Source organism: Virgibacillus salexigens (assembly GCF_000723585.1).
Classification (GTDB): domain Bacteria; phylum Bacillota; class Bacilli; order Bacillales; family Amphibacillaceae; genus Virgibacillus; species Virgibacillus salexigens.
Genome location: NZ_CCDP010000001.1, coordinates 922,743 through 1,153,428, shown reverse-complemented (window position 1 = coordinate 1,153,428; position 230,686 = coordinate 922,743). Strand labels below are relative to the sequence as shown.

190 protein-coding genes, 4 pseudogenes and 4 riboswitches (2 of these 198 only partly in view) are annotated in these 230,686 nt (G+C 37.9%); of the genes and pseudogenes, 52 read left to right on the top strand and 142 right to left on the bottom strand.

Features of this window, described 5'->3' with window-relative positions; genetic code table 11:
* The 3 genes from BN990_RS05165 to BN990_RS05155 all read left to right on the top strand — a co-directional run.
* Positions 1-17, top strand: partial view of a MurR/RpiR family transcriptional regulator gene (locus BN990_RS05165; protein ID WP_038242807.1) — the 3' end only. Its footprint begins 799 nt before the window's first position; 17 of the gene's 816 nt are visible here — the last part of the coding sequence; the start codon falls outside the window, past its left edge; it ends in the stop codon at positions 15-17.
* A 4-nt stretch (positions 18-21) separates the two neighbouring features.
* A complete protein-coding gene (locus BN990_RS05160) occupies positions 22-1,140 on the top strand; it encodes a M20 peptidase aminoacylase family protein (RefSeq protein ID WP_232620897.1) in 1,119 nt (372 codons plus the stop codon).
* A gap of 161 nt (positions 1,141-1,301) precedes the next feature.
* Entirely contained in the window at positions 1,302-1,988 is a 687-nt protein-coding gene (locus tag BN990_RS05155) for a DUF421 domain-containing protein (RefSeq protein ID WP_021289306.1), read from the top strand.
* Between the two features lie 63 nt (positions 1,989-2,051).
* Here the strand turns inward: BN990_RS05155 and BN990_RS05150 are convergent, their stop codons facing one another.
* Positions 2,052-2,621 (bottom strand): sigma-70 family RNA polymerase sigma factor, encoded by a 570-nt coding sequence (locus tag BN990_RS05150; protein ID WP_038242800.1) that lies wholly within the window; start codon positions 2,619-2,621, stop codon positions 2,052-2,054.
* A gap of 189 nt (positions 2,622-2,810) precedes the next feature.
* Here BN990_RS05150 and BN990_RS05145 point away from each other — a divergent pair, with 189 nt between their 5' ends.
* Complete coding sequence (locus BN990_RS05145; RefSeq protein ID WP_021289308.1) at positions 2,811-3,542, top strand: MurR/RpiR family transcriptional regulator; 732 nt, start codon at positions 2,811-2,813, stop codon at positions 3,540-3,542.
* Here the strand turns inward: BN990_RS05145 and BN990_RS05140 are convergent.
* The 4 genes and pseudogenes from BN990_RS05140 to BN990_RS05125 all read right to left on the bottom strand — a co-directional run bounded on the left by BN990_RS05140 (position 3,539) and on the right by BN990_RS05125 (position 6,992).
* On the bottom strand, positions 3,539-3,871 hold the full coding sequence (locus BN990_RS05140) for a PTS lactose/cellobiose transporter subunit IIA (protein ID WP_021289309.1): 333 nt from the start codon (positions 3,869-3,871) through the stop codon (positions 3,539-3,541). The two genes, BN990_RS05145 and BN990_RS05140, sit on opposite strands and share 4 nt — an antisense overlap.
* A 2-nt stretch (positions 3,872-3,873) precedes the next feature.
* Positions 3,874-5,220 carry a PTS sugar transporter subunit IIC gene (locus BN990_RS05135; protein ID WP_021289310.1) on the bottom strand — a complete coding sequence of 449 codons (1,347 nt, stop codon included), beginning with the start codon at positions 5,218-5,220 and terminating at the stop codon, positions 3,874-3,876.
* A 17-nt stretch (positions 5,221-5,237) separates the two neighbouring features.
* A complete protein-coding gene (locus BN990_RS05130) occupies positions 5,238-5,543 on the bottom strand; it encodes a PTS sugar transporter subunit IIB (protein WP_031335033.1) in 306 nt (101 codons plus the stop codon).
* Positions 5,544-5,553: 10 nt separating this feature from the next.
* Positions 5,554-6,992 (bottom strand): annotated as a pseudogene (locus tag BN990_RS05125) (glycoside hydrolase family 1 protein).
* A gap of 251 nt (positions 6,993-7,243) precedes the next feature.
* On the opposite strand from BN990_RS05125, the gene BN990_RS05120 reads away from it, so the two are divergent.
* Positions 7,244-13,228, top strand: coding sequence for a lamin tail domain-containing protein (locus BN990_RS05120; RefSeq protein WP_051739027.1), 5,985 nt, complete (start codon positions 7,244-7,246; stop codon positions 13,226-13,228).
* Positions 13,229-13,508: 280 nt separating this feature from the next.
* On the opposite strand, the gene BN990_RS05115 is transcribed toward BN990_RS05120, so the two are convergent.
* Positions 13,509-14,771 carry an ArgE/DapE family deacylase gene (locus BN990_RS05115; protein ID WP_021289314.1) on the bottom strand — a complete coding sequence of 421 codons (1,263 nt, stop codon included), beginning with the start codon at positions 14,769-14,771 and terminating at the stop codon, positions 13,509-13,511.
* Between the two features lie 181 nt (positions 14,772-14,952).
* Complete coding sequence (locus BN990_RS05110) at positions 14,953-15,732, bottom strand: GNAT family N-acetyltransferase (protein ID WP_038242799.1); 780 nt, start codon at positions 15,730-15,732, stop codon at positions 14,953-14,955.
* Positions 15,733-15,922: 190 nt separating this feature from the next.
* Here BN990_RS05110 and BN990_RS05105 point away from each other — a divergent pair, with 190 nt between their 5' ends.
* From BN990_RS05105 to BN990_RS05090, 4 genes are read left to right on the top strand one after another with little or no spacing between them, the layout of a single operon-like run.
* Positions 15,923-17,128 carry a CaiB/BaiF CoA transferase family protein gene (locus BN990_RS05105; RefSeq protein WP_031335037.1) on the top strand — a complete coding sequence of 402 codons (1,206 nt, stop codon included), beginning with the start codon at positions 15,923-15,925 and terminating at the stop codon, positions 17,126-17,128.
* Between the two features lie 12 nt (positions 17,129-17,140).
* Entirely contained in the window at positions 17,141-18,058 is a 918-nt protein-coding gene (locus BN990_RS05100) for a hydroxymethylglutaryl-CoA lyase (protein ID WP_021289317.1), read from the top strand.
* A 16-nt stretch (positions 18,059-18,074) separates the two neighbouring features.
* Positions 18,075-18,332, top strand: a complete 258-nt coding sequence (locus BN990_RS05095; protein WP_038242798.1) for a hypothetical protein — start codon at positions 18,075-18,077, stop codon at positions 18,330-18,332.
* Entirely contained in the window at positions 18,317-19,810 is a 1,494-nt protein-coding gene (locus tag BN990_RS05090; protein ID WP_038242797.1) for a sodium:solute symporter family protein, read from the top strand. The genes BN990_RS05095 and BN990_RS05090 overlap by 16 nt, the downstream gene beginning before the upstream one ends.
* A 111-nt stretch (positions 19,811-19,921) precedes the next feature.
* Here BN990_RS05090 and BN990_RS05085 read toward each other — a convergent pair whose 3' ends face one another.
* The 3 genes from BN990_RS05085 to BN990_RS05075 are packed head-to-tail and all read right to left on the bottom strand — an operon-like array spanning position 19,922 to position 21,642.
* Positions 19,922-20,380 (bottom strand): hypothetical protein, encoded by a 459-nt coding sequence (locus tag BN990_RS05085; protein ID WP_038242796.1) that lies wholly within the window; start codon positions 20,378-20,380, stop codon positions 19,922-19,924.
* A gap of 42 nt (positions 20,381-20,422) precedes the next feature.
* Positions 20,423-21,205: a hypothetical protein gene (locus BN990_RS05080; protein WP_038242795.1), complete on the bottom strand. Its 783-nt coding sequence runs from the start codon at positions 21,203-21,205 to the stop codon at positions 20,423-20,425.
* 50 nt (positions 21,206-21,255) lie between these two features.
* The gene (locus BN990_RS05075) at positions 21,256-21,642 is read right to left on the bottom strand and encodes a hypothetical protein (protein ID WP_038242794.1); all 387 of its coding nucleotides are present in this window, start codon (positions 21,640-21,642) and stop codon (positions 21,256-21,258) included.
* A gap of 751 nt (positions 21,643-22,393) precedes the next feature.
* Here BN990_RS05075 and BN990_RS05070 point away from each other — a divergent pair.
* Together BN990_RS05070 and BN990_RS05065 are read left to right on the top strand one after the other, a co-directional pair.
* Complete coding sequence (locus BN990_RS05070; protein ID WP_051739026.1) at positions 22,394-22,816, top strand: MarR family winged helix-turn-helix transcriptional regulator; 423 nt, start codon at positions 22,394-22,396, stop codon at positions 22,814-22,816.
* 1 nt (position 22,817) lies between these two features.
* Positions 22,818-24,008: an MFS transporter gene (locus BN990_RS05065; RefSeq protein ID WP_038242792.1), complete on the top strand. Its 1,191-nt coding sequence runs from the start codon at positions 22,818-22,820 to the stop codon at positions 24,006-24,008.
* Between the two features lie 106 nt (positions 24,009-24,114).
* Here the strand turns inward: BN990_RS05065 and BN990_RS05060 are convergent, their stop codons facing one another.
* The 11 genes from BN990_RS05060 to pruA (BN990_RS05010) all read right to left on the bottom strand — a co-directional run bounded on the left by BN990_RS05060 (position 24,115) and on the right by pruA (BN990_RS05010) (position 39,295).
* The gene (locus BN990_RS05060) at positions 24,115-24,858 is read right to left on the bottom strand and encodes an alpha/beta hydrolase (RefSeq protein WP_021289326.1); all 744 of its coding nucleotides are present in this window, start codon (positions 24,856-24,858) and stop codon (positions 24,115-24,117) included.
* Between the two features lie 559 nt (positions 24,859-25,417).
* A complete protein-coding gene (locus BN990_RS05055; RefSeq protein ID WP_038242791.1) occupies positions 25,418-26,449 on the bottom strand; it encodes a lactonase family protein in 1,032 nt (343 codons plus the stop codon).
* Positions 26,450-26,585: 136 nt separating this feature from the next.
* Positions 26,586-28,628 carry a CocE/NonD family hydrolase gene (locus tag BN990_RS05050; protein WP_021289328.1) on the bottom strand — a complete coding sequence of 681 codons (2,043 nt, stop codon included), beginning with the start codon at positions 28,626-28,628 and terminating at the stop codon, positions 26,586-26,588.
* Positions 28,629-28,655: 27 nt separating this feature from the next.
* A complete protein-coding gene (locus BN990_RS05045) occupies positions 28,656-29,348 on the bottom strand; it encodes a TetR/AcrR family transcriptional regulator (RefSeq protein WP_021289329.1) in 693 nt (230 codons plus the stop codon).
* A 24-nt stretch (positions 29,349-29,372) separates the two neighbouring features.
* Entirely contained in the window at positions 29,373-30,899 is a 1,527-nt protein-coding gene (locus BN990_RS05040; protein WP_038242783.1) for a BCCT family transporter, read from the bottom strand.
* Positions 30,900-31,526: 627 nt separating this feature from the next.
* The gene (locus BN990_RS05035) at positions 31,527-33,026 is read right to left on the bottom strand and encodes a sodium:solute symporter family protein (RefSeq protein ID WP_021289332.1); all 1,500 of its coding nucleotides are present in this window, start codon (positions 33,024-33,026) and stop codon (positions 31,527-31,529) included.
* Between the two features lie 49 nt (positions 33,027-33,075).
* On the bottom strand, positions 33,076-34,443 hold the full coding sequence (locus BN990_RS05030; RefSeq protein WP_038242781.1) for an LLM class flavin-dependent oxidoreductase: 1,368 nt from the start codon (positions 34,441-34,443) through the stop codon (positions 33,076-33,078).
* Between the two features lie 122 nt (positions 34,444-34,565).
* The gene (locus tag BN990_RS05025) at positions 34,566-35,219 is read right to left on the bottom strand and encodes a carboxymuconolactone decarboxylase family protein (protein WP_369759830.1); all 654 of its coding nucleotides are present in this window, start codon (positions 35,217-35,219) and stop codon (positions 34,566-34,568) included.
* A gap of 163 nt (positions 35,220-35,382) precedes the next feature.
* Positions 35,383-35,486: riboswitch (SAM riboswitch) on the bottom strand.
* Positions 35,487-35,600: 114 nt separating this feature from the next.
* Complete coding sequence (locus tag BN990_RS05020) at positions 35,601-36,584, bottom strand: ornithine cyclodeaminase family protein (RefSeq protein ID WP_038242779.1); 984 nt, start codon at positions 36,582-36,584, stop codon at positions 35,601-35,603.
* A 104-nt stretch (positions 36,585-36,688) separates the two neighbouring features.
* The gene (locus tag BN990_RS05015; protein WP_021289337.1) at positions 36,689-37,606 is read right to left on the bottom strand and encodes a proline dehydrogenase family protein; all 918 of its coding nucleotides are present in this window, start codon (positions 37,604-37,606) and stop codon (positions 36,689-36,691) included.
* A 141-nt stretch (positions 37,607-37,747) separates the two neighbouring features.
* Entirely contained in the window at positions 37,748-39,295 is a 1,548-nt protein-coding gene (pruA, locus tag BN990_RS05010) for an L-glutamate gamma-semialdehyde dehydrogenase (protein WP_038242777.1), read from the bottom strand.
* A gap of 374 nt (positions 39,296-39,669) precedes the next feature.
* Here pruA (BN990_RS05010) and BN990_RS05005 point away from each other — a divergent pair, with 374 nt between their 5' ends.
* A complete protein-coding gene (locus BN990_RS05005; protein WP_021289339.1) occupies positions 39,670-40,218 on the top strand; it encodes a helix-turn-helix domain-containing protein in 549 nt (182 codons plus the stop codon).
* Positions 40,219-40,484: 266 nt separating this feature from the next.
* Here BN990_RS05005 and BN990_RS05000 read toward each other — a convergent pair whose 3' ends face one another.
* Positions 40,485-41,030, bottom strand: coding sequence for a helix-turn-helix domain-containing protein (locus BN990_RS05000; RefSeq protein WP_272945485.1), 546 nt, complete (start codon positions 41,028-41,030; stop codon positions 40,485-40,487).
* Positions 41,031-41,330: 300 nt separating this feature from the next.
* Here BN990_RS05000 and BN990_RS04995 point away from each other — a divergent pair, with 300 nt between their 5' ends.
* On the top strand, positions 41,331-41,582 hold the full coding sequence (locus BN990_RS04995; protein ID WP_021289341.1) for a hypothetical protein: 252 nt from the start codon (positions 41,331-41,333) through the stop codon (positions 41,580-41,582).
* A 304-nt stretch (positions 41,583-41,886) separates the two neighbouring features.
* On the opposite strand, the gene BN990_RS04990 is transcribed toward BN990_RS04995, so the two are convergent.
* The 3 genes from BN990_RS04990 to BN990_RS04980 form a co-directional block, all read right to left on the bottom strand.
* Positions 41,887-42,186, bottom strand: coding sequence for a hypothetical protein (locus tag BN990_RS04990; protein WP_021289342.1), 300 nt, complete (start codon positions 42,184-42,186; stop codon positions 41,887-41,889).
* Positions 42,187-42,538: 352 nt separating this feature from the next.
* Positions 42,539-43,651: a 5-methyltetrahydropteroyltriglutamate--homocysteine S-methyltransferase gene (locus tag BN990_RS04985; protein WP_021289343.1), complete on the bottom strand. Its 1,113-nt coding sequence runs from the start codon at positions 43,649-43,651 to the stop codon at positions 42,539-42,541.
* Positions 43,652-43,730: 79 nt separating this feature from the next.
* Positions 43,731-43,837: riboswitch (SAM riboswitch) on the bottom strand.
* A gap of 91 nt (positions 43,838-43,928) precedes the next feature.
* A complete protein-coding gene (locus tag BN990_RS04980) occupies positions 43,929-44,345 on the bottom strand; it encodes a hypothetical protein (RefSeq protein ID WP_021289344.1) in 417 nt (138 codons plus the stop codon).
* Positions 44,346-44,533: 188 nt separating this feature from the next.
* Here BN990_RS04980 and BN990_RS04975 point away from each other — a divergent pair, with 188 nt between their 5' ends.
* The gene (locus BN990_RS04975; RefSeq protein ID WP_021289345.1) at positions 44,534-45,949 is read left to right on the top strand and encodes a Na+/H+ antiporter NhaC family protein; all 1,416 of its coding nucleotides are present in this window, start codon (positions 44,534-44,536) and stop codon (positions 45,947-45,949) included.
* A 130-nt stretch (positions 45,950-46,079) separates the two neighbouring features.
* Here the strand turns inward: BN990_RS04975 and BN990_RS04970 are convergent, their stop codons facing one another.
* From BN990_RS04970 to BN990_RS04955, 4 genes are all read right to left on the bottom strand, one after another.
* On the bottom strand, positions 46,080-47,738 hold the full coding sequence (locus BN990_RS04970) for a glycoside hydrolase family 13 protein (protein ID WP_038242774.1): 1,659 nt from the start codon (positions 47,736-47,738) through the stop codon (positions 46,080-46,082).
* A 16-nt stretch (positions 47,739-47,754) separates the two neighbouring features.
* The gene (locus BN990_RS04965; RefSeq protein ID WP_038242772.1) at positions 47,755-48,564 is read right to left on the bottom strand and encodes an endonuclease/exonuclease/phosphatase family protein; all 810 of its coding nucleotides are present in this window, start codon (positions 48,562-48,564) and stop codon (positions 47,755-47,757) included.
* Entirely contained in the window at positions 48,565-50,229 is a 1,665-nt protein-coding gene (locus BN990_RS04960) for a PTS transporter subunit IIBC (RefSeq protein ID WP_038242770.1), read from the bottom strand.
* A 487-nt stretch (positions 50,230-50,716) separates the two neighbouring features.
* The gene (locus BN990_RS04955) at positions 50,717-51,559 is read right to left on the bottom strand and encodes an isocitrate lyase/PEP mutase family protein (RefSeq protein WP_038242768.1); all 843 of its coding nucleotides are present in this window, start codon (positions 51,557-51,559) and stop codon (positions 50,717-50,719) included.
* A gap of 115 nt (positions 51,560-51,674) precedes the next feature.
* Here BN990_RS04955 and BN990_RS04950 point away from each other — a divergent pair, with 115 nt between their 5' ends.
* Positions 51,675-52,361 carry an ArsR/SmtB family transcription factor gene (locus tag BN990_RS04950; RefSeq protein ID WP_021289350.1) on the top strand — a complete coding sequence of 229 codons (687 nt, stop codon included), beginning with the start codon at positions 51,675-51,677 and terminating at the stop codon, positions 52,359-52,361.
* A gap of 174 nt (positions 52,362-52,535) precedes the next feature.
* On the opposite strand, the gene BN990_RS04945 is transcribed toward BN990_RS04950, so the two are convergent.
* A complete protein-coding gene (locus BN990_RS04945; RefSeq protein WP_038242758.1) occupies positions 52,536-53,930 on the bottom strand; it encodes a M14 family zinc carboxypeptidase in 1,395 nt (464 codons plus the stop codon).
* Positions 53,931-54,400: 470 nt separating this feature from the next.
* Complete coding sequence (locus tag BN990_RS04940) at positions 54,401-55,318, bottom strand: hydroxymethylglutaryl-CoA lyase (protein ID WP_038242756.1); 918 nt, start codon at positions 55,316-55,318, stop codon at positions 54,401-54,403.
* Positions 55,319-55,658: 340 nt separating this feature from the next.
* Between BN990_RS04940 and BN990_RS04935 the strand changes: the two genes are divergently transcribed.
* The 5 genes from BN990_RS04935 to BN990_RS04915 all read left to right on the top strand — a co-directional run bounded on the left by BN990_RS04935 (position 55,659) and on the right by BN990_RS04915 (position 59,170).
* On the top strand, positions 55,659-56,000 hold the full coding sequence (locus tag BN990_RS04935; protein ID WP_021289353.1) for a carboxymuconolactone decarboxylase family protein: 342 nt from the start codon (positions 55,659-55,661) through the stop codon (positions 55,998-56,000).
* Between the two features lie 283 nt (positions 56,001-56,283).
* Entirely contained in the window at positions 56,284-56,805 is a 522-nt protein-coding gene (locus BN990_RS04930; RefSeq protein ID WP_021289354.1) for a MerR family transcriptional regulator, read from the top strand.
* A gap of 28 nt (positions 56,806-56,833) precedes the next feature.
* Positions 56,834-57,052, top strand: a complete 219-nt coding sequence (locus BN990_RS04925; RefSeq protein WP_021289355.1) for a DUF2187 family protein — start codon at positions 56,834-56,836, stop codon at positions 57,050-57,052.
* Between the two features lie 247 nt (positions 57,053-57,299).
* The gene (locus tag BN990_RS04920; RefSeq protein ID WP_038242754.1) at positions 57,300-58,085 is read left to right on the top strand and encodes an enoyl-CoA hydratase-related protein; all 786 of its coding nucleotides are present in this window, start codon (positions 57,300-57,302) and stop codon (positions 58,083-58,085) included.
* A gap of 38 nt (positions 58,086-58,123) precedes the next feature.
* Complete coding sequence (locus tag BN990_RS04915) at positions 58,124-59,170, top strand: enoyl-CoA hydratase/isomerase family protein (RefSeq protein ID WP_021289357.1); 1,047 nt, start codon at positions 58,124-58,126, stop codon at positions 59,168-59,170.
* Between the two features lie 302 nt (positions 59,171-59,472).
* Here the strand turns inward: BN990_RS04915 and BN990_RS04910 are convergent, their stop codons facing one another.
* The 23 genes from BN990_RS04910 to BN990_RS04800 form a co-directional block, all read right to left on the bottom strand.
* The gene (locus tag BN990_RS04910; RefSeq protein WP_038242752.1) at positions 59,473-60,834 is read right to left on the bottom strand and encodes an alkaline phosphatase; all 1,362 of its coding nucleotides are present in this window, start codon (positions 60,832-60,834) and stop codon (positions 59,473-59,475) included.
* A 244-nt stretch (positions 60,835-61,078) separates the two neighbouring features.
* Complete coding sequence (locus BN990_RS04905) at positions 61,079-61,444, bottom strand: YidH family protein (RefSeq protein WP_021289359.1); 366 nt, start codon at positions 61,442-61,444, stop codon at positions 61,079-61,081.
* The gene (locus BN990_RS04900; protein ID WP_051739025.1) at positions 61,441-63,093 is read right to left on the bottom strand and encodes an alkyl sulfatase dimerization domain-containing protein; all 1,653 of its coding nucleotides are present in this window, start codon (positions 63,091-63,093) and stop codon (positions 61,441-61,443) included. The genes BN990_RS04905 and BN990_RS04900 overlap by 4 nt, the downstream gene beginning before the upstream one ends.
* 44 nt (positions 63,094-63,137) lie before the next feature.
* The gene (locus tag BN990_RS04895; protein ID WP_038242750.1) at positions 63,138-64,535 is read right to left on the bottom strand and encodes an MFS transporter; all 1,398 of its coding nucleotides are present in this window, start codon (positions 64,533-64,535) and stop codon (positions 63,138-63,140) included.
* A 50-nt stretch (positions 64,536-64,585) separates the two neighbouring features.
* Entirely contained in the window at positions 64,586-66,148 is a 1,563-nt protein-coding gene (locus BN990_RS04890; RefSeq protein ID WP_232620934.1) for a class I adenylate-forming enzyme family protein, read from the bottom strand.
* A gap of 135 nt (positions 66,149-66,283) precedes the next feature.
* Positions 66,284-67,450: an acyl-CoA dehydrogenase family protein gene (locus BN990_RS04885; protein ID WP_158295217.1), complete on the bottom strand. Its 1,167-nt coding sequence runs from the start codon at positions 67,448-67,450 to the stop codon at positions 66,284-66,286.
* A gap of 229 nt (positions 67,451-67,679) precedes the next feature.
* Positions 67,680-68,453: a GntR family transcriptional regulator gene (locus tag BN990_RS21490; protein WP_021289364.1), complete on the bottom strand. Its 774-nt coding sequence runs from the start codon at positions 68,451-68,453 to the stop codon at positions 67,680-67,682.
* 254 nt (positions 68,454-68,707) lie between these two features.
* Positions 68,708-70,168, bottom strand: coding sequence for a CoA-acylating methylmalonate-semialdehyde dehydrogenase (locus tag BN990_RS04875; RefSeq protein ID WP_021289365.1), 1,461 nt, complete (start codon positions 70,166-70,168; stop codon positions 68,708-68,710).
* On the bottom strand, positions 70,165-71,061 hold the full coding sequence (locus BN990_RS04870; RefSeq protein WP_021289366.1) for an NAD(P)-dependent oxidoreductase: 897 nt from the start codon (positions 71,059-71,061) through the stop codon (positions 70,165-70,167). Before BN990_RS04870 ends, BN990_RS04875 begins: the two co-directional genes overlap by 4 nt.
* Positions 71,062-71,076: 15 nt before the next feature.
* On the bottom strand, positions 71,077-72,738 hold the full coding sequence (locus tag BN990_RS04865; protein WP_051739023.1) for an acyl-CoA dehydrogenase family protein: 1,662 nt from the start codon (positions 72,736-72,738) through the stop codon (positions 71,077-71,079).
* 384 nt (positions 72,739-73,122) lie between these two features.
* Positions 73,123-74,907 (bottom strand): sigma-54-dependent Fis family transcriptional regulator, encoded by a 1,785-nt coding sequence (locus BN990_RS04860; protein WP_038242743.1) that lies wholly within the window; start codon positions 74,905-74,907, stop codon positions 73,123-73,125.
* Positions 74,908-75,272: 365 nt separating this feature from the next.
* Positions 75,273-76,337 carry a calcium/proton exchanger gene (cax, locus tag BN990_RS04855; protein ID WP_021289370.1) on the bottom strand — a complete coding sequence of 355 codons (1,065 nt, stop codon included), beginning with the start codon at positions 76,335-76,337 and terminating at the stop codon, positions 75,273-75,275.
* 80 nt (positions 76,338-76,417) lie between these two features.
* Positions 76,418-77,728 carry an MFS transporter gene (locus BN990_RS04850; RefSeq protein ID WP_021289371.1) on the bottom strand — a complete coding sequence of 437 codons (1,311 nt, stop codon included), beginning with the start codon at positions 77,726-77,728 and terminating at the stop codon, positions 76,418-76,420.
* A gap of 379 nt (positions 77,729-78,107) precedes the next feature.
* Entirely contained in the window at positions 78,108-79,010 is a 903-nt protein-coding gene (locus BN990_RS04845; protein ID WP_187370447.1) for an ROK family protein, read from the bottom strand.
* Between the two features lie 24 nt (positions 79,011-79,034).
* Entirely contained in the window at positions 79,035-80,477 is a 1,443-nt protein-coding gene (locus BN990_RS04840; RefSeq protein WP_021289373.1) for a glycoside hydrolase family 1 protein, read from the bottom strand.
* An 18-nt stretch (positions 80,478-80,495) separates the two neighbouring features.
* The gene (locus BN990_RS04835; RefSeq protein WP_021289374.1) at positions 80,496-82,052 is read right to left on the bottom strand and encodes a response regulator transcription factor; all 1,557 of its coding nucleotides are present in this window, start codon (positions 82,050-82,052) and stop codon (positions 80,496-80,498) included.
* A gap of 4 nt (positions 82,053-82,056) precedes the next feature.
* Entirely contained in the window at positions 82,057-83,805 is a 1,749-nt protein-coding gene (locus tag BN990_RS04830; protein ID WP_051739022.1) for a cache domain-containing sensor histidine kinase, read from the bottom strand.
* A gap of 34 nt (positions 83,806-83,839) precedes the next feature.
* Positions 83,840-84,700, bottom strand: coding sequence for a carbohydrate ABC transporter permease (locus BN990_RS04825; RefSeq protein WP_038242731.1), 861 nt, complete (start codon positions 84,698-84,700; stop codon positions 83,840-83,842).
* Between the two features lie 17 nt (positions 84,701-84,717).
* A complete protein-coding gene (locus tag BN990_RS04820; RefSeq protein ID WP_021289377.1) occupies positions 84,718-85,590 on the bottom strand; it encodes a carbohydrate ABC transporter permease in 873 nt (290 codons plus the stop codon).
* A 65-nt stretch (positions 85,591-85,655) separates the two neighbouring features.
* The gene (locus tag BN990_RS04815; RefSeq protein ID WP_038242729.1) at positions 85,656-86,927 is read right to left on the bottom strand and encodes an extracellular solute-binding protein; all 1,272 of its coding nucleotides are present in this window, start codon (positions 86,925-86,927) and stop codon (positions 85,656-85,658) included.
* Positions 86,928-87,105: 178 nt separating this feature from the next.
* Positions 87,106-87,369, bottom strand: a complete 264-nt coding sequence (locus BN990_RS04810) for a hypothetical protein (RefSeq protein ID WP_038242726.1) — start codon at positions 87,367-87,369, stop codon at positions 87,106-87,108.
* A gap of 21 nt (positions 87,370-87,390) precedes the next feature.
* Positions 87,391-88,296, bottom strand: coding sequence for an ROK family protein (locus tag BN990_RS04805; RefSeq protein ID WP_038242724.1), 906 nt, complete (start codon positions 88,294-88,296; stop codon positions 87,391-87,393).
* Between the two features lie 281 nt (positions 88,297-88,577).
* Entirely contained in the window at positions 88,578-89,459 is an 882-nt protein-coding gene (locus tag BN990_RS04800; RefSeq protein WP_038242722.1) for a TetR/AcrR family transcriptional regulator, read from the bottom strand.
* Positions 89,460-89,727: 268 nt separating this feature from the next.
* Here BN990_RS04800 and BN990_RS04795 point away from each other — a divergent pair, with 268 nt between their 5' ends.
* Positions 89,728-92,787 (top strand): efflux RND transporter permease subunit, encoded by a 3,060-nt coding sequence (locus tag BN990_RS04795; protein ID WP_021289382.1) that lies wholly within the window; start codon positions 89,728-89,730, stop codon positions 92,785-92,787.
* Between the two features lie 406 nt (positions 92,788-93,193).
* Here BN990_RS04795 and BN990_RS04790 read toward each other — a convergent pair whose 3' ends face one another.
* From BN990_RS04790 to BN990_RS04780, 3 genes are all read right to left on the bottom strand, one after another.
* Positions 93,194-93,649, bottom strand: a complete 456-nt coding sequence (locus BN990_RS04790) for a hypothetical protein (protein WP_021289383.1) — start codon at positions 93,647-93,649, stop codon at positions 93,194-93,196.
* Positions 93,650-93,652: 3 nt separating this feature from the next.
* The gene (locus BN990_RS04785; protein ID WP_021289384.1) at positions 93,653-94,474 is read right to left on the bottom strand and encodes a DUF3100 domain-containing protein; all 822 of its coding nucleotides are present in this window, start codon (positions 94,472-94,474) and stop codon (positions 93,653-93,655) included.
* A 64-nt stretch (positions 94,475-94,538) separates the two neighbouring features.
* Entirely contained in the window at positions 94,539-95,741 is a 1,203-nt protein-coding gene (locus tag BN990_RS04780; protein ID WP_021289385.1) for a M20 family metallopeptidase, read from the bottom strand.
* A 345-nt stretch (positions 95,742-96,086) separates the two neighbouring features.
* Between BN990_RS04780 and BN990_RS04775 the strand changes: the two genes are divergently transcribed.
* The 5 genes from BN990_RS04775 (at position 96,087) to BN990_RS04755 (ending at position 100,600) form a co-directional block, all read left to right on the top strand.
* Positions 96,087-96,386 (top strand): DUF2089 family protein, encoded by a 300-nt coding sequence (locus BN990_RS04775; RefSeq protein ID WP_021289386.1) that lies wholly within the window; start codon positions 96,087-96,089, stop codon positions 96,384-96,386.
* A gap of 533 nt (positions 96,387-96,919) precedes the next feature.
* On the top strand, positions 96,920-98,029 hold the full coding sequence (locus BN990_RS04770; RefSeq protein ID WP_021289387.1) for a glycerol dehydrogenase: 1,110 nt from the start codon (positions 96,920-96,922) through the stop codon (positions 98,027-98,029).
* A 121-nt stretch (positions 98,030-98,150) separates the two neighbouring features.
* Positions 98,151-98,888 (top strand): alpha/beta hydrolase, encoded by a 738-nt coding sequence (locus tag BN990_RS04765; protein ID WP_031335058.1) that lies wholly within the window; start codon positions 98,151-98,153, stop codon positions 98,886-98,888.
* Between the two features lie 87 nt (positions 98,889-98,975).
* Positions 98,976-99,569: a hypothetical protein gene (locus BN990_RS04760; RefSeq protein ID WP_238323667.1), complete on the top strand. Its 594-nt coding sequence runs from the start codon at positions 98,976-98,978 to the stop codon at positions 99,567-99,569.
* Positions 99,570-99,667: 98 nt separating this feature from the next.
* Positions 99,668-100,600, top strand: coding sequence for a Gfo/Idh/MocA family protein (locus tag BN990_RS04755; RefSeq protein WP_021289390.1), 933 nt, complete (start codon positions 99,668-99,670; stop codon positions 100,598-100,600).
* Positions 100,601-100,706: 106 nt separating this feature from the next.
* Here the strand turns inward: BN990_RS04755 and bla are convergent, their stop codons facing one another.
* A complete protein-coding gene (gene bla / locus BN990_RS04750; RefSeq protein WP_038242719.1) occupies positions 100,707-101,636 on the bottom strand; it encodes a class A beta-lactamase in 930 nt (309 codons plus the stop codon).
* A 494-nt stretch (positions 101,637-102,130) separates the two neighbouring features.
* On the opposite strand from bla, the gene BN990_RS04745 reads away from it, so the two are divergent.
* Together BN990_RS04745 and blaI are read left to right on the top strand one after the other, a co-directional pair.
* A complete protein-coding gene (locus tag BN990_RS04745) occupies positions 102,131-103,900 on the top strand; it encodes a BlaR1 family beta-lactam sensor/signal transducer (RefSeq protein WP_038242716.1) in 1,770 nt (589 codons plus the stop codon).
* A 43-nt stretch (positions 103,901-103,943) separates the two neighbouring features.
* Entirely contained in the window at positions 103,944-104,351 is a 408-nt protein-coding gene (gene blaI / locus BN990_RS04740; RefSeq protein ID WP_038242714.1) for a penicillinase repressor BlaI, read from the top strand.
* A gap of 105 nt (positions 104,352-104,456) precedes the next feature.
* On the opposite strand, the gene BN990_RS04735 is transcribed toward blaI, so the two are convergent.
* The 8 genes from BN990_RS04735 to hutG form a co-directional block, all read right to left on the bottom strand.
* Positions 104,457-106,046: a long-chain-fatty-acid--CoA ligase gene (locus BN990_RS04735; protein WP_021289394.1), complete on the bottom strand. Its 1,590-nt coding sequence runs from the start codon at positions 106,044-106,046 to the stop codon at positions 104,457-104,459.
* Between the two features lie 27 nt (positions 106,047-106,073).
* On the bottom strand, positions 106,074-107,066 hold the full coding sequence (locus BN990_RS04730) for an NAD(P)H-dependent flavin oxidoreductase (protein ID WP_038242710.1): 993 nt from the start codon (positions 107,064-107,066) through the stop codon (positions 106,074-106,076).
* A 234-nt stretch (positions 107,067-107,300) separates the two neighbouring features.
* Positions 107,301-108,818 (bottom strand): histidine ammonia-lyase, encoded by a 1,518-nt coding sequence (hutH, locus tag BN990_RS04725; protein WP_021289396.1) that lies wholly within the window; start codon positions 108,816-108,818, stop codon positions 107,301-107,303.
* A gap of 168 nt (positions 108,819-108,986) precedes the next feature.
* Complete coding sequence (gene hutP / locus BN990_RS04720) at positions 108,987-109,424, bottom strand: hut operon transcriptional regulator HutP (RefSeq protein ID WP_038242708.1); 438 nt, start codon at positions 109,422-109,424, stop codon at positions 108,987-108,989.
* Positions 109,425-109,633: 209 nt separating this feature from the next.
* Positions 109,634-110,965 (bottom strand): YjiH family protein, encoded by a 1,332-nt coding sequence (locus tag BN990_RS04715; RefSeq protein WP_051739020.1) that lies wholly within the window; start codon positions 110,963-110,965, stop codon positions 109,634-109,636.
* Between the two features lie 15 nt (positions 110,966-110,980).
* The gene (gene hutI / locus BN990_RS04710) at positions 110,981-112,279 is read right to left on the bottom strand and encodes an imidazolonepropionase (protein ID WP_038242706.1); all 1,299 of its coding nucleotides are present in this window, start codon (positions 112,277-112,279) and stop codon (positions 110,981-110,983) included.
* The gene (gene hutU, locus BN990_RS04705) at positions 112,280-113,953 is read right to left on the bottom strand and encodes a urocanate hydratase (RefSeq protein WP_038242704.1); all 1,674 of its coding nucleotides are present in this window, start codon (positions 113,951-113,953) and stop codon (positions 112,280-112,282) included.
* Positions 113,954-114,046: 93 nt separating this feature from the next.
* Positions 114,047-115,018, bottom strand: a complete 972-nt coding sequence (gene hutG / locus BN990_RS04700) for a formimidoylglutamase (RefSeq protein ID WP_232620931.1) — start codon at positions 115,016-115,018, stop codon at positions 114,047-114,049.
* A 123-nt stretch (positions 115,019-115,141) separates the two neighbouring features.
* Between hutG and BN990_RS04695 the strand changes: the two genes are divergently transcribed.
* Entirely contained in the window at positions 115,142-116,047 is a 906-nt protein-coding gene (locus tag BN990_RS04695; RefSeq protein ID WP_021289402.1) for a LysR family transcriptional regulator, read from the top strand.
* Positions 116,048-116,102: 55 nt separating this feature from the next.
* Here the strand turns inward: BN990_RS04695 and rbsK are convergent, their stop codons facing one another.
* The 4 genes and pseudogenes from rbsK to BN990_RS04680 form a co-directional block, all read right to left on the bottom strand.
* Positions 116,103-117,026 (bottom strand): ribokinase, encoded by a 924-nt coding sequence (gene rbsK, locus BN990_RS04690; protein ID WP_038242703.1) that lies wholly within the window; start codon positions 117,024-117,026, stop codon positions 116,103-116,105.
* Between the two features lie 309 nt (positions 117,027-117,335).
* On the bottom strand, positions 117,336-118,412 hold the full coding sequence (locus BN990_RS23110) for a glycosyltransferase WbsX family protein (RefSeq protein ID WP_031335065.1): 1,077 nt from the start codon (positions 118,410-118,412) through the stop codon (positions 117,336-117,338).
* A 198-nt stretch (positions 118,413-118,610) separates the two neighbouring features.
* Positions 118,611-119,099 (bottom strand): annotated as a pseudogene (locus BN990_RS23105) (LamG-like jellyroll fold domain-containing protein); the annotation flags it as partial.
* 67 nt (positions 119,100-119,166) lie between these two features.
* Entirely contained in the window at positions 119,167-119,598 is a 432-nt protein-coding gene (locus BN990_RS04680) for a hypothetical protein (RefSeq protein ID WP_038242702.1), read from the bottom strand.
* 194 nt (positions 119,599-119,792) lie between these two features.
* Between BN990_RS04680 and BN990_RS04675 the strand changes: the two genes are divergently transcribed.
* From BN990_RS04675 to BN990_RS04665, 3 genes are all read left to right on the top strand, one after another.
* Complete coding sequence (locus tag BN990_RS04675; RefSeq protein WP_021289406.1) at positions 119,793-120,521, top strand: sugar phosphate nucleotidyltransferase; 729 nt, start codon at positions 119,793-119,795, stop codon at positions 120,519-120,521.
* Positions 120,522-120,614: 93 nt separating this feature from the next.
* The gene (rfbD, locus tag BN990_RS04670) at positions 120,615-121,466 is read left to right on the top strand and encodes a dTDP-4-dehydrorhamnose reductase (protein ID WP_051739019.1); all 852 of its coding nucleotides are present in this window, start codon (positions 120,615-120,617) and stop codon (positions 121,464-121,466) included.
* On the top strand, positions 121,467-121,922 hold the full coding sequence (locus tag BN990_RS04665; RefSeq protein ID WP_021289408.1) for a dTDP-4-dehydrorhamnose 3,5-epimerase family protein: 456 nt from the start codon (positions 121,467-121,469) through the stop codon (positions 121,920-121,922).
* An 18-nt stretch (positions 121,923-121,940) separates the two neighbouring features.
* Here BN990_RS04665 and BN990_RS04660 read toward each other — a convergent pair whose 3' ends face one another.
* The gene (locus tag BN990_RS04660; RefSeq protein WP_021289409.1) at positions 121,941-122,906 is read right to left on the bottom strand and encodes a CgeB family protein; all 966 of its coding nucleotides are present in this window, start codon (positions 122,904-122,906) and stop codon (positions 121,941-121,943) included.
* A gap of 103 nt (positions 122,907-123,009) precedes the next feature.
* On the opposite strand from BN990_RS04660, the gene BN990_RS04655 reads away from it, so the two are divergent.
* Both BN990_RS04655 and dapA read left to right on the top strand, forming a co-directional pair.
* Positions 123,010-124,317: a glycosyltransferase family 2 protein gene (locus tag BN990_RS04655; protein WP_038242699.1), complete on the top strand. Its 1,308-nt coding sequence runs from the start codon at positions 123,010-123,012 to the stop codon at positions 124,315-124,317.
* 85 nt (positions 124,318-124,402) lie between these two features.
* Positions 124,403-124,582, top strand: a riboswitch (Lysine riboswitch).
* 113 nt (positions 124,583-124,695) lie between these two features.
* Positions 124,696-125,586, top strand: coding sequence for a 4-hydroxy-tetrahydrodipicolinate synthase (gene dapA / locus BN990_RS04650; protein ID WP_038242698.1), 891 nt, complete (start codon positions 124,696-124,698; stop codon positions 125,584-125,586).
* Positions 125,587-125,662: 76 nt separating this feature from the next.
* Here dapA and BN990_RS04645 read toward each other — a convergent pair whose 3' ends face one another.
* The gene (locus tag BN990_RS04645; protein WP_038242695.1) at positions 125,663-126,385 is read right to left on the bottom strand and encodes a GntR family transcriptional regulator; all 723 of its coding nucleotides are present in this window, start codon (positions 126,383-126,385) and stop codon (positions 125,663-125,665) included.
* A 153-nt stretch (positions 126,386-126,538) separates the two neighbouring features.
* Between BN990_RS04645 and BN990_RS04640 the strand changes: the two genes are divergently transcribed.
* From BN990_RS04640 to BN990_RS04615, 6 genes are all read left to right on the top strand, one after another.
* Positions 126,539-127,867 (top strand): 6-phospho-alpha-glucosidase, encoded by a 1,329-nt coding sequence (locus BN990_RS04640; RefSeq protein WP_021289414.1) that lies wholly within the window; start codon positions 126,539-126,541, stop codon positions 127,865-127,867.
* 22 nt (positions 127,868-127,889) lie between these two features.
* Positions 127,890-128,642, top strand: a complete 753-nt coding sequence (chbG, locus tag BN990_RS04635) for a chitin disaccharide deacetylase (RefSeq protein WP_021289415.1) — start codon at positions 127,890-127,892, stop codon at positions 128,640-128,642.
* Complete coding sequence (locus BN990_RS04630) at positions 128,639-130,042, top strand: PTS transporter subunit EIIC (RefSeq protein WP_038242693.1); 1,404 nt, start codon at positions 128,639-128,641, stop codon at positions 130,040-130,042. The genes chbG and BN990_RS04630 overlap by 4 nt, the downstream gene beginning before the upstream one ends.
* A gap of 164 nt (positions 130,043-130,206) precedes the next feature.
* Complete coding sequence (locus tag BN990_RS04625; RefSeq protein WP_021289417.1) at positions 130,207-131,190, top strand: bile acid:sodium symporter family protein; 984 nt, start codon at positions 130,207-130,209, stop codon at positions 131,188-131,190.
* Positions 131,191-131,419: 229 nt separating this feature from the next.
* Positions 131,420-132,925, top strand: a complete 1,506-nt coding sequence (locus BN990_RS04620; RefSeq protein ID WP_021289418.1) for a glycosyltransferase — start codon at positions 131,420-131,422, stop codon at positions 132,923-132,925.
* Between the two features lie 192 nt (positions 132,926-133,117).
* On the top strand, positions 133,118-134,014 hold the full coding sequence (locus BN990_RS04615; protein ID WP_038242691.1) for an AEC family transporter: 897 nt from the start codon (positions 133,118-133,120) through the stop codon (positions 134,012-134,014).
* Positions 134,015-134,383: 369 nt separating this feature from the next.
* On the opposite strand, the gene BN990_RS04610 is transcribed toward BN990_RS04615, so the two are convergent.
* From BN990_RS04610 to gabT, 17 genes are all read right to left on the bottom strand, one after another.
* Entirely contained in the window at positions 134,384-135,847 is a 1,464-nt protein-coding gene (locus tag BN990_RS04610; RefSeq protein ID WP_198433951.1) for a sodium:solute symporter family protein, read from the bottom strand.
* A gap of 33 nt (positions 135,848-135,880) precedes the next feature.
* A complete protein-coding gene (locus tag BN990_RS04605) occupies positions 135,881-136,753 on the bottom strand; it encodes a fumarylacetoacetate hydrolase family protein (RefSeq protein ID WP_021289421.1) in 873 nt (290 codons plus the stop codon).
* 59 nt (positions 136,754-136,812) lie between these two features.
* Positions 136,813-137,565, bottom strand: a complete 753-nt coding sequence (locus BN990_RS04600; protein ID WP_051739018.1) for an SDR family NAD(P)-dependent oxidoreductase — start codon at positions 137,563-137,565, stop codon at positions 136,813-136,815.
* A gap of 55 nt (positions 137,566-137,620) precedes the next feature.
* The gene (locus BN990_RS04595; protein WP_038242689.1) at positions 137,621-138,784 is read right to left on the bottom strand and encodes a M20 family metallopeptidase; all 1,164 of its coding nucleotides are present in this window, start codon (positions 138,782-138,784) and stop codon (positions 137,621-137,623) included.
* Between the two features lie 27 nt (positions 138,785-138,811).
* Entirely contained in the window at positions 138,812-139,909 is a 1,098-nt protein-coding gene (locus tag BN990_RS04590; RefSeq protein ID WP_021289424.1) for a Gfo/Idh/MocA family protein, read from the bottom strand.
* Positions 139,910-139,931: 22 nt separating this feature from the next.
* Complete coding sequence (locus BN990_RS04585) at positions 139,932-141,086, bottom strand: mandelate racemase/muconate lactonizing enzyme family protein (protein WP_021289425.1); 1,155 nt, start codon at positions 141,084-141,086, stop codon at positions 139,932-139,934.
* 24 nt (positions 141,087-141,110) lie between these two features.
* On the bottom strand, positions 141,111-142,400 hold the full coding sequence (locus BN990_RS04580; RefSeq protein WP_038242687.1) for an aspartate aminotransferase family protein: 1,290 nt from the start codon (positions 142,398-142,400) through the stop codon (positions 141,111-141,113).
* A gap of 85 nt (positions 142,401-142,485) precedes the next feature.
* Positions 142,486-143,244, bottom strand: coding sequence for an IclR family transcriptional regulator (locus tag BN990_RS04575; RefSeq protein WP_021289427.1), 759 nt, complete (start codon positions 143,242-143,244; stop codon positions 142,486-142,488).
* A gap of 34 nt (positions 143,245-143,278) precedes the next feature.
* On the bottom strand, positions 143,279-144,100 hold the full coding sequence (locus BN990_RS04570) for a carbohydrate ABC transporter permease (RefSeq protein WP_021289428.1): 822 nt from the start codon (positions 144,098-144,100) through the stop codon (positions 143,279-143,281).
* Positions 144,100-145,008 carry a carbohydrate ABC transporter permease gene (locus BN990_RS04565; protein ID WP_038242685.1) on the bottom strand — a complete coding sequence of 303 codons (909 nt, stop codon included), beginning with the start codon at positions 145,006-145,008 and terminating at the stop codon, positions 144,100-144,102. Before BN990_RS04565 ends, BN990_RS04570 begins: the two co-directional genes overlap by 1 nt.
* Before the next feature lie 26 nt (positions 145,009-145,034).
* Positions 145,035-146,261 carry an ABC transporter substrate-binding protein gene (locus tag BN990_RS04560; protein ID WP_038242683.1) on the bottom strand — a complete coding sequence of 409 codons (1,227 nt, stop codon included), beginning with the start codon at positions 146,259-146,261 and terminating at the stop codon, positions 145,035-145,037.
* 14 nt (positions 146,262-146,275) lie between these two features.
* Positions 146,276-147,142 (bottom strand): MBL fold metallo-hydrolase, encoded by an 867-nt coding sequence (locus BN990_RS04555; protein ID WP_021289431.1) that lies wholly within the window; start codon positions 147,140-147,142, stop codon positions 146,276-146,278.
* A 344-nt stretch (positions 147,143-147,486) separates the two neighbouring features.
* Complete coding sequence (locus BN990_RS04550) at positions 147,487-147,885, bottom strand: DUF4064 domain-containing protein (RefSeq protein ID WP_021289432.1); 399 nt, start codon at positions 147,883-147,885, stop codon at positions 147,487-147,489.
* Between the two features lie 146 nt (positions 147,886-148,031).
* Complete coding sequence (gene speB / locus BN990_RS04545; protein WP_021289434.1) at positions 148,032-149,009, bottom strand: agmatinase; 978 nt, start codon at positions 149,007-149,009, stop codon at positions 148,032-148,034.
* 72 nt (positions 149,010-149,081) lie between these two features.
* Entirely contained in the window at positions 149,082-150,524 is a 1,443-nt protein-coding gene (locus BN990_RS04540; protein WP_081856109.1) for a YjiH family protein, read from the bottom strand.
* Between the two features lie 78 nt (positions 150,525-150,602).
* Positions 150,603-152,003: an NAD-dependent succinate-semialdehyde dehydrogenase gene (locus BN990_RS04535; protein WP_021289436.1), complete on the bottom strand. Its 1,401-nt coding sequence runs from the start codon at positions 152,001-152,003 to the stop codon at positions 150,603-150,605.
* An 11-nt stretch (positions 152,004-152,014) separates the two neighbouring features.
* On the bottom strand, positions 152,015-153,322 hold the full coding sequence (gene gabT / locus BN990_RS04530) for a 4-aminobutyrate--2-oxoglutarate transaminase (RefSeq protein ID WP_021289437.1): 1,308 nt from the start codon (positions 153,320-153,322) through the stop codon (positions 152,015-152,017).
* A 109-nt stretch (positions 153,323-153,431) separates the two neighbouring features.
* On the opposite strand from gabT, the gene gabR reads away from it, so the two are divergent.
* From gabR to BN990_RS04510, 4 genes are all read left to right on the top strand, one after another.
* Positions 153,432-154,853 carry a MocR-like transcriptional regulator GabR gene (gene gabR, locus BN990_RS04525; RefSeq protein WP_021289438.1) on the top strand — a complete coding sequence of 474 codons (1,422 nt, stop codon included), beginning with the start codon at positions 153,432-153,434 and terminating at the stop codon, positions 154,851-154,853.
* A gap of 124 nt (positions 154,854-154,977) precedes the next feature.
* On the top strand, positions 154,978-155,538 hold the full coding sequence (locus tag BN990_RS04520) for a TetR/AcrR family transcriptional regulator (protein WP_038242678.1): 561 nt from the start codon (positions 154,978-154,980) through the stop codon (positions 155,536-155,538).
* Between the two features lie 59 nt (positions 155,539-155,597).
* Positions 155,598-156,416, top strand: coding sequence for a purine-nucleoside phosphorylase (locus BN990_RS04515; RefSeq protein WP_021289440.1), 819 nt, complete (start codon positions 155,598-155,600; stop codon positions 156,414-156,416).
* 88 nt (positions 156,417-156,504) lie between these two features.
* Complete coding sequence (locus BN990_RS04510; protein ID WP_021289441.1) at positions 156,505-157,728, top strand: NupC/NupG family nucleoside CNT transporter; 1,224 nt, start codon at positions 156,505-156,507, stop codon at positions 157,726-157,728.
* 613 nt (positions 157,729-158,341) lie between these two features.
* Here the strand turns inward: BN990_RS04510 and BN990_RS04505 are convergent.
* The 8 genes from BN990_RS04505 to BN990_RS04470 all read right to left on the bottom strand — a co-directional run bounded on the left by BN990_RS04505 (position 158,342) and on the right by BN990_RS04470 (position 170,340).
* Positions 158,342-159,205 carry a protein phosphatase 2C domain-containing protein gene (locus BN990_RS04505; RefSeq protein ID WP_038242668.1) on the bottom strand — a complete coding sequence of 288 codons (864 nt, stop codon included), beginning with the start codon at positions 159,203-159,205 and terminating at the stop codon, positions 158,342-158,344.
* Positions 159,206-159,232: 27 nt separating this feature from the next.
* Positions 159,233-160,138 carry an ROK family protein gene (locus BN990_RS04500; RefSeq protein ID WP_021289443.1) on the bottom strand — a complete coding sequence of 302 codons (906 nt, stop codon included), beginning with the start codon at positions 160,136-160,138 and terminating at the stop codon, positions 159,233-159,235.
* Positions 160,139-160,347: 209 nt separating this feature from the next.
* Entirely contained in the window at positions 160,348-160,515 is a 168-nt protein-coding gene (locus tag BN990_RS22880) for a DUF6903 family protein (protein ID WP_021289444.1), read from the bottom strand.
* Positions 160,505-162,676 carry a 1,3-beta-galactosyl-N-acetylhexosamine phosphorylase gene (gene gnpA, locus BN990_RS04495; RefSeq protein WP_038242667.1) on the bottom strand — a complete coding sequence of 724 codons (2,172 nt, stop codon included), beginning with the start codon at positions 162,674-162,676 and terminating at the stop codon, positions 160,505-160,507. The genes BN990_RS22880 and gnpA overlap by 11 nt, the downstream gene beginning before the upstream one ends.
* A gap of 9 nt (positions 162,677-162,685) precedes the next feature.
* Positions 162,686-163,570 (bottom strand): carbohydrate ABC transporter permease, encoded by an 885-nt coding sequence (locus BN990_RS04490; RefSeq protein ID WP_021289446.1) that lies wholly within the window; start codon positions 163,568-163,570, stop codon positions 162,686-162,688.
* A 15-nt stretch (positions 163,571-163,585) separates the two neighbouring features.
* Complete coding sequence (locus BN990_RS04485; RefSeq protein WP_021289447.1) at positions 163,586-164,476, bottom strand: carbohydrate ABC transporter permease; 891 nt, start codon at positions 164,474-164,476, stop codon at positions 163,586-163,588.
* A gap of 261 nt (positions 164,477-164,737) precedes the next feature.
* The gene (locus tag BN990_RS04475) at positions 164,738-166,066 is read right to left on the bottom strand and encodes a carbohydrate ABC transporter substrate-binding protein (protein WP_038242663.1); all 1,329 of its coding nucleotides are present in this window, start codon (positions 166,064-166,066) and stop codon (positions 164,738-164,740) included.
* Between the two features lie 236 nt (positions 166,067-166,302).
* Positions 166,303-170,340 carry an endo-alpha-N-acetylgalactosaminidase family protein gene (locus BN990_RS04470; RefSeq protein ID WP_232620933.1) on the bottom strand — a complete coding sequence of 1,346 codons (4,038 nt, stop codon included), beginning with the start codon at positions 170,338-170,340 and terminating at the stop codon, positions 166,303-166,305.
* A gap of 452 nt (positions 170,341-170,792) precedes the next feature.
* Between BN990_RS04470 and BN990_RS04465 the strand changes: the two genes are divergently transcribed.
* Positions 170,793-171,626 carry an AraC family transcriptional regulator gene (locus tag BN990_RS04465; RefSeq protein ID WP_021289450.1) on the top strand — a complete coding sequence of 278 codons (834 nt, stop codon included), beginning with the start codon at positions 170,793-170,795 and terminating at the stop codon, positions 171,624-171,626.
* A 394-nt stretch (positions 171,627-172,020) separates the two neighbouring features.
* Here the strand turns inward: BN990_RS04465 and BN990_RS04460 are convergent, their stop codons facing one another.
* From BN990_RS04460 to BN990_RS04440, 5 genes are all read right to left on the bottom strand, one after another.
* Positions 172,021-173,238, bottom strand: coding sequence for an IS110 family RNA-guided transposase (locus tag BN990_RS04460; protein WP_038242655.1), 1,218 nt, complete (start codon positions 173,236-173,238; stop codon positions 172,021-172,023).
* A gap of 285 nt (positions 173,239-173,523) precedes the next feature.
* Positions 173,524-173,997 carry a hypothetical protein gene (locus BN990_RS04455; RefSeq protein ID WP_021289452.1) on the bottom strand — a complete coding sequence of 158 codons (474 nt, stop codon included), beginning with the start codon at positions 173,995-173,997 and terminating at the stop codon, positions 173,524-173,526.
* A 354-nt stretch (positions 173,998-174,351) separates the two neighbouring features.
* Positions 174,352-175,308 (bottom strand): mannose-6-phosphate isomerase, class I, encoded by a 957-nt coding sequence (gene manA, locus BN990_RS04450; protein ID WP_038242653.1) that lies wholly within the window; start codon positions 175,306-175,308, stop codon positions 174,352-174,354.
* Between the two features lie 39 nt (positions 175,309-175,347).
* Entirely contained in the window at positions 175,348-177,285 is a 1,938-nt protein-coding gene (locus tag BN990_RS04445) for a PTS fructose transporter subunit IIABC (protein ID WP_038242651.1), read from the bottom strand.
* 133 nt (positions 177,286-177,418) lie between these two features.
* Entirely contained in the window at positions 177,419-179,338 is a 1,920-nt protein-coding gene (locus BN990_RS04440) for a BglG family transcription antiterminator (RefSeq protein ID WP_021289455.1), read from the bottom strand.
* Between the two features lie 238 nt (positions 179,339-179,576).
* On the opposite strand from BN990_RS04440, the gene BN990_RS04435 reads away from it, so the two are divergent.
* Positions 179,577-180,440 carry a GNAT family N-acetyltransferase gene (locus BN990_RS04435; RefSeq protein WP_038242649.1) on the top strand — a complete coding sequence of 288 codons (864 nt, stop codon included), beginning with the start codon at positions 179,577-179,579 and terminating at the stop codon, positions 180,438-180,440.
* Between the two features lie 91 nt (positions 180,441-180,531).
* Here the strand turns inward: BN990_RS04435 and hpaB are convergent, their stop codons facing one another.
* Positions 180,532-181,971, bottom strand: a complete 1,440-nt coding sequence (gene hpaB, locus BN990_RS04430) for a 4-hydroxyphenylacetate 3-monooxygenase, oxygenase component (protein WP_038242647.1) — start codon at positions 181,969-181,971, stop codon at positions 180,532-180,534.
* A gap of 321 nt (positions 181,972-182,292) precedes the next feature.
* On the opposite strand from hpaB, the gene BN990_RS04425 reads away from it, so the two are divergent.
* Positions 182,293-183,681: a hypothetical protein gene (locus tag BN990_RS04425; protein ID WP_038242645.1), complete on the top strand. Its 1,389-nt coding sequence runs from the start codon at positions 182,293-182,295 to the stop codon at positions 183,679-183,681.
* 245 nt (positions 183,682-183,926) lie between these two features.
* Here the strand turns inward: BN990_RS04425 and BN990_RS04420 are convergent, their stop codons facing one another.
* The gene (locus BN990_RS04420; RefSeq protein WP_038244901.1) at positions 183,927-184,703 is read right to left on the bottom strand and encodes an SDR family oxidoreductase; all 777 of its coding nucleotides are present in this window, start codon (positions 184,701-184,703) and stop codon (positions 183,927-183,929) included.
* 144 nt (positions 184,704-184,847) lie between these two features.
* Between BN990_RS04420 and BN990_RS04415 the strand changes: the two genes are divergently transcribed.
* Complete coding sequence (locus BN990_RS04415; protein WP_038242643.1) at positions 184,848-185,570, top strand: 3-ketoacyl-ACP reductase; 723 nt, start codon at positions 184,848-184,850, stop codon at positions 185,568-185,570.
* Between the two features lie 158 nt (positions 185,571-185,728).
* Here BN990_RS04415 and BN990_RS04410 read toward each other — a convergent pair whose 3' ends face one another.
* The 8 genes from BN990_RS04410 to BN990_RS04385 form a co-directional block, all read right to left on the bottom strand.
* Entirely contained in the window at positions 185,729-187,303 is a 1,575-nt protein-coding gene (locus BN990_RS04410; RefSeq protein WP_038242641.1) for a metal ABC transporter solute-binding protein, Zn/Mn family, read from the bottom strand.
* Positions 187,304-187,497: 194 nt separating this feature from the next.
* Positions 187,498-187,755 carry a transcriptional repressor gene (locus tag BN990_RS21805; protein ID WP_232620864.1) on the bottom strand — a complete coding sequence of 86 codons (258 nt, stop codon included), beginning with the start codon at positions 187,753-187,755 and terminating at the stop codon, positions 187,498-187,500.
* A gap of 67 nt (positions 187,756-187,822) precedes the next feature.
* Positions 187,823-188,677, bottom strand: a complete 855-nt coding sequence (locus BN990_RS04405; protein WP_038242639.1) for a metal ABC transporter permease — start codon at positions 188,675-188,677, stop codon at positions 187,823-187,825.
* Complete coding sequence (locus tag BN990_RS04400) at positions 188,677-189,444, bottom strand: metal ABC transporter ATP-binding protein (RefSeq protein WP_021289463.1); 768 nt, start codon at positions 189,442-189,444, stop codon at positions 188,677-188,679. The genes BN990_RS04405 and BN990_RS04400 overlap by 1 nt, the downstream gene beginning before the upstream one ends.
* 177 nt (positions 189,445-189,621) lie before the next feature.
* A complete protein-coding gene (locus tag BN990_RS23345; protein ID WP_337588255.1) occupies positions 189,622-189,870 on the bottom strand; it encodes a GTP-binding protein in 249 nt (82 codons plus the stop codon).
* A 452-nt stretch (positions 189,871-190,322) separates the two neighbouring features.
* The gene (gene rpsN / locus BN990_RS04395; protein ID WP_021289466.1) at positions 190,323-190,592 is read right to left on the bottom strand and encodes a 30S ribosomal protein S14; all 270 of its coding nucleotides are present in this window, start codon (positions 190,590-190,592) and stop codon (positions 190,323-190,325) included.
* Positions 190,593-190,758: 166 nt separating this feature from the next.
* Positions 190,759-191,232 (bottom strand): GTP-binding protein, encoded by a 474-nt coding sequence (locus BN990_RS04390; protein WP_021289467.1) that lies wholly within the window; start codon positions 191,230-191,232, stop codon positions 190,759-190,761.
* A 260-nt stretch (positions 191,233-191,492) separates the two neighbouring features.
* Positions 191,493-191,855, bottom strand: a complete 363-nt coding sequence (locus BN990_RS04385; protein WP_038242636.1) for a hypothetical protein — start codon at positions 191,853-191,855, stop codon at positions 191,493-191,495.
* Between the two features lie 389 nt (positions 191,856-192,244).
* Here BN990_RS04385 and BN990_RS04380 point away from each other — a divergent pair, with 389 nt between their 5' ends.
* Positions 192,245-192,553, top strand: a complete 309-nt coding sequence (locus BN990_RS04380; protein ID WP_021289469.1) for a hypothetical protein — start codon at positions 192,245-192,247, stop codon at positions 192,551-192,553.
* Positions 192,554-192,738: 185 nt separating this feature from the next.
* Here the strand turns inward: BN990_RS04380 and BN990_RS04375 are convergent, their stop codons facing one another.
* The 6 genes from BN990_RS04375 to BN990_RS04350 form a co-directional block, all read right to left on the bottom strand.
* Positions 192,739-193,758: a ThiF family adenylyltransferase gene (locus BN990_RS04375; RefSeq protein ID WP_021289470.1), complete on the bottom strand. Its 1,020-nt coding sequence runs from the start codon at positions 193,756-193,758 to the stop codon at positions 192,739-192,741.
* Entirely contained in the window at positions 193,755-194,519 is a 765-nt protein-coding gene (locus tag BN990_RS04370) for a thiazole synthase (RefSeq protein ID WP_021289471.1), read from the bottom strand. The genes BN990_RS04375 and BN990_RS04370 overlap by 4 nt, the downstream gene beginning before the upstream one ends.
* Before the next feature lie 3 nt (positions 194,520-194,522).
* Entirely contained in the window at positions 194,523-194,723 is a 201-nt protein-coding gene (gene thiS, locus BN990_RS04365) for a sulfur carrier protein ThiS (protein WP_038242634.1), read from the bottom strand.
* On the bottom strand, positions 194,683-195,834 hold the full coding sequence (gene thiO, locus BN990_RS04360; RefSeq protein WP_038242632.1) for a glycine oxidase ThiO: 1,152 nt from the start codon (positions 195,832-195,834) through the stop codon (positions 194,683-194,685). The genes thiS and thiO overlap by 41 nt, the downstream gene beginning before the upstream one ends.
* A complete protein-coding gene (locus tag BN990_RS04355) occupies positions 195,818-196,432 on the bottom strand; it encodes a thiamine phosphate synthase (RefSeq protein WP_021289474.1) in 615 nt (204 codons plus the stop codon). The genes thiO and BN990_RS04355 overlap by 17 nt, the downstream gene beginning before the upstream one ends.
* A 93-nt stretch (positions 196,433-196,525) precedes the next feature.
* Positions 196,526-196,637, bottom strand: a riboswitch (TPP riboswitch).
* A 144-nt stretch (positions 196,638-196,781) separates the two neighbouring features.
* On the bottom strand, positions 196,782-198,320 hold the full coding sequence (locus BN990_RS04350; RefSeq protein WP_038244898.1) for a BCCT family transporter: 1,539 nt from the start codon (positions 198,318-198,320) through the stop codon (positions 196,782-196,784).
* Between the two features lie 459 nt (positions 198,321-198,779).
* Here BN990_RS04350 and BN990_RS04345 point away from each other — a divergent pair, with 459 nt between their 5' ends.
* The gene (locus BN990_RS04345) at positions 198,780-200,273 is read left to right on the top strand and encodes an APC family permease (protein ID WP_038244896.1); all 1,494 of its coding nucleotides are present in this window, start codon (positions 198,780-198,782) and stop codon (positions 200,271-200,273) included.
* Positions 200,274-200,987: 714 nt separating this feature from the next.
* Here BN990_RS04345 and xsc read toward each other — a convergent pair.
* The 18 genes from xsc to BN990_RS04255 form a co-directional block, all read right to left on the bottom strand.
* Positions 200,988-202,763 (bottom strand): sulfoacetaldehyde acetyltransferase, encoded by a 1,776-nt coding sequence (xsc, locus tag BN990_RS04340; RefSeq protein ID WP_038242625.1) that lies wholly within the window; start codon positions 202,761-202,763, stop codon positions 200,988-200,990.
* Positions 202,764-202,792: 29 nt separating this feature from the next.
* Positions 202,793-203,722, bottom strand: a complete 930-nt coding sequence (locus tag BN990_RS04335) for a selenium metabolism-associated LysR family transcriptional regulator (RefSeq protein ID WP_021289479.1) — start codon at positions 203,720-203,722, stop codon at positions 202,793-202,795.
* Between the two features lie 63 nt (positions 203,723-203,785).
* Positions 203,786-205,156: an aminotransferase gene (locus tag BN990_RS04330; protein WP_031335082.1), complete on the bottom strand. Its 1,371-nt coding sequence runs from the start codon at positions 205,154-205,156 to the stop codon at positions 203,786-203,788.
* 34 nt (positions 205,157-205,190) lie between these two features.
* Positions 205,191-206,318, bottom strand: coding sequence for an alanine dehydrogenase (ald, locus tag BN990_RS04325; protein WP_021289481.1), 1,128 nt, complete (start codon positions 206,316-206,318; stop codon positions 205,191-205,193).
* Positions 206,319-206,833: 515 nt separating this feature from the next.
* On the bottom strand, positions 206,834-207,553 hold the full coding sequence (locus BN990_RS04320; protein ID WP_038242622.1) for a GntR family transcriptional regulator: 720 nt from the start codon (positions 207,551-207,553) through the stop codon (positions 206,834-206,836).
* A 303-nt stretch (positions 207,554-207,856) separates the two neighbouring features.
* A complete protein-coding gene (gene solA, locus BN990_RS04315; RefSeq protein WP_038242620.1) occupies positions 207,857-208,996 on the bottom strand; it encodes an N-methyl-L-tryptophan oxidase in 1,140 nt (379 codons plus the stop codon).
* Positions 208,997-209,054: 58 nt separating this feature from the next.
* Positions 209,055-210,482 carry a sodium:solute symporter family protein gene (locus BN990_RS04310; RefSeq protein WP_021289484.1) on the bottom strand — a complete coding sequence of 476 codons (1,428 nt, stop codon included), beginning with the start codon at positions 210,480-210,482 and terminating at the stop codon, positions 209,055-209,057.
* 61 nt (positions 210,483-210,543) lie between these two features.
* Positions 210,544-211,641: an NAD(P)/FAD-dependent oxidoreductase gene (locus tag BN990_RS04305; RefSeq protein WP_038244893.1), complete on the bottom strand. Its 1,098-nt coding sequence runs from the start codon at positions 211,639-211,641 to the stop codon at positions 210,544-210,546.
* Positions 211,634-211,963 carry a (2Fe-2S)-binding protein gene (locus BN990_RS04300; RefSeq protein ID WP_021289486.1) on the bottom strand — a complete coding sequence of 110 codons (330 nt, stop codon included), beginning with the start codon at positions 211,961-211,963 and terminating at the stop codon, positions 211,634-211,636. The genes BN990_RS04305 and BN990_RS04300 overlap by 8 nt, the downstream gene beginning before the upstream one ends.
* On the bottom strand, positions 211,956-213,080 hold the full coding sequence (locus BN990_RS04295) for an NAD(P)/FAD-dependent oxidoreductase (RefSeq protein WP_038242618.1): 1,125 nt from the start codon (positions 213,078-213,080) through the stop codon (positions 211,956-211,958). Before BN990_RS04295 ends, BN990_RS04300 begins: the two co-directional genes overlap by 8 nt.
* 1 nt (position 213,081) lies before the next feature.
* The gene (locus tag BN990_RS04290) at positions 213,082-213,390 is read right to left on the bottom strand and encodes a (2Fe-2S)-binding protein (RefSeq protein ID WP_038242616.1); all 309 of its coding nucleotides are present in this window, start codon (positions 213,388-213,390) and stop codon (positions 213,082-213,084) included.
* A 118-nt stretch (positions 213,391-213,508) separates the two neighbouring features.
* Positions 213,509-214,231, bottom strand: coding sequence for a GntR family transcriptional regulator (locus tag BN990_RS04285; protein WP_038242614.1), 723 nt, complete (start codon positions 214,229-214,231; stop codon positions 213,509-213,511).
* Positions 214,232-214,411: 180 nt separating this feature from the next.
* Entirely contained in the window at positions 214,412-215,962 is a 1,551-nt protein-coding gene (locus BN990_RS04280; RefSeq protein ID WP_021289490.1) for an arylsulfatase, read from the bottom strand.
* A 26-nt stretch (positions 215,963-215,988) separates the two neighbouring features.
* Positions 215,989-217,767, bottom strand: a complete 1,779-nt coding sequence (locus BN990_RS04275) for a glycoside hydrolase family 2 protein (protein WP_232620865.1) — start codon at positions 217,765-217,767, stop codon at positions 215,989-215,991.
* 17 nt (positions 217,768-217,784) lie between these two features.
* Positions 217,785-218,648, bottom strand: a complete 864-nt coding sequence (locus BN990_RS04270) for a carbohydrate ABC transporter permease (protein WP_021289492.1) — start codon at positions 218,646-218,648, stop codon at positions 217,785-217,787.
* Complete coding sequence (locus tag BN990_RS04265) at positions 218,649-219,524, bottom strand: carbohydrate ABC transporter permease (protein ID WP_021289493.1); 876 nt, start codon at positions 219,522-219,524, stop codon at positions 218,649-218,651.
* Positions 219,525-219,556: 32 nt separating this feature from the next.
* The gene (locus tag BN990_RS04260; RefSeq protein WP_038242611.1) at positions 219,557-220,855 is read right to left on the bottom strand and encodes an extracellular solute-binding protein; all 1,299 of its coding nucleotides are present in this window, start codon (positions 220,853-220,855) and stop codon (positions 219,557-219,559) included.
* A gap of 309 nt (positions 220,856-221,164) precedes the next feature.
* Positions 221,165-221,578, bottom strand: coding sequence for an Lrp/AsnC family transcriptional regulator (locus BN990_RS04255; RefSeq protein WP_021289495.1), 414 nt, complete (start codon positions 221,576-221,578; stop codon positions 221,165-221,167).
* A gap of 115 nt (positions 221,579-221,693) precedes the next feature.
* Between BN990_RS04255 and BN990_RS04250 the strand changes: the two genes are divergently transcribed.
* Positions 221,694-222,455, top strand: a complete 762-nt coding sequence (locus BN990_RS04250; protein WP_038242609.1) for an MBL fold metallo-hydrolase — start codon at positions 221,694-221,696, stop codon at positions 222,453-222,455.
* Between the two features lie 186 nt (positions 222,456-222,641).
* Here the strand turns inward: BN990_RS04250 and BN990_RS04245 are convergent, their stop codons facing one another.
* From BN990_RS04245 to BN990_RS04230, 3 genes and pseudogenes are all read right to left on the bottom strand, one after another.
* Positions 222,642-223,565, bottom strand: coding sequence for an ArsR/SmtB family transcription factor (locus BN990_RS04245; protein WP_038242607.1), 924 nt, complete (start codon positions 223,563-223,565; stop codon positions 222,642-222,644).
* Positions 223,566-224,293: 728 nt separating this feature from the next.
* Positions 224,294-224,535: pseudogene (locus BN990_RS21795) on the bottom strand (flagellin); the annotation flags it as partial.
* Between the two features lie 85 nt (positions 224,536-224,620).
* Positions 224,621-226,183 carry a Na+/H+ antiporter NhaC family protein gene (locus BN990_RS04230; protein WP_021289499.1) on the bottom strand — a complete coding sequence of 521 codons (1,563 nt, stop codon included), beginning with the start codon at positions 226,181-226,183 and terminating at the stop codon, positions 224,621-224,623.
* Between the two features lie 365 nt (positions 226,184-226,548).
* Between BN990_RS04230 and BN990_RS04225 the strand changes: the two are divergent.
* Positions 226,549-227,184 (top strand): annotated as a pseudogene (locus BN990_RS04225) (SDR family NAD(P)-dependent oxidoreductase); the annotation flags it as partial.
* Between the two features lie 50 nt (positions 227,185-227,234).
* Here BN990_RS04225 and pruA (BN990_RS04220) read toward each other — a convergent pair.
* The 3 genes from pruA (BN990_RS04220) to BN990_RS04210 form a co-directional block, all read right to left on the bottom strand.
* A complete protein-coding gene (pruA, locus tag BN990_RS04220) occupies positions 227,235-228,782 on the bottom strand; it encodes an L-glutamate gamma-semialdehyde dehydrogenase (protein ID WP_021289502.1) in 1,548 nt (515 codons plus the stop codon).
* 124 nt (positions 228,783-228,906) lie between these two features.
* Positions 228,907-229,830 carry an LCP family glycopolymer transferase gene (locus BN990_RS04215; protein ID WP_021289503.1) on the bottom strand — a complete coding sequence of 308 codons (924 nt, stop codon included), beginning with the start codon at positions 229,828-229,830 and terminating at the stop codon, positions 228,907-228,909.
* Between the two features lie 225 nt (positions 229,831-230,055).
* Positions 230,056-230,686, bottom strand: the 3' end of a protein-coding gene (locus BN990_RS04210) for a cytosine deaminase (protein ID WP_021289504.1). Its footprint extends 635 nt past the window's final position; only the last 631 of its 1,266 coding nucleotides appear in the window; its start codon lies beyond the right edge, outside the window — the gene reads right to left on this strand; the stop codon is at positions 230,056-230,058.

Below are 230,686 nucleotides of genomic sequence, written 5' to 3'. Positions count from 1 at the left end.
TAAAGGATGGCGAATAGGTATATGAATATTGAACAACAGGTTAAAGATACATTCACGTATTTACATAATCACGCAGAAATTAGTTGGGAAGAAACGGAAACCACGCAATATATTGCCTCTATCTTAGAAAAGAATGGCTGCCGGGTTACTACTTTCCATGATCAAACAGGTGTCATTGGCGACTTCGGAAGATTTCATGCAAACCTACCAATTGTTGCGGTTCGAGCTGATATAGATGCATTATGGCAAGAAGTAAATGGTCAATTTCAAGCGAATCACTCCTGCGGTCATGATGCCCATATGTCCATAGTTCTAGGGCTATTATGGAAAATAAACCAATCTCCAGAATTAAAAGACAAAGTAGCTTTACGGTTCATTTTTCAACCAGCTGAAGAAAAGGGATCTGGTGCATTATCCATTGTAGATAAAGGAATGATAGACGAAGTTGACTACTTATTCGGCGTTCACCTTCGTCCACAACAAGAGACGAAAATGGGTCATGCTACACCAGTTATTGTTCACGGTGCTGCTAAAATGTACAATGCAGTCATCAAAGGACATGATGCACATGGCGCCAGACCACATTTAAATATCAACGCGATTGAAGTAGGTGCTCAAATTGTCAATTTATTAAGTAAAATTCATCTAGATCCTCGTATTCCGCATTCTGTAAAAATGACGAACTTCCAAGCAGGTGGAAAGAGCACAAATATTATTCCTGGTAACGCATCCTTCTCCCTAGATATGAGGGCCCAAACGAATGCAATTATGGAAGAACTCGATGCAAAGGTACTTCATATTTTTGAAACCATGAAGAATTTATATGACGTCGAAATCGACATTACCAATACCGATGGCATTGTTGCAGCCGAAACCAGCGATGAAGCAATTGCCATTATGGAAGCTGCAATAAACCATGTGCTAGGAACAGAAAACACAGATGCTCCTCTAGAAACACCTGGTGGCGATGATTTTCATTTCTATACCATTAAAAAACCCAACTTAAAAGCCACCATGCTTGGATTGGGTTGCGATCTTACTCCTGGACTTCATCATCCGCAAATGATGTTCAATAAAGATGCATTAATGAACGGGGTTCATATTCTATACGAGGCAGTAAAACAAGTATATAAATTTTAGTTAAAAAATCTCCAGCCCGATATGGTTTGGGGATTTTTTAACTTTCATAAACAGACAGAATGCCTTTTCAAGTGTATAGGCAAAAGGTTCCTATCTTAACTTATATTTTTGCTTGGTTCATCCATACTATTACTAGATATGTTAGAGGTGAGGATACGAATATGATTTTATATATCGGAAAAGTCATTTTAATATACATCCTAACGATCATCATTATTCGTTTGTTAGGTAAATCCGCTTTTGCTCAATTAACCGCTCACGATTTAGCAGGCGTCTTTTTCGTCGTTTCGATAGCGATCGGCCCGGTGGTTACAGATAACCTGGCCTATGCAATTGTCGCACTCATAGCTATTGGCACTATTCATATCATCTTTTCAAAACTTACACTAATTAATCGGTTAAATAAATATTTCATCGGACAGCCAACTATTGTTATCAAACACGGCAAGCTGATTAAGAGAAATCTAAAACAATCTCGTTTTGCACTGGCTGAATTGTTGTCGAGCTTAAGAGAAAAAGGGTATTCAACAATCGATTCTATTGAGTATGCAATTATTGAACCTAGTGGGGAAATTAGTATTTTACCAAAACCAGAAGATGCACCTGTCACACCAAAGCAACTAGATATGGCTGCTCCCTACCAAGGACTTCCGCTTGCAGCGATTGTTGAAGGGAAAATTCAGCATCAAAACTTGAAACTTATTAACAAAGACGTCCAATGGTTAAGAAAAGAGCTTACTTCAGCTGGATATTCAGATGAGCGCAACATTTTTTATGCAGTCGTTCAAGATAACAACCATTTGTTAACGATTGATAATGGAGAAGGAGATGTACACCGACAGCCATAAGTTGTACAGTTATGTAATCATTCAAATAGTTGACATTAATTCCCGCCGCATGACATGAAATTTTTAAAAGCGATTATCTCCTACATCCAGTGATTCACTGGTACGTAGTTTTTTTCTCGCTTCTCTCCCCCAGCTTTTTACTGCATCAATTGATACACCTTCCATTTCGGCAATCTCTTTCATCGTTAAGTTCTGAACAGCAAATAGATTTAACCATTTCCATTGCTTTTCGGTTAATACCTTCTTCGCCTCACTTAAAAAGATCTTCTCATCGAAATGTACGGATTCCATCTGCTTAACTGAATAATTACTTGTTCCTTTCTGATAATAATTTCCAGTCATCGTTTTTATTTTTTGTTGTTCAATGTAGGCTTTTACATTTTCTCTCTCTTTTGTTTGTTTACGAATCAAATCGATCATCCGATTACGAATTGCATAATTGAAATAGGTAGCTAGCGGGCCTTTATCCGCATGATAGGTTTCATACGCATTCCACATCGCCACTAACCCCTCTTGAAAAAATTCTTGATGGGGATCTCTTATCTTTAACCTGTGAATATGATAATGAATTCTCCGTTCATTCTGAGCAAGTACTTCTTCAAAAGTTAGATCAAACGTATTGGGTTGCTTCATGCCACTTTCCTCCTAGCAATGCTTGTTAATACTATAATCGAATAAACATGACAAATAGTGGCATTTTGTTATCAATTTCCTTCAAAAAAGCTGGTACCTACCAAACCGGTGATATAGGCAATCTATGCATATAAGGATCGTGTAAATCGTATATAATGGAATAAAATTCGTTTATTGGGGAGGGGTTTTATGTTTTCTGACAACCAGATTAGTCATTTTTCTGAATTAGAATATAGTCTTTATAACTTTATTATGAACCATCTGGAAAAGGTACAGTATATGCGGATTAGAGAATTAGCAAAGGAAACGCATGTATCTACAACCAGTATTCTTCGTTTCTGTAAAAAGATTGATTGTGATGGTTTTTCGGAATTCAAAATTAAGTTAAAATTATACCTGAAAGAAGCAGAGCAGCTGCGGATGATAAATACAACTACTTCCCTTTCTGAATTTCTCGAACGTACGTTACAGCACGATTATCAAACGAAAATATATGAGATTGCCAACCACTTAGTAAAGGCGAAAAATTTAATTTTTATTGGTATTGGCACGTCTGGTATTTTAGCAGAATATGGAGCACGTTATTTCTCTGCATTGCGGAAATTTTCCCTACATATAAAGGACCCTTTCTTTCCCATTCACCCAACAACTTTTGAAGACAGTGTTGCCCTTATCCTTTCCGTATCCGGGGAGACAGATCATGTACTTAATTTAACCAATCAGATGAAACAAAGAGGAAGTACGGTGGTAAGTATTACCAATCATTCTGACTGCACATTAGCTAAAATTTCGGATTATAACCTTGCTTACTTTGTTACACCAGAATATCGGAAAACATATAACCTTACCACCCAAATCCCTGTGATTCATTTTTTAGAAAGCCTAGCTAAAGCAACCTATGAAGTAATGCAACGAGATTAATTCTGCCCATGTATGGAGAGATGATGGATTCTCTTATACATGACTACCATTTCTGTCACCATCTCTTTTAAAGTTTCGGTTGTGAGCATCAGGTCTTCCGCATGCATGAGGAGCAGGGAGAATTCAATTTTGCTCCCTGCAGCTTCTTGGGTTATAAAAGCTGTATGAACCTTATGGCCGTTATTTAATAATGTAACGGCTTCAGCTATTTTTAGTTCTGCTTCTTCCATTCGATTTTCTCTAGCGGCATATAATCCCTCCATTAATGAACTTCTAGCTGAACCTACATGACTAATTAGATCAAATATTGCTTGTTCTTCTACCTTCATAGTCACACCTCTTCTTTATCTAAACTATCATTAGGTTGATTCCCAGGTATTGCTTTATTCGCGGCAATTACAAACGGTAAATAAATTAGAATGGAGACAACCACACATAAAATCCCTACAAATAAAGCCAGCCAATTTCCTCCCGAACCTAAGAAAGGGATAAGTACGCCAGGCGTTGTCCAAGGTATCGCATACGCTGAGGGTGGGATCAATTCTAGTGTAATAAAAAAATAACCAATGAGTGTGTTAACAAAAGGAACCATGATAAACGGAATCATAAACAACGGATTCAAAACGATTGGTAAACCAAAAATAACGGGTTCATTAATATTGAATAAACCTGGCGCAAGTGAAAGTTTTCCAATTTCACGATGATCCTTCCGCTTAGAAATAAACAATATTGCTAGTACCAAACCAATCGTCATTCCAGAACCACCATAGTTTGCAAAAGCATCATACAACGTTCCCCATGTTTCAGGATACGGTGCTCCCCAAGCCATCCCATTTTGTCCTACATATTCCAGATTTTCTAAATTCGCCTCTGCAAAAATTGCTTCCCGTACAGCCGCAACTGTATTTGGCCCATGAATTCCAAAAATCCAAAGGAGGTTAGAAACAACACCTAGAAATAGTACTGTCCATACGTTTGTGCCCATATCTTTCAATGGCGCCTGTAATACGGTATAAACTAACTCATGAATGCCCCCATCATTAAATTTAATAATTAAATAGTTTAATACAGAAACACCAATTGTAATAAAAATGATCGGGAATAACACACGAAATGACCTTGCTACTGCCGATGGCACCTGAGGCGGCATAGTAATTTGTAATCGCTTTGCTTTCGAAAGCTTACTAAAGATTTCACCAACTAATAATCCAATAATTAACGCAACAAATAATCCTTGAGCACCAAGCCATTGAACAGTCATATAACCTTGCCCATCAACATCGATATTTGCCGTATAAACGATAAAATAAGAGGATAAAGCAGTTAAACCTGCTAATAAATCATCCGCCTTTAAATAGATTGCAAGATTTCTTGCAACTAAAAACACAATGAAGATAGACATAATTTCTGTCGATCCCCGTAATACTGGGGTAAAGATTTCTTGATAGTTACTTAGATTCGGGAATAATTTATCTAAGAATAATAAATTTGCTATGAATCCATCCGGTGATAAAATCGCGAAATTTAATAATAAAATGATCGAACCAGCCATCGTTAATGGAAAAGCGAGAATGAATGCATCACGAACTGCAATAATATGACGCTGTGAATTTAACTTATTCGCAATCGGAACTAATATCCTTTCGATAACGCTTTCAAATTTGCTCATAAAACCCATTATTATCCCCCCTTTTTTTATTCTCCGTGGAGAGCCATTGCTCTATTTAACACCGCTTCTCCATTCATCGTTCCGTAGTCTCGCATATCAATAACTTCAACTGGAACTCTACCATTAATAATGGTATCAACTTGCGGTTTCTGGTAACGTACTTGTGGTCCAAGAAGAACTACATCTACTTCATCAGCCACCGTACTGCATTCGGATATTGGCAATGCAATAATCTCTACTTCTTTGCCTAAATTCGCTGCATGCTCCTTCATCTTGGTGACTAAGAGACTTGTAGACATACCGGCTGCACATACTAATAATATTTTCATTATCTCTCCCCCTCTATTCTTCTCTAAGCCCATTCTGCTTAATTACTGATTGATACCAATAAAAGCTTTTCTTTTTTATTCTACGTAAATCTCTTTCATTCCATTCATTTCGATCTACATAAACGAAGCCATATCGTTTCTGGTATCCATTTAACCAACTTAATAGATCAGTAAATGACCACGTACAGTATCCGAGTACTTCCACTCCATCCGATATTGCCTGTTGAACTTGCTCAATATGCGCTTTGATGTATGCAATTCGATAATCATCATTTATGAAGCCATTTGCTTCCACCTCATCAAATTCTCCTAGTCCATTTTCTGTAATTAAAACTGGTAGTCCATAGCGGTTGCTATTCGCCGCAATCCAATGCGAAGCCCTATTGGATCAATTTCCCAATCCCAATTTGTCACTTCCAGAAAAGGGTTTTTAACTGTTTTAAACAATCCTGGTACGCCTGACTCCGATGAAGTCCCTTTCTTCCCAGTCGTGTTCATTGTTCCCATACTTATTCCGTCTAGCGGATTGGATTCAACCGTTCCCGAGCGATAATAATTCACTCCCATGAAATCAGGCTTTGCTTCTTTTAGGAGTTCCATATCTCCCGGTTCTACCACTGGCGCTAAACTATGTGCTTCTAAGAAATTCCACATTATTTGCGGATATTGTCCAAATGCATAAATATCCATCCACCAATAGTTACGCTGCTCTTCAACATTCTCAAAAGCAAGTACATTGTCTGGCTTACTATCTAGTGGATATCCGGGCATATAGGCAAAACTCGGTCCAACTTTTCCTGCAGGCACATATTTACGAAAGGCTTGGATCACCTTAGCATTTGCTACATTTGCGATATGATTGGCTTGGTACATTCGCTTGGTATCCTTAACACCTGGTGGGTGGATACCCGCTTGATACCCAAGTCCGATAAACACGTTTTGCTCATTCATGGTTACCCAATAGGTTACTCGGTCTCCATATCGCTTAAATAAGGTAATACAATATTTCGTAAAATCATCAATGATCTTTCTCGATTCCCATGCGCCATATTCGTCCATTAATGCTTGTGGAACATCCCAATGATAGACAGTAATAATTGGTTCGATGTCATAAGAAAGCAATTCATTGATTAGATCATCATAAAATTGCAACCCCTGTTCATTCACCTTTCCTTTACCGATTGGATAAATTCTACTCCAGGCTATGGAAAACCGATATGCTTTTAAGCCCATTTCTGCCATTAAGGCAACATCTTCTCGATACCTGTGGTAATGATCAACCGCTACATCTCCATTTGTTCCTTTGTAGGTCATTCCCTCTTTCTTTGTAAAAATATCCCATACAGACGGACCTTTTCCGGCTTTATTCCACGCTCCTTCCACTTGATAGGCGGCTGAAGCAGATCCCCAAAGAAAATGATTGGGAAACGAAGTTCGCTTTTGATGTTCCATATGTTCCTCCTATTGATTTGCCTTATCAATAGTAAACGCTTTCAAATCATTCATGTAAATACTTTACCGAAGCTTCGTATCATGTACCACCATCTAGGAATCTGTTTCAAATAGATAACAAGTTGTAACATCATCTATTCATTTTTAGTAAATATAGATTATGATCGATTTACCAAATCTTCACAATATCTTCATTTCACTTTAATAGTTGAAACGTATACTTAAACTAAATTTAATCTAGGAGGGAAAAAATGAAAAAACGGAAGTTACATAGCTTACTTGCAGTTATTGCTGCCACCATGTTGTTTGTAACAAGTCTATTACAGTCAACTTCGATCGCTTATGCCTCTGTTTCAAATCCAATTGAAAAGGTAGAAAACGAAGAGCAGACCGATCAAGGTGAAAACAAAACGGCAGACGCAAAAGAAGAGCAAACCATGGAGGAATTAAAAGATCAGAAAGAGCTCCCTCTAGAAATAGAACATGAACCCCCTTCCCAAGTTGGTTATAACCAAGATCAATACATTCAAGCTACTGTTCCAAATGCGACAACCGTTCAACTCGTTTATCAAGCAACCAAATACGCACAACCAATTCGTGTCGATATGAAACGATCTAAGAACGATACATTTACAGAAACAATACCTGGATCCGTACTTTGGTCAGATTCCGTAGATTATTGGATTGAAGCGAAAAATAATCAGGAAGAAAAAACATCTACTGTCTATTCTCTACCAATTAAAAAACAAGCAGATGATGTTTCCTTATCAACATCATCCCTGCTTATTACTGAAGTAAATCTTAGAGAACAGCCTTTTATTGAACTTTATAACAACACGAATCAACAGTTGAAACTTAATGATTATACCCTATCTCTTGGGGATAAAAAGCTAGATATACCAGAAAGTACGGTAGCTTCTGGAAAAACAATCGTACTTTGGTTATCCGAGGCAAATAAAAACCGTAATGATTTTAATCAACTTTATGAAACCAACCTCACAGACGATCAACTTATCATGCTCGAATATAAGGACCTGCCTACCCAAGATATAAAACTACAGCTCGTTCATAATCAAAAGAAGGAAGACGTTTCTACTGTTTCTTATAGTGATTCAGATACAGCAGCTAGTCAATTATATTATTATCATGAAGGAGAAATGAAAAGCGGCGGTCTAACTAAGCAAGCTGCACCTATTAACCTTTTGCCTGGTCAAGTACCGGAGAACGTAATTGAAATTAAAGAGCCAACATCACCAGAAAATCAAACGGAGGGCACTTCTAAAAACAAGCAAGAAAAAGCCGAGCAACAACAAGCATTATATGACAATGCCGATAAGGGAAAAAATGAGTCTACACAACCAATTCAACATGAACCAATCACATCTGCTACGGATACAAACGATTTAACTATTACAGCTACTGCTCCTAACACAAATCAATTAACATTGCATTACAGAACAGGAGAAGGAATGACAGTACAAGAGCTTGTTTTTACGAAAGCGACTGATTCAAATGTGTATACTGTCACCATTCCTAAAGAACAGCTCTGGTCTCCTACTTTTTCGTATCGGATTGTCGCTGAAGCTGAAGATGGGACAACAATTAGCTATCCTGAAACAAATGATATACAAGTTACTATAGAACAAACCAATAAAGCTGATCCACAAACCATACCACCATTACTGATTACCGAAATTACACCTGATACAGCAAATATAAACGGTGCCGATGCCTATGAATTTATCGAAGTCTATAATAATTCCAATCAGCCCATTCAAATGAGCGATTATCAAATCATTTACCGTTATCCAACAGAAACAGCTGATCAGCATTGGGATATTACAAATGATCAACTAATCGAACCTCAAGACAGCTTTATTATTTGGATAAAAAATGATGGAAATCAGAAGCAAACGGTTGCTGACTTTAATACGCACTACGGGTTAACGATGCCAGAAAGCCATGTTGCCAAACTAGATAGTGCCGGTATGGCTAATGGTAGTGAACGTACGCTAATTGTTGCAGACAAGTATGAGAATGAGATCATTGCTGCTTCGTACAATCAAGTAACCGATGATACCAATGCAGATCAAGGGATTGTTTATACGTATCCAGCAGAAAATGACAGAATGGTTAAAGCTGGTATTGGCGAAGGAATGACGCCATTAACCATTATTGATGGACAAGCACCTGAGGAGCCTGTAGTCATTAATGATACAAGTACACCAGTCATTGAATCACCTACTTTCACAGTAACGAAAGAACAAATCATTTTTAATGTAACAGTTACTTCCGAACAAGAAATCATTGGGACTAATCTTGCAATACTTCAAAGTGAAGATACTCAATATCAAACATGGTCCCTACAAGCTTCCGAAGATGATTCCCAAACCTACACGGTTACAATTCCTCGAGAAGAGATTTGGAGGGAAACCATTCAGTTTTATGTGGAGGCTTCAAATCAATCTGGAGATACTAAAACGGATGTAGAAGACTATACTTTTTCTCAGCAACCGATTGACTATCAAGAAGTTCCACCATTACTAATGACGGAGATTACACCAGATACAACAAATTTGAATGGTGCGGATGGCTATGAATTTATCGAGGTCTATAATAATTCAACAGAATCAATTAACTTTAAGGACTACAGTATTCGCTACCGATACCCAAATACGAGTGCAAGTAATGATCTAGTTTGGGGGCCTGAAGAAGGAAAAGATATAATGATACCTTCTGGTGAATCCATCGTATTCTGGGTAATTAATCATGGAAATACAGATAAGCAAGCAGCTGATTTTAATGCCCATTTCCAAACCAATTTAGTAGATGGAGATAACCTATTTAAAATATACAATAACGGCATGGCTAACGGCAGTGAACGTACGTTATTAATTGCCACTAAAACGGGAGAGGAACTCTCTTATGCAAGCTACAATGACCTAGTTGACAGCGATGACACCGTTGCTAATAAAGGTATTTTCTATCGTTACCCCATCGATGGAAGTCTACAATCAACAAAAATTAGTGCTGGAGAATGGGATGCGACTCCTGGAGAAACATTAGCAGCACAAGTACCACCTAAAAGAATAAACCTACCAGCAGATAGAGAAGAACCAATTATTAAAAATACGACAACGAAAAAGAAAATAACATCTGAAGAGCCAGTAACCCTTTCCGCTGCCATTACGGATAATATTGGAATTAAGTCAGCAGCTGTTTATTATCGCACTGATGAAAAGAAAGATTTTCGAAAAGTAAACTTAGAGAAACAAGCCGATAACCACTATCAGCATATCGTATATGAACCAGAACTTATAGGAAAACAAACGCTAGAATACTATTTTGTCGCTAGCGATGGCCGAAACCAATTAACTGCTCCTGCTAATTATATAGAGATTGAGAATCCATTTTCACAAGAAGGATTAAGGCTTAATCTCGAAGATAATCAACTACTTTCTGGTGAAAAAGTGATTAAAGCAACCGCTGATACATACAACAATGAAACGCAGCTATTTATTGATGATCGGCAGATAACAGATACTTTTGAAGCAATGGAAACGGAGGCTTACTTTGCCTTTGATGTAAAGGAAACAAATATTTACTTTAAAAATGGCGTAACCATGGGAGATGAGATTCTCGAGGTTTTTGACGACACGTATACGGATTTCACGACATTAACTGTACCGGTGTCTGCTGAACGGCTTCAGCAAGGGGAAAATACGATTTCTATCCGAGCAGGTAACAAAGTTAGTCCATTTGATGAAACTTCCGAAGAGAATCGGGATGATTTTATGATAAAAAATATCCGACTCGTTTTAAAAGACGGGACAACCATCTATGATCCAGCTTATTCAGATCCTAGCAAAGCGTATTCTATTGGCGATAGTCCAAGAAAAGATGCTATCTACGACTTTAACTTTAATTTAGAAGAAGAACAATTTACATCAACAGCTTATGTATTTGATACAACATCTGTAGAAGATGGAAAGCATGAAGTAAAAACAAGTTATCAAGATAAGACAATAACAACTGCGATTATAACTGATAATACAAGTCCAACACTAATCCCTTCCATTAACGAGGGAAAAACATACAAAGGTGAATTTACGATTGATGCAGAGGCAAAAGATGCCACAAGTGAGGTTACATCAATAACTGCAACGTTAGATGGAGAATACATTTCCTTACCTTACGAAACGTCATCTGCACTACTAAAACCAGGGAGTCATGAACTTGTCTATCAGGCTACGGATAAAGCAAATAATGTAGCAAAGAAAAAGGTATCCTTTTCTGTTACAGAAGAGCATCCATTAATGCCAGATTGGCTTAGTGATAATGCTCATACAACAAGCGCCAATCTATCCGTAACTGTAAAGGACCCGACGAATGACATTATGGATGTTAACTTCCATGAAGCTTTTCAATACACGGCCGAAGATGAGAATATCACGATTTCACAAAACGCAGTCAGCACTGAACCCCCTATTGGCTACTTACCAGATGGAGAAGATCGTCTTACAAAAGAACAGCGAAACCAACTGCAGGCTTTAGATGGAAATGAATTATCTACCGAATCGAAGCAAAAATTCCCTTATCACCGATTTGATGTCAGGGTAGATAAACAGGTAGATAAAAATGACGAAATCGAAATTGTCTGGAATGGTTCTTCTTTAGAGGGAAGAAAAGTAACCATGTATGCTTGGAATTATGAAACAAGCAAATGGGCGCCGCTCGTATCTACGATTGCAGGAAAAGAAGCATTTCAACTTATAGGCTCTGTAAAAGGGTTGGATTATGTACAAGATCAAAAAGTCAGTGTGATTGTCCAAGACCAAATCGCCAACCCAGGAGAAGATTTTAGTTTCGTTTGGATGGCAGATACACAATATTACTCCGAAAGTTATCCATATATCTATGATAAGCAAGTGGATTGGATTGCGAACAATCGAGATACGTTAAACATTGAATATGTTTTTCATTCTGGCGATTTAGTAAATGTTTACGATGATTTTGAACAATGGGATGTTGCTGATAGATCAATGCGCGTTCTCGATGACGCAGGCATTCCTTATGGGGTTGTCGCCGGCAACCATGATGTATATAATAAAAGCCGAAACTATGAGAATTACTATCAATTCTTCGGCGCAGATCGGTTTGAGAACAATGATTATTATGGAGGTTCTTTCCAAAATAATCGCGGACACTATGATTTAATTTCTGCGAATGGCATGGACTTCATCATGGTACATCTTGGCTGGGGAATCGAAGAAGAGGGTATCGAATGGCTTAATGAAGTTTTACAAGCACATCCTAATCGAAAAGCGATTTTGAATGTACATGAATACTTGCTAGCAACTGGAAGCAGAAGCCCAACAGGAGACGAATTATTTGAAAAAGTTGTCGTGCCAAATGAAAATGTCTTTGCTGTTTTATGTGGACATTATCATAATGCACAAACATTGATAGATGAAATTGACGATAATAGAGATGGCATTTCCGATCGTACGGTTTATCAAATGTTGGCCGATTATCAAGGAGGTCCTGAAGGTGGACAAGGGTATTTACGAATATTGAATTTCAATATGGAAAACAATCAAATTGATGTACAAACCTATTCTCCGCACTTAGATGACTATAATTATTATAATCCGGAAGAATATCCTGGAAAAGATACATTCTCGTTGGATTATGATATGGCAGCTCAAACGAAAAAAGTAGCAACAGATTATCTAGAAGTAAATGTATATACCGATACATTAATCGATCGTGTTGAAAACGTCCCAAGTGGTGAAAAAGCTTCCGTCGCGTGGCAGAATTTAGATCCAGATCATGAATATTTCTGGTATGTTGAAGCAACCGATAAATATGGCGGTACAACCCGTTCTGATATTTGGAGTTTCCTAACGGAAGATGGGGAAATTGTTAATCCAGGAGACAACGATGATAACAAGGAAGAAGATGGTAACGAATCGGAGAATAAAGATGGCGATGGTGATGGTAACCCAAGCGTTGAAAAGCCAAAAGCAGGTTCTGAACAAGATAAAACAGATAAGAATCAAGATGATTCATCGCCATTAATTGAAAATACATCCAATAACCCAGGCAATGGATCTTCTCTACCGGATACAGCAACCAGTATATATAATTATCTGTTAATCGGAGCTCTTTTCTTACTCGCCGGCCTAAGTATTTGGCTGATTTACTACTACCGCAGGCGACATATCCTAACTTAGGTTATAGGGTCGGTTTCAAAAAACTTGGCATGATTTCCGCGGACACGGCCACAACTAACTTCGGGGTAAGCAAAAATTGCTTCCCCCCAAGTTAATCTTTGGACCGGTACTCTTCCCGTAGGAATCATGCCTATTTTGATTTTCTTATCTACTCCTTTGTTGTGCTTTCTATAAACGGTGAATGAAACATAGATTGACTATGCAGTAGCTCTTTACCAGCATACGGAAAGTTTGTCTTTAAAAAGTAGTCATTCTACGTAAACTCGTTCATTTCCTTATACTATTGAACTTTACACCAATCTAATATAAACGCCGCTATTGTTTTCGTAGTCGTCTTTAAGCTATCTAGATGAATATATTCATTTGGTGCATGCATATTAGCACCGCTTGGACCATAGCAAGTAGCAGGAATGCAAAATTCTTCAAAAGCTCGTATATCTGTTGTAGCCGTAAAACCAATGGATTCAAGCTGTTTATTTGTCGTAATTTCATGCGCATTAGCAAGTGAATCCATTAATGAAGGATCAACCGAAGAAAAACCCGGAGCGTGAAACCCATAAAATGTGATCTCAGGAGGAGTTTGCTTTAACCAGTTATCTTGATTAGCTGCTTCCAACAACCACGCTTTGACCTCTTTTTGAATATCTGTTGGATTTACATCTGCATAAAAACCTACTCTCGCCTCAAATGTACATACAGATGGCACATTCGAAGCCCAATCCCCTCCATGGATAATTCCAACATTTACATTCAGTGGATGAGGATGATTTTGAAAGTCTGGATGCTTTGGCTTTTGATTAATATATTCTCTATAGGCATCTAATGTCTCAATTAAATATGCTGCCTTATTAATTGGATTTTGCGCTTTTTCTGCACGTTCGACATGCGCACCGCTTCCTCTCACTTTTACACGTACCCACATGACCCCAAGCTGACCTTTTATCGCTCGATGGGACGTAGGTTCTGGTATAAGCGCACCGTCAGCAGTATATCCTTTGTCTAACAATGCTAGCGCTCCATTTCCAGTACATTCTTCTTCGATTACTGTCTGAATTTGCAAAGCTGCCCCTAGTTCAATACCAGCTGCTTGAATTGCTTTTACGGCATAGATCATTGCTGCAACGCCTGATTTCATATCACAAATACCTCGACCATACATTCTTTCATCCACAATTGTAGGATGATATGGATCATAGTCCCATAACTCCACTGGTTCTGCACTTACAACATCAATATGCCCTTGCAAAATTAAGCTCTTCCCTATTTTATTAGGATTCTCCCATTCTCCGACTAATACAGGCCGATCCTGGTAAGACCATTCAGGCTGCCCATAATTGTGATACTTTTTTAATCTTTCTGGTTCAGGATCAAAGGTGGTTGTTGTTAGATTCATTTCATCTAAGTGACCTTGAATAAAGGTTTGAATTGCCTTTTCATTACCTAATGTACTTTTATATGTCCCTAGCATCTTTAAAAATAATTTTTCCTCTTCCCATAATACATCGATCTTTTCATTCACTTCTCCAATTACGTGTTGATTCAATTTGGTTACCTCCATTCATGGAATCTTATTTTTTAAAGAATATATAGACTAGTATGACAATTAACCGTAAAAATGGAAAGTATCAGCTTCCATGAATAAGTGGTACCAGATGAAGTAACCTTATATAGATGTTTTTAGATATATAAAACCGGAGAGCATTTTAATGTTCTCCGGAGTACACTTACTTTGTAAAATAGTAATAACTATAAGGTTTTTCGGTATCTCGAATAAATTCATGCGCTTGATAGCCTTGGCTAAATAAATGAACAAATGCTTGTCTTGACTTCATTCGCCATTCAATAGCTGTCAACAAATCCCTATCTTTGATATCTTGAATATGACTTGGGATCGTAACAGCATACACATCGTTAGATAATGACTCTGTATAATAATCAGTCATCACTGGCTTCCCATTCTGCTCACTTAATAATACACTTGCTTGTTCTAGTGATGCCATTTTTAGTTCTGCTTGGTCATTCCAACGCCATTCGATAAACATCCGATCGGTAGGCATTCCCTTATTCAGCCCATCATCCATTTCACCATAATAATCTTCCTTATAGATTGCTCCGGTTGCTCCTAATTTGTGTACATTAAGATAGGCATTAAGACTTTGCAGTGGATCGAATGTCCAGATCATTTTAGCATAGCCCATCTCCTCTGCGATTTTTGCTTGCCTTTGTTTCATTCTCTCCCCTAAACCAGCTTTACGGTATGCTGGTAACAATCCTAACATATGGGAGTATAAATAGGGCTCCTTCCCGTCAAATCCAGCAAAACTATATGAAAAACCAACTAACTTCTTGCCATCGTACGCACCTAACATAAGTCCTCCATTGTTTACCGCTGTGAAGGTTTGATGGACAGGTGTCGCATTCCCCCAAATCACATCCTCTAACATGATGACATTCTCCAGTTCATTCATTTCAGTAATTGTTCTAATATCCAGATTCCCTTTCATTGTACCTCCCACCTACTCTCATTAATATGTATTGTTAAATCATATAGGATATATCAGCCACTTTTCAAGCATATACTTCCCTATTCTTTCACCAGATAGCTAAGAACATATGCCCATCTTTGACTTGATTGTCATATCGTTTATCCAACCCACGTAATCTTATATAAAATCTATAAATAAGAATAAGAGGATGATAGACGTGATAGCAGCATTAGAAGGATTACGTGTAATTGAATTGGGGAGTTTAATTGCTGGCCCTTTTGCTGGTAGGCTTTTTGCAGAGTTTGGTGCTGACGTTATTAAAATAGAACCGCCAAAAAAAGGTGATCCACTTCGTGAGTGGCGTTATATGTATGACGGAAAATCATTATGGTGGTCCCTGCAAGCAAGAAATAAAAAATCCGTTACCATTGACCTTAAATCAGCCGATGGCCAAGAACTTGTTCGAAAACTAATTGATGAAGCAGATATTGTTATTGCCAACTTTCGACCAGGCACACTAGAAAAATGGAATCTAGGATATGAACAACTAGCTAAACGGAATCCTAAGGTTATCATGGTATTGGTCTCAGGTTTTGGACAGTCTGGCCCCTATCGAGATAAACCTGGATTTGGGAGTATTGGTGAATCTATGGGTGGCATTCGTTATATAACAGGCTATCCAGAATTACCGCCTCCACGAGTAGGAATAAGCATTGGCGACTCGCTTGCCGCTTTATACTCCGTTATTGGAGCACTTATGGCTGTATATCACCGGGATGTTCGCGGGACAAAAGAAGGTCAATTAATTGATGTTGCTCTCTATGAATCTGTTTTCAGCCTGATGGAATCCCTCCTACCAGAATATGATAAATTTGGTGTCGTGCGAAAGCGCACAGGTGCTAAGCTACCTGGTATTACTCCTTCGAATACCTATCCTTGTAAAGATGGTAAATATATTGTTATCGGTGGAAATGGAGATAGTATATTTCAACGCTTCATGCATGCAATCGATCGAGCTGATATCGCTGAAGATGAACGATTTCGATCGAATAGTGGACGATCCCAATATGCTGATTTCTTGGACAAAGCCATTAACGATTGGACTAAACAAGTAAACCTAGACAAAGCATTGACTATCTTAGATGAAGCAAATGTACCTGCTGGCCCGATTTATAGTATTGAAGATATTGTCAAAGACCCTCAATACATGGAACGGGATATGATCCAAACCTATTCTTTAACAGAAAATGATACTGTAAAGATTCCTGGAATTGTTCCTAGAATGAGTAAAACCCCGGGTAGGACAAATTGGTTGGGTCCGGATTTAGGAACACATACCGTTGAAACATTAAGAAATTATTTAAACCTAACGGAACAAGAGATACAAGATTTACAAGACAAAGGGATTATTTAAAGGAGACTCGTTATGAGTAAACAAATATATATTCACGAAGTGGTTACCAGGGATGGTTTACAAAATGAAGACCAATTTCTTCCAACCAAAGATAAAATACATTTACTTAATCAACTTAGTCAAACAGGTTTAGACAAAATCGAAGTCACATCCTTTGTTTCTCCGAACGCAGTACCTAATTTGGCAGATGCTGAGCAAGTAATGACATCGATACAGCGGAATCCACAAATATCGTATAGTGCACTCATCCCTAATGTGATTGGGGCCAAGAGAGCAATGAAATGCCATGTAGACGAAGTTAATTTGGTTGTATCGGCGAGTGAGACACATAATCAAAAAAATATCCGACAATCCATCCAACAAACATATGATCAATTCGAATTAATCATCGATTATTTGTCTGATAAACCGGTGATACGCAATGGTTCCATTGGAACTGCCTTTGGCTGTCCTTTCGAAGGGAAGGTATCTGAATTTAAAGTACTCCTATTAATCGAAGCATACAAAAGTTTGGGCATAGAAAACATTACGTTAGCAGATACCACTGGAATGGCTACACCCACACAAGTATATCAATTATGTAAACAAGTACTCACCTTTTTTCCAGACCTCCAACTGACCATGCATTTCCATAATACCAGAGGTATGGGATTAGCAAATGTTATTCAAGCCATCCAAGCAGGGGTTACGCATTTTGATTCATCTTTAGGTGGAATTGGCGGATGCCCATTTGCTCCAGGAGCAACTGGAAATATATGCACAGAAGATGTCGTCCATATGCTTTATTTTATGGGTTATGACTTGAATGCTAAGTTAGACAGCCTGATAGATAGTTCTATTCATCTTCAGTCTCTACTTTCCCATGAAACTCCTGGCCAAGTTAGCAAGGCAGGTAAAATTACGGATTTACATGATCCATCCAAATTTTAAGCAAGGAGATTATAGTATGAAACTAATAAAGGAACCAATTAAAAATTGGAAGTTATGGGTTGTTTTCGGTGTGCTGTTCTTATTAAGCGTTCCATGGTATTTTCCAACAGGTAGCTATAAACCGATTATTCTTGGGATTCCTTACTGGGCATGGATTATCCTGTTTGTCTCAATAGCCTTTTCAGCAACGATTACCTTCGCTATTAAACGACTCTGGATAACGGAGGAAATAACTACGGAGAGAAAGGAGGATAACAAATGGAACAAGAACTAGCTTTTGGTGGCTGGGCAGGAATCCTGATTATGGCGAGTTACGGTTTATTGATGCTAGGAATTGGACTGTTTACATTTTTAAGAAACCGCAATCTACGAAATAGTAATGAAGAGTATTACTTGGGTGGAAAAGGTTTAAGTATCATGGTGCTTTTTTTTACTTTTTATGCCACTCAATATAGTGGAAATACGATCATTGGGTATGCACCACAAGGATATCGAATTGGCTTCGAATGGATTCAATCGATCACTTTTATGATATTAGTCATGGTCGGCTACCTATTATTTGCGCCCCGATTGTATGCCCTAAGTAGAAAACATAACTTCATTACGCCATCCGATTGGTTAGATAAACGATTTCGCTCTAAAGGCATTACCATTTTAGGATCTTTTCTTATGCTCTATGGTCTAGGTAATTATTTATTAGAACAATTAGTTGCAGTTGGACAGGGTGTTTCTGGATTGACCGGAGGAACCATTCCATATCAAATTGCTGTTGTGTTTTTTATCATTATTATGTTAATTTACAGTTGGCTCGGCGGTATGCGTGCAGTAGCCTATACGGATACAATGCAAGGAATTGCGCTCCTCTTCGGTGTTTGCATACTTGTAATCGGTTCTATTATTTACTTCGGCGGTCTTCCTACTTCAGCCAATTATATGGCTACACTTTCGCCAGAAAAACTTGGTGTCCCGGAAGCGAGTGGAATTTCTGGATGGTTTAGCATGTTGCTCCTTACGTGTATAGGTGCAGCAATCTATCCCCATGCAATTCAACGTATCTTTTCTGCCAAAAACGAAAGTACATTAAAAAACTCACTGATTGGTATGGCATGGATGCCGTTTATTACAACGGGGGTTATTTTTCTTGTTGGTATTATTGGTATAAACGCTTTTCCGAAGTTGGATGTCATGGAGTCCGAACAATTGGTTGGGATGATGGCGAATGTAATTGCATCGCAAAATGCCTTTTTCTATTGGGCAATGATTCTATTATTCGGAGGGATAATTGCAGCAATTATTTCTACTGCGGATTCCGTATTATTAACCTTCTCTTCCGTAATATCCAAAGATTTATATGGTAAGTTCATTAATTCAAAGGCATCTGAACATAAACAAATTATTGTTGGAAAAATTTCCGGAATTCTGGCCGTTGCTGTTTTATTATTGTTAGCATGGTACCCTCCAGCAACGTTATACGAAATATTTGTTTTGAAATTTGAGTTACTCATACAGATTGCTCCCGCATTTATTCTCGGCTTATACTGGAAAAAGCTTCATACAGCTTCTGTTTTTACTGGAATGATTGTGGGGACAATTTTAGCAAGCTTGATGACATTTATAAATATGGAACCGCTTGGCGTATTTAGCGGTCTTTGGGGATTGCTAGTAAACCTGATCATTTGTGTTTGTGGGAGTTACCTATTCCAAGTGACTACAGAAGAGCAGACAGAAGCGGAGAGAATAATAGGTTTATAAAATCACAACAACACTAACCTACTACTTCATGTAATATTTATCATAAAAATAAGTGTAGAAAGACCGATGGTTTTTCTACACTTCAATATTCTGTTCGATAAAGAATTATTGCTATTCTGTAACTTCTTGCATTTTTGTTTTCGCTTCTTGAACAATTTGATCTAATTCTTTCAGCTGAGCTGGATCGATCGTTCCATCCTGATTGTTTTGCTTTTCAATCTTATTGATTAACGTATCCGTATAACGTTGCAATTCTTTTGTTCGTGCCTTAATTTCAATACGAACCGTTTCATTTAAATCGCGTTCAGCTTCCTCTACCTCTTCTTTCAAGGCATCATTCAGACGATTCGTTTGTTCGTTTTGCACAGCTGAAATTTCCAATTCGATATGATCAATTGCTTCATCGGTTTTTTGTTGAAACCAATTTGTCAGCATCCCCGTTATATTCTGCTCTGCAAAGACAGCCGTATATGCGCCACCTGTTAACAACATACATAGTACTATACAAAACGTCCATCGACATATTTTCTTATTCTTTGTTCGTTCGCCATTGATTTGTCTATCTGCCACCTGCTTCTCCCCCCTTCACAGGTGATTCATCACAGTTCGAAATTACTCATTTATCCCTGAAACCACTTCATCAAGCGCTGCTTTAGCCTCATTTTCTAGTGTTTGTGCCGTTGCCGTAATTATGATTTGTTGTTCTTCTACCAATCCTCCAATTAATTCCGTAACCGTTTCTCTTAAATCGTTTATTGCCCAATCCACTTGGTTTTGTAGATTACGTATCGTTACTTCCTCATTCGTTGCAATTTCCGCTTCCAAATCAGCTTGCGCATTGGCAATTGCTTCTTCCAACTCAGCAACCGCTTGCGACTTTGCTTCGGTTAAATCAGAAGTTAATTGGTTTACCGCTTCATCTCCCAATTGTTCTGTAAATGCTGTTAAATCATTGGTTGCGTATTGAAGACCTTCTACTCCTAATCTTTCAATCTCTAGGTACCCATCAAGAAACACATTATAGAACTGTAATCCCATCTCCTCTAAAATCATGCTTTCTTCTTCACTCAACGATTCAATATGTTCTAGTTTTGCAGCGACGACTTCTTGAAGGGATGCTGCTGTCTCCTCTGTTCGAGCTAAATCAATATCTAACGATGCATCACGCCTCAATTGACCATATTTCTCTTCTAGTTCCGGCAGCTTGCTTTCACCGTACTCGTTAACTTCTTCTTCAATTGTCGCTACAGAATCATTAAACATCCCGTCATACCACTGGCGGATAGTTATCCCTGCATCCGTATTAGCAAATACTACACCAGCGCTTGATAATATCCCTACTCCAATGACTCCCGCAGCAACTTTCGATTTTAAAGTTCCTAATCCTAGTTTCATTCTCAACTCTCCCCTTGCTTTTATTATTTGGAAGGACTCGTTGTTGAATCCTATTGATATAACCACGATTCCAGTGAACGACGAACATTATTTGATATACCTTGTTGTATCTCAGGCTTCTTTTTCTCTGAATAATTGTCCAACCGTTCATAATTCGATTTACTTATTGCTTCGGTGATTTGTTCCTCATACGCTTCTCCATACTGCTGAATCTCTAGTCTAGAATCTATACCAAGTTGCTCTAGTCTTTCTTCAACGTAGTTTTGTTGATGATTTAAAAGATAGTCATTTAAAATATTTTGTTTAAAATTATCTTCCGTATGCTCGTTTATCCAACTCTTCATTTGAAAAATGGAATACCACATCTCTTTATCAGCTGCCACATGACTGGAGCTTATTAAAACGATGCAAAAAGCAATTGCTAATGATTTTTTCATTTTCCATACAACCTTTCGACTCAATACTTATCGCTTATATAGATGTATTCATTACCATCTTTTATACTATCTTAGCAAAATATCAATAGATTAAAATCTGAATATTATACTATTTTTAAAATAGTATAATAGTTTTGCAAGATATCTATCTTTCATGCAACTGGTCTTATTTTAGGTATAAAGTCCTGGTGTTTCTTTTCTTTTTCAACAAATTCACAGAAAAACTGCAGTCTGCTCAAAACACTTAACCAAAAACAATACTATTTTCCTATTAAACCGATAACTGCTTTGATTTTTGTACTAATTACTGGATTACCCCACTAAGAAATAGGGTTAAAAATAATCAGGATGGATTGACTAAATAACGTAGTGAAAAGTCGCGTTCGCTGGAGGCATCATTCATGAATATTGATATAATTATCAATTTGACATCGTTACTCCTTGCTATGGCATTCTTTCTTATGACGATGTACAATTTAATACTAAGCATTACATACCTAATTAAAAAGGTAATTCATTCATCTTGGAATGATTGTCTTACTAATGCTTATTGTAATTATAAGTCTTCATAATGTTGCGTATTTTGGATAAATGGATAGATTGCAAGTCAAAGGAGAGAAGAATTATCTACCCTTTTATATTGATGATTAAAAGCCGAGTTAAATACTAGGCTTTACAAATTATTTTCCAAGGTATAAAATAGATCGAGTATATTATTTACCTAGGTAAATATAAGTTGAGGATGGTACTTGTGAATAACATAACAAATCGGGATCTGCTCCATTTATTAAATCAACGTTTTCGCTATTTAACCAAAGAAATGAACAAACGACTCAGTGACCATGGGTTGTATGCTTCCCAATGGTCTATTATTTTTTCTATTCAGCGATTTGGGCCAATGACACAAACAGATATATGGAAATATTTAAACATTGAAGCGCCAACCGTTACACGAACGCTTTCTCGTTTAGAAAAAGGTAGTTGGATTGTTCGAAGACAAGGAGAGGATAAACGCGAACGAGTCATTGAATTAACCGACTATGCAAAACAAAATTTTTCGGTTGTTCAAGAAACAATGGATACATTTGATGAAGATATGGTGACTCATTTATCACCAGAAGAAAGGAATCATTTGTATCGATTATTGGAAAAATTAGCAACAGGAGAGAAGTAATATGAGTCAAGAACAAAAAATATGGACGAAAAGTTTTATAAGCATTTCGATGACACAATTCTTAATTTTCATGTCGTTTTATGCTTTAATGACAACCTTACCTATTTATGTCATCGATAATTTAGGAGGGACAGAAGCTGAAGGTGGGTTAGTGGTAACTGCTATGTTATTAGCAGCAATTATTGTCCGTCTTTTTTCCGCTAAATTATTAGATAAGACCGGAAAGAAAATGGGATTAGTAGTTAGTGTGGCAAGCTTTGCAGTAACTTCATTTCTATATCCAGTAATTGACGCATTTATGTCTTTATTAGCTTTACGTTTCTTTCATGGTTTATCATTTGGTGTCATTACAACTGCGACAGGGGCGATAGCAGCAGATATTATCCCACCATCACGACGAGGTGCTGGCCTTGGCTATTTTGCTATGGCAATGAATCTAGCAGTTGTTGTCGGACCTTTCATTGGGCTAACCGTATTACAATTTACGAGTTTTCAAAACTTATTCATTATTTTAGCGGTATTAATGATCGTAGCTGTCATTAATTCAATCATGGTACAGGTGCCAAGAGGAGCGAATGCTCCTGAAAAAGGGAAGCGAAAATTAACGATCCATGACTTTATCGAAACAAAGGCTATAACGATTGCACTCATTTGCAGTTTAGTATCGTTAGCTTATGCAAGTGTCATGTCCTTCATTTCTGTATACGCCAATACTTTAGGACTAGCATCAACAGCGAGTTATTTCTTTGTTGTATTTGCCGCAGTTATGCTCTTATCAAGACCATACTTTGGAAGGTCATTTGATTCTAAGGGACCGAAATTTGTTATATTCCCATGCTTAATTATGTTTACTATGGGACTAATTGCACTAAGTTTGACCAATTCACCTTGGATGCTTTTATTATCAGCTGTTCTTATTGGTCTTGGATATGGTACCATCTTACCAAGTTTCCAAACAATGGCTATACAAGCTTCACCAAAAAACAGAAGTTCTCATGCAACATCAACGTTCTTTATTCTCTATGATTCCGGGATTGCAATTGGATCATTCATATGGGGAATTGTCGCATCAGGAGTAGGGTATGCGAATCTTTATCTCGTGTGTGCAGTAATTGTTATTGTAGCACTTGCTCTCTTTAATTTATACCATTCAAGAGCAATAAAACCTAAGGCAAAACAAGAAACTGCATAGTTCCTACATCATCTCATAAAGTTCGAGGAATGGATCATCCTATCCTTCCCCGAATTTTAATATGGGTAAGACCTTCACATAGGATAACACGTGGAAATGCTGGCCATTAACCTTTGATAAATGCAATACATTTCTCGGCTATTAATTCCTTATCATGATCTAAAGTTGCAACATGGTAACTAAGCTCTAAAGACACAATAGAACGTTCTTTTGATGAAATAGATTGGTAGATTTCTTGAGAATTTTCCGGAGGAACTACATGATCTACCGAAGATGCAAAGATCATGGCTGGTATGTTAATTGTTGATAATTGTTCCCTTACTTTCTTGGTTAATGCAATAATTTCTCCCATCGATTTAACAGGTGTTTGTTTATAAGCTAATTCTTCAACCCCATTTTTTTTGATATCAGAACCGATCCCATCTATAAAGCGGGTATTTGAGTTAATAAGCTCTTGATAATTTTTGATCATTTCTGGCATATGAATAGCCGCATTGATTGGCATAATTCCCTTTATCTCTGGATGGTGTTCAGCAAGATAAAGCGTTAATGTCCCTCCCATGGAAAGCCCCGTCACATAAACTTCCTTACATGTTTCTTGAAGTTTTGCTAATCCTTTTTCCACTGTTTGAATCCAATCCTGATAGGTTGCATTTTCCATATCTTCTGGCGATGTCCCATGTCCGATTAAACGTGGTCCAAAAACCGTAAAACCAGCATTAGCAAGTTGTTCACCAAGAAATCGCATGCTTTGGGTAGAACCTGTGAATCCATGAATTACTAGCACCCCCGTTTGACTACCAGGAAAATAAAATTCTTTCGCACCCTCTATTACATTTTTCTCTGCCACGAATTAACACCTCCATCAAATACAATAATATTGTAAGCGCTTCATTTTTTTATAAAAAAATGAAAGTGATTTATAGGATCACTTTGTGCTTATATGTATTAATCAGCATCTAATATAGATGTCTTTGTTCCTTTTATATTACCACTAAGCAAAACTGGTGGCAAGACTTCTCGATTCTCCATTTGTTTAGGCTACAGCTAAAACAGCATTGATGATGGTTTTTTTAAATCACAGTAGAGCCTGGAGCAAATGGTACATCCACTTATCATGAGTTTCGTAAGGCACCGCAATCGGTACATTAATGGAATAAACTGACACAATTCAGCTAGCATATAGGCAGCCCAAAATCCACATTTCCATCTGACTCCATCGATGGAACAATTTGTTTGGCCGTTTGGTTCCTAGCCTATAATTCTTGTTGTCTACAATTCATATGAGGTCAGAAATGCAATTGCCTTATTCATCAGAGTGTTACTTCTACCATACATCCTCTAATCAAAAAGACACCACGGATTCAACAAAATGGTTATGGTGGTGTCTTTTCTCTGAGATTAATTCTTTAACTCATAAATTTCACACAAACAACTTCTGGCACTTCGACTTCACTGTCTTGTTTTGTTAATTTGCCAGTTGTTTTATCCCGAGCAAATAATACGAGATTTCCACTATGTTGATTCGATGCAATGATAAACGATTCACTTGGATCTAAAACGAAATCACGGGGCCACTCTCCGCCAGTAGCTGTCCATTCAACCAATGCTAACTGATCGTTTTTTTCCTCTACTTGGAAGACCGCAATACTATTATGTCCACGATTCCCCGTATAAACAAACTTTCCATCAGATGAAATGTGAATAGCACTTGCATCATTTGTATCTGTAAAATCCTCTGGCTTCGCAAGGATTGTTTGTTTTTCTGTAAACCTACCTTCGCTTGCATGATAATCAAGTACAATGACTTCTGAACTTAATTCTGTCAGAACGTAGGCTGTGTTCCCGTTTGGGTGGAATACAATATGACGAGGACCACTGCCTGGTTTCGTATGTAATGTTTGATGTCGAACCAATTTATTGTTTTCCACACGATACGTGACGACCTCATCTGTACCTAAGTCACATACGACAACATAACTCCCATCAGGAGTAAATCCAGCAAAGTGGACATGGGATTTTTCCTGTCGTTCATGTGGACCGTTCCCTTCATGCGTTACAAATGAGCCAGTTTCTATCTTGCCACTTGTATGAAGAGCATGGATAGCAACTTCACCTTTGTGATAATTCCCTGATACCACTTTTCCATCATGAACACTGACATGACATGGCGCTCTTCCCTCTAGAAGCTGTTCATTTAGTTTGTTTAGTTCCGCTTCTCCATCTATTTGATAAGCATGTACACCTCCCAAATCGCCGTCCTGACCAACAGCAAATAAGAAACGGTTATCATCGCTAATGGTTACATATGTAGGACTACCAACAGTAGCAACAGCTTTTACTGCATGTAATACTTGTTCTTGGGTATCCAGCTCAAAACGATAGATTCCTTTGCTATTTTCCCTTGTATAGGTTCCTGCAAATCCAATATAGTTTGTCATTCTACCCTACCCTTTCCATATACTGAAATACTATATAGCTAGAATTGTACGTTTAAATAGGTGAAATGTAAACCTCGACACTTCCTTTTCGATCAATATGTAAAGTGCCCGAGATAATTTATCTCGGGACACGATTCTACATATAGTTCCTCTTTATTTCCTTATTCCATGTCTTGCTGAATATCTTTTCGCCGTTTTCAAACGCTGACATGGTATTTGTTAAATAAAAGTTTGCTTCGTCGCTCGTCATTTCACTAAAAGTAACTAACTTAGTCTGCCAATCACCTCTGCCAACTTTTAGTTCCCATTCACAAGAAGCCGTTGCCGATAAGGGGTCGTTTTCTTTAATCGTATAGGTATTTTTATTTTTACTTCCATACTCTAAACCATTGGTTACTAATTTCCGTTCCCCTTCATCGGAATAATCTTCTAATTTCCATGCTCCTGTCACTGTATCATGACTAACTTTTCTGCTTCGTTCTTCCATGCGTAATACTTTCTTTTCCATTACCTGAGCGATTTCAGGGTTTTCAAATCGTACCTGTTCATCGTTAGATTGCGCTTTTCTAATTGGTAATGAAAGCTTTGTATCCTCCCCAGTATGCAGGGTCAGTGTAACAGCTTTCGGAGACGGCCATGCTGACGGCCAGTAAGCTGGTGAAACAGCTAACTCTAACCGATGTCCTATAGGAATATGCTGACCGATTGCATCTAGTTGTACCGAGACCTGATATTTTTCTCCTGGAATTAGCTTGTCAGGATACTCATGTGAATTGCGATGGGTTAAATTAAGTACACCCGAGCTAATTAGTGTGGATTCCCCAGTCGGTGCTTTATCACATAATCTTACTGCTAATAAAGCCTGTTCTTGATCTGATTCAATCGTAGCATGGAACATAGGGAACCCTAAGATTTCCATATTTTCTTCCATTGGCTCGGAGGTAAATACGGTTGTCATGCCATTTTCTAATCGTTGGTCTGAAGGAAGGTCACCTGGTTGACCAAACGGACAAAATACCCCTGCATAAAATCCATGCTGTTGAACACTTGGAACCGTTATGCTATCTTCATTAGCTGCTTCTGAAAGCTGCATATGGTTCGGATAAAAATTCTTCTTAGCGATACTCTTGGAAGGCCATTCTTGATCTGCCACCCATTTACCAGGACGCACATCATAACTTACTTTAGGAGGAGCACTATCTTGGATATAAGTGGTTAATTTAGGTTCATCCATGATGCCAGTATCATTTCCCTTTAACCAGTGATCCCACCAACGTAGGCACTCTTGCAGAAATCCAATTGCTGGTTCCGGTGTAGCAACCTCGGGATACTCATGAGCCCAAGGTCCAATCAACCCTTTCGCATTTGGAAGACGCTCAATTAGGCGAAATACTGAATTGGTATAGCCATCCTGCCAGCCACTTACAGCAAACACAGGAATTTTAATATCGGAATAGTCTTCACAAACAGAACCATGTTTCCAATAATCATCTCTTACTTGGTGACTGACCCATTCTTCCACAAATGGAGGCGTATTCTCTAATCGATCCAACCAGTTTTCCTTCCAGCTCTCTCCTACTACCTTGGGGTCTTGTGGTCTAGCATTATAAACAAACATCGTTGACGCCCACCAAAGCATATCCGAAGCAAGCATCGTTCCTCCCTTGTAATGGACATCATCTGCATAGCGATCGTCCGTTGAACATAGCGTAATAATCGTTTTTAATGCCGGATGATTCCTCGCCGCTACTTGTAAGCCACTAAATCCACCCCAGGATTTCCCAATCATTCCGACGGAACCAGTACTCCACGGTTGGTTTGAAATCCAATCCAAGACGTCTAAAGCATCATCCTGTTCTTGCTTTAAATACTCATCTAATAAAATACCATCCGAATCACCAGATCCTCTTATATCTACTCGAATGCTCGCATAACCATGCCCAGCAAAATAAGGATGACGTATGGAATCTCTGATTGCAGTAAAATCATTTTTTCGGTATGGAATATATTCTAAAATCGCAGGTACGGGGTTCTCTTCGGCATCCACAGGCAGCCAGATGGTGGCCGCAAGTTTCTTGCCATCTGACATTGGTATCCAAATATGGTCAACTTTCTTTATTTCACGTGGATAATCTGTTTTAATTCTCCGCTCCTCTGAGTCTCTAACATTAAATACCAAGCTTATCTTCCTTTCTTGTGTTGCAACTTAATTTCCTAAAAAACGATAATTTATTTTCACTCTTTTATCTGGCTTAATCGTTCTCATTACGCTTTCATACACATAACATATTGTCCGTTCCACTGCTTGTTCCTTAGAGTAGTTACGTCGATGATTCATGAATGTACTCATCATTCCTTTCCAGACCATTAACGTAACATCAGCAATATAATCAATGTCTTCACGATCAATAAATTCTTCTTCCACTGCATTTTCGATATACAATGCGCTTCGTTTGGAGAAATTCTGTTCCATAATAATGGATTTAATCTGCTCAGGTAATCCAATAAGATCATCTTCGTATATACTATAATAGTCTTCCAACAGATCCTCAGGTATTGCTCCCAAATTATCCATAAAAAGAATAGCGTAGATTTCTGGCTGCTCAAAGGAATGCTTACAAAAGCATTCCCATGAATATAGCCATTTTTCTACAGTATTATTGCCTTTTTCCATATATGCTGGTAGTTCCTCTATATAAGTTGTTGTAAATCGCATGGCTGCAAAGAATACGAGATGAGATAAATCCTTAAAATAGTTATATGCTGTAGAACTTGTATATCCAGCGCGATCTGCGATTTTTCGTATAGTTATATTGTCAATTCCTTCTTCTTCAATAATTTCCGCAGCAGCATCGAGAAAATAACGCCACATACGTGCACGTTGTATTTTCTTTTTCATTTAACTGCCTCCTCACTTGAACATTTACGAACGACGTTTCTTCACATATACATGTTGATCTTCATTCTGTCTCAACCATCTTACCAAAGATATAGACAATAGAATATACATGATTAAAATCGGAACAGAGACTAAAACAGATGATGTTTGTACGACACTAAGCCCACCTGCAATGGTTAAACTAATTGCTAATGCTGATAGTAGTATTCCCCATAATAATCGATGCCAACGTGCTGGCTCAGCATTACTGTACAATTCTTTTGTTGCAACACTAGCAATGACATAGCTTGCAGAATCGAGCGAAGTTGCTAAGAAAATAAAACCTAAAACAACAAAGAAAATGGAAACAACGATAGGCATAGGGAGTGAGTTTAAGACCGCTACAATAACAGCTGGCTCACTCTGTTCTAAAATAGGAACTAAATCTACTTTTCCAGTTAATTGAAGATCCATCGTGTAACCACCAAAAACGCCGAAATAAAGCCAACTTCCTAATGCACCCCACATGAGCACATTAAATACTAACTCACGAATGGTTCTTCCTTTGGAAATACGAGCCACAAAAATTCCAATGAACGAGGCTGTCGCTGCAAACCATGCCCAATAAAAGACCGTCCACGCTTGAGGAAATCCTCCTTTTTCTATTGGATCCGTATACAGACTCATTCTCATAAAATTATCCAACATTAAACCAAGACTGTTTGTGAAATAGGATAGAATAAATAATGTTGGCCCAACAATAATCACAAATATCGCCAACCCCAATGCTAAATAGACATTCCAATCACTTAATTTACGTATCCCCTTATATAATCCAAAATAAGCACTTGAGCTAAAAATAACGGTCCAAATCAAAATAATAACAATATTTAAGCCTAATGATGGCTCTATCCCAATTAGATTTCCGATTACTGCAGATACCATTGGGACACCAAGGCCTAGCGATGTTCCTAACCCGCCAATCATGCTCCAAATTACTAATATATCAATAATTTTTCCGATAATTCCATCTGCATGCTTTCCAAGCACACCTCGGCAAGCCGCACTGATACGAAGCGAACGCTCTTTTCTTACATAGAAGCTATAAGCCATTACGACGGCTGGCAATGCGTATAGTGCCCATGCAGAAATACCCCAGTGAAATAGCCCATAGCTGACTGCATATTCAGCAGCAGTAGTGGATTCGCCTTCGATGCCAAATGGAGGACCCGTATAATAATAAAGTGGTTCGACAATCGACCAAAACATGATACTGGTACCCATACTTGCACAAAAAAGCATACCTCCCCAGCTAAACCGAGAAAACTCGGGTTTATCATCTATATCCCCTAGTTTCACTCTTCCATATTTACCCAACATCAACCATGCCAAAATAATAAATAAACCGATCGTTAAGAACTCAAACGCCCAATCTAAACGGTGTGTAATATCAGTCATGAGGCTTTCCACTACTGGACCAGCGGATTCTTTAAAAATAACTAAGAATAAGGTTGCAACTATAACTACCAATAAAGATGGCCAAAAAATAATTTGATCTACTTTTACTCTCATAACGTTTTTTACATACCTCCCCTTATTTATACATTTTATGAACGCGTTTTTTATATGAACACGTTCATATTAACATAATAATAAAATATATCAACCGCTCCTAAATGGATTGAAAAATTCGTTTTAAAATTAAAAAACCCCCTAGATAATAATAACTAGCCCTGGGGGGGATTAGTGTTATTTGTCCATTGATCCATTTACCATAAAGTCAACATATTGTTGAATCATTTGATCATTAAATAGAGTGACCTAATCTCCCTTATGAATACGATAATGCGTATACACTTGTAAACAAAAAATAGCAAAAAATACCTATTGAAAGAGAAATCCAAGCTATTAAGACTTGTTTCATTCCATCCGTTTCTAGTATTTAAGCACCCGAATAGCGCAGACTTTTAGCATTTTCCTTTATTGCTTTTTCCTCCTGAAAAAGCTATCGAATAATTCGATAGCTTTTTTTACCTTTAATTCGTTACCTATCTATTTTTAAAATAACCTTTCCATAGCAAAATGCCAATTACAACTTGGAAAACGATAAATCCATATAACCAGACGGAAAGCATAGGATTTACAAACATATTAACACCTCTTCACATGCTTTATGCCTTAGTAATACTAATACGAAAGTTACACACTTGTTTTCTCTGCTTGATTATAAGAATAGGTGTGACGATTTAAAAATGGTGCAGTAATGATAATTGTGAATATCCCAATGAAAGTTGCTACTGCTCCTGCTGACATGGTACTTGGAATAATTCCTCCAAAATACAGAATGAGATAGGATAACACACCAACAGCCATAGAAATTTCAGCTGCTCGTGCTGGCGCTTTTCTTTTTCCATAAATAGCATGTAAGATTGGTCCTAAAGTTCCTGCAGCTACACCAGAAATACCAATCCACATGACATCACCCATATAAGCAGGAGGTCTTACTACAATTAGAAAGGCAACTAACCCTATAATTGGAACAGTTACACGACTAATAATGAGAGCAATTCGCTCTGCCTTTTGGTTATCTACTTTAATTATTCCTCGTTTTACTAATACTTTTAGAAAAATATCATTGGCAAACACCGTTGAAATGGAAACAAATAGACCATCCGTTGTAGACATTGCAGCTGCCAGTATAACAACACCAAATATAGCCACAATAATAGCCGGAAATGCCCAGACAATATATTCCATTAATGCTACATCCGCGCTAACTACCGTATCCCCTAATGCAGCACGACTATAGATGCCACCAAATAAAACAACAAGTGAAAATATACTAGCCACAATGTACGTGACAATCATCTTTCCTAGATCTTTCTCATTCTTCAACCCTAACACTTTATTAAACAAATGAGGGGCAGAAGCGAATGCCCACTGAATCACGATGGCACCTACCACAACACCAATTGAATAAAAATGCGTCGATTCTGGGTTAAAAATACGCACCAAATTTTCATTTTGATTTGCTAAATTCGACGTAATTCCACTAAATGTTGCTGTTATACTGCCTTCCCAAAAAATAACGATCCCCGATACAAATATAAATAGACCGCCAATTCCCATCATCACTGCTTGAACAGCGTCCGTGTAAATATCAGCAAATGCCCCTCCAGCGAAGACATACAGAATAACAATAGCTGCAATTACAATTAAACCTGTGGTATAAGGGATATGTAATAAATATTCAAATATACGGGCACCTGCGACGAATTGCCCAGCAATATAAAATACATTAAATAATAATATAATCCCCGTACCTACTCGTAATATATCACTCTTATAAAAATCACCGAGCCAATCAGGAAGTGACAGTGATTTTTGTCCATTATTTAACTTCCTTACTCTTTTCGCTACCATAATTACACCAATTGGGCCACCACCAATCATTGCCAAAAACAGCCAAAGGTTAGATAATCCCCAGTCATGCGACCAGCCTGGATAACCGAGAAACGTAGCGGCACTTAAATAAGTTGCTGTGAAGGACAGACCAAGCACATAAGGACCAAGATTCCCCCCACCAATCGCAAAATCCCTCACATTCTTGGTTTTTTTTGAACTGACCAAGCCAAGCAAAAACATCACAACTAAAAAAATAGTAAAACCGATCCATGTATAGATCGTAACTGTACTCATCTCTGTCCCTCCTTTCTCACGGTGCTTTATTTAATTCATTCGCACAGTTCTAAACTGTTGTTTGAGCTTTTCTAGCTGGGTGATTGTCCGGTACATGTCTACGTCCTTTACCAAACATATTCTCTCTTAGTGTCTTCCCCTCATATTCTGTACGATAGATGCCACGCTGTTGCAGTTCCGGTATAACGTAATCAACAAATTCCTGGAATGTCCCTGGTGAATAGGACTGGGCAATATTAAACCCATCTGCATCGCCAACGGTAGCCCATTCTTCAATTTTATCGGCTATTTGTTCGGCAGTACCAATGAATTTCACCGTCCCATTCCCAAGTCCATGATTCTTCACTGCTTCACGTAGTGTCCACTTTTTATTTGGGTCCTTAGTGTACATATCTAAATTACCCTGTACTGCTTCTGTTTCCATATCTTCTATATATTGATCTGGGTCATAACTTGAGAAATCAATTCCTGTATGACCAGATAATAAAGCAGCTGTCCCCTCGTAACTGACCTGTTCTTTTAATCCTTCATATTTTTGATACGCTTCTTCTTCTGTCGAACCAATAATTGGTAGAATCATTGGAAAGATTCGTACATCTTCTCGATTACGCCCTTGCTTTACTGTCCGATTTCGGATATCGGCTGTATAATTCTTTAATGCATCCAAGGAATGATTTTTGGTAAAGACTCCCTCCGCATGTTTAGCTGCAAAATCTCTTCCTTTTGGAGAAGCACCAGCCTGAAAAATGACAGGTGTTCGCTGTGGAGAGGGCTCTACTAAATGCGGGCCAGGTACTTGAAAGAATCTTCCTTCATGATTAATTAAATGTACTTTTTCTGGGTCAGCAAAACGATCATTCTCGCGATTATAAACAACGGCATTTGCTTCCCAGCTTTGTTCCCAAAGTTTGTACACAACTTCCAAAAATTCATCTGCTCGATCATAACGCAATTCTTTTGGCAGTCTACTAGTAAGTCCCAAGTTTACAGCTTCACTTTCTAAATAAGAGGTGACGACATTCCAAGCCACCCTTCCATTTGTTAAGTGATCAAGCGTAGAAAGCTGACGAGCTAGTGAATACGGTTGTGCATATGTTGCTGATATCGTCGGTGCAAATCCTAGATGTTCTGTTACAGCAGCCATAGCTGCTATTGGAATTAGTGGATCATGAGCTGGAAGCTGTACTGCATGCTCCGTTGCAGCCTGATGACTATTGTTATAAACGCTGTAAGTTCCTAATACATCGGCAATAAATAGAGAATCAAATTTCCCTCTCTCTAGCAATTTAGCAATGTCCATCCAGTAGGTAAGTGTATTATGTTTAACTCCTTCATCCTTTTCATGCTTCCACAAGCCTGTCGAATGTGGAGAAGGTGAATTCTGAATAAATCCGTTAAAGTGAATTTGTTTAGCCATATCCAACTCTCCCTTATGCGTTATCCTAAATTAAATCTTTACCACTCTGGTGATTTTCATCCTCCCCTGATTGATGGTAACTCATGAGGATTCGGTGCCCCCGTGCTAACCTAGGAGACGGTTTAGTCGTCATAGGCATTAAGTGCATTTACACTATGTGCCAAAGCAGACCCTGCTTTCAAAGCTACAGCTACGAAGATTGCTTCAGCAATTTCATGGCGGTTTGCCCCCGCATGTTTTGCATTTTTCGTATGAAGGTCAATACAATATGCACAGCCTGTGGTATGTGCTGATGCCACTGCAATTAGTTCCTTTTCTTTCTCAGTCAGGTAATTCGTTTGGATTGCTTGTTTATCAAAATCAAGAAATGCGTCAAATGTAGCCCCATTTAATGCTGCAAATTCCTTTAATCGGTTAAAATAAGACGCCTGATACAAATTATCAGTTCCTTCCCCGTCATACGCATTCAATGCATTAACTCCATGGGCTGCTGCTGATCCTGCCTTTAATGCTGCTGCAACAAAGATAGCTTCAGTTACCTCTTCTTTTGTTGCTTTTTGTTTCTTCACATTGCCTACATGTAATTCAATGCAGTATGGGCATCCTGTAATATGTGCTACAGCAACGGCAATTAATTCTTTTAGCTTTGCCTGCAACTCTCCTTCAGCTAAGGCCTGATCATTAAAAGCAAAAAAAGTATTACATGTTTCTGGGGCATATTCTCTAAGCTCTTGAATCCGTGAGAAATAAGATTTTTTATACAAACTCTCCGTTATATTACTCAATGTTATCGCTCCTTTAATAAATAAATCATTTCACTAATTAAATATAACTTTTCCCATTCATTTAGTTGGATTAATGGAAGAGGATATACGGTTTCTATAATGACCAATGAAAAAACCCCTTCCGATGAGAAGAGGTTGCTGTATCGCCTACATTCTCTCATCTTTCAAGCAAATGCTTGCTGGAATTAGCACCTTGTTATATGTAACGGTTGCTGCGGGATCACTGGACCAGATTCCTCCCCCGACTCTAGATAAGGAATATTCAATTTAATTAGTAAGAATTGTACACAATAATACCGAATACCGAAAAATGTGTCAAGTATGATTTTTTACATTTTTCCGATAAGATCTTTTTAATTGTTGGTTAAGAGACTACAATTCTATCTTTTGACCTATTCCTAGCGATTTCGCTTTTACATAAATTCCTTTAGCTACGACAAGATCAAAATAGGCAGCTCCAACGGATTTAAAAAAAGTAATTTCTTGATCTGTTTCTCGCAATAATCGATCTCCACCACCAACATCACTTAACTCTGCGTGGATGTGAGAAAATTGCCAATCACTTTCTTGATTCGCATAAATTAACTCACCAGCTTCTTCTTTTATACTGGCTAAATCATCCACAATAATCTTATCAACTGTCTGAATGGTTTTTAGATCTACTTCTCTCATGCTAGGCAAATACGAACCAACCCCATTTATATGCATACCAGGTCGTAGATCATTTCCATCGAATACCGGATTATCCGACCTTGTACTACAAGCAATAATATCGGACACTTGCATGACTTGCTTCGGTGAATCCACTACTTTGATTGGAATCGTAATCCCCCAGGTCATTAATGCTTCTTTGAATGTGTACGCCTTTTCGATCGTCCGATTAAATAGGATTAATTCTTGGATATCACGAACTTCCAAAACACCTAGGACTTGTTCAAAGGCCATGGCCCCCGTTCCAATCACTCCCAATGTTTGTGCATCCGTTCTAGCTAATTTTTCTGTCCCGATCCCGCTCAGTGCTCCTGTACGTAAACGAGTTAAAAATGATGCACTCATCATACAAATATGTTCCCCATTACTAGCGTCGGTTAATACTAATGCACCTTGAGTAGTTGGCTTTCCTTGTTTCGGATTCTCAGGAAAAATACTGACTAATTTCACGGAGGCAATTTCCTGTGATAAGTCTGCACTTGGCATATATAGACTCGAAGCTTGATGCGCCGGTATGTCAATGACTGTCCGATGCGGATTAGTAATTTGCCCTTTCTTTTTAGAAATTAACCCTTGCTTTACATCATAGATTGCATCGTTCATAAAATAATGATCCTTAATTTCTTGCTCTGAAAGAATTAACATAGCTTTCTTCCTTTCATGTATATGTAATAGAAAAGTGCAAGCGCAGTTATGAGAATATCGGCATAAAACCTTTCTCAAATCGCATCTTGCACATTATAAACCGACTATTTTTTAAAGATTCCTTTTAATACAAAGGCAACGTTAGCTGGACGTTCGGCCAAACGACGCATATTATAACCAAACCAGTCATCTCCATACGGCATATATACACGTACTTTATATCCTTCGTCGACTAATCGTTCTTGTAATTCAATACGAATTCCATAAAGCATTTGAAACTCGAATTGGTCACGAGGAATATCATGCGCTTTTTCCAGTTCTTTGGTATAAGCAATAATACTGTCATCATGCGTTGCAACAGCTGTGTAATTCTCATTCAATAAGTTCTTTTTTATAATTTTTTTATAGTTATCATCGACATCCTGTTTATTTGGAAATGCCACTTTTTCGGACTCTTTATAAGCACCTTTAACTAAGCGAAGATAAGGGTTGTAGCTATCTAATGCGTCTAAGTCCTCTTCCACGCGATAAAGATACGCCTGTAAAACCGTTCCCAAATTATCAAATTCCTGTCGTAATGACTTAAATATGGTTAACGTCTGTTCTGTACGCTGATAATCTTCCATATCAATCGTTATAATCACACCATATTCTGTCCCAGCCTGCAAAATTTTTCGCATGTTCTCCATAACTAATTCATACGATATATCCATTCCCAAAGAAGTTAATTTCAACGATAATTGTGCATTCAATTCTTTTTCTGCAATGACCTTGATCGCCTGAATACATTCCTGAGCAGATTGCCTAGCCTCGTCTTCATTATCAATGAACTCTCCCAAATGATCGACTGTAACGTCAAATCCTTTGGCATTTAACTCTTTTATTTTTTCAGCCGCACCATTAATATCTACTCCTGCAACAAATCGCGATGCTCCAAATCGAAAACCATACTTCTTAGCTGCTTTCGTTAGTGGTTTATTATTGGATAAAAATAAAAAGAAATTGCGCATGATTTGTTCCACGTTGATCCTCCCCCCAACCATCTATAGTTTATGAACGATCAAAAGCAAGGGAAAAACACAATAAGTGATTTCCCATGATTTTGATTACGCATTTCCACAAAACTTTGTAAAGCAGTGCAGGAGTGAGATATTGTTATTATGTTATAACATTTCAGAGCTTGTTTTACCTTGCATATGGTGAATCAGATAATCAGGTCCACCTGCTTTAGAGTCCGTACCCGACATATTAAATCCACCAAATGGCTGATAACCTACAATTGCAGCTGTACAACCGCGGTTGAAGTAAAGATTACCGACATGGAAATCTTGTCTTGCTTGCTCAAGATGGGTACGATTATTGGTAATTACGGCACCAGTTAATCCATACTCTGTATTATTGGCAATCTCAATCGCTTCATCAAAGTTCTTTGCCTTTGTAAGTGCAACTACTGGTCCAAAGATTTCTTCCTGCATAATTCTTGCTTCTGGACTTACATTACCAAAAACAGTAGGATTTACGAACCAACCTATACGATTATCACCTGAGCCGCCTGCTAATAATTCTCCTTCTTGCTTGCCAATTTCGATGTAATCCATAATTTTATCATAAGCACCTTGATCAATAACTGGTCCCATAAAATGAGAGTTATCATATGGATTCCCAGCTGATAATTCTTTGGTAAGCTCTACGACTCTATCTTTCACTTCTTCATAGACATCCTCATGTATGACAGCACGTGAACATGCCGAACATTTTTGTCCTGAAAATCCAAATGCAGATTGTACAATCGATTCAGCTGCCAACTCTAGATCGGCTTCATTATCTACTACGATAGTATCTTTTCCACCCATTTCAATAATCGTACGTTTCAGCCACTTCTGACCTTCTTGTACTTTAGCAGCACGCTCAAAAATTCGTGTTCCAACCTCACGTGATCCTGTAAAACTAATAAACCGCGTACGTGGATGATCAACTAGATAATCCCCTACTTCTTTACCAGGACCCGGAATGTAATTGATAACTCCAGCAGGCATACCCGCTTCTTCCAACACTTCCATTAGCTTATAAGCAATTACTGGTGTAGCACTGGCTGGTTTCAACAATACCGTATTACCTGTGACCATAGCTGCTACCGTTGTACCGGCCATAATTGCAAACAAGAAGTTCCAAGGTGAGATCACAACCCCAACGCCTAATGGGATATAATGGTATTGATTGTATTCAATAGGACGACTGTTGATCTTGACACCATCTTTTAACTCAAGCATTTGACGGCCATAATATTCAAGGAAATCAATTGCTTCTGCTGTATCCGCATCTGCTTCTTTCCACGGTTTCCCACCTTCTTTAATTAAATGAGCTGTGAATTCATGTTTTCTACGTCGAATAATTGCCGCAGATCGAAAAAGAATATCCGCACGGAATTTCGGGTCTGATTTCCGCCACGTTTCAAATGTTTGATCTGCAACTTTCATTGCTTTTTCTGCTAATTCTTGATTCGCTTTCGAAACATAGCCAACTACTTCTTCTTTATTAGCAGGGTTAACAGAAACGATTTTATCTTCTGTTGTAATGCGTTCTCCCCCAATAATTAGTGGGTATTCCTTACCTAGATCCTTCTCTACTTTTTTTAATGCATGAAGCATTTGTTGCCGATTTTCTTCCACTGTAAAATCTGTAAAAGGCTCGTGTGTATAAGGTACTACCATATGAAAAACCTCCTAATTATAGTTTACTAGTCCAAATGATGAAAACGTTTTCACTACTTGTGAAAAGAAGAAACCCTAAAGCATATGCAGTGCTTATTAATTTAATCATTACTGTAATCAATAAGTTGTCTAGCCTGTTGCGGGTTTTTTTCTAGTTACTAATAAGAAATAGATCGTAGCTACATTAATTTGAAATTTGAACTAAGAAAATTTTCCAATAATTTAAGTGAAAAGTATTTAAGTATCACTTAAATTATGTTTAAATAAATTATAAGATATTTTTTGCTTTTTCGTCAACTGTTTTTTCATACCATTCTATAAAACTAGGAATTGTGAACTATCATGAACCGTTTAGCATAAGGGGCGAGTATACCATGACAAATTCTGAAAACCTTGGAAACAAAGTAAAGAATCTGCGAAAACAAAAAAAGTTAACATTGAAGCAAGTCTCTCAAGAAACCGGTCTTTCCATTAGTTTTTTGTCACAATTAGAGCATTCCAAAACATCTGCAACATTACTTTCGTTAAAACGAATTTCTGAAGCACTCGGGGTGAATCCAAGCTATTTTTTTTCTTCAGAAACACAAGGTTCCCGTTCGGCAATTACCAGAAATATTGTTGATACGAAAAACCTGACAGAAAATCGATTTATTTATAAAGATCTTTCGGGAGAAATGGAAAACCCTTTGTTTGTACCTAATTTAATAATTTTGAATCCAGGGGATAATCGGGGGAATAATTTTACACATAAAGGTCAGGAATTCCTCTATGTATTAGAAGGCACTCTAACCATCGAAGTTAACCATGAAGAAGTCCTATTGCAACCATATGATTGCATATTTTTGGAATCATCCACCCCGCATAATTGGTATAATCGAACCGATAAAACAATTAAATTTTTATGTATTTCTTCTACTGAATAAGGATTAATATCAATAGACTTTGGAATGATTGTAACCATTGATTATCGAGGGCACCTATAGGAAGGCTAAGCAGAGGCGCAATCATTGAGAAAATAGGGCTGAAAGTATTTAAACGGCAACACATTGGAAAATAGGCTTTGTAGAGAAAGGCTACAGAATGAAAACGATTAAAGTTAATGTTGTGATCTATTATAATCACTTTGCAAGGGCTTATTCCATAAAAACTAGGTCTTAAAAAGGCTCAGCACCTTGCTGAGCCTCTTGATTTACAAATGATTATCAATAAAAATGGTTAATACCCGAGCGGGTTCATTATTTACTGGTATAAACAGATGCGATTTGTTCCCTTTAAAGAAAGCACTATCTCCTTGTTCCATATGATGTTTGCTTTCTCCATAAAGTAATTGAATCTTTCCTTCCAGAATATAGATAAACTCATCCTGTGAGTGGGTATACGCTTCTTGACGAACATTCATGTCACGCGGAGTAACGTGTACAATCGTCGGTTCAATGCCAGTAAACCTTGAGCGATTGGCTAATAATTCATAGGAGTATCCCATATTTTCATCGCCTACTTTGAATTGTCGCTCTCCATGCGGAAGCAAAACAAGATCGCGATCATCGTGATCATCTAATAGCCATGATAATGGCACATGTAATACTTCACTAATTTTGGATAGCGTGGCAATTGCTGAAGCAGTCTGGCCATTTTCTATTTTTGATAGAAGACTTTTGGAGATACCACATTCATCTGCCACTTGCTGTTGTGTCTTTTTTGTTCGTAAACGCATCTGTTTTATTTTCTTTCCAATATTATTTAGATTTATTGCTACTCTCTCCTTCCAGTAAAAAAACCGTGACTATCTTAAACTAATTATAACAAAAGAAGCTAGATTACAGCAGTTACATGGTGAAGGCATTTATCAGAAGCTATTTTCAATAAATCAAACATGGGACTTCCACTGATGTTTGAGTTAAACTTCTTCCATGATAGAATAGTACAAAAACAACGTCAATTGGTAGGAAAAGAATCATCAGTTCAGGTTGATTAACATCTAAAAATCAGAATATACCGATAAAACGGGAGTATCTTTTGACAAAGGGGTGGTACAATGAAGCAAAAGCTGCTGTTATTCCTTTTATATTTTCTCAGTTTAACGAGTGTATATAACTATTTCCAATTCGTTCAGAGACCGATTGATGGAAACGGGATTGGCATTTCCTATCTTTTTATTATGATTAATGAGAACGTTAGTAATCATCAAATATCCATATATGCTTCGAGCTTTCTAATTATCGGTCTTTGTTTATTCATCCTTACTTTACTTTATCATTTAACCAAATATCGGCATCCAAGTCAGTAGTGTCTCTACATAGGGAACAGGACAAAAGTCATGTAGCTAAACAAATTACGACTGTCTTTCATGAATTTGACTTCTGCTATATTATTAGATGAAATGATTGAACGCATCATCTATTAAAGATCTGCAGTAGAAATCGTTGAAACCCAGCACAGACCTAAGATCCACTCGGATAGGCGATATTTTGCTCGCCCAAGTTAGCTGACATGCTCACGAAAAGCGAAACGATTTCCACTGCGAAAGTATGGTTCGCCTACTTATTTAAAAATTCATGGTTTCTCAGCCATATACTCTAATAGAAAACTGCTTAAACAGCAGTAAAGATATTTGTCTTTCCACCTGTACCTTGAACAACTGCCAAACCTAAAATTGCTTGAATAAGTTCACCAAGATCAATATTTTGAGCATCCACAATATATGCTACGGTGCCTCCCCCAATTGGGAAGTTATTACATCCAATAATATAAAGATTCCCCTGCTCAACCGAGAAGTTTTTGACTTCTGGAGCATCTTCACCTGGAGCTGTACATCCCGTTTCTACTTGATCACCTTCATACGTTAATACAATAACATCACCTAGTGTTGGAACTGGTACGGTAATAGCCACACTAAATTCCTCCTTTAAATTTTGTTTATCTTGCAAGATCATCCTATGATGTAATTCAGTCAGTGCATAGGTTGATAGAGGAAGTTAGAAGAAAATGATGATAGAATCTATTAATACTTAGGCAAATAATAGGGTTTTAACAAAAGATCAGAAGCTTTGGTGTTATTTTAAGGGGATAGAAAATAGATAAAGCGAGCGCTCTCCAAGCTGATGCATTCATTTCCATACCTTTCAACCGCAATCATGATGAAGAAAATGAACAATAAAAAAACTACCCGAATATAACTTGTATATTCGGATAATAATTTGGATTTTCCTTTAGTTAATTACTTACAAGAAGGAACCTCTAAACTTATTGCCATACATCTTCCGCTATCTCAACAACATGACGTATTTTTTTCCATTGCTCTTCTTCTGTTAAATTATTTCCTTCCTCGGTTGACGCAAATCCACATTGAGGGCTGAGACAAAGTTGGCCATAAGGGATATACGTAGCGGCTTCTGCAATACGTTTTTTAACCAAGTTTGGATCTTCCAGCTCCGCAAATTTTGATGTAACCAAGCCCAATACAACGTGAAGGTCGTTTCTATTCACATAAGATAAAGGTTCAAAGCCACCCGATCGATCATCATCAAATTCAAGGAAAAGCCCATCTACATCTAATCCTCCAAAAATAGTTTCTGAAACCGCATCATATGATCCTGTACTGAAATAGTGTGAGCGGTAATTACCACGACAAATATGCATCGTTATTAACATATCGTTTGGACGTTCGGCAATGGATTCATTAATAACACTTCTACAGACTTCCATTAATTGTTCCGGATCAAAACCTTTTTCTCGGAGCGATTCCCTGCCCTCATCTGAAAGAAATGAACTCCAAGAAGTATCATCTAATTGCAAGTAGCGACAACCAGCATCATAAAAAGCTTGGATTGCTTTTTGATATGTGTTAATTAAATCTGGAATCACTTGTTCCATATTTTCATAGACATTTGTTTCTATATCAGCTCGCACTAGCAACATATTCGGACTTGGGATTGTCTGCTTCGCAACATGCTGGTCTCCGACGGCTTCATGTAAGAACTTATAGTCTGCAAGAAAAGGATGGTTTTCACTAAAGTCTACTTCTCCAGTGACACGAATCGCACGTTTTTTTGTTTGAATTCCAGAAAATTGCAATCCTGCTTCGGGTACAAATTCTTCAACTCCAATCAAACCTTCTAAGAAGTCAAAATGCCACCATGCACGACGAAATTCCCCATCTGTAATTGCCTTTAACCCTGCTTTCTTTTGTTTTTCAACTAATTTAATTATCTCCGTGTCTTCAATGGCTCGGAGTTGTTCGTTCGTGATTTCCCTACTTGCCTTTTGAATTCGAGCTTGCTTAATCCGATCAGGTCTTAAAAAACTTCCTACATGATCCCCTTTAAATGGTGCTTTTTTTTCTACTTTTGTTGCCATTTTATCCACTCCCTAATTTTTTATGTAATAAAAAAGCCTCTTCTAGCTAAGAAGAGACGCTGTAATAAACGGTGTCATCTTCTTATCTCTCAAGTTTAACTAAACTTGCTAGAAGTAGCACCTTGTCTTCACAAACAGGTTGCTGAGGCGTCTACGGGCTAGTCCCTTGACCTCTCTTGATAAGAATTCCTTTTAAATATTTAATATCTATCATAGCAATTCCACAATAAAAATGCAAAAGGTTTTGACAATTTTTTTATTTATTTTCTAGTTGACGTCAACGTTTTATAAGGATATATCGCATGAAAAAGCTAAATAATACAACAACTAACATAAACACCATCCAGCGCCAATTAAACGATTCAGCAAGTAGATTTATCCCTAAGCTAACGATACCTAGAATCATTGATAAAATAACAAACAAATTAGCTATAATCTTATCGGCATATTGAGGCGATCGTACCGACTCCTCCTTAATTCCTCTTTTTTCTCTCCAATTTGTTCCAATCCATTCTAGGATGGGCATGGCAATTAATAAAAACAGCAGTAAATAATGAAGCAATTCCAAAAATGGCATATGCTCAGATGAATAAATGCTTGCAAAAGCACCAGCAACGGCAAATCCAAACATGACAAATCGGTCAACCAACGGTGTAAAGATTGGTTCTTGTAAGTAACGTTTTAAGTTCTTCATCCATGCAGTCACTCTCCTCATATAACTAACTTATAACAGTTTTTCTTTGTTAAGCGTAACATCTCTTATTAGTTAAGGATATACCTTCTTCCATTCACGCATGAAAAAGGATGATTTAACACATGGTAACAAGAGAGATCATTCATTATTATGAAATTCCATTATAAGGCGATAAGGGAGGTTATCTGATGGAACAATCATGGCTTTCATTAATTCCATTTATTATTGTTATTGGACTTTCGATCTGGCAAAAACGAATTCTTCCTGGTTTAGTACTTAGTCTGGTTGTAGGAGCTTTTCTATTAGAATTCAGTATTTTGGACGGGACAAAGGAGACGGTCAGCTATATCGTAACTACCTTGGCTGATCCAGGAAATATTAATATTATCGCTTTTTTATATCTATTTGGCGGATTAATCGGCATGATGCAAATCTCTGGTGGTGTGAAGGGATTTTCGGAGTGGGTTGGTAACAAAATTGACTCTGAACGCGGGCTTCTAGCGGTCATTTGGTTAACTCTCCCCTTTACCTTTATGATGCCAATGTTTCGAATTATGATGATTGGTCCTGTGATTAAATCCTTATTGAAAAAAGTCAATATATCAAATTGGAAAGTTGGTTTTACCATGGACGTATCAACCAGCTCTGTTATTGTATTGTTACCTGTAGCAACAGCATTTGTTGGGTTTATGGTTTCACTGATTGAGGGCGGTATTCAAAAACATAATTTGAATGCAGATGCTTATCAAGTTTTCCTATATAGTATCCCTTTCAACTTTTTTGCCATCGTCATGCTAATTATTGGATTGATTTGGACCTTCTGGTCAAAGCCAAAAAAGAAACAGACAAATAATGGTCCGCAAGACGGGGAAGAAGGGAAACATCATCGTGCTAGCATAAAAAAAGAATTAGAAATGGTAAAGGCACAACCTTGGAATTTAATTGTCCCATTGTTTTTACTACTTGGACTTACCTTATTTCTATTGTGGCAGGATGGGGTGGAAAAAGGAGCTACTAGCTTGTTCAATGCCTTTGCTGAAGCTGATGCTACTTTCGTCATCCTGCTTGCTGTTTTTATTACGTTAATCATCACATTTATTTTCTACATGATTCGTGACCAAAAATTAGGGGAAACGATTTATCATTTTTATGATGGGGGAAATCAATTAATGGAAGCGATCATCCTTCTCGTTTTAGTATGGTCTCTTTCGCTTGTTACGGAGGACCTTGGTTTCTCTCAATTTATTGAAGCAACACTAGGTTCTTTTCTCCCAGCCTTTACAATCCCTGCTATTGTTTTTATCGTCGGATCGATCGTTAGTTATTTTCTCGGATCATCTTTTGGAACGTGGGGGATATTTATGCCACTTGGTGTTGCTCTAGCAGCTTCCACTGGAGCTTCACTGCCAATGACAGTTGGTGCCGTCTTTGCAAGTGGATCATTTGGTGCCATGACCTCTCCACTTGGCGATACAACCATTACGACGGCGTCTATTTTAGAAGTTCCATTAATTGATTATGCACGGTATAAATTAAAGATTGTTTCCATTGGGCTTGGAATTGCAGCTGTCTTATACCTAATAGCGGGATTTTTTATCGGTTAAGATAAAGATGTTTTCCGTTTATAGAATATATTCTTTACCTTATCTGATTATAAGGAGGTTCTTTGAAAATTCTAAGTAAACAGGCTGTCGAGACTTTTTTCCGACAGCCTAGAAAGAATTTTCGCCTTTTTTAAATTAGTTGATAAACCCTAGCTTCATAAGGCCTTAATACCAATTGCTCCAATTGTTCTTCTTTATCTACATCGTAATTACTTAGTAACAACTTCGCTGATGATTGATCTGTAATGCTGACCAATACTTCCTCCTCAAATAAATTCACCATAATGAACATTTGTTGATTTCCATCGGTTCTTGTATACGCGTATACCTTATCATGATCGGCTAAAGAAAGATCATATTTTCCATAAATAAAGACTGGATGTTGTTTTCTTAATTGAATGAGCTGTTTATAGTAATGATAAATGGATGTTGGATCCTTTATCTGTGCAGCAACATTGATATTTCTATAATTTGGATTGATCTTCATCCAAGGGGTACCCGTAGTAAATCCTGCTTTTTCTTGGCTACTCCACTGCATTGGTGTTCTTGAATTATCTCGCCCATTTTTCCAAATAATCTCCATCACATCTTGATGATTTTTCCCATTCGCCATCTCTTCTGCGTATAAATTTTTCATGGAAATATCATTATAATCATCAATGGACGCAAATTGGACATTTGTCATTCCAATTTCCTGTCCTTGATAAATAAATGGTGTTCCTTGCATGAGAAAGTAAAGAGTAGCCAACCCTTTTGCTGATTCCTTCCAATATCGATCATCATTTCCCCAGCTTGAAACCGAGCGTGGTTGATCGTGATTTTCCAGAAAAAGAGCATTCCACCCGTCGCTTTCAAGCCCTTTCTGCCATTTAGATAATGTCTCTTTTAATGCGTGAATATCTAATCCACCAGACGCACTTTTCCCCCATAAATCCAAGTGCTCGAATTGAAATACCATATTGAATTTCCCTTTATGTTCACCAACCCAAAGATCTGCATCATCTACTGTCACCCCATTTGCCTCACCAACAGTCATGATATCATAATGATCAAATGTCTCCTGCTTTAATTCCGCTAAAAAGTCATGAATACCTTTCTGATTCATGTGACCATCAAAAGAAGGTACATATTTCTTATTCTCCGGATTTGGCATATCCGGAAAACCTGGAGCCTTTTTAATATGCGAAATGGCATCTACTCGAAAACCGTCAATTCCTTTATCTAACCACCAGTTCACCATCTCATATAAAGATTGGCGGACTTTCGGGTTTTCCCAATTCAAATCAGGTTGTTTACGAGAAAAAACATGCATATAATAGGCATTGGTTGGTTCATCATATTCCCAGGCCGATCCCCCAAAAATGGATTCCCAATTATTGGGCTCTCGATTGCCTTTTGCTTCATGCCATATATAATAATCACGATAGGGATTATTTCTTGAGGACCTTGACTCCATAAACCAAGGATGCTCATCCGACGTGTGGTTAATGACTAAATCCATAATTAATTTCATATCTCGCTGATGTACTTCTTCCAATAATTGATTAAAATCTGTCATGGTGCCAAATTCAGACATAATGGCTTGGTAATCACTAATATCATACCCATTATCATCATTTGGGGATTGATAGACAGGACTTAGCCAGATTACATCAATGCCTAAATCTTTAAGGTAATCTAACTTATCAATGACTCCTTGAATATCACCAATTCCATCTCCATTTGAATCCATAAAGCTGCGAGGATAGACCTGATAGGCTACCGCTTCTTTCCACCATAGTTTTTTCATCGTCCCTCTCCTTCATTTAACTAGTTCCATTCATCGTTCCATTTTCTATCGTCACTTCCACACCGAAATGATCGGAAATCACTGGTTTATTGATACCATCAAATATCACACGCGACAATCGTACCTTGTCCTTTGTCGACGTAAAAATAAAATCAATTCGTTTATTTTCGTTATTCTTTTCCCAACCTGCAATTTCACCAGCTACAGTAATTCCACTATCCTTTTCTCCTGCCAGTTGGAAGGTGTCATTATAACCTAAATGTTGCACATAGGCATACCCTTCCGCTTCTATATTAGACGCATTATTAAAATCGCCCATTAGATAATGTGGAATCTGTTTATTTACATTTGTAACGAGTTGATCCATCTGGCAACGAAACGGCTCTTCTTTGTCCTGCCACCATCCCATATGACAAGAATAAAATGCATATGGTATCCCATGATGATCAATGGTCAATCCTACCACCTTACGTGTTTTCCAAAATTCTGGATCATCACTTTGACTTACCAAGAACTCTGTTTGGTCAAGAATTGGACACTTTGTCAATAAAGCAACCCCTTCTTCATATTGATCATAAGCAGTATGTGAGAACGCCCATGTATATTTATAAGTTGATCCCAAATCATTTAGCTTTTGTACAAGTAATAATCCAAAATTATCCTTTTTCAAACGATCTGTTACTTGTTCCGATACAATAGATTGACTTACTTCTTGTAAAGCAACAACATCATAAGCAGCCTCATGAATTGATGCAGCAAGGATGTCCAGCTTCTTCCATTGATCTTCCTCTTGCCAAGAATGGCAGTTTAGTGTCAATAATTTCATCTACTCCTCCTCCAGGTAATCGATTACCTTTGATTTAAGCACATCTGCTTTTGGTCCGTAGATTGCCTGAACGCCAGTATCTTTTTTAACAAGCCCCATTGCACCTGTCTTTTTCCAATCCGTTTCAGAGGCAACTTGATCTACATCTTTTACAGAGACTCTAAGACGTGTCATACATGCATCTACTTCCAAGATATTCGCTTCACCACCAAGTAAGCGGACAACTTCTTTCACTTCTGTATCTTTCGTATCTTTTGCTCTTGCTGTTTGCGTAGAGCTGTTGTTTTCCTCTTCTGTTTCATCGTCTTCTGAGTAATTACCGGCACGACCTGGTGTTGGTGAGTTTAATTTCCTGATTAAGAAGTGAAAAAGGAAATAACTAATTGCAAAGAAAACAAGACAAGTAATTACAAAGTTAATAATATCACCGATGAGCCCTGCATTGATTGCCATTGGTAATCGAGTAGTCAATTCGATTAACCCAAAGGAGTGTAAACGCAAATCTATTAAATCTACCATTGCAAAACTTACTCCAGCTATAAGAGCATAAACAAAGTACAATACTGGTGCTGCAAACATAAACATAAACTCAATCGGTTCCGTTACCCCTGTAATGAATACGGCTAGTCCCGCAGAGAAAAACATGGACTTGTATTTTGTACGCTTATCTATATCAACATTACGATACATTGCAAGTGCCGCTCCAATTAATACTGCACTGGATAAAATCATCTGTCCCATTTTAAACCTAGCTGGTGTTACTTCTTGTAGCAACGTATGATAGGCTTGCATATCACCAGCTGCTTGCAAATTGACTAGATCAGAAACCCAAGCCAACCAAAGTGGGTCTTGACCTGCTACCACTTCACCAACCGATGCTCCGGTCATTATCGTATAGGTTCCGCCAAGCTCCGTATAGTTGATTGGAACCGTTAGCATATGATGTAAACCGAATGGTAACAACAATCGCTCTAACATCCCAAAGACAAATGGCGCTAGAAATGGTGCAGAGTCTTTAGACGATGCTAACCAAATACCAAAATCATTAATCAGTCCCTGAATAAATGGCCATACAACAGCCATGATCACAGCAATAATTACCGACCACAGGATAACCACAAATGGTACAAAACGTTTTCCATTAAAGAATGATAGGGCTTGTGGTAGTTTGCTAAAGTTGTAGTATTTATTATAAATTGCCGCTCCAATAAAACCGGAAATAATTCCAATAAATACCCCCATATTAAGCGCAGGTGCCCCTAAAATTGAAGTGAAATAATTATCCACGACCAATTCACTTCCAAATAAAGAAGTAACTGCCGCCTCCGGATTGGTAAACATATCGTTGGTAACACCAAATATAACACCAGTAATTCGATTAATTAATATAAACGCTAGTAAAGCTGCGAATGCCCCTCCGGATCGCTCTTTTGCCCAAGAACCGCCAATGGCTACAGCAAATAAAATATGTAAGTTATTAATAATTGCCCAGCCAATATCTTCCATCACTCGTCCAATCATAAGGATAAAAGATATATCTTCCACTGACATTGCAATTACTTTCCCTAACGAGATCATAATTCCAGCTGCAGGCATTACAGCCACAACAACCAACAACGCCTTCCCTAACTTCTGCCAGAAATCAAATGAAAACATGTTTCTCATGCTGCTCCCTCCTTATTATTAATGCAAACGATTTCTCAAATGAATCGATGGTTCCTTAGTTTTTCAAAAAATTGAAAACACTTTCATTTTACTAAAAAATAAAACATATACGTTATCAAAATTCTACTTATTTAATCCTATTCTCCCAACCATATGTGCAAACGATTGCATTAATTCTATAAACATAGTATAGCAGAATCAATGGAAGGTCAAGTACTTGTTATGATTTTTTGTTTATGTTCATCAAAAAACAGACTGTAATTATTGTTCATTTAGGAGAAAATACAGTTACATGTTGAGAGTATTTTCTATGGTTTTATGCATAAAGCGTTTCTGATAGTTCGCGTACAGAGGTACTACTATAGCAGGGGACAAATAAACTACTTGAACTTCAAATAGAATATGTATCCTGAGAATAAAGTCGATTACCTCATATAAGCATAATCGACTTACCATTATAGAATGTTATAAAAGGATTTGAATCTTATTATTTCCCCCCTAAGTTAGCAATCTTGTCATAGGGCATAGCGTCATTCATCATATGATGAAAGGTTTGTTGACCCATGATCTCATCACTAATGGTTTTCAGTAAAGTTACAGTTGCTCTAAAAGGGCCAGACCCACAACTAAGCCTCTCAATGCCAATATCTGATAACTCGGTCAAAGAAGGCATTCCAGGGCTGGCCAATAGATTAATAGGTAAGGAAAGTTCTTCTCTGAGATGTTGGATAATCGTCTGGTCTGTTAATCCAGGAACGAAAATACAATCCGCTCCCGCTTCCTCAAATTCTTTAGCACGTCTAACGGTTTCTTTCAATCGCATTGTTGCATCTCCAACATGGAGCCAGTATGTATCTGTACGAGCATTTATAAATAATGAAGCATCATCAGTGGCATAGGAAAGTTCCTTGATAGCTGCAATTTTTTCTTTTTGAAAGGATAGATCATATAGTGGTTGATCTGGTTTGCCTGTACCGTCTTCAATATTTATCCCAACAACTCCAGTAGCTATAATTTTTTCTACTGTTTCTAAAACCTCCTTAATGGTTTCTCCGTATCCTGCTTCAATATCTGCGCTGACGGGGACATTCACAGAACTTGTAATCAACTGAATGACTTCAATCATTTTTTCCAGTGGAATATTTCCTCCATCCTTATACCCCAATGAAGCGGCAATACCAGCGCTTGTCGTTCCAATCGCTTCAAATCCACTTTCTTCAAACATCTTAGCACTAATGGCATCCCACGCATTTGGAAGAACAAAGCTGGATGACTGCTGATGTAGATGATGAAAGTTACTCATTTTTAAAGATCGATGGTTTTGATCCATAAAAAAACCCCTTTTCATGAATTAAATTTGAAATCACTTATAATCTATGATTATTGTAACCTATGGATAGTTCAACTATAATCGAAATATGGAATGCAGAAGGAGATGAATACAAATGAGTGTGAATCCAAATGTGGCCGAAGTTGCTTCTCTCCTTAGTGAACCTTCAAGAGCAATGATTCTAACTAGTTTAATGGATGGGCGTTTTCATACAGCAAGTGAGTTAGCCTATATGGCTGCCATTAAACCCCAGACAGCCAGTTTTCATCTCTCAAAATTAGTGAAGGGGAACCTTGTTACTGTCGAAAAGCATGGACGATATCGTTATTATCAACTGGCAAGTCGAGAGGTTGCATGTATTTTAGAATCTTTTCTTACTATTTCAAAACCACCCGAAGTGCGTTCATTAAAACAGTCTAGCCAAACAATCGCCCTTCGTAATGCCAGAACGTGCTATGATCATTTAGCAGGACGGTTAGGTGTAGCATTAACTGAATCGATGGTGAATTTGGGTTATTTGCGAAAAGGAGAAAAAGAATTTGAGGTAACCTCTAATGGAGAACGGTTTTTTCAGGATTTCGGATTGGAACTTGCGGATCTAAGAAAAGAACGTCGTTCCTTCTCCCGTGTTTGTTTGGACTGGAGTGAACGGCATCATCATCTTGCTGGTGCTTTAGGTCAGGCCATAACTTCTCATCTTTTTGAATTGAATTGGATTAGCAGAAAACCTTTAAGTCGTGCCGTTACGATTACCGATAAGGGACAGAAAGAGCTCAAAAGATACTTTAACTTAAGCATTTAAACTCCTTTTTCACAGGTTGTCTCTATATAACGAAAGAGTGCAAAAAGGATTAAGCAATGCGTAAAGCTTGATCCAACGCAACTCTACTATTTAAGAAAGACTTAAAGGTAATCCATATTATGTTTTTTTGCTTTATATGGATTACCTTATATTGCTACACCTTCTTATAAAAGCTTACCACTTCTCAATTAAATAATCAGCATCATCATGAAGTCTGTTATATGCATCTTCAGCAATCAATCCTTCTTCGTTTTGATGATCAAGTAGTAATTTAAAGTTCCTCATATGCTTAACAACCTTCTCACCTTCTTCTCTTTCCTCATAAATATTAACCATCATCAAATGGATAGATAATGAATGGGCAGCACTTTCGTTCTCGATCTTTCCTTCCTCTAAAAATCGTTCAACTAATATTTTCATATCAGATGAACGCTCCGTCCAATACTTTGGCAAACGAAGGAATTGATCACCATTTAGTTGGTCGATAGACCCATCAGCCATACGAGTAGCAATGCCCCATAATCCATTTTCCACACGATCGATTAACGCTTGATCATATCCATATTCAGGTTGTTGCCCTGGCATTTCGAAGAGAACCGTAGCGGTTCCATTAAGAGCAAATGAAGACCTAGCCTGTCCAGGCAAGTCACGTTCCTCAGGGTGCAAATAACGGGCAACTCCTGGCTCTTCCCTATCCGAAAATTCCTTTACCCCAAGAGCAGCAGCTAACGCGTATCGCTTAGACTTATCTTGATCCAATTTTGGCCAATCCGCATATTTTGTACTATCTTCCGGCCCCAGTGGTGGATAGTCTATCGCGATTGTGACATCCTCGCCGGTCTTATTCGTTTCTGGGGTTCCCATATGATGAAGATCTACAAAAGCCTCAACTTCACCGAACTCATCTTTCAAATTCAGATATACGTTTCTAAGGATGCGGGATTCATTTGTTAGGAAAAAACCAGGATCGGCCCCTGTACCAGGTAAATCCGCAACCTCTGGTTCGTAGCTCAAATTCGGGTTAAAATCCCGGTTAACGTCAAATCCGCCGTTCGTTTCACTATAGTACCAAGATGGAGTAGTACCATTAAGCTGTGGATACTTATTCATAACATCATTCCATGAGAAAATATTCTGGCGTTGAGTTATGTCAGCACCATCGACATTAAGCCTAGGCACGGCAACTATTGTAACTTCGTCACGAATTGCTTGAGCAAAGGTACTATCACTGGTTCCGAGTGTTTCAAGCATTTGTACAAGTGCTTCAGGACCACTCTTTTCGTTTCCATGTATATTACCATTTATTAATAATACTTGATCCCCTGTCCCCACTCTAGCAGCATAGATTTCTCGTCCTTGGTGTGAATGACCAATGACATCAACATCGACTCTGTTAGAACTTGCCTTCTCAATTTGATTTAGCTTTTGAATTAGTTCTTCATTGCTCATCCAATCATGGTCCACATTATCAGTATTATTATCGTTTTGCAGCGCCTGTACAGAAAGCGGATTCATTACTAGTAAGATAAAAGCAACGAATATTAATTTTGTCCAACTATTTTTTCTCATAATGCCCTCCCTAAAAATTCACTTAATCATCCCTACTGCTATTCATCTTAATAAAGTGATGAAACAATCACTTATTTTAGATGTACTTTGATGAAACACCTCCTTTAAATCTCTTTTTAGAGAAAGTCAATACATCCTTTTAAAACTCCGAGCAATCCAGTCCCTAACTTATAAACATGTATTTATTTTTAGTTTCGATAGGCGCTTTTGTATCTCCTTCTGAAAATGAATAATCAGTACTTTAGTAGGTATATCAAGTGAAGTGAATGATCTGAAGGGTATAAGTGACTTTGTAAAAACGCTGCCTGCAATCATTTAAAAACAAGAAAAGATGCCCTTAGGCACCCAACTAATTATTTGCTTTACTAAGATGGTGATCGTTATCCCAACAAAGCAGAGAAGTTAAAATATCGTAAGGCTCACATAAAGCAAACGACCTACAAAGCTCATTTACTTCGTAGGTCGTTGTTTTAGACTGTTTTTTTATAATTAGTAGATTGATAAGCAAGTGCTTTACTCGGTAGACTTTTACCTAATTTATCTTGAATATATAAAGCTGCTTGTTGAATCTTTTCTTCTTTTATGCCGGTTTCAATTCCCAATCCATGTAACAAATATAATACATCATTTGTAGCAACATTCCCAGCCGCTCCTTTTGCATAAGGGCAGCCACCTAAACCGCCAACAGAGCTGTCAAATCGCGTTATTCCATGTTGAATAGATGTCATCATATTTGCGATTGCCATTCCTCTTGTGTCATGAAAATGCATAATAATCTTTTCTTGATCGTAACGAGATAATATAGAAGCTAATAAAGCTTCTACCTGACTCGGAACGGCAGTTCCAATTGTATCGCCCAATGATATAGAATCCACACCATAATCAAATAATTGATCGCAAACGTCTATTACTTGTTCTGGAGAGATTCTTCCCTCATATGGACAATCAAAAACGGTAGATACATAACCAGTTACTGCCTTTTTAGCATCTTTTGCTTCATGGATTACTTTTTTCAACACGGGGTAGGTTTCATCAATGGATTTATTAATATTTTTTTGATTATGTGTATCACTTGCTGACATAAAAACCGAAGCTACATCAATTCCTGTTTCCAATGCATGCTCTAGCCCCTTTAAATTGGGAACAAGCGCAGAGTAGGTCACGTCTGGATTTCGCTTAATCCTTCTGCCTACTTCACGTGCATCGGCCAATGGTGGAATCCACTTTGGATGTACAAAAGATGAATATTCAATTTCCTTCACACCGGATTCAGACAGCATGTTAATCCATTTCACCTTGTCATTTGTATCAATAAATACATCTTCATTCTGTAATCCGTCCCTTGGCCCAACCTCTTTGATACCCACATGCTTTGGATACTGACACATGCTTTCCCCTCCAATTTCAGAATTGATTTTTTCGAAACTCCTCATTACGTATTATTATCAATGTATGCAAAATGACAAATACAGTTCACGATAAGAAGGCTTATGAATACGCTTACTTATAAAAATATAACCTCTTTTTGTACTATATATATTGGATCATGTTTCATTTCATTCAACTTTGTTGAATAAAGTATATTATAAACATCCAACCCAAGTCAAACGAAGGAGAACAAAACTGCCCATCTCAGAAAATGTAATAGATGAACGACAAACTTGGTTTAACAAGTTCTATTTTGCTCATACTAAGTTCTATAATTATTTGAAGAATGGAGCTGAGCAAATGGATTCTACCAAATCAAAGCTGATTGAATATAAAGAAGGGATGGGAAAATTCTCCGATAAAATGCCGGGATTTACAAAAGCCTATACATCCTTTACAGAAGCTTGTTTTCAAGAAGGGGCCTTACCTAAGAAAGCAAAGCAATTAATCGCATTAGGTATCAGTGTTCATGCGCAAGATGAATATTGTATTATCTATCATACAAAAGGCTGTTTGGATCAAGGCTGCACCGAGGAGGAAATTCTTGATGCCATATGTGTGACTGCTGCTTTTGGGGGTGGACCTGCAATGAGTCAAGGAGTTACATTAGTACAAGCATGCATTGATGAACGAAAGCAGTAGCTTGTATATACGTTTTGGATGAGCATACTTATATAGATACGTATGAAATCAGCTTGTAAAGAAAAACTTGCAGGCTGATTTTTTTCTTACAAATGAGCTTATATAACAAGTGATTGCTCCCTTTAATCGTTCTCACGAAGTATAAAAACAATCGATTTATATTTCCTCATTTATTCCACATTTATCACATATTCATTCCATCACCATTGTTTAGTATTAGTAATGTGCTTCATTATAAGCACCCAGCAAACATTTGAAAATAATAGAAAGACGGTGAAAAACAATGGAATTGCTTAGTCTAAATGGGTTGTCTCACATTGTTGGCGTTCCAAAAAATACTGCAGCAACCTGGGTTGAGGAATTTAATATGTACGTACCAAAGACACAGCAGCAAGATGTCATGTATTATCTTCCAGAAGCAATTGACGTTTTAAAATTCATCAAAAAATGTAAATACAAAAACTATAAGAAACCAGATATACTAAAGCGATTAGCTAATAGAAGCTTTCCAATACGAGTAGAAAGTACAATCGAGGATGTACAAATGACTTTTGAACAAGGAAATTACCGAGAAAATATCTTAACGGTGATGCAAACGATTGGAATGACAGTCTCTAATGTTGCTAATCAAGAAAAATCCATTCAATCACTGCAGGAAGAACAGAAAAAAAGGATGAAGATCGCAGAACAACAATCCAAAGAAATTAATGATTTACGAGAACAGATTGAGTCATTAAAACAAGCAATCACCCCGGCGAATGAGTACGAAATGAAAAAGGAATCTTTCGCAAGAATGTTCGAATAATAAATTAATTGCTAGAGGAGGAACTGTAATGTTTAAAGCAGATACTAAAAAGGCTAACCCAGGTGATATTATTGAATTCGAGAAAGAAAATTACATCTTACAAGGACAAGTACTGCCATCAAACTGTAAACGTAGTATTATTGTCGATATTTCCTCATCCAATAATTTGAGGAAAATCAGCCATGGCTTCTCAAATACAGTGGTGGCACATGAAAATTACCGAATTATCCAAAAGGTTAAAAAGTAGTAAATTCATTGTCTCCCTCTTCCCCTTCATAAGTAAGGCGGCTGCTAAAAATAGCAGCTGCTTTTCTTTATGTGTGTTGATCTTATCTTCTAAAAACCGGCATAAAAAACATAACTGTCTAATTGTTTGTACAATTGTACAGCTAAGTCACTGTTTTGCTATTATGATTTCACATATTGATTGGCATGTTATTTGCATTAAGATTATAGAATAAAGTAACAATAGAATGATTCTAGGAGGAAGAACTATGGAATGTAATCATATTCAGTTAACGTATAAGGATAAACTTGCTAAGATAGAACTAGATGCACCACCAGCAAATACATTATCAACTACGATGATTCAAGAATTACGTACTGTTTTCAAACAATTACGCGAAGCTGATCATGTCCACGCTATCATTATAACCGGTTCTGGAAAGTTCTTTGCAGCTGGTGCTGATATTAAAGAATTTGTACCAGCGATGGGCGATGCACATAAGGGAAGGAGTATATCCGAAGCAGGACAAGCATTATGTAATGAGATCGAGTCCATGAATAAACCGGTGATAGCTGCCATTAATGGCCCTGCATTAGGCGGAGGACTGGAACTGGCAATGGCCTGCCATTTTCGAATTGCTGCTCATGATGCGAAGCTTGGGCTACCAGAGTTAAATTTAGGATTAATCCCCTCTTTTGGTGGAACACAGCGTCTGGCAAGAATTACCGGTATAGCTACTGCTACCGAGTTAATTTTATCTAGTAAACATATCAATGGCGAACAGGCTTTTGCATATGGAATTGTTCAACTATCTGTTCCCCAAGAAGAACTATTACCCACAACCTTAGCGACGGCTAATGGTTTTATTAATGGACATAGTATAACAAGTGTAATCAAAGCCATGGAGAGCATTGTCTATGGATACCATGAATCCTTCGCAGATGGATTAAAAAGGGAAAGAGAAAACTTTGCAGCATTATTTCAAACAGAAGATGCCAAAGAGGGCGTAAACTCGTTTGTTGAAAAAAGAAAACCAAGCTTCAAACATAAATAAATTCCCACTATAAGTATAAGTAAAGGAGACGTGTAAACATGGAGGAAGTTTTATTCTCAACACAGGATAATGGAGTTGCAGTAATCACCTTAAATCGACCAAAAGCGATTAATTCATTAAACTATGAGATGCTCGTACCAATTCGCGAGAAATTACTAGAATGGGAACAAGATGATCGTATTTGTCTTGTTATTCTGAAAGGTGCAGGTGCCAAAGGTTTTTGTGCTGGCGGAGATATTAAGACACTGTATCAGGCAAAAGATAACAAGGATGGATATGATAAGGCAATTACCTTCTTTACCGAAGAGTATTTAACCGATCAATTAGTTACTAGCTTTTCTAAACCGATTCTAGCAATCTTAGATGGTGTTGTTATGGGCGGAGGAATTGGATTATCCTACGGCGCCAGCCACCGAATTGTTACGGAACGAAGCAAATGGGCCATGCCTGAAATGAATATTGGGTTTTTTCCTGACGTTGGAGCAGCTTACTTTCTAAACAAAGCGCCTGGCTATGCTGGTAGATACCTAGCACTTACAGCTAATGTGATTACTGCTACAGATGTTCTCTATGTAAATGGAGCGGATACAGCTGTATCCAGTAATCAGCTAGAAGCATTAGAAAAGCAAGTAATGGAAACCAATTGGCATATTGAACAAGATCGAGCAGCAAAACTTGATTTGCTTCTTGATACATGTCATCCAACTTCAATACCTGATGGTGAAATCGAAGCCTTACAATCGAAAATCGACCAACATTTCTCTTATGGAACAGTTGAACAAATCATTGATTCTCTTAAATCCGATAATAGTGAATTTGCTAGCAAAACGAAAGAAACCTTGTTATCTAAATCCCCGATTTCTCTTAAAGTTACATTAGATCAACTAATCAAAGGAGAAAATAAAACATTAGAGGAATGTCTAGAAACAGACTTGGTTCTAGCTAGAAACTTTTTAAAGTCGCATGATTTTTATGAGGGCGTTCGGTCTGTCGTTATAGATAAAGATCGGAATCCGAAATATAATTACCAGCAATTATCGGATGTGTCCCCATCCGTAGTGAACTCTTTTTTTAACGTTAATTAAACAGACTTGTTCTAAAAACGAGTTGAAGCGGCACTATAAAAAACCCCAAGAGTTAGTTGTTAGACAAACTAACTTTTCTTACCTCCAGTCAAGTGTTTTACACAATTTATTTGAATTATTTACCTTGATTTATTCAGGGGGGATAAACCTCCTGAGTAAGTCAAAAGTTAGATCGGCTTTTCTTCACTCCTACTATAAAAAAATAGTAGCACAAAACCATGGCCTTGGTTTTGTACTACTAATCTTAGTATGTTTGGGGTGCAATATCATAAGGCTTTAGTGATCTATATGAAATTTAAAATTTATTGATCCAATTTTAATTTCAATGCCTCTGCAATTTTATTCGGTAAATCCGTATTATCATAAAATCCAACAAACTCATCTGCCTTCGGACCGTATGCAAATACAGGTACCTGAACACCAGTATGATTACTGCTTGTCCAGCCAACATTGGCACGATCACTAATCACTTTATTAATGGCAACTGCTGGATCTTCTGCCTTTTTAATTTGTTCAATTTCTGTTTCATTTAGGCCAAAATCCGTATATTGCTTAATAACTTCTGCAATATTGGAACGCTCTTCATTTAATTCCGCTGCCATTTGTGCTCCTGTTGCTTTTACATCCCTTAGCAATTCTGGATTTGCAGAAGCGGAGCCATTCGCGCCTACCGTCATACCTCCTGTTTCATGATCACTACCAATAACAACAAGCGTTTCTCCATCTTTTTTAGCAAATTCGATTGCCTCTTTTACTGCCTCTTCAAACGCTTCTACCTCATTCATTGCCCAGGCTGCATCATTGTCATGTCCGGCCCAATCAATTTGACTTCCTTCAACCATAAGGAAGAACCCGTCTCTTTCTTGATTAAGAATATCAATTCCGGCCTCTGTCATTTCAGCAAGGCTTGGTTGTTCCTCCTTGTCACGAATCATTTCATCCGAGAGTGGACCATCCGCAAATAACCCAAGTAGTTTATCATTATCTTTTAAAGAAATTTCATTTTTCTTCTGCAATTCTTCTCGATCTTCAATTACTTCATATCCTTGCTCTTCCGCTTCTTTCAGCAAATTTCCTTCCTCTTGCTCCCCACCTTCCGACTCAGGTAAGAAGTTGCTTTTCCCACCGCCAAGCAAAACATCAACTTCATTAGCAATCATTTGTCTAGCAATCTCTGTTTCATTATTTCGATCTTCAACATGAGAAGCAAACGCTGCTGGCGTTGCATGTGTAATCGTTGATGTAGCTATTAATCCTGTTGCCATATCTTTATCCTTTGAAGCTTCAAGAACAGTTTCCAATTCATCCCCGTCTGGATCGACACTTAGCATTCCGTTATTCGTCTTCACCCCTGTTGCCATTGCCGTTCCAGCCGCAGCAGAATCTGTAATATTGGAGTTAGCAGAATGTGTCGTATACATCCCTTTTAAGTGGTCATCCCAAACTGCCTCTTCCCCTTTAAAGATTCGATAATTCGTAGCATAATCGGCATTAAAACCGTCTGGGATCATATAAATAACATTCTCCACTTTTCCTTTTTCCACCCAATCAGGCTTCCCAGGCTTCACCCATTCTGGTTTACTTGCTTCTGCAACTTGTACAGATCCCATACTAGAAGCAACTAGACCAAGACTTACTGCAACCACACCTATTTTCTTTAACACATTATCTCTCCTCTCCAAACTCAATTAATTCTAGTATATCTACAAACTATTAATAGAGTTTTAATACATCGTAAATAGAATATTAATTTCAAACTGAATGCTATTCTCTATAAGACATCTCCCCATTTGTTGTCATTTCTCCGATTATTATTTGCAATAATGAAAAGACCGTACCCGTTCCCTTGGTACGATCTAAACTGTCTTCCACTCTCATATTTGAACATATATCGATAATATGGAACACTTATTTCATGTGGTAGCATGCACTGATTAACAGAGCAAACAATATAATCACAAATAAAAGAAATGAGAAATAAATAATACTGGTATGCGATGAATAAAAGGTTTGTTGATCGATTTGTTTTTTCTTATTAAGGTAACTGAATGTAGCGATGATAATTGTTAACGTTCCTACCATTCCTATTCCTAATATGGTAACGATTAGAGTAATTCCCTTAATACCAAGATGCGCAATTAATAACCCTATACCTATAACAGCCACAACTGTACGAATCCAGGCAAGATAAGTTCGTTCGTTTGCTAGATGCTGCTGTGCATATTTTAGTTGGTTTTTATGTTTATCTTTTTCTATAGGATTAATTTGTTTCATTCTGAATCACTTTTGAATAGATTAACAAAATAGCGTAGTAAATCGACTTCCCCCACTAGTTGGACCTTACCCGAATGCAGTGCTTCTCGAATGTCGTATGCTCCAATAATGACTTCTTTCCATACCACACCTGTCGTTTCAATCCAAAGATCAGGATACTGAATATATCCCCTCCGTACCTCTGCTACTCCCCGTCGCACTTGGATTTGATAGGCTGCATCGTTATCTGTGATTTGAACGGATGCGGTAATGACATCATTCTTACTCTTGTCTGGGTTAAGGCGAATCGCCATATTGGAAAAAAATTGATCAACTGACATAGACTTGGCGTATGAAAGTTGTTTGTCCACAGATCTTGGCCGGTAATGAATTTCCCCTTTTAACTCAAGCGACTGCGTAAGATAATAAGCACGGTTGTTTGAATTCTGAGAAGCGCAGCCCAATTTAAATAATGCCTCAGCCTTCAAGGATGTAACTTCATCATTATCCGGTGTGATCGTCAGCAACATATCTGAAATTTCCGCGGTCCACTGATATTCTTTGTTGTCCAATGCAGTTCTAATCTCTTTCAGCATCTTTTGATAACCACCTGCTAAATCCACTATTTTTTGGGCACGAATCGCTTTAGAAAGGGGGATTAAATTAGTTGCGTTCCCGTCAAACCAGCCTAAATAACCATCATAGATAGCTCTTATAGACTGTGAAAGCTCTCCATACAGCTCACGTAATTCTTTATATGTTTGGAGATGTGGCGGAAGATAGATGCCTTCGACCAGCTCATCTGGGGTCTTCCCTTGATTCATTCCTCTAACAACAGAATCATGAACATATTGAATTGCATCACGGTATACCGTAAGAAGCTCATGGATTCTTTCTGATCCGTAAATCGGTTCTGCATGGCTAGGAACTAAATACTCAGCACCAAGATCTCTCATTTTATCTAGTGATTCAACCCATTTGTAAACTGGCCGTGGGGTTGTTCCACGAATGGTATACAGATTAGGGAAACAAGGATAATAGTTATCAGCACTAAGTAACACTTTTTTTTCGGGTATCCATATAAATATTTGGTCATCGGTCTCACCTGGAGCAGAAACCAATTTTAATCGAAGTCCTCCAATACGTAATTCCAACAAATCTTCAAACTCTTGAGTAGGCATAACCAATTGAGGATTATATCCATCGACATGAAGAAACGGTCCAAGCCCCATCGCAGGAAGGTATTCACGTGGAATTTTCACTCCAAACTGTCTAGCTCCACGGACGGTTAAGATAGGATCCAATTGATTAAATTGTTGATTAAATAAATCTTTCGTCTTTGCATTCGCGTACACTTCCGTTCCCTCATCCATAAAAACAGAGGCACCACAAACATGGTCCGTATGCCCGTGGGTGTATATCACGGCTACAGTTGAAAGCGGTGAAATTTTATCAAATTCTCCCTTGATTTCCTGGGCAGCACGAATACTTTCCGTTGTATCAACAATGATGTTCCCCACGTCTGTTATCAACAAAATAGAATTTGCCAAACCGTAGCCAATGGCAGAATACACACCCTCTGTTACTTTTTCTATCCTTTTTGTGAAACGCTCGGCATGTTCCGCTAAATAAGAATGTTTGTCATAAAATAGTGCATTATTCTTATCCATATCAACCCTCCATCTAAATAGTATGAATATTAATCGTGTAATTTCTAGTCATTGTTTCTGACACTTGCATTGTCAAGATCTGCTCTAATACGATATAAATCGCTTTTTGTTAGATGAAATGGGAGAACAAATATAATACTAATGATTAGCAGGGCTGCTGGAATAATTGACAACAACCAAAGAATTCCATCCAACACAAATGGTGTCTGCGCTTGATTCGGTATATAGCCAATAAACATCAGCACAATTCCTATCAGCCAACCGCCAATAGCATTTCCCGACTTATGGAAAAAGGCAGACGTAGCAAAAGTCATACCTTGTGCGCGGAATCCATGTTTCCATTCTCCATAATCCACACAGTCAGCAATCATGGAGAAGACCAGAACGGTTATAACCCCCTGCCCAATACCAGCAAGAAAACGTGTTATAAATATCAACATCAAACTGCCGTAAGGAACAAAAAAGAACGTTGCATTACATACAGCTCCTAAAGACAGGCCAAAAATAAGTATTGCTTTCTTCTCCATAAACTTTGACATAAAAGGGACTAAAAAGGCTCCTACAATAGTTGCCCCCATCATATTTAACATATATAAACTTGTTAAATCCGCTCTACCAACATTATAGGTCATATAATAGATTCCTACTGGTTGTACTAACGCCTGAACGATAGATGAAACAAAGAGCATCATGATTAAGAATCTTAATTTATCGTTTTTCCCTACCACTCCCCACCGTTTTAGAATACTTCCCCTCTTCTTATTCTTGTTGACCAAGCCTTCATACCATGCATACGGTTTTGTTGTTCTAAACGTTATGAACAAAAGAATTGCACAAACGATCCCAAATAGTACCATCGTAATAAGAAACCCTATTTCCTCATTGGTAAACATACGAACCAAAGGCATGGTAAGTGTTGATGCAATTAAAGCTCCAAACAACTGAAAAATCAGTTTCACCGAAATCACTTTCGACCGTTCATCCGGATCATATGTAATGGATGCTTCCATCGACATATGAGGGACATTTACAAACGAATACATCATTCCGAATAATATATATGTTATGGCAGCGTATATTACATTTCCGCTTTCAGAGATACCTGGCGAAGTAAAACAGAGCACACCTGTTACAACAAGTGGGATAGTTCCCCAAAGGATATACGGCCGATAGCGGCCATGCTTTGTGTTTGTTCTATCAGCAATGGTTCCTACAACAGGGTCAGAAATGGCGTCCACCAATCGAGCGAATAAAAAAATAGTTCCCGCAGCAGCTGCACTGATTCCTACAACATCCGTATAAAAATACATCAGATAGGTCGTAGTTGTCATAAACAATGTATAATAAGACAACGCGCCCAATGAATAACCAAAAATATGTTTCATTGGAATTTGTTTTACATTGGTCTGTCTATTTTCTGTATCTAAAATAACATCGGCCATACAAATCCCCCTATATTTATCACTTTTTAAGCTTTTATGTCTTCCTCCTATCAATGGACCTGTCGTTCCACTTTTTCCCAAAAAGGTTCTTTTAATTTTTTCTTATCAATCTTCCCAATCATCGTTAAAGGAAGCGATGCTTTAAAATGAACTTCTTTCGGAACCATGTAACTAGAAGTTCGTTCCTTACAGAATCGAATCAATTCTTCTTTAGAACAGCTTTTGTCCTTGCGAAGAACTACAAAGACGCAAACAGCTTCTCCCCAATCGGAATGTGGCACACCGATGCATGCACTCATGTCCACAGCGGGGTGCTGATTAATAACCCTCTCTACTTCAACCGAATATACATTGAAACCACCTGAAATTATCATGTCTTTTTTTCTTTCAACGATATACAAGAATCCGCTATCATCTATTTCACCAATATCCCCCGTATAAAACCAACCGTCCCGGAAAGAATTTTCAGTAAGCTCAGGGCGTTTGTAGTAACCGCTTGAGAGATAAGGGGCCTTAACAATGATTTCTCCCCTCCGTACCGTTTGATCGCAGTTACCATGATCATCAACAAGACGAATACTAGTACCTAGACAAGGCTTTCCACAACTTTTCAGCACTTCTCTCTTATTTTTGTAAGCCCATTGATGATCACTTTTTGTTAATCGGGCAATTAGGATACTGCATTCAGTCATACCGTACTGCTGTCTTAAAATTGGTCCGAATAATGCAAAAGCTTCCTTCAAACGTTCGGGAGATATCGGAGACGAGCCGTAATTAATATTTCGCAGCGAGCTTACATCATAGTTTTTTTCCTTGGCTTCATCTATCAAGCGATAAATGATCGTTGGAACAACGAAAGTGCTTGTAATACCTTCATTTTGCACAGCATGCAAGAAAGCCCCTGGTTGAAAAGATCTTAGAATATACACGTGACTGCCGGACAATAACGATCGATTAAGCAGGACCCCCGCTGAATGTACAAGTGGTGTACAAAATAAAACCTTATCCTGATCATCGTAAGGATATTCCATACTGGCGGTTTGCAATCCAACTGCTAAATTCTTTTGCGAATGGATTACTCCCTTTGGTGTACCTGTCGTACCACCGGTATAGGAAATCAATGCCGTATCGTCAGGTTTAGCAACAGGAAATTTCACACTAGAAACGGTTTGATCCCAATTAAATATAATAAATTCCTCAGGATAGTCGATAGCAAACCCCGGGATCCCCACCACTATTCTTCCCGCTGTCCCCTTTTGGTACTCCAATACGGATTCTATATGATTACTCGTTGCAATAATCACAACATCCGGTTCGGCATCTGCTAGAATAAAATCAACCTCACTAACACCAAGTTTATTATTTAAGGGGACAAGTACAGCACCACAGCGTCCTATTGCACGGCTAAATAAAACGCTTTCAATACTGTTCGGAATTGACATAGCAATATGAGTGCCAACACCTGCACCAAGCTGCATTAAATAACCAGCAATCCGATCTACTCTATTTTGTAATTCCTTATAACTAATCGTTTCATTCTTCTCTAAATACGTAAGCGCAGGCTGATGGTCAAACCTTCTTACACCATTAAACATTAAATCTTGATAAGTCATGGTTTCCACAGAAAATCCCTCCATAAATCTAAAATCATTCTTCTTAGGAAATCTCACATTATCTATCCTTGAAGAATAATGTTGTTTGTTGCACCTATATAGCGAGGAAACATTGCCTCATTACCAAACACCCTTCTACCTTTTCAGCATTTGCTTTGCAATTGTATTTCTTTGAATTTCAGAAGTACCAGTCAAAACCCTAAACATACGCACATTTCTGTACATTTTTTCAACCGGGTGTCCCTTCATTAATCCTTTTCCTCCAAATATTTGAACCGCTTTGTCTGCAACTCGGTTGGATGTTTCAGAAGCAAAAACCTTCACCATGGATGCTTCTGCCCTCACGTTTTCACCGTTATCAATTTTTTCAATTACGTCATATAGCATGCAACGCGCAGCATAAATTTCAGTGGCCATATCAGCTAACATATGCTGAACAGCTTGAAATTCACTGATGGCATGCCCAAATTGGTTCCGTTTTTTGGCATGATCAATCGACAGATTTAAAAGCCGTTGTGCCACACCAAGATAAGTTGCCGCCCAAGAAGCCCTGTTTTCATTAATCCTGCTCATCCCCAAGCGAAGTCCCTCTCCCGGCTCACCAAGTATATTTGAAGTTGGAACTTGACAATGGTCGAAAATTAGTTCAGCGGTACTATGCTCACCAGAAATTGGCACCTGTATATTTCCTAATTTAAAACCTGGTCTGCTCTCCGTCTTTCTATCAACGATAAATGCAGTAATCCCTTCATTACCTTTCTCAGAAATATCTTTTGCCATCACTATTGCCCAATCAGCATATGGTGAGCCACTGATAAAATGTTTCTTCCCATTTAAAATATAATTGTCACCATCTCGTATTGCTGTTGTTTGTATCGCATAAGCATCTGACCCTGCTCCTGGTTCTGACAAGGCAAAACAACATCCTGCTTCTGCATTAATAACTGGCATTACATATTTCTCTTTTTGTTCTGGAGTAAATACCTTTAGCATCTTACCAATCCTTAAGGGGCCGCCAATTTCACCTAATACATGTCCCCAAAGAGCAGCACCGGATTGTGTCAATGCTTCCTTCAAAAGACAAAGTGTTTTTAAACTAATATCCTGTCCTCCCAATTCTTTCGGAAGATTAATTCCGTAAAACCCTAGATCCTTAGATCTCTTTCTGACCCAATCAATATGTTCAATCGGAATCTGTTGTTCAGAGTCAATTTCATGCTCTCTTTCGTATGGTAACAACTCATTGTAAATAAATCTGCTTAATTTCTCTCTTAGGCCGTTATTTTGTAAAGTACTTGTCACCATGCATCCCTCCCTTTAGATGAATCTCCTTACTTTTCTGTCTACCAGTTATAAATAATACGTCATATGACGTATTATTTATAACATTAATATATCTCTAATTCTGTGTCAATATTTTTTCAGAACCTTTCGAAAAGAATCGCAATAGTTCTTGTCTAACAGTTGCTCACAAAGAAGATGCTTAATAAAGGACAAAAAATAAACCAGTCTTATAAGAAGACTGGATCACTTATTTATTCTTGGAATTCTGACCTTTATTTTTAATTGTAAATTGGTATGAATCAGAGGAAAGATACATAAGAGTTGAAATAAAAGGCTTGGAATTCCCAGTAATAAATGTACGGTATAGTGTTAAAACTGGAAATCTAGGAGGCACATGTAAATATTCTGCGATATCTCCAGGAATTTGGTTAACCTCAATCGAACACCTAATTTCTTCTAGCTCATTTTGAGATTGCTCTTGAATTAATGTACTTAACGGTTGGAATTCAATATTATCCAACACTTTTTGTTTATTAATATATAAGTTTGGAGATATGTATCCAATATGAAATGCAATCGGCAGATCTTTAATATAGAATAAACGCTCTATCTTTTGAACTTTCATATCCGGTGAACAACCCAAAGCCTCCGCAATATTTTTGGGGGGAGTATCTAAAGTTGATCTTAACAATTTAATATTCACATCTAAACCTTGATCTAAAAGGGTTTCATAAAAACCTTTAAAATTCTCAACGCTTAGAATATCATTCAAAACATCGGTCTCAATTACAGGGGCGTTAACAAACATCCCCTTTCCACGCTGAATCGTAATTAATCCATCCGTAACCAAAAGATTTATTGACTTTCGAATGGTGACCCTGCTCACTTGATACAATTCCATCAGAACAGGTTCAGTTGGTAACTGTTCGCCAACCTCAAAATATTTATCTTGTATTTTCTGTTGTAAATCGTCAGCTATTTGACGATACATGGGAACATGACTACTGCGATCTACTTTCACAAATATAACCTCCAAATGTTATCTCGTCTTATTATACAACAATTGGTAAAACTGGACAAAAAGAATATAGTTTAAGTTTAAATGAAGTATTTGTTATGCAGTTCTTCATCAGTCACGTTTACGTACAAAATTTGTAGGTCACTGTTTGAGAATAATAAAATAACCCGGCATCTACTTTTTCCTTAAGTCAAGCACATAAAACAACCTGATCCTCGAATTTAAGAATCAGGTTGTTTTGTACATCTTGCTATTTATCAAAACCAGCGTTCGGTTACCACTTTTTTCCTTGTATAAAATTGTACGCCATCTTTTCCATTTGTACCTAAATCTCCGTAGAAGGAAGCTTTGTTTCCAGCAAATGAGAAGAACGCCATTGGTGCTGGTACATTGACATTAATACCAACCATACCAGCATCGATACGCTCACGGAAAGTTTGTGCATGTTTACCATTCAAAGTATAGATAACAGCACCATTGGCAAATTTAGATTGATTCGTTAACTTTATGCCTTCCTCCAAATCTTTCACTCGGACAACACTTAAGACAGGTGCAAATATTTCATCTTGCCATATTTTCATATCTGGGGTTACTTGATCAAAGATAGTCGCACCAACATAATATCCATCTGGAGTAGCTTCTTCGATATGACGCCCGTCTACAAGCAGATCTGCTCCCTCGTCAACACCTGAATCAATATAGCGAATCACTCTTTCTTTATGAGAATCACGGATTACCGGTCCTACAAATGTCGATTCATCCATCCCGTCCCCAGCTTTTAATTTTTTTGTTTCCGATGTTAGTAATTCTAGGAATTCATCAGCTACCTCATCTACAACGGCAACTACCGAACAAGCCATACATCTTTCCCCACTGCTACCGAAGGCTGCGCCAATCACGCCTTGAACTGTTTTTTCTATATTGCAATCAGGCATAACGACCGCATGATTTTTAGCTCCAGCTAGTGCCTGCACACGTTTGCCATTAGCAGTACCTGTTTGATATACATGTTTTGCGACAGGCTCTGAACCAACAAAGGAAATAGCCTCAATGTCAGGATGTTCTAATACGCGATTAACCACATCTTTTGCCCCATGAACTAAATTCAATACGCCATCTGGAAATCCAGACTGATAGAATAAATCAACAAGGCGTTCAGCCAAAATTGGTGTACGTTCGGATGTTTTCAAGACAAATGTATTTCCACATGCGATTGCCAATGGGAACATCCAAAGCGGTACCATCATTGGAAAGTTAAATGGTGTTACCCCTGCTACAACACCGAGTGGGTAACGCCAGATTGATCCATCTATCCCTTTCGCTATACTTGGAAGTGCATCTCCCATCATGAGATTCGGTGTGGAGGTTGCCAGTTCTACTACTTCAATTCCTCGCTGTACCTCCCCTTCTGCATCTCTTAATGATTTCCCATTTTCAAGCGTAATAATCTTTGCTAACTCTGCTTTATGTTCTTTTAAAAGATGAAGATATTGAAAGAGATAACGAGCACGATCAGGTACTGGAACAGCCGCCCAATCTTCATAAGCTTCTTTTGCAGCAGCAACTGCTAGGTCTACGTCTTCCTTCTCTGATAAAGCTACTTGTGCAATAACCTCCCCTGTTGCAGGATTAGGAATATCAACTACTTCATCGCTCTGTGATTCTACCCATTTGTTACCGATAAAGTTTTTCATCATTTTTATTTCTGAAGATATCATTTTGCTGCCTCCTTCTTATTTGATTGTTCTTTCACTCGTTGGTACAGAACAGACATATCTTTATCCCCAAAACCTTCCTGCTCTACTTCCTTATACAAAGCTAATAATGTTTTGCTAATCGGTAAGTCCAATTGATTGTTATCTGCCACATCCATCGCAAACTCCAAATCTTTACGCAGTAACTTCAAGGAGAATCCTGGATTGTAATCTTCGTTAGCAATAAAAGTTTGATAATTCCGTTCATAAATTCGGCTCTGTCCATAGCTAACATTAAGCATTGAAAACAAGTCATCTAAATCAATATTTTTCTTATTAGCAATATGCAAGGCTTCACTAACCCCAGCAGTATAAAAACCAATTAATAAATTATTAATTAATTTAACTGTTGTTCCACTATCAATCTGTTCATCGACATGGAAGATATTTTCACCAAGCACTTCGAGTACAGGTAAGACTTCATTATAGATAGCTGTTGGCCCACCAACCATCACGGTCAATGTTTGGTTTTCAGCACCAATTACTCCTCCGCTGACCGGTGCTGCCAAAAACGATAATTGTTTTGCTTTACATGCTGCTGCAATCTGTTGATTAAGTTCAGGCGCGACGGTACTTGTATCGATCAACAACTTTGAATCGTCGCTTCTATCAACCAGTCCATCGACACCTAAGTAGACATCTTCTACCGCCTTAGAAGATGGCAAGCTCGTAAAAATCAAATCACTTTTCGCTACCACGTCAGCGATAGTAGAAGTAATCTCACCACCAGCCTGCTTCAACGAAAGTAGAGCTTGCTCATTTAAGTCATAACCAGTAACATGATATCCTTCCTGAATCAATCCCTTTGACATCGGTAATCCCATGTTCCCTAAACCAATAAATCCAATCTTCTTCATGCTATCCCCCATTTCTTATTCCATATATCCGTCATTTGCAATAATTGCTTGAGCAATTTCCTGTTTTACTAAAAATATATTGGAATACCTTACTGGTAATGCCCGAATGTCATCCAGTTGTTCACCCTTGTCGTTATCACTTATAGTTAAAGAAGACAGAAGCATGATCGCATTGTTTTCAATTCGTTGATATGCTTCCTCACAAAATAAGTTCGCTAGCTTTTGCTTCAACTGCTGATTGCTATCGGCAGCCATCAGTTGCGTAGCGTTCATAACGTAGAATTCCTTAATAATATCGGCCATACTTCGTAGCGACATCTGTTCAAACTTTGTCTGATCGGAAACTTTAGAAAACGCATTCAAAATAATGTTTATTATTGTCGCTGCATGGCGAATAAATGGATGGGCGGCGTTTGTGTCGATAGCAAGCAAGTGCTCCTTTTTATTTTTCAAAAACGATTTCGCTATGGTTTGTCGATTGATTTCATTTGTTCCTTCAAAAATACGATTAATACGAGCATCACGATAAATTCGTTCTACTTCATATTCTTGCATATAACCATATCCACCATGAATCTGAACTGCTTCATCAATCACATAGTCTAATGTTTCAGAAGCTTGCACTTTATTGACCGAACAATCCATTGCATAGTTCGCCAGGTGGCTAACTACATTGTCTACATGGTTATCCAGAACATCTAATGTTCCGGCAGTATACGATGCAGAACTTTCTGCACCATAAATCGCTACTGCCATATTGGCTATTTTCTCCTGAATCATGCCAAACTCTACGACAGCTTGCTGAAATTGTTTCCGTTCTTTTCCATATTCAACAGCAATGGCCAATGCTTGCTTGGATGTTCCAATATTCGCAAAAGCCAGTTTTAGACGAGCAAGATTTAAAATGTTTAACGCAATTTTATGCCCTTTGCCAATATCTCCTAGAATTTGTTCGTCTGATAGGATAACATCTTCAAAGATAACGGTTGCTGTAGATGAACCTTTAATCCCAAGCTTTTTTTCCTCAGGACTAACGGAAACCCCGGGGGTATCCCTTTCAACAATAAACGCAGTTATTCCATCTATCGTATTAGCAAACACAACATATACATCAGCAATATGTGCATTGGTAATCCATTGTTTTTCTCCATTTAGTTTCCATGTTTTCGTTCCTTCTTTCTTCTTTGCTGTTGTTTTAGATGCTAGGGCATCGGAACCTGCATGTGGCTCTGTCAAAGCGTAAGCACCCACCCATTCACCAGATACTAATTTAGGTAAATAGGTTCGTTTTTGGCCTTCTGTCCCAAAATAAACAAAAGGTAATGTACCAACTCCTGTATGAATATTATAGGATACACTAAATGACCCGCCAAAACCCATTTTTTCAGCGATGTTACCTGCCATTCGTTTCCCCATGGAAAGTCCGCCATAATCTTCAGGAACATCTGCACCAAGCAGTCCAAGCTTACCGGTCTCACGAAAAAGTTGTTTTGCTAATGTATAATCATGTGCTTCAAGTTTATCCATATTGGGATTTACTTGTTGGGAAACAAATTTTTCAATAGTTTTTGTAATCAGTTGTTTTTCTTCTTGAAAATGATCGAGATTCAATATCTGTTTGAATACATCCTCATTTGGAAACATGGATTCTCGCTGAGATGCACTTACTTTCTCCATCTTCTCGCCCCCTTCAATCTTACAAATGCAAAATTCATGCCAACCCCTCACTACCTTTACGAAGCTATTTAATAACGCCGGCTTGGATTTGGTAATTTGTTATCTTGCCGCTGCGGACGGCCGCTTTCCGCGGGTAACGCTTCAGGCTCCTCCGGGATCTTCAGCTGTTGCTTTTCCCGCTGGAGTCAGCTGTCCTTCACTTCATCACGAGACAAATCAACAAATTGCCCCCCCATCCTCTTACTCCTTCGAGTGTGGTTAGTGATTATGCAACTCTACACATAAAGTGTTTAGCTGTCCATACAATTCCACATCCTATCTATAAACATTTTATTCCATACAAAATCACAGGATTCCTTAAAAGTATGCCTGTGATTGTACGTATTATATTTTTTTATAGCGTGATAATTTATTATATAGTGTTGAACGGGACATACCTAAAAGCTTAGCTGCTTGTGATTTATTTCCTTGTACTTTTCTTAGCGTACGTTCAATTAACTCTTGCTCCTCTTTGGAAGCTTCCTCTAATAATTCCTTTCTTCTTCCAAGATGATTATGGTGAGACGGGCTATAGGATTCCATTTCCTGAGAAGCAGTATTTGTTTGTTCAAGCTCGGGTAATTCATCAAATGTAATATGATCCCCATCTGTTAGGACAAACAATCGCTCCAATACATTCATTAGTTCACGTATATTCCCCGGCCAATGATATGTATGCATCATTTGCAGCAACTTCTGATCGATTGTTTTTTCTTTCACATCATAGGTTTTTGCCAACGCTTGTAATTTATGAGAAACAATAATAGGAATATCTTCTTTTCGATCTCGTAACGGCGGGATCGATAACGGAATGACATAAAGTCGATAAAACAAATCTTCACGAAATTCCCCTGTCCTGACCAGTTGCGGCAAATCCTTATTCGTAGCTGTAATTAATCGAAAATTAACAGGTGTCGATTGATGACCGCCTACCCGTTCCACTTTTTTCTCTTGAAGCACACGTAAGATTTTTGCCTGCATCGCTAGTGGCATATCGCCGATTTCATCTAAAAAAATCGTTCCGTTATGCGCTAATTCGAATTTACCTATTTTCCCGTCTTTATCAGCTCCTGTAAATGCTCCTTTAGCATAACCGAACAATTCGGATTCCATTAACCCATCTGGAATAGCGGCACAGTTGACACTGATAAAATTGCCATGTCTTGTACTGCAACCATAATGAATCGCCTTGGCAAATTGCTCTTTCCCGACCCCGCTTTCACCTGTTATTAATACGGCAGCTTGTGATTTAGCAGCTTTTCTTGCCATTTTTTTTGGTTCTGATATAACCGGACTCTCCCCGAGTATATCCTCAAATTTCACACATGCTTCTGGTTCATTAACAGTTTTATAAGCTATCGGGGACTGATTTTTTTGAACATCCAACTGTTCCATTCGTTGAATAACCTGATAAATTTCAGAAACACCTTCATAGACAAGAATTCCTGCTGCACCAATTATTTTATTATTTTCCCAAATTGGAATGCGATGTACAATTACATTTTGTCCTTGCAAATTATGAGGCTGACTACGCTCGGGAACACCGGTTTTCAAGACAACCGGTAACCGTGTATTATCGATAACGTTCACTGCATGCATGCCAACTGCTTTTCCTTTAGGAACGCCAGTATATCGACTGTACGCTTGATTAAATAGGCGAATAATTCCATTTTCATCTACCACCGTTAATCCTTCATAAGCTGTATCAAATACGAACTGATACCATCTTAAGGATTCCTCTCTCTTGTCGAGCTCTTCGATCAAAAATCGCTGAAAGTACGTTAATTCCTTATCTGAAATCGAACCGATAAGTTTTTCATCTTCATTGATGATATATACTGGTACATCGGTCACTTGTCTCATCAGGATACGATCATTTAAAACTCGATAATTCAGGCTCATTATTCTTGTAACATCATCCATAACCGAGTGTTCTTGCAAATAATTTACTACTTCATGTACACGAAAAACACCCATAATACTGCCATTATCTATAATTGGAAGTTCTGTTTGATTTTGTTCTGTGGCAATTTTCATGGCATCCTTAATCGTCATTGACTTTTGGATGGTTATAAGATTGGAATTCATCCACTTTTCTACCGTATGTATTACTTCTTCCACGCTAACCATCCTCCTATAATTAGATAAATTGAGCGGTTGTTCAATTTTTGTCCATTATACCCTGCAAATAAATGTAAGCCTTTTCATTTATGCGTGTAGAAACATGTGTTTTTTCTGAATTATAGCATTATTTTTTTGGATTCGCAAACGGCCTTCTTCCATTCGAAACGAAATACATGATCTTATTGCATACGAGGCAAACTAAACTTAAAGGAGGGAATGACATGGCAAAAGGAAAAACAAAAACAAAAAATAAGAGTAAAGAAGAAATTAATGATATGAAAAATCAAAACAAATATAAACGCAATCGTCCTCCTGGTAATTAACACAGGTCAAAGCATCCACAGATAGCTCATCGTGGATGCTTTATCTATTTATAATAAGTAAAATCCGATACCCATGATGACATAAGCCGCTAGTAATACCAATCCTTCAAACCAATTGGAATCACCATCAACCGATATACGAATCATTAACAATACGGCTGTAACCATACTGATAAGCTCTGCCCACGTAAATACAAGTGGCATCGATGTCGTGAAAAAGAGAGACAAAAGGACGAGAACTGGTGCGACAAACATAGCTACTTGGAGGGTTGATCCAACTGCTATTTCAACTGCAACGTCCATTTTATTTTTATACGCCATAATTACAGCTGATCCATGCTCCGCAGCATTTCCTACAATTGCTACAATAATCACACCAATGAATAATTCTGTCCAACCAAACGTGTCACCTACGACTTCAAATGTATGAACCAGATTTTCAGACACATAAGCAACAGAAATGGTAGAAGCAGCTAAGACAATAATGGACTTTATTTTTCCCCATTCTGGAACTTCTTCTTCCTGTTTTTTTTCTACATCTTCATTATTGTTTGTATAGACACCTCGATGAGTCACAAGCTTAAACACAAGTGCAGCGATATATAAAAGAATTAAAATAATCGAAATACCGATACTTAAAATCATTGTATCTGTTTCATTCATGGATGCAGAAAATACTTCGGGAATAACAAATGCCACAACAACAGCAAAGATTAACAGACCTGAATTATGTCTAGCATCATATACATCGAAAGATTGGCGTTTATATTTCAACCCGCCAACAAAAAATGAAAGACCAGCAACAAGTAATAAGTTACCTAGTACAGACCCAGTAAGTGAGGCAAGGACAATTCCAATTAATCCCGCCTTTAATGAAAAAATTGAAATAATGAGTTCTACTGCATTTCCAAAAGTAGCATTCATTAATCCACCAATTCGTGGCCCCATTACGATTGCTAAACTTTCAGTTGCTCGGCCAATAAAACCAGCAAGGGCAATAATCGTTAGGCAGTAGATGGCAAACATGATGACTGCAGACCAATGCAGTAAGGATCCGATCACAGATAAAGGTAGCCCTATAATTACTAAAATAATGAAGATTTTATTCATCATTTCGCATCATCCCCTTTCAAAAATGTTATAGGGATAGGCTACCCAATTTGGATGGTTTTATTTCAATGTATATACTCCTTTTATTGATTCACCACATCTTCTTCCACATCATCATATCCCTCATCAAGATCCTGTGATCGACGATCTTTCACAGTCAAAATAGCGACTAATGAGATAATTGCGGTTAAAATAATATAACAAGCGACCGGAATATAGGAATTATTAAATTGCATCAAAAGGTATGTAGCTACTAATGGAGCTGTTCCACCAGCTGCCGCTGCACCAATTTGATACCCTAATGAAATCCCTGTGTATCTTACTTTTGCTGAAAAAATCTCAGAAAACATGGTACCAAGAACTGCTGTAATTGGTGACCAAATCAGTCCAAGTCCCACGATCGTAGCAATTACTAAAAGCGCCACTGAATCTTGGTGGATTAGCCAGAAGTAAGGAAATGCATAGAGTATCATTAATATCGTTCCCCAAATATACAGTGGCTTTCGACCAATTTTATCCGATAATCTTCCCATAATTGGGATTAGTACCGTTGTAATGACGGTGGCAATCATTACTGCATTTAATATCGTTGTTTCACTAAATGCCAAGTTAGATGTGGCATAAGAGACAATAAAGGTACCGAAAATATAAAATGGGGCCGTTTCGACAACTTTTGCTCCGATGGCAATTAATACCTCGCGCCAATGAAATCGAAGGGTGTCTACAATTGGCAGTTTGGCAACATTGCCTTTTGCTTGGTTATTTCGGAAAGATGGGGTTTCATCAATTCCCTTACGAATCCATAAACCAAAAATAACTAGCAATGCACTAAGAATGAATGGAATTCGCCAGCCCCAAGCCATAAAGGCATCATCTGGCAATAACGACATAACAGAAAGGGCAAGCGTACCCATAACCATTCCAATCGTTACTCCCATCTGCGGCACACTGCCAAAAAGACCACGCTTTTCTTTTGGTGCATATTCTACAGCAAGTAAAAGTGCACCTCCCCATTCTCCACCAAGACCCAATCCTTGAATTAAGCGTAAGATGATAAGTAAAACAGGTGCCCATATTCCAATTGCTTCATATGTGGGAAGTATCCCCATCCCGAAGGTGGCAGCCCCCATTAGACTTAATGTTAGTACAAGCGTCTTCTTTCTTCCTATCTTATCACCAATATGACTAAAAATAATACCACCAAACGGACGAATAAAAAATGCTAGTGCAAATGTAGCAAAAGCATAAAGCGTACCAAAAGCAGGATCTTCACTAACAAAGAATAGTTGATTGAACACAAGTGCTGCTACTGTACCGTATAAAAAGTAATCAAACCACTCAATTGCACTTCCCACAACACTTGCAATCAGTACTCTCCTCATACCTTTATCCATGTTTTTTCCCCCATATTATTATCTATTATTCTTTTGACGCTCGGTAATGAAGTGGTTTTTTCTTACTTTGAATCGCTTTCATCAATAAAATGAAAAGATCTCCTCCTTTAACTAATAATTTAACCTCCATTTAAAATACGCGTATAAATTTAAATATAACTTAAATTTATACTAAGAATTATAAAATAATTCCGTTTATTATGTCAAATAATTTTTTGAAAAATCAAGTAAATGTTTTATACTTAAATGCTCGGAATTTAGGGGCCCTTATTACGTAAAAAGCCAAAAGCTTTACGCCTTTGGCTTTTTTGTAAATTAGAGGGAGTATTAAGATTGCAATTGACTTTATTAAACTCCCTCTTTTCTTGAATGATTAAAATCAATCATTTATGCGCTTTTCTATCTGCTTCCTATACCCATATACACTTCCAAGCAAATTAGCATGTTGGCGGAAATGACAGAATTTTATAGTAGGCTTTATGGTGGAGAGGTCAATTTTTGCTAAGATTGCATCCACCTTCTCATCAATTGCATCAATAAGATCCACTCGCTCACTTATTCCCCCACCGAGTAAGATAATCTCCGGATCATAAATATATTGTAAATTATAAATCCCAACTGCAAGTATGTGATAAAATTCTTCTAAAGCCTCGATGCAGATATTATCGCCGCTATCAGCCAATTGAAAGATCCTTTCCCCAGTTAATTCTTGAATATTACTTAATCCTTTTTGTTTGGCTACTTTTTTTACCAATGCTCGTGTAGATGCAACCCGGCTCCAGACATCATCATCCCCAGTTATGTTCGTATTAAGAAGCATATAACCAAACTCGCCACCATGGAGATTAGCTCCTTTATGGATGGTTCCATCCTTAATAACAGCTCCACCGATTCCGGTACCAATTACAACAACGAGTATATCCTTTTTTCCCTTCGCTGCTCCCTTCCATAATTCTGCATAAGCAGCACAATTCGCATCATTTTCCACATACACTGGTAAATTAAAACGCTCTGATAGCATTTCTTTTATATTCGGTCCATGTAAATAAGGCACTGCGCTGGAGCCATATACAATCCCATGATCAGAAACTGCCCCAGGGCTAGACACAGCTACACCCTTTATATTGATCTGCCGTTTTAAATAATGATCCATTACATCCATTAACGCTTCTATCGTAGAAGGGGTGTTTACTTTTTCCAGTTGTGATATTTCACCTTGATCATTAACAACACCCATTTTAATATAGGTTCCACCTATATCGATACTGAAGTAACTTTCCACTAAGTCCCCCTCCATTCCCTAGTATTACTTCACCATGTCATCATTGATTGCTTCAAAATTCCGCTCTTCTATTAAATTTTTAAACCAATAGGCTGATTTCTTTAGACGCCGATTACGATTAGCCTCTAAGTCTATTTCTACTAAACCATATCGGTTTTTAAAGGCATTCATTGGCGAAACATTATCAGAGAACGCCCACAACATATATCCTGTACAATTAACCCCTTGTACGATTGCTTTCATTAACCATTTGAGATGCTCACTTATGAATTCGATGCGATAATCATCTTGAATGATACCATCTTCATTTTTGAATCGTTCCTCGCCTTCTACCCCCATTCCGTTTTCTGCTACAAACCATTCGATATTTCCATATTCTTCTTTCATTCGAATTGCCATATCATACATAATTTGTGGGTATATTTCCCATCCTCGATAAGGATTCATTTTCTTCCCTGCCAATTCATGTTTTTCATAATAATATGCTGGATGAAATGGAATATGGTCATTCCAAGCAGTGGATCTAGCTTTCACGCGGTGTGGAAAATATAAGTTGATACCAACATAATCGATCGTATTCTCTTTTATCACTTGCAATTCCTCTTTTATATAGTCAAAGGTAACTCCATGCGCCTCCATTAACTCAAATAACTCAGCTGGATATTCTCCTTTTATTGAAGGATCTAAAAAAATGCGATTAAAGAACAAATCATACATTCTGGCTGCTTCTTGATCATGTCTTGCTGTTGATCGTGCATAGGTAACTTCTGGATTAAGGATAACGCCAATCTTTGCTCCATGGTTTTCTTTCAGTTTCAGTTGTTTAAATAACTTTACAGCTTTAGCTGTAGCCAAGACCTTATTGTAATTCCATTGCATCCATTTTTTTGTATTTTGTTCAAATGGCCAGCGGATTGCATCTAAATATACCCTAGTCTGTACCACAATCGGTTCATTGAAGGTGAACCAATGTTTTACACGATCACCGTAACGTGCAAATACCTTTTCCGCATACTTAATAAATAGATGAATCACATGTTTTGATTCCCAGCCTCCATATTTTTCTAACAAAATAGCCGGCAGTTCGTAATGCTCTAAACATATCATTGGCTCAATGTGATTAGCAATAAGTTCATCAATCATATTGTCGATATGCTTTGCATATGTTTCATCCACAACCGCATTCTCATAATCGATTAGAAAACGGGACCAATTAATTGATGTTCTGAAATGAGTTAGGCCTATTTCTTTCATGTAGCTGATATCTTCTTGATAACGATGATAGAAATCTGTAGCTATTCCTGGACCGTAACCATTGTGCCAAACATGCTTATTGTTCTTATACCAACTATCCAAATAAGAATCTTGAAAATCTTTTTTACCTGCCCACCCTTCTGTCTGCCATGCTGACATGGCAGCTCCTAATATAAAATCCGTTGGTAATTGCAAATTAATTGTTTCATTCATATTCATAGGCCTCCTTGTTTAGGATTCATCTGTATTTTTGCTTTGAGTGGCTAGCAGCTTTCGATAATTCGTTGGTGTGATGTCAGTAAAACGCTTAAAAACTTCAACGAAGTACTTGTATTCCTGAAAACCAACTTCTTTTGCAATTTCATGTATTCGATATGGTGTCTCTGCTAATAATTGCTTTGCTTTGTCCATACGTAATTGATTTACATATTCATTAAATGTTTTACCTGTTTGTTGTTTAAATAAGGAGCTAAAGTAATTTGGCGATATATTCATGACATTCGCTAATTCAATTACTTTAATATTCGATGTATAATAAGTTTGGATATAATTCTCGGCACGTTTAATGATCCAATCTGTCGTATTGACTTTTTGTACATTTACGCTGTTCATAACATTGTCTAGTGCGTAATTAAACTGTGTCTGAAGTATTGAATAAGAATTATGTTTTGCTAGGTTTATACTTTCTAATTGTTTGGGATGAAGTTGAGATACTTCTTTTTCAAAAAGGGACTTATAACGATAAATGACTTCCTCCATGATCTCCATACATGTTTCTACTACTTCATGCAAAAAGTACTCATTTGTTTGAAAATAAGTAAATAACGTATTGACTAGCTTCCTTACCTTATTACTATCTTGAAAGCAAGCAGATAACACTTCTTCAACGATCGATGATGGAAATTCCCTCTGCCCCTTACGTTCCGTCTGATAGCAGTAGATAGATTGATTATTCAAGGGTAGATATGGCAGCATATTTATTAGAATGGTATATTGTTGCTGTAGTTGTTGAAGCGGGATTATTCTGTCACTCCAAATGAATTTCATATCGTTTTGTATTAATGGATGAAGAATAGTCGTAAATAAATCAATCTTAAGATCATTCTCTTCAACGATAATACACGTTAACAACAAATTCTCATCTGTAAAGATGGAAACAGCCTGATACCCATTTTTTACTACTATGTCTTGAATCACATGTTTCCAATCTGTTTTTAAAGCATGTATATCATATTCAGTCAGTTGATTTGTTTTTTCCGCCCATTCATTCATTCTGCTTAAAACTGGATAGATTTTGACTTGGTGGTTGATAGAATTATCCATAGATTCAATGGTAAATTCATTAATTTGCTGATAAATCGTATTCATCAGCTCCATGTGTTGCAAAGCTGTTTTCTGTTCCTCGGTTTTCGACAGCGCTTGTGTCAGATTCACCACTTTTTTTATTAGCTCTTCTACATTCACCGGCTTTAATTGATAATCTTTTACTCCTAGCTTTATTGCTTTTTGTGCATAAGCAAATTCATCATAACCACTAATCATAATGATTTGCACAGACGGATATTGTTTATAAATCAACTCAGCTAGCTGTAAACCATCTATTTTTGGCATTTTCACATCTGTTACAATTATGTCAATATTCCCATGATCAATTATCTTTTCCATTGCTTCTTGACCATCATAAGCGACAGCTACTACATTCACATTATAATCTGACCAAGGGATGGTTTGACTCAACCCTCGACATATAATCGGTTCATCATCTACAATTAGTAAATTAAAAGACATGACCTTATTCACCTAGTTCTCTTTGAATATTTTTCACTCTTTCCATATCTATCAATGGAAGAACAATTTGAATAGATGCGCCCTGTGTCAGATTTGTTTTTTCTAAAGTAGCCGCTTTACCAAAGACGAGCTCTAGTCTTTCTTGTAAATTCCGAAGCGCATAACCATGTATACCTATTTTTTCTGGATTGGTAAATCCCCATCCGTTATCGATTACATTAATATAAAGCGAGTTGTATGACCGATAACCATGAATCCTAATGATCCCTTGTCTTGGCAAGTCTTTAAATCCATGTTTAATACTGTTTTCTACTAATGGTTGGAGTAACTGTTTCAGGACATAGTTATCTTTCACATCATCCTGTACATTAATATAAAATTGGAGACGATCTCCTAATCTACTTTGCTGTAGTTCTAAGTAATTTTTAATATAGTTGATCTCTTCTTTTAATTGAACCCATGGTTTTCCGTTATTTAACTTCATCCGAAAGATGGAAGAAAGCCGTTCAATTAGACGACTGGTTTCATAAGCATTCTCTAGCCTTGCTGTCCAGCGAATCATATCCAGGGTATTATACAAAAAATGTGGATCAATTTGACTTTGAAGCGCTTTTAATTCTGAGTCCTTTTGTTTTATTTTTAACCTATATTCCACATTTATATGATTTTGAATGGTCTTTACCATTTTGTTAAAGTGCATACCTAGAATTCCAATTTCATCTCTTGATTGTACATCTACACTTGCAGTAAAATCTCCGTTACTCACTTGCCATGTTTGTTTCGTTAGCTCAATAATTCTTCGAATATTCGATCTATAAAATCCAACAAAAGCAACAGCCCCTAATAAAATCAAGAGAATGATCATATTTCGAATCGAATTGCGTACATGATATAGTTCTTGAACAACTTCTCCTTCATCAACCATGGCGACGGAATACCAGTTAGTGCCTTGTAATTCTTTTTTTACGACGAGATAATTACTATCTTTTGTTTCCAAACGATACGATGATGCTTTTCCTTTTGTTACCCACGTTGCAAGTTCTGTTTCGGGATATTGCTTCCCGACCAGAGATGGATCGGAATGCAGGACTACAGAACCTTCATTTGATAATACAAAATAACTCCATTTCGTTGATGAATCTTGGGATTCAATACTGCGATATAACTTCTCATGATCCAGGCGAATGCGAACCATACCTATTCGATTATTAATTTGGTTCAAATCGTTAATAGCCCGGGATACACTGATAACTTCTTTCTCTCCCTCCCATTCACTCGTTACATGGTAAGCATCACTCCAAAGTGGTGCTCCGCTTTTTTGAATGGCAGCTTTAGCTAATTCCTTCTCACCATTAAGAATGGGCTCGCCTAGATCTAAGATTGTTCCATCCTCCGCTTCTAGTAAAACGGATGAAACATAGGGTTTAGATATCATTTGAAATGTAAAATAGCCATTTATACCATCTACAGCATTTTTGTAAGCTAGTTGATGTGTTTCTGCTTCTGGTGTCATAAAAAATGTCCGAAACTCCTTATCATAAGTCATATAAGCAGTCATATTAGTAACTTCTTCTATAATAGCGGATAAATTTTGTTCATTCTTCTCTAGATTCCCAATAATATCCTCTTTTGCCTGGTCCTTCAGTGCAACAGAAGTCTGATAATAAATGATAAAACCAAATACAGTAGGCAGCGTGATTAACACGACAAACACTGTTATGAACTTCCGCTTTAATCCCCAATTCGGAATCATCATACATCATTCCTTGTCGTTTAATTCTTCTATTCTACCCTTTTACCGCTCCGGCTGTCATACCCTTAACAATTTCTTTTTCTAAAAACAGGTAGAATACAACGATTGGAATTAAAGACATGGTTAACCCCGCCACCTGTGCTCCATAATTGGTTGTGAATTGCCCAGCAAAACTAGCCAAACCTAAAGGTAATGTTTGAAATGCTGGATCATTAATTAAAACGAGGGCGAAAGAAAATTCATTCCAATTGTAAATAAAATTTAGAATTACCACGGTAGCTAACGCTGGACGAGACATTGGTAAAATAATCGACCAAAAAATGCGAAACACGCCACACCCATCCATAATTGCTGATTCTTCAATATCATTAGGGAATGCTTTCATAAAACTCGTTAGTAAAAAGATCGTGATGGGTAAGTGAAACGCGATGTACGGAAAAAGCAGCGTTATCGGTGTATCTAATAAGCCCAAATCTCGCATCAATATAAACATTGGTACAAGCGTAGCGTGAATAGGAATTAACATACCAAAAATGAAGAATGTATATACTAACTTGCTCATTTTAAACGTAAATCGTGCTAAAAAGAAGGATGCAAGTGCTCCGAATAACACCGTAATTAGAGTAGCGGTAATACAAATGAAAATACTATTTCCAAATAGCACTCCAAGATTGGCTGTTTCCCATGCATTTACATAATTTTCTAAAACAAACGTATGTGGGAACCCTAATTGATTTGTTAAAAACTCTTGTTCCGATTTAAAAGAATTAATCATCATCCACAAAATCGGATATGCATTAACTAGTGCAAATAGAAAAAGAATCAGATAAATGGACGTCTTTTTTATACTCCTTCTTGGATATAATTTAAGCTTAGATCTATTCAATAACTCCATTAAGACGATACTCCTTTCTAAATCATCTTCTTTCCTAAGACTTTCGTGACAATAAAAATTAAGATTAGACTAAAAAAGAAGATAAAAACTGAAACGGCACTTCCATATCCGTAATTCAATTGACTAAAGGTCTCCTGGAACATATACAACGCCATCACATCTGTAGAATGGGAAGGACCTCCATTGGTCATTACATAAATTAAATCAAAGGTTTTTAAACTACCGGATATACATAAAATGATAGCTACGATGATGGTATCCCAGATCATTGGAATTGTTATTTTCCAAGTCGTTGCCCATTCTGATGCACCGTCCATTTTCGCAGCTTCTATTACTTCATCTGGTACATTTTGTAAGGCTGCTAGAAAAATAATTAAATAGAGACCAACAAATTGCCAAATCACTGTGACCAAGACAGCAATCATTGCCCACTGTGGATCACCTAACCAATTCTGTGCCAACTCACGAAGTCCGATAGATTGTAATAACTGATTGATCATGCCATTTTTTGAATTATACATGAGGCTCCATGTTAGAGAAATAACTACCGTAGATAAGACAACCGGTAAAAACCCTATTGTTCGAAAAAACCTTACTCCCTTCAATTTGCGATTTAATAATAGAGCGATTAATAGTGCAATTGGAATTTGACCTAAGACGGAGGCAATTACGACATAGATGTTATTTTTTACAGAGTTCCAAAATAAGGAATCCTGAAATAATTCCTTAAAATTATCCAGCCCTACAAAAGTCATCTCAGAGAATCCATCCCACTGCATGAAAGAATAATAGAATGATTGAATAATAGGATAAATGGCAAATAGAATATAAAATAATAAAGCAGGTAACAATCCGATTATAATAATGCCTTTTTTACCAAGTAAATGCATATTCTTCTCGCCTCCTTCTCTGAAGAAGGGCTGCCAACTCAAGGCAACCCGAAAGTCATTTGCGCTTAATTTTCTTCTTCTAAAAGTGCTTGCATTTCTTTAGCCAACGCTTCGGGTGTTTTTTCATCCAACGTGATTGATTGCAACCCATTATTTATCATATCTGTTAGGTCAGGAGTAAGCGTTGCGTCATATACGGGTGCCAATCCATTTTGGGCAAACCGATTCGCTTTTTGAAATAAGCGAGGTACATCGTCATCCATTGGAATATCAGCCGGAACAATAATATTCGCTTGTGCTAATTGTTGATATAAATCTTCTGCATAAAAATATTTCAGAAAGGTAAAAGCGGCTTCTTTTTCTTCATCATTTAATTCACTGTTCAAGGCAATTCCACCTCCAGCTACTCCAGCTATCTTAGAAGGGTCTCCCTCACCACCTGCAAAACTAGGAAATGCAGCAACTCCGATGGAATCTGGATCGTCTACACCTTCTAAAATTGGTCCAATTGCCCAAGAACCAGCCAAATGCATCGCTGTTGTTCCATTAATAAATTCACTTCTTGCTTGAGCTTCATCTATCGTATTCATATCTTCGTTAAAAGCTTGTATTTCTGTTAACTCTTTAATTACTGTTAAGGCATTTATAAATTGATCGTTTTCAAATGTTTCTTCTTTACTTAATACATTCCCTAAGAAATCACTTCCTGTATAGCGATCAGCAATCGTTGAAATATAAATCGATTGCAGCGGCCAAACAGATTTGTTACCGAGTGAAATTGGTGTTTCTTTGTTATCATTTAACATACCAATTAATTTCTTTAGTTCTTCGTAAGTAGAAGGAAATTGTTCATAACCTGCTTCTTTTAATTTATCCTTATGATAAAATATGAGACTTGTCTCACTTATGTTAGATGGAATAGCATAATAATTACCATTAATTGCATAATCTTGTAAAATTTCATCCGGTATTATGTCTTTCCAATTATCTACTATAGAATTAAGTGGTAATAAAACTCCTCCTTCAGCTAACGGAGCTGTTCGAGCCCCAGGCCAAACTCTCATCATATCTGGTAGTTGTTTCCCAGCAGCTTGTGTACGGAGTTTTGTTTCATATTGATCATGCGGAATACTTTCCATCTTTATAGTAATATCTTCATGTTCCTCGTTAAACTGTTTGATAATGTCTTTATATACAGTATTTTCTGGACGATCCTCCGTCCAATCATTCCAAAGGGTTAACTCAATTCCTCCATTTCCCGAAGCCTCTTCTCCCCCGCTACAAGCTGCTATAAACATGAAAAACAACCCGACAGTTAAGCTTAATAACTTCTTCAATTTCCATACCTCCCTTTATTAAGCGCTTACATATATCTTAACAAGATAATAAAAGACGATATATCCTATAAATCTATAAAATTATCCGATTTTTTCAAATTATTATTCAATGAGGAAAGCTCCAAAATACCTCATAAAAAAAAGCCAAGCATGTAAGCCTTGGCTTTTAGAAATAGAACTAACCTTTATTTAAAGAATGAAAGATATAATAGATTACCGTACCTAAGATTAAGGAAATAAACAGCCCCATGATCGTAGCTTCAGATTCAAATGTGTTCCCCCTGATATTGATGGAATACAAGGAAAATTGAAACATCGTCGGACTTGAAGAAACAGAAGTAGTGCCCATTAACCGGATGATGAATGGAGCACTAAAAACAATCAAAACATATATGAAGACAAAGCTTATTCCCAATTTGAGTGACTTCCATAAGACGGGCATTGGCATTCCCCCTTTCTTTACTCAATTTATATCTAAAATATCCAATTCCTTTTCTCTCAGAAACCCATACACACTTCCGAGAAGATTGGCATGTTGTCGGAATGCACAAGTATTTATCATTGGCTTAACCGTAGAATCTTCAATTAATTCAATGATATGAGTAAGTTTTCCATCAATTCTGTCTACCAAATCGTTTCTTTCACTTATTCCACCACCAATAAGAATAATCTCAGGATCATAAATATATTGTAAATTATAAATTCCGAGTGCAAGGGAATGATAAAATGCTTCTAAGGCTTCGATACATATAATGTCTCCCATATCGGCCATGTCAAAGATTGCCTCCCCTGTAAGGTCCGAGGCATCCAATTGTTTTTGTTGGGCAACCTTTTTTACTAAAGCTTTCGTAGAGGCAATTTGACTCCACGTTACACCGTTCTCAGAAGTTTTTGTCGGAATTAACATATATCCAAATTCTCCACCATGCAAATTAGCCCCTCTATGAATCAAACCATCTTTGACAACTGCTCCTCCTATCCCAGTTCCAATGACAACGACAAGCACATCTTTTCTATCTTTGGCAGCGCCTTTCCATATCTCAGCATAAGCAGCACAATTTGCATCATTCTCCATATACACAGGCAAACCAATTCGTGCCTTCAGCATCTGCTTTATATTTGGTCCATGTAAATACGATACAGCACTAGCTCCTTGGATAAGCCCTTCATCAGTTACCGCACCAGGACAAGAAACTGTCAAAGCCAAGGTATCAGAGTTTTGTAAAATATACTGTTCAATTAAAAGGAATAGTTCTTCTAATGTCTTCGGTGTTTTCTCTTTATGATGTTTGAGAATTTCTCCAGACTCATTCACTATTCCTTTTTTAATATATGTACCACCAATATCCAAAGATATGTATTTATCCATCGATGGCCGCCCCCCTGTTTCTTTTTTTTTCAACTATTATATCATTCAACTATTATAAAAATTGGATTTTTCAGAAATCAAAATCAACCTTTTGATGGTAATGAATTTCATATCATGACGTTAATCTTAGAAGGGAACATCAATGAATTTTATTTAGATGCAGCCAGAAGAAAAAGCCAAGCTTACGCATTGCAGCCCTTGGAATCGTATATCTTGGATGTTTAAACAGGATCGCTCTTTTGGAATAAGGAGAAAAATTTGCCTGAAGTTTAACCAGCCCATTAATCTTCTGTTGCTGGAAGTAATTGTTCCTCTAATACATATGCTTTTGCAGCTAGCGTTTCTTCCTCTTTTAATAATCGAAATAAACCTCTCATCACAAGTTCATCTGGTTTTGATTTTCTCGATTCTTCTGATATCCGGTCCGTTACCTCAAGGTAGTAAGTAGCATTTCGAAGTTCATGAATCCTTTTATACAGCGCTTTCCACGCACGTTCTCTGTCCTGGAACGATGTAAATGCTCCGTCTCGGTCCATTCCTACAGAAAAAGGGCGCATTATCTCATCGTCTAAAAACGGAACACTGCTACCTTGGAGAAAATCCTTCGCTAGAATATCAATCTGTCTTACGATATGTTGACCAAGCCCCTCCGGAGGAAGCACATTTTCTGAAGAAATGATAAGTCCCATATACGATGTATAAATGGATTGTGTCATCCACATTAAATCCCATTTGTAAGGCAAGATACTTTCACCATATAAATCAATTAAATTCTGTTCCAGCCAGTTAAATAATCGCCCTCTCATCCGATGGTGTAATCCCTGAAGCTTCTCACTGTTTTGAGCTGACTCCCCACGGATATGCATTTTCATATACGATTTATACTCTAATATTCCTTCGAATTGAACTTGAAACTGTTTAGCAAAACGTTTATAAGGTGGTAAATTATTATCCAAGCCTACTACAAAAGCACGTTCAAATACAAGCTGTTGATAATGTTCGTATATCGATATAATTAGATCTTCTTTTGATGGGAAAAACGAGTATAGCGAACCTTTTGATACACCAACATTATCTGCGATTTGCTGCATCGATGTACGTGTGTATCCATATTCTGCGATCAATTCAACAGCTGCTTCTAATATTGCTTTTCTTTTATCCATCATGCTCACCTCAATGTCTTCTACCACTAGAATACACTACTTGTCCAGTAAAATGATAGTCACAAACAGGGACCAGCACCTCTTATAGCAGCATTCCCTCTTCACTTATGTTTACACTATATCTTTTTTTAATAAGTAAACAATGAATGATTAAAACAAAAAATGACTATATAGTCATAAACATCTATACTTTATATTGCAATAAATATATGGTATAACTAATACCATGTTGACCAAACAGTCTAAAGATCAAAAAGGAGGCTGGCACATGCTGAAATGGATCTTAGAACGTTCGAAGCTCTTTATTATATTTATTGTGTTATTCGTCATTGTTGGAGCATTTACATTCATTCAACTTCCACAACGCGAAATTCCAGAAACACCTGTAAATATCGGTACCATCAACACTGTATATCCTGGTGCGACGGTGGACACAGTTGAACGGTCCATTACAAATCCTATTGAGTCTTCACTCCGATCAATTGATGGCATCGCTGAAGTAACTTCATCTTCTTCAGCTGGCTTTTCTAACATTGTTGTCGAAGTTGAAGAAGGAGAAAGCAAGAAAGAAGTATTTGGTGACGTCCGGCAGGCTGTATCCAGTTCTTCTGCTTCGTTTCCAGAGGAGGCACTGGAGCCAGAAGTTAACGAATCAACGTCAAAAATGCCAATCGTTTCCTATCACATTACAAGCGATAATCGCGATAACCTGCTCTCTCTTGGAGAGGAATTGAACCAATGGAAAGATGAAGTACAAGAATTATCAGGTGTTTCTGGTGTAACCATCAAAGGATTGCCTGAAGAACAAGTTTTGATTAAATTAAAGCAAGCTGAATTAAAAGAGGCTGGTTTGAACGTGACTGATGTTCAAAGTGCCATTAATAATGAGTACTATCCAATTCCTTTAGGAAAGCAGCAAATGAATGATGAAGTTGTCCAGCTCTCTGTTGAAAACTATGATTCGCTCGACCAGATGAATGAACTATTCGTTGGTAAAAACACAGAGGGGGATGCTGTCTATTTAGAAGACATTGCTAGTGTTGAAGTGAGTTCAAAAGAACTTGAAGATATGATTACATTTGAAGGTAACCCTTCTGTATCATTCACTGCTTATGTTAAGTCAGGAGAAGATATCCCAACCGTTGATGAGCGGGTAAGCGATAAAGTGGCTGAGCTTTCTGAAAACCTGCCTTCAAATGTCGAGCTCGTGTCGTATTATTCACAAGCATCTATTGTAACGGATATTTTTGATGGGCTATTCCTATCTCTTGCTATTTCTGTTTTAGCTGTGATTGTTGCTGCATCGCTTGGACTTTCTGGATCAGGTGCACTTGTAGTGGCACTTGCTGTTCCAATATCCGTTCTTACTGGTTTAATACCATTACCATTCACAGATGTTGACCTTAACCAAATTTCTGTTATTGGCTTAATTATTGCACTAGGAATTATCGTGGATGACTCTATCGTTATTAATGATAATATTCAACGTAGATATAAACTAGGTGATAAAGGACTAATTGGTACTACCACTGGGGTAAAAGAGATCTGGGTATCGATTGTAACCTCTTCCCTGGCAATTGTATTTACTTTCCTACCGCTGGTCTTCCTGTCAGGTGGAAATGGAGCATTTATACGCGCATTGCCAACCGTTCTTATTACTACAATTATCGCATCCACACTTGTTGCCCTAATATTTGTGCCAATTCTGCGTTATTTCTTAAATCGTTGGTCTAAGAAACCGATGTCTGACGCACCAGGTCTTCTTGGAAAACCTTTAAATAAGCTTGCTGATGTTTATGCAGATAAACTCTTAAAGAAATTTTCAAAAAAACCGATGCTTGTCTCCATTCTTGGGCTTGTATTTACAACGGCCATCTTTGGATTGATTGTCTTAACACCATTTGAATTCTTCCCACCAGCTGATAAGGAAGAAGTAACCGTAGATATCACACTTCCAATTGGTACACCAATTGAAGAAACACATCATACGCTTCAAGACATTGAAAAAAGATTAAAAACAGATGACGGTGTGTATGAAACAGGTGTCTTCACAGGAACTGGGACTCCTGGTCTCTTTAATAGTTCATTGTCAAGCACTGGAGAAAATACCGGACAAATCGTAGCTAGAGTCGACAAAAAAAATCAAACAACCCAAGGGCTGATTGACGATTGGACAGATACACTCCGAAATGAATACCCTGATGCTGAGATTTTTATGGATACTATTCAGCAGGGACCTCCCGTAGGGGCTCCAGTAACAGTTACCGTCAGTGGGCCGGAAATCAACAAATTAATTGAACTGAGAGATAGACTTACGAAGGAAATAGAAGGGCTTGAAACAGATATTGTCGTAGATAATGTAGGTGATTTTGAACCTTCTATAGAATATGTACCTGATCGTGGTGCACTCGAAGATAATGGAATTACCGTCAATCAGGTTAGTCAGCAAATTCGACTTGCGACGGAAGGTATCCCATTAAAAGCATTCGATAATGGTGTCGTTGAACGTGATATGAATATTGTATTAGAAGGAAATGAAGGTAAGGTTGACCTTTCAAAACTTGAGGTTCCAGCAGCATCTACAGATGGAACACCTGAACTCATTTCTTTAGATGAGCTTGTCACAACAGAAGAAACGGAAAAGCTTCAGAAAATCCCTCACATTGATGGCGAACGCTCGATTACACTTCGTGCCTTCCCAGAAAACGAGGAGAATTATGAGGCAAACGTAACCGATATCGTTGAAAATCAACGTAATCAGCTTGAGAACGATGATTACAGCATCACAATAGGTGGAGAAAATGAAGCGCAAAGTGATTTCTTTGCCGAAATCACCGTACTCTTCATCATTGTACTGTTCCTAGTATACCTGTTAATTGCTTTTCAATTTAACTCACTTTCGTTACCGTTCCTCGTACTTGTTGCGGTTTACCTGGCAATCTCAGGTGCGATTCTTGGTTTATTCGTCACGCAAACACCAATTAGTTTCCTTGGTGTTATGGGGATGGTTTCACTTACTGGTATTGTAGTGAGAAACTCCATTGTGTTAATTGAATTTATCGAACAAGCGCTGAATAGAGGCATGAATGTGAAAGAAGCTGTGATTGAATCTGGACGCGTTCGCTTACGCCCGATTCTTCTAACCGCCATCACATCAATTGTTGCCCTGATTCCAGTTGCAGTAAGTGGAGATGCTCTCTTTACTCCACTTGCCATAACCATTATATCTGGTATCCTCTTCTCAGCAGTATTAACGCTGATTATGGTCCCAATGCTTTACCTTGTTTTCTATCGATTTAGAAGAAAGAAAACAACAAAAGAAGCATAAGCTATACGAGAAAAGAGATGGAGACAAAGGTATCTTAATCCTATAATAATCCGAACGACTCCACTTGAGTCCGTTCGGATTATTTGTTTTCTCATTGCTCCGTCAAAATACTCCGCTTTCCGCGGGCACGGCATCAGCTTCCTACCCCGGCAAGGGGTATGCCGATGTTGTCCGCAAAGGACACGTTTAGTCGTCCCTCATCAGAACACTTTCCTGCAGGGTCTATAGCGCGTGCTGTTCCCGCAAGAGTCTACGTATTTTGACTACACTTTTGTATCAGCGGTTATTTCATTCCTATTTACCCCTTCGGCTTTTAAGTTATTGTGTTCCGACTCTTGTTAGAATGAATTTTATAATATATTTTATTTTAGAATAAATGCGTTATATATAAGAACGTATAATTAGCCTAAATAACTCCCTGTATTCGTAGTGTGATTTCAGCTATGATTGCTGAACCTAAATAAGTTCCAACTAACACAAACATCCCAACAATGATCGTCTTCCAGCCTAATTTAACGAAATCTGCCCAGGAACGGCCGATTGAGATTCCTGCGTAAGCTAAGATTGGTGTTGTAATTGCCAGTAAGTTAACCTCCGAAGTCCAGGTAACAATTTGTTCTGATCCAGGGAAGCCAGGAATCGTTAAGATAAATGCTAACAAACCAATATAAGCAATGCTTGGAATTTTTTTAGAGGGAATGAGACGATGAATGATAAGACCCGCTAAACTAATTAACGCTAACGTAATTATTCCTGGAATTGCTTGAAGCGGCATAATATCATAGCCAATCCAATTACCAATAATAATCATTGCACCAATAATCACAAATAATAAAATCCATTCTTGGATATTTTTCAGCATGACCTACACCGCCTTTGATTTTTTACCAATTTTATTCTTATTTGATTTGTCTCTTGTCATTATTTCGTATAATTTTTCCGTTAACGGCAACCCAATAAAAATACTTGCATATAGTCCTGTAACAGAGGTAAGTAAGTTACTAGCACCAGAGAATGCGGTTAATGTTTCTGCCATATTTGGATGTGCTGCAACTAGCGGACCTAATGATGCTGCTGCCATGCTTCCACTACCAATACCGGTTGCCATCGCAAATGAATATGGATGAAGTGGCGTAATCGTAGCTAAAAATCCTGAAGCTAATCCAAGAAAGATCGAGCCGAATACCGTACCGAAAATATACATAGCCATTACACCTCTTCCCTCCGGGGAAGATAGTCCATATTTATCAGTAATAAGGGCTAAATTAGCTTCTCTACCTATTGAGTGAGTCATACCAACACTTTCACGTTTCAAACCTAATAAGATTGCAAGTGGGAGAGCAATTAGAATGGTTCCTAAGTTTCCAATCTCCTGAAATACCAATGCCCAGCCTGCTTCAATTAATTGCGGCAATGCAGTACCAGCTTGTACGCCAAACTTTGCAATGAGCAAGGTTACTGAAATAAATACAAGCGATTCTGCATGAATAGATTGTTTCTGTTTAACAAGAGGTGTAAAAAACAAAGCAATTCCAATAATGACGGCATAAAGCATCGGCAATAATAGAATAACGCCAGCACCTATTGGAATCTCATGTGTTCCGATTATTTCTGTAAACATAACAATACCAAATACGAGTAAATGTAAGCGCCAATCCTTCCATAGTTGAGCTGCTTGTTGTGTCATTCTGTTTGCCTCCTCGAATAATGAATGAGGAGCCTCTAACTAATAGAAGACTCCCATCAAATAATTAACCAATTTCATTTAATGATTTGTTTGCATATTCATTCATGTATTGAAGAGTGGCAGCTCCTAAAACTTTTGCAGCATGTAGTAATGCCCGTTCGTCAATATCAAATTTAGGATGATGGTGTGGGTAAGCGATATCCCAATCTTCATTTCTAGCTCCTGTGAAGAAAAAGGTCCCTTTGACATGTTGTAAATAAAAAGCGTAGTCTTCTCCCCCCATAATTGGTTCCGTTACCTTTACTGCTTCTACACCAGGTACTTCTTTCGCAACTTCTGCTACAAATTCTGTCTCTTCTTTATGGTTTACTAAGGTAGGATAGCCGCGTGTATACGTATACACATAATCAGCCCCTGAGACATCACAGGTAGCCTTAATAATACGTTCCATTTCTTTTTCAATAAATTCTCTCGTTTCTTCTTTAAACGTACGTACTGTACCAACTAACTCTGCTGAGTCAGCAATCACATTATATGGGTTTTCAGCAACAAAATTACAGACCGACACAACTGCTGAATCTAGTGGATCTACCTTCCTGCTTACAATTTGCTGTAAGTTATTAATTAATTGTCCACCAATAACCACGCTGTCCTTTGTATCATGGGGATGAGCTGCATGTCCACCTTTTCCTTTAATCGTAATATCAAATCGATCTGGAGCTGCTTGCAAGGCTCCTGTACGATATCCAATTTCTCCTAATGGCATTTGAGCTTGTAGATGGGTACCAAAAATAACATCGACGCCATCTAAGCAACCATCTTCAATCATTGATATCGCCCCACCTGGTGGCAGTTCTTCCGCATGTTGATGTAAGAAAACAATCGTTCCTTCTAATTCATCTTGTAACCCGTTTAATACTTTCGCTAAGCCTAACAGTGTCGCTGTATGCCCATCATGCCCACATGCATGCATCACACCATCATACTTTGATTTAAATGGGACATCGGTTTGTTCATGGATAGGAAGCGCATCAAAATCAGCTCTTAAAGCAACCGTTGGACCAGGCTTTGCCCCTCTTAGATAAGCCAAGACCCCATTACCACCAACATTCGTGCGAACTTCATGTCCTAACGCAGTATGATAATCTGCAATATATGCTGCTGTTTCCGTTTCCTCAAAAGATAATTCCGGATGTTGGTGAAGAAATCTACGTATTTCTACCATTTCTTCATAGACTAAATCTAGATTACTATATAACTTTTCCATGTAGCTCACCCCTTTTAAATATTATTCTTATAGTAATACAAGTTTTCAGAAATTTAAATGGGAAATAATGGTCAGATATAAATTTATACTAGAGCCAATTGGATGAACGAATCCTATTTTCTAGGGAAAAGTATGTGTTTATTTTCCTTATCTAGGAATAACTTCGAAAATAAACCTGCTTAATAAGAAATAGTGAGAAAGGATAAAACGTGAGATCCAAGCCATTATCCCATTTATAGCTTTAATATTATTGAAATAAACATAAATTTTATTAAGGCTAATATATAAAAATATTTAACTTTAATATTGATTATGATACTATTAAGCAAGTGAGGTGACTATAAAATGGATCCAAAAGATACGCCCGCATGGATAGCATCCTTAGAAAAGGAAGATATAGAGTTTATTCGAAAATTTGTTTTAAGTTCAGGTTCATTAAAGCAAATCGCGAAGAGTTATGAAGTTTCGTACCCTACGGTGCGAACAAGATTAAATCACATCATTCAAAAGATCGAACTAAATGATGAATTAGAGAAAGAGCCTCTGATTAGTTATGTTAAACAATTGGCAATTGAAGACCGCATCCAATTAGATGATGCGAAACGAATTATTGAAAAGTATAAAGCAGAAAAGAATGATTATTAACAAATAGAGTTCTTTCTTCATGAATTTGGAACGGTAACTATCATTATTTTGGGTTCAGCTGCACAAATCTTTTTTCGAAACAATATAATATCTTGGAGGGGGAGTTGTTCCTACACTTTATGTGTCGATATTAACTTGGAAGTTTGTTAACCATTACATCGAAAGTATACTGGCTTATATGCTAATTATTTTAGTAGGTATAATCTGTTTTATCGAGCAGTGGTATCTAGCTAGGAACTCCCTTCAAAAGCAACGTAAAAAAGAATGATTCAAAATGAAAACCTATGATTTATCTAACGTTTCATGCTTATCTGAAAGAAAATCAAGTCTCCTTAAATGAAAAGTGAAAGACATACATAATGTAGGAAAGAACAATCCAAATGTCATCCGAGTATAAGTTCCTATTCGAATGATCGTTTGGATATTTTTTTCGCTTTTTCCGATACGAGCATTTATAACCATCCTTTTTAGATTGAATTAAGAAAAACTTGGGAATACCTAAGGTGGACGAAATAATAAAGGAGTGTAATATCATGACAGAGCGAATCTTTATCAGTCCAGCAAAATACGTTCAAGGCAAAAATGCCATTCATAATATTGGACAATATGTCAAAGATCTTGGTGATCAAGCGATAGTTATTGCCGATGAAACAGTCTGGGATATAGCTGGTAATGACGTTGTGAAATACTTAAAGAAGGAAGCTATCCAAACAGAAGAAGTTGTATTTAATGGTGAAGCTTCGAAAACAGAGATGAAGCGGATAACGGATATTGCCAAAAACGCTAAAGCAACGGTCGTTATAGGTGTGGGAGGTGGTAAAACACTAGATACCGCTAAAGCTGTATCCGATGATATAAATGGCAGTACTGTGATTGTGCCGACAACTGCTTCTACAGATGCGCCGACAAGTGGGCTTTCAGTCGTTTATTCGGAAGAGGGTGTATTTGAAAACTATCGCTTCTATAATAAAAATCCAGACCTTGTCGTAGTAGATACGAAAGTAATTGCTGGTGCTCCAAAACGCTTTCTATCATCAGGTATCGCTGATGCCCTCGCTACATGGGTCGAGGCAAGAAGTGTTATTCAAGCGAAAGGAAATACGATGGCAGGTGGTAGTACAACTATCGCTGCACAAGCAATCGCAGAAAAATGTGAGGAGACCTTGTTTGATTATGCACACCTTGCTTATGAATCGGTGAAGGCTAAGTCTGTCACACCTGCTCTTGAAGCAGTCGTTGAAGCAAATACATTACTTAGTGGTCTAGGCTTTGAAAGTGGGGGGCTAGCTGCAGCACATGCGATTCACAATGGATTCACAGCAATAAAAGGCGATATTCACCATCTAACACATGGCGAAAAGGTTGCGTTTGGAACACTTGTCCAGCTTGCTTTAGAAGAACGTTCCTTAGAAGAAATAGAGCGTTACATTGCGTTATACATTCACCTCGAATTACCTGTAACTTTAGAAGAGATTAAATTAAAAGATGCCACCCGCGAGGAAATTATAAAAGTGGCAGAAGCAGCAACAATTGATGAGGAAACCATTCATCAGGCATTTCAAGTAACCGCAGATGATGTGGCAGACGCGATCTTTGCCGCTGATCAATATGCAAAAGCTTATAAACAAAAAGTCAATAAATAGGTCACTTCAACTTGTGGGGGATTCATCCTCCTCAAGTTTTTTTATAAGGGTTAGTAACATCTTTGAATATGGTAAAATCAAAATCAACGTAGTGAATACAAATGAGAAAGTATGTGTAAAAATGAAGAAGATCATTAAATATATTCTGATTATTACTTCCCTACTTGTGTTCATCGGCTTTAGTGTATTTTGGATATGGTCTGAACAAACCTATGAAGCTTCAAATAACCTGTCGACATTCCTCGGTAATGATACCATGGAGTATCAGCAAAATTGGCTTGTTTTTGAACCAGAAAATCAGCAAGCAAAAACTGGTATCATCTTATACCCAGGAGCAAAGGTTGAACCAGAGGCTTACAGCTATTATGGAGATACATTATCAAAGGAAGGCTACCTTGTTATCATTCCAGAGGTCTTATTCAACTTTGCAATTTTTGATCAAAATATTGCGCAAGAGATAATGGATTACTTTCCTACTGTGGTTCAATGGATTATTGGAGGTCATTCACTAGGAGGCGTTGCTGCTGCTTCATTTGCTTTTAATAATCCAACGAAACTAGATGGTCTTATCTTGTTAGGATCTTACCCTACAGATAATAATAACTTCACAGGTATGGATCTACCCATGTTGTCTATTTACGCGAAAAACGATGGATTAACCACCCCCAAAGAAATACAAGAAACTCAACATTTGCTATCGCAGCACGCAGAGTTACAAGAAATTCAAGGTGGCAATCATGCACAGTTCGGGATTTACGGAGAGCAAAAGGGAGATGGCAATGCGACGATTTCTGTTGAGGAACAACAACGGAGGATTACAGATACAATAAAACAGTGGTTAGACGATGCCAATCTTTAAACAAACAGCATTATTTTTATATTTAATGAAAGGAGGAAGTTGAGAGAAATGGATACCCTGCTCTATTTTCTTTATACCATCATATATTTGATATTACTTATCTGCGTCGTTCGTTCACCCTTTTCTCAGAATAATTGGTCATTGCGTTCGTTTATCTATCTTGTCTTACTTGGTTTAGTAATCGATAATAGTATCATTGCAGTTGGCAGATTTATTGGAGAAGGTATGTTTCTCGAGTATCTGAATCTCAGCCGTTACTGGATCCATGCGTTAATCACGCCTACATTAGTACTCTTTTCCTTTGGGATATTGAAGCCATTCAACCTTCGAATCTTTCAACATAAGGCAGCTTTCATGGTTACTTTACTGTTTACCATGCTATTAATAATTTTTGAATTGTTTACTGAAACCATTCCTTTACATTTAAAACCACTCTGGGAATATGACGTCTTACGTTATGTTCCAATAGAATCAGAGAGTGGTCCACCTTTCATGATATTGTTCGTTACTCTTTGTTTATTGATTGTAGGTATTATTTTATCCGTTCGTATAAACTGGATTTGGATGTTAATGGGAGCTTTGTTGATAACATTAGCTAGTGTCATTCCTATCCCCTTAAATAGTTCGGCTATAACCAATGGTTTTGAATTATTTTTAATGTTAACATTAGTATTAACATAACAAAGAGTAGATAGATAGCCAGAAAAATAAAAAGACTGCTTGTTTAGATTAATAGTTGATTATAAAGCTACAAGCTTTTATATTCTAAGTGGTAAAGGATGATGAATGTGGTAAATCTTCCTCGAATTGGGATGGTAGGTTTAGGCGGGATTGCTCAAAAAGCATACTTGCCGATCCTCTCAAAAGAAACAGATTGGACGTTTGTAGGTGCATTTTCACCAAGTCGTGAAAAGAGAAAGACTATTTGCAAACAATATCGCATCCAAGATTTTTATAGCTTATCAGCATTAGCACAAGCTTGTGATGCTGTATTTGTACATAGCTCAACCCAGTCACATTACGAAGTCGTTTCAGAGCTATTGAATAAAGGACTCGACGTCTATGTCGATAAACCTTTGGCTGCGTCTATTTCAGAAGCAGAAAAACTAGTTGAATTAAGTAAAACATCAGGAAGAAAGTTGATGGTCGGTTTTAATCGCCGGTTTGCACCAATGTATATGAAAGCGAAGGAACAAGCAACTAATATTGCTTGGATACGTGTTGAAAAGCATAGAGCAGATAGTGTTGGTCCTAACTCTTATGCATTCACCATGCTAGATGATTATCTTCACATTGTGGATACAGTACGTTGGTTAAGTAATAGTGAGCTTCGTGTATTACATGGAACGATTCATACTAATGGGGAGAATCAACTTTTGTACGCACAGCATATGTATCAATCCACTCAAAATATATCTCTCACCACAGCAATGCATCGAAAGGCCGGGACAAACTTAGAACAAATTGAACTCGTATGCGATGGTGTAATAACTCGTGTTAAGAATATGAACAACACAGAAATCGAAGGAAACAACACCGTTTCAAGCTCTTCTTTCTCTTCATGGGACACGGTATTAAAACAACGAGGATTTGAAGGTGCTGTCTATCATTTCGTAGAATGTATAAAATTTGACAAGCAGCCTGTGATTGATGGAGTAGAAGGATTTAAGTCACAGCGGTTGCTGGATCAACTATTAACCCACCAATCGTAAAAGGACCGATTATACGTCTAATTTTAATCAGTCCTTTTAACATTCTGCTCATTTATTATCACATAGCTACTTACCAATTCTAAACTGCCTGCATACGACTAGATTTTTACTCATCATCTGATTGTATATGGTCGATTACTGCCTTCGTTGTCTCTGCAATTAACTTGTCATCATACTCCGCATCTTTCTGATCGCGTTTGGAAAGGATAGCAAGAACAATTGGATCGCCTTCTGGCGGCCAAATAATAGCAATATCATTTCGGGTACCATAGGAACCTGCACCCGTTTTATCTGCTACTTCCCAATCATCTGGTACACCTGCTCGAATCAAATGATCACCAGTTGTATTTCGCTTCATCCAATCCATTAACAGCAATCGTTTCTCCTTCGGAAGTGCATCTCCTAGTGTGAAAGCTTGAAGACTGTTAACAAGTGCTTTTGGGGTACTTGTATCAGCTGGTTCTCCTGGTGTAAAATCATTTAACGCTGGCTCTATACGCTGCGGATCAGTAACATCATCCCCTATATTTCTAAGTACCTTTTTCAATCCACTCGGACCTCCGATTTGGTTGAAAATAAGATTTGCCGCTGTATTATCGCTGTAGCGAAGGGAAGCATCGCTAAGTTCTTTAAGAGTCATCCCTGTATCAACATGCTTCTCTGTAATTGGATTATAATTTACCAGATCATCGTTTGTATAAGTAATCCTTTCATCTAATTCCGCTATTGACTTTTGTTGTAAAAGGGCCCCTACGGCAAGCACTTTATGGGTAGAAGTATAAGCAAATCGTTCATCTGACCGATAAGCTATCGATTCGTTCGTTCCCATGTCCAAAGCATATACACCAAGGGTGGCATCAAATTCATCCTCAAGGCTTTGAAAACGATCCTTTATTTCTGGCTTTGGCTCTTCTCGATGACTTTCACTACTTGCCTCATCATCTGTACAACCTATTAAGGCTGCAAATGAAACAAATAATACAAGCCCCGTTTTCTTCCATTTTATTAACTTAAAAAGCTTGTTCCCTAAATTCATCCCCATTCCCTCTTTCTACATGAAGTTTTGATCTTAGCCTGATGTTCACACAACATATTTAATCAGATTCCTACATGTTGAATCACCTCTAGCGAAAAATATGGTGTACTAAAAATGGCGCTTTCTTCTGCGTCCTTTTTCGATTGCAAAGGCAGGCTACCTCTGGATTATCAAATGATGATACATAACCAATAAGTGTAGACCAAAAAGTTAGATACCTTCATAAGACTACAACTGTAATCTTATACTACATTTGTAATCTCACTTTGTCAAATCGGTTAACTTTAGTCGAACTCAAGTTCTCTTGGATTGTAATTATAACAACAGGAACACTTCGTTAAAAGATTGGACTTGCTGTAAATCCAAGTGGATTGATTATCCCATCACGAAATGCTACTATTTTTATATATTAAATTTATGAAGTCTCACCTTTTAGTGATCTTATCGGTGGAATATATATTCTCAATTAAGGACTAAGAAACGGAGATAATCATATGTACTTTACTCATTTTGTAATAAGTTTCATCGTGTCTTCTTTTACTGTTGTCGTAATAACGCTAATTAGAAAAGTGTTTAAAAGGCAGCTCACAGCCAAATGGAGATATTATTTATGGTTTCTAATGTTCCTTGGATTAACACTTCCTTTTATTCCAACGAATATACTTCAAGTTGAGAATTATTTTAACGTTGATGTTAATCAGAGTACTCAAATCAATTCTTCCTCTACCTCTATGAAACAAACGCCAGGGGAAGAAAATTGGATGCAGGACTTTTCCGTATCTGTCAACAGGTTGGATCTTACCGTTCTCAATGAAATACTAGCTAATATATGGATACTAGGGATACTAATTCTATCTGTTTTGGCCATAAATGCTTGTTTAAAATTAAAGAAAATTAAAAGCAGTATAATAAACATTGAAAATAACGACATCATAGCCCTATTTGAACAGTGTAAACAACAATTAAATATATCGAATCATTTGATCATAGGCGTTTCTCCACTGATCAAAACGCCGATGACGTTTGGCTTGTTTAAAACGTATATTGTGCTGCCAATCCGATTTGAGGAATGGCTATCGAAGGAAGAAATTGAATACATTCTGCTTCATGAGCTGAATCACTATAAATATAAAGATATGGTCTGGAATTACATTGTTGTCATCTATCAAATTGTATATTGGTTTAACCCACTTGTTTGGTTCGCCTTTAAAGAGATGAGATTAGACCGGGAAATTGCCTGTGATACTGCCGTTTTAAATACATTAGATAGGCAGAATTATGTTGATTATGGAAATACGATTATTAATTTTGTTGATAAGAACGCACAAGCCAAAGAACATTTTAGTTTGACCAATCAGCTTAATGGTTCTAAAAGGCAGATCAAAACACGGATTGAAAGTATTGCTTCCTATACAATGGAAACAAGAAAGTTGAAGCTAAAAAGTTTAGCTATCTTTCTTCTAGTAGGAGTAGTTATAACTAGTCAAATTCCAATCATTTCCGTTATGGGTGCTGAAGATAATTATCATCATTTAAATAATGAACAGACAGTATACGAGGACTTAAGCAAACATTTTGCGGATTATGAAGGAAGCTTTGTATTATATAGTATGAAAGATGATACGTATCGTATTTATAACGAAGAAAAAAGCACATTACGAGTTTCTCCGAACTCCACATATAAAATTTATAGTGCACTGTTTGGATTAGAGACAAACGTCATCTCAAATAACCATTCCATCCTGAAGTGGAATGGGGTGGAATATCCTTATGATTCTTGGAATAAAGATCAAAATTTGTCAACAGCAATGAAAAATTCCGTAACTTGGTACTTTCAGCAATTGGATCAGAGTGTTCAGAAAGATACGATCCAAGCATACCTAAACGAAATAGGCTATGGGAATAACAATCTTTCTGGTGGATTATCTCAATACTGGCTAGAATCTTCGTTAAAGATTTCCCCAATTGAACAAGTACAAGTACTTAAAGGTTTTTATACCAACCAATATGGATTTAAAGATAAGAATATACAGACAGTAAAAAATGCTATCAAGTTAGAGGAAAAAGATGGGGCAATGCTTTCAGGAAAAACTGGTACAGGTAGCGTCAATGGCAAAAACATTAGTGGTTGGTTTATTGGCTATGTGGAAACCGAAAAAGATACTTTCTTCTTTGCGACGAATATACAAAGTGAGGAAAAAGCTTACGGAAGTAAGGCAGCTGAAATAACATTAGCAATATTAAGGGAAAAAGGCATGTATTAATTCCATGGTTTATGTGTCTTGGTTAGAAGGGTGGGAAATTCATTTGCCTAAAAAAGTACCAAGTATTTCAGAAGCAGAATGGGAAGTTATGACTGTGTTATGGGAAAACGCCCCGCTGACAGCCAATGAAGTCATTTCTTCATTACAGGAACAAAAAGATTGGAAGCCAAAAACCGTGCGCACCCTATTGGATCGTCTTGCATACAAACAAGTGATCAGTGTCAATAAAGATCAAAGAGTCTATACTTTTTACCCGAATTACGCGCAAGATGATTGTCAGCATGCCGAAGCTCAATCCTTCATTCAACGAATCTACGGGGGGACATTGAAGTCCATGCTTGTACAATTTATTGAAGACGACTCCTTGTCTGAAGAGGAGATTAATGAGTTACGCTCCATCTTAGATAAAAAACCAAGTGAAAACGATTCAGGTAAGAAATCAAGTGAATAACAATAAAAAACACCTCGAAGTCACTATTGAACAAAACGAGTTCATTTGCGACTGCGAGGTGCTTTTTTATTCAATACTTCTACCATTACAAAACCGGTCAAATAGTTAGTTCACCCGCTTTTCACTATTCCAATACTTTCTGCGCAGACGAAATTTCTGCAGTTTACCAGTCGCTGTTTTGGGAAGCTCTTCTACAAATTCTATGATTTTCGGCGCTTTAAAATGGGCCATATTATCACGACAATACGTGACAATATCTGCTTCGCTTACGTTTGCTGCAGATTTCAACACAATAACTGCCATTGGTACTTCTCCCCATTTATCATCTGGAACAGCGATGACAGCTGTTTCTAAGATATCAGGGTGTTTATATAATACCCCTTCTACTTCTGTTGAAGAGATATTTTCACCACCAGAGATAATCATGTCTTTCGCTCGATCTCGAATCTCAATATAGCCGTCCGGATGCGTTACGGCTAAATCCCCAGTATGGAACCAACCATCTTTGATCGCTTCAGCTGTCCGCTCTTTATCTTTATAATACCCCTTCATGACTACATTACCGCGGGTTACGATTTCTCCCAGCTCCTCCCCATTCCAGGCAACTTCTTGACCGCTGGGACTAATCACTTTTGTTTCTCCATTAAAGGCAAGTTCAATACCTTGCCTTGCTTTAATCGTTGCTTGTTCATCAGCTGATTTTTCATTAAAATCCTGCTTCCATTCATTGTATAAAATAAAAGGTGCCGTTTCCGTTAGTCCATAGACATGCATAATATTTAGTCCAAGTATCTTTTGCGCTCGTTCAATTAAAGCTGCGGCTGGCGGCGATCCTGCCGTGCCCATACGTGGCTTCGATGTTATCGTTGTTACTTGTGCTTTAGGATCGTTAACAAGCATATTGATCACCGTTGGTGCTCCACATAATAGCGATACCTGATGCTGCTCAAATAATTCTAAAATAATAGATGGTACAACTTTTCGTAAACATACATGAACCCCTCCTACCGCTGTGATTGCCCATATACCTCCCCATCCATTCGCATGAAACATCGGTAACGTATGAAGATAGACATCATCATGATTCACTCCAAGATGAAACATGAAGTTTGCTGCATTCATGTAGTTTGCCCGATGAGTCAACATCACACCTTTCGGGTTCGAAGTGGTGCCACTGGTATAGTTTAACGTTAGCAGCTGATTTTCGTCGATGTCCACTGGAGAATACACCGATGGATTGACGTGAGCGATAAAATGGTCATAATCTATCCCCTGTAAGGTAGAATGATATCCAGGAACAGAAACAATAATTATTTCTTCCAATGACAGATTTGCCTCAATTTCCTGAATCGAAGCTGCAAATTCCGCATCGACAATTAGCATTTTGGCATCACTATGGTTAATAATGTATTCCATATCCGATGCTTGAATTCGATAGTTTAGCGGTACCATAACAGCTCCAGTTTGGCAAATCCCATAAAAGCATTCCAGCATATAATGTGTATTAGGTAACATGACCGCCACATGATCGCCCTTTTGAATACCTGCATCTGTAAGCGCTGCTGATAAACGGTCAATCCTTTCTCCAAATTCTAGATAGGTAAATTGTTTCTCTCCATCAATCACTGCTGTCTTCGTTGGATAATATTTAACAGCTCTGCGTTTCCAATCCAACGGTGTCAGTGGATAATTCATATCGTCAGCCCCTTTAAAATGAGTTTTTTACACATGTTTATGTGTCAATCTATTACTCTGGCTGATAATCTTTTTTGTTGCTGATATATACGCGTTTTCTAGTTCAGACACGACTTCCTCTATCGACTGTACTTGATTAATTGCACCAATTCCTTGCCCAGAACCCCAAATATCTTTCCATGCTTTCACCTCCGGATTATCCAATTTATTAAAGTTAATTTCCTGTTTCTTTTCTAAGTTATTCGGGTCAAGACCTGCTTTTACAATACTTGGGATTAAATAATTTGCGTTAACACCGCTGAATGCATCCGTATAGATAATATCTTCAATCGATGAATCAACAATCATTTGCTTATATTCATCAAACGCCCCACTCTCTTCTGAAGGAATAAACCGGGTTCCCATGTAAACAAAGTCTGCTCCTACGATTTCCGAAGCGAGAATATCTTCTCCTTCTGACATACCGCCAGCTAATACGATCGGCCCTTCAAAAAATGACCGTATCTCATGGATAAATGCAATGGGATTCAATACACCAGCATGCCCACCAGCTCCACTAGCTACGAGTATTAATCCATCCGCACCTTTCTCTATTGCCTTTTTCGCAAACTTAACATTAATTACATCGGAAAAGACGATGCCACCATATTCATGGGCAATTTCCACTACAGGACTTGGATCTCCGAGTGATGTAATTACAATAGGTGGTTGGTATTTTTCGATTAACTTAAGATCTTCAGTGTATCGTTTATTGGAACGATGAGTGATAAAGTTAATCCCCCATGGAGCGATTTTCTTCGTTGGCTCCTTTTCTTTAATTGCGTTGATTTCGATATTAATTTGATGCATCCAGTCTTCCAAAATATCACCGGTACGGGCATTTAATGCTGGAAATGTCCCAGCAATACCAGCTTGGCAAGCAGCCACTACCATTTTCGGGCTGGATACTAAAAACATTGGCGCCATAATAACAGGCAAGCGCATCGAATCTTTCATTCGTTGAATGGCTTCGTTAGACATATTCAAGACTCCTCTTTCCAAAGAATTTTTCTATACAGCTATGGTTACTATTGCTTTGAGTTGATAGATATCTCCTGTACCTGAGCCTCTTGCTCCATTCACTTGGTTAAAGTAAAAGTTTTAGGCGTCAAGCACTTATTGGAAGCGATTTCAACTTTATTTTTCATCCAATAATCACTGAATACCCATTCATTATTCAATTACTGATAATTCTAATAATTATGGCTTAGATTGTCAAGTTTTCTCTAGCGTCAGCGTACCCATAGAATCATTCTGTAGACGTAAATGACTAGCTACAGCTTCGATATCGGTAGAGAAAATCCGATCTTTGCTAATCGTCGGTACAATATTTCGGTATTCGTGATATTTCGCTTTTAGTTGCGCTGCCATGTTTTCAATCCCTTTACTTTCTACTGCTTGTAACGCACAAATACATTCAATTGATAACACGTGACGCGTATTGTGGATAATCTCTCTTGCGTGTCGAGATGCAATTGTTCCCATACTAACATGATCCTCCTGATTTGCAGAAGAGGGAATTGAGTCAACACTCGCTGGATGAGCTAAGGTTTTATTTTCAGATACAAGTGAGGCCGCGGCATATTGCATGATCATCGCTCCAGATTGAAGTCCTGGCTGCGCACTTAAAAATGGGGATAAATCATTTAATTGTGGATTAACTAATCGTTCCACTCGGCGTTCAGAAATATTAGCAAGTTCAGCAATTGCTATTTTAAGAAAATCCATCGCTAAGGCAATTGGCTGACCATGAAAATTCCCACCCGATATCACTAATTTTCCACCTTTAAATATAAGTGGGTTATCAGTTGCAGCATTTGCTTCAATTTCCAACTTTTCTTTTACGTAATCAAGTGCCTGCCATGTTGCTCCATGCACCTGAGGGATGCAGCGGAGCGAGTAAGCATCTTGTACACGCTTATCCCCTTGCTTAGTTATTAATCGACTCCCCTCTAACCAATCGGTCATTCGTCTAGCTACATTGGTTTGTTGTGGATATCCTCTTGCTTCATGAACCGCAGGATGGAAAGCATCAATAATTGCTTGTAATCCTTCCATTGTTAGTCCTGCAATCCATTCACTATCATATGCGAGCTTCTCTGCCTCTATATAGTTGATGACTCCAACTGCTGTCATTGCCTGGGTACCGTTAATTAAGGCTAAGCCTTCTTTTGCCTGTAATACAATTGGTTTAATTCCCTTTTCTGCCAAAACCGAAGCCGCATCCGTTGGTTTCCCTGTCATATCAAAGACCTTTCCTTCCCCAATCATTACTAAGGCTAAATGTGCTAGAGGAGCTAAGTCTCCAGAGGCCCCAAGAGAACCCTGCGAAGGAATAACTGGATGAATACGCTGATTGACCAGTTTTACTAATTGTTCTACAAGAACCGGGCGTACACCGGAATATCCTTTTACTAATGCATTTAACCGAAGTACCATCATGGCACGTGCGATCGTTTCTTCGAATGGTTTGCCAATTCCACAAGCATGGGAGCGAATCAAATGCAATTGTAAATCTTCTACGTCCTTCGTATCAATTCTTACATCGCTGAATTTTCCAAAGCCCGTCGTGATCCCATAGACAATTTCTTTGTTGGCAACAATTCGATCTACGGCTACTCTACTTTCTTGGACCCTTTCCATCGTCTTACTTGAAATCGCTATTTGTTCAAAATGAATACAGATTCGTTTTAATTGTTCCACCGTTAAATTGTTTCCGGTTAATTCAATCATTGATTTTCCTCCGTTTCATAAACCAAGCAGCAAGATGCAGCTCGAACTCAGTAAGTTATCCGCAACTGTAAATTTCTAGACAATAAAAGAGATGACAATGGCATACAAAAACAGCCATCATCACCTCCTTTTAGCTAGTTCCTTTAGGTAATGATTATCTTATCTTCTTTAAATATGATTAACGCCTAGGCCAACCGTTTCATGTTCCAAGCCTTTGATTGGTGCACCGATCGTTCCATAAAAGGCAACCGCAATCCATTCACCTTCTCCAGAGTCCACATAAGGTTCTCCACGAACAACAGCAAAGCGTAAACCAACGGTCCGCATCATTTCACCAATCGCCCACTGCCCTCTTGTAATTCCTTCCAGACCTTCTAATATTGCATGATAAAGTGCATGGGTTTCTCGGTAAATTCCGTCTTGAATCAAACCGCTACGTTTTACTGCTGTCTCCACTGCAGATATTACCTTTTGCATATCCATTGATCCGACTTTGCCTTCACAGCATTGGACATCTTGAAGCAGGGATGAATATGACGCTCGTTCTTGCTCCTCTAACATCGCCAGTAATGTTGCAATTTTCCCAATCCGAAGTTTCTGTGTCATCCGTTTGTTCTCCTAAAAAATATTCTATTTCTTTCAGCTCCATTCTAAAATGAGAGCAATTTAACTAATGACTAGTAACTAATAATCAGTATACGTGCTGGCAAATTCATTCGTCAATTCTATTTATGAAGATTCCGTCTTTTTATTATACAGATACTTTAAAATCGAAAACTCAACCTCATCACTAAATCATCTATTCCAATGTGAACTTATAATAATACATATGCAATCGGCGTGACGATAATGATTGTCAAAATGGTACGTTCTATCCATATCACGAGTAACTTCGGAATGGAAATTGGAATTTCCGTAGATAGAATAACTGGTATGGTTGCTGAGAAAAATAAAATCGCTGATACCGATAGGGTACCAATGACAAATTTCATAACTAGCGGGCCTTCTGCAGCATACAGAGCTGGTAAAAACATTTCCGCTATTTCCATCGCTGCCGCTTTTGCTGCCATCAATGGCTCTGGTACTTGCATGATCCATGTAAATGGATAGAAGATATATCCAAGTATATCAAAGGTAAAAGTGAATTCTGCAAGTACTAACCCCAAAAGTCCAACCGACAAAATCGATGGTAAAATTGACATTGTCATCATAAGTCCGTCTTTCAGATTTAACCATATATTTTTATAAATGGATGGCGCATGTTCAGCAACTTTCATCGCTTGCTGCCATGCAACTTTGAATCGTTCCCTTTCTACTTTTGCTTCTGGATCGCCTTTTTGATCCGCATAAAAACGTTCACTCATTTTGTTTAACGGCCAAATCCGTACAGTAATTGCCGTGATCAGAAACGTGACAACTAAGGTAACCCAAAAATACGTATTCCATTTTTCCATGAGTCCAAGCGTGTTTGCCACAACAACCATAAACGTAACAGATACTGTAGAAAAACCCGTTGCGATAATCGCTGCTTCTTTCTCTGTATATTTTCCTTCTTTAAAAACGCGATTGGTAATTAATAAGCCAAGGGAGTAACTACCAACGAATGATGCAACAGCATCAATCGCCGACCTACCTGGCGTTTTCCATATCGGCCGCATCATTGGCTGCAGCAATACGCCAACAAACTCTAAAATTCCGTAGCTAACTAATAATGCAAGAAAGATCGCACCAATTGGCACAAGCACCCCTACTGGAGTAACCAAGCTTTCCATTAAAAATGGGCCCATATCAGGACTGAATAACCAATTCGGTCCAATATCCAGATAAAGCATGAATGCTACAATTAGCCCAATGACCTTGAAAAAAGATAAGACCTTGGTTACAGTGCTTTTCTTCCATGAACGGTTCACAAACGGTTGTATCGCACCAAAAGCAATAATGACAAAGATATACACAGAGACTACAGTAGGGAAGCCATTACGTAAAAACGTTACGAGATGGTCCAACGGTATCGACGAACTGCCATTTATTGATATTGGAAGAAAGAACATGAAAATTCCAATGAGGCTATAACCAAAAAACTTCATTACCGCTTGCTTCGGATGATTTGTTCCGGTTACTGGTACCTGCTTCTGCACTTCACTCATGGATATCCTCCCAGCTTAACGTACCTTTTTTAACGCCCTCGTTTGTAAGTTACCATCTTCTACAACTACTTGCCCACACTTGATAACTGTATCTACATGATTCATTCCATATTGATAGGACAAAGTTAAATAATTCGGAACATCGAAAATTGTAATATCTGCTTGTTTCCCAATTTCTAGGCTCCCAATTTGATTAGCTCGGCCAATTGCATGTGCAGCATTAATGGTTGTGGCCGTAATTACTTCTTCTGGTGTCATACCCATTTTTAAACAGCCAAGATTCATAATAAATTGTAAAGACAGTGTTGGTGACGAACCTGGGTTTGCATCTGTGGAAAGTGCAACCGCTAAACCTTGGTCAATCATTTTCCTTGCCTGGGCAAATTCCGCCATTAGAAAAAATGCAGTGCCTGGAAGCAGGACCCCAATCACATCCTGATCCGCCATTTGGCGAATTCCTTCATCAGATGCTTTCAACAAATGATCGGCTGAAACAGCCCCAACTGCTGCAGCTAACTCTGCTCCACCATAGGGTTCAATTTCATCTGCATGGATTTTTGGAATCAAACCAAATTCCTTACCAGCTTCTAAAATTCTTCGTGATTGTTCTGGTGTAAACACACCCCGTTCGCAGAATACATCATTAAATTGGGCTAGTTTCCGTTTTGCAACTTCCGGTATCATTTCAGAAATAACTCGATCAACAAATGCGTCTGGATTCGCTTTTTCCTCAACTGGAACAGCATGTGCCCCCATAAAAGTAGAAACAATATCCATAACATGATTCTCATTTAAGTGCTGAGATACTTCCAATTGCTTGATCTCATGTTCTGTAGTTAAGCCATATCCACTCTTTGCTTCTACCGTAGTTACACCATTTACTAAAAATGTGTCTAGACGCTGTTTTGACTCTTGGTATAGTTGATCAACATCCGCCTGCTGTGTAGCCCGAGTAGTAGCATGAATCCCACCACCCTGATTCATAATGTCCATATACGTCTTTCCTTTTAAACGCATCGCATATTCATTTTCCCGCGTTCCTGCATGAACAAGATGTGTATGAGGGTCAATGAGACCTGGAGATACTACTTTACCTGACGCATTAATCTGTTTTGCCTGATTGATCTCATTTTCATACTTCGTTTGAATGCCTTCCGTTGTACCAACCGCAATAATCTTTCCATCCGTTGCAAGTAATGCGCCATCTTCAATACAGTTCAATTCTCTCATCCCATCTCTTTTGGCAGGATTCTCCGTATGTCCACTTACCGTAACTAATTGGGCTGCGTGTTTAATAAAGATACTCTCTGACATTTATAACGCTCCTTTATTTAACATTGGAATATGAACACCTTTTTCCTTTGCTGTCTCTTCTGCTTTTCTATAGCCCGCGTCCACATGCCGAACGACGCCCATTCCTGGATCTGTTGTCAGTACACGATCTAACCGTGCCTCCGCTTCTTTTGTCCCATCAGCAACAATTACCATTCCAGCATGTAGAGAATAACCCATACCAACACCGCCACCATGATGTACACTGACCCAACTTGCGCCACCAACGCTATTAATTAACGCGTTTAAGATTGGCCAATCTGCCACAGCATCACTACCATCCTTCATAGCTTCCGTTTCCCGATTTGGTGAGGCCACGGAACCTGAATCAAGGTGGTCGCGTCCTATAACCATTGGTGCTTTTAATTCCCCACGTTCAACCATACGATTAATGATCTTGCCAAAGCGCGCTCTTTCTCCATACCCAAGCCAGCAAATACGTGAAGGAAGCCCTTGAAAACTAATTTTTTCTCGTGCCATACGAATCCACTTACAAAGGGATTCATTGTCACTAAATTCCCGTAAGATGACTTCATCTGTTTTATAGATATCTTCCGGATCACCGGATAGCGCTACCCAGCGAAACGGCCCTTTCCCTTCACAAAATTGTGGGCGGATGTATGCAGGAACAAACCCAGGAAAATCAAATGCATTTGCAACTCCCTCATCTTTAGCTACTTGGCGAATATTATTGCCATAGTCAAAGGTGACCGCTCCTTTAGATTGCATTTCCAGCATCGCCTGTACATGAGTAGCAATACTTTGTTTAGATAATTGAACATAATTCGTCGAGTCATTCTTACGTCGTTTGACGGCTTCTGCTAACGTCAGTTCGACGGGAATATATCCATTTAATGGGTCATGAGCAGATGTTTGATCTGTAAGCACATCAGGGATAAACCCCTTGTTAAGCATTTGCGGTAGGAGATCAGCTGCGTTTCCTAATAGACCGATAGATAGTGCCTCTCCCTTATTACGTGCTTCTTCTGCAAGTTTAATAGCTTCATCCAAGCTATCAGTCGAAGTATCCAAGTAATTCGTATCTAAACGACGGCTTATTCGATGAGGGTCCATTTCCATTGCGATACAAACACCTTCATTTAATGTTACCGCTAATGGTTGTGCACCTCCCATTCCTCCTAAACCAGCTGTAACAGTTATCGTTCCTTTCAAGCTCCCGTCAAAATGCTGCCTCGCACATTCTGCGAACGTCTCATACGTCCCTTGTACAATCCCCTGACTGCCAATATAAATCCAACTACCCGCAGTCATTTGTCCATACATCATTAACCCTTTCTGATCCAATTCATGGAAATGTTCCCAATTCGCCCAGGCTGGTACTAAATTCGAATTAGCAATCAATACTTTCGGAGCGTTTTTATGGGTGCGGAAAACAGCGACTGGTTTTCCTGATTGAATTAGTAATGTCTCATTATCCTCAAGCTGTTTTAATTCCTTGACGATTGCCTCGTAGCATTGCCAATTGCGTGCTGCTTTGCCAATTCCTCCATACACCACTAGCTCTGCTGGATTTTCTGCCACCTCCGGGTTCAGATTATTACTCAACATTCGTAACGCCGCTTCTTGAATCCAACCTTTTGTATGCAATTCTGAGCCACGATATTGCTCTACCTGTATGTTGTTTTCCGTTTTCATATTTCCCCATCTCCTATTCTCTTGATCTTTTCAAAAGATATATGCATCCAATAGTCGAAATAGCCAGTGTTTTATATTTAACGTAATATCATGTTAGTTAATTCCTTTCAGAGACTTCCTGTGTATTCCCTGCATTACTTCAGCAACCAGATAAGCAGCTAATCGTACGGTTGAATCACTTGTATCTAATTCTGGATTCACTTCAGAAATATCAAAACTTACGAACTGTTGTTTGTTTGAAATATATTGGAGGATCGCTCGAACAGTTTTTGGTTCCAATCCAAAAGGTGACGGTGCACTAACCCCTGGAGCTGCTGATTCCTGTAGTGAATCAGTGCATAAAGTTAACATAAGGTAATCATATTGTTCACTAAACCAATCGATTTGCTGGAACGTCGATGTAAGATCAGCAACATCTTCTTCCATCACATACTGACAACTATAGTTATCTGCCTCATCGAATAGCGCTTGAGTATTTCCCAACCGTTGGATACCCAAGCACAAATAACCTGCTCGCTTATCTTGTTCAAGAATTTGTTTGAACATCGTCCCAGATGAAGGTGCTGCTTCATTACGCAAATCAAAATGAGCATCAATGTTAATAATTCCAATCGTCGCCTCTCGACTAACCGATTTACGTACTCCTAAATAGTGACCGTATAATGTCTCATGTCCTCCTCCTAATATAATTGGCGTACAACGATGTTTAAACAGTGAATGAATATACGTCCCTAGTTCTTCCTGTGCCTCCTCCATACGCTCATCCATGCACTGTACATTACCCAGATCAATTATTTTGGAAGAATTTATATGGGAGGGCAGTTTTGCCAAGGACTTACGAATTTCGTTTGGTGCTTTTTTAGCACCCTGTCTACCTTTATTTCGCTTGACTCCTTCATCACACTCAAAACCAATGAAACCAAAAGTCAATTGTTTTTGCTCAATGAGTTCACTGTTATTCTTTATTTCAACAATCTGATGAAATCGGTAGCTTCTAGGGTTATTGTAATCATCCACTCTGCCTGTCCATATTTGTTTATCTACTGGTCGATAGATGAAAATCACCTCGATGTTTCATTTTTTAGAAAATACTTACTTTACGTAAAATTATACGTAAGCTAATATATAATTACCAATACATATTTTCTATAAATTTATAGTTTAAATCTATAAAAATGGAGGGAAACAATGGATTTTCGCCTGTACATTTATTTCATTACGGTTGTAGAACAAGCAACCTTTACAAAAGCCGCTGATGTTCTTCATATTTCTCAGCCATCCTTGAGTGCAGCAATAAAAAGATTGGAACAAGGGGTTGGAATGACACTATTGGAAAGAAGCACTCGGCATATAAAAGTGACTGAAGAAGGAAACATTCTTTATCATGAAGCTAAGAAATTAGTCAATCATTATCAGCATGTTTCCAACGAAATGAACCGGCTAAAACGAGAAGGACCGCTCCAACTACAGATTGGGTTAATTGAGTCCTCTCATTTCTGGGTCCCTAAGATTTTAAAATCATTTAAACGAGACTATCCCCATGCACAAATTAACTTACATGAAATTCTCAGCTTACCTGACGTAGAAAACGCACTCATGAACTTTGATATTCACTTAGCTATCACGAATCAATTTCTCAACAGCGAGATGATTGAAGCAACTCCTCTTTATCAAGAAAGATTAGTGGCAGTTCTTCCTAACGGGCACAGACTGGCCAGCAAAAGAGAATTAAGGTTTGCAGATATGGAAGGTGAAGCATTTATTGTATGTAAGGAAGGATTTCAGACAAGAAAGGACATTTTACATGCATTTGGAAAATCTGGTTTTCAACCAAAAATCCAATTTGAAATTGAAAGGTTTGAAACAGCATGTCGTTTAGTGGATGAGGGACTAGGCATGACCATATTACCTGAAAACTACGTAGACCAAGCAATGAATGGGAATTATACAATCAGGCCTATAGTTGGAGAAGATATCGCGCGTCATGTTTACCTAGCATACGAAAAAAATCGGTATTTACCTCCGATAGTACTACGATATATTGAATTAATAGAAACATATTTTAAAGTCAATCATCGTATTACAACAAAGTAGCGATATCGTTCTCCCATTTAGCTGTGATGATGCCTCGTTTAAATAGAATAAGGGATCATTTGGTGTTCCTTAAAAACTCCTCCACATCTGCCATTGTTGGCATTGCTATAGCGGTTCCTGTTTTCGTTACCGATATTGCCGCAACTGCATTCGCTCGAATAACAGCTTTGGCTAATTTCATGCCTTCAGCAATAAATGTTGCCAAACCGCCATTAAATGCATCTCCCGCACCAGTTGTATCAACCGCTTGAACAGGGAAGCCTTTTACAAGTGTTCCATCATCAGAACCGTCATACACAAAGCAGCCTTGTTTTCCAAGGGTAATAACAACTGCATGCACGCCACGCTCGATTAATTGTTTGGCTGCTTTCCTTGCTGATGACTCATCCACCACTTCTATCCCCGTGAGTAAACTTGCTTCCGTTTCATTTGGTGTAATATACGCAACGTCTTGCAGTAAATCATCGTCGATTTGTTGGAAAGGTGCTGGATTTAAGATGACCGGCTTATTATGTTTTCTTGCGAGTTGAATCGTTGTTCGAATTGCATCCATCGATGTTTCTAATTGAACGAGTACCATATCCGATGCTTCTAAACGCTGTTCAGCGCCTTGTACATCCGTTGAGGTTATTTTCCCGCATGCTCCCAAAGCAACAACGATCGTATTTTCCCCTTGATCATCAACCGTAATAATAGCAGTTCCAGTCGCTTCTTCTGTATGTCGTGTTACATATGTAGTATCTATGCTTTCTTCCGTAAAATTTTCCATTGCATGGTCACCGAATAGATCGTGACCAACTTTCGTCACCATGGTTACATTAGCACCCTGTCTAGCAGCGGCTACAGCTTGGTTACTCCCTTTTCCACCAGGCCCCATTTGAAATGGTCCACCTAATACGGTCTCTCCCGGTTTTGGCATATGTGGTGTTCTGCTCATCAAATCTACTACATAACTCCCTACAACCATTATATTCGCCATTGAATTTTTCACTCCTTACATTCGACTCTTTGTTCATTATACAAGCAATATTGGATATTTTGTATAGTAGAACCCGTTTACATCCCACCTCATTTACATTATCTTTAAAGGGGAAGGCGACAGCAAGGATTAAAATGAAAAGCAGGTGTTGTTACCCTAGTTAGCTCTAAGGTATGCCCTCGGAATATTTTAGATAATCATCGTTTCATTAAGACTTAACTTCCAAACGCTTTTCCTAGTCAGTTTTGTATTATTCTATATTGCACCCTTGGTCATTTGAAGTACCTTTAAATAAGTCTATAAGCACCCTTACTTCCCCCCTTCTGATTGATATCCATTATTTCTTAGCGCCTTTTCTACCGCTTCTAAATATTGAAATTTTAATTTTTTATCGGGCTCGAGATAAGTTCCTTCTGCCCATTCATTCCAAGCATTTATGAACAAAAGGTCACTTTGATACAAATGGTTTGCACGATGAATTTGCTCGCTTAAATAGTTTTGAAAATATGTTGGATTAGCACCAACACAAAAACTGGCATTTTCGCCAAGACGAGCAGTATTATCCCAATCGATAAAAGCACCTGGTATAACCTTCGTTTCATTATCAACTAGAGATCTATTTAAAATACAGGACCATAGTGTATCGTAGTCCATGGCTAGTTTTCTTCCGTTGTATCCACTTATCCCCTTCCACATACGATGACAACCACCGTGAGCCATCGTATAATGCGGTTCAAATTCCAATGAAGCATCAAAATTAGTTTTATCCGATAGTGGATGAAATCCATTTAAAGTTCTAATAAAATATATCCCTTCAAGGCCGTGTTGCTTAGCCAATTCGTTCCAATATAGTAACATCTCAGAACAATTCGGTATGAGTTCAGGGCGATAAATTAGAAAAATTGGTTTATCCTGGACACGAATATATCTATCATCCATAAAGGCACGTAATAGATAGTTAAAATGCGATTGCCAATCTTTTTCTCTTCCATAGTATTGAGGCATCAAGACCTGATCTTCACTCCCATCCCATCTCCTTGACCAAGGTTCATTTGCCCAAGAAAGACAAAATGGAAAGTCTGGCTTACCAGAGGTTAATACTTCATTAAATGGTTTTTCAAGTAACATCTTTCCATCGAACCAATAATGATAATAGCAAAAACCATAGATACCATACTTCTTAGCTAAATTTGCCTGCCATTCACGCACACTTGGGTCTAGGAGGTTATAATAATAATCTTGATAAGGTTCACGGGGTTGATAATGATTGGTAAATAAGGGTGATGATTTTTTTGTATTCGTCCATTCTGTAAACCCTTCCCCCCACCACTTATTATTCTCAGGGATTTCATGAAATTGCGGTAAATAAAAGGCGATTAGTTTGATTTTGCATTGATTATTGTGATTAGCACCTTCCCCCGTTCTTTGAATTCGATCCATTCCTTTTCCATGCATTAGAGCTCTGCTCATAGGAAAGGATACTTCCTCATACGCAAAACCTTTCCATTCTAGAGATAGACCATTCTCCTTCCCAGTTATTTCATCGTCTTTACAATGCTGAATCAATCCAATATTTAGAGCATGATCCCATAACCTTACATTTTTAACCTTACCTACAAAAAATCCATACCGTTTAAGTCCTCCAATTGTTCCTGAAGCAAATACTTCTTCCTTAGCACTGGAAACTCCTTCTTTAACAAACTCTCCATTTATAAAGAGATTAGGTATTTTATTCTTAATGACAATGGAAATATGGGACCATTCTTTTAGCTCTGTACCGCACACCAAAGTAGCAGGAAAATAGTCATCAGCATGCTCCACTACAACAACTCCGTTCGTACCAACAGATACCCCTACACCTGATTGGAATTTATTTTCAGTATGTCCTGGAAAAATTACAAATCGTTGATCAATTAGCCCCTGTGTACCTTTATTATTTTCATTAACTAACCGGATCTTTTCTTCCGGTTTCACCCAAAATTCATACGTGAAATGATTGCTGATGTTTTTAATTAACGGTTTAATTTCAATGTTACTATTTCCATCAAAGTACAGACGTTCTTCATTGACCATGAAATCTCTCCTTTTAAAACCCATTATCGCCCCAAAATGAGACTCTCCAAGTTTATACCATCACTAATTAATAAAAGGAAACCATATCATCATCTTCCCTTAAGCAAACAATACCTGATAGGGACTGACAATCTACCACAAACTTACGACGAATTGGAACCATTGGAGTCGTTCCTCCCATATCTTGATAACTAAAAATAACACAACAACTATTGTCCAATGATTTTTCCAATTTAAATACAGTTGGCATACCCGATCCATCAAGGGATATTGGTTCAGAAGTTCCCTTCTCCTTAATTAAGAATCGTTCACATCTTTCCACATCACAAAAATCTGTATTTTGTTGCCAAAACATATTACTTAATAATTTACAAATGCAATTATTACATTGTATTAAATGGTCACATCCACTACACCCATCCTTTCTTCTTTTTACACGACGCCGTTTCTCCCAGAATGCCTCTCTACTATATCTTCTAGCAGATTTATACACGCCCACGACTATCCCTCCTTTTATACCCGCATTTTGAAACAACTTACTACATCATATTAAAACTCCCAGATATTGATTAGATGTTCGACTACTTATTGGCTCATTATCCTGAATCTGATCTTAGAATATCTTTCTTTTCAAATACATAGGTATGTTAATGGAGTTGACAGCAACCGTTTACCGAGAAAGAGTGGTTGAATATGAAGGGTGTTATTTTAGCAGGTGGGTTAGGCACAAGATTGTCACCAATAACTAAAGTAATAAATAAGCACCTATTACCGGTGGGTTGTTTTCCAATGATTTACCATTCAATTTGGAAGCTAAAGGAAATAGGAGTTACGGACATTTTACTTGTGATAAATAAAAAAGACACACAAGATTTCAAAACAATAATAGGTAATGGGGAAGCATTAGGTGTCAATATACATTATGGATTACAGCTCGATGCAAAGGGAATTTCAGACGCTGTTTATGTATCAAAAGATTTTATTCAAGACGATAAATTCATCGTCTTACTCGGTGATAACCTATTTGAGGACTCACTAGTTTCCTATGTGGAGAATTTTAAAACACAGCCAGTTGGAGCCAAAATCATAGTGAAACAAGTGGGTAATCCGGAACAATTTGGAGTTGCTTCATTTAATAAGATGGATAATCGAATTACTTCGATTCTGGAGAAGCCCAAACATCCACCTTCAAATTATTGTGTTACTGGTATTTATATGTACGACAGTAATGTATTTAAGCTTATTGAAACACTAAACCCTTCAAATCGAGGAGAATTAGAAATAACAGACATCAATAACCTCTATATTCAAGATAGACTAATGACATACGACGTGTTATCGGGGTGGTGGATTGATGCTGGTACATTCCAAGATTACGCACGTGCTAATGAACTTATTTTAAAAAAGAAGCTGGATAACTAAATGAATTGTGATACAAGGATTGACGTATGACGCTTGACTATAATTACCAGTTATAATCAACCTCTAAAAAAGAAATCTCTAGAAGGGAGATTTATGATGAAAAAAATGATTATTTCAGGTGGGGAAGGGCAGCTTGGAGTAGCATTTGCAAAAAGATTACAGCCTTCATATCATATCGTCAGTTATTCAAAAAAAGAGATGGATATAACAAATCCCGAGGAAGTTGACAAAATCATCAAGCAGAATAAGCCTGATTATCTTATTCATTGTGCTGCTTACACCGATGTGGATCAATGTGAAAATATGAAAATGAAAGCTTTCCAAGTCAATACACTTGGTTCATTAAATATTGCTAAATCTTGTAAGAGTCATAAGGTGAAATTAGTTTATATTAGCAGTGATTATGTATTTGATGGTGAAAGCAATGTGGCATATAGCGAAACGAGCAAGCCAAATCCCAAAAACACCTATGGCCTAAGTAAATGGTTAGGGGAAGAAGTCGTTTTAAAAACCAACCCTGAAAGCTATATTGTAAGAACATCTTGGCTATACGGGCACGGGGGAAAAAATTTTGTACGAACGATGTGGTATTTGGCGAAGCAAGGTCAGGAGGTGTCTGTTGTCTCGGATCAAATTGGGTCTCCAACGTATGCAGAAGATCTTGTTGAAAAATGTTTAGAAATATTCGAATCTCCTTATGGTATCTATCACATTAGCAATCAAGGAAAATGTAGTTGGTATGATTTGGCTCGAGTAATTTACCAAGAGTCAGGCGCAGGTATTCATCTGGTAAAACCAGTATTAACAAAGGATTACCAAAAGACTTCCGTGCCAAGGCCTTTTTTTTCTGCTCTAAAAATGGAAAGATTGAAGCAATTAAACATTTCCTTACCATGTACATGGAAAAAGGGGTTAACAAAATTTATGGGGAAGGAGAAACTTTAAATGATGGAAGGCGTAGTTGTTAAAGAATTAATAAGACATTGTGATGATCGCGGTTATCTGACTGAGTTAGTAAGAGATGATGATAATTTGCTAGAACACTTTGGGCAGGCAACCTTTTCCATGAGTTACCCTGGAGTCATCAAAGCATTTCATTATCATGAAAAACAAGATGACTTATGGTTTTTTCCATCTGGAAATGCTCAAGTGGTTCTTCATGATCTTCGAAAAAATTCAAGTACAAGTGGGAAAACCGAAACATATTATATGGGTGAAAACAATCCTATTCTATTATTAATCCCTAAAGGAGTCGCACATGGATACCGTGTGCTTGGTTGTAATCCAGCAACTTTAATTTATTTTACAACCACTTCGTATAATCCGAAAAATCCTGATGAAAAACGGTTATCTTGGGACGACAAACAAATCGATTTTGATTGGCAGACGCATTATCGCTAGTCAACAACAATGGTGGGGTTAATCACTCCTTACGATACCTATCATTTCTTCCACTCTACTCGCAAATGTATGCAAACGTAATACCTTATCTTTTGCACTTTCAGCAATTTCCTGTCGTAATTCATTTTTATTTAAATATTGGCTTATTTTGTATATGCAGTCTTCATCTGTTTGAAATGAAACAATCTCCTTTCCCTCTTGAAAATAAGTTGGGAGTTCATCAATATATTCCATAAGTGCGAATGAACCGCAGCTTGCAATATCAAACATACGATTATTAACACTTTGATTAAGAATTCCAGCCGTATTCTGATTGGAGGGTTCATTATGAGGCCGTAACGTATTAAGTATAATCTTAGAATTTGAATAGAAATCTGCAACTTTGTTGGGGGGAATCCAACGACTTATTACCTTACATCTGCTTCTAGCTGATTTTGGAATCCATTGTGCACGCCAATTATTTCCAATTAATTGCATAGTGTATGAAGTTTTTTCTAAAATTAATAACACCAATCGAATTCTTTCTAGATAAGGGTACCCGACCATACATATATCATATTGCCTTTCTATACTTCTTTGCGAGAATACAGAAGGGTTTGTACCAAGCATCAGATGATGGACATTTTTGTGCCCTAGCCTTTTATAATATGCTACTGCATTTGAATCAATTGAAAATATATAATCGAAGTACGGCAGAATTTTAATGGAACGATCCGTATAATAAGGATCTTCTGTAAGCCAAAGAACCGACTTAAAATTGCCGGATTGTATGGTTTCTAATATATAAATAGGAAGATGATCCCCCAACATAGTTAGAATCATATCGGGTTTAAACTGTTGACAAACATGTTGAAAATTCCCTCCGTTTCGTAACGAGAAATACATTGTAGTCAATCCGCTACATTTGTTTATTTCATCGTAGATCCATTGATCAAAATAGGTATAAATACCAGAATATCCGGATGGAATATATAAAACATTCATTTCAAAGATATCTCCTCTATTTATAGATATTTATTGCTTTCAATTATATTAGGAGTTCTTCAAAAAATGACTAGCAAAAAGGGAAATGAGGCAGGTGATAAGAGTGAACCCTAAAATAACCGTCATTCTTACAAGTTATAATAAGCCAGACACAGTTGGCAAAGCTATTAATAGTGTATTAAATCAGACATTTAATAACTGGGAACTTTTTATTATGGACGATGCTTCGAACACACAAACTACTAATATTATCCATACTTATTTAGACGACTCACGCATTTATTATTATAATAGTGGTATTAAAGACAATCAAAGATATAAAAAAACTCGCTATGCTACGTTAATTAATATCGCCATTTCCTTATCTCACGGAGAATACATTTCCTATTTAACAGATGATGTGTTTTATTTGCCTGAAAGATTAGAGGAGATGGCGCATTTCTTGGACCAACACCCTTCCATTAACATTGTGTACTCTGGACAATTGATAAAACATGTTGATCATTCTTACAATGTGGTAGCTGAAAAGAACCTAAACACGAAGGGCATCTTAAAAAAGGCTGCACATCAAGTCGATCATTGCTCCGTAATGCATACGAGAAACATTGCCAATGAAGTTTTTAAATCCTATCAAAGTTATTGGAATGATGATCCTATGTATTGGTATAATGCTGATGCAGCATTCTGGAATCGATTAAATAGGTTTGCCCCCTTCCATCCCATTCCTAAAGTCTTAGATGTTAGCTTAATTACCCCATCATCTCTGCAACAGCTAACATCTTATCTTCCAGAAACCATACCGGATGGTGTTTTAGTAAAAGGATTAGATGACAAAGTTTATTTAATTGACAATCAGAAGCGTAGACATATTTCAGAAGCGATGTTTGACCAATTAAAATACAACAGAGCTAACGTTGTACAAATACCTGACCCCATCCTTTTTAAATATGAAGAAACTATGCCTATTGACCTCAATCTTGTTAATAATGGCTTCATTCCAAATCAACGTTTAGTACAATCAAGAGAATCCAAAGAAATGTATTTTATCCAAGATAACAAAAAAAGAAAAATTTGCAATAATAGGGTTTTACGGAGATTCCATCTTCATATTAAGGACATAATCCTAATGGATGACATTACGTTAACAAAATTAAAAGATGGTGAAGTAATAGTTGAACGCATTTCTAATAACACACTACTACCAGATGGAGTTGTTTTCAAATATATGAATACACATTATTTAAGTATTAATCATTGTCTACACCCCGTTCATCTAAAAATATTAAATAAACTGAAATTATTTACGAGAAATGCTGTTAGATTAACAAAAGGAGAATTTCAATTATTCGAAGTGGCAACCCCAATAACTTGGCCTTTCATAGGAGAAGATAATAAACAACATAAAATTTAAAGTAAAGAAATTTTCTCCCTTGCATAAATAATGATTTTCTGTTATATTACAGGCAACTAAATATCTTCTTATTTCAATTTTTTGAAGTGAGGATAGAGGTGCAATGTTCATGATTACACCGTTTGAGGATGATGAGATCCAGGGAAGATGGTGGAAAGGGGGCATTGCCGAAGCCACAGAAATCTCATATTTTCTGTAGCTGGTTCTGCTATTGAATAAATACAGGACTGTCATATAGGAAACTATATGGAGGGCTATCTGACGCAAGAAACGATTCTAACGTTTCTGCAGCAGTGATACCCCTCGCTGTTGCTTTTTTGCGTTTATTATATATGGCCTTTCCACCTATCAAAAATTACACAAAAAGGGTGTGAAGCAATGTTATTTGGCCAAGTAGTAACTGCAATGGTTACCCCATTTGATCAACAAGGAGAAATTGATTTTCAAGCAACGGAAAATCTAGTTAATTATTTAATTGCAAATGGATCCGATGCATTAGTCGTAGCTGGTACAACTGGAGAATCACCAACACTTACAAATGAAGAAAAATTAGCGTTATTTAAATCGGTTGTGAAAATTGCTAACGGCAGAATTCCAATTATTGCTGGGACTGGATCAAATCATACAAAAGCATCGATTGAGTTAACGAAACAAGCAGAACAAACTGGCGTAGATGGTATTATGCTGGTTACCCCATACTATAGCAAGCCTTCACAAGAAGGGATATATAGACATTTTCAATCGATCGCCGAAGCAACCTCCCTACCGATCATGCTTTATAACGTTCCAGGTAGAACTGTTGCCAATGCTAGCGCTGAAACAATTGTAAGACTATCTGAAATTGATTCTATTGTATCAATTAAAGAGGCCAGCGGTGACCTTGATCAAATCACGGAAATCATTCGTCGCACGCCTCATGATTTCACACTTTATAGTGGAGATGATGGACTTACATTACCTGTATTATCGGTAGGAGGAACTGGTGTCGTTTCCGTAGCTTCCCATATAATTGGCAATGAAATGCAAGAAATGGTCAACCAGTATCGAAATGGAAATGTAATAAGAAGTGCAGAGGTGCATCAGCATCTACTCCCAATTATGAAAGCACTATTTGCGGCACCGAGTCCAACACCAGTAAAAGCAGCATTGAACCTTAAAGGTATTTCTGTTGGTAGCGTTCGTTTGCCAATGGTGCCTCTACATCAAGAAGAGTACGAAGAATTGAAACATGTATTGCAGTTCAGCCAATCCATGGTATCCGCGATATAAAAAATTTACAATTATGCAATGCCATAAAACAGCCGCACATCTTTTTGTGACGGCTGTTTCTTTTTGCTTTTACTTACTACTCCCTATCCTTCAGCGAAATAAACTTAAATACATATTTCGACGGATGAAAGTATATTTTTGAATACTCAAATACCGTTCCTTGCACAAATGTTGAAAATGCTTTTAAATAAAGCAGCGGCTCATTCTCCTCAACATGAAGAAAATCCACAATCTCTTTCGTTGGCATGATCGGATACAGTTCTCCGTAACGTTTATCGATCTGATGACCTTTCTGTTCAATATAGTCATATTTTGATTCTTTCATCACATCAATGGACAAGTCTGGGAACAGTTCTACAGGCAAGTAAGATTCCTCCAGAATAAAAGCTTCTTTATCTGCCAATCGTAACCGCTTAATATAATACACCTTATCATCTTCCGAAACATTTAATACATCCTGCACTTCTACTGAAGGCAATGTTAACTGAAATTCTATTATTTCATTCGATGGTTGATGGTCTAGTCTGATCATTTCCTCTGTAAAGCTTTGTAATTTATATATATTATGTTCAACCTTGTTATGGCTTATATATGTTCCACTACCTTGAACACGATATAATAATTTTTCTTCTACCAATAACTTAATAGCCTGCCTTACTGTTACTCGACTAACACCATACGAATGAGCTAGCTTTGTTTCAGTCGGAATAGCATCTCCCTGCGCTAATTTTGCTGAGATGATATCTTCTTTAATTCTGTTTGCGATCTGTTTGTATAAAGGCAATGATTTATCCCACATTCAACGACCAGCCTCTCGAAAAATATATACTTCAGTCTACCATTTACAGCATGATTTTCATAGTTACTGAAAGAATTTGTTCTAAATTTGTATTGATAACCATATAATATTTGTGTTAAAGTTGTATTAAATTATAAATGAAAGGGGTTTCATATGAGAAGCAAGCAAAATCTAGTCATCGTTGGCGGTGGAAGTACGTACACACTAGGAATAATTATGAGTTTAGTAGCCGAGAAAGCTAACTTTCCACTAAGAAAAATTGTATTCTATGATAATGATAAACAGCGCCAAGAGAAAATAGCCAAAGCATCGGAAATTATCCTTAAAGAAAATTATCCAGAATTAGAAACGTTCACCTATACGACGAATAAACAAGAAGCGTTCACAGACATCGATGTTGCTTTTATTCAAATCCGTACTGGTGGATTAAGGATGCGGGAGCAAGATGAAGAAATCCCTGTACGCCATGGTGTAGTCGGCCAAGAAACCTGTGGGGCTGGTGGCATGGCCTATGGTATGCGATCAATTACAGACATGGTTGCATTAATTCAAGATATCCGATCGTATTCCAAAGACGCCTGGATATTGAATTATACGAATCCAGCCGCCATCGTAGCCGATGCATTAAATCGAGAGTTTAAAGCAGATGAACGAATTCTCAATATTTGTGATATGCCTATTGCAATTATGCACAGCTATGCATCGATGTTACATAAAGATGTATGGGAGCTCGTACCAGAATATTTTGGATTAAATCATTTTGGTTGGTTTACAAGAATATATGATAAAGAGGGGAATGATTTAACGGATACCATTAAAAATAAAATACTTGAGGAGGGGTTCATACCTAAGGATAAAGAAATTGCCCATGATGAATCATGGAAGCAAACGTTTAAGCAGGCAAGGCAAATGCTGATCGATTTTCCAGAATATCTTCCAAATACATACCTGCAATACTATCTTTATCCAGACGATTTAGCGAAAAAGGAAGAGATCGGCAATACAAGAGCACGTCAAGTAATTAACGGAAGGGAAAAGCGTGTCCACGAACAATGTGACCAGATTATTAACGCGAAAACTGCTGCAATGATAGATATAGAAAGTGATATTCATGGGGTTTATATGATACGAGCCGCTGCCTCCCTTGTTTACCATTTGCAAGAGACATATATTGTCATTGTTGAAAATAACGGAATTATATCTAATATTCCAAATGATGCAATGGTGGAAGTCCCTGCCTCGCTTACAAAGCATGGACCAAAACCGTATGTCGTTGGGGAAATCCCTCGGTTTTACAAAGGATTAATTGAAAATCAGTTAGCCTATGAAAAGCTAGTTGTAGATGCTTTCTATGAAAATAGTTATACAAAAGCATTACAGGCTCTTACGTTAAACAGAACAATTGTCCATGCTCCAACAGCTAAAGCTATATTAAATGACTTAATAAAAGCCAATCAAGGGTATTGGCCAGCTCTAAAATAAAATTCTTGAAGGTGGAATAGATATGAAGCAATTGATTATTAATGCAGATGATTTTGGATATTCGCGTGCGATTAATTACGGGATTATCGACGCGCATACAGAGGGTGTGCTAACGTCAACAACCTTAATGACCAATATGCCTGGTGCACAGCATGCCTATGAACTCGGCAGAAATCATCCAGATCTCGGAATCGGCGTCCATCTGACCCTCACATGCGGAAAACCAATATGTTCTACACATCACACATTAGTAGATATGGATGGTAATTTCAAAAAACTCCATCATTATCAGAAACGATTTCATATCGATCAAGAAGAGTTATATTCTGAATGGAAAGCACAAATTGAATCGTTTATTGCATCTGGGCTTACTCCAACTCATCTTGATAGTCATCATCATATTCATCATAAAGAAACAATGCAGCCAATATTTGTAGAACTTGCTAAAGAATACAATCTACCTGTTCGCAATTATCTACAACATAATGACACGACGAAAGCGCTGCGGACAACGGAAGCGTTTGAAATGAACCCAGAGGTTTTATTAAAAGATATCGATGAATTGCTCGCCATGTATAGACATGCAACTACGATTGAAATCATGTGTCACCCGGCTTATTTAGATAAGCAGATTTTAGAGCAGTCTTCCTACGCGATGCCGCGCATAGAAGAGCTAACTGCATTAATCCATCCTTCGATGAAAGCGAAATTTCGAAACAGCTCTCATGTGCAGTTAATTTCGTATCGAGACTTAAGGAGAGGAGCTTTATCATGAGACGGTTTATGCAAAAGCTTGGAAAGTCCATGCTCATTCCAATTGTCGCTATGCCAATAGCTGGGATTCTATTCCGCATAAGTGCTCCTGACTTACTAGATCTACCATTATTCCAAGCCGCAGGAGTCATCTTTAATAACATGGATATTTTAATAGCTATTGGTATTGCCATGGGCCTAGCAAAAACAAAGGATAGAGGGATTCCAGCATTAACTGGATTTTTAGCGATTAGTGTATTAAATGAAGGATTAGCCCTGATGAATCCAGACTTGAATATGAGTGTCTTCGGTGGGGTATTATCTGGGTTAATTGCCGCCTTTATCTACAATCGATTTAAGAATACCCAATTACCGAATATCTTTTCATTTTTTGGTGGCGAAAAATTTCCAATTACGATGATTATTTTAACCATGATTCCAGTTGCAGGTATATTCACTTTTATTTGGCCATATGCCCAAGCAGGAATTGACTTTTTTGCCCAATCACTCGTAGGACTAGGCGCGTTAGGAATCTTTATCTTTGGATTTCTCAACCGCTTCCTCCTGCCATTTGGCTTGCATCACGTATTAAACACATATATCTATTTTGGCCTAGGCAGTTATGAAACACCTTCAGGTGAGGTAGTGACTGGAGAAATAACAAGATTTTTAAATGGCGATCCTACTGCTGGTTATTTCCTTGGTGGCTTCTTTATCGTCATGATCTTTGGTATCCCTGCAATAGCTTTAGCAATTACTCGAGCAGCAAAGAAAAAGAAAAAACAAGAAACAAAAGCACTCATGAGTTCCGGAAGCCTTACCTCTGTTGTAGCTGGTCTGACAGAGCCTATTGAGTTCACATTTATTTTTACATCGCCATTATTATACTTCATTCACTCTGTTTATACAGGACTCGCAGGTGCTACATTGTATTTGTTACATGTCCGGCACGGCTTTTCTTGGGGAGGGAGTATCATTGACTATGGATTAAACCTTGGTATTGCGGAGAATGGTCTACTCCTCCTCCCTATCGGTCTAGCATTTGGTGTATTATATTACATTACATTCTACACCATTATCGTAAAACGCAATATAAAAGTAATTGGAAGAGAAGATGATGTTGCATTCAGTGAAGAATCAGAAGAGCGTGAACAAGAACTATCCTTATCGCATTCGAAGTATGAATACATGGCGAAAAAGATTCTTGAAAATGTAGGTGGTAAAGAAAATATAACTGATTACGAAAACTGCATGACACGTCTACGATTAGTCTTAGCTGATGCCTCCATCATTAACGAAGAAAAGATCAAGCAAACCGGCGCACACGGTGTCGTTAAGGTTGACGATCAACACGTACAAATTGTTGTAGGTCCAGAAGTATCCAACATATACCAAGAATTTAAAAAACTTATCGAAATATAATATTTACCAGACCGCATCTAAGGTGCGGTCTTCTCTTGGATGAAGCTACCTATGATATGGAATACAACTACCAATTATAAAATTTTGAAAATCTATAGACTTTTCTGTTTTCAATCCTTATAATATGAAACAATTTCTTATTATTTAAAGGAGTAAAGATCTCAATGAAAACAATTAATTTCATCAGTACCTTTGCGAATAAGTACTTTGCTTTAATCACCATTCTGGTAGCTATCCTTGCATTCAACCTTCCAAATCAGTTTCTATGGCTTAATTCCTATATCAATATTTTATTAGGAATTGTTATGTTTGGCATGGGGATGAATATGAAACCAGTTGACTTGAAACTTGTTCTAACCAAACCAATACCAGTCCTAATTGGAGTACTTATCCAATTTTCGATTATGCCACTAATCGCATACGGAATTGCTACGCTCTTACAATTGCCGCCAATGTTAGCTGCTGGAATTATTTTAGTTGGATGTGTCCCAGGAGGTACTGCATCGAATGTAATGGTTTATCTTGCTAAAGGAAATGTCGCATTATCTATTGCAATGACTTCTTTTTCAACATTACTATCGCCTATGCTTACACCCTTATTACTATATTTACTTGCTGGGCAATGGATGCCAGTTAACCCCTTTGCTATGTTTCTTTCAATTATTCAAGTGATTATTATTCCGATCGCTTTGGGTATTATTATTCAAAAGTTCTTGCCTAACATCGTAGAAAAAAGTTCGCAAGCATTGCCTTTTATTTCTGTTATCGCGATTTCAGGTGTAGTTGCTGCCGTAGTTTCTGGGAATACGGAAAATATAGCTGCCTCAGGTATATTAATCTTTCTTACTGTTATTATCCATAATCTATCAGGATTGCTACTTGGCTATGTTATAGCGATGGCTTTAAGACTTGATGCAGACATGAGACGGGCGATATCGATAGAAGTGGGTATCCAAAATGCAGGTCTGGGCGTATCGCTAGCAAATACGCATTTTGCTCAGCAGCCATTGACCGCCTTGCCTGGAGCGGTAGCTGTGGTAACCCACGTTATTAATGGGTCTATTCTAGCTACAATTTGGTCAAGACGACCTATTCGTAAAAAAACAACAGATGTTGATAAACAAAGAAGCAGCAGTTATATTAGCTAAATTAATTTTCGAAAGTCTCCATTAGAATTAATTAAGAAGCTGATTATAAGCGTTTAACTAACTCCCTCTCCTTTATAACTAAAAATAAGTCTAGGAAACTTTTTAATAATGCTTTATAATGATGTATTGGAAAAATAATCTATTTATATAGGCAGACATCATGATTCTTCCTTATTACTAATCCCTATATCCTGCTATCAAGAGACTATTATGACAAGGAGCACTGACAATGAAGAAAACAACACCTATTATTTTAGTTAATTCATTAGATGTTGAACGCGGTGGTATTACAAGAGCTTCCATAAAAAGAGCAAATATGTTATCACAGCACAATAAGAACGTCATGATAATTACATTTGCATATCAACAATACTTTAATAAAATTATCCAAAAACTCTATGATAAGAATATTCTCAGTAAACATGTAAAAGTCATTAATTTTTTTGAAGAAATGCAATTGATGAAGAAGAAAACAAAAGCAAAAAAACAACTCGTAAAAGAAAAAGGGTACACTGTATTTCCAGTTGAAAACAGGAAAAAAGAACCTTCTTATAGGTACTATAAAAATGGATTATACATCATGTACAAACGATTTAACGCTGAAGGATGTATAAAATTTATTGATTATATGGATGAAACCGGTAAAAGGGTTCGTCGGGAGGAATATAATGAAAACGGTATTCTGGCGAGGACAAGGCATATGGACAGCACGAACAATAAACCCCGCTTTGATCAATATTTTGATACGTCGGGAAATTGTATCTTCAGTGTGTATGTTAATCCAAAGTCAGACAATGAAGGAAGAGTAGTACGGTTTATACATCAACCCAAAGAGTTCACTAGTTTATCTAAATGTCAGCAAGAATGGCTAGAATCTGTATTACAACGGATTAAATATCCAGTTGTATCGAGTGAATTGCGAAAGTTTACTCCAATGTTAGCCAATGTCCAGCACAAAAATATAAAAAAAATTGAAGTGATACATTCAAGTCATTTACAAAAACCGTTTAATGATAATAGTATGATTAAACCAGCATATCAGTCTTTATTCAAAGAGCTAGCAAGTAATTTTGATTATATTGTTTTTTTAACAAATGAACAAAAGCAAGATGTAGAGAAAGTCTATGGTGCAAACAGTAATTTTAGAGTAATCCCACACTCCACTTCAATTAAAGAAGAAAGAAAAACTAAAAATACGTTGAACTATAACCCATATCTTGCAGTAACCTTAGCTCGCCTTCATGAGGTCAAGAGACTTGAAGAAGCAATACGCGCATTTCGCCTTGTTGTAGATAAACTACCAAAAGCACAATATTATATTTATGGAAATGGAAATAGTAAAGAAGAACTGCAAGCACTTATCAAGAATTTAAAATTACAAAATAATGTATTTCTAAAGTCATATACAAATTCTCCGCAAACTACGTATAGAAACGCAGCATGCTCGATATTAACTTCGAGACAAGAAGGATTTGCAATGGTTATTACAGAAAGTATGGCAGTGGGTACCCCTGTAATATCATATAATATTAAATATGGTCCTAAAGATATTATTACAGATGGAATAGATGGGCATTTAGTCGAAGACGGAAGTAGACAAGCGCTTGCTAAAAAAATAATTGACGTAATGGAGAATGAAAAATATCGTAAGAATTTATCTACAAATGCATTAAAAGTAAAAAAAACATTTAGTGAAAAAAGATACAACAGAAATTGGCTCGAACTTTACCTGTAATACGATATACTCGTTACTATAAGTTCTATCAAATTAATACCATTGGTAGAATTTCCGAAGTGGATATACGATTTTAAAATTTGATATTTTTTCACCAAACCTGAACTCCTTTAAAAAGAAACCATCTCCATTCCTTAACTGTCTATGTATATGGTAAACTATTTCTTACTTGATTAAATGGGGATGTTCAACATGATGTTATTTCTTAGTGTTATTCTGCCAATTATGGCTGTTTTTGCTTCAGGATTTATTTTACAACGAATTCGGATTTTAGACGTAAAATCCATCTCTACCGTGTCACTATACATACTCTCACCAGCCCTGATCTTTGTTACACTATATGACGCGGAATATGACAGTGGTTTCTTCATTATTCTGATCTATATGTTTGTTTTGTTCTACTTAATGGTGGCATTAAATAAATTACTAGCAAGAATCTTTAAATGGGAACCTGATACAGAAAGTGCTTCTATTTTAGCTACAGGATTTATGAATTCTGGAAATTACGGCTTACCTGTTGTCCTGTTCAGTGTTGGAGAAGCTGCGGTTCCATATGCCATTTTCATAATGGTCGTACAAGCATTGCAAAATAATTTCTTTGGTATCTACTATGCTTCTAGAAGTACAAATGGAATACGGCGTGCCTGCGAAAATATTCTTAAGATGCCTACTACCTATGCAGCAATATTAGCTTTTATCTTTAAATACGTTGCAGTTCCTATCCCAGATGCCATTCATTCAACCTTAGCAATGGTTGGGGATGCCGCCATTCCTGTCATGATGATTATGTTAGGAATGCAGCTTGGATCCATTACTGGATTAAAGCTTAATTGGCAAGTCGTTACATCTGCTGTTACCTTAAAAATGATAATTGCACCAGCAATCGCTTATTTATTTGTATTCATTGTTGATGTAGATCCAATTATTGCATCTGTGCTAATTATTATTTCTGCCATGCCAACCGCTGCAACTACAACTATGTATGCAATCGAATTCGATTCCGAACCAGAATTAGTATCGAGTATTACACTAATTTCTACTTTGGTTAGCATCGTTACATTGAGCGTATTGCTGAATATCGTGATATGAGGGTGGGGTGGTATGAAAAATATACTATTTAGTCTAGCTTAAAAAGAGATGAGGGCAATCCTAATTTAGATAAAGGAATAATCCGTTTTCTTCATGTGCGAAGTTACATTCGGAGAATTGTTTAAATTATTTATCGTTCGCTTTTAAAGTGGTATTTACTACTGTAAGGATAATAACCAATTCTTAATAATAGAACAGAAATGACTTCCACGGGGGAGTGAGTGAGGCTCCACTCGAGTAAGCGTTTTTTCTTACCCGAGCTAGCTGAGCCCTTGTCTGTGGAAAGTATCCCGTATACCAGATTGCAGTTTAACGCATACATTGGTTGATTCAAATTAGAGGTTCTTATTTTAGTTATATTCTAGCTAATTAACCAACATTATTAAAAATCTCTCTTTCCTCTTCTAATTTTTTTAGGGCCTCGTCATTTGTAATTTTTTTCTTTGGAGAACAATAACTAACTATTAAACCAGCAAGAAAGGACACTATTAAAGATGGGATAACTGGATTTCCCCAAAATTCAATGAAGTTTTCATTTGAAATTATGGTGAAAGAAGTACCAGATCCCCCTATTAGACTTGCTATTCCACCTTGCCAAGTAGCTCTTCTCCAATACTTCCCTAATAAAGCCGCTACTAGTAAACCAGTCATAATGGTAGAACTCATGTTGGTAATATAACTAATGATGTTTGTAGTACCAATAATGAAAAGTAGCGCTAACCCAATGGTTATCATTAATCCTATCCTTGAAAACAAAATTGTCTTCTTTCTACTTGGTAATTTCCCGCTAATTACCTGATAAACATCTCTCACTAGTATCGTTGTTCCAGCTATAGCATCTGAATCTCCTGAAGACATCGTTGCAGCTAAGCCTGCTACCAATAAAAAAGCACCAATCCAAATTGGAAATACCTCAGTTATCATATAGGGAAAGGCAAAAGCGGTATCTGACATGGTCGGATTCAACAATCGAGAAGATAAACCAATGATGGTTGGGAAAATAGAGAATAACACTGCTACAATTCCTGAAATAATAAAACTTTTCTTAACTACGATCGCATTCTTACCAGAATAAATACGGTGTCGATAAGCAGGAATGACTAAAACTGCCACCACTGTAACTAAAATCAAGGATAGTCCGGGAATTAATCCAGCTTCTTGAACACCTAAGAATGTTGTCATCTCCCTAGGTAATCCTTCAGATAAACCAGCGAAGCCTCCAACCCTTATGAAGGACAATATGGCTAAAAGGGTAAACCCAATAAATAAAATAATAGATTGAACCACATCCGTATAAACAACGGCTAAATATCCACCAATTATGGTATATAAGCCAAAACCCACTGCAGTAACAATTTTAGCAGTTGTAGGATCTAGACCAGTAATCCACCCTAGATAAATACTGCCCCCTAGAATATGGGTTCCTAACCATCCAACCTCTGCTAAGTATAAGATAATTGACATAGCTCCTTTAATTACTTTGCTTGCCCCAAAGTAATAACTCAATTCTTCAGAGAACGTCATAAAATTTTTATCCCGTGCATCCGAAAATAACAAAACTAACGTAATCATTCCTATTCCCAATCCTATCCCAAAAAATGCTCCTGCCCACCCTTGCTCATAAGCTGTCTGGACTGCCCCCATACTTGAACCCGTACCAACAGCAGTCGCAACCGTTGTCCCAATTAAAAGAATTGGGCCTAACCCTCTTCCTCCCATTAAAAAATCCTCACCTGTTTGAACTTTCCGCGTTACCCAAATTCCAATACATACCATAAACAATAAAAATAGTAAAAAAAATACGAGGTAAATAATTTGATTTTCAACCATCATTTCTTTCACCCCTTCCCCACTTTAAAGAAAGAATTAACCATAACAGCTAGTTAAGACATTCGTTAGTTTTCCAAGACCCTCTATCTCTACTGTCACTTCGTCACCGTCACGTAACCAAACTTGCGCTGCCTTATCATACCCCATCACAACACCTTCAGGGGTACCGGTAAGAATGATATCTCCAGCTTTTAGCGTCATATATTGTGAAATATAACTAATTATCTCATCACAATGAAAAATCATATCCTTTGTATTGGACAGTTGCCTAACCTCTCCATTCACACGACAACTAATCGTTAAGTCATTTGGATTAGGTATCTCATCAGCTGTTACAAAATAAGGTCCTAGTGGGCAAAATCCCTCTAAATTTTTACCTAGTAACCATTGGGAAGATCTAAACTGCAAATCTCTTGCTGATATATCATTTGCACAGCAGTAACCAAAAACATAATCTTTCGCGTTTTCCTTCGACACCTTCGTTGCTGTTTTACCAATTACAATGGCCAATTCTGCTTCATAATCTACTTGGTCAGAATCCATTGGTAATTTGATATCCTCCATATGTCCAGCCAGTGTATTATTGTATTTATTAAAAAGAATCGGTGTTTGAGGTATATCTGCTTGCGTTTCTTCAGCATGCTTACGATAATTTAATCCAACACAGATGACCTTTTCCGGATCTGTGATACAAGGACCAAGCGTAAGTTTTGTATCATCAACAAAAACCGGCAATTCTTTTTCCATTTGTTCGGTAATCATCGTCTTTAATTGAGTTATATCTACATGCTCGATTAACTTCTTCATATTGTTATATCGAGGAAATATGGCAGTTAGATCGACTACTCCTGTATCTGTTTTTATGCCAAGATAATTTGTCTGTGATCCTCTAATTGTCACTAATTTCATGTTATCTCCTCCCTTTTCGATGATAAATAAATGCGAATGAAGCAAGTATCGTTTATGATTTAAAATTCACTTGCATTTGCCAGATGCCCCCCATCAATCGGTAATATCGAGCCGGTAATATAGGAGGCTTGATCGGATGCTAAAAAAAAGACTCCATTTGCAACTTCTTCTATCGTGCCAAGTCGATTCAATGGAGTTTTATCGGTTAAATTTAATTGTTCCTCTTTTTGCTTTAAGGCTTGATCTAATGGTGTATCAATGAATCCGGGTGCTACTGCGTTAACACGAATATTATACGCTGCTAACTCAACTGCCATAGATTGCGTTAATAGATTGATACCAGCTTTCGAGGCATTATAATGTGCGAGTTTGGAACTCCCTGCAAGCCCATTCTTTGACGATATATTCACGATAGAACCAGGTATTTGCTGCGCGGCCATCTCTTTGCTTATCCATTGGCTAAGGAGAAAGGTGCCTCGTAAATTGATTTCCAATATTTTATCCCAATTTGCTAATGAAATCTCTAGAAAAGGTTCTCTAGCAGCCCAGCCAGCATTGTTTATTAAAATATCAAGTCCATCCCAGCATTTCCAACACGCATCAGCAGCTGACTGAACTTCATTTTCATCTGAAATGTCGCAAATAACAGCGTGTGATGCGCCCTTTAATTCAGCTAGATCTTGCAGCGCCGCTGATAATTTTTGTTCATCCTTATCTAGCAACACTACTTTACATCCTGCACTTAGGAACTTTTCAGCAATTCCTCTCCCAATACCACTTGCAGCGCCAGTAACTAATACTCGCTTGTTCACGCAAAAATCCCCTCCCCTTATACGCTTTAGTCCCAAGTACGTTCCACGTCCACGCCTATGCTTTAAAAAACTCATGAATAAACTGAACGTAAATATTTATCGTTTTTTCCAGTTCACTGATTTCTACATATTCTATTTCTCCGTGAGCAGTACGTTGATCAGGACCATGGCAAACGGTTGGTATCCCCATCTCTTTTACAAAAATGCCAGCATCTGTTACTAGTTTTTTCCCTGTTAATGGTATTTCCACTTTCGTTACTTGTTTTACCGATTGCTGAAGAGCTGTTACTAGAGGATGATCTTTTGCTATGCGATAGCCATCTCTCACCTTGGTTAACTCTAAATGAATACGTACGCCATGTTTATCCGCAATAGTAGCTAATCGTTCTTCCATTTGGTGCTTAACCGCATCAAAATCGTCATCTGGTCCATAGCGTCGGACTCCTTCCACACTAGCATACTTAGGCATTTGGTTATAAAAGGATCCACTTTGTATATGGCCAATAAAGTAAGAAGCATAGCCAATATCTTCAATCGCTTGTTGGTTTAAGTACTTATTTTCAAGTTCTAACGCATGAATGACATCTGCCATAACATGAATAGGGTGTGGTGTTTCAATCGGTGTGAATAATTGGTGACTAGGATCTCCCTCTCTTTCGACAACGATATGAAACGTGGCTGATCCCATTTGAGCAATGGTGCAATCGCTTGTTGCTCCTTCCATGACGATTGCTGCATCAGCTTTTAAATCTATCTTTTCCGCAAGCGCATATAAATCTTCTCCTCTTCCCCCCGGGCTTTCATGCATACTATTCGCAATCACAATCCATTCCCCATTAATAGCATCACGAGAAGCATGCAGCATTCTAGCAGCTTCCAAAATACACGCGAGGGATCCTTTCATATCGCATGTTCCACGACCGTATACTTTCCCATCCTTAACAAATGGGGCTCGATGATCTAAAGGAATGACATCCATATGTCCATTAAAGATTAACTTTTTCCCATCAGGGTTGGTATTTCCTTGAAATCTTCCAATAAGTGTTGGGTTATTTGGGATGAATTCATATGTTTCTACGTTAAAGCCGACTTCCGTTAGTAATTGTTCATAAAGTGCTGCAATTTCTCTCGTATCACCTGCATGATCTTGTATACGTACTAGATTCAGCAGATTGTTGATAACGAGCTCGATATCTGTTTGTTTATACAAATCCGGCATTATCTATCCCTCCATCTGTTTTACCATCTACCACTTTCGCACATCCGGAACCTCGATGGGAGCCCCATTACGAGTAATTGATTGTTCTGAAAGAATTCCCGGTAAGGTCATTTCAAGTGATTTATAGATATCAATCGCTACTGGTCGTTGTTCAAGGATACGATGAACAAAGTCTTTGACCATAAAATAATCGGCTCCCCAATGGTGGGAATCTTTTGCCTCTTCTGGGAAATCAATTAACTCAGCTGGAAGAAAATCACCATACACATCGGGGAGCGCCAGCCACTCCTCCTTTGATTGCGTATAATCCGTGAGCCAAATCCGATGTGTGCCACCAGGTACTCTTGGCGCTTCATAACAGCCTTTTGTACCTTGAAGCGAGTAATATCCCATGTTATGCGGCCGATTAGACACCATATCTAAACGGATCGTTATCAGGGCTCCACTTTCTGTGCGACATAGCATCATCGTTGTGTCATCGTTTTCATATGCAGGCTCCGTATGCGATCCCGGGCCCAGACAATTAACCAATTTCACCCGCTCATTAAACCAATCCAAAGGCGGTCCTAAGCTATGTGTGCCGTACGTACAGCCACGTTTTCCCATTGTTTCTTTACGTCGCCATGTTGGCTTCCCATGTTCGTCGTAATGAAGGTAGGTTACATTATGCAAATATTCCCCTTCAGCAAAATATATGTCACCAAATAAACCTGCTCTAACCATGTTTCGAATAGCGATATTTTCCCGAATATAACAGTAATTCTCTGCCATCATATATTGTGCATTGCTATTTTTAGCAGCTTGTAGTAATAACTTACAGTCTTCCAATGTAGCAGCAGCCGTAACTTCTGATAAAACATGAATATCTTGATTGAGTGCGTCGATCGCCTGTGCAGCATGAAGTTGCAATGGCGAAGCAATAACAACCACATCAATCCCAGCATTTAATAGATCTTCATACGAAGCGAGCGCATACTCAACTTGATATTTATCACAAAAAGCCTGTCGTGCTCTCTTATCCGGATCCATAATAGCGACTACTTCTGCACCATCTACCTTGCTAAAATCTTCATGAAAGTGACTTCCTCTACTCGTTCCAGCTATCCCAATGCGTAATTTGCCCATGAACTTTCCTCCTGCTCATCAATTAATTCATTTCAACAGATTGACGCTTTTCCCATCCGTCTGAAAAGAGTGGTAAAAAATGATTTGGGTGATAAGGATGTTGTTCTACAATTTGATGATTTAATGCAACCCCCCATCCAGGTTGATCACTAACTGAAATATAGCCGTTTTCTACGTTTATTGGATTGGTTAATAATTGTTGGGTCCAGTCGACATTGAAATCATCGAATATCTCATGTAAATAAAAATTCGGTGTCGCTGTGTTTAAATGGGCACAAACAACCGAACATAAAGGTCCTTGGGCACTATGTGGAGCAATGACACCATTACTTGCATGTGTCATCGCAGCAATTTGCTTCGCTGCTGTTATCCCTAAATATTGGGGCTCCAGCTGAATAATGTGAACGGCATGATGTGCTAAGAGTTCCGAAAATTGTTCTCTACAATAATAATCCTCCCCGCACGCGATTGGTACTGGACTTCGCTTGGCAACCTCCACCATCGAACTTATTTTTTGTGGCGGTACAGGGGCTTCAAACCAGGTTGGTTGAAAAGGCTGCATCGCATCAGCAAATTGCAACGCAGTATGAACACTAAATCGATTATGACCTTCGATTAAAATATCCACATCTTCTCCCACTGCTTCTCTAACTGCAGCAATAATTTCGATAGCTTCATTAAAATCAGGTCTACTCACAGTTCGCCAAGCTGATCCAAAGGGGTCAAATTTTAATGCTGTATATCCTTTTTCTATCACTTTCTTTGCGTTATTATAGAAATTCTCCGGTGTTCGCGCCGATCGATACCAGCCATTTGCATAAGCACGAAGCTTCGGTTGCACTTTTCCTCCAAGTAATTTATAAACCGGGACCCCTAATGCTTTCCCCATGATATCCCAGCAGCCGTACTCAATTCCAGATAATGCTGCACCATGAATCTGGCCACCATCAGAGTAGTAATCACGGAATAGTCGTAAGGAATGTTGCTCGACATCGAAAGGGTCCTTTCCTATCACCAACCGTTTTAACTCATGAACAGCTGCTTCTGTCGTTTTTGCAAATCCGTTAAGCGTTGCCTCTCCTAAGCCGGTTATTCCTTCATCTGTTTCAACCTGTGTAAACACCCAATTCTTCCAATTATTACCTGCGATATATGTTTTTACATCAGTAATTTTCATTGGTAACCTCCTATGTCTTCAAACTTAAAACAATTCTCGTAATACATCCTCCATCGCTTCCAAAGTTACATCAATTTCTCTGTCTGTATGACTAAAGCTAATATGATTCCGTTTCATGTTCATCGGCATTTTAAAGATACCTTTTTCGATGAGCTTCTTGCGATAGCGAACATATAGCTCTCCATCATTATGTTGTAAATCCGAATAGTTTTTCGGTCGAAAATTCATAAAATATGTTGTCCAAACGGATCCAAATCCTGCAACAAACGCGTCGATTCCTAGTACTTCATGTATTTCCTTTATTCCTTTTCGCATCCTATCTCCTAAACGGAAGATGTGATCATGTACAGGTTCATTCTCCAGCATTTCGATCGTAGCAAGTGATGCTGCTGTCCCTACTGCGTGACCATTGTATGTTCCTGCAAACCAAACATCACCACCTGGATTTGTATTAAATCGAGACATATACTCCCTCTTACCGGCAATAGCTGCCATTGGATATCCATTGGCCATTGCTTTTCCTAAGGTAGTTAGATCAGGGGTAATGCCTGCTATTTTTTGAAAGCCACCAATATCATGACGAAATCCAGTAATCACTTCATCAAATATCAACAAAGCGCCGTATTTCGAACAGAGTTCTTTTAAACCACTTAGAAATCCATCTTCCGGCAAAATACAGCCAATATTATGTGGAATTGGTTCAACAATAATTGCTGCTACTTCATCATTGTTTTCGATTAAGGTTTCTTCTACATGTTGAAGATCATTAAATGTACATACCAATGTGTTATCAACTGCTTCATCTAGCATCCCGTTAGAACCAGGATCCCGTTTCCCAATTTTATCCCAATCACTCAACATATTACGTGCTACATAATCATGCCAACCATGGTAACAGCCTTGAAATTTGATTAATTTCCGCTTCTCTGTTACTGCCCTTGCTAAACGTATCGCATGATACGTTGCTTCCGAACCTGAATTACAAAATAATACTTGTTCAGAGGAAGGAACATGCTGACAAATCTTCTTTGCTAATTCGATTTCGATATCTGTTGTTCCGACACCGAATAAATCCGTTCTTGCAATAGTTTCTGTTACTTTATTGTTCACATAAGGATAATTATGTCCGAGAATAAATGGTCCAAATGCGGCTTGGTAGTCTATAAATCTATTACCTTCCACATCTTCCATATAGGCTCCTTCCGCTTTTGTGAAGATTAAGTGCGGATCCACATTACGAATAGAAGTATGCACCCCACCTGGTGAATAGGCAGTTGCCTCTTTATAAAGCTCTACATTACTCGCTTTGTTCATACATATTACCTCCTTTGAGATTAATTATTGAACACGCAGCGTTATGACTATATATCTACTACATAGATACTACATACAGCGTGATTTACGTTACTGCCCCTAATTCTTTTGAGACAGCCATGGCCGTTTGCTGCAATTCTTTTACCAATTCATCCAAATTGGTAAATGTCAGCATCGAGGTATGGCCGACAATACTGATAGAAGCTACCACTTTGTCTCCATTAAAAACGGGGACTCCGATACATCTGACGCCGATTTCTTCCTCTTCATCTTCGAGGGCATATCCTTTTTCTCGAATCTGCTGTAATGAATGTTTTAACTTCGAACTATCTGTAATCGTACGATCTGTATGACGTGTGAGTCCTTTCTGATCAATGAGTTGTTCAAGTTCTTCTTCTTTTAAATAGGCTGCGATTACCTTTCCAAGACTCGTTATATGAAAATCTGTCCGCAGTCCTGGGAAGGTAGAAAATCGTATAAATGAATTTGGTTCCACTTTATCCACATACAACACTTCCCCCTCATCCAACACCCCCAAATGAACGGTATATCCCGTTTTATTCATTAGCTTATTTAAATAAGGCCTTGCTATTTTCACCATATCCACTTCTGATATATAAGCCATACCTAATTCATAGAGCTTTACCCCAATCTTGTATTCTCCTTTTTCATTTTTCTTGACGATATCATGTGTTTCCAACACCTTTAAGATTGAAAAAACGGTTGTTTTAGAAATATCTAACGTCTTGTGAATCTCTGTAACGGTATATTTTCTTTCGGGTGATGCAATTAGATTTAATATAGAAATAGCTTTTTCCAAAGCCGGTACATTGTATTTAGCCACGATGTTCTTCCTTTCGATTCTTGCTTTTATCTATTTATTTCGTTGATCCATCAGCAATACCACTTATAATGTGACGCTGTGTAAATATAAAAATGATGATGATAGGAAGGGTAGAAACAGCTGATAACGCCATCAATTCTCCCCAATTTGTTCCAAACTGACCAACAAACTGTCGCATTGCTAATGTTATCGGCCATTTACTATTGTCTGACAGCATTGTTAATGAATATAGAAATTCTCCCCAAGCAAGTAAAAAGCTAAATGCCGCACAAGTTAGTATTCCTGGTTTTGCAAGAGGTAGAATAATTCGCAAAAATGCTCCCCACCTAGAGCAACCGTCAATGATTGCTGCTTCTTCTAATGCCTTGGGCAATGTTAAAAAATGCGTTCGCATGATCAAAATGACAAATGGCAGTGATAATGTCATATTCGCAATAATGACACCTAGATACGAATTCAATAATCCTATCTTGGCAAACATCGTATAAAGAGGTAATGCCAACATATTACTCGGAAACATCTGCGTAATTAAAATAAATAAAAGAAACAAGGTGATTCCTTTTAAATTCTTTCTTGCAATGGCATAGGCAGCAGGTGCAGCTAAGCAGATCGTACCAATCATTGTCCCAAAGCTAATGATCAGGCTATTAAAGAAGTGACGAAATATGGCTAGATCACTTCCTATAAAAATGTTTCGATACGCTTCAAAGGTAACATTCTTCGGGAAAAGTGTGGATTCACCAAAGATCTCCGACATTGGTTTTAAAGACGAGATTACCATCCAGTAGATTGGAAATAAGAATACAGCAACAATTAAAAAACCCACAATAGAGAATAGCCACTTTTTACTACGCATCACATTACTTCCTCCTTCCGAATAAGATAGAGATAGAGGATCGCTATCATTCCTATTAAAAAGAAGGAAATATTAGAAAGTGCAGCACCTTCTCCAAAACGATACATGCTAAAGGACAGCTGATATGCGAGAAATGGGATAACCTGGGTTGAATCAGCAGGTCCACCACCGGTCATGATATAGATTAAATCAAATACTTTAAATGTGAATATAACCCCGAGCATTAATAGGACGAGAATAGTAGGCTTCATCAATGGGAGTGTAATGTAATAAAATTGCTTTATTTTATTCGCACCATCTATTTTAGCTGCCTCATAAATACCTGAAGGCAAACCTTGCAGTCCTGATAATAGAATGACCATACTAAATGGGATACTTATCCAAATATTTGCGATAATAATACTAATTAAAGCTGAATTTGGATTGGTCAACCAATACACAGGCTGCGAAATAAACCCACTCTGAAGCAAGAATTCATTAATGATGCCGTTCTCCCCACTTAACATCCAACTAAAAACGGTGCCAATAATAATAATTGGTGTCATCCAAGCAATTAATAGGATCGACCGCATCCATTTGTGACCAGGAAACGACTTATTGAATAATAAAGCAAGTGCAAATCCGATACTTGTTGAAAAAATTATTGTAGCAACAGTAAAGATTAGTGAATTTACAAGGGCTTTACCAAATAGCGGAGCTTTTAGTACGGTAATATAATTTTCAATACCGACAAATGGCTGCTCTCCCTGAATCAGATTACCGATGTTTATATCCTTGAAGCTTAATAGAATATTGTACAGAATGGGATACACAAGAAAAGCGAGTAAAAATAAAGCTGAAGGGAGAAGAAATGTATAGTCCTTGAATTTATTTCGATTTAATTGTTTCGCATTTCCAAACTTCTCCACCAAACTCCCTCCCTTTAATATAATCTCTAGTTCCTATTTGACTCCAATAATGGTTGTACTGTTTCTTTCGCCTTTTTCAACGCCTCTTCGGCAGATTGGCCACCAACTAAAGCATCCTGTAACACAGTATAAATAGCAGTATTGATATCATTATGTTGTTCGCCCCAGCCATATCCTTGAGAATTTTGGATGACATTAGCAAAGACACGACGTATTTCATTATCTTGGAAATAGGAGTCATTAGCTACATCGTCACTAAATGGGAAATTCCCAGTTGCTTTCAGCCACTCTAATTGTCTATCAGGTTCAAGCATGAATTGAATAAATTCCCACGATTCTTCAATCGATTGCCCACTCCCAATGGCAATACTTTCCCCACCGATAACGGAAGAATGGGTTTTATCTTTTGGAATTTGAGCGACAGACCAATTTAAATCTGGAGCTTCCGTCTCGAAAGTAGGTATCATCCATGAGCCGCCGATAATCATCGCAACTTTTTCATTATAAAAATCCACACCCACTTCCTCTAACTCTTTATTCACAATTTCTTGCGGCATCACTTTCTTATCAAACATTCGTTTCCACAAATCAAGTGCGCTTATCGCATCTGAACTTGTTATATTAGTTACATCACTACCTGTGGACCATAAAAACGGTATCCAAGATGCTGTACCATGCTGCGAATTATGTGCTGAAGCTGAAAAGCCGTATGTTCCATCTTCTGTTAATTCTTCTGCACTGCTCTCTAACTCGTCCCAAGTTGTAGGTGGCTCCGCTACTAAATCTGTGTTGTAAAAAAGCGCAACCGCATTTGTATGAAGCGGGACACCATAGTACTTGTCATCAAGTTGATGAATCGCTGCAATATTTCCATACATTTTCTCTGCTAATCCAGAATCTTTTACTTTGTCTGTAACGTCTTCTAGAATGCCAGACTTTGCGTAAAACTGAACTTCATTTATACCCCCGATAACCAAATCAGGCATATCACCACTCGTTGCACTAATTAAAAGCTGTTGTGTTAACTCGCTATAAGGTACATATGTCAATTCTACTTGGATATCTTCTTGAGACGCATTAAACGCTTCAACACGATCAATAAGCTCTGATTCTAGGTTTTCTGACCAATAGTGCCATAGAGTAAGCGTGGTCTTATCTCCTTCTTTAGCTTCTCCTCCAGCATTCTTTTCCTCATTACAGCCAACCAGTAAAACTAGTCCGATCAACAGAAACGAAAACAATTTTTTCCTCATTCGTCCTTCTCCCCTCATTTAAATTTGGACCAGTAAACCATCATTTCTCCAGGGACCATCATTTTGAACTTTTGAAAAGGATAGTTTCGATATAAGTAATCTACAAAGAAAGCAGGACTTTCTGTATTTGATTGAAATAAGTCATAATGAACCGGTACTATTAAATCAAGGTCGATTTGTTGGGAAAGCTCGATAGCATCTCGAAAATTCATATTACCAAGTGCTCCTTCATTTGAGCGCTTCCAATCCTGACCGTTAATAGGTAAAAAACCAACATCTATAGCGCGTGGTTTCAAAAAGTCAATTAATTCTTTATAAAGTACGGTGTCACCTGCATGATAAATCGTTTCATTGTTTGTTTCGATAACGTAACCGAGATAGTAATGCCTTTGCTTTTGATCAGTGAAAAAATCTTCATGTTTCGCAGGAACTGGAGTAATGGACAAATTAGCGAATTGGATAACTTCGTATGCTAGTGCGGAGTGGATTCGATCTTCATGTATTCCTATCGTTTTTAGCTGTGTGGTAGATGGTGCTGGGCAAATAAACGTTGCTTCTGGGGAGCTTTTCATGATTGCTTTTAGCGTTTTTGGATCGAGATGATCTACATGTTCGTGTGTTATCAGAACGAGATTTGCGTGTGTAATAGCTTCAGGAGAAATAGGTGAATCGAAGTTTCGTTTTAATAAGTTAGGTGGATAGACTAGACTTTCTTCTTCAATGTAATTGGACAGGTATGGATCGATATAACAAATAACGTCATTCACTTTTAGTACTACACCTGACTGGCCTAAATGCCAGAACATTATCGCCCCCTCTGGAACTACTGCATTACTAATTTGCTGAACCAAGCTTGGATTACCGGAAGGATTTTGTGGCATTTCATAACCTCCATCTCCAACTATTTGTTCCGTATAAAAAACTATGTTCTATACACAGAATTTTAACCAAGTTTATATCATCTGTCAATACAAAATAATTATTATTTTCAAAAAATAATCGTACAGGTGCCGCAGGAAATTGTTCTGATGAGGAACGACCACGCGGACAACGTCGACAACTCCTTGTCGCGGCAAGGAAGCTGAATCCTCGCTCGTGGAAAGTGATGGACCGATGTGTTGTGCAAAAAAAATTCCGAACAGATTCGAGTGGAATCGTTCGGATTCGTATTGGGATAAGATCCTTTTTTTCTCCGTTCGTTTCTTTACGGATACAAGAGTACCGCCTACGCAGCATTCCTTTCGGGCTTTCTAACAAAACACATAATTGCTGCTACTGCGTATAAGACAGATTGGAAAGCAATTCCTGTGAATAGTAACCAGCTGCTAATAACAGTAGCTGCAATAAAAAACCCGCCGGCAACACGTGGATTTCGCTTTAGATTAAGAACACCTACAAGTCCTAAGATAAAACTAATGACACAACTGATAATCGGAATCCATAATAAATTGATAAATATCGTTATTAATTCAGCAAAGGCTCCGAATTCGACAGGATTAATCGAACCTTCAAGCCAGCCAATACCTGTATTAACAATTATTAGTAATAACACCCCTACTGCAGCAAAAAACGCATCCATTACAAACCCAATAATGCCTAATATTTTTTCAATCGTTCGATTCATATTTTTCCTCCTGATTCAAAGGTAAACTGTCTAATTATACGTTGATATTTGAAAAAAAGATTCATGCTTTCTTTATCTATTTTATTACAAAAAAAGGATGTCATCCAAACCATTTCGATTTGATGACATCCTTCCCGCACGTATTTTTATTTAGTGAAGGTGGCTTCCTTCCCTTCAACTGCTAAATCATCACGCTTCTTCATGGCAACTAGTGTAATCATTTCAAATGCCACTGCAGAAGCAAGGGCAGCAGTTATTTCACCACTATCATATTCGGGCAATACTTCGACTAAGTCAAAACCTTTAATATCTAGCCCATGAAGCCCACGTACATATTCTAGGGCCTCATGACTATCAGGACCGCCTACTTCTGGGGTCCCCGTTCCTGGAGCAAATGCAGGGTCAACAAAGTCGATATCATATGAAACAAAAACGGGCTTGTCGCCAACACGTTCATGAATTTGGCGTAATACCTCTTCTTGTCCTAATTTTTTCACTTCACGCATCGGAATGGTTTTAAATCCTAAATCTTCCGGATCTGTTATATCTTCTGGACCATAAAGCGGTCCCCGTAAACCAACCTGTATAGAGTGTTCTGTATCAATGAGTCCTTCCTCTACTGCTCTACGGAATGGCGTTCCATGCATATATTTTTCTCCGAAATAATTATCCCATGTATCGCTGTGGGAATCGAAATGAACGAGCGAAACAGGGCCGTACTTGGCTGCAAACGCCCGAAGATGACCTAGAGATACAGAATGATCTCCTCCAAGGATAATGGGAGTAATTTCTTTTTCAAGAATGGGAGCTAACGATTCTCCCACAATGTCATAGGATTTATGAATGTTTTGTGGAACAATTTCAAAGTCCCCGTAGTCAACTCCTGAACAATAATCAAAAATATTAATTCCTTGATTCGGATTATAAGGTCGAAGCAACACAGAAAAGTTACGAATATGCTGCGGGCCGCCACGAGCCCCAATACGATTTGATACTGCAGTATCAAAAGGATTACCTACCACTACAAAATCTACATTTTCTGTTGTTTGGATTTGTTCCAGTCGCATAAATGTACGTACACCGGTGTATCGTGGGCTTTTTGAAGAATCTTTTGGTTTGTACATGTCGTCTTCCTCCTATTGAATTAATCACTCTACTATCAAACTAATTGCTAGCGGTTATTTATGCAAGTCACATTAAAGGAAAAAGAGCTGTGCCATTAGAATGATAATTGGCAGTGTAATGATGGTGCGCTGTAAAAATATAATTACCATATCAAGAAAACTGATTGGAATTTTCGAACGTAAAATTAAGATGCCTACTTCTGATATATAAATTAATTGCGTCATTGATAAAGATGCGATAACAAAGCGGGTAAGTTCACTTTCGATTCCACTGCCTATTACTGCCGGTAGAAACATGTCCGCAAAGCCAACGATCATCGCTGGCGCTGCCTCTGATGCTTCAGGGATATTCGCCCATTCCAGAAGTGGGACAAAGGGATAAGCAAGAATATGAAAGACTGGTGTAAACTCAGCAATTATAAGTGCAATCGTGCCTAATCCCATCACTAGTGGGAGCAAACCAAACCAAATATCAATGACATTTTGTACGCCACTCTTTACAATTGAGGAAATACTTTTCACTTCTGCTGCTCGAGCAACTGCTTTCTCCATCGCAAAGCGGAATTGGGTTTTCCCAGTAGGAACTTCTTCAGCGATTTGCTTGCCTGCTAATTCATAATAGTTATCTTCTTTTCTTGATAGTGGGGGGATCCTTGGAATGATAATTGCAGCAATAACTCCTGCCACAATAACCGTGATATAGAATTGTACAAACATATGACCCATACCAATAAAGTTAATAACGAGTAAACTAAAAGCAATGGATGCAATAGAAAAATTGGTTGCGATCACAGATGCTTCGCGTTTTGTATAAAATCCACTCTCATATTGCTGTGTTGTAATCAACACTCCAACGGTACCGCTTCCCATCCATGACGCTAAAGCATCAATTGATGAGCGTCCTGGTAATTTAAATAGCGGTCGCATCACCCCTCTAACAACGGTTCCAATAAACTCCATTAACCCAAAATTTAATAATAAGGGCATAAGAAAGCCAGCAATTAAAAACCACGTTGTAAGTACAGGAATGAGATCGAATAATACCGTACCACCGGTAGCACCCGTCCAGATAAATTTAGGACCTAACTCATATAGTGTCATTACTGCAAAAACAGCACCTAGGATGCGAAATATCCCCCAAAACCAATTAACATCTAATAATTCCCTTAAGAACTTGGAATTGGTCGCCCATTGTTTTTGGTATCGTAAACCTACTTTCATAACAGTAGTTCCCAATACAGAAAGGATTAACACACCTGTCATAAATGTTGGTAAATAAACCTCAAATTTGTTTTGAAGGAATTCAGCAATAATACCTATTCCAATTGTCCATTGTCCCTGATAAGGAATTGGAACAAGAAATAAAAATAAACCTGTAAGCGATACAATGAAAGATTTCCACTGGTTAGATGGTGTCCAAAAAGACAAATCTTCTTTTTCCAAGTCGTTGGATTTTTCTATTTCTTTTTGAACCACATTCACATGAGCACCTCCGACTAAATCTACGACATACATTTAAACGAATTTTCCAACAATAAAGTTTTGCTAAGCATCTGGCTAATTCCATATCCGTAGAATTAGCCATGTTTTATCTTAAGAAAAGTTACAATTACCAATCGACAAATATTTTGTTTCTAAGTACGGTTCAATTCCTTCCAATCCACCTTCTCTTCCAATACCGCTCTCTTTCATTCCTCCAAAAGGTACATGCGCACCAGAAGGAGCCCCATCGTTCCAACCGATAATCCCATAATCAAGATGGTCATGAAGATAACTTCCTACGCGGTAATCATTCGTAAAGAAATAAGCCGCTAAGCCATATGGCGTTCGATTCGCTATCTCAACCGCTTCTTCAATAGATGAAAAACTCGTAATCGGAAGAATTGGTCCGAATGTTTCTTCCTGCATGATAGCCATCGCTTCACTCACATGAGTTAACACCGTTGGGTAGACAAAAAAAGTACCGTTTTCAAAATTAGCATCAAACTTATTTCCAATCGACACCTCGGCCCCTTTTTGAATTGCATCTTCTACTTGAGATACAATTTTGTCATAGCCTTTTTCATTTATGATCGGACCGACATCTGTATCCTTCTCTAATCCATTACCGACTTTCAAATGCTTTATCGCTTCTGTTAATTTTGCTGTATAAGATTCTACCATGCTCTCATGTACAATTACACGATTTGCACAAATACAGGTTTGACCAGCATTTCTAAACTTAGAAAGGATTGTTTGCTTAACGGCAATATCCAAGTCTGCGTCCGCTGCTACAATAAGTGGTGCATGACCACCTAACTCCATCGTTACATGCTTTACTGTATCTGCACTATCACGAATTAATGTCTTACCTACTGGTGTAGATCCAGTAAAGGTAATCTTTCGCACATAGTTGCTCGCAGTGAACAATGGACCAACATCAGTTCCATATCCATTAACGTACTGTATCACATCCGCTGGAATTCCAGCTTCATGCGCAAGGTCTACGAATCGCATCGTCGTCAATGGGGTTTCTTCCGCTGGCTTAATAATAAACGAACATCCTGCAGCTAGTGCTGGTGCTGCCTTTCTTGTCATCATCGCCGCAGGAAAGTTCCATGGCGTTATCGCCGCAACTAACCCCACTGGCTGTCGACTGATGACAATCCGCTTTGAATCAGACGATGCAGGAATCGTTCGACCATAGATTCTTACTGTCTCTTCTGCATACCAATCAATATAACTCGTTGCGTAATCTACCTCGCCCAATGACTCCTTTAGCGGCTTTCCATTTTCTAATGTCATAACCTCTGCAATATCTTGTTTATGTTGTTGAATTACATGTGACCATTGTTTTAATAAGTTAGACCGTTTATGGGCATCAAGGTTTGCCCAGGCTTTAAAACCACGATGTCCATTTTCAAGCGCTTGATCAATTTCTGCTTTTGTATTAATTTTCACTTCATTAACAATCTCACCTGTTGCAGGGTTCCATACTTGGATCTTTTCAGACATGACCATCCCCCCTATTGATTAAATGCCTGTTCTAAAATGGTTAAGCCCTTCGCTAATTCTTCGTCTGAAATAACTAGTGGCGCTAAAAACCGAATCACATTTCCCTTTAGACCAGCTGATAGGAGTAGCAACCCATGACCATTCGCATAGTTGACAATTTCACTTGCCTTCGTTTTATTCGGAAATTTACTGTTTTGATCGGTAACTAATTCAACAGCCACCATTGCTCCTAATCTACGAATATCTCCTATAAATGCATGCTCCTTAGAGAGCGTAATTAATTTATCTTCTAGCTTTTTCCCAAGAAGCTCCGCTTTTTCTACTAATTTTTCTTCTTCAATAATATCTAATACTTGTAAAGCAGCCGCGCAAGCTACTGGGTTACCAGCAAATGTTCCACCCAATTCTCCAGGTTCTGCCGCATGAAGAATTTCTTTTCTGCCTACTACCCCACTTAATGGCAAACCTGCCGCCAATGACTTGGAAACGGTTACCAAATCTGGTATAACATCAAAATGTTCCATAGCAAATAGTTTCCCTGTTCGTGCGAAACCAGTTTGAATCTCATCGGCTACGAATACAATTCCATGTTTTTCACAAAATGCACGCACAAATTGAACAAACTTCTTTGGAGGAATTATAAATCCACCTTCGCCTTGAACTGGTTCCATCACGACACAAGCTACTGTCTCTGGGGCAACTGTCGAAATAAAAAACTCCTCAAATTCTTCTATCTGTTGGTCAATATAATCTGATTCTGACATCGTATCTGGTTTATGGTAGAGGTAAGGATACGGCGCTTGATAAATTTCCGGAGCAAATGGCCCGAACCCAAATTTATATGGTTTTACTTTACTTGTCATCCCCATCGTCAAGTTCGTTCTCCCGTGAAACCCTCTAGTAAATGTAACAACGGCTTGACGATTGGTATATTTACGAGCGATTTTGACCGCATTTTCTACTGCTTCTGCTCCAGAATTAAACAGGATTGCTTGCTTATCGAAACTACCTGGAGTTAGCTGGCATAATCGTTCCGCCAGTTGGATATACCCTTCATACATGACTACATTAAATCCCGGGTGTAAAAATTTATCTACTTGCGCTTTGACCGCTTCTGTAATTTTGGGGTGGGAATGTCCTACATTTAACGTCCCGATAGCACCAGCAAAATCAATCCATTCATTCTGTGCATGATCCGTAATGGTTGCTCCTTTAGCATGGTCAGCAATTAATACATTTCCGTTACTTACTCCCCTAGGAATATACTTATTTCGCTTTGTTCGTAATATATCATCTCTGGCTTGTTCGACAGTAGTCATCTATATCCCTCACTTTTTTAAATTTAGTAATTAGTATGACAATAATCTGGTATAATGAAAAGTACCAGATTTTAAATTTAATAGGTACCAGATTAAGGAGTGCTTTCAAATGTTATTGAGATTAGATAAAACAAAGAAAGAAGCCTTTATTTATCAGCAAATTTATGAAGAAATCAAAGCGATCATCCTAGCGGGTAAGATTCATGCCAATGAAAAATTACCTTCTAAACGAACGTTGGCCACTCAACTAAACGTCAGTGTAAATACGATCACCCATGCATATGAACAATTACTAGCAGAAGGATACATCTATACAATTGAAAAAAAGGGGTATTATGTCGAAGCGATAACTGCGTTTATTCAAGACAAACAACCTGTTCGTACTTTACCAGATGATTTAAGAGAAGAGAGTGTGGATAAAAAAGGTTGGCTCTCCTTATCTCATATGGCTTCTGATATTACGAAATTCCCATTTAAATCATGGATCAAATGTCAGCAAAAGGCGATTAATCAGCATAAGCAGGAACTTTCAGAATTCCCGCATCCTCAAGGACCCTTCATTGTACGCAAAACAATTGCCAGGATGATTACATTATCTCGTGGTGTGGTTTGCGAACCCGAACAAGTTGTTATCGGCGCAGGTACCCAGCTGTTAATTCGTCAACTCATGGAAAGCAAAACAGAAAAAACGAGAATAGCCATGGAAAACCCAGGGTATTCCCGGTTTTATACCCTCTTAAAGAATATGGAATTTCCGGTACAGCTTGTCGACTTGGATAATAAGGGAATGAATATAGAAAGAGCGGAACAATCAAAGGCGAATCTTTTGTTTGTCACACCCTCCCACCAATTTCCAACTGGAAAAATAATGCCAATCTCTCGACGTATCGAACTGCTTAATTGGTCATTACAGAACAACGATCGTTATATTTTGGAAGATGATTATGACAGTGAATTTAAGTATGAAACGGACAACATTCCATCCTTACAAAGTTTGGATCGAAATCAGCGGGTTATCTATACCGGAACGTTTTCAAAAACGATTTTACCTGGACTTCGCATTAGCTATATGGTACTTCCACCAAAGTTATTGCGCGATTATCAAAATCACCATCAGCATTTGATTCAAAACAGTAACGCACTTGCACTGTATACGTTGCATTATTTTATTCAAACAGGAGAATACGACCGACATGTGAAGCGAATGAATCATTATTATAAAGTAAAAAGAAAAAAACTAGTCACCTACCTTCGATCTTACTTTAAACATACTATTTCGATTGAAGATATCCCTGCCGGCCTTCATTTTGTTGCAACGTTCAAAACGGAAAAGCGGTATGAAGAAGTTGAGACTCATGCTAAAAAAGAAAAGCTTGAGATTTACTCTATGAGACGGTTCATGTTACAACATCAACCCAAACAACCTGGAAAGATTAAATTAATTATCGGTTTTGCTAATTTACAAGATGAGGATATTGAAGAAGCAGTGAACCGGTTGGGGAAATGTGTAGGAATACATCATGGTTACTGAATCAGCTGATAATAATTAACCTCTTATAGTGTTCTATTTTGTATTGACAAATTGGTATCGCTTCCATAAAATATAATATGTAGACCGTTTGGTATAAAACTTTAATTGGAGTGAATGTTCTTACATGAAAAAAAATACTCGAGAAGAAATGATTAAGGCAACAGCAAAACTTCTGCAAAAAAAAGGGTATGTTGGAACAGGATTAAATGATATTATACAGCAAAGTGGTGCACCAAAAGGGTCTATTTACTACCATTTTCCAAATGGTAAAGAGCAACTAGCTATTGAAGCTATAAATTGGACAAAACAAGTCGTAACCAATTTTATTAAAGAAAAACTTACACTACATGACAATCCAGTAGAAGCTATACAATACTTTATAGCAGAGAGCGCAGAACGTTTTGAAAAAGACAATTACTTTATAGGGGTCCCTATTACTGCCCTTGTATTAGAAACGTCCTCAACCAGTGAAAACTTACGAAAAGCATGTAATGATGTATTTGAAGCCTGGTCTACAGAATTTTCTCAAGTGTTAGAAATAAATGGCTATGAAAAAGAGAAAGCAAACGAACTTGGCGAGTCCATAAATTCCATGATTCAAGGCGCCTTTATTGTATCCTTAGCTCGTAAAGATTCTTCTGCTATTCGAGGGATGTCTCACATGATACCTATCATTCTAAAATAGTCATTTTTTTATAAATTATGTAGACCGGTCTACTAAAAATAAAAACGGAGGTACAAATAATGCATAAGACAAATGAAATCCTGGAAGCGAAAGATTTTATATCAAGTAAAACGAATATTATCCCTGAAGTCGGAATCGTTCTCGGTTCTGGGTTAGGAAGTCTAGCTGACGAAATAGAAGATGCCGTTACTATCCCTTATGAAGATATTCCTTTTTTTTCTAAATCTGATGCGGCAGGACATGCAAACGAATTGGTTATTGGTAGATTAGAAGGAAAAAAAATCGTTGCAATGAAAGGACGCTATCACTACTACGAAGGCTACAGTCTGGATGAAGTTACATTTCCTATAAGAGTAATAAAAGCATTAGGTGCTAAAAATCTAATTATTACGAATTCTTGCGGTGCAGTTAATACAGACTTTAATCCAGGTGAACTAATGCTAATTACCGATCATATTAATTTAGTTGGTACAAATCCGTTAATCGGCAGAAATAATCCTGCCTTAGGCACACGCTTTCCTGATGTATCTGAGGTTTATAGCAAGGAGCTACGTAATTTAGCCTTAGATATAGCTATCGAAAATAATATTACATTACAAGAAGGTGTATACGGATGGTGGAGTGGGCCTGTTTATGAAACACCTGCAGAAATACGAATGATACGAACACTTGGAGGTGATGCAATCGGTATGTCTACTGTACCTGAAGCTACCGTTGCAATACACTCTGAGATGAGCGTATTAGGGATTTCTTGCTTAACAAATATGGCTTGTGGGATCCTAGACCAGCCTTTAAGTCATGATGAAGTTATTGAAGTTGCCGGCAAATCCCGAGAGAAGTTTGTTTTATTAGTTAAAAAAGTAATTAATAGAATTTAAACAAGTAATCAGGATGTACAATCACTTACATTCTGATTACTCCAAAAATGTCATAATTTTTATTTTATTATATACAGAGGTGTACAAAATGAATGTAATTTGGGGTATAGCAGGATGCTGTTTTATCATTTTGGTCTCTTTTCTCTTATCTGAGAACAAAAAATATATAAATATAAGAACAGTTACAATTGGTTTTTTTCTCCAAATTGTTTTTGGGTATCTTGTATTAAAATGGGAGTTTGGAAAAGAAGTACTTGCATATGTATCCACAGGCATCAACGATATTATTAACTATGGACATGAGGGAATTGCATTTGTTTTCGGTCCTTTAGCAGATAAGGACGGTGAACTTGCAGTCTTCGCTGTTAACGTATTAGGCCTCATTATCTTCTTAACCGTTCTAATAGCAATACTTTATCATTATGGAATCATGCAGTATATCGTTCGGATTATTGGAGGATTTATTTCTAAGATAATGAAGACTTCTTATGCTGAATCAGCAGCAGCTGCTGCGAACATCTTTGTTGGTAATACACAATCACCATTAGTTGTAAGGCCCTATATTGCCAATATGACGAGATCACAGTTATTTTCTGTAATGGTAGGAGGCTTAGCTTCCGTTTCTGGTGCTGTAATGGTTGGACTAGCTGCAATGGGGATTCCATTAGAATATTTACTATCAGCAGCCTTAATGTCTGCACCAGCAGGGCTTATGGTAGCAAAATTTATTATTCCGGAAACAGAAGAAATTAATGATAACGAGTGGATAAAACCAGTAGAAGCTGCTGCAAGCAAGGAAAAGACAAATATCATTGATGTTATTTTTGTGAGTTCAAAGGAAGGATTACACTTTGCAGTAAACGTAGGCCTCATGTTAATGGCTATCATTGGATTAATGGCGTTAATAAATGGGCTTTTAAATTGGGGAGGATCCCTTTTGGGATTTGACAACTTTTCATTAGAATTGATTTTTGGTTATCTGTTCGCTCCCATAGCATTTATTATTGGGATTCCTTGGGGGGAAGCTTTAACAGCTGGAAATTTATTAGCTCAAAAATTCTTATTAAATGAATTTGTAGCGTTTGCCCAACTATCTGAAATTATCGATAGCCTATCGGATAGAACATTAGCTATTTTGACTTTTGCACTTAGTGGATTTGCTAACTTTGGAGCAGCAGGCAGTATCGTTGGGATGCTAACAAACATGGCTCCTAAACGGAAGTTTGAAATTCAAAAACTAATGTTGAAAGCATTAATTGCAGCTACTTTAGCAAACCTTTTAAACGGGGCCATTGTAGCAATGGTTATCTAATTAAAGCGGTGTACATTGCCAGCTACATAATTATTGTTTTAGATACTTTTAAAAATAGGACCTCCTGTCTCTACTTTTATTTCATAGTTTGCCATACAGGAAGAAAAACGATAGGATTCCACTCTACGATGTATATAGCTTCCAAAAACTGGTTATCATTCCGTGTGTTAAGCTTGCCATCGACCATGTCACAGGTAAATGGGAACTGATTTGACTTGAAAAGAAACCAAACTTATATGTGTCGTAAGGTTCCCATTCGGTCCGTCGGAAATCAATAAAACAGCAATGCTCCTGTTATTAAGGATCTTTTCGCTTCCTCTGCTGCTATTGATTCAAACTACGACATGTATACACAGTACTAATTTCTGCTCCAGCAAGGTGTTTTTTGCGGACATCTTCAGCTCCCGTGGCAACAAAGACTGCTTCTTCAAGGATCTTCAGTTATCTTATTTCCTGCTTGAGTCAACTTCCTTTTGCTCCAATTATCGAACATTTATTTAGTGAAACAAGCATGTTATGACATAAGAAGACTCCATGTTAACAAAGATACATAGACTTCGACGTGAAAGCGAAGACAGCAGACTTAAAAGCAGTACAAATGTTAGTATACCGGTTATCGTTCTAATAATAGAGCCGTTTTATCGTCACTTTCCTTTAACCTTGGATAGGTTAAACAGGAGGCGTCTTGACTCTCTCGTTTCACTACTTCATTAAATAATGCCTCTACCCCCTGATTACATGCAATCTTTGCAGATTTCTCCCAAGCAATCGTGGTTTGCTCTCTTGTAGGTAAAAGCATACCATCCGTAAGTAATACTATTTTCGACACCTTGCTTAAGGAAACCGTTCCTGACTCCATAAATTGGAATGCTTCAGCAGTCCCATCAATCACCCCATAACCCCCTGATGTATTCATGTTCTCGCGATTTTGCATTAAAATAGGTTTTATCATTTCTCTTAATTGACTTAAATCCATATGGTTTCCTTTTTTCTCATGGAGTTTCATGAATTCTTTAAGGGCAAGCTGATCAAAATATTGGATTAGATCATATGTAATTGCACGTATTTCACCACTTTTATACTCTACAAATATCATGCAGTCTCCCGCGTGAAAAAAGTCCAATGCATGACCATTTGAGTGCAACTGAATTGCTGCTAACCCGGTTGAACTTCTTTGCTTTTTAGGAATATCTTGAATACTAGATATATTGCTGCCACTCCTAGCAAAATTATTAAATTGATCCACTAATTTTTGACCTAGTGTTTGATTCGCTCGAAGCACCCCATTATATAATCCATCAGTTTGCTTCAGTGCTTGCAACTGCTCTTGGACCGTATACGAAGCCAAGTAACCCGGAAGTCCATCTAATCCAGTAGCCCCATCTATTACAGCATATACATTGGCATCTTGATTAATAACATAGGAATCTTCGTTAATCGGACCATTCCCTTTTTGGTATACATGGGTGCATTTCATTTATATACTCCTTTCAAACTCACCTGTTTAGTTCGAATTAAATACCTTAAGACCAGAGCCTAGAATTCCTTGGTCATGATTAAAATGACTAAATTCCATATGATCTAATATATGAAGTTGCTCCTTTAATAAGTAACAAGCTAATTCTTCTTTCACTAATTGTAATAGTTGCGGGTTATGTACAGCAACACTTCCGCCAAATACAATCTTGTGTGGGTCTAGTAAACTAGTAATCACGTATAACCCTTGGGTTAAAGAGGAAACCAGATCTTGAATAATTATCTCAGCTTGTGCATCTCCTTTATGATATGCAGATAATACATCTGCTGAGGTAATGTACGAATCTTTAAATAGATCCTGCCCTCTTTTGGCAATGGCAGGACCCGAAGCAATGGATTCTAACCTTTCCATGTATGTCCCTTTGTTTTTCAAGGTAATTGGAATAAGCCCTAGCTCTCCAGCAAAACCAGCACCTCGAATAATTTCTCCACCTTGGATGATGGAACATGCAATTCCTGTACTTATCGTAATATAAGTAAATAAATCCGTTTCCGTCAGCTCTGCTTTCTTCCATTCAGCAAAAGCAGCCATATCTACATCATTATCAATGACAATTCGATTAACGCCCAAAGCTTCGCTTATCCGTTTTGTAAACGGAAAGTCTCGCCAAGGTAGATTATTCTGGAATACAGCTATTCCATTTTCCCTATCCACTTTACCAGGGATACCTGCACCAATACCAAATATATCACTTAATGGGATACTCGAATGATTCATCAGGGTCTGCACACATGTTATTACCTGTGAAAACATTTGCTCTTTATCAGAAGTATCACTTCTTACAACTTCTTTTTGAATTAAATCCCCATGTTCATTAACAATCCCACTTGCAATCTTTGTCCCACCAATGTCAATACCAATGGCGTACCTCATTTCCTTCCCCCATTCTAATGGCTTAGAAAAGGCAAAACCAAATGGAGTGTTTCCAAAATTGTTTTGCCTCTTTATTCCAGATAAAAAGTTTCATTTTTATTACATGCGTATTATGGAAACTTAGACTTTCATCACCAAGATTGGCAAAAAGCAAAAGTAGTTCGTGTTCAAAAAGGAGGATAAAGATGTGACAATTTAACCATCCTCTATTAAATGAATTTCCGATTATAATTCCAGAGCAGGAACAACAACCCCGCCAACCCAATTAATTGGGAAAATAACTCAAGTCTCCCAATTGTTCGTTGTCCATTAATGATCAAATACATGCAAAAGAGAAAAAATACGATTTTCAAGATACGAAACACCTTATCTTCCATCTTTGCATACCTCCCAAATAATCTCACTCGGTCCAAGGGTCACTACATGCTCAATACCGGTTCCAACATAAACATTTGTTGTCTGTGTCTCCATTGAATTGTTAACAACTGCGTACATATTGATTTCTAAGTAGGCATGAACTTCACAGTGAATATTTGATGCATACCATTTCTTCAATTCCCTTTCTTTATGTGCTGCAAAAAATAATGCCCGCATAAACAACCGTGTGTTTTCATGGCTATATGGAAGTCCGGCCATATAAACACTTCGACCACTTCCAAATGGTGAACTAGCTAAATAAATGCCATCATCATTTTGTCCAAGAATCGTCGTCTGCTGCTCTAATGCATAGATGTTTTTTATCCCTTCACCGAAATGGAATACCTTGGTATCATCGGTAATAAAATGGGAATCGGCCGTATCGGTAAAATACTTGTTCGTCGATAAGCTAAACCCAAGTTCTTTATCCACACCTAATACATTGGCTAGTTGAAAATAACGTCCTTCGTGATGATATGCACTTGGTTCGCCAATCCCGATAAATCCACCGCCATGATAAATCCATTCTCTTAGTTTTTCTGTCAACACAGATTCCTTCCATATTTCCCCACCTGAGAAGGCTGTACCAGCATCTCCTGCATTTATGATCACATCGATGTCATCAGGTATACCATGATGTATCACATCGTCAAAAGATAGAAAGGTAACTTCTGCATTTGAACCACTGAGCGCTTCCAAAATACCATAATAGGAATAGGTTTGCTTATACCACTTCCCATGGGCAACAGTGTGTGCCTGCCAGGATCTCAGTTGTCCCCAGGCATTCAGGATGGCCACTTTAATTCCTGTATAAGGCTTTACTCCTTTAATCTTGTCATAAATTTCGCGAAATTCCTCGGTAATGTGTTCCACATAGTCAACAAACGCAGGAAATTTATAGGCGAGGCTTAAATAGCCGCCATAGCCGATGCGATCCAGTGGTTTTCGCATCATAGCCCTTCTAGCAGACAACCAAATTTCATTCGCTTCAATAACCGGATCATTCCCTTCATAAAATGTATCCGGGAAAAAGTAAGGAAGTAATCGCCCCTCGGTATAAGCAACATGCGGAATATCGGAAATAATTCGAAGGGTAGTTCCATCTCCAACACTGCCAACGACCGCATCCATATCTGTATCTTTAAAATAGTTGCCGTATGGTTCTGTTCCAATCCAATTATCTCCTAAAAACATCATTGCTTCCTTGCCGCTGTCGTGAACCATTTCAACCAGTTCTTTCACTTCTTGCGCAACAAATTGTTGAATGAAATCAATATAATCCAAATAGGCTGTTGAAGGAACGCGAAAGGTAGTGTTGTAATAGCCTTGATCTACGATATCTTCCGGTCTTAGTGAATAGCCTTTTTCCTTTTCAAAGGCTTGCAATGCCGCCACAGAAACGCTCGCTCCATAGCCAAACCAATCCACAAATTTTTCTTTTCCTAAATGATTAAATATCAATGTAAAATGATAGAAAAAGGTGGTAAACCGAACCACATCGGTGTCCGGATTTTCCTTTAGCCACTTTACCAAATAATCTTTAATAAATTGATTAGAGTATGGCTGCCGAGCATCAAAAGGGATTTCATGCGGTTTATCCCCCCAATCATTGGTCATATGATTGTACATTTGTGTCGGATCCCATTTCATATAAGCTAAAAAGGAGACCGTATATTCATGCCAAGGCTGTGCTTGATGAATAACTAATTGATTCTCTGCTTGATTGACTTCCCAACTATCTGGATTTACTACCTCACCTGTTGTCCGGTCAATTACTTCCCACCACTTTTTTGGGTCATGTACATAATCCGGTTCTATCTGTTCATCAAAGTACCCCTTCATAAATGTTACTTCCAGCTTCGTTCCAGTAGCCATATGATATTGGGACATGAGATAAAGCTGCTGAATTTCTTCCGGATGCTGTTCAGCAAATTCATTGTGACTTCGTGCCACAAAATAGGTCGTATATATTTTGGCATTTAACTGTTTGATTTCTTTATCCAACTTGGTTCCATCACTATCCCGCAAAGCATCTGCACCCCAACGGCTAAGTAGTTCCTTCGTTTCATTTAAAAAATTTTCCTCACTTGGTAACGTTACTCTTCCTGATAATTTCTTCATTTGATCCACCTATCCTTTCAACCCACCAACCGTCATTCCTTGTGTTAGACGTTTTTGCAGGATAATATAAAGAATTAATGTTGGGAGCATAACGATGACCATCCCCGCATACATTGGTCCATAATTCGCCGCTGCCCGCTCAGCCGCCATCAGATTTAATAAGCCAACTGGCAATGTTTGATTTTCGCCCGGCATTAATGTTAGTGCCAGAATATATTCGTTCCAAAAAAGTAAGAAGTTAAATAAAATAACTATGATAATACTTGGTCCTGCCATCGGCAGCATCACTGAAAACATGGTTTTAAAATATCCCGCGCCATCGATACTTGCTGCTTCCTCAAAATCGGAAGGAAGTGTTTGAAAATAACTTGATAAGAGATAAATTGTAAACGGCAATGCGGTTGACGCATAAATGAGTGCAAGCATAAACCGATTATTTAACAGGAGTTCTTCGCCAAGAATAGTCCGGATAACCGTATCCCAATCTAGGAGCATGAGGAAAATCGGAACGGCAATATAGCTGATATTAATAAACAATCCTACCTTAACGAACGAGTTAATCATTTTACTTCCTCTGAAACTAAAACGGGATAATACATAAGCTGCTGGTAACGCTACAATCAGCAAGATTGCCAATGCCAATACGGTCACCACGGCCGAATTAAATAAGTAGTTTCCCATATTTGCTTCCTGAAATGCTTCGATGAAATTTTCAACATGGAAGCCAAGGGGAATCGACCATGGATTACCGTAGAATTCAGCATTTTGCTTGATTGATGCAAAAAACACCCATGCTACTGGTACAATGATTGATATTGCCAAGGTGATCAAAGCAATATAGATAAATAGCTTATACAACGTATCCGTTTGCGAACCATTTGATTTTTTCACCACTTCCTACCTCCTTCTCTAATATTCCAGTACATCTCGTTTTGTAATAAAATTTACAATCGCCGCTAAAGCAAAGGAGAAAATAAAAACGACTACCCCGATCGCCATCCCATAGCCATAGGTCGAATTTGTATACGCTTGATCATACATATAGAAAAGAAAAACCTCTGACGAACCATCTGGTCCACCGCCGGTCATTGCTTTTACAAGTAGGAAGCTCAAGTTAATCGTACTAATGATAAAAAACGTTAGTGTCGTCCGAATATTGTTCCAGATCAATGGTAACGTAATGCCGGTAAATTGCTTCATCTTGCTAGCCCCTTCTAGGGAGGCTGCTTCATAATAGCTCGCAGGTATACTTGCCATGCTAGACATATACATTACCATGTAATAACCAATAGCCTGCCACACCAATGCTCCTGCTACACTGTAAATAACAATGGTCTGGTTACCTAACCATTTCTGTTGTAAGGTTTCCAAGCTTAATAGATGGAAAATGCTATTTAATAACCCATTGGAAGGATCATAGATGGCAGAAAAAATCCCAGCAATTACGACAATAGATAAGATGTTTGGGATATAAAAGATCACTCGAAAAAAATTGCTGCCTCGGATCTTCTCTTTGGATAATATTGCCGCAAAGAAAACAGCAATCACGAAGGTAAAAATGGCAACAATAACAATTAATAGAATTGAATTTTGAAAGGACCGAATAAAATCCATGTCATTCCATAAAAGCTTAAAGTTATTAAATCCTACAAACTGCTGGTTATTCGAAAACCCGCCCCATTGATAAAGCGACATTCGAAATACCTCAATCGTCGGAATTACCATAAAAAGAATCAGTAAAATAAGTGCAGGAGCCACACAGACGCCAATAAATAGATTCCTAGATTTCTTTTTACTCATTATTCTCACCTCTTTCATGTGAAATCGCGTAGGGGACATAGGCAACATGTTCAAATAGAACTGTTTCATCACATGCCGGGTATCCTGAGTTGGGCAACTTCACCACTGATTCACGCGTCCGTCCACCTAAGTCACACATTATATGCAACATATCACCATCCAGGCATCCCTCGTCACCATTCGACGTACCTCGCACCCTGTGACCAAATAAAACGATGAGTTTACGTTCCCACCGTTTTATTTTTATCTTTGGATCGTCCATTAGTTCATAGCAGGTCTTAGCTGGTCACTTGCCTCTTCAATTTGTTTTCTCCATTCCTCCACAGAAATTTCACCACTGATCACACTGTCAATGGAACCATATAATGTGTCTCCGATGCTGACACCTGGAACAGGAGCTGTAGAAGCGAATGTTCCCATTGCTGGAAGTACGCCATCTTCTTCATAGATATTGTAATAGAGTAGATTGTCTCCCTCCATTTCTTCTGTAATCCCCTTAATTGGCTGAACTGCTCCAGATTCTAAGAAGATAGAAGCTGCTTCATCTGTGTACATATAGGTGATAAATTCTTTGGCTGCTTGTTTATTTTCAGAAGCAGATGGAATCCACATCTGTTCAAAGAATGTAAATGCATAACGATCGCCGCCTTTTTCAAACGAAGGAATTGACATCATCCCCCACTCAAAATTATCCGCTTTAGGGGCTTCTTTCATTTCACCAACTACCCAAGTTCCATTCGGCATAAATAGTGCCTCATTATCTAAAACCAACTGCTGGTTCTTCGTAAAATCATTGGGGTTTGCATTTGCAACTGTATTTGGATGCGTATAATCAGCTAATTTTTTTATTGTTTCTAACACTTTCGTTGCTTCTTCAGTTTCCCATACACCATCTTCATAAGTCATTGCTGAATTAAAGAAATCTGTACCTCCTGAAGCATACAGCATTGATCCAACCATCGTGTCAAAATAGCCAGTTGTTGGATAGGTGAAAAGTGAGATTCCTTCTTTAGCTGCCTTCTCACCTAAAGCCCACATGTCACCCCAAGTTTTCGGAACTTCCCAGCCTTTCTCTTCAAATAATCCTGCATTATAAAATAACCCTGTAGGACTATAAAACATAGGAGCTAAATAGGTTTCCCCATCTGCATATGGATTCGTAGCTAATGTATCACTGAATCCTTCCAATAATTTGTTATTTACCGTCATGTCTTCTCCATATACATCCATGTCTAATACATCTGTAATTTTTTCCATACCATCTTCCTTAATAAGTGTTTCTGTTAACCCTTCTGGTCTACCTGTTGCCAATAACAATACATCTGGATATTCTCCGGCTTGCATATTTGGCCGGATCACTTCTTCCAGGTTTTTTTCTACGGTTAATTCAACAGTTACATTCTCGTTAGCTGCTTCATATGCATCGGCTATCTTTGTCCACATGTCGCCACCATAACCGGATTCCAAAGCAGCCACATGTAAGGTTGTTTTCCCATTTCCTGTATCACCGTTTGCTGATTGAGATTCCGAGCAAGCAGCCAAACTTAGCACGAGTAAGCTAAAGAAAATCATAGACAAGCATTTTTTCATCTTGTACCCCCCATAGTTTTATTTACTATAGTTCAATCGTACCTAGTGTTAAGCGCTTCCACAATAAAAATATTGTTGTGATTTTTAGATATATTGCTTTTTATTATGTTTTGAATAAAATTTCTTGATAAAGATAGAACCGTAACTTCTAAAAATCATTACCAAATAGAAATAAGGGAGCTGATTAAAAATTCAGCTCCCTGCTTTTTTATTCATATAGAAAGATAGGTAAAAAACTACTCCCATCTTCCGATTAAAATATCAGAACTCGATTTAAGCGTATTATACGCCTTTTGAGAAATTAATTTTTCTTGTTTTTGTTGATCTAGCAGCTGTTTAAATCCATTTAGATGCTTGATAACCTTTGCAGCTTGTTCCTGCTTTTCGTAACGAGCAACTGCAATCAAATGGGTGTTTAATGCGCGAATCACTTGAGGGTTCTCGAATTCCTCCACTTCATCGTATTGTTCAATAAGTGTTCGGATATCAGCTGTGCTTTCTATCGTAGCTACCTTTTCAATTTGTAAGTTGTCTAATATAAAAGTTCCTTCACCGGTATCCATATTCACACTTGTTCCATCACTAAAGATTCCAATATAGGTCTGTCCATTTCCTGAGCCAGTTACTGTGAACTCTGCCCTGTTGGTATCGGTGGATGCAGTTATTTGTTCATTCACTGAAAGCCCTTTGGCATCATCAATATCCTTTACATCAATCGCCTGATCTCCAGCTATAAACCGATAGGAATCAGCAGTAGTCTGATAGTCAAAACTGACTTTGTATAGACTATTTGCTTCAAAGTGGACATGCTGTGGAATGGTTCGGTACACTAAGCCATTATTTCCAGTATTCACTTTCAAAGACCATTCACCATCGATTACGTCATCGACTAATTTTTTCCCTGCCCATCCTTTTTGGGTGTAAGGAGCATGGAGCTCGGATAAATGAATACGATTATCTTCCACTCCTTCTGTGTTTCCTACAACAAACGGATAAATACCCTGCACTACCGTTTCAAAATCCTGCTCAAATACACGTGGAGATGCATGATTTGTTAAAGACTTTTTAACAATTCGGATGTCATCATATATGGTATTTCCTTCACCAGATTCTCTACCAAGGATCAATTCAGCGCTTTCACTTTCCGCCGTAAAGCTTACCTGCATCCGCTGCATGGTACTATTGGTTCCATCATTTGTTGCATGTGAATCAGCTTTTACATAATTTTTTTGTAGACTGCGGAGAGTGTAATTTTTCACATCTTTTGAAGCACCAGTCACTTCGATGGAAGCTTGCTTATCACTGTTGTTTTCTACATAAACCTCAGCTACATAATCCTCACCTGGCTCCAGCCCTGTAAGTGTACGAGTGACATAGGTGTCTTTTTTGGGATTATCGATATCCAAGTAATAATTACCACTGCTTAAATTTCTAGCTGATCCTGCTTGATTCGTCCGTTTGACGGTTACAGCTTTTTTGTCACCAGAAACCTTTGTGTGTTCCCCTTTTACTGTTCCTGAATTGAAACCAGTATCATAAACATGCGCTTTTGAACTCCAATTATCAATGATCAATCCTTCATCTTTTTCCTTCGTCACGATATAAGGTGTAGCAGCCTCTGCCTGTAAGGTTATTTTTTGATCAATAACGTTAACTTTTTGCCTTTCTGATCGGCCTTGATCTGTCAATTTATATACATAAACCTTAGATACACCTGCATATTCATCTGGAAGCGACCATGTTGATTCTCCGCCTTCTAGATTCCAATGATACAACTTATCAGAATCAGGGGTCGGGTTTTCAAAATCTTGTTCTACCCAAGGAATCAAATACGTATGTCCATCAAGTACTACCTGATCATTAAGCGCAATGATACGTTCTCTGGAATTATCCTTTCTTGTTACCACCACTTTATCTCCATTACTTGGATCTTCCAGCTTAATTTCTTGTTCTAAGTTTGTTACTGTCGGATCACCATCTGTTGTTTCCCAGTTTGTTACATAATATTTCTGCAAAAATTTTGTTGGAAGATTCGTATCAAACGTCATTTTGATGAAGTTGTCATAATTTTTATCGGATTGCCATCCTTCAAATCCAGCTAGTTCAAATCCGCCAAGTAATGGATGATCTGCTGTGCCGCCAGCTTCCGGCCAATTTAAAACCCAGGAATCTTTTTGATGGTTGCCAATAAAACGTAATACTTCAGAATTAATCCCTTTATTTTCAGGACCTCCGTAATTCTTGTCCGTAGCCCAGTGCTGCCATGTAGAATAGTTGGCTACAGCTGTCCCAAATTCGGATGTCAATCTCCAACCTCTATCTTTAAACTGCTCATAAATTCGATCTGATTCCCATTGATCCTGATACCAGACATCTAGATAGATAAAATCAAGCCCAGGAGCTGCAGCATGTAATTCGTCCAAACGTTCTGCCCGCGTTCCTGAATACAAGTCTTTTAATTTATCAATTGTATAAGATTGGTCTAGCCAGCCCCAACCTTTTGCATTTGGTCCTTCAATTAAGTCTTCATTGAAAGCTTTTGCTTCCGGATACGTTTCCTGGGCATTTATATGAACACCAAATTCGGTATTATACGCATGCCCCTCATTAATAAGGGTGTTTAGATCGGCTTTGCCCCCCATGCGTTCCCCTACATTACCATAATCCGGATGCGCACTATCATGTCCTTCACTTCCATATCCTTTTAAGAGAACTGCTTGTCCTAATCCATCTGTCGCCAAGGCTACCTTTTTTACATTATCCAATGTTTTAAGAAAAGGCTGCTGTGCCTGTGACCCAAAATTCATCGCAATTCGTGTTCCTACAAGATTATTAACATTGTTTGCTCCTTTAATGTCCTGCATGATATCACGGTAAGCAATCGCACTGTCCTGCCAGTCTACATTATTATCTTCATTGATATCTTCGGCAAGCGCAATTTTTATCGTTGGTTTATTGGATGATGGCTCAGGCATAAATTCGCGATGATAGTATAAGGGGCTGGATCCGATCCCCATCGCTTTGTCACCATTTTCATTTTCATAACGGCTTGCGGTAAGATTTTTGTATCCATTTACTTCGGAACTGGACCAAACACCAGCACTTATTTCATCTGTAGACAGGAAAGCAGTGTAATACCCTGTTTCTGTGTCCATCCCCCCCAGCGAATCATTAACCAATACATTGATGTCGCCAGGTTTGGTTACATCCTTGCTAAGGTTTGTTAATTTTGCCTTTGCATCCTTTTGACTGGAATTAACCGAAATGAAATTCATATCTGCAAATTCAATGGTCTCTATCGTTGCCCCAGCTTTATTATTTATATCTTCGAATCTGTAAGTAACTTGGTTATCTTCTACTTTTACGGAAAGTGTTAATTCGGCATCCATCGCTTCATACTCGTCTTCAACTGCTAAAGTGTAAATTGCTTCATCTTCACTGACTTTTTCAAATGATACTTCAGGATAGTACAGCATGTTGTTTAATTTTAAGCCATAAACAGGAGATTTCTGCCCATTCATCACTTTACCATCTACCTTGTATTGAATAATTCGTGGAAATACTTCATCAATGGTGACATCCATATAATTGGAATGTAATGTTTGTTCGATTGGTTCCTTATTTGGTGGCTCTGGGGGTGTGTATTCCTCGATACTTACATTAGAGATGGTAATATTAGCAGGTCCACGGCTCTTTTCCAAGCCAAGTAATCCTGCCTCATTTACCCCATCAGGTTGAAACCAGGAACCCACTTTTTCATTATCAACATATAACGTAACGTTATCATCAACAAACTTTGCACGTATATGGTAGGTTTTGTCCGCTTCCAAAGGTACCCCCTTCGTTGTAGAGGTCCACTTATTGGCAGGACCAAAAATCTCACTAAAATATTGATCGTTTTCATCCTCCGTACCAGCGAAGGAATACGTAGAAGCATCCTGCAGACGATAAATAAAACCAAAGCGGCTTAAATCCGTATTCGAGGTTATATCTGCTTCAAAAACACCATTCTTTATCTCTTCCATCTTATTGTAGACAATTTTATTTTTCTCATTTGAGGTAACACGAAAAGTCGCTGAACCGTCATCATTATATGTGATCGATCCGTCACCTTGAATCAAATTAAAATCCCCTTCTTCAAGATCACGATCACTAATATCTACTTTATCTTCTTCTGATAATTCGGCATGTAATGACGGGACGTTTATCGATAATAAAGATATCGTCATTGCAAAAAAAACGATGAAAAATGGTTTTTCATAACGTTTGTTCACATCAAAACCTCCTTTTGAATTTCAAGACAATTACCCAAGAATAAATGAACAGCTAGATCGTGCTAAAGCCGAATCATCCCCTCCTTTAGGAATCCAACGATTTTCCATAGTTGAACAAAGGCAAACCGTCGTTTCAATAGTTTATTTAGTAGTCAAATCACTACTCTACTCCAAGGCTACATTTATAAAAACGCTTTCACAATAATAATATTGTTGACTTTTTTATTAATATTGCTGTTATTATCGCTTGTTAATAAACTCCCATGAGACCCTGTAGTGAATACTAGATTCCTAGTTAAAAATAGATGAACGGAAACTATCCAAAACCAAACCAATAATTCCATATTCTAGGTGTCATTGTTTTATAAATATTGCCTTTTATTAGAAAACTAGTTAGAATATAAACAATAATCAGTCATCATAATTACGTATATAAAAAGAGGGTGCGTATCATGTCTTACGAAGTATATAAAGTAAATAATTCAACTGCTAAAAAAAGACCATTTAAACTTTTGTATATTACTCGTTCCGAATATGATAAGGGCTGGCATAGTACACAGCATACCCACCATTTTACTGAACTATTTTATATCGTAAATGGAAAAGGGTCTTTTGTTCTTCCAACTCATGAAATTCCAGTTAAAGAAAATGATTTAGTGATAATAAATCCTAATGTAGAGCATACGGAGAAGTCGAATGTTCAAGATTCACTTCAATATATTGCTTTGGGAATAGAGGGGTTGACTTTCTCACTTACTGAGGAAAAAGACGCACAAATGGGGCTTTTTACGTACCGCGGAGACCGTGAAGATGTTCTATTTTACCTTAATAAATTATTAAATGAAGTGATGCATGGCGATATCCAATATGAAATTATTTGTCAAAATATTATCGAAATCTTGATTGTTAAACTAAAACGCGAGAAAAAATTTACCATAGAGAAAACAGAAACACTGAATATTAATAAGGCAGTAGCTTTTATCAAGCATTACATTAATCAAAACTATCGTAACAACATCACACTTGATTTATTAGCAAAGGTGGGGCATATCAATAAATATTACCTATCACATACGTTTAAGAAAGATATGGGAATCTCTCCGATTGAATACCTGAATAAAGTTCGAATTAAGGAAGCAAAAATATTGTTGGATACAACCGACTATAATATCGGTGAGATTGCTGAAATTATTGGTTTTTCTTCACAATCTTTTTTTACACAGGCATTTAAACGCACAACAAATCAAACACCTTCCACGTATCGAAAAGTGCAATTAAACAGATGATTTATGCTTGTCCTTTTACCTGGTTGAATGCCATACAGATCTTGAAATCTACGAAAGTCGTTAATCATGTAAAACGCTTATACTCCATAGGATACAACATCAAAGCGCGTTTGGAAGAATCCGGATCGTGAAAAGGATAGTAGGAGGAACAAGTTGGGGGAATGGAGTCATCCTTCTATGTTGGTACATAACCAACGTGTCGCATTCTGTTACCCCTCTAACTTTCTTACCTCCAGTCAAGTGTTTTACACAATTTATTTGAATTATTTACCTTGATTTATTCAGGGGGGATAAACCTCCTGAGTAAGTCAAAATTTCCGCATGACTAATAGACCTAACGTTTTTCCATTTTTTTCGCAAGGTCTTTATGGTATAGTGAGATTAGCCTAGGTGATTATGAATGAGTAGAAGCAATTTCATAATCGTATGGTATGTTGTGTGAAATAAGGTGAAATGCCACTTTCAAGAACTTATTTATACACGCTATCACCGCAACCTTATGAGGTTTCCTCTGAGGTTGTTTTTTTAATTTGTCATAGTAATCAACGATGTGATTCTGTCCTTTTTTTCGTAATGAAATCATGGAAAAAATCATGAAATATAATATTTTCCGTAGTTTCTTATTGCCACGTTTATTGATACGATCTCTATATTGTGTATTACCTGACTGATATCGCATAATATCAATTCCAACGTATGCATTCAGCTGTTTGGCATTTTTAAACCGTCGTATATCTCCTAGTTCACCAATAATTCTACATGCCGTCGCATCACCAATGCCAGGGAATGAACGAAGGATATGATATTCCTTTCTATCAAGAGATAAGGCAACCATTTTTGCGATAATTTCTTCTTTCTTATCTCTTAAGTCTGCAATTCTGCTTGCGTAATCCCTTACTTGTTCACAACGTACATCCGATGCATCGATAGCTGGGTATGAGTTTTTGGCAACTAGTAAAAGTTCTTGTGCCTTCTTATCTGCTAGTTTAAGAGAAAGATTTTTTTTAGTATTCTTTTTCAGGCTATTTCTAATTACTGTTTTTGAATGTACCAATAAAAATGATGGCTGCGGATACAATTGAACGATGTTCAAAAAGAGTGCTGAGCTTGGTGTAATCATTCGTTCTAGTTCCGGAAAAGATAATTGTAAAATCGCATGCATTTTGCCCCGTAGTTGGATTAATTCTTCATCAACTTCGTCGTAATAACGTGATAGGGCACGCATTTGATTATAATAGGTGTCTTGTTGAAACATTGGCTTACGGTTTATTTTAAAGTGTGTTTTAGCCAACTCATGCGCATCGCTTTTATCGGTCTTATTTCTTCGCATAGCTGCTGTCTGAAGTTTTGCCTCAAGTGGATTTAAGCGACAATATATGTATCCACGATCTTGAAGAAATTTTTCCAAAGCCATTGAATAAACCCCAGTCGCTTCAAAAACAATTTCCGGTCTTTGACCCTTTTGTTGTTCTAACAATATCATTCGCTTACGAAGTGATTCGAAGTCCGCTTGACAATGATTTATTTCCCCTTCAAATATACAGCGTTTTTGATCATAAATAACTATCGTACTTTTACCTTTACTTACATCGAGCGCAACTACAGGTTTCATTTCGTCTCCTCCAATTAATTACTCATAGAAGTCTTCACATAACCTTATCGATTCCACTTTCTTATACACGATCTCTATGGACCCAACATACTAAATTGATTCAAATAAGGGTGTGAAGTGAGCCTGTTTGGGGTGCGGATTCAATATTGATCCCAAAGTTAGATCGGCTTTTCTTCACTCCTACTATAAAAAAATAGTAGCACAAAACCATGGCCTTGGTTTTGTACTACTAATCTTAGTATGTTTGAGGGAATGGCTTATGGTACAGGCAAATATGCATGAACTTCATACCGATTTCCTTTTTTGATAGAGTTTAAATCTTTCAATCGTTATGGATCCAAACAACATTCCTAACAGGGCAAATAAGAATAACGATATTAGGAAACACATTAACCAGCGAAATACTATAAATAAGACAAATGCTAAAACAAATAAGCATACAATAATGATGGCTATGCCAACTTCTATTTTAAATCCGTTCTTTCCAGCAATTATGTAATCATTAATCATGTCGTCAGTTAGATATACTTCCATTAAAGGTTCGTAGGTTAATTTTTTATAATAATATACGCCTGTACCAAAACTAATTGCCAAGCCAATTACTATAAGTAGCGTCATATAAAATTCATTCAGAAGCGTCAAGTATATGTGATCTATCCCCCGAAGACATGCTAAAACAAGAGCAAATGCTATCCAATAATATAATTCATTTACTTTCCTTTGATAGGCTTTATAAACTTTACTAGTCTGTTTATCCATTTTTTATGTTCTTCGTATAAATAGGAAATAATTGATTATCTAATTTGCGATTCGTGTGCCACATTCTAAAAACCCCTCCCCACTAAAACGACCAATACCAACTTTTGTAACTTGCTCATGATCTTCTATAACCTGTAAGGACCACCCATCTACCTATACCAGAGCTGTCACACTATATACAGCATATACTAATGTTAAATGCAGTCTAGATTACTATCTATTTGGATTATTAGCTAAATGTAACGGTTTCTCTACGTTCTTTCCCAGTTATCAAAGGAGCAGTAAATAAAAAGCAAGAACTGTTGTTTTACCAGTAACAGTTCTTGCTTCATTACGTTGGATTTATCGAGTACGTTAGCGATGCGATACAATAAACGCTGCTTCACCTGCGATATGGTATTCAGTTATACCATAAGGGAGTACGAAATGATCTCCTTTTTTGATTGGGAATTCATTCTCGGCTACTGTTATCGTAGCATTGCCGTCTATCACACTAACCTGCAAAAAGTCATATTCTTGCTTCAAAGTTACCTCACCATGTAATTGCCAGTGATTTACCGAGAAATAGTTTGCTTCCACTAGTTTCTTTATATCTAAATCTTCTTCCGTGATCTCACTTTGTCCTACTTTCGCATCTTGATGTGGCACGTTTGTCACTTCAACCGCACGGTCTAAATGTAGTTCACGCTTTTGACCACTTCTATCGGTACGATCATAATCATATACACGGTACGTAATATCCGAACTTTGCTGTGTCTCTAAAATGACAATTCCTTTTCCAATGGCATGGATGGTACCGCTCGGAACATATACAAAATCGCCAGCTTGTACTTTTTTTCGACGTAATAATTTCTCCCATTCTCCACTACGAACCATTTCCTTCAGCTCTTCTTGGTTTTTAGCATGATGACCTAGAACGAGTTCCGCCCCTTCTTCTGCATGAAGCACATACCAACACTCCGTTTTTCCGTATGGTACACCTTCGACTTCTCTTGCAAACTCATCATCTGGATGAACTTGTACCGAAAGATCAGCGTTAGCATCTAAGATTTTGACAAGTAACGGATATTCCTCAATATTCGCTGCATCTTTATTAAATAATTCCCCATGTTTATACCAGGCATCTGCAAGCGTTTTTCCCGACAAAGGACCATTCATGATAACACTTGGTCCATTCGGGTGTGCAGAAATCACCCATGCCTCTCCGGTTTTTTCGTAAGGAATCTCATAATTAAATTCACTCCGCAGCTTTTGACCACCCCAAATCCTCTCTTGAAAAACGGGCTGTAAAAACATCGGTTCTTTATACATTCAACATCACCTCGAGTAATTTATCGGTCAACTATAACTTTATTGAATTTCCTCCAACAATTTCATTGCTTCTAATTCAGAGGTCACTTCAAGCAATTGGTTTCTATAATCTTCATCCATTAACTTACGAGATAGCATTTGCAATATTTTCAAGTGAGCATCTCCGGCACTCTCTTCAGGTACAGCGATCATGAAGATTAGCTTCGCATCGGTTCCATCGAGGCTATCCCAATCGACACCATCACGCTTAATCCCAAAGGCAACGGCCGGACGTTTTACTGCACTTGATTTACCATGTGGAATCGCAATATTCATTCCCAAGCCAGTTGAACTTTGACTTTCACGATCCAGAATTGCCTGCTTATACGCTTGTTTCGATTCTATTATACCGGCAGCATCAAATTTTTCAATTAATTCTTTAATTACTTCATCACGTGTGGAACCAGTCAGATTTGTTTCCATTAGATTGGTAGCGGTAATATCTACTAGCTTATGGATTTCTCCCTGATCTGCAGGTTGTTCAGACGTCTCTTTCGATGTTGCTGCTCCACCATCTGTGTTTTCTTGATGAACGGGTGCAGCATCTGCTACATCCTTTTTCAAAAAGTTAACTAAAAATGCTGTTACAAGAACACCCACAATTACTGCAATAAAGAACATGATTACATTATCGACAGCACCTAAGAGTGCTACAATTGGTCCACCGTGTGCAACCTTATCTCCAACATTCCCTATCATCGCGATCACAGACCCTACCATGGAGCCGACCACAATACTCGGTATTACTCGTAAGGGATCCTGCGCAGCGAAAGGAATGGCACCTTCTGTCACTCCAAAAAAGCCCATGGTCAATGATGCTTTCCCAGCTTCTCTTTCATTCTCCTGATATTTCTTCTTATTCAGTAATGTTGCTAATCCCATTCCTATAGGTGGAATACAGATTGCAACAGCAATCGGCCCCATAATTTCATAGTTTCCTTCTGCTATCATTGCAGAGCCGAATAAGAATGCCACTTTATTGAATGGTCCACCCATATCAACAGCAATCATACCACCAAGAATAAGTGCGAGTAAAATCGAACTTGCGCCTTGCATTCCTGATAACCATACCGTTAAACCTTCGAACACTTGTGCAACGGGTGCACCAATAACATAAATGAATAATAGACCTACAATGGCAGATGAAATAATCGGTATAAATATAATTGGCATTACTGGTTGTACAGCTTTTGGTACTTTTATTTTCTTAATACCCAATGCGATATAACCAGCTAAGAAACCAGCGATTATCCCGCCAATAAAACCAGCACCTGCCTCACTTCCATAAAAGCTTCCTGTAGCTGCAATATAGCCGCCAATCATACCTGGTACTAGGCCTGGCCGATCTGCAATACTAACAGCAATGAAACCAGCTAATATTGGTACCATGAACATAAATGCTGTATTGCCAAGGCTTTCAATCTGTTTCCAAATCGAACCCTCTGGTATTTTAATTCCACCTGCTGTTTGTTCCCCACCAAGGGTCAATGCAAACGCAATCAAAAGACCTCCAACAACGATAAACGGAATCATATACGATACACCATTCATCAGGTGCTTATAAATAGGGTTTTCTTTTTGTTTACGCTCTTGCTTCACTTCTTCTGGAGATACTAACCCCTCTTGATGAACCGATACGTCTCCAGCTTGAATTCGTTCAATTAATGCTTTTGGGTTACGAATTCCTTCTTGGACACCGGTTACAATTAATTTCTTACCAACAAAGCGTTCTTTAGAAATTTCTTTGTCAGATGCAATAATAATACCATCTGCTTCGGCAATGTCTTGTTCTGTAAGTACATTTTCTGCACCGATCGATCCCTGTGTTTCTACTTTTATATCAATGCCCATTTCTTCGCCTGCTTTTTGTAAATTTTCAGCAGCCATGTAGGTGTGAGCGATTCCAACAGGGCAAGCTGTAACAGCTAATACCTTCATCACACTTTCCTCCTATGAATCGTTTATTCTTACCTACCTGTATTATAACTTAGAATATCGAATAATTAATTTCGATGTTTACCAGAACTTCTGGTAAATATGAATTATTAGCGAAAATCTCAACTACGATTGACTATTTCATCTTTTGTAGAAATTCTTTCACACTAGTAGCATGAACTAATGAGTGAACAAATGACAGATCCTCACTATAATTAGCTATCTGTCGGACCGCGTCCTTATTTAACCTTTGATCATTCCTAGAAATGGCTAGCAAAAACACTAACGATACTTGTTCATCCCCCCAATTTAGAGATTGTTTTAACACAGCAACCGCAACGACGGATTGATTAATCATTGTTGGATTCCCATGCGGAATCGCAATACCTCCCCCGATTGAAGTCGATGACTTTCTTTCTCTTAACAGTGCACTATGGATGAACTCTTTGTTGATAAATCCTTTCTTATAAAGTGTATTCCCTAGCATTTCTATTACTTGAAACGGGTGCTCTTTATCCACATCCAAATGGATGAGATCCGCACGAATTAATGAGGAGAGTACTGATTTTTCACTCTTTCCACTTTGTTTAGTTTCTATTTCCGCAATAAATTGATTTAGTTTTTCTTTATCCTTCGCTTCTAATAAAGGAGATACCATCACATAGGGGATATTCACCTGTTCCAATTTTACAGTTGAAATGATGAAATCAATTTCATATTTTTTCACATAATCGTTCATATCGGCTTTCCCTATACAAGCAACAATTTGTAATCCATGGTATTGATGCTCGATCTTCGCTTGCAATAAGTGAGACATGCCGACACCCAAATGGCAAACGATTAATATCCTTTTTTCTTTCTCTCGTTTGCCTTCTAATCGTTCCAGTGAAGCTTGAAAATGAAGTACTAAATAAGCTGCTTCATCCTCAGGAACATCCAGTTTGTGGTTTTCTTTAATTTCATCCAACGCGATCATAACCATATTAAACAAGTAGGGATACATTTTTTTAATATCGGATAAGAGTGGGTTCGTAATAGGAAATCCATATTTCATTCGATTAATCACGGAATGAATATGTACAATTAATCCTTTCTTGAGAATACCATCACTTTCAAACGAAAATAAGGTAAGGTTACCCAGTCTGTTTATTAAATCATCAATAATTTGTAGTAGGTGATCATCTTTCATAAAGATGTCATCCCCTAAGTCATCCTTCTTTTTGCTGCCAAGCAAATGCCAGGTAAAATAAATTAACTCATCTTCAGGAAATTTAATTCGAAAAACGGAGCCGAGCTTTTTTAAAAACCAGGTTGCGTAGTGATATTCATTGTAAGAATGTATGGTTTCCTTCTCCACGGTTGGAATAGACACAGGAGATTTTTGCCGCGTTCGTTTAACCATAATAAGCGTATGCACAAGTAAACTTTCCATCGCACCATCTGTAAAGGCGATTTCATATCGTTTTTGTAATTCATGTAGTACCCTTTTTACCATTGTTATTTCATAAGGCAAAAACAAATTTAAGACATAGCTTTCATCGCTTGTAACAGAAGAAATAAGCTCTGATAAATGAGCCAATGCACTACGTTTTTGCATTTCTTCCCCTTGAACAGCATTGCCTAATTTAGGCTTAGATAATAACGTTAGCTGATACGTGTTAAGCCAATTCGCGATGATTTCTAATTCTTTTTTCACGGTGGCTCTTGAAACATAGTACCTATTGGACAATTCTTCTAAAGAAACCGCTTTATTACTTACCAGTAAATAATAGGCGATTTCAATACATCGATCCTCATGCACTTTGGTCTCAGATGATAGTACTCTCTGTAATAATTCAGGTCGGTCCGTTTCATCCATTTCAAGTGTAATTCCTACTCCTCGTTGCCGTCTTAGACTTGTACCGTTATAGTCCATAAGCAGCGCTTCGATTACTTGCAAATCATTACGTACCGTCTTTTCTGAACATCCCATTTGCAGTGACAAATCATCTATATTAAGAATTTTTCCGTTTTGTATTAATAATGTTTTAAGCAGTTCCCTTTGTCGATCATTCATAATTACACCTCGCACTTAATCCAATCAGAGTGTAGCATACTTCGTAAATTTACTGAAATAGTTTTCCTTTATTAATGATTGGGCACACCGAAATTTTGAAGTACCCCAGCAAAAGGAGGGAACTTAAACATGATGATAGGAAACCAATGTTTCTTAAGGGGATACAGACAAATCCTTTTTCCAAACTATTGCTAATCGTTATACTATACTTACATGCTTGATAGGGAGTGAACAAACCATGTTGCAACAAATTCGTAGATTACAAATAGAAGATGAGGCATATTTTGCTGCCATGGATACAGGAATAGAAGATGATTATATCCAACGAATTTTTCATCGATTAGTTACTGATTCCAATCGATTGTATGGATTATTCTCAGACAAACAATTGGTAAGTCTTGCTGGCTTTTCTGTATATGCCAAACGCTATGCCATGCTCGGGAGATTGCGAACAGATCGCAGGTATAAGAGGAAAAACTTTTCAACAGAAATGATGACGTACATGATAAATGAAGCTGTGCAACTTCCAGGCATCCATTGGATTGGGGCAAATACGCAGGAAAACAACTACCCTGCACGCCGTGTGTTAGAAAAATCGGGGCTCACCCCCTATATCAGCTTACATGGTGCGACTGCCTCGGACACTTCTGCTTTAACAACAGGAGAAGAGATTTGGCAACCGATTCATGATTTACAGAAAAAGAAAGGCTGGATTAATCAAGCATACATAAACAATCATGCCATTTTCCCTTATGAATGCTATTATTCTTTTCCTGCAACCGAAGATTTATTTACTGAGGAAAATTTACAAACATGGGAGTTCTATGAAAACCCTACAAGCACACGTTTTATCATTACGAAACATGATCAGAAAAAATATGATTATTTACATGTTGCCTACCCGTGGAATGATATCACAAGACAAGCAGGTCTATGGGAAACGATTACTTATGCCTATCGGAAATTATGTAGACGTACAAAAAAACCAACCTTTATATGGATAGATCTAACAAAGGAAGAAGCAAAAGCCCTTCCTGCTAATCATGCATTTGAACTTCCCTCTCCTTGGATCCTATATGGTAAAGATCGAAAGTCTTTTTAACCGTCTAGAATTGCGCGATTTAACCAGAAATCGCGCAAATTTGTCTTTTGATCGAGCAGTAATTGCAATATTCATGCTCCTCGACAATTCGCTATATTTCATCCATAAACAATTGAACAAATTCCCGCGCTCCCTGCTTATCATACCCAAAATACAATTCACTCGCTAATTTATATGGATTACCGAAGAAAAAACGCTCATATTGGGTTTGTCTTGTTCCAAATGGACTCATGGTTAAATCCCATGCTAATCGAAACAATTTAACACGTGCTTCTGCATCTAATGTGGCACTTTGTAAATATTGATTTAAATCACAACGGAGTTCTGAATTAAAATCTGCTTCTGTTGGAATAGAGATTAACCCGCTTGCTCCAAGTAATTGAATAATTTCAATTACCCTAGGATAAATAGTTGGAAAAGCACTGCTGGCCGCTTGAAGGGGAGCAACTTCCGGCCGCATTAAACCAAATTCATCTGTTTTAGCATTTGCTTCTGCTTTGGTTAATAATCCTTTCATCGATTCCAGTCCAACAATCACATCAGCCATTTTACTTTGAACATTTTCATAGCCAGCTATTTTGATAGATTGAATGATCTCCTCTGCAACCCCTAGGGCAAATTCCAGCTTCACAATCTGCCTATGGATGACTTGGTGTAAATTAAATGGCAAAAATGCGCTCGAGCGCTGGAAATGATTGCCCACCTCAATATTCTTATACGAAAATACCCTTTCCCATGGAATAAGTACATGATCAAATACAACAATTGAATCCATTTCTTCAAAGCGTGAACTTAGCGGATAATTAAAGGTTGAATCTCCTTTTTGAAATGACTCTCGACAAATGAATTTAAGTCCCCTGGCATTACTCGGTATCGAAAAGAAATAGGCATTATCATCTTCAAAGATTCCGCCTGCCGAAAACACCAGAATTTCATCGGTCATTCCTCCCTGTGTCGCTAGCAGCCTCGCTCCCTTAATAATGACTCCTTCGTCCGTTTCATCAACAATTCGGGCAGCAATAGGATCTTTACTATCTTCCACATAATACTCCGACCGATTTACTTGTGGATTAATAAATGTATGGGTAAACGATAAGTCTTTTTCTCTAGCTTCCTCATAAAACTTGACAAGCCGTTCGGGAAAGCAATTTGTTTTCCCTTTTAAAAAAGAGGCAGAAGCTGCAAATGCCATGACGATCGTATTCATATAATCAGGACTTCTCCCCATCATTCCACCATGTTTCTTGGCCCATGTCCGGATCATCTTTCCACGTTTAAATAGATCATATTTAGTAATTGGTTGTAGATACGAGGTTCCAATTCGGTCCCCTGTAGTAGGAGAAGGATACGTCATTAATTCTTTGTAATTATCCTTAAGCTGTATATCATACAGCTCAGCTTGGCTTTTCATTGCTCCTCTAAAAGCAGGATGCTGTGATATTGGTCCAGATATTTTTTGCCCATTATACCAAACTTCTGTTTTAAGCTGATCAATGCGCCGTAAATAATCATCACCTGATATGGCTGGCATTTTCCTTTACACCCCTTACATATTTTCCAGTTAAACACCTATATTTCAATATATTATCGAGTATGAATTATGTTCACATACGTTTTAAACCAATGATTATAGCACCAAAAAGATATTCTTATTCGACGTTTCCTTCCCTGTTATTCCAATTACAATTAGCAGGGGTTCATTATTCATGAAACAGCCTTGAACACGAACTATTTCCAGCCTGGCATACGTCTGGATTGTAAGGTTAATCATTTACCATCATCATTCATTTATGATAATCTTAAATCATATACATAAGCATTATGGTTCTTACTTTATATAAGGGGGCTAATCATGGAAAATCAAATGATTATAGTAAAAAATCACCAACAATCCATTCCATTAACGATGAAACGGATGGCAATTTACAAACGAAGCCGAATAGTTGAGGCGACCGACGACAACGAGCAAACGTATCTATTGTTTTTCCATCTTGATCGCTACTTAACCTATGCAAAAAACCAAAAAAAACATACCAATTCACATATTGGCAACGCCTTTCAATCTGGACTAACCGTATCCTTCCCCCACCCGCTCATCGACTGGCAAATAACAAGCTCCACTTATAAGAAGTATAAATTCAATGAACTCTTCAAAAACTTACAACGTGAATACGGGCCTCAAGAAACTGCTCTCATTGCAACTTATTTTGAGTCACTCATTCCCAAAGAAAAACTTGCAAATCTTATCGAAAAACTTTGTTATAAAGAGAGACGTGATGGAAAATTACTTTCTTGCTACCGCCTATATACGATTCTAAAATCCTTTTCTCCTAATCACCGTTTGGTCGAAGCCTTTTCGACTGACCTATCCTTCACTAAATACGATGAACAATACAAACATCAAGACGAAAACATGCTCGCGAAAGATCCAATTTATATAGAAAATCATCTGTATGATCAAAAATATAGTGCGTTTGATCAACTTAGTGCTCTTTATAGACAGCAAGCGCGATGGGTAGATCTTATAGCCATCACCATTGCTCAAGCAGCATACACTAAGAACGAGAATGATTATAAAAAGCTATTAACAATGCTTCATCATCATTTCCCTGACGTACCAATAACAGAAATTCTAAAAGACTTATATACACGTAATTTAACGATTGCTTCATTTTTGCAAGATTTAATAAATGCTTATTTAGCAATAGGAGAGTGGGAAAATGCCTTGCATTTACAAAATCAACATGATCTCTCTCTAACATCTGCTCAAATCCAATCGCTGGAAGCCATAACCAACAAGACTGAAATGAATTTTGATGCTATTTCACCGTTCGAACTTCAACAATTAATTCGTACGATAGCCAAAGTAAATCCAACACAAGCAAGCAAGATGTTACATCAAGCAATTTGTGCATTACTAGAAAAACACAAATTAACCTATATCCAAAATTGGTTATCTCCGTTTAATGATCTTCCATTAGCGCAACTAGACATTCAAAAAATCAAAGAAATGATTCATATTTTCGAAGAGCCGAATCAGCAGCGCAGGCTAGGTGAATTGTATCATTATTACCATCAACCTGAACGTGCAATTGAGTGTATGAGTTGGGATATGGAGCTATATGAAGATGACCCTAAACCAGTAGAATGGCTGGCAAAACTCTATTCCGAACTAGGCATGGAAGCAGAACATAAAGCATACCAACAACTCTATGTGGATATGGTTAAACGATCCTCATAAGAGGATCTCAATAAGAGGAACCAAGCCTTAATGAACCGAACAATTTGAGGATCCAGAGGGGTGTACTCCATATGATAAAGGAAAAAATATTCACATCTGCTTAAGCACACCCCTTTTTTAGATTGGAAAGAAAAAACAGCCATCACTCTTATTAATCGCTATCCAAATGCGAGCTGGAATATTGCTAGAATGGCACACCGATCTAATTATTAGGGTGCGATAACTTATTAAGCATGTTTAATCCCTCAACGTAGTAACGATTCAGCACCGTCAACAAAGATTTCTGTACCAGTAATATGGCTTGCTTCATCCGAAAGCAAAAAGTGGACTAGATCAGCAACTTGTTCAGGCTTTCCAGCACCATGTTCCAAAGGCTGACTCCCCTCGGGGAACACTACTGGAATTCTGATTTTAGCTAAATTAGCTTCATCCGTAAACGTATTTTCACCAATATTGGTTTGAATTGCACCGGGGCAAATAATATTGACACGAATACGGTATTCAGCTAACTCTAAAGCAGCCATTTTTCCAAACGCCATTTGGCCAGCTTTGGAGGAACTGTATGCTGCCATACCAAAACCAGTAAACGTACGATTCCCATTTATTGAGCTGGTAATGACAATACTTCCTCCATATTCTTTCAAATATGGTACAGCGTATTTCACTGTAAGAAAGGTACTTTTCAGATTCATCGTTAATGTTTGGTCCCAATCCTCCGGACTTAAATCCTCAATTGGAGCAACCCGTCCATTAATTCCTGCGTTAACAAAAACGGAATCCAGCCTTTCCCAACGCTGAACAATACGTTTAATTGCTTTTTCCAATACAGCAGAATCAGCTACATCCGCTTGTACAACGATAGCCTCTCCTCCTTGATGTTCGATATCTTCTTTCACAGCTACTGCATCACCTTCATGTAAATCAATTAAACCAACTTTTGCCCCTGACTTTGCTAATCTTAATGCTGTCGCTTTTCCAATTCCTGATCCAGCACCGGTTATGATCGCTACTTTTTGTTCCATCATCTCGTTACACTCCTCACATGCTTTTACGATGAAGTTTACCCGGTTTAATAAGTAGTATGTATGTTGATACGGTATCTTTGAATCTCTTGGCTACACATTTTATACTTAACAACATACTAGGTTAGAAAGGAAGGGATCAGATTGGGACAAGAGATTAAAGGGAAAATCGCCTATATTACTGGAGCAGGTAGCGGTATTGGTAAAGCCACGGCTCTAACATTTGCACGTGAGGGAGTACATGTTGGCTTAATTGCAAGAACAAAAAGCAAACTGGATGTAGTTGCAAAGGAAGCAGCAGAAATTGGTGTGAGGGTAAGTGTGGCAGTGGCTGATATAGCTAACTTAGAAGAAGTAGAAGAAGCAATTGCCAACTTAGAAAGTGAACTAGGCCCAGCAGATATTCTTATTAATAATGCTGGAATTGGTGCGCATGGGGATTTGCTAGAAATGAATCCAGAAACATGGAAACATACATTTGAAGTCAATGTCTTTGGAACCTATCATGTTATCCGTGCTGTCTTACCACAGATGATTGAAAAAAATCAAGGAGACATCATCAATATCTCCTCTAGTAATGGCTTAAAAGGAACGGCAGGTTCTACCTCATATAGCGGGTCTAAATTTGCTATTCAAGGTATGACCGAAGCACTGATGCAAGAAGTTCGTAAAAACAATATTCGCGTGTTTACGATGAACCCAAGCCTCGTTGCTACAGAACTCGTCTTTGGAGATGAACTAGCAGAAAAAAACGAAGATAAATATATGCAACCAGAAGATCTAGCAGAATATATGGTAGCTCAATTGAAGCTTCACCCACGCATCTTCATTAAACAATCTTTACAGTGGGCAACCAATCCTTTTTAGATTTGCGCTAGAAGTAGGTAAACTCACCTACTATTACAGTGTGACAATATGTTACTTATTAATCAAATAGAAAGGCCGAAGGCTGTTACAACCACCTTCTGCCTTTCTGTTTGTTTTACATTAATCTTTGCTTTTAAACTATTTACATGGCTATAAAATCAATGTGCCATCATTTCATGAGCTACTTCATGTCCACTCATTTCTGATGGATAATAGGTTGGCCAGTTAGTGACCTCATTTAATAATGCTTCCCGATCATCTCCCCAGTACAAATGGTAGTGTCCAGCTTCAGTCGGATAGATGCTATGATCACTAAATTGAATATACTGAGGGAGTCCTTCGGATGCTTCTGCAAGTTTAAATATATATCTTACTCCCCTATTCCCTGCCTCATAATTTAAAATTTCATATCCATCATAGGTGTATTTACCAGAACGCTCTTCACCATTCTCAAAGAAAGTTACTTTATCTCCTTCAATTAAAATACGCTCAACATCTGTTTGGTAACCTTCCTGATAATATTCCTTATATTCTTCCATCGTCTTATCACCTTCATGTTCTGCTTTATAGGCAAAAACTTCATCAAGCGTACCATCTTGAAGTAACGGATAAACAGACTGCCAATCTCCTTCCCAATCTGAAAGGGAACGATCCTTCACTTGACTGTCCTCAAAATACCCTTCATAAATTTTCTCTGTTTCTTCATCATGCGCATGATTATGGGTATGCTCATGTTCACTTTCAGAGGTAGAGGCTTCAGATAAGGCTTCGGTTAAAACCTCTAAGTTGTGCTCCATAAGTGTAAAATAATTCTCTTTATTCTTAACATCTTCTTCGGTTAGAACAGATAAATTGTGTATTCGCAAGGTCTCTGCATCAATTTCTTTCCTCACAACATCTGCCACTTTAGGAGTTACATTCTGTTCAAAAAGCACATAGTTTAACCCGTGCTGTTCAGAAGTTTCTATAATACCTTGTATATCTTTTTGTGAAGGTTCATTGGTAGGACTTAATCCAGAGATAGCAATTTGCTCAATACCATAAGATTGCTCCCAATATCCGTAAGCAGCATGAGATACAATTATTTTATTCTCAGGTAAGCTTTCTAGTTGTGTATGGAATTCTGTGTCAAGTTCTTCAAGCTTTCCTTTAAGTGTTTCAAAATTTTTATTAAATACTTCTCCCTGCTCAGGTTTAAGCTCTACAAGGATATTCTTAATGTTTTCTGCCATCTCAATAGAGAGAATGGGATCTAACCAAACATGTGGATCTTTATCCCCGTGATTATGTTCATGCTCATGATTACCTTCTTCCCCCTCATGGTGATGATGGTCATGGCTATGTACATGCTCTTTTAAGTCAATTCCTTTTGATGCTTCTAGTATTGTTACATCTTCAGATTCAATAGAATCTGAAATCTGTTTAGCAAAAGGCTCTAAACCTGCACCGTTATAAATAAAAGCATCGGACTCAGCAATATCCACTATTTCTTCCGTCGTCGGTTCATAATTATGCGGATTTGAACCTGGAGGTAAAATTGTCTCCACGGAAGCTGCACCTTCTGCAATCTGCTCTGCAAAATACTGAAGAGGATAAACAGTAGTAAATAGCTTCAAATCTTTATTCGGTTTCTCTGAATTATTGCTATCATCACTACTACTTACTCCATTTCCGCACGCAGATATAACAAAAATAAACGTAACAAAACTGATAATGCCTAATATTTTTTTCAATATTTCCCCTCCTCTTTATTTTCAAAAAACATTATATCGTAATGATTACGATTTGTAAATAGTAATCATTACGATTAATAATCATAATTTTATTCCAGTTTCTTTAACTGGACTCGTACATTGTGGACATAAGCCATAAATTTCAAATTTATGGCTATGAATTTGATAATCTTTTAATCTATCATTTATCATATTCATCGGATAAAGTTCAAATGCTTTTGCACTCCCACATAGGTTACAAATAAAATATTAGTGATCTCCATTAGATTACATGCAAAGCGAAAGTATCTTTTACCATGAAGATTAGTCATTTCTAATAATTTCTCATTCGCTAACAGGTATAAGTTCCTATAGATCGTATCGTGGCTCACATTTGGCAAAACTTGTTGAATGCTATATAAAATATCTTTAACAGGAATATATCGATCTTGACTTATAAGAAAATTCAACATATGCTCTCTCTGTTTTGTATGCTTATAACCCTTCTGTTTTACTTTTGAATGGCTGTACTCAAATTCATCATACTCCCACCTTAATCAAAAATAGCGTATTTATCTTTCTATAAGCCAGCGTTAAAATAAGAATCAGCACCGCTGTCATTACAATCGTACCTCCTGGAGGGATGCTTAAATGATAAGCAGAGAACAAACCGATAAGAACAGATATTTCACCAAATAGTACCGATAACCCGATCGTTTGTTTAAAGCTCTTGGCTATTCTTAAAGCTGAAGCTACCGGTAATGTCATTAAAGCTGAAACGAGTAGGATTCCCACTACTTGCATCGAAGAAGCGATAACTAGTGCCACCAGCAAAATAAATAGAAAATGGATCCAATGTCCTTTAACTCCTGAAACCCTAGCGTTTTCTTCATCAAATGATAAAACAAATAACTCTTTATAAAACAAAAAAACAAGTAAAATCACAGTAAATGTTATGATCAGGACGGTCCACATATTGGAACGGCTTACAGCTGCTACACTTCCAAATAAATAGCTAAACAGATCCGTGTTAAAGCCGTCTGCTAGAGATATGAAAACGACGCCTAATCCTATACCTCCAGACAAGATAATAGGAATGGCTAACTCTTCATAATTCTTGTACACGCTTCTTAAACGTTCGATTAGAACAGCCCCTAATACGGAGAAGGTCATCCCCATGAATACTGGATTCCAATCATTTATCCCAGTAACTTTCTTTTCTAGTAAAAGACTGGCTGCAATCCCGGTTAATGTAATATGAGAAAGAGCATCTGCAATTAGAGACAGCCTGCGAACAACGATGAAAACTCCAAGTAATGGTGCAACCAGACCAATTAATATTCCTGTCACTGCAGCATTCTGTAAAAACTCATATTTTAAAAAGCCTTCGAGCATCAGGACATCACCTCCATATGATTTAGTTGCTGGTGCATGTGGCCATAAATTGGGTTCGGCTCGTTTCCATTGTATTGATTATATTCCTCCGGAGTACCATGAAACCTTATGGTTCTATTCATGAAGACCAGATGAGTTGCATGCTCCGTAATCGTAGCTATATCGTGTGTGATCATAAGAAGGGTGATACCATGATTTTTATTTAACCTTGCAAGTAACTCATAAAACGCGGTGACATGCTTTTCATCAATTCCCACTGTTGGCTCATCAAGAATTAATAACGAAGGGGCACTAACTAAGGAGCGTGCGATAAGTACTCTTTGCTGCTGACCGCCTGATAGTTCCCCTATATTAGATTTTGCAAATTCCTCCATTTCTACAATTTTTAATGCCTCTAATGCTTTTTGCGTATGCTCACGTTTTAGGAAGCGGAACATACCTAATCTTGAGACAAGGCCGGATCTTACGACTTCTAAGACACTCGCCGGAAAACCTGAATTGAAACTATTGGACGTTTGTGAAACGTATCCAATTTCCCTCCAATCCTTGAAATGTTTAAGTGGTTGGTTAAATAATTGAATACTTCCTTTATTAGGCTTAATGAGACCAAGAATCAGGTTTACCAAAGTAGTTTTTCCGGAACCATTTGGTCCTACCAATCCAAGGAATTGCCCCTTATCTATTGAAAAATCCACTTGCTCAACTGCCCATTCCTTTTCATACTTAAAAGAAACGTTTTTTACTTCTACAACCTGCTGTTCATTCATTTGATCCCCCCTCAAATATGATTAATTCGAACTTGCAAGATACTGAGTGAATATGTTTTATATTTACGAATGGAATTCAAATTTGCCTAACAAAAATCATAATCATTACGATTTATATTGTCTAATTATGAAACAAATGCCTCTTAAATCAACAATATTTCTTCTTGTTCAAGGTCCTTAGGTAAATTCAGGCAATGGATCATGAAATTTTCTCCAATCCTGCTTCGTCTCTTCATCTGTTAGTAAGCACTGATTTAAACCCATGATGATCTTCTCTTCACTCATATCTACGCCAATAAATACCAACTCTGTTAAACGATCACCATATTTGTCATCCCACTGCTCAGCTATCCCTGGTTCCTCATGTAAGATTTTTATTCTTTCCTGTTCAGGATAAGCCGCTATCCACTTCCCTACACCTTGGATAGCGATGGATGTGCCAGTTTTCGAACCACTTGATTATTAGAGAGTGGCACGCCCATCCGCCTTCAAACCATGAAAAGTCCTTCCACAGTCCCCTGTTTCCAACACTCATTCACGCCTGCCCCCTCCATTTTATCCAGGCTATGCTGATTAAAAATATCTAATCGAGGCCTTGAATATCTTCCTTTGAAGGGTTGAGCATAGTCGTTTGACCGGGCGTATTTTTTTAAGCTGTAGGGATCACTAGCAGGGTGATGGAACAAGGGAGACCTTAAGTAAGACATGCCTATTTTTTTGTTAGTGTTCGCCACACTTACATGGGATCTGGATAGGAATCAATAATCAAAAAATCCTCTTTGTTGACTTTTTCTAGTAGGCGAGTGGCCACACTGCATCCTTGAACACCTCCGCCTATAATGATCCACTTATACATAAACAAAGTTCCCTCATTTTTCTTACCAACTTGATTTTTTCACACCTGGTATTTGCCCTTTATGCGCATAATCTCTAAAAGCGATCCGGGACATTTTAAACTTTCTCATATATCCTCGAGGTCTCCCTGTTACTTCACATCTGCCTGTTAAACGTGTCGGCGAAGAATCACGCGGTAGCTTTCTTAGTGCTTCATAATCTCCTTTTGCCTTTAACTCTTTTCGTAATTCTGCATATTTTGTTACCATTGCTTGTCTTTTCTTTTCTTTTGCAATTTTAGATTTTTTTGCCATTTTATCTCACCTTTCCCTTTTATCAATTAAAAATTGTTTTCCACTTCTTAATAAATTCAACTTGCAGTCGTGGCAGGATAATAGAGCGATCAGATGATTCAATGGTTAAGCCCTGCCATTGAACGTTGTATTCAATAGAAAACCTTCTTCCTTTAAATCGAAATCATTACGGTTTTGATTTAAAAATTTTTTCCGATATACATCTACGGAATTGCCTAGTAAGTTTTTCCTTATTTAAGTTCTTACCAATAAATACAAGTTCACTTATACGAGTATCCTCCTCCCTCCAGTTACCTTTTTCTTCTCCTGCAAAAAGCATATGAACTCCTTGAAAAATATAACGCTTATCTTTTCCTTCTATGTTTAAGACACCTTTATAACGATATAAATTCTCGCCTTGTATTTGAACAAGATAAGAAAACCACAAGTTAAGTTTTCTTAAGTCAAGCGGTCTTGTTTCTTTCAATAATAATGAAGAAATACTCTCATCATGATGATCCTTTGCATTTATACCATTTGCATTTAGTCTTAACTTCTCGTTCAAGTCAAAAGAATAGATATTTAGCACATTACGCAAATCAATTTGACTATTTAAACATACATATTTGGTAGCTGTTGGGTTCATTTTTTCTAAACGCATGGTTAGCCTATCCCAATCATCACAGGTGACTAAATTCGTTTTGTTCTAATTGACTTAATGATTCATCTTTATACTCTAAATGTTTTTATTTCTTTAGTTGCTTATACAATAGTTTAATATCGAATAAACCAAATCGTAATGATTACGATTCATTGTAATAGAAACGTACGCATTTGTAAACTATAAACCTTTACAGCTTTTTCACCTTTATTGTTGCAAATGGTCTATGCCGACCAAAAAAAGGAGCTAAGTCAAAGGATTTAATTCGAAGGTATAGTCACATAAAACCACTTTTTGTTTCTGCTATCCTTATCCATACGAGAAATAATTTCTGTATAATCAACCCATAAAACCTTAGCATGCATTTCTTTTAATTTCTTATGAATCTTTCCCTCCAATTCTTTCATAACTTCTAAAAGTTCAAATAATGGCATATTAAAATGTTTAGCTATTTCCTCATGCAGCGAATATTTCTTCACTTGAATCATGTACTGTTCTGCTGTTAAGATGCTTTCTGTTAACTTATCTTCCATTTTTATTACCATACGATAAATTAATCGATCCTTCTCTGAGAACTCGTTTAAAATTCTACGTAGAAACAGTTTATCTAAGTAGTCGTTCATATTAGCACCCTTTCAAGAAATCCTTTTTCTTACACGTCCGTAAAACGTAATGATTACGATTTATTCGCATGTCACTTACTCTATCACGTAACATCATTTAAAACAAAATAAAGTTAATCATCAAATGAACACATTTTATACGAAGAAAAGAGTAAATTACCCTTCATAGTGACATGTAGGTGTGGATGCAATAACCTAGTACGTTCTTAACATACGAAGTCTAAGATCTTCCTCTCTCGTTCATAAAATAGTTACAGGAAGAATATTGTTGATAGTAGCACAATCAATAAATGTAAAACGTTCTTAATTTATTTCTTTAAACATAATAATGGAACAGATAAATGAAGTTCCCTACCAATCAAAAGTATATGAAAAAGGAGAAATAGAATATGAAAAAAACACTCTCTTTATTTTTTCTTATTGTAATATTGGGCCTTGTTGCTTTTTGGGAAACGGCGGAAACAAAGCATGGATTCACGCCCACTTTTCGAGAGGGGGAAGACACGCTAGAAGTAAGTAATGAAGTAGAAACTGATAGTACGTTGGAATATATGAAAGAAGAAACGGAAGTTGAAAATGGGTACCGTATTGAAACATACCGGGAATACGAAATCTATACTGACAAAGAAGGAAATATAATCAAAAGGGAACCTACCTCTAATTATAATTACTTAAGGTATAAATTAGAACAAGAGTAATATTTGGGGGTGTGTCGATAATCGATTAGCTTCGAAAAGCAAAAAATCAGGCCCCCTATTAATAAGCATGAAAAAAGGTTCTGTGTTCACCTCCCAAATAAGTTAAACCGGAATGTTACAGACAAGCAATCTATCTCACAAAGCAAAAGTGGGGAGTATCTTTCTCCCCACTTTGATATTTTGAGCTATGCGCCAATATAACGTTGATACAATTGTTTTGCGACATTTATATTTGTAACGCCATGTAATAAGGTTCTGCCATCTTGAAAAACGACAAAACGAACGGCTTCAACTTCAAAAATAAGTACTTCTCCATTATCGTTAATTTTATCCGTAAATGTCTTGACAGCTTTCGCTAAAGCAGAAAGTGATAAGCTGCCTTTTTCTCCTGGTCTTACTTGTACCGTATCTCTTCCACAAAGTAAAACTGTCTTCATCCCTTTTTCCTTGGTTAAATAAGGATAGGTTGCTGATTGTGAACAAGATGAACAAGTGGGATTCAATAACTTTTTTACGTTAATTGCACTATAGGTCCTTCCCCATATATCAACTTGTACTAACTCCTGAGATAAACCATTACCAGTCAAGTACTTTAAACACTCCGATGTCTGATAGGCAGCGGTCATCTGTACCGCAGGAGAAATAATACCAACCGTATCACAGGTTTTCCCTTCCTGAGGGAGATGATCAATTAAACATTGTAAGCAAGGGGTTTCTCCAGGAATAATGGAAAATGCAATGGCAGTACTCTGTAAGCAGCCACCATATACCCAAGGTTTACGATGTTTTGCTAACACATCATTAATCACAAAACGTGTTTGAAAATTATCTGTTCCATCGATAACAAAATCAGCATCATGTAGCATCTTTTCTCCGTTTTCCTCATCGAGCTCATCAACAATTCCCTTAATCTCTACTTCCGGATTAATTGCTTGTAATCGTTGCTCGGCAGTCCTTGCTTTCGTTCGATTCTGTTTCGCGTCTGCTTCTGTATAAAGCTGTTGGCGCTGAAGATTACTTAGTTCAATATAATCACGATCAATCAAAGTTAACTTACCTATTCCTGCTCGTACAAGCATTTCCGCATTTGCACTGCCTAATGCTCCCGCACCAACGATGACCACATGTTTGGCAGCTAATCGACATTGACCTGTCTTCCCTATCGGGGCAAATCGTTCTTGACGAGCATAACGTCCTGCTATCATTCGATCATCGCCGTATCTGGACTGCTCTTCATTCCATCCATTCGTTTAGGGATACGCCCGGCTTCATAACCTAATCGGCCAGATTGTACGGCCAACTTCATTGCTTCTGCCATTCGAATTGGATCTTTTGCGCCAGATACAGCTGTATTTAATAAAACCCCATCTGCTCCAAGCTCCATGGCATAAGCAGCATCACTTGGAGAGCCAATCCCTGCATCAACAATTACTGGGATATCAGATTGTTCGATAATAAATTGTAGATTCATTGTATTGATAATGCCCTGCCCCGATCCAATTGGTGAGGCTCCTGGCATAATCGCATGTACACCTGCTTCTTCCAATCGTTTTGCTAATACAACATCATCAGAGGTGTAGGTTAATACAGTGAACCCTTCCTCTAACAGTTGTACCGAAGCTCTCATCGTTTCAAAAGGGTCAGGCAGCAACGTTTTCTCACAGCCGATAACTTCTACTTTAATCATGTCACATAAACCAGAAGCCCGGGCTAAGCGGGCAATCCTTACTGCCTCATCGGCTGTTTTAGCTCCAGCAGTATTTGGTAGTAAATCATACTGCTGTAAATCTAATTCTTCCAATAAATTCGGCTCGTTTTCATCAAAAATGTTCATTCTTCTGACTGCAAAGGTTAGAATTTCTGTTTCGGATACTTGCACCGCCTTTTTTTGGCTTTGAAATGTCGGATACTTTCCAGTACCTAGCATCAGTCGAGAATGGAATGATTTTTCTCCAATCATTAACATGACTTATCCCCCTCCTACAAAATGAACGATTTCTATAACATCGCCATCGGTTAATGTTGTTTGGTTATATACGACTTTATTGATAATTTGTTTATTCTGTTCAACTACCACAAGCTTCTCTTGAATGTTAAAACGATTTAATAGATCACCGATCGTTGAATCCTTAACTACCTCCATTTGCCGTCCGTTCACGTGTATTTGCATATCTTACCCTCCCTTTCCTAAAACGTGCTGGTGTGAAAAGACGTTCGATCGAAGCTGGCACATAACGGTTTAAGACCATATCACTGACAAGTTTCCCTGTAGCTGGAGCAAGAAGAATACCATTCCGGTAATGACCGGTGGCAAAATACAAATTAGAAACATCGGGATGCTCCCCAATGATTGGTCTGCCATCTTTGGTACCTGGACGCACGCCAGTCCAACAGCTATGCAATTCTTCCTGCTGAAGGGATGGGAACAACCTAAATAGGCGATTCATTAACTCAAAAATGCCTCCTGTTGACGTATAGCTACTGCTATCGTAGTGATAACTAGTTGCTCCAATAATGTAGCGTCCATCTCGTTTTGGCACCAAATACAAATTGTGAAAAAATAATGTCTGCTCAATAGAGGGATCGCTTGGCTTGATGGCAAAACATTCTCCTTTTGTCGGGATCATCGGATTCTTTAAACCTGTTGCTTCAAACCACTTCCCACTATTCGCACCAGCCGCAACAACCACATGATCCGCTGAGATACCACCGTTCTCGAATTGGATATGAAAAACATCACGGACACGATCTATATTCGCAACGCGACAATTCTCGATTACTTGGCTGCCCATTCCTAAAGACGCCTGTTTAAAAGCTTCACATACAGCCAAAGGTTCCACATTCCCATCTTGCTGCATGTACAATCCTCCTACAGCATGCGTTAATGCTGATGTTCGTTGCCTAATCCCTCCCCCATCCAACCATTCCAAGCCTTCAAATGCCTTTTGTTTTGCTTGCAGTCTTTGCTTCTGTTCTTCATTCGTAGCTATCTCGAGCATACCGTTGGTGGAAAGCTGGATATCAATCCCTGATAACGAAAATAGTTCGTCGCTTAGAGATGCATACATATTTCTACTTGCTTGGCAAAATTGATAATACGTACCTTGCTGATCATTTTCTGTATGCACCCCAAGCATGCCCGCAGAAGCTTGTGTAGTTTTTCTTCCAATTCTATTTTGTTCAATTACCGTCGTTGCAACCCCACTTCTACTTAAATAGTAAGCAACGGATTGCCCAATAACGCCTCCACCTATAATCACTACATCAACGTGTTCCTTCATATCCGTTCACCTCCTTTCGAAATGACTTTACTGCTTCTAATGGATCAGTATGGCTGAAGATACCTGACATCACAGCAACCCCACCTGCCTTTGCTTGATATATATCATTTACCTTCCCGGTTGTAATTCCACCAATTGCATATACGGGAATATTCAATGCTTTCGCGACTGTCGCTAATTGTTTTACTCCCCTTGGCTTTACTCCCTTTTTGCTCGCTGTTGAAAAGACATGCCCATACAAAACATAAGCAGCGCCTACCTGCTCTGCCCTCTTGGCTACTTCAAGGGAGTGCGTCGATACACCAATTTGTAAACAAGGGTATTTTTTTTGGAGGCAGTCTACCTCTGGCAATCTATTTTCCGGAAGATGAAGCGTTGGTACAGCTGTCTCCTTAGGTAGAATCTGGTGGACATGAATAATTAGTTTTTCTGCTGGAAGACCTTGTGCAAGTAGTCGTTGAACGAACAAAGAATAGCCACTCTTGGTCATCTGTTTTTCTCTTAACATGATAGCGTCAACATATGGACTAATGCCCATTATTACCTGGAAAAGACGCGCTTCCTTCTGTGAACCACTCGTCACCGCAATTAATTTCATAACTCCCTTCTCCTTTTCATTAAAAAATGCCACTTTTCCAGCAAAGGAAAAGTGGCATGAATCGTTCAGCATATTCAATAATATCGTCGATACACACTAGTCATGTCACTTTCCTCCGCTGGTTCTTACCCCAGTTCAGGTTCAAAGGGTCTCCATGTCTCACATGGATCTCAGCCATTACGTAAAGGCACCCCTAGTGAAGCGTAATTTAATTATTTAATAGGCATTTGTCTATAAAATACATGATTTTGGACTATTCGTCTACCAAAAACGACCAATTTTCTATTCTTCTTTCTGTTCTTTTATGAAAAAAGGAGCTGACTTAAAAACCAGCTCCTTCAAATCTGTGCTATTTGGTATAGCGTTGTTTCTCATCAATCTTTTGTTCTTTCGCAAGTTCACGACTTGCACGCGGAGCTGTCCAGAATGTGGTTAACATGAGTAAGGATACTGGCACAGCCGTAACGACGATAAAGGATTGCAACGATCCAACACTATCCTCACCAATAGTGATGAGTACAGTTGCGACAAGTCCCATAAGAATCGCCCAAAATACACGTAAGAATTTAGATGGATCTCCGTTGCCTGTGATCGCCATCGAAATAGTTAATGACATTGAATCGGTAGTTGTTAGAACAAATACAATCGTTGCCACTAAAAAGAAGAAACCGATAATTGTACCAAGCGGTAACTGTTCGGCGATAGCAATCATTGCTGCTGGAGGTCCAGCACTATTTAAGGCTTCAGAAACGGCACCAGGGTTATTCATTTCAGCAAAAATCCCTGTTCCACCAACGACAGTAAACCAGAATGTTGTTACTACAGGAGCAATTACCGCAACAGCAGTCACAAGCTCACGAATTGTACGTCCACGTGAAATACGACTAACAAACATGGCCATCATTGGACCATAGCCGATGAACCAGGCAAAGAAAAAGACGGTCCATAAGCCAAGCCAAGCTCCGTCTCCACGGAACGTATTCAAGGTTAGAAAGTCTTGAACATATAATCCAAATGATTGCACATACGAATCAAAAATGAATAGTGCTGGTCCTAGGATAAGGACGGCCACCATTAAACAAACTGCCAGTATAATATTATAGCTGCTTAATATTTGAATTCCTTTATGAATCCCTGTCGCAGCAGAAATCCCAGCTGCTAGAACAATGACGATAACAATAAGACATTGCACAGCTAAATTATTTGGTACACCGAACAATGCACTTAATCCGTAACCTGCTTGTAATCCAAGGAATCCAATTGGACCAATCGTACCAGCTGCCACTGACACAATCGAAAAGGCATCAACAAACGTACCAAGTGCACTTTTTCTCATAATTTTATCCCCAAATATCGGATAAAGCAACGATCTCGGCTTTAATGGTGCGTTCCGATGATAATGGGAGTACATGAGTACAATCGTACCTAATGTTCCTAAAATTGCCCATGAGACAAATCCCCAATCGACAAAACTTGCTGCAAGTGCAGGTACTACTGCTTCAGCAGTGCCAGCTTCAATTCCTGAGAAATGTGGCGGTACGGTTAAAAAGTGACTTAACGGCTCAGCAGCAGCCCAGAAGACACCACCCGCCGCTAGCAGCGTACACATGATAATCGAGATCCACTTGAACGTTCCGATCTCTGGCTTTTCTAATTTTCCTAATCGAATCTTCCCAAATTTGGAATAGCCTAGTATTAATGCAATAACTAAAGTCCCAACCATCAGAACTTGATAGATGGAGCCGAAATAGGTTACCGACCAGTTAAACATCGTATTAACTGCATTTGTAACCATTTCCTGGTTTATTAATGCAAGAATCACAAAGGCAAGTAGCGCCCCTCCACTTAGAAAAAGAACTGGCTTATCTATGGTTTGATCTTGCTTCATTCTATTCTTCAACAATCTGCTCCTCTCAATTCCATACAAAAAAATCTCACATAACCATCTACTGACTTTTCTTATGTTTACCTTTTTCGTCAGTTGTATGTGAGATTTAATAAGCATTTTAAATTAACATACAGCGTTTAAGGATACATTTTTTCTAAAAACCTGTCAAGTCAAGTGAATAAGAACTGCGTTCATAAGCGTCAAATAGGACTGACCAGGTGGGCATGTAAACGTCAGAACTCTTCTGTTTTGAGCAGTCTTTTCTCTTGAGTTGGAGCAGTGCTCTCTCCAGTTGGGGCTGGTCTCTCCTTTATATCTATAATTTTTAAACATTAACCTTATTATTTTTTGTAATGATTAAATTTTCAGAATATAATTGTATTCAGCTTTTTTGCATGCTTTAATAATACTAATACCCACTTAAGTTAAGCGCTTACAAAATTCGGGAGGAGAATAATGATGACCGAGCGTAAACAATTGAACAAAACATTAAAACCACATTGGGTGTGGGCAATTGCTTTTGGATCTGCTATTGGTTGGGGGGCATTTGTCTTGCCAGTAGATTGGATGTCATTGGCAGGACCATTAGGAGTTATTCTTGGATTTATAATTGGAGCAGTTTTAATGATTATTATAGGAGTTAGCTATGGTTTCTTAGTTGAAAAGCTACCGGTATCCGGAGGTGAATTTGCTTATGCTTATTACGGTTTAGGTAGGTATCACGCATTTTTATGCGGCTGGTTTTTAACACTAGGGTATATGTCTATTGTTGCCTTAAATGCCTCTGCACTCGCACTTTTAGGGAAATTTGTATTACCGTCTATTATTGAGCAGGGCTATATGTACAGTATTGCTGAGTGGGAGGTATATACTGGAGAGGTTATTCTTGCTTGTCTTGCTTTGATTGTCTTTGCATTTCTTAACATACGTGGTGCAAGTCTATCAGGCTTTTCTCAATTTATCTTTTGCATAGCATTAATAGGTGGTGTTATCGTTTTAGTAATATCTATGGTGCTTCACCCTTCAAGTTCTTTCTCAAATCTGCAGCCTCTCTTTAAACCTGAAATAGGTGCATTATCATCAATTCTTGCGATTGTTGCAATAGCTCCCTGGGCGTATATTGGCTTCGATAACATACCACAAGCAGCCGAGGAATTTGATTTTCCTCCTAAGAAATCCTTTAAGATTATAGTTATTGCATTAATTTGTGCTAGTATAACTTATTCATTAACTATTATTGCTTCCGGTGTCGGCCAGTCTTGGACTAGCGCTGTAGAAGCTGGTTCTGCTTGGGGGACAGGTGCTATCATTGAAAATACTTATGGTGCAGTCGGGGTTATCTTATTATCCTTTGCGCTCATGATGGGAGTATTTACCGGATTAAATGGATTTTACATGTCAACAAGCCGCCTATTATTTGCGATGGGAAGAGCCAAAGTGCTACCGAGCGCTTTTGGAAGATTGCATCCGAAACATAATACACCACACATAGGTATCCTATTTACACTTGTCATTACCTTACTTGCCCCATTCTTTGGCCGAGAAGCTTTATTATGGGTCGTTGACATGTCAGCATTAGGAGTGACAATCGCCTACTTCTACGCCTGTTTCGTAGCATATCGACTTTTTAAATGGTCTGATAGAACCTCTCTGCATAACAGTACAAAAAAGTCAATCGTTTCACCTGGCAGAAAGCTCTGTTCACTACTAGGCATCCTCTGCGCAGCTGGATTTTTCTTATTACTCGTTATTCCAGGATCTCCTGGATTTTTGGATAAACCATCTTGGATCGCCCTATTTGTATGGGTGGGAATAGGAGCTATCTTTTTCCTCATAAGATTTAAAAGCTATCGAGCAATCCCTAAAGCGGAAATGGATTACTTGATTCTAGGAGAATATAACGAGAAGGAAGCCAATTCCAATGTAGCCTCTATGGAAGAGCATATTAAGTAACGAATGTTAGTAGATACGATTGTGTGATCATTAAGAAAATAAATGTGTCTTAATAAGCTCCTGGCTCTAGACAGGAACTAGATCTCAGGTACCTATAAAGAAGGTTGCTAAATCGAACGTCCTGGATCACCTCACGTCTGACCTATGCCCTTGAAAAGGAAACCACCCTTTTCAAGGGTGACGTAATACGAATGCACTTCAAGAGATACCCTCGTATGAAGCATCACCATCCCCACACGCTTAAGCTAGCCGTAGCTAATAATTCAAGTATTAAAACCGAAAGAACAAGCGCGCAAGCTCCCTGAACAGAGATGTACGGACTGCGACCTGCCAAGCAGGTTGGGGCGGTATTGCCACGCAAAGTGGCGAAATTAGCCGATCATTCTACCGTAGGAGATAATGGAATCATGCCCCTTCATAGGGGTATGCCGATGACTTAGCCCAAAGCACGGTTTTAGTCGGACATCATGCAACCGAATTGATGATGACTTTCGCTACGGGCATAAGTGTGATGAAGCCTCTTTCTTCACTTCGTTCAAAAATCGGCAAGTCTTCTTTATCGTAGGACACGACGGGAAATCTCCTAGTTTTTGGCGCTAAGAGCTAAACAGAGCTTTCTCATCAGAAGCGTTTTATCCAACCAAAATTTTATACTTCCTTAACTTGTAAAAAAATCACCGTGCCAAACTTTGGCACGGTGATTCTTGATTTCGTTTACTTCCCCCACACTCCATAATCCAGGTGTTTGTATTTATCCAATAAGCGTGTAGGCATTTTCAATGCATCCTTCCGAAATGGCGGTGCCAGTTGTGTTCCATCTACATAAATGTTAAGTACTGCCGGCTTTCTTTTCTGTAATACGTCTTTAATTACTGGTGCCATATCTTCTGGCTTTTCGATGGTATAGCCAAGAGCCCCCATTGACCTTGCAACTTCTGCGAAATCAGGAGCTTCTATATTGGAACCAATAAAGCGATTATCATAATAGTCTACTTGGTTCTTCTTCTCAGCTGCCCATGATTTATTATTAAAAACACAAGCAATTACAGGAATATTTTGTTCAACAGCTGTACTTACCTCGTGCAAGCTCATCCCCCAAGCGCCATCACCAATAATCGCCGCTACTGGTGAATCTGGTTCAGCAAGCTGTGCACCTAATGCAGCTGGATAAGCGAAACCAGTATTACCAAATGTTAATGCGGCAATATGTCGCCTTGTCTGGTTGAATTTCAAATATGCATTTGCTGTTGAGGACACATTTCCAATGTCTGTTGATATAATCGTATTATCAGGTAAGGCTTTCGTTAGTTCTAACAGAGCACGTCTTGGATTAATCGGTTCCCCATCTTTCATGGCAAGGTCAACCAATTCCTGCTCCCATTCCCCTTTTAATTTGCTTATTTCCTCTAAACGACCAAGGTCTTTGTTGCCATGTGGTACTGTTTCTTTTAGCTGATTATATAATTCATCTGCTGTAGACTTTGCATCCCCAATTATTCCAACCTCTACGGGATGGGTTCTTGCAATATTTCTCGGGTTAATATCTATTTGAATGATTTTCGCTTCTTTTGGAAAATAATCAATATCATAACATGGGAGCGTTCCAAATACGGACAAGCGTGTGCCAATGGCTAATACAACATCCGCTTTCTTTAACGTATGCATTGCTGCTTTCGATCCCATGTAGCCGATTGAGCCGACAGCAAGTGGATGATCTGCTGGAAAAGCATCATTATGCATATACGAAACAGCTGTCGGAATGGTTAAATGCTCGGCAATCTTACTAATAGTATCCACCCCATCAGCATCTACAGCTCCACGCCCTGAAATAATAACCGGATACTTCGCAGTTTTTAAAAGCTCTGCAGCTTTTTTTACGGAGGTTGGATCTCCACTTCCTCGATTGTTTACCCGATATTGATGTGGAGCTAGAATTTGATCCTCTAATTCTCCATAGAATAAATCACGTGGAATATCATACAATACAGGCCCTCGCTCTGCATAAGCGATTCGAAATGCTGTTCGCAAACAATCTGCTACACGACTTTTGTGAGTAACCCGAACGGTTTCCTTTGTAATAGCTTCAAAGATCGAAACCTGATCTGCTTCCTGAAACCCATCCCAACCAATGGTAGGGGTACCAGCAGAGGGTGATATAATAACCATTGGCGTATGCGCTTGATTGGCAGCAGCAACAGAAGTTACCATATTCGTAATTCCTGGACCATTTTGCCCAATAACAACACCTGCTACACCAGAGACACGTGTATATGCATCTGCCATGTGTGCTGCACTTTGCTCATGCCGTACTGGCAAAAAATGAATACCTGCTGTCGGGAACAAGTCCAGCATATCCATAAAGGCTGACCCAACAATTCCGTATACTTCCTTTACATTTTCTGAAACTAATGTTTCAACGATAGCCTCACTTGGTGTCATTTTCACTTTTTTGGATGCTTCCTTACTTACTGTGACTCCTTGTTTTTCCATAAAGAATTCCTCCTTCAAAATTAAATACATTAGCGAAACAAACTGTTCGAAACATCTAGTTCTAATTTATTTGCCATTTTTCTTAATTCATGAATGAATAACTCCGTTGTAGACGATAGTATTTGCTCTTTACGAAAAGCTATATAGAAATATCGGTAAAATGAAATATCTTTCATCGCGTAAGCTGTCAACAACTGTAACTTCTGTTCTTTTTTAATAGCATTTTTCGAAATAATTGAAACCCCTAATCCTGATTCAACTACTGCTTTAATTGCTTCTGTACTGCCTAGCTCCATCACAATATTTAACTCATCGATAGGTATTCCAGCTTGCTGCAAATAGTGGTTCACTACCGCTCTTGTGCCAGACCCCTCTTCTCTTACAATTAATGGGATATTTTTTAATTGATCTATCGAGATTTTCATCTCCATTTCAGAGAAATAATTTGGTGGAGCTATTAAACACATTTCATCTTCAAGAATTGGCTCAATCATAATATGTGGATCATCAATTGGGGTTTCAATTAATCCTACATCGATTAGCTGATCTTTAATATCAGAGACAATTTTATTAGAATTTGAAATATCAACACGCATTTGAATTAATGGGTATTTATCTTTAAACGTTTTAAGAAACTCAGGAAGAATATACTCACCTATGGTTAAACTACATCCAATACATAATTCGCCATGCGTACTTTCCTCGATTTTCAAAATTTCCTTCTGTGCCGAGTCACTTAATTTAATGATATCTTTGGCGTATTTTAGTAGGATACTCGCAGATTGAGTCATCTTCACTTTTTTAGTCGTTCGTTCAAATAATTTAGTATTAAGTTCTTCTTCAAGTGCTTTAATTTGCGAAGTAATAGTTGGTTGTGTAACAAATAGTTTTTTAGCGGCTTCTGAAAAGCTTTTCTTCTCAGCAACTGCGATAAATGTTATTAATCTTTCGTAATTCATGCATGCTACATCCCCTCCGATAAGCATTCCTTAAAAATGGGTGGCATGAAAATTAGTATCTTTCTACACGCTGCAAATTACTGACTCTACAGTTTCTACAAGAAAATCTAAATCTTCCTCTGTACTACTCAAGGGCGGAGCTATAATTATGACATTATTCTGACCAGGAACGGTGTCACCGTTTCTACCTATAATTAATCCTTTCTTTTTACATTTACTTACTATCTCTGCCATTTTTGAATCTTCAAGAGGTACTTTAGATTTTTGGTCAGTAACCATTTCCAATCCAAGTAAAAATCCAATTTGCCTTACTTCCCCTACGTTTTCATGTTCCATTAATTGATGAAGTTGACTTAATTTAGATTTCCCTAATTCATTTACCCGCTCGACAATATTTTCGTTTTCAATAATTTCAATATTTTTCAGTGCTACCGCACATGCAGCAGGATGGCCACCATATGTTGAAACATGGCGGAAGTGATTATCCTTTCCTTCTTCTTTAAACACGTCATAAATATTGGATTTAACCGCTGTTGCTCCCAAAGGTAAATAACCGCTCGTCAGTCCCTTGGCCATGGTTATGATATCTGGCTGTACTCCTTCTGCGTGCATAAAACCAAACATTTTACCAGTTCTACCATATCCTGAAACAACTTCATCCATAATTAAGAGCACGTTATACTTCTTACAAATTTCAGCAACACGTTGAATGTATTGCATGGAAGGAATGATTACGCCGCCACCAGATATAAAAGGCTCCATAATTAATGCTGCTACTGTTTCTTCTCCTTCCCAATTGATCATTTCTTCAATTAATTGGGCCGCTTTTAGATCCGATTCCTCTGGTTCTCCGCCAAAAATAGATCGATAATGATAGGGTGGATATACATGTAAAAAGCCAGGTACACCAGGATCATATTTCACCCTTCGATTTGCCTGTGCAGTTGCACTTAATGCACCTAAAGTTGAGCCATGATAAGCTCTATAGCGGGAAATGATCTTAAATTTGTCTGGGTTGCCAGTCTGCTTATGGTACTGCCTCACAATCTTAAATGCGGTTTCATTAGCTTCAGATCCACTATTAGAGAAGAATGTTTGATAACCTCCTCCTAGTAAACTACTAATTTTATTCGCTAGTTTAACTGCAGGATTGTGACTCATTGTTAAGGGAAAATAGGTAAGTTTTTTCATTTGTGCTGTTGCTGCATCAATAATCTCTTGCCTGCCATGCCCGAGATTTAAACACCATAATCCTGATACGCCATCCAAATAGCGGTTACCAGATTCATCCGTAAACCATGATCCTTCACCTGAGGCAGCAACCATTTGTTGAGCACCTGGGTGATAACGATGCATTGCATTCCATAGATGAGGTAATTCTTTTCCAACTACATCAGGCATTTCCGCTTCCTTTTTCAACTTTAAGCCCTCCATTCCAATTTAAAATAGGGTATAACTCTGAAACTTACTACGCAGTTATCGGAGCTTTTAAAACAGATGTGATAGGTTTGTACATCTGGTCATAGTGATTAGCAACTTTTTCATGCGTCATATATCCAGCATACGTATTAACCCCCTTCGCTAATGCTTCATTTATTTGAATTGCCTGTTGCAGGCCATGATTTGCAAGAAAAACCCCATACTGGCATGTGTTGTTTGTTAACGACAATGTTGAAGTTCGAGCTACAGCTCCAGGCATATTTGCCACAGCATAATGAATAACACCATGTTTCATATAAACTGGGGAGTCATGTGTGGTAACTCTATCAATGGTTGAGATCGATCCTCCTTGGTCAACTGCTACATCAATGATGACAGATCCCGATGTCATTTCTTTCACCATTTCTTCTGTAACCAATTGAGGAGCCTTTGCCCCTGGTATTAGCACAGCACCTATTACCAAATCCGCTTGCTTTACTGCCTGTTGAATATTCATTGGGTTTGACATTAACGTTGTTACTGTTCCAGCAAACATATCATCCAATGCACGTAAGCGATTCGCATTAATATCAATAATAGTTACATTTGCTCTTAAGCCTAATGCTATTTTTGCCGCATTCGTACCCACAACTCCACCACCTATGATAACCACATTACTAGGATGAACCCCTGGTACTCCACCTAGTAAAACGCCCTTACCACCTTTCATATTTTCTAAATATTGTGCACCAATTTGTACAGCCATTCGACCTGCTACTTCGCTCATAGGTGTCAAAAGCGGCAATGAATCGTCGCTGTCTTGAATAGTTTCATAAGCGATTGCAGTTACCTTTTTATCTATTAATTCCTTTGTCAATTCTGGTTCTGCAGCAAGGTGTAAATAGGTAAACAAAATTAACCCTTCACGGAAATAAATATATTCATCCGGCTGAGGTTCTTTCACTTTCATTACCAATTCAGCCGCCCAGGCCTCTTTTGCAGTACCAATTTCAGCTCCTGCAGCTTTGTACGCTTCATTCAAGAATCCACTTTCTTTGCCAGCTGCGTCTTCTACCAGCACCTGATGTCCTGCTTTGATGAACGAGGTGACACCTGATGGAGTAAGCGCTACTCGGCGCTCATTATTTTTAACCTCTTTTGGAATACCAATAAGCAATAACATCACTCCCTTTACGTCAAATAGTAATTACAATAATCAAGTTAAGACATCATAACGTCCGAACCAGTTAGGTTATTGTAATGTAAAGCGCTTCTGTGTGGTCCTCCTCTCTACTTCCTTCTGTATTTAATCAGCAATTACTTTTAGTATATAAGAGAACACATTTAAGTTTCAACCTATTACAAAAATTCTGATATTTAAAAGCGTAATAAGTTCCATTTAAAATTACTATTAATGTTTGTACTCTCCTTATTACCAATACATTGCTGGCAGAGAGAACTTCTACATCAAAATCAACGAAACTACTTCATATAATAAAGTGACACTTTAATCATTGAAGGGGTTTCTTTTATCCCCCACTGTTTGTTAGTGCCACTTTGGGTATGACCTAAAGCCTCTGAACAGAATCGGACATTTACTGGCAGTTGGATCTCCTAATTCTCCTCCTGGGCTTTACTTTAGGATGGAAGTGGAGGTTTTACTGCCAGTTAAATGCGGGATAAATAAGATGGCTACCCAAACTTGCGTGATAGATTAATCTTAAAGGTATACATATCACTTCGATAAAAAGCTTCTTCCAATTCAATAATATCTCCTGTTTGATCTTTTATAATTCTTTCAGCAATAAGTAAATTTGCTCCTGATGCAACGGATAAGTATTCTTTATCTTCATCTAGCATCTGTCCACTAGAAATGGTCTGATCAGCCTCAGCAAATTTTATTCCTAATTCATTCTCTATTAAGTAATATAATGTAGCATTGTCTAAATCATATTTTACCAATTCCCTACCAATTGAGACAGGGTAATAGTGTCTTTCTACTCCTAGCGGGATGTCATCAGCATAACGAATTCTTTTTATAAAATACGCCTTTGTAAACCCAGTTCTATCCTGAATATAACTAGGGGGCGTGGTGATATAATGAGTTATTAATTTTTCCCCGGGTTTCTTTCCCATATTCCTTATTGTTTCTGTTGTACTACTCAAATTACCTAACCAATCATGAATTGGTTTAAATGAAACAAATGTACCTTTACCATGTCTTTTTTCTAACACTCCTTCTCGTACTAAAAGATTAATAGCTTCCCGGACTGTACTTCGACTTATATTATAACGTTCCATAAATTGACGTTCACTTGGAAGTTGACTTGTAAAAATCCCTTGCTCAACTTGATTTTCTAAAATCTTTTTTAATTGAATATGTAACGGTATTGAGCTAGTATGATCAAGCAAAGAACTTCCCCCTTTTACTCGTTTATTAAAGAATAACACGGTTCTGTGTTATGTAAAGGGAAGTAACATTTATCCTTATTTATAAAGGTAGATGAGAGATTTTTAAATTTATCTTCATAAATCTTTTTCTATTGATAACCACACAGGCCTAACTATAATTATTATTACAGTAAGGGCGTGGTTAAGTTTAGTGCCTTTTTTTGGGGCGTACTCTGTCCAGTTATGGACGTGCTCTCTCCCGAGTTGATACGTTTCTCTAACGAAAAAACGCCTTTCTATAGAAAGGCGTTTTTTAGCTGGCCACTAAAAATTAGCCGCTTCAAAAAATCTATTTGGTTTCATATGTTGAATATGATAATTTGTTTTCCCATCGATACAAAGTTCTGAAAGTATCTTACCTATCATTGGAGAAAGTTTGAACCCATGCCCTGAAAATCCACTTGCTATTATTAGGTGAGAGGTGTCTGGCAATTCTCCAACAATAGCATGGTTATCTGGTGTGTAAGCATCCATATATGCACTTGCTCGTACAGGATCAGGATAAAGTACTGGAAGTAATGTTTTTACTGACTCACTTATTCTTTCTAATTCCTCAAGATTTGCATCCCTATATAATTTGGATGGATCGTCAATATACGATGGATCCTTTGTATAAGAGGCTTTTACCATGGAACCATCAAGCATTGGTGCGCCTGTAAGCCGGAAATCGCCACGCATGCGAGCGAATATAGGCAGCTTATCAGCAGTGACCAAAGAAACATCCTTTGGTGCAAACCATGTTAACAAGAGTCTCCTTGGAAACAACTTATTTTTTAGCTGAGGAATTAGTTTTAACGTCCATGCGCCGGTAGTAATGATAACTTTTTCTACATGATAGGACTTCTCATTAGTTACAATCGTTGCCCCTTGTTTTTCTGGAACAATATCATTTACCTTTGTATAATTTTTAATCTTCGCACCATGTTTGACAGCCTGCTGAACTGCTGATACAACAGCTAACTCTGGCCTTAAAAAACCAGCATTTTTATCTAGAATAACAACGTCGTTCTCGTATAACGTAAATTGTGGGTATCTTTTTTTGGCTTGTTCCCCCTCCAAAACTTCATGCTCAAGGGCAAAATCATGAATACTTTTTTTAATTGTATTTATTTCTAATGATCCTGACTCACCTATCATTAAGCCCCCGTTTAACGTTAATAAGTTGTTATCGCTTGCCTCTTCCAAACTCCTCCACAAATGCTTTGCTTCTTGTAATAACGGTACATACTCCGGACCTTCCATATAGGCAGTACGAAATAGGCGCGATTCTCCTCCTGCTGCTGTGCGATCATTACCAATGCCAAATTGTTCAAACCCAATTACAGATACACCTTTTTTAGCGAGCTGCCATGCTGCCATACTTCCCATTGTTCCGACCCCAACAATTGCAACTTCTGCATCCATCTAACACACTCCATTCCACATAACTTATAATTCTAATAATAATTTTTATTCAGAAAATTCAACCTATATCTAATTTAGCTGCATTCCGTTTCTTTGTCGTTTCATTTTTAAAAATGGCGTTGAATATCAGAAAGCCTATTAACGAACCGGCTACCCCAAAAACTGCATATGGAATTTCTGTATCTATTATTTGGGCTACTGCAGCACCTGCAACGCCTAGTACAATACTACCAATTGCACCTTTAGGAGAGAGGAAATTTGTACGTCGTATGCTAAATCCTAAAAAAATTGGAACTAATAACCCTGCGGCCGAATAGGCGTAAGTTGCTTGTAGCCATCCTAATGCTTTTGGGTAATACAAGGCTAATAGAATTGCTAAAAAAATAACGAATACGGATAACATCCTTGAAGACCTTATCAGTTTTTTGTCGCTCACATCTGGATTAATGTAAGATTGATAAATATCCTTCGTAATATTTACAACAACGGATTGTACTGCACTACTAACTGTAGACATAATTGTCGCTATAATAAATGCTGCATAGATGGAAAGAAACCAGGTAGGAATTTGTGTTAAAAACCACCCTGATGCCATTTCAGGATTACTTAAACCTGGGTTTTGCGATAAAATCGCAATCCCCATAAACGAAGCCCATACACCAGAAATTACACCTACTATTGCAGCAATTATAAACCCTCTTTTTGCTGTATTCGCATCCTTAGCAGCATAAATCCGTTGGTAAGACATTTGATTTGTTAAAGCTCCAGGGAAAATCGCAAAAATCCAAAGTACGATCGTACTTAATCCAACTGCTCCTAAACCTTCAGGAAAGGATACAAGATTGTTTGGAACATTTGCTGAGATACCACTCCAACCCCCAGCCATGTTCAACATATAGAGACCACTTGCAATTGAAAGTACTAGCATGAAACATCCATATACAAAGTCCGTCCAAGCTACAGAGGCTAGTCCTCCGGGTAATACAAAGAGTAGACTGATAGCTGCGAATATAATAATAAGTATCGTAAAGGAAATTCCCGTTATCTCGGTGAATAAGTTACCGAATGCAACCAGTTGTGTACATAACCAGCCAAACGGTACGACAATTGCCAATATGGTAACTAAGCTCATCATGATTCGATGTTCACCATATAGGTTTTTAAAAATATCTGGTAATGTAGAAAAGTTTTGCTTTTTCAACCACCCAGCAAGCAGTACAAGAAGCACAATTCCAATTGAATATAACAGATTATAAGTGATTGCAGACCATCCTGCGCTATATCCAATACCAATATGTGCAACTAAGACACCACCACCGACACCAGTAGCAAATTGACTACCTGCAACGACATACACGGGTAAGGATCTGCCACCAACAATCCAAGTTTCACTGCTTTTTTGTTTTTTTCCCACCAAAAAAGCGATTGCTGAACCAAGACCTAGAATTACAATCGAACTAATAATGATTGCGATTGTAGCGCTCATCGTTCTCCTCCTTATTTTTGACGAACTTTTTTCGAATCAAATTGTTAGCTTAACTTTTTAACTATTCAGATATCCGGGAGTGCATTTGGTCGAATCGATTCATAGAAAATCGGGTAAGATCAATGGAAGTCTCTCCATCTTCTAACAACTCTGTCATAAGCGTACCTACTAGTGGAGACAACGTAATCCCGCTATGCATTGCAGCAATATAAGCATTACGGACCTCCGGAACTTCACCAATAATTGGAAAGCCATCTTTAGGCATCACTCTAATTCCCGAGAAACATCGCACAACATTTGCTTTGGCTAAGGAAGGAATAAATTCAGTAGCCATTTTTGCCGTTTCCTGCATGATATCTAGTGTTGATCGTTTGTCATATCCCACCTCCTCTTTAGAATAGCCAATTAAAACCTCCCCATTATCGGCTTGTCTTATTCCCCCTATTGTATGTTTTAAAAAAGGTGATTGATGTTCTGTTACTAGAATTTGCCCTCGAACCTGTTTAATGGGAATGTCTACCCCTAGCATCTTTCCTAAATCCTTAGACCATGGACCACCAGCTAAAATCACTTTTTTTGAATAAAAGGTATCTTGATCAGTCTCGATCTGAAATATATCCTTTTTCTTTGTAATAGTGACTACTTGATTATAAAAAGAAAAGACAGCACCATTCTTTTTGGCCGCTTTTGTATATAGCTCCACAAGACGAAAAGGATTTACATTACCATCTAATTTACAGAAAGTAGCCCCGGCTACTCTTTGTGAAAGAGCAGGCTCTTTTTCTAATACTTCTTCTCGGTTCAACACATCGACCTCAATGCCAACTTCAGCTTGTTTTTCAGCTAGCCTTAATGCCCCCTCTCGATCCGCCTCATTGAAAAATGGAGCGATTCCTCCAGTTCGTTTATATTCAACATCACCTATCTTCCGCTCTAGAAACGGGTATAATTCAGCACTATACATACTCAGTTCTCCATACCAAGATGGTGTTTTGCTGTGCACCCAAACCCAAGCTTGCGTTGACCCGGACGTTCCAGACATAGGAAATCCTTTATCAACAACAAGTATATTATTTTTTTTACTTTCAGAAAGGTGATAGGCAATACTACTTCCAACGACTCCACTCCCGATAACAACTACATCGTATTTATTATTTATCACTTGGATCACTCTCTTCTAATGATTCCTCGAATACAGAAGCAACACTTTCGGATTCCTTTTCACCAGCAAGAGCACTCATTCGAACCATTCGTAACGGTAGCCGCATCCTAGATGGTTCAATCTCACTAGATTCCATCCCCGTGTACTCACTGATAATCCTTCTAACTAGTTGAAGACATATTTTTGATTGACAGGGGCCCATTCCACATCTTGTTAACCGTTTAATATCGTCAAACGTTTCTGCACCAAACTGAATTGCTGACTCAACTTCATCTATGTTTACTTCTTCACAGCGACAAACAATTGTCGATTTATCCAAAGAGCATCTCTCCTTTCAATGGATCAACAAAGTCTGGTAATGGAAGTCCTCTTTCACTATGATAATGCTTAACTAATTCTAACCTGGCTTGCATGGTATCCTTATTAAAAAACGTTTCTATTTGATAAAGTTCTTCCCACAATGCAGCCTTTTTTCTATTGGAATCACGTTCACTAATAAACTGTAACGATTCTAACGCACTTAAAGCAGCAATTTCCCCTGTTAAAAGTATTGAACCTAAGGAAGTAATCCCTGCTGCATTACCTGCAAGGTATACAGATGGATTGCTTGTTTGAAAATTCACGCTGTATGTTGGCAGCCATCCGCCAAGCACCTCACTGTGTGTTAAGTCACAACTCATTATTTGAAACGCTTCCAATATAGGACTAAATCCATTGGCTGTACAAATCAGATCTACTTCAAGCTCCTCCAACATACCTTCACTGGTTCGAATAGTCATTTTCTCAACATGGCCTGATCCACTAACCGATTCAATCGTACTATTTAAGAAAAAAGGGATATTGTTTTTCTTACACATGGATAGTAAAGCTTGATCCCTGCTTAATATCGTTTCAGACGCTTCCACAATCGCTTGTACTGAAATACCACATTCATATAATTGCTTAACGACTTCAAGAGCAAAGCTATTTGATCCGATCATCATTACTTGTTTCCCTGGATATACAAACTCCCTATTCAGTAAAATTTGTGCTGCACCAGCTGTCATAACCCCAGGTAGTGTCCAACCCGGAAAGATCCATGCATTCTCTGCAGCGCCAGAAGCTATAATATTCTTTTTAGCCTCTATTTCAAATGTTGTTTTTCCATTAGTAACACCGATATGTCCATTTTTATATGCACCGATCATCGTATGATTTCTAAGTATTTTTAGATTGGGAGTTTCTAATTGACTGGTAAGTCTCTTCACTAGTGATGTTCCACGTTCAGCAAAAAACTTGCTTGGTAGGTTTGCATGCATTTGTGTCTGCTGTCTTAATTGCCCACCAAGTGAAAAGGATTCCTCAATCAAAATAACATCCGCGCCATAAGAAGTAGCTGTTATGGCTGCACTTAGCCCCGCTGGACCACCACCTACTATTACTAAATCAGTCTCCATCTTACTTCCCCCTTTTTGGATCTCCAACATTCGATGACACGACCATACCTTCTTGTACTAATGTAGTGCAGCTTATCACATGCTCTAAGCCATCAATTGTTAAAAAACAGCTGCAGCATCTTCCCGTAGCACAGTATACTCCTCTTGCTTGAGCCAATTTACGGCTTCTTCCAAGTTCTTTAACTCCATTAGCTAGTAAAGCAGCAGAAACCGTTTGTCCCTCCCAAGCCTTTATAGGCTGTTCATTAAAATAAAACGTTATTTCCTGGTCAAATTTTCTCCCTAAAATTGGATGCTCCACCATTTGCATCATCAACCCTCCAATCGTTTCAATGATTATTAGAAAAGAAACTCCTTCATTATATAAAATATAATATTATAATATTATAATATTTAATTTGATACTTATTGTTGCTTAGATATTAACGCTACAATTGAACTTCTAGATAGTATTTAGCATCTTCAAAAAGCATGATGAGTTTTGAGTACTCAATCATTTGTTTCGTAGCAGTTGTAGTAAAGCGTTCTAAAACAAACAATGGATCACCTATATCTATACCAAGTGTCGAAGCTTCATATTCTTTTGCAGTCATTGTAGAAATATAAACTTTCGCTCTATCTAATTTAATTTTATATTTTCTAGAAAATATATTATACAGTAGCTCGTTTTCTATATCGTTCTGACTTAATTCTGGCGCCAAATGTTCTGGAACATAAGAGAATTCAATCACTGTAGGTTTCTGACCTTCAATTTTAAGACGGTTCATCATATAGATCATATCCCCTTGATCGATACCTAGTTTTCTAGCAATTGCTTCTTCTGCTGGTATTGTTTTAAAACCAAGTGTTTTATGTGGATATGCTTTTCTAGTTTCTTGTTCATCCTGAACCGAAACGAAACTGGCTAGATTATGTTCTTCTCGTTTTTTTACAAAAGTCCCTTTTCCACTTTTTCTGTGAAGAATCCCTTCGTTAACTAGATCAAGAATGGCTCGCTTAACAGTAATATTACTTACTTGGAAACGGGTAGCTAATTCCTTCTCAGCAGGTAACTTATATCCTACCTCCCATTCACCTGAATCGATTTTTGTTTCTAAATATTTTTTTATTTGCTTATATAATGGTATGGAAAGATCTTTATCTACAACCATATTGGTTTGCTCCTTATAATAGTCTAAAATTATAATAATATAACTTATTTAATAACTTTCAGTAAATTCTAACATTCAATATGTTTCGAATCAATCTTTTTATTAAATTTTCTAAATATAAATTAAAAAAGAAATGATTTCATCTTCTTATCACATAAAAAAGCCGGTTACCCGACTTTTTCATTTAACTTGTGGTCTTTTCCGTGGATACACATCTGTCCGCTTAGCCCATGCTTCCCAGATACCCTTCATCTCCTCCACAAGTTCTGGATAGTTGTCTTTTAGGTTATGCATCTCCGTTCGGTCATGCTCTATATCATAAAGCTCCCAATCCATTTCTTTTACTTTCGACAGCTTCCATTTGCCTTTCCTCACACCACAATGCTGCTCGTGTTCAAAACAAAACGTTCTTTCTTCCATTTCCTTTTCACCGCGAATGGCAGGCATGAAGCTTTGCCCTTCCATTGGTAAGATCGAATGTCCATTGTATTGATCGGGATAGGAAGCATTCGTAATCTCCACAAGGGTTGCCATTATATCTATAAAATGACCTGGGCGATGATCAATTCCTCCCTGGTTCGCCACTTTTTCCGGCCAATGAGCTATTAATGGCGTACTTATCCCACCTTCATGGCTATAATGTTTATACAATTGCAATGGCGTACTACTCGCATTTGCCCAGCCAGATCCATAACTATGATAAGAATCAGGACCACCCATATGATCTAAGTCCTCCTTGCGATGAAGAAAGTTAGACGTTGTAATCCAATTATCAAACCCCCATGGATCCCATTCTGCACAAGCACCATTATCGGAACAGAACAGGATAAGCGTATTGTCCATCTCGCCATGCTTCTTTAAGTCATTGAGTACCCTGCCAATATTTTGATCCATTCGATCAATCATGCCAGCATAAATGGCCATTCGTTTAACTAAATCCTGCTTTCGATCATTCGCAACCGATTCCCAAGCCGGGTTCACACCTTGAATATCTCTATCCCTATTCCAAAACGGAGCACGAGGCGTTAATTCTGTGTCTTCTGGAACAATCGCTAGTTTCTTCATTCGATCCAATCTTTCTTCTCGTATTTTATCCCAGCCTTTTTGATATAGCTTCTCATATTTCGCTATTTCTTCTTTTGGAGCTTGCAAAGGAAAATGTGGTGCATTATAAGATAAATAAAGAAAATATGGTTCCTGTTCTGCTCTTGCTTCTGTAATGAAGTCTAATGCATAATCGGTAATCGCATCTGTCGCATAAAACTCTCCATCCTTATAAGTTCTTTCCGGTCGCCCCTTCGGCAGCCTGGAATAATCCGATTGATCCCAGAAACTAGTAAACCCTCCTAATAATCCATAGAAATCATCAAAACCGCGCTCCGTTGGACCAATTTCACCAACATGCCATTTACCTGACAAATAGGTACGATAACCTACTTGTTTAACAACTTCAGCTAAGGTAACGCATTGATCTTTAAGGTAACCACGATACCCAGGCGTTTCCAAGTCTTCCGTCATTTCACCGACACCGGCTTGATGAGGGTATAATCCACTTAACAACGAAGCTCTGCTCGGGCAGCACCGAGCAGAATTATAAAATTGAGTAAACCGTAGCCCACCCTTGGCTAATTGATCTAAATGCGGCGTCTGAATCTCACTTCCAAAAGATCCAAGGTCTGAAAAACCTAGGTCATCTGCTAAAATCAAAATAATATTTGGTTTCTGATGCATATTAACACACTCCTAACAGCTAAAAATTAGGCATCATTGATTTCTTTAATTTTTTCCAGAGCTATCTTGGGTTCGCGATTTTCTTTTAGCAAGCCATTAATCTCCTGCTGAACATCGGTGGTTTGGGTATAACAATAACCTGAAATATAAGGGAGATCTTTGATAGCATTGGTAATATTACGGAAACGTTCTAGGAATTCGGCTTCCGTCGTCACTTGATTGCCATAGCCCCAACCACGCTTATCTTGAAACGCAATGCCCCCGTACTCCGTTATCATTATTGGCTGTCCTTGATAGTGATATCCTTCGGCAAAAGCATATTTATGGTGGTTATGTGGTTTTTTATTTTCTAAAATAGCTGCTTTATCTTGATAGCGATGATAGAAATTCTCACCTAATTCCTCGTAGTCATGTAAAGCAATTATGTCAGAGATTGTATGTTCCCAACCATCATTGACAATGACTGGACGGTTGGAATCGATTGATTTTGTTACATAGTAAATTGCCTCCGTAAAGGATTGCTGCTTTGTATCCTTAAAAATCTTTGGCACGCCCCATGATTCGTTAAACGGGACCCATGTAATAATCGAAGGATGATTATAATATTGAGTTACGACTTCCTGCCATTCTTTTGTAAAGTTCGCTACCGCCTTATCAGAGTACTCATAGGTTGCCGCCATTTCTGACCAAACAAGCAGCCCCTTCCTATCGCACCAATATAGAAACCTAGCATCTTCCACTTTTTGATGTTTACGTACCCCGTTATAGCCCATTGCTAAAGTCTTATTAATATCTTCTAACATCGCTTCATCTGATGGAGGAGTCAACATCGTATCAGGCCAGTACCCTTGATCCAGTAATAGTTTTTGATAAATCGGCTGATTATTTAACAATACCTTTCCCTCTTTAATTGAAATCTTTCGCATCCCAAAGTACGAATGAACTTCATCTTCCAAAGCTTCGTCCACATATAATTGGAAGGTTACATCATACAAATGTGGATGCTCAGGCGTCCAATGCATGATCTTCCATTCATGAATCGGCGAAGTTAACTCTATCTCTATCTGTTCATCTTTCCGAGTTGGCGTGATTACAAACTGTTTTACTAGATTTCCCTCATACCGGATCGTCGTCTCTATCCGGCAAGCCCCTGTTGGCAATTGATTTAAATCGTACGCCAAATGCAACGAATTTGTATCGATATTTGGTGTCATCTTCACATGATTAATCGTTGTCTCTGGTAAAAACTCCAGCCATACCGTTTGCCAAATCCCTGTTTGCTGTACATACCAGCAGCCAAAATTCTCATTAATCCAACGTTGCTTGCCGCGTGGCTGATAACAACTTTGGCTATCCTCTACTTTGACAACAAGTTCATTTTCCTTTGTTGCATCAACCGCATGCGAGATATCAAAGGAAAAAGCAGCATACCCACCAGTATGAGCACCGATAAATACGCCATTCACCCAAACCTTCGTATGATAATCAGAGGCTTGGAATCGTAACAATGCACGTTTCGCTGCATTTTCTTCTGTAATTTGAAACGTACGATGATACCATACATTCGCGTGAAATGCTTCTTCACCAATACCACTAGCTTCTGTCTCGTACGTAAAAGGAACTTGTATTTCTTTTGTCAATGCAGATGGCTTATGCTGCCACTGTTCTAATTCACCGATATTTTTATCGTCAAATCCGAACTTCCAAGTTCCATTTAGGTTCATCCACTCTTTTCGTTCAAATTGTGGACGAGGGTATTCCGTCCGTTGATACGTTTTCTTTTCCTTTGTCATTGTTTCTTTCATTTTCCTTCACTCCTCTATTAACCTTTTATACCTGTGAAACTAATTCCTTTGACAATCTGTTTTTCAAAAATCAAAAATGCAATAATAACTGGAATCGATGCGATGGCATTGGCTGTCATTGGTAACACATAAGCTTGCGAATAAGTTGAATTAAACACCGGCAAGCCAACCGGTAATGTGTACAACGTCTCCGACAATATGGATAAGTATGGCCATAAGAAATTATTCCATGAACCTATAAAAGTAAAGATTCCAATCGCTGCCATTGCAGGTTTTGCTAGGGGCAAGACAATTTTGTAGAATAATTTGAAATAAGAACAACCATCAATAATGGCACTCTCAATAACTTCTTTTGGTACACCATCAAAGAAACTTTTTAAAATAATGACTCCAAGTGGTGAAGCAATCATTGGCAGAATTAAACCAGCATAACTGTCAATCAGATTCATACTCTTAACAATTTCATAAAGAGGAATAATCGTTGCTTCTCCTGGAATCATTAAACCAAGTAAAAAGAAGATAAAAATAAAATTCTTAAAACGAAATTTCATTTGTGAAATCGCAAATGCTGCCAACGAAGTAATTGCTAATGTTAAAATGGTAGTTACCAAAGCAACAAAAAAACTATTAAACAGCCAACGTAGGATTAAGCTGTCCATAATGATAGTTACATAATTGGAAATCGTATAGGGTGGTAGAAACCACGCAATAGGATTTGACGTAGAGAATCCATCCGGTTTGATCGATACAAACAACATCCAAATAATCGGAACAATAAACACTATAGCTACAATCACACCGATGGTTACTTTTACCTTTAAGAGCGGATCTCGATTACGATCCAACGCTTTCCTACTTTTAGATGAAGTAATCGAAGCCATCTAGTTCTCCTCCAATCGTTGATTTTTTAACTGAATGATTGACAAGATTAATAAGATGAAAAATAACGCATAAGACATCGTTGCTGCATAGCCCAAATTATTTTGTGTAAAGCCTACTTCATAAATGTATTGAATGAGCGGCCGTGTGGCTCCTCCTGGACCACCACCAGTAATTAGCAGGATTTGCGCAAATACTTTATAAGAAGCTAATATTTGTAATAAAATGATTACCCGACCAATTGGGATTAATTGTGGTAAAGTAATATAGCGAAATTGCTCCCATCTCGTAGCGCCGTCGATTTCACTAGCTTCATAATACGTATCTGGGATTTCTTGCAAACTCGTAAGAAAAAGAATCATATTAAAACCAACCGACCACCATAGTGTTACCCCGACAATACTGACCCAAGCCAACGTTTTATCCGCCATCCAAAATGGTTCTGCTTCAATTCCTATTGCCTGAATCACCGTATTTACCAAACCACTGTATGGCTGTAACATAAAGATGGCTAAAAAGGATATTACCGCAACGGACAAGATACTTGGCAGAAAGAACGAGCCACGGAAGAAGGTCTTTAATTTGGTATTTAAATTAGCTAAAAGCGCAAGACCTAATGCTAGAAGTACCATCGTTGGTGTGGTGAGGATAACAAATAAGGTCGTATTCCATAAGGTCTGCCAAAAGAAAGGATCCTTAATCATGTCCACATAATTCTCCAAGCCGACGAAATCCATTTTCTTAACTAGATTCCAATCATATAGACTCATTTGCAATCCTTTAAAAATAGGCAGGATTGTAAATATTAAATAAGCAATAAAGAATGGAAGCAAAAAAGGAACCGCTTTCATATCTTTGATCCAAGCTTTCTTATTCATTTCCTAAACTCCTTTCTTGTCTTATTTGTTAATTAATCATGTATAAGCTCCTTTACCTCTTTCTCAATTTGCTGAAAAGCTTGTTCTGCGGTAGCTTCATTTGTCCATATTCGATCGAGATTACGGATCATAATATCGTTAATACCACGATAATAAATGGTTCGGTCAGAGAAATTGACATAATCGGCAACCTGGGCATAGTCTTCCCGATAGGCCATCTCTTTAAATTCCTTTGATTCTACTACCGTATCCTTTGCTGGAATATGACCTGCTTGCGCCCACTTTGCTCCATGATCTGTGGCAAAGTCCATAAATGCAACGGCACCTCGTTGTACTTCTGGATCTGCATCTTCATAGGCAGGTAAAACTAGGGTGTGCGAACCACCCCATGCTCCTTTTTGCCCAAAAATAGTGGGAATCGGCATTGCCGTAAAATTAAAATCCTCCGTGCTTTCCCAAACTCCTGTCGACCAAACACCTGTGGCAATCGTAGCCGCTTTACCAGATTGAAAGTCCGAATAGAAATCTGCTAGATTTAATGGAATGACTTCATCCTCATACCAGAATTTCTGCATGTATTCTGCAGCTTCAATTGCTCTGGCCGTATCTAACACATAACTAGGGTTTTCCAAATCATCTGTTACAATATTTTCGCCACCTAGCTGGGTATAAAATGTCCACCATTGTCGATATCCATCCATTCCAACTGTTGGGAATGCCAATGGAAAATTATTCTCTGGCAATTTCTCTTTTAATGTTTGAAAAAATGCTCGAAATCCTTCGGGCGTCTCCTCCATCTTTAACGTTCCATCTTTATTTAATAGTCCAGCTTGATCAATCAAATCATTATTGACGTACATAATATGAGGATGTGTATCAATGGGGATTGCATAATGTTGATTATCAAAAACGGTTTGATCTAGAATATTTGTATTAAACTCATCCCATTGCACTCCTACTTCCTCTGCATAGCCATCTAGATGTTGCAAAATACCAAGATCGACTAACTCAGGTAATGTATGAGAATGAGAAATCGCAATATCTGGTCCCTTCCCTGCTCCAAGACTGGTAATTAGTTTCGTATAGTATTCCTCGAACTCTTGCTGAATATTGTTCACATAGAATTCGTTTTGACTAGCATTAAATTCATCCACGATGTTTTGCATGTATTCGGCATCTCCACCTGCAAATAAATTCCACATTTTGATTTCCTTAGCTCCATCTGGAACATTCGCGCTATTACCACTTACTAGCTGACCAAGACCAGAACACGCTGTTAACAGAAATAACAGGCTAAGCAAACACAATGATACGCCAACCCTTCTACGCATCAAACACCCCTCCCTTTATTACAATTTTTATGTTTTTATACTGTTTTTCTGTATTTTAAGTAAATAATACGCTTACATTTCTGAAAAGTCAATAAAATTAAATGTATTTTCTAACTCCTTTTGTTTTAGAAATCTCTTTTATATATAAAGAAAACATCCTTTCAAAGCCCCCTATTCAAGCGTATATAATTGACAGCAGGTACATGAAAAATAAACTCGCTTGGACAAATATCCAAGCGAGTTACTTTTAGGTTTTATTCCATTCACGACTCCCCGCGTTCATTTAATATAACTAAATTTTCCATTTAATTATTGCTTCTTAATTACAATCGATAATTTATAATTTGCATGCTTATTTAAGCCCAACAAAAAATCATCTAATACTTCATTTGATGGAAATCTACATTCAAGAAGATAACAACCATCTCCACTGATTTTATAATTGCTTATTATATGCTTCTCTTGAGTGTTAATAAAGGAAAGGAAAGGCTGATGATTGGTACTTCGTATAATAATTGTAATAAAGGCATATACATAACAACCTAATTTTACTTGGTTTATCTTTATTGTATATCCCTCAATTACTCCCTTTTCCTCTAATTTAGTGACTCTATCTGCAGCAGCTTGTCCAGTCAAATGAACTTTTTCCCCCAGTTCTTTCATCGTTATACGACTGTTCTCGTTAAGTTCCTCCAAAATCTGCATATCCGTATTATCCAGCATTCGGTCAAATCCTTTCAATTATCAAGTCAAACAGCAAAAAGTCTTGATTTTATCCATGTATTCTTAATTGATCCTAGTATAAAATATACTTAAATAAAAGCAAGGGAGTTTTATTATGAATATACAACAAATCCGAAATGCAACTCTTGTAGTTGACTATGCAGATAAAAAGTTTTTAATCGACCCTTTTTTAGCAGATAAGGGGACTTATCCTCCTTTCCCAAATTCAGCTAGACAGGAACAAAATAACCCTTTAGTGAACTTACCAACATCGATAGATAAAATTATATCCAACATCAATGCCGTCATTGTAACGCATCTACATTTAGATCACTTTGATGAAGTTGCCAAAGAAGTATTACCAAAAGATATCAAGATGTTTGTACAAAACGAAGAAGATGCGAAAGAAGTAGAAAAAGAGGGTTTCCAAAATGTAGAGGTTTTACAAGAAGATTCCGTTTTTGAAGATGTTAAGTTAATTAAAACGAAGGGGAATCATGGAAGAGGAGAAATAGTAAAACTTGCTGGTCCAGTTTGTGGTGTTGTTTTCAAACACCCAATGGAGAAAACGTTATATGTAGCAGGAGATACGGTTTGGTATGAAGGTGTGCAAGAAGAGATTAATGCACACAATCCAGCAATCATTGTCGTAAATGCTGGAGATAACCAATTCCTAGAAGGCGGTTCTCTTGTGATGAGTAAAGATGATGTTTATCAAGTATCTAAGGCTTCCCCTCATGCAAAAATTATCGCAAGTCATATGGAGGCTGTGAACCATTGGACATTGTCCAGAGAAGAATTAAAAAGCTTTATTGATGAAAAAGGAATCTCCTCTAACGTGTTCGTGCCAGAAGATGGGGAATCATTTTCATTTTAAGGTAAAAACAGACAGAAAGAATAAATTCTGTCTGTTTTTCTAGTACTTTAAATGCTCCAAATTCAACTACATACCTCAATAACTAGATTAGATCTTCCATTACACATAGGACAAATGGTATTGATTTTAAGCGGGAGCCGATTCTGTCGGAACAGACAACAAACATACGATAGAGCAATCGTTACATTAACTATAATGAATCGTTAATACGATATCTTGATCATAATCACCAAATCCTTTACCAAATAAATTAATACCTCCTTTATGTATTGCATCTTCTTTAATGCCTACTTTAATTGATACAAAATTCTTTTCTAGTAGATTTAATTCGTCGAGGGTACATGCCGATAATTGAAAGTCATCAATAAATGTTTCATGCTTGGTAACCTTCCACGTTTTTAAACTGCCATACTGTGTACTGGTAGTATCAGCCCAGTAACTTGGATTAAGTTTCCCTGGACGATCTCCATAATCCCCTGGACTCGTCCATGTCCCAATATCTACACTGTTAATCCATAACGTAATATCCGATGGCCAATTGGGGTCATGATTCGGTGCTTCCGAACATATCTCCATGGAAAGTTGTAGGCTAGAGATCGTCGCACCACTTGGAATTACGATAGGAAATTTATATTCAAAATATCCCTTTCTGGTCCAAATTAATTGTGCTTTTGAGCGCTCTGGGCTATAAAAATGAACCGGTTCATCTTCAGGAATCAAGAATTGCTCTTGATTTACCATGCCACAAGTAGGGGCCACTTGAAAATCGGTATACTGACCAATCGGCATTTCTAATCGATAGCTTTGATTCTCCATATAGAAATTATCTTTTTTATTTAATTGAATATGAATATCATCGAAATTTCTTGTACAAACTTTCATAGCTCCCCTACTTGCCGGTCGAAGTTCTGTATGTATTAATGCAGCTTGTTCCAGCACCTTCACATGTGACGCTGTGGTAGAAACGGGTATGCCTAATGTCTCAGCCATTTGGTGGATATTCATATTTCCTTCATTAAGTAGATTAATAATTTGCAGACGAACATCGGAAGCTAGCGCATGGGCCACTTTCTTTAAATTATCTGTGTCTTTTATGGATAGTTCTAGCAAAAGAATCCTCCTCTACGATTAGATTGATTTTATTACAAGATTGTTAGAAATATACAAACTTTATATTTATTTCTTACTATATTACTATATATTTTGGAATAAATGAATACGCCATCCTCTCTAAATGGAAAAATCCTACATTGAAAAAATGAAATTCCAAAAAATCTAAAATGATATTGATTTCAATACATTGCTGAAAATGGACCAAAAACATATACATTCAAAGATGGAGCTAAAATGGAAGTCGGTTCTGAATACGTATGACCGGAACGAGAAGTGCCAACAGTTATGAAACTGTTTGATTTAATTAATTTAATTTAGCAATAGCTTTTTAAAGATTTCACAGCCCCTTTAAAGAGCTATTTTTATATGTGGGGCCTTAGGATATGGATATAATGATATTTAATTGTTATTATAAGGTGGAAGTAATATTTGTGAGGTGATTTTATGACTATGCAGGAATTAATGCCTTTAATAATCATCTTTATTAACTTAATTTTTACTATAGCGATAGCTTTTGGAATAGTTTTTATTGTTAAGTATGTGAAATCCAAGAATTCTTCTAGAGATAAGTTAGAGGAAAGAGTTGAAAAGTTGGAAGAGAAAGTAAACAACAAATTCAAGTAATGGTTACTTCTATATATACAATACCTTATTTTATGGGAATATGAACAAATTATATAAAAATCCTGCTCAATATGAGCAGGATTTTTTACTGTTATTTTAGTCTAAAAATTAACGAAGTAATTATAATACTCCTGGTTTGCTTGTGCCAACACTTGAGCAGCCTGCGTAAGAATATTATTCTTAGTGAAATTCATCATTTCTTTGGCCATATCAACAACTCTAATATGTGACTCAGCAGCTGTTCCGTTTTCAGTAAATGCTCCTTAATCGTATGCTCTAGACGGTTTTGTACTGCACCTAATGAAGAACATTGGGTAGATACTGAATTAATAGCATCATCAGTTTTCTTAAATTCGTCGTCGAAGCAAAACGGTACAGCTTCTTTACTGTTGAACTTGCTCCAAAGAATGAAATCTCCCTTCTTTTCCCTACCCCACATCCTCATCTATTTCCAATCGTTCTCCTTCCCTTTGTTCATGCCGATTCCCTAAATACCGTATAATAAAAAATTGAACCACAATACCGACAATTAAGAGAATGATACTATTGTCAATGAATGTATAACTTACGTACATTACTCCAGCAATACTAGCTGGTACAAGGGCATAAGGTATTTGTGTATTCACATGGGCAATGTGATCGGATTCGGAGAAGATCGATGCCATCACGGTCGTATCAGAGATTGGTGAGACATGGTCTCCAAAGATTGCCCCAGCAAAGATTGCTCCAATTACTATTGCAATTAATTCTTCTCCTCCCATTGAATAACCCAGCGGAATAGCAATCGGCGTCAAGATCGACATGGTGCCCCAAGATGTTCCTGTAGCAAACGAGATAAACATCGCAATTATAAATACGAGAAATGGCAATAATGCTTCAGTCATCCACCCTTGTGTGGCTTTAACTACAAATTCCGCTGTACCCAGCTCAGAAGTTACTGTACCGATTGACCATGCTAAAACAATAATAATTAATGCTGGCAACATGGTACGAATCCCACCTAACAATGTATCCTCACAAGCCTTTAAACGCATACCTTGGAGTAAAGCTAGGATAATGCCAACGGTTGTCATTGCAAATGCTCCCCAAGTAAGTGCTACAGAAACATCTGTATCTGCAAGTGCGTCCATAATGGACTTTCCTTCAGCGCCACCTCCTGAATACCATAGCCCCCAAATGCTGACAGATATTAACGTGACAAGAGGCAGAATAAAATTCCAAACGCTACTCACTTTTTTATGCGGTTCCCCCAAATCCTGGTCAACCGAAGACAATGGTGTCGATCCATCTGGAATCAACTTCCCGGTTGTATGCGCACGTTTTTCCGCTTTTGCCATCGGTCCAAAATCCTTTAATAAAATGATCATGGGTACAGCTAGCAAACAGAGAATCGCATAGAAATTCCAAGGAATCGATTGTAAGAAAACAAAGTACGGATCTATACCTGCTATACCAATCGTAGCAAATGCTGCTGCTATTAAAGATACTTGAAAGCCAATCCAATCTGAAACTGGGCCAATTGTTGAAATCGGTGCTGCGGTTGAATCAATGATATAAGATAATTTCTCACGTGATACTTGATGTTTTGCAGTAATATCCTTTGTTGCATTTCCCACGATTACGGAATTTACATAATCATTAAAAAAGACGACTAGCCCTAATATATATGGTAGGAATAGTACTCGCTTTTTTGTGGTTAATTTATTTTCCAATAAGCGTATAAGCCCTTCTGAACCACCGGTCTTAAACATAAATGCTGCCCCTGTTCCTAACAATGCTGTCATGACAAGGAAACGTGCATTCCAAGGATCAATCATCACATCTTTCATCCATGTAAAGGTCATACCGACTGCAGCAAAAGGATTTCCACCAGCTGCAATCAATCCTCCAACCCAAATACTAATAAATAAAGAAAACAACACACGCTTTGTAAAAATCGCCAATAATACAGCAACAATTGGTGGAATAATTGATAAAAAGTCCATAAACATGTCAACCTCCAATAATTGTGAAATTCAGTGACTTATCTTTTAAACAGCATCCTTCCTCTTGCTTCATTCTTATATTTTGTTCATTTATCTTACGTTTATATTTTTATTATTACAAGTTATAAAATATTCAGACAAAAGTCGTCTAGCAACATGAATCAAAAGTTTTAGCGGTATAATAAAGGGTAGGTAGTAATAGCTACCCTTATGTTTATACTGAAGGAGGAAATATCCATGCAATTCAAAGATAAAGTCGTACTTATAACAGGAGCAGCAGGAGGAATTGGAATTGCTGCAGCTAAAAAGTTCGCAGAGAAGGTGCCAAACTAGCACTTGTCGATCTTAAGAAAGATGCACTTGAAAAAGCAGCGGAATCCGTTCAAGCTGATGATATTCTCTTACTGGATGCCGATGTTTCAAAAGAAGCAGATGTTAAAACATATGTCGATCAGACCAACAAACATTTCGGGCGCATTGATGTGTTTATTAATAATGCTGGCATTAATGGAGCGTTCGCAAACATTACGGAGCAAACAGCTGATAATTACCATGCGGTATTTGGAGTAAATATAATGGGCGCATTCTTCGGCTTAAAATATGTACTTAAACAAATGAAGGAACAAAATAGTGGTGCTGTAGTGAATACAGCCTCGAATGGTGGCCTACTTGGTGCCCCAGGTATGAGTGCTTATGTTGCATCGAAACATGCCGTTATCGGGCTTAATAAAACAGCAGCCCTTGAGATGGCAGAATATAACGTCCGCGTGAATGCAGTTGCCCCCTCAGGGGTCGATACGGCTATGATGAAATCCATAGAAAAAAATGCGATGGGTGAAAACGCTGGAGAAGCAAGAAAACAATTCGAAGCTTCCGTTCCGCTGAACCGCTATGCTACAGCTGAGGAAATTGCCGACTTAATGCTCTTCCTTTCTTCTGAAAAAGCATCGTTCATCAGCGGTTCCTACTACCGAATTGACGGCGCACAAGGTGCTACATCCGTTTAATATTTAAAAATGACAGCCCAGATCTGGACTGTCATTTTTTATACTCCTTCCTAAAACATTTCCGATACGGTTTTTGCATGGAGGAATTGTGGTAAATAATCCGGGCCTCCCGCCTTTCCGTTTGTACCTGACATTTTGAATCCACCAAATGGCTGATAACCTACAATTGCAGCTGTGCAACCTCGATTGAAATATAGATTCCCTACTTGGAACTCATAGCGAGCACGGTCTAAGTGTTTGCGATTATTGGAAATCACTGCACCAGTTAGTGCATATTCTGTATTATTTGCGATGTCTAATAATTCATCAAAATCCTTTGCCTTTGCAAAACCAACGATAGGTCCAAAGATTTCTTCTTGCATAATTTGAGCGTTTGGATCGACATCTTTAAAGATCGTTGGATAAACAAAATAACCGTTGGAATCATCCATCTCCCCGCCGTAAGCAAGCTCTCCTTCTGTTTTTCCAATATCAATATATTGTTTGATTTTATCGAATTGCTTTTGATTAATTACCGCACTCATATAAAAATCCTGTTCAGCCGTATTTCCGATTGTAATTTGCTTTGTTTTCTCAATCGCTTTGGTAAGTACTTCATCATAAACAGCCTCATGAATAATAGCACGTGAACAAGCGGAACATTTTTGGCCTTGAAATCCAAATGCAGATTGAACAATCGCGTCTGCCGCAAGATCGATGTCTGCATCATTATCGACTATAATTGTATCCTTTCCGCCCATTTCAGCGACTACCCGCTTGAGGAAATCTTGACCTTCCTGTATCTTTGCAGCACGTTCTATAATTCGTGTTCCTGTTGCACGTGAACCAGTAAAGTTAATAAAATGTGTTTTCGAATGGTCAACCAGATAATCGCCAATTTCTTTAGGATCACCAGGGACAAAATGGATAGCTCCATCTGGTACGCCTGCTTCCATTAAAGCTTCCACAAGCTTATAAGCAATTACAGGTGTATTCTCCGAAGGCTTTAGTAATACCGTATTCCCGGCAACCAATGGGCCGACAGTGGTACCGCAAACGATTGCAAACGCAAAGTTCCATGGTGGGATAGCTACCCCTGGTCCCAGCGGCTGGTAAAAATACGAATTATTCTCATTTGGACGATCCTCCACCCATTTTCCTTCGGCAAGCTTTATCATTTCTCTTCCATAATATTCGAGGAAATCGATACCTTCTGCAATGTCAGCATCCGCTTGTCCCCAAGGCTTACCTGCATCATAGACGAGTATAGAGGCGAATTCATATTTCTTTCTACGAACAATCGCAGCTGTCCGGAACAGCACCTCTGCACGTGCCTCCGCACTCCAACGCCCCCATTCTTTAAACGCCTCTTGTGCCGCATTCATCGCTTGATCAATATGATCCGTTGACGCCATAGAAGCTTTCCCAACAACTTGTTCTTTGTTTGCCGGATTTATAGAGACGATTTTTTCTTCCGTATATACTTTTTGCCCATTAATCATTAATGGAATATCCTCTCCTAATTGACTCTCTGTTTTCTTTAAGACTTGTCGAAACGCTTCTCGATTCGCAGATTCATTAAAGTCAGTAAACGGTTCATGCTTAAACGGTAAAACCATATAACTTCCTCCTTATAAACACGTTTATATACCGATTCCCAAGACATAAACTTGTAAAACGTTTACAGAACAAAGGCTTAAAAAAAAGACCTCCATCGTTACATGAAGGTCTTATCCATTCCCATTATGATTTTATTTCGTTAATCATTCCGTGTACTTTCGTGATTTCTTCATCTGGCACAATGTAATAATAAGTGCCATCAATCTTGGTGCCGCTCCCCTCCATCATATAGCTAACAACGTTTTTCCTTACATTTGTATAGTTAAAAAGTAAATCTTTCATATCATCAAAATCCATATTTGTCGCCATATTGTTTCCTAATACATCGATGACACCGCTGATTTTGTTGACTGAGGCGACGGAAGCACCTTTATCGACAATGCCTTCGATCACTTTACGCTGGCGCTCGGTACGCCCAAAGTCTCCGGCATTGTCCTGTTTACGCATACGTACAAATGCCATAGTTTTCGCTCCATCCATCTCTACTGGCCCTTTCGTAAAATTATACGTACCATCATTCCAGGCAATCTCGTTATTTACTTCGATGGTACCAAGCTGGTCAACCAGTTCTTCGAGCCCTTCCATGTTCATACGTACAAAATAATCCAGCTCAATATCTAAGAAGTTTTCTACTGTTGCTATTGACATTTCGCTTCCACCATATGCATATGCATGGTTAATCTTATCCTCAAATCCTTTACCAACAATCGTTGTACGTGTATCTCTCGGAATACTAACTAATTGCATCTTTTCTTGTTTAGGGTCAAGTGAAAGCACCATTAACGCATCTGATCTTCCCTTATCCGCACCACGCGCGTCGACACCGAGTAATAACACATTTAATGGTTCTTCATCCTTCATTTTCTTTTTTGTTACCGTCGTATCTATCGCTTCCACCGGCTCACTCATTTTTTCGTTCACCGTACTCTTTGCATTATTATAAATGGAGATGGCATACGCTCCGCCCCCTAGTACCAATAATAGAATAATAACTAAAGGAATCTTAAACCATAGTCTTCTTGGTTTTTTCCGATCGCTTCGTTTCATACAATTTCTCCTTTTACATATAAATAACTCATTTAATTATTTTGAAATTTTAATAGAAAATTACTAGATTTACCAAAATCTATTACAATAGTCTTATTATACGCTATCTTTTCTACAAAAAACAACAGTATTTTCATTGGGCTGAGACAACTATCATCTCAGCGGCAACTCTTCATTTCAATATAAAAAGCCTGCAAACAGGATGTTTACAGACTCTTTAGCTTCTTATTTCTGAAAGTCCACCTTTGCTGTTTTTGTCAAATGGACATGTGATTCACTTGGTTTTGTTTCAGCAATTATATTGCCGTTACGAATCGAATACAATACAGCTGCCTGTTTGCGAATAGCTTCATAATCATCTTCCGCGTCAAGCACAATTAAATTTGCTGGTTTACCTTCTTCAATTCCATAGTGCCCCTCAATATCCATTGTCCTGGCGCTATTGGTTGTAATTAAATCAATTGAATTGCTAATTTGATCATATCCCATTAATTGGGAAGCATGAATTCCCATATGAAGTACTTGTAGCATATTTCCTGTACCAAGTGGGTACCATGGATCAAAGATATCATCATGGCCAAAGCAAACATTCATTCCAGCTTCCAGCAATTCTTTGACACGTGTTAATCCTCGTCGTTTTGGATAGGAATCAAACCTTCCTTGCAAATGAATATTAACAAGCGGATTAGAAATAAAATTGATTTCAGAAAGACCTAATAAACGAAATAACTTCGACGTATAGGCATCATTATAAGATCCCATAGCGGTTGTATGACTAGCTGTTACCCTTGATCCTAGTCCTCGCTCATAAGCTTCAGCAGCTACTACTTCTACAAAACGAGATTGCTCATCATCG

Excerpts from the sequence above, each read along its gene's own strand:
- BN990_RS05160 (WP_232620897.1), top strand. The coding sequence starts at position 22 with ATGAATATTGAACAACAGGTTAAAGATACATTCACGTATTTACATAAT.
- BN990_RS05155 (WP_021289306.1), top strand. The coding sequence starts at position 1,302 with ATGATTTTATATATCGGAAAAGTCATTTTAATATACATCCTAACGATC.
- BN990_RS05150 (WP_038242800.1), bottom strand. The coding sequence starts at position 2,621 with ATGAAGCAACCCAATACGTTTGATCTAACTTTTGAAGAAGTACTTGCT.
- BN990_RS05145 (WP_021289308.1), top strand. The coding sequence starts at position 2,811 with ATGTTTTCTGACAACCAGATTAGTCATTTTTCTGAATTAGAATATAGT.
- BN990_RS05140 (WP_021289309.1), bottom strand. The coding sequence starts at position 3,871 with ATGAAGGTAGAAGAACAAGCAATATTTGATCTAATTAGTCATGTAGGT.
- BN990_RS05135 (WP_021289310.1), bottom strand. The coding sequence starts at position 5,220 with ATGGGTTTTATGAGCAAATTTGAAAGCGTTATCGAAAGGATATTAGTT.
- BN990_RS05120 (WP_051739027.1), top strand. The coding sequence starts at position 7,244 with ATGAAAAAACGGAAGTTACATAGCTTACTTGCAGTTATTGCTGCCACC.
- BN990_RS05110 (WP_038242799.1), bottom strand. The coding sequence starts at position 15,732 with ATGAAAGGGAATCTGGATATTAGAACAATTACTGAAATGAATGAACTG.
- BN990_RS05105 (WP_031335037.1), top strand. The coding sequence starts at position 15,923 with ATGATAGACGTGATAGCAGCATTAGAAGGATTACGTGTAATTGAATTG.
- BN990_RS05100 (WP_021289317.1), top strand. The coding sequence starts at position 17,141 with ATGAGTAAACAAATATATATTCACGAAGTGGTTACCAGGGATGGTTTA.
- BN990_RS05095 (WP_038242798.1), top strand. The coding sequence starts at position 18,075 with ATGAAACTAATAAAGGAACCAATTAAAAATTGGAAGTTATGGGTTGTT.
- BN990_RS05090 (WP_038242797.1), top strand. The coding sequence starts at position 18,317 with ATGGAACAAGAACTAGCTTTTGGTGGCTGGGCAGGAATCCTGATTATG.
- BN990_RS05080 (WP_038242795.1), bottom strand. The coding sequence starts at position 21,205 with ATGAAACTAGGATTAGGAACTTTAAAATCGAAAGTTGCTGCGGGAGTC.
- BN990_RS05075 (WP_038242794.1), bottom strand. The coding sequence starts at position 21,642 with ATGAAAAAATCATTAGCAATTGCTTTTTGCATCGTTTTAATAAGCTCC.
- BN990_RS05065 (WP_038242792.1), top strand. The coding sequence starts at position 22,818 with ATGAGTCAAGAACAAAAAATATGGACGAAAAGTTTTATAAGCATTTCG.
- BN990_RS05055 (WP_038242791.1), bottom strand. The coding sequence starts at position 26,449 with ATGACAAACTATATTGGATTTGCAGGAACCTATACAAGGGAAAATAGC.
- BN990_RS05045 (WP_021289329.1), bottom strand. The coding sequence starts at position 29,348 with ATGAAAAAGAAAATACAACGTGCACGTATGTGGCGTTATTTTCTCGAT.
- BN990_RS05040 (WP_038242783.1), bottom strand. The coding sequence starts at position 30,899 with ATGAGAGTAAAAGTAGATCAAATTATTTTTTGGCCATCTTTATTGGTA.
- BN990_RS05035 (WP_021289332.1), bottom strand. The coding sequence starts at position 33,026 with ATGAGTACAGTTACGATCTATACATGGATCGGTTTTACTATTTTTTTA.
- BN990_RS05030 (WP_038242781.1), bottom strand. The coding sequence starts at position 34,443 with ATGGCTAAACAAATTCACTTTAACGGATTTATTCAGAATTCACCTTCT.
- BN990_RS05020 (WP_038242779.1), bottom strand. The coding sequence starts at position 36,584 with ATGTTAATTCTTTCAGAGCAAGAAATTAAGGATCATTATTTTATGAAC.
- pruA (WP_038242777.1), bottom strand. The coding sequence starts at position 39,295 with ATGGTAGTACCTTATACACACGAGCCTTTTACAGATTTTACAGTGGAA.
- BN990_RS05005 (WP_021289339.1), top strand. The coding sequence starts at position 39,670 with ATGACAAATTCTGAAAACCTTGGAAACAAAGTAAAGAATCTGCGAAAA.
- BN990_RS04995 (WP_021289341.1), top strand. The coding sequence starts at position 41,331 with ATGAAGCAAAAGCTGCTGTTATTCCTTTTATATTTTCTCAGTTTAACG.
- BN990_RS04985 (WP_021289343.1), bottom strand. The coding sequence starts at position 43,651 with ATGGCAACAAAAGTAGAAAAAAAAGCACCATTTAAAGGGGATCATGTA.
- BN990_RS04980 (WP_021289344.1), bottom strand. The coding sequence starts at position 44,345 with ATGAAGAACTTAAAACGTTACTTACAAGAACCAATCTTTACACCGTTG.
- BN990_RS04975 (WP_021289345.1), top strand. The coding sequence starts at position 44,534 with ATGGAACAATCATGGCTTTCATTAATTCCATTTATTATTGTTATTGGA.
- BN990_RS04970 (WP_038242774.1), bottom strand. The coding sequence starts at position 47,738 with ATGAAAAAACTATGGTGGAAAGAAGCGGTAGCCTATCAGGTCTATCCT.
- BN990_RS04965 (WP_038242772.1), bottom strand. The coding sequence starts at position 48,564 with ATGAAATTATTGACACTAAACTGCCATTCTTGGCAAGAGGAAGATCAA.
- BN990_RS04960 (WP_038242770.1), bottom strand. The coding sequence starts at position 50,229 with ATGAGAAACATGTTTTCATTTGATTTCTGGCAGAAGTTAGGGAAGGCG.
- BN990_RS04955 (WP_038242768.1), bottom strand. The coding sequence starts at position 51,559 with ATGGATCAAAACCATCGATCTTTAAAAATGAGTAACTTTCATCATCTA.
- BN990_RS04950 (WP_021289350.1), top strand. The coding sequence starts at position 51,675 with ATGAGTGTGAATCCAAATGTGGCCGAAGTTGCTTCTCTCCTTAGTGAA.
- BN990_RS04945 (WP_038242758.1), bottom strand. The coding sequence starts at position 53,930 with ATGAGAAAAAATAGTTGGACAAAATTAATATTCGTTGCTTTTATCTTA.
- BN990_RS04940 (WP_038242756.1), bottom strand. The coding sequence starts at position 55,318 with ATGTGTCAGTATCCAAAGCATGTGGGTATCAAAGAGGTTGGGCCAAGG.
- BN990_RS04935 (WP_021289353.1), top strand. The coding sequence starts at position 55,659 with ATGGATTCTACCAAATCAAAGCTGATTGAATATAAAGAAGGGATGGGA.
- BN990_RS04930 (WP_021289354.1), top strand. The coding sequence starts at position 56,284 with ATGGAATTGCTTAGTCTAAATGGGTTGTCTCACATTGTTGGCGTTCCA.
- BN990_RS04925 (WP_021289355.1), top strand. The coding sequence starts at position 56,834 with ATGTTTAAAGCAGATACTAAAAAGGCTAACCCAGGTGATATTATTGAA.
- BN990_RS04920 (WP_038242754.1), top strand. The coding sequence starts at position 57,300 with ATGGAATGTAATCATATTCAGTTAACGTATAAGGATAAACTTGCTAAG.
- BN990_RS04915 (WP_021289357.1), top strand. The coding sequence starts at position 58,124 with ATGGAGGAAGTTTTATTCTCAACACAGGATAATGGAGTTGCAGTAATC.
- BN990_RS04905 (WP_021289359.1), bottom strand. The coding sequence starts at position 61,444 with ATGAAACAAATTAATCCTATAGAAAAAGATAAACATAAAAACCAACTA.
- BN990_RS04900 (WP_051739025.1), bottom strand. The coding sequence starts at position 63,093 with ATGGATAAGAATAATGCACTATTTTATGACAAACATTCTTATTTAGCG.
- BN990_RS04895 (WP_038242750.1), bottom strand. The coding sequence starts at position 64,535 with ATGGCCGATGTTATTTTAGATACAGAAAATAGACAGACCAATGTAAAA.
- BN990_RS04890 (WP_232620934.1), bottom strand. The coding sequence starts at position 66,148 with ATGACTTATCAAGATTTAATGTTTAATGGTGTAAGAAGGTTTGACCAT.
- BN990_RS04875 (WP_021289365.1), bottom strand. The coding sequence starts at position 70,168 with ATGATATCTTCAGAAATAAAAATGATGAAAAACTTTATCGGTAACAAA.
- BN990_RS04870 (WP_021289366.1), bottom strand. The coding sequence starts at position 71,061 with ATGAAGAAGATTGGATTTATTGGTTTAGGGAACATGGGATTACCGATG.
- BN990_RS04865 (WP_051739023.1), bottom strand. The coding sequence starts at position 72,738 with ATGGAGAAAGTAAGTGCATCTCAGCGAGAATCCATGTTTCCAAATGAG.
- BN990_RS04860 (WP_038242743.1), bottom strand. The coding sequence starts at position 74,907 with ATGGTTAGCGTGGAAGAAGTAATACATACGGTAGAAAAGTGGATGAAT.
- cax (WP_021289370.1), bottom strand. The coding sequence starts at position 76,337 with ATGATGAATAAAATCTTCATTATTTTAGTAATTATAGGGCTACCTTTA.
- BN990_RS04850 (WP_021289371.1), bottom strand. The coding sequence starts at position 77,728 with ATGGATAAAGGTATGAGGAGAGTACTGATTGCAAGTGTTGTGGGAAGT.
- BN990_RS04840 (WP_021289373.1), bottom strand. The coding sequence starts at position 80,477 with ATGAATGAAACAATTAATTTGCAATTACCAACGGATTTTATATTAGGA.
- BN990_RS04835 (WP_021289374.1), bottom strand. The coding sequence starts at position 82,052 with ATGTCTTTTAATTTACTAATTGTAGATGATGAACCGATTATATGTCGA.
- BN990_RS04830 (WP_051739022.1), bottom strand. The coding sequence starts at position 83,805 with ATGATTCCGAATTGGGGATTAAAGCGGAAGTTCATAACAGTGTTTGTC.
- BN990_RS04825 (WP_038242731.1), bottom strand. The coding sequence starts at position 84,700 with ATGGAGTTATTGAATAGATCTAAGCTTAAATTATATCCAAGAAGGAGT.
- BN990_RS04820 (WP_021289377.1), bottom strand. The coding sequence starts at position 85,590 with ATGCATTTACTTGGTAAAAAAGGCATTATTATAATCGGATTGTTACCT.
- BN990_RS04810 (WP_038242726.1), bottom strand. The coding sequence starts at position 87,369 with ATGCCCGTCTTATGGAAGTCACTCAAATTGGGAATAAGCTTTGTCTTC.
- BN990_RS04805 (WP_038242724.1), bottom strand. The coding sequence starts at position 88,296 with ATGGATAAATACATATCTTTGGATATTGGTGGTACATATATTAAAAAA.
- BN990_RS04800 (WP_038242722.1), bottom strand. The coding sequence starts at position 89,459 with ATGGATAAAAGAAAAGCAATATTAGAAGCAGCTGTTGAATTGATCGCA.
- BN990_RS04795 (WP_021289382.1), top strand. The coding sequence starts at position 89,728 with ATGCTGAAATGGATCTTAGAACGTTCGAAGCTCTTTATTATATTTATT.
- BN990_RS04790 (WP_021289383.1), bottom strand. The coding sequence starts at position 93,649 with ATGCTGAAAAATATCCAAGAATGGATTTTATTATTTGTGATTATTGGT.
- BN990_RS04785 (WP_021289384.1), bottom strand. The coding sequence starts at position 94,474 with ATGACACAACAAGCAGCTCAACTATGGAAGGATTGGCGCTTACATTTA.
- BN990_RS04780 (WP_021289385.1), bottom strand. The coding sequence starts at position 95,741 with ATGGAAAAGTTATATAGTAATCTAGATTTAGTCTATGAAGAAATGGTA.
- BN990_RS04775 (WP_021289386.1), top strand. The coding sequence starts at position 96,087 with ATGGATCCAAAAGATACGCCCGCATGGATAGCATCCTTAGAAAAGGAA.
- BN990_RS04770 (WP_021289387.1), top strand. The coding sequence starts at position 96,920 with ATGACAGAGCGAATCTTTATCAGTCCAGCAAAATACGTTCAAGGCAAA.
- BN990_RS04765 (WP_031335058.1), top strand. The coding sequence starts at position 98,151 with ATGAAGAAGATCATTAAATATATTCTGATTATTACTTCCCTACTTGTG.
- BN990_RS04755 (WP_021289390.1), top strand. The coding sequence starts at position 99,668 with ATGATGAATGTGGTAAATCTTCCTCGAATTGGGATGGTAGGTTTAGGC.
- bla (WP_038242719.1), bottom strand. The coding sequence starts at position 101,636 with ATGAATTTAGGGAACAAGCTTTTTAAGTTAATAAAATGGAAGAAAACG.
- BN990_RS04745 (WP_038242716.1), top strand. The coding sequence starts at position 102,131 with ATGTACTTTACTCATTTTGTAATAAGTTTCATCGTGTCTTCTTTTACT.
- BN990_RS04735 (WP_021289394.1), bottom strand. The coding sequence starts at position 106,046 with ATGAATTATCCACTGACACCGTTGGATTGGAAACGCAGAGCTGTTAAA.
- BN990_RS04730 (WP_038242710.1), bottom strand. The coding sequence starts at position 107,066 with ATGTCTAACGAAGCCATTCAACGAATGAAAGATTCGATGCGCTTGCCT.
- hutH (WP_021289396.1), bottom strand. The coding sequence starts at position 108,818 with ATGATTGAATTAACCGGAAACAATTTAACGGTGGAACAATTAAAACGA.
- hutP (WP_038242708.1), bottom strand. The coding sequence starts at position 109,424 with ATGACACAGAAACTTCGGATTGGGAAAATTGCAACATTACTGGCGATG.
- BN990_RS04715 (WP_051739020.1), bottom strand. The coding sequence starts at position 110,965 with ATGAGTGAAGTGCAGAAGCAGGTACCAGTAACCGGAACAAATCATCCG.
- hutI (WP_038242706.1), bottom strand. The coding sequence starts at position 112,279 with ATGTCAGAGAGTATCTTTATTAAACACGCAGCCCAATTAGTTACGGTA.
- hutU (WP_038242704.1), bottom strand. The coding sequence starts at position 113,953 with ATGAAAACGGAAAACAACATACAGGTAGAGCAATATCGTGGCTCAGAA.
- BN990_RS04695 (WP_021289402.1), top strand. The coding sequence starts at position 115,142 with ATGGATTTTCGCCTGTACATTTATTTCATTACGGTTGTAGAACAAGCA.
- rbsK (WP_038242703.1), bottom strand. The coding sequence starts at position 117,026 with ATGGCGAATATAATGGTTGTAGGGAGTTATGTAGTAGATTTGATGAGC.
- BN990_RS04675 (WP_021289406.1), top strand. The coding sequence starts at position 119,793 with ATGAAGGGTGTTATTTTAGCAGGTGGGTTAGGCACAAGATTGTCACCA.
- rfbD (WP_051739019.1), top strand. The coding sequence starts at position 120,615 with ATGATGAAAAAAATGATTATTTCAGGTGGGGAAGGGCAGCTTGGAGTA.
- BN990_RS04665 (WP_021289408.1), top strand. The coding sequence starts at position 121,467 with ATGATGGAAGGCGTAGTTGTTAAAGAATTAATAAGACATTGTGATGAT.
- BN990_RS04660 (WP_021289409.1), bottom strand. The coding sequence starts at position 122,906 with ATGAATGTTTTATATATTCCATCCGGATATTCTGGTATTTATACCTAT.
- dapA (WP_038242698.1), top strand. The coding sequence starts at position 124,696 with ATGTTATTTGGCCAAGTAGTAACTGCAATGGTTACCCCATTTGATCAA.
- BN990_RS04645 (WP_038242695.1), bottom strand. The coding sequence starts at position 126,385 with ATGTGGGATAAATCATTGCCTTTATACAAACAGATCGCAAACAGAATT.
- BN990_RS04640 (WP_021289414.1), top strand. The coding sequence starts at position 126,539 with ATGAGAAGCAAGCAAAATCTAGTCATCGTTGGCGGTGGAAGTACGTAC.
- chbG (WP_021289415.1), top strand. The coding sequence starts at position 127,890 with ATGAAGCAATTGATTATTAATGCAGATGATTTTGGATATTCGCGTGCG.
- BN990_RS04630 (WP_038242693.1), top strand. The coding sequence starts at position 128,639 with ATGAGACGGTTTATGCAAAAGCTTGGAAAGTCCATGCTCATTCCAATT.
- BN990_RS04625 (WP_021289417.1), top strand. The coding sequence starts at position 130,207 with ATGAAAACAATTAATTTCATCAGTACCTTTGCGAATAAGTACTTTGCT.
- BN990_RS04620 (WP_021289418.1), top strand. The coding sequence starts at position 131,420 with ATGAAGAAAACAACACCTATTATTTTAGTTAATTCATTAGATGTTGAA.
- BN990_RS04615 (WP_038242691.1), top strand. The coding sequence starts at position 133,118 with ATGATGTTATTTCTTAGTGTTATTCTGCCAATTATGGCTGTTTTTGCT.
- BN990_RS04610 (WP_198433951.1), bottom strand. The coding sequence starts at position 135,847 with ATGATGGTTGAAAATCAAATTATTTACCTCGTATTTTTTTTACTATTT.
- BN990_RS04605 (WP_021289421.1), bottom strand. The coding sequence starts at position 136,753 with ATGAAATTAGTGACAATTAGAGGATCACAGACAAATTATCTTGGCATA.
- BN990_RS04595 (WP_038242689.1), bottom strand. The coding sequence starts at position 138,784 with ATGCCGGATTTGTATAAACAAACAGATATCGAGCTCGTTATCAACAAT.
- BN990_RS04590 (WP_021289424.1), bottom strand. The coding sequence starts at position 139,909 with ATGGGCAAATTACGCATTGGGATAGCTGGAACGAGTAGAGGAAGTCAC.
- BN990_RS04585 (WP_021289425.1), bottom strand. The coding sequence starts at position 141,086 with ATGAAAATTACTGATGTAAAAACATATATCGCAGGTAATAATTGGAAG.
- BN990_RS04580 (WP_038242687.1), bottom strand. The coding sequence starts at position 142,400 with ATGAACAAAGCGAGTAATGTAGAGCTTTATAAAGAGGCAACTGCCTAT.
- BN990_RS04570 (WP_021289428.1), bottom strand. The coding sequence starts at position 144,100 with ATGCGTAGTAAAAAGTGGCTATTCTCTATTGTGGGTTTTTTAATTGTT.
- BN990_RS04560 (WP_038242683.1), bottom strand. The coding sequence starts at position 146,261 with ATGAGGAAAAAATTGTTTTCGTTTCTGTTGATCGGACTAGTTTTACTG.
- BN990_RS04555 (WP_021289431.1), bottom strand. The coding sequence starts at position 147,142 with ATGCCACAAAATCCTTCCGGTAATCCAAGCTTGGTTCAGCAAATTAGT.
- BN990_RS04550 (WP_021289432.1), bottom strand. The coding sequence starts at position 147,885 with ATGAATCGAACGATTGAAAAAATATTAGGCATTATTGGGTTTGTAATG.
- speB (WP_021289434.1), bottom strand. The coding sequence starts at position 149,009 with ATGTACAAACCAAAAGATTCTTCAAAAAGCCCACGATACACCGGTGTA.
- BN990_RS04540 (WP_081856109.1), bottom strand. The coding sequence starts at position 150,524 with ATGTATGTCGTAGATTTAGTCGGAGGTGCTCATGTGAATGTGGTTCAA.
- BN990_RS04535 (WP_021289436.1), bottom strand. The coding sequence starts at position 152,003 with ATGTCTGAAAAGATCCAAGTATGGAACCCTGCAACAGGTGAGATTGTT.
- gabT (WP_021289437.1), bottom strand. The coding sequence starts at position 153,322 with ATGACTACTGTCGAACAAGCCAGAGATGATATATTACGAACAAAGCGA.
- gabR (WP_021289438.1), top strand. The coding sequence starts at position 153,432 with ATGTTATTGAGATTAGATAAAACAAAGAAAGAAGCCTTTATTTATCAG.
- BN990_RS04520 (WP_038242678.1), top strand. The coding sequence starts at position 154,978 with ATGAAAAAAAATACTCGAGAAGAAATGATTAAGGCAACAGCAAAACTT.
- BN990_RS04515 (WP_021289440.1), top strand. The coding sequence starts at position 155,598 with ATGCATAAGACAAATGAAATCCTGGAAGCGAAAGATTTTATATCAAGT.
- BN990_RS04510 (WP_021289441.1), top strand. The coding sequence starts at position 156,505 with ATGAATGTAATTTGGGGTATAGCAGGATGCTGTTTTATCATTTTGGTC.
- BN990_RS04505 (WP_038242668.1), bottom strand. The coding sequence starts at position 159,205 with ATGAAATGCACCCATGTATACCAAAAAGGGAATGGTCCGATTAACGAA.
- BN990_RS04500 (WP_021289443.1), bottom strand. The coding sequence starts at position 160,138 with ATGAGGTACGCCATTGGTATTGACATTGGTGGGACAAAGATTGCAAGT.
- BN990_RS22880 (WP_021289444.1), bottom strand. The coding sequence starts at position 160,515 with ATGGAAGATAAGGTGTTTCGTATCTTGAAAATCGTATTTTTTCTCTTT.
- gnpA (WP_038242667.1), bottom strand. The coding sequence starts at position 162,676 with ATGAAGAAATTATCAGGAAGAGTAACGTTACCAAGTGAGGAAAATTTT.
- BN990_RS04485 (WP_021289447.1), bottom strand. The coding sequence starts at position 164,476 with ATGAGTAAAAAGAAATCTAGGAATCTATTTATTGGCGTCTGTGTGGCT.
- BN990_RS04475 (WP_038242663.1), bottom strand. The coding sequence starts at position 166,066 with ATGAAAAAATGCTTGTCTATGATTTTCTTTAGCTTACTCGTGCTAAGT.
- BN990_RS04465 (WP_021289450.1), top strand. The coding sequence starts at position 170,793 with ATGTCTTACGAAGTATATAAAGTAAATAATTCAACTGCTAAAAAAAGA.
- BN990_RS04460 (WP_038242655.1), bottom strand. The coding sequence starts at position 173,238 with ATGAAACCTGTAGTTGCGCTCGATGTAAGTAAAGGTAAAAGTACGATA.
- BN990_RS04455 (WP_021289452.1), bottom strand. The coding sequence starts at position 173,997 with ATGGATAAACAGACTAGTAAAGTTTATAAAGCCTATCAAAGGAAAGTA.
- manA (WP_038242653.1), bottom strand. The coding sequence starts at position 175,308 with ATGTATAAAGAACCGATGTTTTTACAGCCCGTTTTTCAAGAGAGGATT.
- BN990_RS04445 (WP_038242651.1), bottom strand. The coding sequence starts at position 177,285 with ATGAAGGTATTAGCTGTTACAGCTTGCCCTGTTGGAATCGCTCACACC.
- BN990_RS04440 (WP_021289455.1), bottom strand. The coding sequence starts at position 179,338 with ATGAATGATCGACAAAGGGAACTGCTTAAAACATTATTAATACAAAAC.
- BN990_RS04435 (WP_038242649.1), top strand. The coding sequence starts at position 179,577 with ATGTTGCAACAAATTCGTAGATTACAAATAGAAGATGAGGCATATTTT.
- hpaB (WP_038242647.1), bottom strand. The coding sequence starts at position 181,971 with ATGCCAGCCATATCAGGTGATGATTATTTACGGCGCATTGATCAGCTT.
- BN990_RS04425 (WP_038242645.1), top strand. The coding sequence starts at position 182,293 with ATGGAAAATCAAATGATTATAGTAAAAAATCACCAACAATCCATTCCA.
- BN990_RS04420 (WP_038244901.1), bottom strand. The coding sequence starts at position 184,703 with ATGGAACAAAAAGTAGCGATCATAACCGGTGCTGGATCAGGAATTGGA.
- BN990_RS21805 (WP_232620864.1), bottom strand. The coding sequence starts at position 187,755 with ATGTTGAATTTTCTTATAAGTCAAGATCGATATATTCCTGTTAAAGAT.
- BN990_RS04405 (WP_038242639.1), bottom strand. The coding sequence starts at position 188,677 with ATGCTCGAAGGCTTTTTAAAATATGAGTTTTTACAGAATGCTGCAGTG.
- BN990_RS04400 (WP_021289463.1), bottom strand. The coding sequence starts at position 189,444 with ATGAATGAACAGCAGGTTGTAGAAGTAAAAAACGTTTCTTTTAAGTAT.
- rpsN (WP_021289466.1), bottom strand. The coding sequence starts at position 190,592 with ATGGCAAAAAAATCTAAAATTGCAAAAGAAAAGAAAAGACAAGCAATG.
- BN990_RS04390 (WP_021289467.1), bottom strand. The coding sequence starts at position 191,232 with ATGCGTTTAGAAAAAATGAACCCAACAGCTACCAAATATGTATGTTTA.
- BN990_RS04385 (WP_038242636.1), bottom strand. The coding sequence starts at position 191,855 with ATGAACGACTACTTAGATAAACTGTTTCTACGTAGAATTTTAAACGAG.
- BN990_RS04380 (WP_021289469.1), top strand. The coding sequence starts at position 192,245 with ATGAAAAAAACACTCTCTTTATTTTTTCTTATTGTAATATTGGGCCTT.
- BN990_RS04375 (WP_021289470.1), bottom strand. The coding sequence starts at position 193,758 with ATGATAGCAGGACGTTATGCTCGTCAAGAACGATTTGCCCCGATAGGG.
- BN990_RS04370 (WP_021289471.1), bottom strand. The coding sequence starts at position 194,519 with ATGTTAATGATTGGAGAAAAATCATTCCATTCTCGACTGATGCTAGGT.
- thiS (WP_038242634.1), bottom strand. The coding sequence starts at position 194,723 with ATGCAAATACACGTGAACGGACGGCAAATGGAGGTAGTTAAGGATTCA.
- thiO (WP_038242632.1), bottom strand. The coding sequence starts at position 195,834 with ATGAAGGAACACGTTGATGTAGTGATTATAGGTGGAGGCGTTATTGGG.
- BN990_RS04355 (WP_021289474.1), bottom strand. The coding sequence starts at position 196,432 with ATGAAATTAATTGCGGTGACGAGTGGTTCACAGAAGGAAGCGCGTCTT.
- BN990_RS04350 (WP_038244898.1), bottom strand. The coding sequence starts at position 198,320 with ATGAAGCAAGATCAAACCATAGATAAGCCAGTTCTTTTTCTAAGTGGA.
- BN990_RS04345 (WP_038244896.1), top strand. The coding sequence starts at position 198,780 with ATGACCGAGCGTAAACAATTGAACAAAACATTAAAACCACATTGGGTG.
- xsc (WP_038242625.1), bottom strand. The coding sequence starts at position 202,763 with ATGGAAAAACAAGGAGTCACAGTAAGTAAGGAAGCATCCAAAAAAGTG.
- BN990_RS04335 (WP_021289479.1), bottom strand. The coding sequence starts at position 203,722 with ATGAATTACGAAAGATTAATAACATTTATCGCAGTTGCTGAGAAGAAA.
- BN990_RS04330 (WP_031335082.1), bottom strand. The coding sequence starts at position 205,156 with ATGGAGGGCTTAAAGTTGAAAAAGGAAGCGGAAATGCCTGATGTAGTT.
- solA (WP_038242620.1), bottom strand. The coding sequence starts at position 208,996 with ATGGATGCAGAAGTTGCAATTGTTGGGGTCGGAACAATGGGAAGTATG.
- BN990_RS04310 (WP_021289484.1), bottom strand. The coding sequence starts at position 210,482 with ATGAGCGCTACAATCGCAATCATTATTAGTTCGATTGTAATTCTAGGT.
- BN990_RS04295 (WP_038242618.1), bottom strand. The coding sequence starts at position 213,080 with ATGGAGACTGATTTAGTAATAGTAGGTGGTGGTCCAGCGGGGCTAAGT.
- BN990_RS04290 (WP_038242616.1), bottom strand. The coding sequence starts at position 213,390 with ATGCAAATGGTGGAGCATCCAATTTTAGGGAGAAAATTTGACCAGGAA.
- BN990_RS04285 (WP_038242614.1), bottom strand. The coding sequence starts at position 214,231 with ATGGTTGTAGATAAAGATCTTTCCATACCATTATATAAGCAAATAAAA.
- BN990_RS04280 (WP_021289490.1), bottom strand. The coding sequence starts at position 215,962 with ATGCATCAGAAACCAAATATTATTTTGATTTTAGCAGATGACCTAGGT.
- BN990_RS04275 (WP_232620865.1), bottom strand. The coding sequence starts at position 217,767 with ATGAAAGAAACAATGACAAAGGAAAAGAAAACGTATCAACGGACGGAA.
- BN990_RS04270 (WP_021289492.1), bottom strand. The coding sequence starts at position 218,648 with ATGGCTTCGATTACTTCATCTAAAAGTAGGAAAGCGTTGGATCGTAAT.
- BN990_RS04265 (WP_021289493.1), bottom strand. The coding sequence starts at position 219,524 with ATGAATAAGAAAGCTTGGATCAAAGATATGAAAGCGGTTCCTTTTTTG.
- BN990_RS04260 (WP_038242611.1), bottom strand. The coding sequence starts at position 220,855 with ATGCGTAGAAGGGTTGGCGTATCATTGTGTTTGCTTAGCCTGTTATTT.
- BN990_RS04255 (WP_021289495.1), bottom strand. The coding sequence starts at position 221,578 with ATGCTGGATAATACGGATATGCAGATTTTGGAGGAACTTAACGAGAAC.
- BN990_RS04250 (WP_038242609.1), top strand. The coding sequence starts at position 221,694 with ATGAATATACAACAAATCCGAAATGCAACTCTTGTAGTTGACTATGCA.
- BN990_RS04230 (WP_021289499.1), bottom strand. The coding sequence starts at position 226,183 with ATGTTTATGGACTTTTTATCAATTATTCCACCAATTGTTGCTGTATTA.
- pruA (WP_021289502.1), bottom strand. The coding sequence starts at position 228,782 with ATGGTTTTACCGTTTAAGCATGAACCGTTTACTGACTTTAATGAATCT.
- BN990_RS04215 (WP_021289503.1), bottom strand. The coding sequence starts at position 229,830 with ATGAAACGAAGCGATCGGAAAAAACCAAGAAGACTATGGTTTAAGATT.